225 protein-coding genes and 8 pseudogenes (2 of these 233 cut by a window edge) are annotated in these 230,686 nt (G+C 40.7%); 189 read left to right on the top strand and 44 right to left on the bottom strand.

Annotated elements, in window-relative coordinates; translation table 11 throughout:
- The 4 genes in view from IGJ45_RS15845 to IGJ45_RS15830 are tightly spaced (at most 50 nt apart) and all read left to right on the top strand, a layout consistent with a single transcriptional unit that may run on beyond the window.
- Nucleotides 1-260 carry the 3' end of a DUF6079 family protein gene (locus IGJ45_RS15845; protein WP_347935123.1) on the top strand. The gene continues 3,460 nt to the left of window position 1, outside the view, so 260 of the gene's 3,720 nt are visible here — the last part of the coding sequence; its start codon lies off the left edge, out of view; its stop codon occupies nucleotides 258-260.
- 4 nt (nucleotides 261-264) lie between these two features.
- Nucleotides 265-3,042 (top strand): DNA methyltransferase, encoded by a 2,778-nt coding sequence (locus IGJ45_RS15840; protein WP_409531065.1) that lies wholly within the window; start codon nucleotides 265-267, stop codon nucleotides 3,040-3,042.
- A gap of 50 nt (nucleotides 3,043-3,092) precedes the next feature.
- Nucleotides 3,093-4,625, top strand: a complete 1,533-nt coding sequence (gene pglZ, locus IGJ45_RS15835) for a BREX-3 system phosphatase PglZ (RefSeq protein WP_409531066.1) — start codon at nucleotides 3,093-3,095, stop codon at nucleotides 4,623-4,625.
- Nucleotides 4,626-5,333: a hypothetical protein gene (locus tag IGJ45_RS15830; RefSeq protein WP_347935120.1), complete on the top strand. Its 708-nt coding sequence runs from the start codon at nucleotides 4,626-4,628 to the stop codon at nucleotides 5,331-5,333.
- 473 nt (nucleotides 5,334-5,806) lie between these two features.
- On the opposite strand, the pseudogene IGJ45_RS15825 reads toward IGJ45_RS15830, so the two are convergent.
- A pseudogene (locus IGJ45_RS15825) lies at nucleotides 5,807-6,016 on the bottom strand (tyrosine-type recombinase/integrase); the annotation flags it as partial.
- Between the two features lie 438 nt (nucleotides 6,017-6,454).
- Between IGJ45_RS15825 and IGJ45_RS15820 the strand changes: the two are divergent.
- Both IGJ45_RS15820 and IGJ45_RS15815 read left to right on the top strand, forming a co-directional pair.
- Nucleotides 6,455-8,323, top strand: a complete 1,869-nt coding sequence (locus tag IGJ45_RS15820) for a beta-glucoside-specific PTS transporter subunit IIABC (RefSeq protein ID WP_287041654.1) — start codon at nucleotides 6,455-6,457, stop codon at nucleotides 8,321-8,323.
- 13 nt (nucleotides 8,324-8,336) lie between these two features.
- Complete coding sequence (locus IGJ45_RS15815) at nucleotides 8,337-9,737, top strand: glycoside hydrolase family 1 protein (protein ID WP_287041656.1); 1,401 nt, start codon at nucleotides 8,337-8,339, stop codon at nucleotides 9,735-9,737.
- Between the two features lie 245 nt (nucleotides 9,738-9,982).
- Here the strand turns inward: IGJ45_RS15815 and IGJ45_RS15810 are convergent.
- Nucleotides 9,983-11,184 (bottom strand): annotated as a pseudogene (locus IGJ45_RS15810) (IS110 family transposase).
- Nucleotides 11,185-11,443: 259 nt separating this feature from the next.
- Nucleotides 11,444-12,250, bottom strand: coding sequence for a MurR/RpiR family transcriptional regulator (locus IGJ45_RS15805; RefSeq protein ID WP_287041660.1), 807 nt, complete (start codon nucleotides 12,248-12,250; stop codon nucleotides 11,444-11,446).
- A gap of 225 nt (nucleotides 12,251-12,475) precedes the next feature.
- Here IGJ45_RS15805 and IGJ45_RS15800 point away from each other — a divergent pair, with 225 nt between their 5' ends.
- The 5 genes from IGJ45_RS15800 to IGJ45_RS15780 all read left to right on the top strand — a co-directional run bounded on the left by IGJ45_RS15800 (nucleotide 12,476) and on the right by IGJ45_RS15780 (nucleotide 17,360).
- Complete coding sequence (locus IGJ45_RS15800) at nucleotides 12,476-12,652, top strand: DUF3784 domain-containing protein (protein WP_350330397.1); 177 nt, start codon at nucleotides 12,476-12,478, stop codon at nucleotides 12,650-12,652.
- Nucleotides 12,653-13,235: 583 nt separating this feature from the next.
- Nucleotides 13,236-13,535: a hypothetical protein gene (locus tag IGJ45_RS15795; RefSeq protein WP_275853594.1), complete on the top strand. Its 300-nt coding sequence runs from the start codon at nucleotides 13,236-13,238 to the stop codon at nucleotides 13,533-13,535.
- A 235-nt stretch (nucleotides 13,536-13,770) separates the two neighbouring features.
- Complete coding sequence (locus IGJ45_RS15790) at nucleotides 13,771-14,121, top strand: hypothetical protein (RefSeq protein ID WP_409531067.1); 351 nt, start codon at nucleotides 13,771-13,773, stop codon at nucleotides 14,119-14,121.
- Nucleotides 14,122-14,384: 263 nt separating this feature from the next.
- Complete coding sequence (locus tag IGJ45_RS15785; RefSeq protein WP_287041670.1) at nucleotides 14,385-15,884, top strand: RNA-directed DNA polymerase; 1,500 nt, start codon at nucleotides 14,385-14,387, stop codon at nucleotides 15,882-15,884.
- A gap of 156 nt (nucleotides 15,885-16,040) precedes the next feature.
- Nucleotides 16,041-17,360: an ATP-binding protein gene (locus IGJ45_RS15780; RefSeq protein ID WP_275853599.1), complete on the top strand. Its 1,320-nt coding sequence runs from the start codon at nucleotides 16,041-16,043 to the stop codon at nucleotides 17,358-17,360.
- A 482-nt stretch (nucleotides 17,361-17,842) separates the two neighbouring features.
- Here IGJ45_RS15780 and IGJ45_RS15775 read toward each other — a convergent pair.
- Nucleotides 17,843-18,096 (bottom strand): annotated as a pseudogene (locus tag IGJ45_RS15775) (hypothetical protein); the annotation flags it as partial.
- Nucleotides 18,097-18,980: 884 nt separating this feature from the next.
- Between IGJ45_RS15775 and IGJ45_RS15770 the strand changes: the two are divergent.
- From IGJ45_RS15770 to IGJ45_RS15730, 9 genes and pseudogenes are all read left to right on the top strand, one after another.
- A complete protein-coding gene (locus IGJ45_RS15770) occupies nucleotides 18,981-19,838 on the top strand; it encodes a PRD domain-containing protein (RefSeq protein WP_081131167.1) in 858 nt (285 codons plus the stop codon).
- A complete protein-coding gene (locus IGJ45_RS15765) occupies nucleotides 19,835-20,296 on the top strand; it encodes a PTS sugar transporter subunit IIA (protein ID WP_081131166.1) in 462 nt (153 codons plus the stop codon). The genes IGJ45_RS15770 and IGJ45_RS15765 overlap by 4 nt, the downstream gene beginning before the upstream one ends.
- Nucleotides 20,297-20,318: 22 nt before the next feature.
- Nucleotides 20,319-20,600, top strand: a complete 282-nt coding sequence (locus IGJ45_RS15760; protein ID WP_081131165.1) for a PTS sugar transporter subunit IIB — start codon at nucleotides 20,319-20,321, stop codon at nucleotides 20,598-20,600.
- Between the two features lie 6 nt (nucleotides 20,601-20,606).
- The gene (locus IGJ45_RS15755) at nucleotides 20,607-21,959 is read left to right on the top strand and encodes a PTS galactitol transporter subunit IIC (protein WP_081131164.1); all 1,353 of its coding nucleotides are present in this window, start codon (nucleotides 20,607-20,609) and stop codon (nucleotides 21,957-21,959) included.
- Nucleotides 21,931-22,191, top strand: a complete 261-nt coding sequence (locus IGJ45_RS15750; protein ID WP_081131163.1) for a hypothetical protein — start codon at nucleotides 21,931-21,933, stop codon at nucleotides 22,189-22,191. The genes IGJ45_RS15755 and IGJ45_RS15750 overlap by 29 nt, the downstream gene beginning before the upstream one ends.
- On the top strand, nucleotides 22,184-22,990 hold the full coding sequence (rhaD, locus tag IGJ45_RS15745) for a rhamnulose-1-phosphate aldolase (RefSeq protein WP_103300512.1): 807 nt from the start codon (nucleotides 22,184-22,186) through the stop codon (nucleotides 22,988-22,990). The genes IGJ45_RS15750 and rhaD overlap by 8 nt, the downstream gene beginning before the upstream one ends.
- 96 nt (nucleotides 22,991-23,086) lie before the next feature.
- Entirely contained in the window at nucleotides 23,087-24,238 is a 1,152-nt protein-coding gene (gene fucO, locus IGJ45_RS15740; RefSeq protein ID WP_081131161.1) for a lactaldehyde reductase, read from the top strand.
- A 563-nt stretch (nucleotides 24,239-24,801) separates the two neighbouring features.
- Nucleotides 24,802-24,902, top strand: a pseudogene (locus IGJ45_RS15735) (IS30 family transposase); the annotation flags it as partial.
- A 356-nt stretch (nucleotides 24,903-25,258) separates the two neighbouring features.
- Complete coding sequence (locus IGJ45_RS15730) at nucleotides 25,259-25,579, top strand: ABC transporter permease subunit (RefSeq protein ID WP_409531174.1); 321 nt, start codon at nucleotides 25,259-25,261, stop codon at nucleotides 25,577-25,579.
- Nucleotides 25,580-25,800: 221 nt separating this feature from the next.
- Here the strand turns inward: IGJ45_RS15730 and IGJ45_RS15725 are convergent, their stop codons facing one another.
- A complete protein-coding gene (locus IGJ45_RS15725; RefSeq protein WP_103300511.1) occupies nucleotides 25,801-26,244 on the bottom strand; it encodes a helix-turn-helix domain-containing protein in 444 nt (147 codons plus the stop codon).
- A 546-nt stretch (nucleotides 26,245-26,790) separates the two neighbouring features.
- On the opposite strand from IGJ45_RS15725, the gene IGJ45_RS15720 reads away from it, so the two are divergent.
- The 6 genes from IGJ45_RS15720 to IGJ45_RS15695 all read left to right on the top strand — a co-directional run bounded on the left by IGJ45_RS15720 (nucleotide 26,791) and on the right by IGJ45_RS15695 (nucleotide 32,946).
- Nucleotides 26,791-28,098 carry an ABC transporter substrate-binding protein gene (locus tag IGJ45_RS15720; protein ID WP_409531069.1) on the top strand — a complete coding sequence of 436 codons (1,308 nt, stop codon included), beginning with the start codon at nucleotides 26,791-26,793 and terminating at the stop codon, nucleotides 28,096-28,098.
- 28 nt (nucleotides 28,099-28,126) lie between these two features.
- Entirely contained in the window at nucleotides 28,127-28,996 is an 870-nt protein-coding gene (locus tag IGJ45_RS15715; RefSeq protein WP_081131158.1) for a carbohydrate ABC transporter permease, read from the top strand.
- Nucleotides 28,986-29,819 carry a carbohydrate ABC transporter permease gene (locus tag IGJ45_RS15710; RefSeq protein ID WP_279282041.1) on the top strand — a complete coding sequence of 278 codons (834 nt, stop codon included), beginning with the start codon at nucleotides 28,986-28,988 and terminating at the stop codon, nucleotides 29,817-29,819. The genes IGJ45_RS15715 and IGJ45_RS15710 overlap by 11 nt, the downstream gene beginning before the upstream one ends.
- A gap of 17 nt (nucleotides 29,820-29,836) precedes the next feature.
- Complete coding sequence (locus IGJ45_RS15705) at nucleotides 29,837-30,439, top strand: YesL family protein (protein WP_409531070.1); 603 nt, start codon at nucleotides 29,837-29,839, stop codon at nucleotides 30,437-30,439.
- 81 nt (nucleotides 30,440-30,520) lie between these two features.
- A complete protein-coding gene (locus IGJ45_RS15700; protein WP_409531071.1) occupies nucleotides 30,521-31,831 on the top strand; it encodes an alpha-glucosidase/alpha-galactosidase in 1,311 nt (436 codons plus the stop codon).
- A 248-nt stretch (nucleotides 31,832-32,079) separates the two neighbouring features.
- A complete protein-coding gene (locus tag IGJ45_RS15695; protein WP_409531072.1) occupies nucleotides 32,080-32,946 on the top strand; it encodes a glycosyltransferase family 8 protein in 867 nt (288 codons plus the stop codon).
- A gap of 467 nt (nucleotides 32,947-33,413) precedes the next feature.
- Here the strand turns inward: IGJ45_RS15695 and IGJ45_RS15690 are convergent, their stop codons facing one another.
- Nucleotides 33,414-34,790, bottom strand: a complete 1,377-nt coding sequence (locus IGJ45_RS15690; RefSeq protein ID WP_021150745.1) for an MATE family efflux transporter — start codon at nucleotides 34,788-34,790, stop codon at nucleotides 33,414-33,416.
- Between the two features lie 408 nt (nucleotides 34,791-35,198).
- Here IGJ45_RS15690 and IGJ45_RS15685 point away from each other — a divergent pair, with 408 nt between their 5' ends.
- From IGJ45_RS15685 to IGJ45_RS15625, 13 genes are all read left to right on the top strand, one after another.
- Nucleotides 35,199-35,402 carry a helix-turn-helix transcriptional regulator gene (locus IGJ45_RS15685; protein WP_003128937.1) on the top strand — a complete coding sequence of 68 codons (204 nt, stop codon included), beginning with the start codon at nucleotides 35,199-35,201 and terminating at the stop codon, nucleotides 35,400-35,402.
- Nucleotides 35,392-35,925, top strand: coding sequence for a DUF3278 domain-containing protein (locus tag IGJ45_RS15680; protein WP_409531073.1), 534 nt, complete (start codon nucleotides 35,392-35,394; stop codon nucleotides 35,923-35,925). The genes IGJ45_RS15685 and IGJ45_RS15680 overlap by 11 nt, the downstream gene beginning before the upstream one ends.
- A 140-nt stretch (nucleotides 35,926-36,065) precedes the next feature.
- Nucleotides 36,066-36,443: a hypothetical protein gene (locus IGJ45_RS15675; protein ID WP_156234098.1), complete on the top strand. Its 378-nt coding sequence runs from the start codon at nucleotides 36,066-36,068 to the stop codon at nucleotides 36,441-36,443.
- A 549-nt stretch (nucleotides 36,444-36,992) separates the two neighbouring features.
- Entirely contained in the window at nucleotides 36,993-38,852 is a 1,860-nt protein-coding gene (locus IGJ45_RS15670; RefSeq protein WP_409531074.1) for a BglG family transcription antiterminator, read from the top strand.
- Entirely contained in the window at nucleotides 38,852-39,184 is a 333-nt protein-coding gene (locus IGJ45_RS15665; protein WP_113849028.1) for a PRD domain-containing protein, read from the top strand. Before IGJ45_RS15670 ends, IGJ45_RS15665 begins: the two co-directional genes overlap by 1 nt.
- Nucleotides 39,185-39,203: 19 nt before the next feature.
- Nucleotides 39,204-39,560: a glycine-rich SFCGS family protein gene (locus IGJ45_RS15660; RefSeq protein WP_081131151.1), complete on the top strand. Its 357-nt coding sequence runs from the start codon at nucleotides 39,204-39,206 to the stop codon at nucleotides 39,558-39,560.
- A 16-nt stretch (nucleotides 39,561-39,576) separates the two neighbouring features.
- Complete coding sequence (locus IGJ45_RS15655) at nucleotides 39,577-39,927, top strand: DUF4312 family protein (protein ID WP_003128943.1); 351 nt, start codon at nucleotides 39,577-39,579, stop codon at nucleotides 39,925-39,927.
- 27 nt (nucleotides 39,928-39,954) lie between these two features.
- Nucleotides 39,955-40,734, top strand: coding sequence for a DUF4311 domain-containing protein (locus IGJ45_RS15650; RefSeq protein ID WP_409531075.1), 780 nt, complete (start codon nucleotides 39,955-39,957; stop codon nucleotides 40,732-40,734).
- A gap of 10 nt (nucleotides 40,735-40,744) precedes the next feature.
- Nucleotides 40,745-41,422, top strand: a complete 678-nt coding sequence (locus IGJ45_RS15645; protein ID WP_003128946.1) for a DUF4310 family protein — start codon at nucleotides 40,745-40,747, stop codon at nucleotides 41,420-41,422.
- A gap of 15 nt (nucleotides 41,423-41,437) precedes the next feature.
- Entirely contained in the window at nucleotides 41,438-42,544 is a 1,107-nt protein-coding gene (locus IGJ45_RS15640; protein WP_081131148.1) for an amidohydrolase/deacetylase family metallohydrolase, read from the top strand.
- Nucleotides 42,534-43,625 carry a DgaE family pyridoxal phosphate-dependent ammonia lyase gene (locus tag IGJ45_RS15635; RefSeq protein ID WP_409531076.1) on the top strand — a complete coding sequence of 364 codons (1,092 nt, stop codon included), beginning with the start codon at nucleotides 42,534-42,536 and terminating at the stop codon, nucleotides 43,623-43,625. Before IGJ45_RS15640 ends, IGJ45_RS15635 begins: the two co-directional genes overlap by 11 nt.
- A gap of 12 nt (nucleotides 43,626-43,637) precedes the next feature.
- Nucleotides 43,638-44,378 carry a 2-dehydro-3-deoxy-phosphogluconate aldolase gene (gene dagF / locus IGJ45_RS15630; RefSeq protein WP_003128951.1) on the top strand — a complete coding sequence of 247 codons (741 nt, stop codon included), beginning with the start codon at nucleotides 43,638-43,640 and terminating at the stop codon, nucleotides 44,376-44,378.
- Between the two features lie 252 nt (nucleotides 44,379-44,630).
- Nucleotides 44,631-45,671, top strand: a complete 1,041-nt coding sequence (locus IGJ45_RS15625) for a helix-turn-helix domain-containing protein (RefSeq protein ID WP_409531077.1) — start codon at nucleotides 44,631-44,633, stop codon at nucleotides 45,669-45,671.
- 396 nt (nucleotides 45,672-46,067) lie between these two features.
- Here IGJ45_RS15625 and IGJ45_RS15620 read toward each other — a convergent pair whose 3' ends face one another.
- Entirely contained in the window at nucleotides 46,068-46,907 is an 840-nt protein-coding gene (locus tag IGJ45_RS15620; RefSeq protein WP_021150732.1) for a LysR family transcriptional regulator, read from the bottom strand.
- A gap of 151 nt (nucleotides 46,908-47,058) precedes the next feature.
- Here IGJ45_RS15620 and IGJ45_RS15615 point away from each other — a divergent pair, with 151 nt between their 5' ends.
- Entirely contained in the window at nucleotides 47,059-48,027 is a 969-nt protein-coding gene (locus tag IGJ45_RS15615; protein WP_409531078.1) for a TDT family transporter, read from the top strand.
- Nucleotides 48,028-48,134: 107 nt separating this feature from the next.
- Nucleotides 48,135-49,091: an L-lactate dehydrogenase gene (locus IGJ45_RS15610; RefSeq protein WP_409531079.1), complete on the top strand. Its 957-nt coding sequence runs from the start codon at nucleotides 48,135-48,137 to the stop codon at nucleotides 49,089-49,091.
- Between the two features lie 263 nt (nucleotides 49,092-49,354).
- Here the strand turns inward: IGJ45_RS15610 and IGJ45_RS15605 are convergent, their stop codons facing one another.
- The 5 genes from IGJ45_RS15605 to IGJ45_RS15585 all read right to left on the bottom strand — a co-directional run bounded on the left by IGJ45_RS15605 (nucleotide 49,355) and on the right by IGJ45_RS15585 (nucleotide 53,310).
- Complete coding sequence (locus tag IGJ45_RS15605) at nucleotides 49,355-50,455, bottom strand: iron-containing alcohol dehydrogenase family protein (protein WP_409531080.1); 1,101 nt, start codon at nucleotides 50,453-50,455, stop codon at nucleotides 49,355-49,357.
- Nucleotides 50,391-51,392: a bile acid:sodium symporter family protein gene (locus IGJ45_RS15600; protein WP_081131143.1), complete on the bottom strand. Its 1,002-nt coding sequence runs from the start codon at nucleotides 51,390-51,392 to the stop codon at nucleotides 50,391-50,393. Before IGJ45_RS15600 ends, IGJ45_RS15605 begins: the two co-directional genes overlap by 65 nt.
- Before the next feature lie 446 nt (nucleotides 51,393-51,838).
- Nucleotides 51,839-52,147 carry a MepB family protein gene (locus tag IGJ45_RS15595; protein ID WP_409531081.1) on the bottom strand — a complete coding sequence of 103 codons (309 nt, stop codon included), beginning with the start codon at nucleotides 52,145-52,147 and terminating at the stop codon, nucleotides 51,839-51,841.
- A gap of 183 nt (nucleotides 52,148-52,330) precedes the next feature.
- The gene (locus IGJ45_RS15590) at nucleotides 52,331-52,843 is read right to left on the bottom strand and encodes a ClbS/DfsB family four-helix bundle protein (protein ID WP_096711087.1); all 513 of its coding nucleotides are present in this window, start codon (nucleotides 52,841-52,843) and stop codon (nucleotides 52,331-52,333) included.
- A gap of 11 nt (nucleotides 52,844-52,854) precedes the next feature.
- Entirely contained in the window at nucleotides 52,855-53,310 is a 456-nt protein-coding gene (locus tag IGJ45_RS15585; protein WP_086268930.1) for a VOC family protein, read from the bottom strand.
- Between the two features lie 78 nt (nucleotides 53,311-53,388).
- Here IGJ45_RS15585 and IGJ45_RS15580 point away from each other — a divergent pair, with 78 nt between their 5' ends.
- A complete protein-coding gene (locus IGJ45_RS15580; protein WP_252712148.1) occupies nucleotides 53,389-54,324 on the top strand; it encodes a helix-turn-helix transcriptional regulator in 936 nt (311 codons plus the stop codon).
- A gap of 118 nt (nucleotides 54,325-54,442) precedes the next feature.
- Here the strand turns inward: IGJ45_RS15580 and IGJ45_RS15575 are convergent, their stop codons facing one another.
- Entirely contained in the window at nucleotides 54,443-56,218 is a 1,776-nt protein-coding gene (locus tag IGJ45_RS15575; protein ID WP_409531082.1) for a PrpR N-terminal domain-containing protein, read from the bottom strand.
- A gap of 181 nt (nucleotides 56,219-56,399) precedes the next feature.
- On the opposite strand from IGJ45_RS15575, the gene IGJ45_RS15570 reads away from it, so the two are divergent.
- The 33 genes and pseudogenes from IGJ45_RS15570 (at nucleotide 56,400) to IGJ45_RS15410 (ending at nucleotide 95,724) form a co-directional block, all read left to right on the top strand.
- Nucleotides 56,400-57,623, top strand: coding sequence for a four-carbon acid sugar kinase family protein (locus IGJ45_RS15570; protein WP_096711085.1), 1,224 nt, complete (start codon nucleotides 56,400-56,402; stop codon nucleotides 57,621-57,623).
- Between the two features lie 20 nt (nucleotides 57,624-57,643).
- Nucleotides 57,644-58,800: pseudogene (locus IGJ45_RS15565) on the top strand (iron-containing alcohol dehydrogenase).
- Between the two features lie 28 nt (nucleotides 58,801-58,828).
- Nucleotides 58,829-59,857 (top strand): 4-hydroxythreonine-4-phosphate dehydrogenase PdxA, encoded by a 1,029-nt coding sequence (gene pdxA / locus IGJ45_RS15560; RefSeq protein ID WP_409531084.1) that lies wholly within the window; start codon nucleotides 58,829-58,831, stop codon nucleotides 59,855-59,857.
- A gap of 92 nt (nucleotides 59,858-59,949) precedes the next feature.
- A complete protein-coding gene (locus IGJ45_RS15555; RefSeq protein WP_113850267.1) occupies nucleotides 59,950-61,074 on the top strand; it encodes a sialidase family protein in 1,125 nt (374 codons plus the stop codon).
- Nucleotides 61,075-61,216: 142 nt separating this feature from the next.
- On the top strand, nucleotides 61,217-62,125 hold the full coding sequence (gene dapA / locus IGJ45_RS15550) for a 4-hydroxy-tetrahydrodipicolinate synthase (RefSeq protein ID WP_081131138.1): 909 nt from the start codon (nucleotides 61,217-61,219) through the stop codon (nucleotides 62,123-62,125).
- 250 nt (nucleotides 62,126-62,375) lie between these two features.
- A complete protein-coding gene (locus IGJ45_RS15545) occupies nucleotides 62,376-63,659 on the top strand; it encodes an SLC13 family permease (RefSeq protein ID WP_081131137.1) in 1,284 nt (427 codons plus the stop codon).
- A gap of 46 nt (nucleotides 63,660-63,705) precedes the next feature.
- Complete coding sequence (locus tag IGJ45_RS15540; RefSeq protein ID WP_029486217.1) at nucleotides 63,706-64,053, top strand: 2-dehydro-3-deoxy-phosphogluconate aldolase; 348 nt, start codon at nucleotides 63,706-63,708, stop codon at nucleotides 64,051-64,053.
- Nucleotides 64,054-64,185: 132 nt separating this feature from the next.
- A complete protein-coding gene (locus IGJ45_RS15535; RefSeq protein WP_409531085.1) occupies nucleotides 64,186-66,816 on the top strand; it encodes a calcium-translocating P-type ATPase, PMCA-type in 2,631 nt (876 codons plus the stop codon).
- 318 nt (nucleotides 66,817-67,134) lie between these two features.
- A complete protein-coding gene (locus tag IGJ45_RS15530) occupies nucleotides 67,135-68,970 on the top strand; it encodes a beta-glucoside-specific PTS transporter subunit IIABC (RefSeq protein WP_138371359.1) in 1,836 nt (611 codons plus the stop codon).
- Nucleotides 68,971-69,013: 43 nt separating this feature from the next.
- Nucleotides 69,014-70,480, top strand: coding sequence for a glycoside hydrolase family 1 protein (locus IGJ45_RS15525; RefSeq protein ID WP_005469874.1), 1,467 nt, complete (start codon nucleotides 69,014-69,016; stop codon nucleotides 70,478-70,480).
- Between the two features lie 17 nt (nucleotides 70,481-70,497).
- The gene (locus IGJ45_RS15520; RefSeq protein ID WP_005469876.1) at nucleotides 70,498-71,346 is read left to right on the top strand and encodes a PRD domain-containing protein; all 849 of its coding nucleotides are present in this window, start codon (nucleotides 70,498-70,500) and stop codon (nucleotides 71,344-71,346) included.
- A 147-nt stretch (nucleotides 71,347-71,493) separates the two neighbouring features.
- On the top strand, nucleotides 71,494-71,961 hold the full coding sequence (locus IGJ45_RS15515) for a GNAT family N-acetyltransferase (RefSeq protein ID WP_409531086.1): 468 nt from the start codon (nucleotides 71,494-71,496) through the stop codon (nucleotides 71,959-71,961).
- A gap of 349 nt (nucleotides 71,962-72,310) precedes the next feature.
- Nucleotides 72,311-74,998, top strand: a complete 2,688-nt coding sequence (locus tag IGJ45_RS15510; RefSeq protein WP_409531087.1) for an HAD-IC family P-type ATPase — start codon at nucleotides 72,311-72,313, stop codon at nucleotides 74,996-74,998.
- A gap of 322 nt (nucleotides 74,999-75,320) precedes the next feature.
- Complete coding sequence (locus IGJ45_RS15505; protein WP_409531088.1) at nucleotides 75,321-77,399, top strand: BglG family transcription antiterminator; 2,079 nt, start codon at nucleotides 75,321-75,323, stop codon at nucleotides 77,397-77,399.
- A gap of 28 nt (nucleotides 77,400-77,427) precedes the next feature.
- Nucleotides 77,428-77,730 carry a PTS sugar transporter subunit IIB gene (locus IGJ45_RS15500; RefSeq protein WP_409531089.1) on the top strand — a complete coding sequence of 101 codons (303 nt, stop codon included), beginning with the start codon at nucleotides 77,428-77,430 and terminating at the stop codon, nucleotides 77,728-77,730.
- A 20-nt stretch (nucleotides 77,731-77,750) separates the two neighbouring features.
- A complete protein-coding gene (locus IGJ45_RS15495) occupies nucleotides 77,751-79,040 on the top strand; it encodes a PTS sugar transporter subunit IIC (RefSeq protein WP_103300480.1) in 1,290 nt (429 codons plus the stop codon).
- Between the two features lie 20 nt (nucleotides 79,041-79,060).
- On the top strand, nucleotides 79,061-79,450 hold the full coding sequence (locus IGJ45_RS15490; protein ID WP_081131128.1) for a hypothetical protein: 390 nt from the start codon (nucleotides 79,061-79,063) through the stop codon (nucleotides 79,448-79,450).
- A 21-nt stretch (nucleotides 79,451-79,471) separates the two neighbouring features.
- Nucleotides 79,472-80,344 carry a class II fructose-bisphosphate aldolase gene (locus tag IGJ45_RS15485; protein WP_081131127.1) on the top strand — a complete coding sequence of 291 codons (873 nt, stop codon included), beginning with the start codon at nucleotides 79,472-79,474 and terminating at the stop codon, nucleotides 80,342-80,344.
- A complete protein-coding gene (locus tag IGJ45_RS15480; protein WP_409531090.1) occupies nucleotides 80,341-80,961 on the top strand; it encodes an AAA family ATPase in 621 nt (206 codons plus the stop codon). The genes IGJ45_RS15485 and IGJ45_RS15480 overlap by 4 nt, the downstream gene beginning before the upstream one ends.
- A gap of 336 nt (nucleotides 80,962-81,297) precedes the next feature.
- Complete coding sequence (locus tag IGJ45_RS15475; protein WP_113849046.1) at nucleotides 81,298-82,473, top strand: multidrug effflux MFS transporter; 1,176 nt, start codon at nucleotides 81,298-81,300, stop codon at nucleotides 82,471-82,473.
- Between the two features lie 111 nt (nucleotides 82,474-82,584).
- Nucleotides 82,585-83,598, top strand: a complete 1,014-nt coding sequence (locus IGJ45_RS15470; RefSeq protein ID WP_005469887.1) for a tRNA dihydrouridine synthase — start codon at nucleotides 82,585-82,587, stop codon at nucleotides 83,596-83,598.
- 149 nt (nucleotides 83,599-83,747) lie between these two features.
- The gene (locus IGJ45_RS15465) at nucleotides 83,748-84,203 is read left to right on the top strand and encodes a MarR family winged helix-turn-helix transcriptional regulator (protein ID WP_176333265.1); all 456 of its coding nucleotides are present in this window, start codon (nucleotides 83,748-83,750) and stop codon (nucleotides 84,201-84,203) included.
- Complete coding sequence (locus IGJ45_RS15460; protein ID WP_176333264.1) at nucleotides 84,187-85,608, top strand: MDR family MFS transporter; 1,422 nt, start codon at nucleotides 84,187-84,189, stop codon at nucleotides 85,606-85,608. Before IGJ45_RS15465 ends, IGJ45_RS15460 begins: the two co-directional genes overlap by 17 nt.
- Before the next feature lie 178 nt (nucleotides 85,609-85,786).
- Nucleotides 85,787-87,223, top strand: a complete 1,437-nt coding sequence (locus IGJ45_RS15455) for a glycoside hydrolase family 1 protein (RefSeq protein ID WP_003129286.1) — start codon at nucleotides 85,787-85,789, stop codon at nucleotides 87,221-87,223.
- 5 nt (nucleotides 87,224-87,228) lie between these two features.
- Nucleotides 87,229-87,537: a PTS sugar transporter subunit IIB gene (locus tag IGJ45_RS15450; protein ID WP_003129287.1), complete on the top strand. Its 309-nt coding sequence runs from the start codon at nucleotides 87,229-87,231 to the stop codon at nucleotides 87,535-87,537.
- A 16-nt stretch (nucleotides 87,538-87,553) separates the two neighbouring features.
- The gene (locus IGJ45_RS15445; RefSeq protein ID WP_003129288.1) at nucleotides 87,554-88,816 is read left to right on the top strand and encodes a PTS sugar transporter subunit IIC; all 1,263 of its coding nucleotides are present in this window, start codon (nucleotides 87,554-87,556) and stop codon (nucleotides 88,814-88,816) included.
- Nucleotides 88,813-89,085, top strand: coding sequence for a hypothetical protein (locus IGJ45_RS15440; RefSeq protein ID WP_003129289.1), 273 nt, complete (start codon nucleotides 88,813-88,815; stop codon nucleotides 89,083-89,085). The genes IGJ45_RS15445 and IGJ45_RS15440 overlap by 4 nt, the downstream gene beginning before the upstream one ends.
- Nucleotides 89,086-89,123: 38 nt before the next feature.
- Nucleotides 89,124-89,444, top strand: a complete 321-nt coding sequence (locus tag IGJ45_RS15435; RefSeq protein ID WP_003129290.1) for a PTS lactose/cellobiose transporter subunit IIA — start codon at nucleotides 89,124-89,126, stop codon at nucleotides 89,442-89,444.
- 268 nt (nucleotides 89,445-89,712) lie between these two features.
- Complete coding sequence (locus IGJ45_RS15430; protein WP_176333263.1) at nucleotides 89,713-90,594, top strand: N-acetylglucosamine kinase; 882 nt, start codon at nucleotides 89,713-89,715, stop codon at nucleotides 90,592-90,594.
- Nucleotides 90,595-90,655: 61 nt separating this feature from the next.
- Nucleotides 90,656-91,462 carry a MurR/RpiR family transcriptional regulator gene (locus IGJ45_RS15425; protein ID WP_003129292.1) on the top strand — a complete coding sequence of 269 codons (807 nt, stop codon included), beginning with the start codon at nucleotides 90,656-90,658 and terminating at the stop codon, nucleotides 91,460-91,462.
- Nucleotides 91,463-91,704: 242 nt separating this feature from the next.
- Complete coding sequence (rarD, locus tag IGJ45_RS15420; RefSeq protein ID WP_409531091.1) at nucleotides 91,705-92,601, top strand: EamA family transporter RarD; 897 nt, start codon at nucleotides 91,705-91,707, stop codon at nucleotides 92,599-92,601.
- Between the two features lie 280 nt (nucleotides 92,602-92,881).
- On the top strand, nucleotides 92,882-93,721 hold the full coding sequence (gene licT / locus IGJ45_RS15415) for a BglG family transcription antiterminator LicT (protein ID WP_409531092.1): 840 nt from the start codon (nucleotides 92,882-92,884) through the stop codon (nucleotides 93,719-93,721).
- Between the two features lie 137 nt (nucleotides 93,722-93,858).
- Nucleotides 93,859-95,724, top strand: a complete 1,866-nt coding sequence (locus tag IGJ45_RS15410) for a beta-glucoside-specific PTS transporter subunit IIABC (RefSeq protein ID WP_409531093.1) — start codon at nucleotides 93,859-93,861, stop codon at nucleotides 95,722-95,724.
- Between the two features lie 97 nt (nucleotides 95,725-95,821).
- Here the strand turns inward: IGJ45_RS15410 and IGJ45_RS15405 are convergent, their stop codons facing one another.
- Both IGJ45_RS15405 and IGJ45_RS15400 read right to left on the bottom strand, forming a co-directional pair.
- Nucleotides 95,822-96,529, bottom strand: a complete 708-nt coding sequence (locus IGJ45_RS15405) for an ABC transporter ATP-binding protein (RefSeq protein WP_409531094.1) — start codon at nucleotides 96,527-96,529, stop codon at nucleotides 95,822-95,824.
- Nucleotide 96,530: 1 nt separating this feature from the next.
- Nucleotides 96,531-97,622: an ABC transporter permease gene (locus IGJ45_RS15400; protein ID WP_409531095.1), complete on the bottom strand. Its 1,092-nt coding sequence runs from the start codon at nucleotides 97,620-97,622 to the stop codon at nucleotides 96,531-96,533.
- 115 nt (nucleotides 97,623-97,737) lie between these two features.
- Here IGJ45_RS15400 and IGJ45_RS15395 point away from each other — a divergent pair, with 115 nt between their 5' ends.
- Entirely contained in the window at nucleotides 97,738-98,322 is a 585-nt protein-coding gene (locus tag IGJ45_RS15395) for a TetR/AcrR family transcriptional regulator (protein WP_005469905.1), read from the top strand.
- 203 nt (nucleotides 98,323-98,525) lie between these two features.
- Here the strand turns inward: IGJ45_RS15395 and IGJ45_RS15390 are convergent, their stop codons facing one another.
- Nucleotides 98,526-99,197 carry a cyclic nucleotide-binding domain-containing protein gene (locus IGJ45_RS15390; protein ID WP_003129300.1) on the bottom strand — a complete coding sequence of 224 codons (672 nt, stop codon included), beginning with the start codon at nucleotides 99,195-99,197 and terminating at the stop codon, nucleotides 98,526-98,528.
- 193 nt (nucleotides 99,198-99,390) lie between these two features.
- On the opposite strand from IGJ45_RS15390, the gene IGJ45_RS15385 reads away from it, so the two are divergent.
- The 5 genes from IGJ45_RS15385 (at nucleotide 99,391) to IGJ45_RS15365 (ending at nucleotide 103,619) form a co-directional block, all read left to right on the top strand.
- The gene (locus IGJ45_RS15385) at nucleotides 99,391-100,314 is read left to right on the top strand and encodes a phosphate/phosphite/phosphonate ABC transporter substrate-binding protein (RefSeq protein ID WP_438768708.1); all 924 of its coding nucleotides are present in this window, start codon (nucleotides 99,391-99,393) and stop codon (nucleotides 100,312-100,314) included.
- Nucleotides 100,315-100,487: 173 nt separating this feature from the next.
- Complete coding sequence (gene phnC / locus IGJ45_RS15380; RefSeq protein WP_003129303.1) at nucleotides 100,488-101,279, top strand: phosphonate ABC transporter ATP-binding protein; 792 nt, start codon at nucleotides 100,488-100,490, stop codon at nucleotides 101,277-101,279.
- Nucleotides 101,251-102,030 carry a phosphonate ABC transporter, permease protein PhnE gene (gene phnE, locus IGJ45_RS15375; protein ID WP_005469909.1) on the top strand — a complete coding sequence of 260 codons (780 nt, stop codon included), beginning with the start codon at nucleotides 101,251-101,253 and terminating at the stop codon, nucleotides 102,028-102,030. Before phnC ends, phnE (IGJ45_RS15375) begins: the two co-directional genes overlap by 29 nt.
- Nucleotides 102,027-102,809, top strand: coding sequence for a phosphonate ABC transporter, permease protein PhnE (phnE, locus tag IGJ45_RS15370; RefSeq protein WP_138371346.1), 783 nt, complete (start codon nucleotides 102,027-102,029; stop codon nucleotides 102,807-102,809). Before phnE (IGJ45_RS15375) ends, phnE (IGJ45_RS15370) begins: the two co-directional genes overlap by 4 nt.
- 3 nt (nucleotides 102,810-102,812) lie before the next feature.
- Nucleotides 102,813-103,619 carry a metallophosphoesterase family protein gene (locus IGJ45_RS15365; RefSeq protein ID WP_138371345.1) on the top strand — a complete coding sequence of 269 codons (807 nt, stop codon included), beginning with the start codon at nucleotides 102,813-102,815 and terminating at the stop codon, nucleotides 103,617-103,619.
- 221 nt (nucleotides 103,620-103,840) lie between these two features.
- On the opposite strand, the gene IGJ45_RS15360 is transcribed toward IGJ45_RS15365, so the two are convergent.
- Together IGJ45_RS15360 and IGJ45_RS15355 are read right to left on the bottom strand one after the other, a co-directional pair.
- Nucleotides 103,841-104,305: an ImmA/IrrE family metallo-endopeptidase gene (locus tag IGJ45_RS15360; RefSeq protein WP_003129307.1), complete on the bottom strand. Its 465-nt coding sequence runs from the start codon at nucleotides 104,303-104,305 to the stop codon at nucleotides 103,841-103,843.
- 5 nt (nucleotides 104,306-104,310) lie between these two features.
- Nucleotides 104,311-104,643 (bottom strand): helix-turn-helix domain-containing protein, encoded by a 333-nt coding sequence (locus tag IGJ45_RS15355; RefSeq protein WP_096711076.1) that lies wholly within the window; start codon nucleotides 104,641-104,643, stop codon nucleotides 104,311-104,313.
- A gap of 171 nt (nucleotides 104,644-104,814) precedes the next feature.
- Between IGJ45_RS15355 and IGJ45_RS15350 the strand changes: the two genes are divergently transcribed.
- The 4 genes and pseudogenes from IGJ45_RS15350 to IGJ45_RS15335 all read left to right on the top strand — a co-directional run bounded on the left by IGJ45_RS15350 (nucleotide 104,815) and on the right by IGJ45_RS15335 (nucleotide 108,275).
- Nucleotides 104,815-105,147: a hypothetical protein gene (locus tag IGJ45_RS15350; protein ID WP_005469925.1), complete on the top strand. Its 333-nt coding sequence runs from the start codon at nucleotides 104,815-104,817 to the stop codon at nucleotides 105,145-105,147.
- A 249-nt stretch (nucleotides 105,148-105,396) separates the two neighbouring features.
- Nucleotides 105,397-105,534 carry a hypothetical protein gene (locus tag IGJ45_RS15345; protein ID WP_155804651.1) on the top strand — a complete coding sequence of 46 codons (138 nt, stop codon included), beginning with the start codon at nucleotides 105,397-105,399 and terminating at the stop codon, nucleotides 105,532-105,534.
- 575 nt (nucleotides 105,535-106,109) lie between these two features.
- Entirely contained in the window at nucleotides 106,110-106,676 is a 567-nt protein-coding gene (locus IGJ45_RS15340; protein ID WP_050762678.1) for a hypothetical protein, read from the top strand.
- A gap of 409 nt (nucleotides 106,677-107,085) precedes the next feature.
- Nucleotides 107,086-108,275 (top strand): annotated as a pseudogene (locus IGJ45_RS15335) (IS256-like element ISLgar5 family transposase).
- 272 nt (nucleotides 108,276-108,547) lie between these two features.
- Here the strand turns inward: IGJ45_RS15335 and IGJ45_RS15330 are convergent.
- Nucleotides 108,548-109,228: an IS6-like element IS1216 family transposase gene (locus IGJ45_RS15330; protein WP_410530748.1), complete on the bottom strand. Its 681-nt coding sequence runs from the start codon at nucleotides 109,226-109,228 to the stop codon at nucleotides 108,548-108,550.
- Between the two features lie 131 nt (nucleotides 109,229-109,359).
- On the opposite strand from IGJ45_RS15330, the gene IGJ45_RS15325 reads away from it, so the two are divergent.
- From IGJ45_RS15325 to IGJ45_RS15295, 7 genes are all read left to right on the top strand, one after another.
- Nucleotides 109,360-110,568 carry a D-galactonate dehydratase gene (locus IGJ45_RS15325; RefSeq protein WP_003127878.1) on the top strand — a complete coding sequence of 403 codons (1,209 nt, stop codon included), beginning with the start codon at nucleotides 109,360-109,362 and terminating at the stop codon, nucleotides 110,566-110,568.
- A gap of 14 nt (nucleotides 110,569-110,582) precedes the next feature.
- Nucleotides 110,583-112,445, top strand: a complete 1,863-nt coding sequence (locus IGJ45_RS15320; RefSeq protein WP_003127879.1) for a PTS transporter subunit IIBCA — start codon at nucleotides 110,583-110,585, stop codon at nucleotides 112,443-112,445.
- Between the two features lie 23 nt (nucleotides 112,446-112,468).
- Nucleotides 112,469-113,122 (top strand): bifunctional 4-hydroxy-2-oxoglutarate aldolase/2-dehydro-3-deoxy-phosphogluconate aldolase, encoded by a 654-nt coding sequence (locus tag IGJ45_RS15315; RefSeq protein WP_021150673.1) that lies wholly within the window; start codon nucleotides 112,469-112,471, stop codon nucleotides 113,120-113,122.
- A gap of 144 nt (nucleotides 113,123-113,266) precedes the next feature.
- Complete coding sequence (locus IGJ45_RS15310; protein WP_002331383.1) at nucleotides 113,267-113,947, top strand: IS6-like element IS1216 family transposase; 681 nt, start codon at nucleotides 113,267-113,269, stop codon at nucleotides 113,945-113,947.
- A 70-nt stretch (nucleotides 113,948-114,017) separates the two neighbouring features.
- Nucleotides 114,018-114,197 (top strand): hypothetical protein, encoded by a 180-nt coding sequence (locus IGJ45_RS15305; RefSeq protein ID WP_257007634.1) that lies wholly within the window; start codon nucleotides 114,018-114,020, stop codon nucleotides 114,195-114,197.
- A 6-nt stretch (nucleotides 114,198-114,203) separates the two neighbouring features.
- A complete protein-coding gene (locus tag IGJ45_RS15300) occupies nucleotides 114,204-114,428 on the top strand; it encodes a hypothetical protein (RefSeq protein ID WP_231455762.1) in 225 nt (74 codons plus the stop codon).
- Between the two features lie 62 nt (nucleotides 114,429-114,490).
- A complete protein-coding gene (locus IGJ45_RS15295) occupies nucleotides 114,491-115,267 on the top strand; it encodes a DeoR/GlpR family DNA-binding transcription regulator (protein ID WP_021150671.1) in 777 nt (258 codons plus the stop codon).
- Between the two features lie 170 nt (nucleotides 115,268-115,437).
- Here IGJ45_RS15295 and uvrC read toward each other — a convergent pair whose 3' ends face one another.
- Nucleotides 115,438-117,228 (bottom strand): excinuclease ABC subunit UvrC, encoded by a 1,791-nt coding sequence (gene uvrC, locus IGJ45_RS15290; RefSeq protein ID WP_003127892.1) that lies wholly within the window; start codon nucleotides 117,226-117,228, stop codon nucleotides 115,438-115,440.
- A 178-nt stretch (nucleotides 117,229-117,406) separates the two neighbouring features.
- Nucleotides 117,407-118,234 (bottom strand): LysR family transcriptional regulator, encoded by an 828-nt coding sequence (locus IGJ45_RS15285; protein WP_003127893.1) that lies wholly within the window; start codon nucleotides 118,232-118,234, stop codon nucleotides 117,407-117,409.
- Between the two features lie 91 nt (nucleotides 118,235-118,325).
- Between IGJ45_RS15285 and IGJ45_RS15280 the strand changes: the two genes are divergently transcribed.
- Nucleotides 118,326-119,342: a YeiH family protein gene (locus IGJ45_RS15280; protein WP_005469953.1), complete on the top strand. Its 1,017-nt coding sequence runs from the start codon at nucleotides 118,326-118,328 to the stop codon at nucleotides 119,340-119,342.
- Between the two features lie 201 nt (nucleotides 119,343-119,543).
- Here IGJ45_RS15280 and IGJ45_RS15275 read toward each other — a convergent pair whose 3' ends face one another.
- Nucleotides 119,544-120,167 (bottom strand): helix-turn-helix domain-containing protein, encoded by a 624-nt coding sequence (locus IGJ45_RS15275; protein ID WP_003127896.1) that lies wholly within the window; start codon nucleotides 120,165-120,167, stop codon nucleotides 119,544-119,546.
- A 201-nt stretch (nucleotides 120,168-120,368) separates the two neighbouring features.
- Between IGJ45_RS15275 and IGJ45_RS15270 the strand changes: the two genes are divergently transcribed.
- The gene (locus IGJ45_RS15270; RefSeq protein ID WP_021150666.1) at nucleotides 120,369-120,824 is read left to right on the top strand and encodes a hypothetical protein; all 456 of its coding nucleotides are present in this window, start codon (nucleotides 120,369-120,371) and stop codon (nucleotides 120,822-120,824) included.
- A gap of 81 nt (nucleotides 120,825-120,905) precedes the next feature.
- Here the strand turns inward: IGJ45_RS15270 and IGJ45_RS15265 are convergent, their stop codons facing one another.
- From IGJ45_RS15265 to arr, 5 genes are all read right to left on the bottom strand, one after another.
- Complete coding sequence (locus IGJ45_RS15265) at nucleotides 120,906-122,345, bottom strand: 6-phospho-beta-glucosidase (RefSeq protein ID WP_003127898.1); 1,440 nt, start codon at nucleotides 122,343-122,345, stop codon at nucleotides 120,906-120,908.
- A 21-nt stretch (nucleotides 122,346-122,366) separates the two neighbouring features.
- Nucleotides 122,367-123,677, bottom strand: coding sequence for a PTS sugar transporter subunit IIC (locus tag IGJ45_RS15260; RefSeq protein ID WP_003127899.1), 1,311 nt, complete (start codon nucleotides 123,675-123,677; stop codon nucleotides 122,367-122,369).
- A 251-nt stretch (nucleotides 123,678-123,928) separates the two neighbouring features.
- Complete coding sequence (locus IGJ45_RS15255; RefSeq protein ID WP_003127900.1) at nucleotides 123,929-124,687, bottom strand: MurR/RpiR family transcriptional regulator; 759 nt, start codon at nucleotides 124,685-124,687, stop codon at nucleotides 123,929-123,931.
- 48 nt (nucleotides 124,688-124,735) lie between these two features.
- Nucleotides 124,736-125,662, bottom strand: coding sequence for an ROK family protein (locus IGJ45_RS15250; protein ID WP_003127901.1), 927 nt, complete (start codon nucleotides 125,660-125,662; stop codon nucleotides 124,736-124,738).
- A 121-nt stretch (nucleotides 125,663-125,783) separates the two neighbouring features.
- Complete coding sequence (gene arr, locus IGJ45_RS15245; RefSeq protein ID WP_003127902.1) at nucleotides 125,784-126,203, bottom strand: NAD(+)--rifampin ADP-ribosyltransferase; 420 nt, start codon at nucleotides 126,201-126,203, stop codon at nucleotides 125,784-125,786.
- A 196-nt stretch (nucleotides 126,204-126,399) separates the two neighbouring features.
- Between arr and IGJ45_RS15240 the strand changes: the two genes are divergently transcribed.
- The 8 genes from IGJ45_RS15240 (at nucleotide 126,400) to IGJ45_RS15205 (ending at nucleotide 133,133) form a co-directional block, all read left to right on the top strand.
- Nucleotides 126,400-128,355 (top strand): BglG family transcription antiterminator, encoded by a 1,956-nt coding sequence (locus IGJ45_RS15240; protein WP_096710870.1) that lies wholly within the window; start codon nucleotides 126,400-126,402, stop codon nucleotides 128,353-128,355.
- Nucleotides 128,345-128,800, top strand: coding sequence for a PTS sugar transporter subunit IIA (locus IGJ45_RS15235; protein WP_003127904.1), 456 nt, complete (start codon nucleotides 128,345-128,347; stop codon nucleotides 128,798-128,800). The genes IGJ45_RS15240 and IGJ45_RS15235 overlap by 11 nt, the downstream gene beginning before the upstream one ends.
- Before the next feature lie 12 nt (nucleotides 128,801-128,812).
- On the top strand, nucleotides 128,813-130,150 hold the full coding sequence (locus tag IGJ45_RS15230; protein ID WP_003127905.1) for a PTS galactitol transporter subunit IIC: 1,338 nt from the start codon (nucleotides 128,813-128,815) through the stop codon (nucleotides 130,148-130,150).
- An 11-nt stretch (nucleotides 130,151-130,161) separates the two neighbouring features.
- A complete protein-coding gene (locus IGJ45_RS15225; protein WP_029486244.1) occupies nucleotides 130,162-130,446 on the top strand; it encodes a PTS sugar transporter subunit IIB in 285 nt (94 codons plus the stop codon).
- A 14-nt stretch (nucleotides 130,447-130,460) separates the two neighbouring features.
- Nucleotides 130,461-131,294 (top strand): class II fructose-bisphosphate aldolase, encoded by an 834-nt coding sequence (locus tag IGJ45_RS15220; protein ID WP_003127908.1) that lies wholly within the window; start codon nucleotides 130,461-130,463, stop codon nucleotides 131,292-131,294.
- A 10-nt stretch (nucleotides 131,295-131,304) separates the two neighbouring features.
- Nucleotides 131,305-132,006, top strand: coding sequence for a triose-phosphate isomerase (locus IGJ45_RS15215; protein WP_003127909.1), 702 nt, complete (start codon nucleotides 131,305-131,307; stop codon nucleotides 132,004-132,006).
- Nucleotides 132,003-132,518, top strand: coding sequence for a YjbQ family protein (locus IGJ45_RS15210; RefSeq protein ID WP_005469964.1), 516 nt, complete (start codon nucleotides 132,003-132,005; stop codon nucleotides 132,516-132,518). The genes IGJ45_RS15215 and IGJ45_RS15210 overlap by 4 nt, the downstream gene beginning before the upstream one ends.
- A gap of 156 nt (nucleotides 132,519-132,674) precedes the next feature.
- Nucleotides 132,675-133,133, top strand: a complete 459-nt coding sequence (locus IGJ45_RS15205; protein ID WP_096710871.1) for a GNAT family N-acetyltransferase — start codon at nucleotides 132,675-132,677, stop codon at nucleotides 133,131-133,133.
- 247 nt (nucleotides 133,134-133,380) lie between these two features.
- On the opposite strand, the gene IGJ45_RS15200 is transcribed toward IGJ45_RS15205, so the two are convergent.
- On the bottom strand, nucleotides 133,381-134,526 hold the full coding sequence (locus IGJ45_RS15200) for a hypothetical protein (RefSeq protein ID WP_005469968.1): 1,146 nt from the start codon (nucleotides 134,524-134,526) through the stop codon (nucleotides 133,381-133,383).
- A gap of 276 nt (nucleotides 134,527-134,802) precedes the next feature.
- Between IGJ45_RS15200 and alsS the strand changes: the two genes are divergently transcribed.
- The 10 genes and pseudogenes from alsS (at nucleotide 134,803) to IGJ45_RS15150 (ending at nucleotide 144,099) form a co-directional block, all read left to right on the top strand.
- Complete coding sequence (gene alsS / locus IGJ45_RS15195; protein WP_005469970.1) at nucleotides 134,803-136,455, top strand: acetolactate synthase AlsS; 1,653 nt, start codon at nucleotides 134,803-134,805, stop codon at nucleotides 136,453-136,455.
- A gap of 34 nt (nucleotides 136,456-136,489) precedes the next feature.
- Entirely contained in the window at nucleotides 136,490-137,206 is a 717-nt protein-coding gene (gene budA, locus IGJ45_RS15190; RefSeq protein ID WP_041120038.1) for an acetolactate decarboxylase, read from the top strand.
- Between the two features lie 395 nt (nucleotides 137,207-137,601).
- Complete coding sequence (locus IGJ45_RS15185; protein WP_003127916.1) at nucleotides 137,602-138,327, top strand: glucosamine-6-phosphate deaminase; 726 nt, start codon at nucleotides 137,602-137,604, stop codon at nucleotides 138,325-138,327.
- 255 nt (nucleotides 138,328-138,582) lie between these two features.
- Nucleotides 138,583-139,011, top strand: coding sequence for a MarR family winged helix-turn-helix transcriptional regulator (locus tag IGJ45_RS15180; protein ID WP_005469975.1), 429 nt, complete (start codon nucleotides 138,583-138,585; stop codon nucleotides 139,009-139,011).
- A 10-nt stretch (nucleotides 139,012-139,021) separates the two neighbouring features.
- Nucleotides 139,022-139,990: a ring-cleaving dioxygenase gene (locus IGJ45_RS15175; RefSeq protein WP_096710872.1), complete on the top strand. Its 969-nt coding sequence runs from the start codon at nucleotides 139,022-139,024 to the stop codon at nucleotides 139,988-139,990.
- A gap of 13 nt (nucleotides 139,991-140,003) precedes the next feature.
- Nucleotides 140,004-140,894 carry a ring-cleaving dioxygenase gene (locus IGJ45_RS15170; protein ID WP_021150654.1) on the top strand — a complete coding sequence of 297 codons (891 nt, stop codon included), beginning with the start codon at nucleotides 140,004-140,006 and terminating at the stop codon, nucleotides 140,892-140,894.
- A gap of 52 nt (nucleotides 140,895-140,946) precedes the next feature.
- Nucleotides 140,947-141,591 (top strand): flavin reductase family protein, encoded by a 645-nt coding sequence (locus IGJ45_RS15165; RefSeq protein ID WP_003127920.1) that lies wholly within the window; start codon nucleotides 140,947-140,949, stop codon nucleotides 141,589-141,591.
- Entirely contained in the window at nucleotides 141,588-142,187 is a 600-nt protein-coding gene (locus IGJ45_RS15160; RefSeq protein WP_041120036.1) for an alpha/beta hydrolase, read from the top strand. The genes IGJ45_RS15165 and IGJ45_RS15160 overlap by 4 nt, the downstream gene beginning before the upstream one ends.
- Nucleotides 142,188-142,520: 333 nt before the next feature.
- Nucleotides 142,521-142,826 (top strand): GNAT family N-acetyltransferase, encoded by a 306-nt coding sequence (locus tag IGJ45_RS15155; protein ID WP_231455760.1) that lies wholly within the window; start codon nucleotides 142,521-142,523, stop codon nucleotides 142,824-142,826.
- 434 nt (nucleotides 142,827-143,260) lie between these two features.
- Nucleotides 143,261-144,099, top strand: a pseudogene (locus IGJ45_RS15150) (Cof-type HAD-IIB family hydrolase).
- Between the two features lie 129 nt (nucleotides 144,100-144,228).
- Here IGJ45_RS15150 and IGJ45_RS15145 read toward each other — a convergent pair.
- Entirely contained in the window at nucleotides 144,229-144,879 is a 651-nt protein-coding gene (locus IGJ45_RS15145) for an SDR family oxidoreductase (RefSeq protein WP_003127925.1), read from the bottom strand.
- A 495-nt stretch (nucleotides 144,880-145,374) separates the two neighbouring features.
- Here IGJ45_RS15145 and IGJ45_RS15140 point away from each other — a divergent pair, with 495 nt between their 5' ends.
- The 3 genes and pseudogenes from IGJ45_RS15140 to IGJ45_RS15130 all read left to right on the top strand — a co-directional run.
- A complete protein-coding gene (locus tag IGJ45_RS15140; RefSeq protein WP_003127927.1) occupies nucleotides 145,375-145,857 on the top strand; it encodes a hypothetical protein in 483 nt (160 codons plus the stop codon).
- Between the two features lie 180 nt (nucleotides 145,858-146,037).
- The gene (locus IGJ45_RS15135; RefSeq protein ID WP_021150649.1) at nucleotides 146,038-147,240 is read left to right on the top strand and encodes an acyltransferase family protein; all 1,203 of its coding nucleotides are present in this window, start codon (nucleotides 146,038-146,040) and stop codon (nucleotides 147,238-147,240) included.
- A 448-nt stretch (nucleotides 147,241-147,688) separates the two neighbouring features.
- Nucleotides 147,689-148,480, top strand: a pseudogene (locus tag IGJ45_RS15130) (DUF2264 domain-containing protein); the annotation flags it as partial.
- Nucleotides 148,481-148,827: 347 nt separating this feature from the next.
- Here IGJ45_RS15130 and IGJ45_RS15125 read toward each other — a convergent pair.
- The 4 genes from IGJ45_RS15125 to IGJ45_RS15110 all read right to left on the bottom strand — a co-directional run bounded on the left by IGJ45_RS15125 (nucleotide 148,828) and on the right by IGJ45_RS15110 (nucleotide 151,677).
- Nucleotides 148,828-150,030, bottom strand: coding sequence for a tyrosine-type recombinase/integrase (locus IGJ45_RS15125; RefSeq protein ID WP_010729379.1), 1,203 nt, complete (start codon nucleotides 150,028-150,030; stop codon nucleotides 148,828-148,830).
- Nucleotides 150,031-150,032: 2 nt separating this feature from the next.
- A complete protein-coding gene (locus IGJ45_RS15120; protein ID WP_002351139.1) occupies nucleotides 150,033-150,227 on the bottom strand; it encodes a DUF3173 domain-containing protein in 195 nt (64 codons plus the stop codon).
- Nucleotides 150,228-150,273: 46 nt separating this feature from the next.
- Nucleotides 150,274-151,122, bottom strand: coding sequence for a rolling circle replication-associated protein (locus tag IGJ45_RS15115; protein ID WP_010729378.1), 849 nt, complete (start codon nucleotides 151,120-151,122; stop codon nucleotides 150,274-150,276).
- A gap of 204 nt (nucleotides 151,123-151,326) precedes the next feature.
- Nucleotides 151,327-151,677: a hypothetical protein gene (locus IGJ45_RS15110; RefSeq protein WP_010729377.1), complete on the bottom strand. Its 351-nt coding sequence runs from the start codon at nucleotides 151,675-151,677 to the stop codon at nucleotides 151,327-151,329.
- Between the two features lie 177 nt (nucleotides 151,678-151,854).
- Here IGJ45_RS15110 and IGJ45_RS15105 point away from each other — a divergent pair, with 177 nt between their 5' ends.
- The 7 genes from IGJ45_RS15105 to IGJ45_RS15075 all read left to right on the top strand — a co-directional run bounded on the left by IGJ45_RS15105 (nucleotide 151,855) and on the right by IGJ45_RS15075 (nucleotide 160,465).
- Complete coding sequence (locus IGJ45_RS15105) at nucleotides 151,855-152,718, top strand: helix-turn-helix domain-containing protein (protein ID WP_010729376.1); 864 nt, start codon at nucleotides 151,855-151,857, stop codon at nucleotides 152,716-152,718.
- A 623-nt stretch (nucleotides 152,719-153,341) separates the two neighbouring features.
- Nucleotides 153,342-154,334, top strand: coding sequence for an ABC transporter permease (locus IGJ45_RS15100; RefSeq protein WP_005233042.1), 993 nt, complete (start codon nucleotides 153,342-153,344; stop codon nucleotides 154,332-154,334).
- 15 nt (nucleotides 154,335-154,349) lie between these two features.
- The gene (locus IGJ45_RS15095) at nucleotides 154,350-155,234 is read left to right on the top strand and encodes a carbohydrate ABC transporter permease (protein WP_005230433.1); all 885 of its coding nucleotides are present in this window, start codon (nucleotides 154,350-154,352) and stop codon (nucleotides 155,232-155,234) included.
- 48 nt (nucleotides 155,235-155,282) lie between these two features.
- On the top strand, nucleotides 155,283-156,890 hold the full coding sequence (locus IGJ45_RS15090) for an ABC transporter substrate-binding protein (RefSeq protein WP_010729375.1): 1,608 nt from the start codon (nucleotides 155,283-155,285) through the stop codon (nucleotides 156,888-156,890).
- The gene (locus tag IGJ45_RS15085; protein ID WP_010729374.1) at nucleotides 156,891-158,375 is read left to right on the top strand and encodes a glycoside hydrolase family 32 protein; all 1,485 of its coding nucleotides are present in this window, start codon (nucleotides 156,891-156,893) and stop codon (nucleotides 158,373-158,375) included.
- Between the two features lie 176 nt (nucleotides 158,376-158,551).
- Nucleotides 158,552-159,544 (top strand): LacI family DNA-binding transcriptional regulator, encoded by a 993-nt coding sequence (locus IGJ45_RS15080; protein ID WP_010729373.1) that lies wholly within the window; start codon nucleotides 158,552-158,554, stop codon nucleotides 159,542-159,544.
- A 51-nt stretch (nucleotides 159,545-159,595) separates the two neighbouring features.
- A complete protein-coding gene (locus tag IGJ45_RS15075; RefSeq protein ID WP_010729372.1) occupies nucleotides 159,596-160,465 on the top strand; it encodes an ROK family protein in 870 nt (289 codons plus the stop codon).
- Between the two features lie 419 nt (nucleotides 160,466-160,884).
- Here the strand turns inward: IGJ45_RS15075 and guaA are convergent, their stop codons facing one another.
- Together guaA and coaA are read right to left on the bottom strand one after the other, a co-directional pair.
- Entirely contained in the window at nucleotides 160,885-162,450 is a 1,566-nt protein-coding gene (guaA, locus tag IGJ45_RS15070; RefSeq protein ID WP_096710874.1) for a glutamine-hydrolyzing GMP synthase, read from the bottom strand.
- 81 nt (nucleotides 162,451-162,531) lie between these two features.
- Entirely contained in the window at nucleotides 162,532-163,455 is a 924-nt protein-coding gene (gene coaA / locus IGJ45_RS15065; protein WP_003127932.1) for a type I pantothenate kinase, read from the bottom strand.
- 316 nt (nucleotides 163,456-163,771) lie between these two features.
- On the opposite strand from coaA, the gene IGJ45_RS15060 reads away from it, so the two are divergent.
- The 13 genes from IGJ45_RS15060 (at nucleotide 163,772) to IGJ45_RS15000 (ending at nucleotide 177,557) form a co-directional block, all read left to right on the top strand.
- Nucleotides 163,772-164,374 (top strand): class I SAM-dependent methyltransferase, encoded by a 603-nt coding sequence (locus IGJ45_RS15060; RefSeq protein ID WP_096710875.1) that lies wholly within the window; start codon nucleotides 163,772-163,774, stop codon nucleotides 164,372-164,374.
- Nucleotides 164,375-164,618: 244 nt separating this feature from the next.
- Nucleotides 164,619-165,638 carry a LacI family DNA-binding transcriptional regulator gene (locus IGJ45_RS15055; RefSeq protein ID WP_003127935.1) on the top strand — a complete coding sequence of 340 codons (1,020 nt, stop codon included), beginning with the start codon at nucleotides 164,619-164,621 and terminating at the stop codon, nucleotides 165,636-165,638.
- A gap of 123 nt (nucleotides 165,639-165,761) precedes the next feature.
- Entirely contained in the window at nucleotides 165,762-167,063 is a 1,302-nt protein-coding gene (locus IGJ45_RS15050; RefSeq protein ID WP_096710876.1) for a pyrimidine-nucleoside phosphorylase, read from the top strand.
- Between the two features lie 12 nt (nucleotides 167,064-167,075).
- Nucleotides 167,076-167,738: a deoxyribose-phosphate aldolase gene (gene deoC, locus IGJ45_RS15045; RefSeq protein ID WP_005470021.1), complete on the top strand. Its 663-nt coding sequence runs from the start codon at nucleotides 167,076-167,078 to the stop codon at nucleotides 167,736-167,738.
- 21 nt (nucleotides 167,739-167,759) lie between these two features.
- Entirely contained in the window at nucleotides 167,760-168,158 is a 399-nt protein-coding gene (locus IGJ45_RS15040) for a cytidine deaminase (protein ID WP_003127939.1), read from the top strand.
- A 66-nt stretch (nucleotides 168,159-168,224) separates the two neighbouring features.
- Nucleotides 168,225-169,346, top strand: a complete 1,122-nt coding sequence (locus tag IGJ45_RS15035; RefSeq protein WP_003127940.1) for a BMP family lipoprotein — start codon at nucleotides 168,225-168,227, stop codon at nucleotides 169,344-169,346.
- Between the two features lie 268 nt (nucleotides 169,347-169,614).
- Nucleotides 169,615-171,156 (top strand): ABC transporter ATP-binding protein, encoded by a 1,542-nt coding sequence (locus tag IGJ45_RS15030; protein ID WP_369915288.1) that lies wholly within the window; start codon nucleotides 169,615-169,617, stop codon nucleotides 171,154-171,156.
- Nucleotides 171,149-172,300 carry an ABC transporter permease gene (locus IGJ45_RS15025; protein WP_156247658.1) on the top strand — a complete coding sequence of 384 codons (1,152 nt, stop codon included), beginning with the start codon at nucleotides 171,149-171,151 and terminating at the stop codon, nucleotides 172,298-172,300. The genes IGJ45_RS15030 and IGJ45_RS15025 overlap by 8 nt, the downstream gene beginning before the upstream one ends.
- The gene (locus IGJ45_RS15020) at nucleotides 172,300-173,253 is read left to right on the top strand and encodes an ABC transporter permease (RefSeq protein WP_003127943.1); all 954 of its coding nucleotides are present in this window, start codon (nucleotides 172,300-172,302) and stop codon (nucleotides 173,251-173,253) included. Before IGJ45_RS15025 ends, IGJ45_RS15020 begins: the two co-directional genes overlap by 1 nt.
- A gap of 171 nt (nucleotides 173,254-173,424) precedes the next feature.
- Nucleotides 173,425-174,591, top strand: a complete 1,167-nt coding sequence (deoB, locus tag IGJ45_RS15015) for a phosphopentomutase (RefSeq protein ID WP_005470022.1) — start codon at nucleotides 173,425-173,427, stop codon at nucleotides 174,589-174,591.
- Nucleotides 174,592-174,601: 10 nt separating this feature from the next.
- Entirely contained in the window at nucleotides 174,602-175,420 is an 819-nt protein-coding gene (locus IGJ45_RS15010; RefSeq protein WP_003127945.1) for a purine-nucleoside phosphorylase, read from the top strand.
- A 55-nt stretch (nucleotides 175,421-175,475) separates the two neighbouring features.
- Nucleotides 175,476-176,180: a purine-nucleoside phosphorylase gene (gene deoD / locus IGJ45_RS15005; protein ID WP_003127946.1), complete on the top strand. Its 705-nt coding sequence runs from the start codon at nucleotides 175,476-175,478 to the stop codon at nucleotides 176,178-176,180.
- A gap of 189 nt (nucleotides 176,181-176,369) precedes the next feature.
- The gene (locus IGJ45_RS15000) at nucleotides 176,370-177,557 is read left to right on the top strand and encodes an iron-containing alcohol dehydrogenase (protein WP_003127948.1); all 1,188 of its coding nucleotides are present in this window, start codon (nucleotides 176,370-176,372) and stop codon (nucleotides 177,555-177,557) included.
- A gap of 87 nt (nucleotides 177,558-177,644) precedes the next feature.
- Here the strand turns inward: IGJ45_RS15000 and IGJ45_RS14995 are convergent, their stop codons facing one another.
- From IGJ45_RS14995 to rpiA, 4 genes are all read right to left on the bottom strand, one after another.
- Nucleotides 177,645-178,292, bottom strand: a complete 648-nt coding sequence (locus tag IGJ45_RS14995; RefSeq protein ID WP_021150633.1) for an SGNH/GDSL hydrolase family protein — start codon at nucleotides 178,290-178,292, stop codon at nucleotides 177,645-177,647.
- A 131-nt stretch (nucleotides 178,293-178,423) separates the two neighbouring features.
- Entirely contained in the window at nucleotides 178,424-179,110 is a 687-nt protein-coding gene (gpmA, locus tag IGJ45_RS14990; RefSeq protein WP_003127950.1) for a 2,3-diphosphoglycerate-dependent phosphoglycerate mutase, read from the bottom strand.
- A 232-nt stretch (nucleotides 179,111-179,342) separates the two neighbouring features.
- Entirely contained in the window at nucleotides 179,343-179,927 is a 585-nt protein-coding gene (locus IGJ45_RS14985) for a recombinase family protein (protein WP_003127951.1), read from the bottom strand.
- Between the two features lie 159 nt (nucleotides 179,928-180,086).
- Nucleotides 180,087-180,761, bottom strand: a complete 675-nt coding sequence (gene rpiA, locus IGJ45_RS14980) for a ribose-5-phosphate isomerase RpiA (RefSeq protein ID WP_021150630.1) — start codon at nucleotides 180,759-180,761, stop codon at nucleotides 180,087-180,089.
- Between the two features lie 328 nt (nucleotides 180,762-181,089).
- Here rpiA and rpsL point away from each other — a divergent pair, with 328 nt between their 5' ends.
- The 4 genes from rpsL (at nucleotide 181,090) to tuf (ending at nucleotide 185,542) form a co-directional block, all read left to right on the top strand.
- Entirely contained in the window at nucleotides 181,090-181,503 is a 414-nt protein-coding gene (gene rpsL, locus IGJ45_RS14975) for a 30S ribosomal protein S12 (protein ID WP_003127956.1), read from the top strand.
- A 65-nt stretch (nucleotides 181,504-181,568) separates the two neighbouring features.
- The gene (rpsG, locus tag IGJ45_RS14970; RefSeq protein WP_003127957.1) at nucleotides 181,569-182,039 is read left to right on the top strand and encodes a 30S ribosomal protein S7; all 471 of its coding nucleotides are present in this window, start codon (nucleotides 181,569-181,571) and stop codon (nucleotides 182,037-182,039) included.
- An 81-nt stretch (nucleotides 182,040-182,120) separates the two neighbouring features.
- The gene (gene fusA, locus IGJ45_RS14965; protein WP_003127958.1) at nucleotides 182,121-184,205 is read left to right on the top strand and encodes an elongation factor G; all 2,085 of its coding nucleotides are present in this window, start codon (nucleotides 182,121-182,123) and stop codon (nucleotides 184,203-184,205) included.
- 149 nt (nucleotides 184,206-184,354) lie between these two features.
- Nucleotides 184,355-185,542 carry an elongation factor Tu gene (tuf, locus tag IGJ45_RS14960; RefSeq protein ID WP_003127959.1) on the top strand — a complete coding sequence of 396 codons (1,188 nt, stop codon included), beginning with the start codon at nucleotides 184,355-184,357 and terminating at the stop codon, nucleotides 185,540-185,542.
- A gap of 63 nt (nucleotides 185,543-185,605) precedes the next feature.
- Here the strand turns inward: tuf and IGJ45_RS14955 are convergent, their stop codons facing one another.
- Both IGJ45_RS14955 and IGJ45_RS14950 read right to left on the bottom strand, forming a co-directional pair.
- Nucleotides 185,606-186,331: a nitroreductase family protein gene (locus IGJ45_RS14955; RefSeq protein WP_005470027.1), complete on the bottom strand. Its 726-nt coding sequence runs from the start codon at nucleotides 186,329-186,331 to the stop codon at nucleotides 185,606-185,608.
- Complete coding sequence (locus IGJ45_RS14950; RefSeq protein ID WP_096710879.1) at nucleotides 186,324-187,760, bottom strand: PLP-dependent aminotransferase family protein; 1,437 nt, start codon at nucleotides 187,758-187,760, stop codon at nucleotides 186,324-186,326. Before IGJ45_RS14950 ends, IGJ45_RS14955 begins: the two co-directional genes overlap by 8 nt.
- A 100-nt stretch (nucleotides 187,761-187,860) precedes the next feature.
- On the opposite strand from IGJ45_RS14950, the gene thiD reads away from it, so the two are divergent.
- The 35 genes from thiD to truA all read left to right on the top strand — a co-directional run bounded on the left by thiD (nucleotide 187,861) and on the right by truA (nucleotide 207,200).
- Nucleotides 187,861-188,685, top strand: coding sequence for a bifunctional hydroxymethylpyrimidine kinase/phosphomethylpyrimidine kinase (gene thiD, locus IGJ45_RS14945; RefSeq protein WP_003127963.1), 825 nt, complete (start codon nucleotides 187,861-187,863; stop codon nucleotides 188,683-188,685).
- Nucleotides 188,678-189,223: an ECF transporter S component gene (locus IGJ45_RS14940; RefSeq protein WP_003127965.1), complete on the top strand. Its 546-nt coding sequence runs from the start codon at nucleotides 188,678-188,680 to the stop codon at nucleotides 189,221-189,223. Before thiD ends, IGJ45_RS14940 begins: the two co-directional genes overlap by 8 nt.
- Nucleotides 189,224-189,625: 402 nt before the next feature.
- On the top strand, nucleotides 189,626-189,934 hold the full coding sequence (rpsJ, locus tag IGJ45_RS14935; RefSeq protein ID WP_003127966.1) for a 30S ribosomal protein S10: 309 nt from the start codon (nucleotides 189,626-189,628) through the stop codon (nucleotides 189,932-189,934).
- A 22-nt stretch (nucleotides 189,935-189,956) separates the two neighbouring features.
- Nucleotides 189,957-190,586, top strand: coding sequence for a 50S ribosomal protein L3 (gene rplC / locus IGJ45_RS14930; RefSeq protein ID WP_003127967.1), 630 nt, complete (start codon nucleotides 189,957-189,959; stop codon nucleotides 190,584-190,586).
- Nucleotides 190,587-190,615: 29 nt separating this feature from the next.
- The gene (gene rplD, locus IGJ45_RS14925; RefSeq protein ID WP_003127968.1) at nucleotides 190,616-191,239 is read left to right on the top strand and encodes a 50S ribosomal protein L4; all 624 of its coding nucleotides are present in this window, start codon (nucleotides 190,616-190,618) and stop codon (nucleotides 191,237-191,239) included.
- Entirely contained in the window at nucleotides 191,239-191,532 is a 294-nt protein-coding gene (locus tag IGJ45_RS14920; RefSeq protein ID WP_003127969.1) for a 50S ribosomal protein L23, read from the top strand. Before rplD ends, IGJ45_RS14920 begins: the two co-directional genes overlap by 1 nt.
- A gap of 39 nt (nucleotides 191,533-191,571) precedes the next feature.
- Complete coding sequence (rplB, locus tag IGJ45_RS14915; RefSeq protein ID WP_003127970.1) at nucleotides 191,572-192,405, top strand: 50S ribosomal protein L2; 834 nt, start codon at nucleotides 191,572-191,574, stop codon at nucleotides 192,403-192,405.
- A gap of 42 nt (nucleotides 192,406-192,447) precedes the next feature.
- Nucleotides 192,448-192,726 carry a 30S ribosomal protein S19 gene (rpsS, locus tag IGJ45_RS14910; protein ID WP_003127971.1) on the top strand — a complete coding sequence of 93 codons (279 nt, stop codon included), beginning with the start codon at nucleotides 192,448-192,450 and terminating at the stop codon, nucleotides 192,724-192,726.
- Between the two features lie 23 nt (nucleotides 192,727-192,749).
- Nucleotides 192,750-193,097 carry a 50S ribosomal protein L22 gene (rplV, locus tag IGJ45_RS14905; protein ID WP_003127973.1) on the top strand — a complete coding sequence of 116 codons (348 nt, stop codon included), beginning with the start codon at nucleotides 192,750-192,752 and terminating at the stop codon, nucleotides 193,095-193,097.
- 13 nt (nucleotides 193,098-193,110) lie between these two features.
- Entirely contained in the window at nucleotides 193,111-193,767 is a 657-nt protein-coding gene (rpsC, locus tag IGJ45_RS14900; RefSeq protein WP_003127974.1) for a 30S ribosomal protein S3, read from the top strand.
- Between the two features lie 2 nt (nucleotides 193,768-193,769).
- Nucleotides 193,770-194,204: a 50S ribosomal protein L16 gene (rplP, locus tag IGJ45_RS14895; RefSeq protein ID WP_003127975.1), complete on the top strand. Its 435-nt coding sequence runs from the start codon at nucleotides 193,770-193,772 to the stop codon at nucleotides 194,202-194,204.
- Nucleotides 194,194-194,382 (top strand): 50S ribosomal protein L29, encoded by a 189-nt coding sequence (rpmC, locus tag IGJ45_RS14890; RefSeq protein WP_002288664.1) that lies wholly within the window; start codon nucleotides 194,194-194,196, stop codon nucleotides 194,380-194,382. Before rplP ends, rpmC begins: the two co-directional genes overlap by 11 nt.
- Before the next feature lie 24 nt (nucleotides 194,383-194,406).
- Nucleotides 194,407-194,673: a 30S ribosomal protein S17 gene (gene rpsQ, locus IGJ45_RS14885; protein WP_003128005.1), complete on the top strand. Its 267-nt coding sequence runs from the start codon at nucleotides 194,407-194,409 to the stop codon at nucleotides 194,671-194,673.
- 60 nt (nucleotides 194,674-194,733) lie between these two features.
- Nucleotides 194,734-195,102 carry a 50S ribosomal protein L14 gene (gene rplN, locus IGJ45_RS14880; protein WP_003128006.1) on the top strand — a complete coding sequence of 123 codons (369 nt, stop codon included), beginning with the start codon at nucleotides 194,734-194,736 and terminating at the stop codon, nucleotides 195,100-195,102.
- Between the two features lie 35 nt (nucleotides 195,103-195,137).
- Nucleotides 195,138-195,449, top strand: coding sequence for a 50S ribosomal protein L24 (gene rplX / locus IGJ45_RS14875; protein ID WP_003128007.1), 312 nt, complete (start codon nucleotides 195,138-195,140; stop codon nucleotides 195,447-195,449).
- A gap of 27 nt (nucleotides 195,450-195,476) precedes the next feature.
- A complete protein-coding gene (gene rplE, locus IGJ45_RS14870; protein WP_003128008.1) occupies nucleotides 195,477-196,016 on the top strand; it encodes a 50S ribosomal protein L5 in 540 nt (179 codons plus the stop codon).
- Between the two features lie 18 nt (nucleotides 196,017-196,034).
- On the top strand, nucleotides 196,035-196,220 hold the full coding sequence (locus IGJ45_RS14865) for a type Z 30S ribosomal protein S14 (protein ID WP_003128010.1): 186 nt from the start codon (nucleotides 196,035-196,037) through the stop codon (nucleotides 196,218-196,220).
- Between the two features lie 32 nt (nucleotides 196,221-196,252).
- Nucleotides 196,253-196,651, top strand: a complete 399-nt coding sequence (rpsH, locus tag IGJ45_RS14860; RefSeq protein ID WP_003128011.1) for a 30S ribosomal protein S8 — start codon at nucleotides 196,253-196,255, stop codon at nucleotides 196,649-196,651.
- A 31-nt stretch (nucleotides 196,652-196,682) separates the two neighbouring features.
- Nucleotides 196,683-197,219, top strand: a complete 537-nt coding sequence (gene rplF, locus IGJ45_RS14855; protein ID WP_003128012.1) for a 50S ribosomal protein L6 — start codon at nucleotides 196,683-196,685, stop codon at nucleotides 197,217-197,219.
- A gap of 55 nt (nucleotides 197,220-197,274) precedes the next feature.
- Complete coding sequence (gene rplR, locus IGJ45_RS14850) at nucleotides 197,275-197,631, top strand: 50S ribosomal protein L18 (protein ID WP_003128013.1); 357 nt, start codon at nucleotides 197,275-197,277, stop codon at nucleotides 197,629-197,631.
- A 20-nt stretch (nucleotides 197,632-197,651) separates the two neighbouring features.
- On the top strand, nucleotides 197,652-198,152 hold the full coding sequence (rpsE, locus tag IGJ45_RS14845; protein ID WP_003128014.1) for a 30S ribosomal protein S5: 501 nt from the start codon (nucleotides 197,652-197,654) through the stop codon (nucleotides 198,150-198,152).
- Between the two features lie 13 nt (nucleotides 198,153-198,165).
- A complete protein-coding gene (gene rpmD / locus IGJ45_RS14840) occupies nucleotides 198,166-198,345 on the top strand; it encodes a 50S ribosomal protein L30 (RefSeq protein WP_003128015.1) in 180 nt (59 codons plus the stop codon).
- Nucleotides 198,346-198,385: 40 nt separating this feature from the next.
- Entirely contained in the window at nucleotides 198,386-198,826 is a 441-nt protein-coding gene (gene rplO, locus IGJ45_RS14835; protein WP_003128016.1) for a 50S ribosomal protein L15, read from the top strand.
- The gene (gene secY / locus IGJ45_RS14830) at nucleotides 198,826-200,121 is read left to right on the top strand and encodes a preprotein translocase subunit SecY (protein ID WP_003128017.1); all 1,296 of its coding nucleotides are present in this window, start codon (nucleotides 198,826-198,828) and stop codon (nucleotides 200,119-200,121) included. Before rplO ends, secY begins: the two co-directional genes overlap by 1 nt.
- A gap of 60 nt (nucleotides 200,122-200,181) precedes the next feature.
- Entirely contained in the window at nucleotides 200,182-200,826 is a 645-nt protein-coding gene (locus IGJ45_RS14825) for an adenylate kinase (RefSeq protein ID WP_003128018.1), read from the top strand.
- Between the two features lie 188 nt (nucleotides 200,827-201,014).
- A complete protein-coding gene (gene infA, locus IGJ45_RS14820; RefSeq protein ID WP_002288695.1) occupies nucleotides 201,015-201,233 on the top strand; it encodes a translation initiation factor IF-1 in 219 nt (72 codons plus the stop codon).
- A gap of 32 nt (nucleotides 201,234-201,265) precedes the next feature.
- Nucleotides 201,266-201,382, top strand: a complete 117-nt coding sequence (gene rpmJ, locus IGJ45_RS14815; RefSeq protein ID WP_002288710.1) for a 50S ribosomal protein L36 — start codon at nucleotides 201,266-201,268, stop codon at nucleotides 201,380-201,382.
- A 17-nt stretch (nucleotides 201,383-201,399) separates the two neighbouring features.
- Nucleotides 201,400-201,765, top strand: a complete 366-nt coding sequence (gene rpsM / locus IGJ45_RS14810) for a 30S ribosomal protein S13 (protein ID WP_003128035.1) — start codon at nucleotides 201,400-201,402, stop codon at nucleotides 201,763-201,765.
- Between the two features lie 27 nt (nucleotides 201,766-201,792).
- Nucleotides 201,793-202,182 carry a 30S ribosomal protein S11 gene (gene rpsK / locus IGJ45_RS14805; protein ID WP_003128036.1) on the top strand — a complete coding sequence of 130 codons (390 nt, stop codon included), beginning with the start codon at nucleotides 201,793-201,795 and terminating at the stop codon, nucleotides 202,180-202,182.
- Between the two features lie 79 nt (nucleotides 202,183-202,261).
- The gene (locus IGJ45_RS14800; protein WP_003128037.1) at nucleotides 202,262-203,200 is read left to right on the top strand and encodes a DNA-directed RNA polymerase subunit alpha; all 939 of its coding nucleotides are present in this window, start codon (nucleotides 202,262-202,264) and stop codon (nucleotides 203,198-203,200) included.
- Between the two features lie 71 nt (nucleotides 203,201-203,271).
- The gene (gene rplQ, locus IGJ45_RS14795; protein ID WP_003128038.1) at nucleotides 203,272-203,652 is read left to right on the top strand and encodes a 50S ribosomal protein L17; all 381 of its coding nucleotides are present in this window, start codon (nucleotides 203,272-203,274) and stop codon (nucleotides 203,650-203,652) included.
- Nucleotides 203,653-203,923: 271 nt separating this feature from the next.
- The gene (locus IGJ45_RS14790; RefSeq protein WP_003128039.1) at nucleotides 203,924-204,760 is read left to right on the top strand and encodes an energy-coupling factor ABC transporter ATP-binding protein; all 837 of its coding nucleotides are present in this window, start codon (nucleotides 203,924-203,926) and stop codon (nucleotides 204,758-204,760) included.
- Nucleotides 204,736-205,602, top strand: a complete 867-nt coding sequence (locus IGJ45_RS14785) for an energy-coupling factor ABC transporter ATP-binding protein (protein WP_005470033.1) — start codon at nucleotides 204,736-204,738, stop codon at nucleotides 205,600-205,602. Before IGJ45_RS14790 ends, IGJ45_RS14785 begins: the two co-directional genes overlap by 25 nt.
- Nucleotides 205,592-206,389, top strand: coding sequence for an energy-coupling factor transporter transmembrane component T family protein (locus tag IGJ45_RS14780; protein WP_003128042.1), 798 nt, complete (start codon nucleotides 205,592-205,594; stop codon nucleotides 206,387-206,389). Before IGJ45_RS14785 ends, IGJ45_RS14780 begins: the two co-directional genes overlap by 11 nt.
- Before the next feature lie 67 nt (nucleotides 206,390-206,456).
- A complete protein-coding gene (gene truA, locus IGJ45_RS14775; protein WP_003128043.1) occupies nucleotides 206,457-207,200 on the top strand; it encodes a tRNA pseudouridine(38-40) synthase TruA in 744 nt (247 codons plus the stop codon).
- Between the two features lie 116 nt (nucleotides 207,201-207,316).
- Here truA and IGJ45_RS14770 read toward each other — a convergent pair whose 3' ends face one another.
- On the bottom strand, nucleotides 207,317-209,947 hold the full coding sequence (locus IGJ45_RS14770) for a YfhO family protein (RefSeq protein WP_003128044.1): 2,631 nt from the start codon (nucleotides 209,945-209,947) through the stop codon (nucleotides 207,317-207,319).
- A 179-nt stretch (nucleotides 209,948-210,126) separates the two neighbouring features.
- Entirely contained in the window at nucleotides 210,127-210,315 is a 189-nt protein-coding gene (rpmB, locus tag IGJ45_RS14765) for a 50S ribosomal protein L28 (RefSeq protein WP_003128045.1), read from the bottom strand.
- 266 nt (nucleotides 210,316-210,581) lie between these two features.
- On the opposite strand from rpmB, the gene IGJ45_RS14760 reads away from it, so the two are divergent.
- From IGJ45_RS14760 to ftsY, 14 genes are all read left to right on the top strand, one after another.
- Nucleotides 210,582-210,944, top strand: a complete 363-nt coding sequence (locus tag IGJ45_RS14760; RefSeq protein ID WP_003128046.1) for an Asp23/Gls24 family envelope stress response protein — start codon at nucleotides 210,582-210,584, stop codon at nucleotides 210,942-210,944.
- Between the two features lie 44 nt (nucleotides 210,945-210,988).
- Nucleotides 210,989-212,662, top strand: a complete 1,674-nt coding sequence (locus IGJ45_RS14755; RefSeq protein WP_003128047.1) for a DAK2 domain-containing protein — start codon at nucleotides 210,989-210,991, stop codon at nucleotides 212,660-212,662.
- Nucleotides 212,663-212,809: 147 nt separating this feature from the next.
- Nucleotides 212,810-214,873, top strand: coding sequence for an ATP-dependent DNA helicase RecG (gene recG / locus IGJ45_RS14750; RefSeq protein ID WP_260617732.1), 2,064 nt, complete (start codon nucleotides 212,810-212,812; stop codon nucleotides 214,871-214,873).
- 47 nt (nucleotides 214,874-214,920) lie between these two features.
- Nucleotides 214,921-215,937 (top strand): phosphate acyltransferase PlsX, encoded by a 1,017-nt coding sequence (plsX, locus tag IGJ45_RS14745; RefSeq protein ID WP_003128049.1) that lies wholly within the window; start codon nucleotides 214,921-214,923, stop codon nucleotides 215,935-215,937.
- Between the two features lie 114 nt (nucleotides 215,938-216,051).
- Nucleotides 216,052-216,294 carry an acyl carrier protein gene (gene acpP, locus IGJ45_RS14740; protein ID WP_003128051.1) on the top strand — a complete coding sequence of 81 codons (243 nt, stop codon included), beginning with the start codon at nucleotides 216,052-216,054 and terminating at the stop codon, nucleotides 216,292-216,294.
- 307 nt (nucleotides 216,295-216,601) lie between these two features.
- Nucleotides 216,602-217,609, top strand: coding sequence for an ABC transporter ATP-binding protein (locus IGJ45_RS14735; protein ID WP_003128052.1), 1,008 nt, complete (start codon nucleotides 216,602-216,604; stop codon nucleotides 217,607-217,609).
- Nucleotides 217,610-218,554 carry an ABC transporter ATP-binding protein gene (locus tag IGJ45_RS14730; protein ID WP_021150619.1) on the top strand — a complete coding sequence of 315 codons (945 nt, stop codon included), beginning with the start codon at nucleotides 217,610-217,612 and terminating at the stop codon, nucleotides 218,552-218,554. It begins immediately after the preceding gene.
- Nucleotides 218,554-219,510 (top strand): oligopeptide ABC transporter permease, encoded by a 957-nt coding sequence (gene opp4B / locus IGJ45_RS14725; RefSeq protein ID WP_005470040.1) that lies wholly within the window; start codon nucleotides 218,554-218,556, stop codon nucleotides 219,508-219,510. Before IGJ45_RS14730 ends, opp4B begins: the two co-directional genes overlap by 1 nt.
- 60 nt (nucleotides 219,511-219,570) lie before the next feature.
- Nucleotides 219,571-220,440, top strand: coding sequence for an ABC transporter permease (locus IGJ45_RS14720; protein ID WP_202399184.1), 870 nt, complete (start codon nucleotides 219,571-219,573; stop codon nucleotides 220,438-220,440).
- 17 nt (nucleotides 220,441-220,457) lie between these two features.
- Nucleotides 220,458-222,242: an oligopeptide ABC transporter substrate-binding protein gene (locus IGJ45_RS14715; protein ID WP_096710880.1), complete on the top strand. Its 1,785-nt coding sequence runs from the start codon at nucleotides 220,458-220,460 to the stop codon at nucleotides 222,240-222,242.
- A gap of 216 nt (nucleotides 222,243-222,458) precedes the next feature.
- Complete coding sequence (rnc, locus tag IGJ45_RS14710; protein WP_003128057.1) at nucleotides 222,459-223,151, top strand: ribonuclease III; 693 nt, start codon at nucleotides 222,459-222,461, stop codon at nucleotides 223,149-223,151.
- A 15-nt stretch (nucleotides 223,152-223,166) separates the two neighbouring features.
- Nucleotides 223,167-226,757 (top strand): chromosome segregation protein SMC, encoded by a 3,591-nt coding sequence (smc, locus tag IGJ45_RS14705; RefSeq protein ID WP_060813269.1) that lies wholly within the window; start codon nucleotides 223,167-223,169, stop codon nucleotides 226,755-226,757.
- Complete coding sequence (locus IGJ45_RS14700; protein WP_003128060.1) at nucleotides 226,754-227,572, top strand: Cof-type HAD-IIB family hydrolase; 819 nt, start codon at nucleotides 226,754-226,756, stop codon at nucleotides 227,570-227,572. The genes smc and IGJ45_RS14700 overlap by 4 nt, the downstream gene beginning before the upstream one ends.
- Before the next feature lies 1 nt (nucleotide 227,573).
- Nucleotides 227,574-228,875 (top strand): signal recognition particle-docking protein FtsY, encoded by a 1,302-nt coding sequence (gene ftsY, locus IGJ45_RS14695; protein ID WP_060813268.1) that lies wholly within the window; start codon nucleotides 227,574-227,576, stop codon nucleotides 228,873-228,875.
- Nucleotides 228,876-229,260: 385 nt separating this feature from the next.
- Here the strand turns inward: ftsY and IGJ45_RS14690 are convergent, their stop codons facing one another.
- Nucleotides 229,261-229,629, bottom strand: a complete 369-nt coding sequence (locus IGJ45_RS14690) for a BlaI/MecI/CopY family transcriptional regulator (protein WP_003128064.1) — start codon at nucleotides 229,627-229,629, stop codon at nucleotides 229,261-229,263.
- A gap of 221 nt (nucleotides 229,630-229,850) precedes the next feature.
- On the opposite strand from IGJ45_RS14690, the gene gshAB reads away from it, so the two are divergent.
- Nucleotides 229,851-230,686: the 5' end (the start) of a bifunctional glutamate--cysteine ligase GshA/glutathione synthetase GshB gene (gene gshAB, locus IGJ45_RS14685; protein ID WP_096710881.1), read on the top strand. It continues 1,420 nt past the right edge of the window; the window shows 836 of its 2,256 coding nt (coding positions 1-836); its start codon is at nucleotides 229,851-229,853; its stop codon lies beyond the right edge, outside the window.

Here is a 230,686-nt window from a genome sequence, read left to right as displayed (position 1 = left end):
ATGAAGAAAAAGTAGAAATTAATCAATTCATTGCTACAAAAGAATTAACATTTCCGGTTAGTCCTCAATTCTTGAATACCATAAATAATTTGTTTAAAGGCTTTGAGAAGGTCGAAATAACTGAAGCGGAGCTGGTTAAAGCGATGGGAGATGGTAGTCCAATGTCAGTTAATGAACTAGAAGGACGTATCCGTCAATTGATTGCAGAGCTAACTGAAGGCAAAGAGAAAAATAAAGTTAGAATTATGTTTAAGAGGTGAGTAGATGTCATTAGAAAATGAACAATTGTCTTTTGATTCTGAACAAAAGGAAAATAAAAGAGTGACAGTTCTCGGGATGGAATTTGAAAACGATGATGCTCGTCGAGAGTATTTCCGGGAGGAACTGAGAAAAAAACTTCCTGATTTGAGGGGAATTGAAGGCTTTCCAATAGGAAATGATGAGAATATTATTGAATTATCTAATCCGCCATTCTACACAGCCTGCCCGAATCCCTGGATTTCAGATTTAATTGATGAATGGAGTGCTGATAAGCCCGGCAATGAATATCATCGCGAACCTTTTACATCTGATGTTAGTGAAGGAAAGAGTGACCGTATTTATAATATCCATAGCTACCATACAAAGGTACCCCATAAAGCAGTGATGAGATACATCTTGCATTACACGAATCCAGGTGATATTATTTTAGACGGTTTTTCAGGTACAGGGATGACTGGTGTAGCTACAAAATATACAAATAGTAGAGAAGAAGTAGAAAAATTAGGTTACTATGTAAATGAAAAAAATGAAATTTTCGATGATTCAAATGAAGTTTTTTCTCAATTAGGAGAAAGACACTCCGTTCTGACGGAACTCTCTCCTGCAGCAAGCTTAATCTCAAATAGTTATAATGAGAATATATGCAGTGAAGATTTTAAAAACAAGAGTGAAAGTATTTTAGCTGAACTTAATAAAGAAACATCTTGGCTTTTTATGACCGAGGATAAAGATGGGAATATTGTTCCGATAAATTATTCAGTTTGGAGTGATGTTTTTCTTTGTCCCAACTGTGATAATGAGCTTGTCTTTTGGGATATAGCTGTTGATATGGACAATAAAGAAATGAAAAAAGAAATGTCCTGCCCTTTTTGTAAAGCAATCGTTACAAAAAAAGATATGAAGCAAGTATTTGTATCGAAGTTTGATAATATATTATCCCAAGTGATTAATGTTCCTAAACAAGAGCAAGTTTTAATAAATTATTCAAATGGATCACAAAAGATTAATAAGCGACCAACTCAGTTTGATTTTGAATTACAAAAAAGAATTGAAGATTATGATATTGCTGGGTTTGTACCTATAAATGCGATAATAGCTGGTGACGAGACGGATAGATTAAAAAAATCTGGAATTCGACATGTGTTTCAGCTCTATTCCAAGAGAAACCTTATCGTAATGTCTGTTTTTTATGAAAAAATTAGAGGTACTAAGTATTTTGGTGAGTTCTTGAATATTCTAAGGAGCAGTAATTCATACTCGACTAAAATGGTAAAAGTGAATGTTCCAAGGTTACTTGATAAAGGCGGAGTATTTTCATTTGGGTTTGTTAGCGGCACGTTGTATATTCCTAGTTTAAACGGCGAAAGACCAGTTCTGGATGCAATAAAATCTAAAACGAAGAGTATGATAGCAGTGATTGATGGTATTCAAAACTCATGTGTTGTGTCAAATCAAAGTACAACTGATTTAAGAAATATTCGAAGGAATAGTATTGATTATATATTTGTTGATCCTCCCTTTGGTGCAAATCTGATGTATTCTGAATTGAACTATTCTTCAGAATCATGGATGAACTTATTCACAAATAATTCTCAAGAAGCAATAATGAATAACATGCAGAATAAAGCAATTGGTGATTACAAATATCTGATGAGCAGATGTTTTAGTGAATTGTATAGAGTTTTGAAACCGGGAAGATGGATGACAGTTGAATTTAGTAATTCAAAAGCAAATGTTTGGAACTCAATTCAGGAAGCCATTCAAAATGCAGGCTTTATAGTCGCAAATGTCGCCGCATTGGATAAAAAGCAGGGAAGCTTTAAGGCAGTTACCACGACGACGGCAGTAAAGCAGGACTTAGTAATTTCTGCTTATAAGCCTACTGAAGAGAATATTGAGAAAATGAAGGCACAACGTAATAATGTGGAATCAGCTTGGACGTTTGTTACACAACACTTATCAAACCTTCCAGTATTTATGGGAGACAAAGGTGATGCGGTAATCATATCCGAGCGAACACCACGTATTCTATTTGATAGAATGGTTGCCTATCATGTTCAGCAAGGTCTACCAGTTCCAGTTTCTTCTGCTGACTTTCAATCAGGTATTGCTAGTCGTTATCCGATGCGTGATGGCATGGCTTTTTTAGACTCTCAAGTGGCAGAATATGATAAAAAACGAATTCTTGCAAAAGAGTTTGCTCAATTATCGCTATTTGTATCTGATGAAAATAGTGCTATTGAATGGATTCGTCAACAATTAATGAAAAAGCCACAATCTCGACAAGATATCCATCCGCAATTTATGAAAGAGATTCAGCATATTGCAAAGTATGAAGAATTACCTGAGCTCGATGAGTTGTTAGCACAAAACTTTTTATACTATGATGGAAATGGGGCAGTACCCAATCAAATTAGTACCTATTTGACAAAAAATTATCATGATTTACGTGGCTTAGAAAAAGATGATGCTTTATTAAGAGAAAAAGCAAAAAATCGGTGGTATGTGCCAAATCCTAATCAACAAGCTGATTTGGAAAAACTGCGAGAGAAGAGTTTATTGCGTGAGTTTGGCCATTATCTTGATGAAATCAATAATAGCAAGAAGAAATTAAAAGCATTCCGTACAGAAGCAATCCGTGTTGGTTTTAAGAAGGCGTGGACAGAAAAAGAATATCAAACTATCGTAACAGTGGGTGAGCGTCTACCAGAAAAAGTAATCCAAGAAGACGATAAGCTCTTGATGTACTATGATAATGCTTTAATGCGAACAGAAATGTAGCAAATACTAATGATAAAGAAACTTGATAGATTCTACACATAGAGGAAGTGATGAAAATGAACTGGATAAACGAGATTACAGACAGGTTCCCGCAGAAAAAGATTTATCTTGTAAGAGATGACGATGGATTATTGATGATAGATAATGTTAAGGTCGAATTGTCTGAGTTAGATGTTTCTGTAATAACTTATGGAGATCCAGTTCATTTTCGTTATACATACGAAACTAAATTCGGTAGAAAATTTGATGGAACACTACTTATTCGCTTAGTAGATACTGGTTTTCAAGAGGTTCCTTGGGACGTGTATCAAAAGGCATTTCGGGAATCTATTGGAATTGCTGATATATTTCCCTTCCTGGATAGTAAAGCTGTGAAAGAGCTAGATATTGAAAAATGGGAGCAATTATACAATGCCCAGCAAAGTTTAACAACAAGACAAAATTATGTTTCTTCAATGAAATTTATAGAACGTGTGATTTACCATGAAGCTGAGGTACACATTTCAATGATACTTGATCCTTATGTCGAAGATCTTACGCTATTTAATAAAAAAGCTCCGGTCTTGCGTGAATGGGGCGAGATTGCTAGATTGATTGGTGAACATCGCTTATATCGTAGAATGGATGAGGAGTTTGAATTATTAGTCGATGATGCCAATAAAAAATTTCAAGAGTATTTAAAAAAAGAGTATGATAGAAATCTTTCCCTCCCTCCGGCAAAACAGCCAAATTATGTAAATCAAATTTTGAATTATTTATACAGAATACAAGGTATTTCGGGTAGAAAATTAGCTTTGATTGTTATGGATGGAATGAGCTTTACTCAATGGAGTGTTGTTGAAAAATGGTTAGTTAATAAAAGCTTTGATTTCCGAACCGGGGCAACCATGGCGATGATTCCGACTATTACCTCTGTTTCAAGACAAGCAATTTTTTCTGGAAAAAGACCTAGTGAGTTCCCAGAAACAATTACCAGAACTTCCTCGGAGCCAATTCAATGGCGTAAATTTTGGAAAGAAAAAGGATTCCTCGAAAATTCAATCAAGTATCAGAAGGGTTTAGGGCACACAGACTATCAAGATACCGTTCTTGAGTTTAGATACGCGGGTACAGATATCTATGGGTGTGTCATCGATGTTGTGGATGGATTTATGCATGGTGCCAAGCAAGGTCTGGAGACAGTTCAATCAGAATTACGAATTTGGCTTGAGAAGGGATTCTTAGAATCTATGTTAAGTGACTTGATGAATTTGGATTATGATGTGTATATTACGTCTGACCATGGAAATGTGGAGGCAACTGGGATTGGACGAATTCAAGAAGGTATTCTTGCTACAGGGAAAGGTCAACGTGCTCGGATATATGACTCCGAAGTACTTAGGTCTAATACACATGATTTATACACTGAATCAACCATAGAATGGGAGAGTGTAACGTTACCGAATAAGGGTTATTTTTCGTTAATTGCTAAGGAAAAATTTGCATTTGTACCTGAAGGTGAAATAATTATGACCCATGGTGGAATGCATATGGAAGAAGTAATTGTGCCTTTCGTAAAAGTTTTAAAAAGGGATGGTCGATAGATGAAAAAAATGGTGGGATTATTTCGTGTAATGACATTTGAAGAGTTGGACAAAGCTGCTGAAGTAATGTTGAAATATTCACCTACAGACGCATATCAAATATTAGATGAGACCTTTGCCAAAACAATTAAAGGAGATACGTTCCGCAGAAAAGCTCTAAACAATTTAATGAAAGTATGGGGGAACGGGCAAAGACCACTTTCTGATTTTCAAGAGAAAGTACTAAAACAATATGCTATTTCAAATTACGATGAGAAAAAAACATTGCAAGTTTTGATGCTGCTTTATTCTTTTTCATTTTTTTCAGACACCATAAATATAATTGGAAAGTATCTACGTATGCAGGATACTTTTCAATCAAAAACGATTATGGAAGAAGTTCGTAGCACTTATGGAATGACTGAGACAGTGAATAAAGGTTTATTGACGGTTTTAGGTTCCTTGGTTGATTGGGGATTTCTATTGCGGAGCAAGCCTGGTGTATATGAAATTACCAATCACAAAATTCTGATTACTGACGAGTTTATAAAGAACGTGTTGATACGCTCTATTTTAGCCCATAGAGATGCTGAATACCTTCCACTAGAAATTATAAATAATCAAGCGGGATTATTTATGTTTGATTACCAGGTTAGCAGATTAGAAGTTCGTCTTGATGATTTAAATGTGTTACGAGAAAGAACGGATACTTTCATAGGGTTAAAGTAACGATTATATGAATTGAAAGCAAACAACAATTATGTTGTTTGTTATTTTTTGGATGTTTGAACCTAATCAGAGTATCAAATTTCGTATTCGTATGATGGATTTTTGAGAATGTAGTTTAGAGTGAGTGAATATGATATGTTCTTCGTCGATAATAAGTATACACTAATAAAACATTTCGGCTCGCATGTTTACTTGTTTGAAAAATTGACACCATTGCTTTCAAATAATTTGAAAGTCAATAAAATTTTTATCATTTGAATCTCTAAAAATAGTTGCTATTAAAGCCTTTTATAGCTGATTAAAAAAATAGTTGAGCTAACCAGGTCTTAAAAAAGCCCGTAAAGCTTCACAATTTAGTAAACGTTAATCCTTGTCATACCAAGGGTTTCAAGACACTTTTCATTCATTTGGAGAGTGTTTTTTTTGATTTGGTAACGAGTTTGGTGACGACTTTTTTCGTACCTCGTAACCAGCTATTCATTTTGATTGGCATTCCTGTATTCCTCTAAGAGTTTAAGTGTGTCTATTTTTGTCTGGTCGTTCGTATGTCCGTAAACGTCTCGAATCATGTTTGAGGTTTCTGCATGACCGACAAGAGATTTGATAATTAAACCGTCAATTCCTTGGTTCAGTAAATCTGATACAAAGGTGTGTCTTAACCCATGAGGAATGATATGCGGAAGGCCATATTTTTTCTCTAACTAATTCAATTTGTTGTTTAACCAATCTGTGTGAAGTGGTTGGTTAATATCACCTTTTTGATTTACGTAAGTGAATATTATACCAAGTTCCGTTCTACAGTTTAAGTTCGTCAAAATTGTAGCAAAAGTTGTTGTAATTTATTTTTTCTAAGCTCTTGCTCACGATTGGACTGTTCTAAATTGAAGGTTGTAGTCGTATGCTTTCGGAAGATGGGGTAACAGTTGGAATTTGACATTTTTTTCAAAATTTTGAAACTCATATATTCAAAAACGTGAGTAATCGTATTTGATGCAACAAATTTTCATCAATTTAAGCGCTTTCTAAAATGCTATGAAACTATGTTGCGAAGGACAGAGATCCCCTTCAAATAGCAGTTTTGATTGATATAATTAATTTATAAAAACGAGGAGGTTACGACAGTGGATGCAAAAAAAGTGGGTATGGATATTCTAGGTAAAGTTGGCGGTGAATCAAATGTCAACCATTTGACACATTGTGCAACACGGCTAAGATTCACTCTAAAAGACAAAAGCCTTGTGGATCAAAAGATTTCTGACATGCCGGAGGTTTTAGGAGTCGTTGATAAAGGGCCTCAATTTCAAGTAATCATCGGCAATGAAGTTTCAAAGGTTTATGATGTAATCAATAATGATTTAAATTTGGATTCGAAGGGTTCGGATGTGGGGGAAGATAAATCAAACAAGAAATTATTAGATAGTTTTATTGATGTAGTAACTGGCATCTTCACTCCTATATTACCTGCACTGACGGCAGCCGGGATGTTGAAAGCAGTATTGGGAATTATTGTTGCTTTCAAACTGATCGATAATGAATCACAAACTTTTCAAATCATTAGTTTCATGGCGGATGCGACATTCTTCTTCCTACCAATTCTACTAGCAAGTAGTTCTGCTAAACGTTTTAAAACGAATCAATATCTGGCAATGATGTTAGGTGGGATCTTGGTTCACCCAAATTTTATTACAATGGTCAACACGGCTAAAGAGGCAGGAGAAGGTATCAAATTTTTTGGAATGCCAGTCTATCTGGCAACATATTCTTCAACTGTTATACCAATTATCCTCGGTGTGTTTTTGATGTCGAAAGTTGAACCGCTCGCTGACAAAGTATCTCCAAATGCGGTTAAGTTCTTTACTAAACCTTTGATTACTATCGGAATCACAGGTGCTATGACCATTCTTGTCTTAGGACCAGTAGGTTTTATTTTTAGTAATTTCATTGCTGACAGTATTAACGCTTTAGATAGTGTTGCGGGTTGGATTGTACCAACTGTAATCGGAATTATCACTCCACTGTTGGTAATCGTCGGCGCGCATCATGGCTTACTGCCAATTGGTATCAATAATCGGATGACAATTGGTTACGATACAATTGTTTACCCGGGGCAATTGAGTTCTAATATTGCTCAAGGAGCCGCTGCTCTAGCAACTTCAATTCGAACTAAAGACGCAACTTTAAAACAATTAGCTTCTGCCACCGGTATTACGGCTGTCTGTGGGATTACAGAGCCGGTCCTGTATGGTGTCACAATCAAATATAAAACTAATATGATTGCCACAATGCTTGGCGGTGGTGCAGCAGGTCTGTTTATGGGATTGACCAAAGTTAAAAACTTTTCCGGTGGTGCACCAGGACTTTTGACATTACCTAGTTATATCAGTGTAGAATCTCCAATGTCCAATTTCTATTTTGCAGCGATCGGCTGTGCAATAGCCTTCGTCATTTCTTTTGCAACTTCATTTGTTCTCTTTAAAGACGTAGTGAGCGATGAACTAGAGGTTAACAATGATACTGAGCCATCGACTGTTAAAATTACGAATGCTGAAGTTCTTTCTCCTGCAATTGGAGAATACATTAAGTTGGAAAATGTAAACGACACTACATTCTCTTCCGGTATGTTGGGTAAAGGATTCGGGATTTTACCAAGTGAAAATGAAATCTTTTCTCCAGTTTCTGGGATAATTGAAAGTATTTTCCCAACGAAACATGCGATTACATTATTGAGCGATGAAGGGTTAGAAATTTTGGTTCATATCGGAATCGATTCAGTAAGTCTGGATGGTAAAGGTATCATCTCTCATGTAAAAGAGAAGCAAAGGGTCAAAAAAGGTGATCTAATTGCTGAAATTGATCCAAAAGTATTTGATGAGAATGAAATTGATAAGACCGTAATTACAGTTGTGCTTAACAGTGCGGAACTAAAAAGCGAATTTTGTGATGAAGATTCAAAACTTAACAAAAATGATGTTGTAATGAAATTAGTCTAGGAGGATATAATATATGTTTGAAAAAGGATTTCTTATGGGTGGTGCCATTTCAGCGAATCAGTGTGAAGGTGCATATAACGAAGATGGTAAGGGGATTTCAATTCAAGAAGTACTTCCACATGGTATTGTTGGCGGGTACACTGAAAAACCAACAGAAGATAACCTAAAGCTTGAGGCAATCGATTTTTATCATCGATACAAAGAAGATATCGCACTCTTTGGTGAGATGGGATTCAAAGTACTACGATTTTCAATTGCATGGACACGTTTGTTCCCAACTGGAGAAGAAGCGGAACCAAATAAAGCGGGAATCGAATTTTATCATAATGTGATTGATGAGTGTCTAAAACATGGTATTGAGCCATTAGTTACGATTTCACATTATGAAACACCGCTTCATCTAGCCAAAAAGTATAATGGCTGGACTAGTCGGGAAATGATTGACCTATTTTTGAAATTTGCCAAAACGGTTTATGAAGAATATGGGGAAAAAGTGAAGTATTGGATCACTTTTAATGAGATGAACTCGGTTATTCATGCACCGTTCATGAGTGGTGCAATCATGACAGACAAGAGTGAGTTGGGCAATCAGGAGTTGTATCAAGCGGCCCATTATGAGTTGGTGGCTAGTGCTAAAGCTATTAAACTAGGCCATGAATTGGTACCAGGATCTCAAATTGGTTCAATGATTTTGGCTGTTACGATCTATCCTCTAACTCCTAATCCAGACGATATTATTTTTACAATGGAAAAAGAAAGAGAAACCTACTTATTTTCCGATATCATGATGAAGGGGAAATATCCGAATTACGCAAAATCATTCTTCCAACAAAGAGGTGTAAACTTAGACATTACAGGCGAAGATCGGGAAGCGTTAAAAAATACTGCGGACTATCTTGCAATTAGTTACTATTCAAGTCAATGTGCGTCTAAAGATCCAAATAATGGTGAACCGACGGGAAGTAACATGACTAAGGATTATAAGAAAAACCCTTACTTGAAATCAAGTGAATGGGGGTGGATCATTGATCCTCAAGGCTTAAGATATACTTTGAACAAGCTTTATGATCGATACAATAAACCGATTTTAATTGCCGAGAATGGGTTAGGGGCAAAAGACGAGCTGATTCAAGATGAGACTGGTGAAATGACAGTAATGGATGATTATCGAATCGATTATATCTCTGAGCATTTGAAACAGGTTCAAAAGGCAATTGAAGATGGTGTTGAGGTGATTGGGTATACAATGTGGGGCTGTATTGATTTGATTTCTTGTGCCACCGCGGAAATCGACAAGCGCTATGGTTTTGTTTTCGTTGATAAGTATACGGATGGCACAGGCACTTTGGATCGCTATAAGAAAAAATCCTTTTACTGGTTTAAAGATTTGATTCAAAATGAAATTCAGAAATAGTTTTAAATGGGCTGGGACATAACTCTACGAGTTACACCCCAGTCTCTTTAAAAACGAATAAACGGTGGGAACAGAAGTAAATCCTTCTTATTTCTCGGAGTTGAACACTTCTGTCCCAACCTCCTTCCTACGACTAGTCAAGAGGAAAAGAATAAAAATTAATTATTGAATTCCATATCAAATATCCCTGATACTAGTTTCAAATTTTTCATCAGGGTGCTATACTTTATTTATAAGGCATTGCCTTATTGGTCCTTAGAGATCGTGTACGCATAGTCGTACTTCGTCTTGTTCTCAACCATAGAATAGAGACACTTTAGTAGTTTGTTGATACAGGCTACGGTCGCAACCTTATCCTTCTTGGGTGTAGGTTGCGTTTTTAATTTGTAATAATAATCTACGATATGATTTGAAGCAGCGGCTTGTTGGTGGATCATATTCTTCACAGTAAAATAAAGAATTTTCCTAGCTTTAGGGTTCCCGCGTTTATTGATATGATCTTGGGCAAGATAGTTTCCAGATTGATACCTACGGGTATCAATGCCCACAAAGGCATTAACTTTCTTGTGATTCTTAAATCGTCGGATGTCGCCAAGTTCACCAATAATTAAAGCGGCAGAGACTTCACCAATGCCTGGCACACTTTGATAAAGATCAAATTCAGGGAGTGGTTTTGTTTGTTCAATCAGTTGTTTAGCCAAGCGCTCTTTTATTTGTATAAGCTCTTTTAACTGTTGAGCGTAGTAGCACACTTTCTGTACCTGAATACTTGTTTTTATGGTTGCCGGATAGGAATTAGCAGCTAATGAAAGGAGTAGCTGCGCTTTTTCCTCGGAGAGTCGTTTGTCTGTGTTTTTTTCAAGATATTTTTCACCTGTGTTTGACTCAATCCAGCTAAATAGTCTGGATGAGGGAAGCGCTCCATCAAGTTTAAAGCTAATTTTGATACCCGACTAGAAAAAAGGATTTCCAGTTCTGAAAAACTAAGTTGAAGAGCGGTGTGTAAGTGCATTCTGAGACGCTTGGTTTCGGTTTATATCTCTTGATAAAAGCGAACTAAATCATGAGATTCTTCATAAATAGTTAACTGGTGTCTCTTGATTTTCCGCTCATATTGGTAGTGGATTTGTGCTAATCGATGGGCATCTTGTTTATCTGTTTTAAGCACACGTAATCCATTATCAAGCTGCTTTTTTGCTTCTAAGGGATTCAATAGACAATAGGAAAAGTGATTATTTTGACAAAAGGTTTCAATTACTCTTGAGTAAACGCCTGTTGATTCAAAAACGATACATGGTATTTCTGGTAATTGTTGAATCTCTTGAAGCAACGTGTCAAACCCAGATTTTGTATGAAGAATTTCTCCTTCGGAGAGACAAACCTCCTCCTGATAAAGGACTTTATAGCTTTTCCCCATAGAAACATCTAACGCAAGTACATAAGTCATCTATTCATCTTCTTTCTTTTTTCTGAAAGGTTCTTCACTGCTTCATTTCGTTCCTAATTTCTTTTACACGAACTCGAAGCCCCAACATACTTAAACCAGATTCTAAAATGACAGTGAAGAAGACCGTTTTTTTGTAGGGACTCGAAGTCCATGAGGTCATGGTCGATCTTCCTTTCACACTCTACTATAAACCTAAAAAAGGAAAATAGAGGAGAAACTCATCCGTCGATAAGTTTCTCCTCTAATTTTAGTATGTTTTTTACGTTGAGCCTGTCTTTTTTGAATACAATTGCATAATAAGAATATCAATGACAGTATATAAAGCAATATCGGAACCGAAAGAAGCGACTTTCTTGTATTTGTCTTCGGTTGGTGTGACTTGTAAGCTGCAGAATGATTTTTTCTGTAAGGTACTCTCTTTTGGGCCAGTCAACAGGATGAATTTTATGTTCTTTTCTATAAGGTGATCAGCGATACGATTCAGGGTATTTGATTTTCCGTAATAGGAAACCATTATCACTACAGAACTTTCATCAAGTGTTTTTGCTTTTAGAAATTGATTTCCGGGAATACCATCTAAATTGGCTTTCATTTCCAACCAAACTAGTCGATTATATAAGCTAGTGGCGACAGAGTAAGAGTTGGATTCCGCAAAAATTTCAATTGATTGGGCGGTTATTAGTAGTTGGGCAATTTGTTCAAGCGCATTTAAGTCTAGATTGTTGATTGTGTCGTTAAGGGTCTGAATATGAAGATGGAGAACTTTTGAAATGATATCAAGAATAGCCTTTTCATTTTGGATTGGAAAGTCATATTCGATTCTCTCAGAAAAAGTATTAAAGCTAGAAATTTCACTGTTTAGCGTTAATTGAAAATCCTTAAATGACTTTAGCCCAACTTTTTTACAAAGTCGAGAAACTGTGGACACACTGGTAAATGTAGACTCGGCCAAATCATAAATAGTCATCTTGCTGATTTTTCGGGGATTATCAAGAATATACTGTGCAATGGTCTTTTCACTAGCTGAGAATTTCTCAGTTTGCTTGAGTAAATCAGTAATCAACATAAAGTATTATTCCTCCCTTTTGCAGGTCAATGGTGAGCTAGCCGCAGTATTCTCGTGATTGATAATTACTAACATCGAGCTTTATTATACCATTTTTTATCTCGGCAATGAAGTACCCTTGAAAGAACAAACCCGATCGCCTCAATCATATGCAAGGTGCAGGGTTCCCGTATCAATGGAACAAAACTTTACGGTAGAGGCTAAAACACGAACAATAAAAGAACTATCTATCTTTTTTTAGTTGCTGGATATAATACTATGAATAAAGAAAATAAAGATAAAGTGAATGGAAGATTTGTGGGAAAAGTGATTGGAACAATGTTACTTTTATCTTGTTTAATCATTGGAACGATGTTAATTATCCCGCAGCACAAACAGTTTGTTTTATTCTCCAGATTGTGATTGTTATTATGGGTATAGTATATGTGAATGTAAGTAGCAAAAGGAAAGTAAATTGAAATGTTGTCTTTGTGAAAAAGTATATATCATCAAATTTTAAGTATGACAATTTCAAAGTGCAATATTCTGATGTGCAATTAATTTTGGTTACGAATATTGGTAACGAGTATTTAAAATTCAATAAAATATAGTGAAACTATTCCTCTTGAAAGTTTGCTGTAAATCCCGATAATATAGTGTTTTCCAACTCTATAAAATTCCATAGCAGCCAACCAGGTCTTAAGAAAGCTCGTAAAGCTTCACAGTTTTCAAAACGTTAATCTTTTTATCGAAGATTTCAAAACACTCTCCTTTTGGAGGGTGTTTTTTTGTTCTGGTAATGAGAAAGGTAATAACAATATTATAAACCAGTGTAAGCAATGAATTTTTTTAACGCATTTCGTTGAGCTTTTTCAGTAACATGAGAATAAGTGTTAAGGGCAGTTTCAGCATTTTTATGACCCAATCGATCTTGTGTTTCTTGGATGATATTGATCAAAATTATCGTTTTCTCCAAAAAATAAATACAAAATGGAGGAGGGGAAAGATGTTTAAAGTTTACTTCCCGTTTCAGTGGCTCGTTAAAGGAATTCTTTTAGTGCTACTAGGATTGATTATTTTTGAAAGTTATCTAACAATTAAAGCCAGATATTTTCCAGAAGAAAAGCCAATAAAAATTGTAACAAATGATTTAAAAATAGGTGAAACTTATCAGGCAGATGCGGTTGAACTAACATTTAAAAATATTGAATTGACCGAAAAAAGAAATGAATTTGCACAACATGATCGTGTATTACAAGTGACTTATACATTAAAAAATGATACAGAAAATCCGATACGTCCATAACAATGGTCGATTGAAAATAAGAATGGTGAAGAACTTTAAGAGTATGCTATGATATTGGATAATCCAGAATATATTGAAAGTGACAAAGCAGAAACAATAAATTACTATTATGAATTACCGAATGATACACAGGAATATCAAATCGTAGTACGTAGAGCGAATGGTTATTTTGTTGGATTACCCTTTACTTTGTAAGTCTTATTTTGTTAGTGGCTTTTAAGTTAATATTATTTTTATGATTTTTGAAAATGAAAGTGAGGAAATTGGAGGAATGGCTGAAGAAAATAAAGTTGATCCGCTTGAAACACTAGTGATAAATAAGAAAGAATTTGAGCAACTTTTTCTTGATTTTTTTGTTCAATATGACATGATTTATGATTTTAGTTCGTCACTAGATTTATTTGAATTAGAAGCAGAAATAATAAAAAATAGCCAAGAGGAAGATGGTAACATCATCATTTCAGTAGAAAAGTTCCTTGAATTGTTTTCGGAAATATTTGAAATAGATACAGATTATTATCAACCACAAGAAGTTTTTCGAGAGTTTAGAAATAAGATTATTCGTTCAAGTAATATAGCAAATTGAATCAATAAAAGAAGCGTTGAAGAAAAATTCTTTCTTTTAACGCTTCTTTTTAGAAGATTTTACAGATGTCTCATGGAGATTTGCTTCAATAACTACTTGTAGTCATTTCGTTTAAAATTATTATGTTACACCCTTATGTGTCGCGAAGAAATACTGGTATAATAATGAATGAGATATGTAACGTTAGGGTATACTCTTGTATTACAACTTTATTTATCTAGGAGATTTTGAATTTGAATAGTACTAGAAAAAGCATATTAGAAATGGATAATCAAGAAGCAAAACAATTTTTATTAAAGTCAGCAAGCTTTTTTAAGACGTCTTTGCCTAATTATATCAATTTATCAGTAGTTATAGGAAAAGCGGTGGATTTATTAAAAGACAAGCCATTTTCTGAACTAGTTAAACATAAGAGGTCGCTATCTGAAGCAGTTGACGTTAATCATCGAATATTAGCTAACAAAGATGGAAATTACGCTTGGAGACCTCTTCAAATATTACATCCAATAGTATATGTAGACTTGGTAAACGTCATTACACAGCAAAATAATTGGAGGCACATCAAAAATAAGTTTGAAGAATTCCAAGCTGATAAGCGAATTGAATGTATATCGCTTCCTGTGGAATCGATTTCTTCGAAGAGTGATACTGCGGAAACTATTTTAAATTGGTGGGAAAATCTTGAACAGGCACAAATCGGTTATGCATTGGAATATGAGTACTGTATTCATTCAGATATTACCGATTGCTATAGTTCAATGTACACACATACCATTCCATGGGCGTTACATTCAAAAGAATGGGCTAAAACACATAGAAAAAATTCCCAAGGTATTGGAAATTTAATAGATTCTAAAATACAATATTTGCAAAACGGTCAAACGAATGGTATACCCCAAGGAAATATATTAATGGATTTTATAGCTGAAATAGTACTCGGATATGCTGATAAAATGTTGTTAAACAAGATAGAAGAGGCGGGGATTGAAGAATTTAAAATACTTCGTTACAGAGATGATTACAGAATTTTCTCGGTTCGAAAAGACCAGGCCGAAGTGATTATCAGATTATTATCTGAAGTATTATCGGATTTAAATTTGAAGCTAAATTCAAACAAAACATTTTTATCGGATAATATAATCTTAGATGCAATTAAGTCAGATAAGATTTACTGGGATCTTAAGCATGCAAGTTTTATAGAAAAAAATAATAATAAGTGGAAGTTTAAGCTTAGTCTTCAAAAGCATTTGTTACAAGTAAAGCTTTTAGGAGATAAATATCCAAATTGTGGGAGCTTAAGTAAAGCGCTAAGTGAGGTTTACACACATAGAGTTTCTACTTTAAATAAAAGACCAGATGATATCTACCAATTGATTAGCATTCTTGTTAATATAATGCAAAAGAATCCTAGAACTTTGGAAGCTTGTATTGTGATTTTAGGTAAGCTTTTTGAGTTTATTGCTGTAGAAGAAATCAACTTATACTTGGATAAAATCTTAAGAAAATTCGTTAATACTCCTAATACTGATATAGTTGAAATTTGGTTACAAAGGCTTTCTTTAATTCATTCACGAGAGAAACCTTACAGTGCAAAATTATGTAAGAAAGTTTCTGATCCTAAAGGATTCACATTGTGGAATTCTGATTGGTTGAATGATGGATTTGATGAAAGTGAAATAATCAATGAAGCTTGCATTTCGAATTTAAGCTTGACTACGCCAGCTAAAGAGTTAGAGCTATTTATTTCGCAATATGAAGAATAATATAATATTCACTATGCTAATTTTTTAAAATCGATTAGTTATAGAAGCGTAGTACTTTGTTGAAATGAATTAAAATTTCAGTGATATAAAAAACATTTCGTGATTAATGGGTGACATAAAGCTGAATTATAATTTATAACTATGGGGGGGATACAATTGACTGAACTTAATGAAGGATATAACATAGAATACAAGGAATCAGTTCCCAAGAAGCCTAATCATCTAAAGGCAGAGATCGTATCTTTTTTAAATAGCGATACAGGCGGAACGATTTATTTAGGTGCTAGTGATGATGGAATACCAGTTGAACTTCCTAATAAGAGTAAGCAATATAAAGAATGGGAAGAACTATTAAGTAATTGGGTAGCCAGTGCATTTAGGCCAGAAGTTACGGGTTTAATTCTGGTTGATCCTAATTGTACACCTTTTAAAATTTCTGTAAGTGCGGGCTCCAATAAACCCTATTATTATACTGACGGGGAAGGAATGAACTGGAAAGGCGTATATATACGTAATGGCAGTTCGAAAAGACGTGCTAGTGATTCGGAGATAAGAAGAATGATGAATCGGCATATTGCCAATTCTTTCGATAGCGAAAAAATTGAACGGAATGACTTAACCTTTAATTACGCCGAGCAGGCTTTTACAAAAGAAGGAATAAAATTTGATGTTATTGGGTTGGATTTTAAGAAAAAGGTAGAGGATCAATTCAATAACGCTGCATTAATAGTTAGCGATGAGAATCCATTTATTTCAAAAGTAGCGGTGTATGAAGGACTGGATGTAGTCACTTTTCGAGATAAAAAAATATTTTCAGGCTCTGTGGCAAAACAAATTGATGATGCAATTCAATATATTCATCTAAGTAACAGGGTTCAAATTACTCTAGGACACAATGGTAAGCGAATAGAGAATTATTCTTATCCGATTGATGCAGTCCGTGAAGCAATAATGAATGCCTTCGTTCATCGAGACTATACTATGAGTTCAGATATTAAAATAGAGATTTTTGATGATAGATTAGCGATTTCTTCACCGGGCTCTCTTCCAGATGGATTAACGGTTGAGGACATAAAACAAGGAGCGAATGCTAAACGGAATCCTATTTTGATAAATGCTTTGGATAAAATGAACTATATTGAAAATTACGGTTCTGGAATTCGCCGTATTTATTCTCTGTATAAGGGGTTTATGCGTCAACCAGAATTAATTGCAACACATAATTTATTTACTGTTGTCTTGTATAATATGAATTATAAGCTAAATACTATGGAATTGAATCGTAATATGATTTCGATTGTTCAATATCTTAGTGGTGGGAAACTTGCTAGCCGCCAAGAGATTCAAGATGCACTAGACTTGCAAAAAAGCTACACATCTGAACTATTATCTAGTTTGAAGAAAGCAGGCATAATTGGTTCTGAGGGGCGAGGGCCAGCTACTAGATATTACCTGATAGCCACTGACGCTAGCTAATTTTAATTGATTTTTTTATCTTTACCGGACGATTTACCGGAAGATAGAATATAAATCTTATTATATCAACGTTTTAACCACCGGACGATGTTTCATAAGATTCATAGTTTTAGAACCTTTTACCGGACGATTCACCGGACGCTATGTCTTTAAACCCGGTATATCGCTATTTTGGTCACCGGACGATAGAGGGTTAAGGGTTTAATGAAAAAGTGATTGCTATTCTTCAATCAACCAACTCGCCAAGTTGTGGTAATGATTTGAGGTAATGACAGAATATAATTTTATATAGCTTAGTAAAACTTCATGAATAAGAGAACCTTAATTTTGCGCTGTTTGTAGCAGTGTAAAACATTAAAAAACAAAAATTTGTTTAACCAGGTCTTAAGAAAGCTCGTAAAGCTTCACAGTTCTCAAAACGTTAATTGCTGGAGCCGTTGCGAATTTATTCGCTTACGAATACAGTATGGGACGGAGATTTCTCAGGAAATCGAGTACCATTCATTTAAAACAATCAAGACGTTTCGCAACTTAGTTTGTGAAGCGTCTTTTTTCATTGTTGACACCATTCAAGACAGTATCATTTTGAGCTAATTTGCGATAAGCAATCTCACCAACGGGCATTTTTTATGACGTTTGGTGTGTTTACATAAGTTTTTGTAATTGTGGTATCGCTATGTGTGAGCGCTTCTGAAATCTGCTCGAAAGAAATGCCAGACTGTCTAGCTAAAGTTGGGAAAATATTGATTTGTTGTAGTTTATTAAATTGCACCTTTTTCCATGTTGTCAGTAGATCAATGATGGAATCAACTACTAGAATGGTTCGAAAGCGATAGGAGTTTTTCATTTCTTTTACATACTCGCATTTCTCAGTATCTTTATTTTTTACCAATTTATACATGAGGGAAATCAACTTTTATTGAAATTCACATCTGACCAAACTAGTGGATAGATTTCTCCTTTGGCTGCTCCTAATTGATAAATCAAAAAAACGTGTAGTCTTGCACCCCATTAAACATTGCACCAATTACTATCAGTGATGATGTCTTGATTGCGCCAAATGTCGGCGCTTGGACTACGCCTTAGATACTTATTTGCGGCGTGAGCTAAAAGCTGAACGTGGCACGCCTAGTTATGGGTGATAATTACTGAATTGGGGCTAATAGCTCGATTTACCAAAGGTAACTATTGGCTCTGATGTGGTGATCGGTGCCGGCAGTGTTGTGACTCGCGATAGTCTTGATGGTGTCTTGATTTATGATAATCCTTGTCGGGTGATTCGAAAATTTTATCAGTGGAATCGGGAATACTATTTTAAATACAAGAAATATCCTGTTGAGTATTTAGTGGTAAACCCTTGATAAAACAGTCTTTTTATCAAGATGCTAAAATTATGTAAAAAATAATTTCGCTAAAATGTTGACGTTTTCAAAAAAGATGATATTATAGTTCTTGTAAATGATAACAAACTAAATACTAGATGAGTGTAACTGTTCAATCAGGCATCATCAATAAGGATTTTAGCGTTATATCTAACGCTAGGAGTGTTTATTGATGATGCCTGATTTTTTTTGACGGGAGGTGCGTACAGGAGGTTCATACAGGAGGTGCATAAAGAAAATGAAAGTGCTTCAATCATTGAACCAAAATGCTTTACTGGTTCGCTATGAAGGATCCGAGTGTATCGTCGTCGGAAAAGGAATTGGCTTTGGTAAGAAAAAGGGAGATCCAGTAAATGAAGCTCTAGTAAGCAAAGTTTACCAAATGGCGCCGGAGCGCACTGATCTCTTAAACCTTTTAGGTGATATCGATGAAGAAAGCATCCAAATGGCAGAAGAGGTGACAGAACACGCCCAAATGGAACTGGGAAAAGCGTTTACCGGCAACTTTATCTTGTCATTAGCTAGCCATATCCAGTTTTTAGAGGAAAAGTACGCGGGTCAAATAGAGATTTTCCAACCTTTTCACTATGAGTTGAAGTATCTCTATCCGAAAGAGCATCAGGTAGCTGAGTGGTCGGTGAACTACTTGAATAAATCGTATCAATTGAATTTGCCAGAAGCGGAGGTTTCGTTTTTTACGCTACATTTTGTGAATGCTTTGATTGATCAAGGTGAAATGAGCAATGTAGTTGAGCTGAGTGATATTTTAAATGAAATTGCGGAACTGGTGGAACAAGAACTAGGACATCCTTTGAAGCGAGAATCCATCGACTTTTCTCGTTTCATTATCCACCTACGTTACTTTGTCATTCGTAACTTGAACAGCAGCCAGCGAAAGAATGAAATCAACGACAAAGAATTCCAGCAATTATACACGCTGGCGTTAAGTTTGTATCCTTTTGAAAACCAGATATTATACAAGATTAAAACGATGCTACAAGAAGACCATCAAATGAATTTTGGTAACTCAGAAGATTTTTATCTTTTATTACATTTAGTCAGAATTGTTAGTGAGGAAGGAGGGAAAGAAAAGTGAGTTTTAAAGAACTGTTTAAACCAGAGTTAATGGCCTTGAACATGCAAGCAGCAGACCAAATAGATTTCTTTAGTCAAGTATCAGATCGGTTATTGGAACAGAATGTTGTCAAAGAAACTTTCAAAGCAGCAATTACTGAACGAGAAAATAATTATCCCACAGGATTGCAATTGGAAAATTTCGCCGTAGCCATTCCTCATACTGATGTGGTTCATGTAAAAGAAGCTTTCGTAGCTGTGAACCGCTTAAGTAACCCCATTGATTTTTATCAAATGGGTACAGATGACGTTGTGGTACCTGTCAAAGATATTTTGGTATTAGGGATTAAAGACCCTAAAAAACAAGTGGGTTTGTTAGCTGAATTGATGGGCGCATTTGCTGATCCATCATTCGTAGAGAAATATGAAAAAGCAACAACTATTGAAGAAATTACAGCACTTATTAATCAATATCTATAAAAAAATTGGAGGAAAAATTATCATGAAAAAAATTATCGTAGCGTGTGGTTCAGGTGTCGCAACATCACAAACAGTAGCTTCAAAGATTACTAAATTATTAAAAGAAAGAAAGGTTCCAGCTGAAGTTGAAGCTGTGGATATCAAATCATTGAAACACCATATTAAAGGTGCCGATGCCTATGTATCGATTGTTAAAACTAAAGAAGAATTCGATATTCCAGTCTTTAACGGAATTGCTTTCTTGACAGGTATGGGTCAAGACCAAGAAATCGAAAAAATCATCAAACTTATTCAGGAGGGCTAATCAAACATGGAAACATTACAAACAGTTATTAATTTCATCTTAAATGACCTAGGCGCAGCCGTTTTCGTGCCAGCTTTGATGTTAATCATCGGCTTGTGTATGAAGATGAAGTTCTCTGAAGCCTTTAGTTCTGCCTTGACCTTAGGGATTGCTTTTACTGGGATGTCTATCTTGATTAACTACATGATGACTTCCATGGGGGATGCCGCTCAGAAATTAGCAGAAAATACTGGCATTAGCTTGCCAGCTGTTGATGGTGGTTGGCCAGGGATGGCTTCCATCTCTTGGGCTTGGCCCTATGCCTTCTTGATGTTTCCGTTAACCATTGGGATTAACATCATCTTGCTGGCTTTGAACCAAACAAAAACATTGAACGTTGATATGTGGAATGTTTGGAATAAAATCTTTACAGCAGTAATGGTTTCTTACATTTCCGGTAGCGCAATTTGGGGCTTTGTAGCTGCTTCTATCCAAATCATTCTTGAATTGAAAGCTGGCGATATCTGGGGACCAGAAGTTGAAAAATTGACAGGGATTCCAGGGGTAACTGTTCCTCACTTTGTTACTTTGATTACGACCATTTTGTTCCCAATCGATGAATTATTGAAAAAAATCCCGTTCTTTAACAAACCAATGGATGCTGATTCATTGAAAGAAAAAATTGGGATCTTTGGTGAAAACTCAGTGATGGGTGCCATCATTGGTTTCTTGCTAGGTTTAGCATCAGGATATGGAGTAGCAGGTGCCTTACAACTAGCGGTTCAAGCAGCTACTGCTTTGACCTTGTTCCCAATGGTTTCTAAATTATTCTCACAAGCATTGTCACCAATTTCAGAAGCAATTTCTGATTTCATGAAGAAAAAATTCGAAGGCAAAGAAGTCTTCATCGGTTTAGACTGGCCAATCTTGGCAGGTCGTAATGAATTATGGGTAGCGGTAATAATTACAATCCCAGTGTTGCTAGTAATGGCAATCGTCTTACCAGGTAACCAAGTTTTACCATTTGCCGGTATTATCAATTTATCTTTTGTAATTGGCGCGTTGTTGTTAACTGATGCTAACTTAGGACGGATGATCTTCCACGGTGTCATTTCAGCACCACTATTCTTGTACGGCGCGACTTATTTTGCACCATACATCACTCGTTTAGCTAATGAAACAGGGGCAGCTACTGTTGATAAAGGCAAAATGTTATCATGGAGTACTTTTGAAGGTCCAGACATTCGTTACTTATTCTCAACGGCCTTTTCTGGCAATATCATCAGCATTGTTTTATTAGTAGGTTGGTTAGCATTGTTCTACATCATGTATCAAAATAAGAAAAAATACAATGCAACCATTGGTATGGAAAATGAATAAAACCATTGTCCAACAAAAATTGTTTTGGATCACAGTAATTTTATTCGACATGGGACTATTGATTTATGGATTTTTAGCAAATGACTGGTTTCTAAGTTTATTAGCCTTAGTGCTTGTATTGGTTATCAAGCGATACGGCTATGACCTTTTGTTCAAAAAGTATGATGAAGAATGGGATCAGAAACATCAGGAATATGTAGAAAAAAAGAGGAGATATCAGAAAAATGGCTGACTATAAAGATCACAAAGTAGTGAGAGAACTAGCAGATTTAACTTACACCATGTGGAACATGGGCTGGGATGAAAAAAATGGCGGGAACATCAGCTATATCCTGTTTGACGATGAAGTAAAGGAAATAGATATTGATGAAAACGGACGTTTTTACGAAATGGTCAGTATTCCAGAAAACATGGTGGGCAAGTATATCGTTATCACTGCATCAGGTAGTAACTTCCGTCTAGTTCGTGATGATGTTGAAAGTACAGTCGGTGTCATTCGAGTAGAAGAAAATGGTTACACGATCGTGGCTGGTTTTGCTAATGATAACAAACCAACTAGTGAAATTTACATGCATTTATTGTCACATGGTACACGCTTGAAAGCAGATCCGGAACATCGCGTTATCGTCCATAACCATGCCACTGAAATTTCCGAAATGACCTTCGTTCATGAATTGGACGATACCTCATTTACTCGGACATTGTGGTCGATGATTACTGAATGTATCGTAGTCTTCCCCGATGGCGTTGGCGTTTTACCTTGGATGGTCTGCGGGAATGAAGAAATCGGCTTAGCCACTGCTAAGAAAATGGAAACTTGCCGCATTGTTGTTTGGGCGCACCACGGTATTTTAGCTTCCGGTAGTAGTTTGAACGACGCTTTTGGCTTGATTGAAACAGTCAATAAGGCAGCAAAAATCTACATGGAAACCGTTGACAAACGTATTACCACAGGCATCACTGATGAACAATTGATAGAATTGTGTGCATTCTTTAACATTACACCAAAAGAAGGCATTATTAAAGCATAGCATGATTAAGGTATTGTATAGTAGGAAGTTTTAAGCTTCCTACTATACTACTTTTATTGAACGTATTGTGAGAAATATAACAAGGAGTGTATGAAAATGGCAAACAGAATGATCTTAAACGAAGTATCTTATCATGGTAAAGGAGCCATCGGTGAAGTATCTAATGAATTTAATGCACGTGGTTTCAAGAAAGCTTGCGTCATCACAGACAAAGACTTGATCAAATTTGAAGTAGCGACAAAAGTTATTGAATTATTGGATCAAGCGGGTGTTGATTATGAAGTCTACGATGCCATCGTGCCAAATCCAACTATTCAAAACGTTAAAGACGGCGTGGAATTTGTCAAAAATTCCGGTGCGGACTGCATCATCGCTATTGGTGGCGGTTCACCAATCGATACAGCCAAAGCCATCGGTATCATTGTGACCAACCCAGAATTTACCGATGTACTTAGCCTAGAAGGTGTTGCCGATACGAAAAATCCATGTCTGCCAATTTTGGCGGTACCAACAACTTCCGGAACAGCTGCTGAAGTGACAATTAACTATGTAATTACTGATGAAAATAATCACCGTAAATTTGTCTGTGTTGACCCTCACGATATCCCAATCGTGGCGTTCATTGATAGCGACATGATGATGGGGATGCCTAAAGGACTTTGTGCTGCAACTGGTATGGATGCTATGACCCACGCCATCGAAGGCTACATCACTAAAGGCGCTTGGGAAATGACGGATATGTTGCATATCAAAGCGATTGAAATTGTGGGCCGTTCTTTACGTGATTCTGTCAACGGCGATCAAAAAGGGCGAGAGGATATGGCCTTGGCCCAATATGTGGCTGGTATGGGCTTTTCTAACGTTGGATTAGGTCTAGTTCATGGGATGGCGCATCCGTTGTCTGCTTGGTATAATATTCCTCACGGCGTGGCTTGTGCTTCATTATTGCCAACGATTATGAAATATAACAAAGACTTCACTGGTGAAAAATATCGCGACATTGCCCGCGTTTTAGGTGTTGAGAATGCTGATACTTTGTCAATCGAAGAAGTCCGTGACGCTGCTTGTGCCGCGGTGGATCAATTGAGTAAAGATGTTGGCATTCCGGCAACGATTTCTGAGTTGGGTGTCAAAGCCGAAGATTTAGCGCAAATCGCTGAAGATGCTTTCAAGGATGTTTGTACGCCGGGTAATCCGCGTGATACCAACGTTGATGAGATTGTTGAATTGTATCAGAGTTTGATGTAAGGAAAATAGTATTATAAAACTACAAATCGTCTGTGGATGGTTTGTAGTTTTTTACTTTCATTGAAAAATAAATTAATATGGCGAGTTTTATAATGAACTTAACCAGTTGCTAAAATAAAAAGATGTCATCGCAAAATGTCATGGATTATTGAAATTCTTACATAATCAGTAAGGATGAAATCGCGATGCCGCAAACCGAAAATACCACAGGACCACTCAAAGGAAAACACCTGACTTATAAGGAACTTGTACAATCGAAACACTTCGCTCGTTTGACAAGCCAATGTCTGGGAACAAAATTGCGGATAAACTCGGTTGCGCCGCAAAATAATTTACACAGAAATTAAGGATGGCACCATTCGCCAGATTCGTAAACAAAAGTAAAATGGCAAAGTCTATGAATTTGAATACTACGTCTACTCTGCTGATGCTAGAAAGGCGGCATATGACAAGACTCTATTAAACTCTATTAAGCAACCCAAATGGGTTTATGTCCAAAAATTCATGGCCTATGTAAATCATCAGATGAAACTGGAGAAACAATCACAGATGTAGTATACATTCGGGAAGAGTTTGGTCACTGGGAAATCGACACTGCAGCTGGCTTGAAATCGGATAAGGACCACGATTGACTCTGACTGAATGCAAGACAAGATACGAAGTGGATTATTAAAATTATAGTTACGATTTCATTCGCATCGTATCGAACGATATGTTAACGCTTCAAAAAATCTTTATAATTACTTAGCCAAAAGTTATAAAGGAAAATTTAAAAATGGCGATATGGTTATTACTGAAAAAATCTGGCTGGTAACGAACGAGTTCACTTCTCACCGGTATCGGCGCATTTGACGCCGGATTTAATTAAAGATTTGTATTACCAATAAAATTAAGCCATTCAGGAGGCGGAGGTAGACCTTTACTATTTCTTTCCTTGTTTTAGATTTCCCCTCAATTCGTCCATTTAGTGACGGAAATGGGCGAAAGTCGCGCTTGTTGTTTATGGCAGAATAAAAGTACATACAAGGGGTGCAAATGGATGGCCTGTCGAAACTAGTCTTGTTTTTCCGAATATACATGCCAACTATGAAAACAACTTATGCAGCAGATGCCATCATTACCTTCATCAATAGTTGGAACAGCTACCTGTGGCCGTTGATCACCCTTCAATCACCAGAAAAGCAAACCTTTCCTCTGATGATTTCTGCCATCGGCGCCGCCAATAATCCAGATTACGGCTTAATGATACTGGCAATCGTGATCGCAACTCTGCCAACAATGGGAGTCTTTTTCTCGCTGCAAAAGTATTTTGTGGCTGGGATGTTGGGATCGGTGAAGTAGGTGAATTGATTTTAATGGATGATCATGGTAGAAAGTAAAGTCTAACTTTAATAGGTATAAAAAATATCACGCATCAAAAATATAAAATAAAACGTTTATACAAAACAAGAAGCATTCAAGAAAAAAATTCTTTTCTCGAGTGCTTCTTACTTCTGTATGTAAGGAAAACCTATTTTTGCCGAGCTTTTCCTAAAGGCACAATCTACAGTCAACTGGGTAGTCTATTTTCGTGCAAGGGTTTCGTTTATCAAACGACTCGTCACTTCAAATGCCATAGTGATATTCTTTCGTTCTTCACTAGTAAGCTCTTTTCCTGCGAAGGTCAAGTTAGGTTCTTTTTTCAGATATTCAATAAACTTAGCCGTTTGTTTAGAAATATCTTTTTGACTTTTATTTCGATAGTCTAAGAAATTCTCTTGTACATTGGGTACAATTTCGATTTGATTATCAAGGATTAAATCTGTAGATACATTAAATATTTCTGCTAGTTTTAAAATCTCTGTATCTCTTAAAGGACGTTCACCTCGTTCGATTCTGCCGAGAACATTTTTATTAAGGTTCATTAGCTTTGCTAGATGAGCTTGGGAATAATTCTTGCTTTCTCTCAGATTAATCACATTTTCCCCAATTTTTGAGTAGTCGTATAAGTTCTCTTGTTGAGACATCAGTAATGCACCTCACGTACCTGTTTTATAAAATCGTATCACAGAATACAAAATAGGTATGTTTTGTATATAAAATAGATATATTTATACAAATATCTATTTTGTTGTGATAAGATATTTTGTATACGAAATAGATACGATATGAATGATACTCATTATGGACTAGGTGAAAAGAGAAACTTATACTTCTAGAAACATACTCGGCTCATCTATTTCTATAAAAACTAGTTGTCATCACCTTTTTTTAGGTAAATGTTGTCAAAACACTTCGGTAAAAAGAAGTTAATTGCAGCCGCTAATCTATCAACGAATGATGGCGTTTCATCATTCATAGGAAATGCAACAGAGTATGCTCACATTGAACTGGCTGAAACTTTAACAACACACCTTAGACTTTCCTAAAAGCACCAGTAATAAAACTTCAATCGTAGTAAGCGAAAGGGGAGAGATTAGTCCGCATTTACCACTTTATTTTCGAACTGTGCATGTCGGGAAGTCTTAGGGTTTAGTTTATATTCAACCAAACAATTATAAGGAGGAATTTATGTGAGAAAGAGAATGAGTTTGCTAGGGTTAATCTGTTTTGTCAGTATCTTGTTTTTATCTGCTTGTTCCAATGAACCAAAACAGGGAGAGTCTGGCAATAACGAGGGGAAAGTTTCGTTAACGATGACCGCCTGGGGAAATCCTGCTGAGCAAGAAGTCTATCAACGAGCAATTGATGCGTACATGAAACGAAATGAAAACGTAACCATTAAATTGATTCCTGCACCTAGTGATACGTACTTGCAGCAATTGCTCACGCAATTGCAAGGGAGTCAAGCCCCGGATTTATTTTATGTCGGGGAGGTGCAAATGGCGCAATTGATCGCAACGGGAAGAATTATTGAGTTAACAGACTTCCTGAAATCTGAAGATAGTTATGTCAGTATTGATGATTTTGCTCCAGGGATATGGGGACCTGCTCGAAGAGAGAACCAGATTTATGGTGTCTCTGTCGATTCCAATCCGATGCTGCTTTATTACAACAAAAAAGTCCTAGAAGAAGCTGGGCTTGATCCTAACGAACCGCAAAAATTATATGAATCTGGAAACTGGACGTGGGAAAATTTCCAAAAGATAAATGAGACAGTTACTGCTAGCGGGAAGTATGGTCATGTCTTAGAAAATGGTGCGCATCATTACTTCAGCTGGCTGTGGTCAAATGGTGGAGAAATGTATGGCGAAGATGGTTCATTTGTTTTACCTGAGAACGAACGAGGTATAGAAACTTTTGCGTATTTGACGCAAAACGTAGTTGATGGGAATTTTATCTATGCAGGTGCTTTGCCAGAAGGACAAGGTGGCGATGCCATGTTTATGTCCAATCAAACAGCTTTTGTGTCGGCGGGACGTTGGTTTACGCCAATGTTCAGCGAAAATGATGCGTTGGAATTTGATTATATTCCCTATCCTACCAATACAGGTGAACAAATTGAGCCTAGTTTCATTGCAACCGCGTATTTAGCGGTAGGGGATCATTCCAGTAATAAAGAAGAAGCATTGCGTTTTCTATCTTATTATACTTCGGAGCAAGGGCAACGGGATCGATTGGAAGATGAGGGAAATGCTGTCCCTTCTGTGACGACAGCGGATGACATCATCGAAAGTGCCGCGATACCGGAACATGCTAAGTATTTAATCGATGCCAGAGATATCGGCAAAGTAGAAGATAAGCAAGCATTGGTACCAGGGTTAAGTGATCAATTAGAAAGCATTCTTGATTTGCTCTTCTTAGGGCAGTTGGATCTTGATGAAGCAGTTGATCGCTTGGAAAAAACAGCCAATGAACTGATCGAAGCCAATCAATCGTAAAAATACTTATATATAAGGAGGTGGTCGGATGAACAAACGCACGACAAAATGGGCCTGGTTATTTCTAACGCCACAATTAGTGGGACTGATTATTTTTTCTTTGATTCCAGTAGCGATCGCGATTGGCTTGAGTTTCATGTCATGGGATGGATTTGGTGCTCGGACGTTTGTAGGGATTCAGAATTATATCAATCAATTCGCCAATCCTGATTTTTGGACAGCCACATACAATACGTTGCTCTATACCTTACTCACTGTTCCCATAGGTCTGAGTTTGGCACTGGTGTTAGCAGTAGCTTTGAACAAACGCACGGGAAAAAATGTGTATCGCTTGTTCTTCTTTATGCCGGTTGTGACAAGTTCAGTCTCTGTGTCTGTCATGTGGATGTGGATTTTGAATGGAGATATTGGGATATTGAATCAAGTTTTGGGGATGATCGGTATCCAAGGACCTAATTGGCTAACAGATACGCGGATCGTGATGTTATCGATCGCTGTGTTAAGTATCTGGTGGCAGCTAGGCTACAATATGGTGATTTTTTTAGCTGGCATTCAAAATATCTCCAAGTCGTATTATGAAGCTGCGCAAATGGATGGTGCCAGCAAAGTGCAGCAATTTTTTAAGATCACATTGCCAATGCTTTCTCCAACGACGTTTTTTCTGTCTATTATGGCGATTATCAGTTCCTTCCAAGTGTTTGACCAAGCGTTTGTCCTGACTCGAGGTGGTCCGGGGAAAGCCAGTTATACACTTGTTTATCACATTTATCAGCAGGCCTTTATTGATTTTCGCTTTGGGTCAAGTGCAGCAGGTGCGGTCATCTTGTTTGTCGCGATTTTGCTCCTTACATTGATTCAATTCTATGCGCAAAAAAGGTGGGTTCATTATGAAGAATAAGAAAATTAGCGTAGGCAAATGGTGTCTACACGGATTACTAGCAATCGGTTCTTTTTTGATGGTTTTTCCTTTTTTGTGGACGATCGGCAGTTCCTTAAAAAATATGACACAGATTTTTGCACTGCCGCCTGTCTGGTTCCCGAATCCAATTGTTTGGCAAAATTACCTTGATTCATTGCAGGCGATGCCTTTTGGTCGTGCCTATTGGAATAGCTTCTACATTACGATCATTGTTGTTGTTAGTCAGCTTTTTACGGGTTCGATGGCTGCTTATGCCTTTGCAAAGCTGAGATTCAAAGGCTCCGAGGTACTGTTTCTGCTGTTTTTAGCGACAATGATGATTCCCAAGCAAGTCACTATGATCCCATTGTATTTGATCATGGACAAGTTGGACTGGTTAAATACCCACCTGCCGTTGATCATTCCCGGGGCATTGTTTAATGCCTTTGCGGTTTTCTTATTAAGGCAATTCATTCGAGGAATTCCCAAAGAATTAGAAGAAGCGGCGGTGATGGATGGTGCGAGTATCCCCCGTATTTACTGGAGTGTCATATTGCCATTGATCAAGCCAGCGCTTGCGGCTATGACGATCTTTATTTTTATGGGCACGTACAATAACTTTATGGATGCGCTGATCTATCTTTCGACGCCAGAAAAATTCACGGTTCCTTTATTGCTGAATAACTTTAAAGGGCTCTATGTGACAAATTGGTCCTACATGATGGCAGGAGCCACGATTTCAGTGATTCCGATTATTTTGGTTTACTTGTTCGCCCAACGTTATATTATCGAAGGCATTACACTGACAGGGATCAAGGGATAAAGAAAAAGGATGAGTGAATGAAAATCAATCAACTGGCACAGTATCTAGACTGGATAGCGAAATTTGCGTATCTGAACATTCTCTGGTTAGGGTTTACTCTTTTAGGGATCGGTATCTTCGGCTTTTTTCCAGCAACGATCACGAGTTTTATTATGCTGAAGAAGTTTGTCGTTGAGGGAGAAACTGAATGGACCGTGAAGCAGTTTTTTGTTTGCTTTAAAAAAATGTTTTTTCGCAGCAATAGACTAGGTTTCTTCTGTTGGATGATTCTCGGTAGTTTAGGGTTCAATCTGCAGCTTGTTTTAACATCTGAAGAGCCGCTTTTTATCGGTCTGCGCATCCCCATACTGTTGACGATCATTGGTACGTTATTCATGCTTGTCTATGTGTTTCCTATCAGTGTCTATGGGAAAAGATCGCTGTATCAGACTTTTTTCTCGGCATGCTGCTTTGCGTTGGCATTTCCAGTTCAAACAGCCAAAGTCTTGATTTTCCTTATTCTCATAGCCGGTATAGGGTTTCTCTTTCCGATGTTCCTGCTGTTCTTTTCTGGGAGTGTATCAATGTATCTAGTGCTGAAAAATTATGTCTTGTTACAGGCAAAAATAGAACAACAATAGATGGAGTAAAAGTTATCAATTGGGAAATAGCCGATTTATGTTTTTTGAAAAGATATGAAACAGATTGAGAGGAGCAAAGATATGGTTAAAATAACATTTATTGGTGCAGGAAGCACGATATTTGCTAAAAACGTATTAGGAGATGCGATGCTGACACCAAGTTTATCCCATGCCGATATTGCATTATACGATATCAATCAACAACGACTTAGAGAATCAGAGCTAATGTTGAGAACGATCAATAAAAATGCCAACCATAGTCGGGCAAAAATCCGAACCTATCAGGATCGCAAAGAAGCTTTAACAGGTGCCGATTTTGTCATCAATGCCATCCAAGTAGGGGGGTACCAGCCATCTACACTGATCGATTTTGAGATTCCCAAAAAATACGGGTTGAGGCAAACCATTGGTGACACCATGGGGATCGGTGGGATTTTCCGCACCTTGCGGACCTTGCCAGTGATGCTAGAGTTTGCAAGAGAAATGGAGGAGGTCTGCCCGCAAGCTTGGTTACTAAATTACACCAATCCAATGGCGATGCTGACCATGGGTATCTTGAAAGCAACGAAGATTAAAACTGTTGGACTTTGTCATAGTGTTCAAGTTTGTGTGTCCGATTTGTTTAAACAGCTTGGGATTTCAGAACAATATCAGGCGGAGGAATTTCAGTGGAAGATCGCGGGGATCAACCATATGGCCTTTCTCTTGGAATTAACCAAAGACGGAAAAGATTTTTATCCAAAAATCAGAGAACTAGCAGCAGCAAAACCACATCCTCATCAAGATTCGGTGCGTTTTGAATTGATGAAACGTTTTGGCTACTACATCACAGAATCCAGTGAGCACAATGCAGAGTATCATCCTTACTTTATAAAAAAATTGTACCCAGAATTGATCGATGACTTTGATATTCCACTGGATGAATATTTGCGCCGCTGTGAAAATCAAATAAATGACTGGAATCAGATGCGAGAAAGTATTGTAATGAATGGCGAATTGACCCATACCCGCAGTAATGAATATGCGTCATATATTATGGATTCAATTGTCACTGGTACACGTTCTGTTATCGCAGGGAATGTTTTGAACAAAGGACTTATAACCAATCTTCCCGAAGACTGCTGTGTGGAAGTTCCCTGTCTTGTGGACAAGAATGGCATTCAACCGACATATGTAGGCCGACTGCCTACCCAATTGGCTGCTCTGAATCGGACAAACATCAACGTACAAGAATTAACCGTTGAAGCCGCATTGACATTCGAACGGTCGAAGATCTATCAAGCCGCTTACCTAGACCCACATCTCTCTTCGGAACTCTCTTTAGAAGCAATTACTTGCTTAGTGGATGAATTGATTGAAGCCCATGGGGATTATTTGCCAGAGTACAAATAGAAAGTGCGTCCAAAGTATATTGTCATGTTGCTGGAAGTTGGGATGAGTGAAATCGTCGATAAAAGGCAACAAAATTGTATTAAGAAAGAGGTACTGACGCTTCGCAAATTTGTTTGCGGAGCGTCTTTTTAGTGCGGTTTTACTGAGTATCAGATAAAGTGTCCCATTTACGGGACACTTAGAAATATTTAGAAAAAAGCATGTAACAATGAGTAAATATAGAGTGAGGTTTAATGATGGAGGGACATATGAGTAAACATGCAGTAGTGTATTGTGTGACAGGCAAGCATATTCAACTAACAGCAGTATCAGTGACATCAGTGATCAACAACTATAAAGGAGCACATCTAGATATACTGATTATCGTGCAAGACGTTACGGAAAAAGATATGGTCACAATAAAACAAATTCCTGTTGCTTTACAAAAAGAGAATGTAACTATCTATTTTTGGAATCCCCCTGAAGAAATAAAAGAAATCAAAAACTATCAAAATAGCAGATTTCCAGAAGTGACTCTTTGGCGGCTTTTCGTACCAGCTTATTTTTCTTCATATAAGAAAATTTTGTACTTAGATAACGATACGATTGTTTATGAAGATGTTGAAAAGTTATTTCCCTTAGTTCCACAAGAAAAAGCCATCGCTGCAATTAGAGATTTCTACTTTTCCGCAATTAGCGATGATCAAGATTATGGAAAACAGTTCGGCGTAGCGACAATGAAAAATTACGTTAATTCAGGCGTTATCCTTTTTAATGTCGAAACATATAACAATCTGATCACCACGAATAAAATTTTAGAAATGATCAATGAGAATAAATACCAATATTTGGACCAAACGATTCTAAATATCTTGTGTGAAGAGAGTATGACATTCTTGCCTTACGAATACAATTATCAGAAAGATGATCATTGGTTATTTGACTGGGCCCAGCACAAGAATGAACGGGTCGCGAATCTGATAATAGCGGCTAGAGAAAACGTGAAAATCAGGCATTTTGTTGAATTCGAAAAACATTCAATGCCTTGGGAACATGTAACGGTTCAAGATCAATGGGAAAAAGACTTTTGGAAGTATTTATATGTGATAAAAGAGATAAGTATGATTCTGCAATGAAAATCAGTTGACTAACGATAATCCCCCTTGATCCGCAGTATCCAGAAGATTCCCCTAAACTCGTTTTGAATAGTATGACAAGGTATAAATGGTACTATGCTATAATAATTTTGCTGTCTTCCTTTTTTGGCTGAAAACCTCAGCAAGAAGGGAGGTTATAGCGAATGAATTATCTATTTGACGTCTTACTTGGAGTTATGATTGCTGTGGTTGCCCATCACATCAATAAATGGCTAGATTCCAAGGACAAAAAAGACAGCTAGCCTCACGTTTGTCTAGTCTATAGATGAACGAAAGAAAAGAGCCAATTCGGTTGCCCCCGATTGGCTCTTTTTGGTTATAGCTTTGAACTATCTATTTGTAGTAACAGTATAGCACGGTATACCGTGTTTTTCAAATTGAGGGACCTCTTAGAGCTTGACTAAAGGCATATTGGGTTTTTTCATCCCCTATGTTGAAACTTTTCCTCAATGCACAATATTCTTCACCCAAAGATCGGATCGTATCAAACGATACCCAATCCCACTCTTGATCAGCTCTGCTAGTTGGCAGAACAAGTAGACTAAGACAATCGAAAGACTGGTGTGGGTGCTTAATACAAAGGCTAGAGGCAAGACGATCACCCAGGTAAAGACACTGTCAAATAAGAAGGTAATCAAGGTTTGCCCACCTGAACGTAAAATAAAATAGCTGGCATGATTAAAGGCGTACATAGGCATACACAGTGCGGCGACTTTGATGAATTGACTCGCCAGATGTTTGACTTCGGGTTCGGTTTGATAAATTTCTGGAAAGAATGGTGCGACTAGGATCATCAAAAGACCAAGTACAAGACAACTCATGACGGAAAAGAAAAGCAGCTTCCGGGCGCTGTCTTTGGCTTCTTCAAATTTAGCGGCTCCAAGAAGTTGCCCTACCATGACCGCAACGGCACCGCCGAGTGCCATATAGACAATATTGAACAAATTGGAGACGGTGGATGAGATGTTCAAGGAAGCAATCACTGATAGTCCTCGAACAGAATAAGCTTGAATGATCATTGTCTGCCCGATCGCCCAAAGGATTTCATTTGCCATCAATGGCGATCCTTTACGCAGAATCTGTTTCACCAAATGCAAAGGGACATGGAATTGATGGTAGACCCGAATGGCAAACGGATTCTCTTCCTCATGGCGATGTACCCAATACATCGTGATGGCACATTCGACGATGCGGGCAATCAATGTGGAGATCGCGGCACCTCGCACCCCTAAAGTGGGGAAGAAAAACAAACCAAAAATCAATAAGAAATTCAATGCTGTGTTCGTGACGACAGCGATACTGCTGGCAAACATCGGTACCATGGTTTTGCCCATTTCGCGTAAAGAACTGGCATAAGCTTGAGAAATAGCAAAAAACGGCAGACTAAACAAAAGAATGACTAGAAATTCTTTGGCAGACGTCAAAGCAAGTGTCAGTTCTGCACTGTCACCGGTACCGTGTAAATATAAGCGAATCAAAAAATCTTGGCAAAAGAACAGCAGCCCCATCGCCAACAAACAAATCAAAAGATTGCCCGCTAGCTTGAAACGAAAGGCATCTCGCATCCCTTGATAATCCTTTTTCCCATAAAATTGGGTACCAAAAATACTACCGGCAGAAACAATGCCAAAGATACTTAAGTTAAAAACGAAAATTAGTTGGTTAACGATCGCCACGCCAGACATTTGGGCCGTTCCGATTTGTCCTACCATTAAATTGTCTAATAAACCGACAAAATTAGTGATGGCATTTTGGATCATGATCGGAATGGCGATCGTTAAAACAGTCCTGTAAAAAGCTTTGTTTCCAATAAATTTTTGCATGGTTCCTCCATAAACAATAAAAATTTCGATATGTTCAATTAGTATAGCAAAAAGTGATTCGAGAAAAAAGAAGAGTTCTATGATGAGAGGATTAAGAAAGAAGTTTTTAGCGTATCGTCTCATCAACGAAAGATGCTGGTTACAGAATGTGGAACATGCAAAGCTTATTCCATTCTACTAGAATAGTTATCTTATGTAATGATGGTCTGTTCCATTGGAAGGGTCTTTTTTACGTACTTCTAGCCTAGATTTGCTGATATGGATTATAAATTTTATACTCTCTACAAAGCTTGTGAGATCGATTGCTAGGAGTTTACACTAGCTTGGTAATATGTCATGTATATTTGACAGAAAAAGAGATAAGTAGTACGCTTGTGTCACATATATATGACTAAATAGGAGAAAAGAATGAATAGAGTCCGAGAATTTCGACAGAAGATGAATTTATCTCAGAATGCTTTAGCTAAAGAGATTGGGGTGGCAAGACAAACGATCAATTTGATTGAAAATAATAAGTATAATCCTTCTCTTGATTTATGTATTAAGCTTGCTAAAGTACTGCAAACGGATTTAAATTCTTTGTTTTGGGAGGTTGAAAGTGATGAAGGCTAAAGAAGGATTGGCAGTAAAAATAATCAAGCGGTTTTATGGTATTTCTGGTGTCTTAGATGAATACAAAAAAAGCCAAGTAGAACATATTGGCAATAATGCGTTTATGCTGATGTTTGGGTATACGCTGGTTGCTAATTTACTGGTAACGCTTTTTGCATCTAAGGAACCAGAAATGGCGCTATGGATTTTTATTGGCTGTAATATATTCTTTACAGTCTTTATCGTTTGCGGTTATGTTCTGTTTGCCACGGCACGCTTAAAATTGACAGAAAACGAAGTAGAAGCCAAAGAGATGGCAAAAGAAAAGAAGAAGACGATTCTTAAAGGAATTGGACTGGGTATCTACTTTGCAATTGCGATTCACTTATTGAATGGAGTACTTAGTATGATGTTGGATGAAGAAGATTTCCTTCCGTACATCGTTTCACCAGACAGGATCATTGCTTCCATTCTCGGAGGTTGCTTTTTTGGAGGTATGATGTATCTTGTGTTGCGGTTAAGGTTGAAAAAAATAGAAGAATAGTGAAAAATATTTAACGAACAGTCAATCAGAACCATAGTAAAATATAGCTGGGAGCGGCTGAAATCAAGCGAGTTGCTTTCTGTATTTTTTATTTTTTGTCTTGAAGGGAAGTAGGAAGGAGGCCAATAAAGGTGAAAAAGATGGTAGCTAATGAAAAGATTGATTGGTTGTATTCGATTATTTTCTTCTTGTTAGGCTTGTTTCTGTTATTTGTATGTAATGTATTTGACTTTTATTATGAATGGACCTCTTTTTTAGGGTTTATGGTGGTCATTTCTTCGATAAACGTACCAACGGCTCTCAGAAGAAAAAAACAAATCCAAAAAATCGATGAACTAAGAAAAGAATTGAACTTATCGATTGAAGAAGTAAGAGCGATGGCTGACATTGGAAAGTATGATTTGGTGAATTGGGACTGGAAGAATGCATTTATCTCCCCTAGGAAGTTGTATTTGTTAGAGGACACTTTGGAAAAAATGTATCTAATAAAATTCGGCAAAGAGTTTGAAATGAAGTAGGCGAGTACAAATGGAAGTAGTTTTAATGACAAATGGCATAGCATTAGTGAGTTTTTATTGGTTCTCAAGTGTATTGATCTTGAACTGTTTCTTCTCCTGATTCAATAAATAGCTGTTCAAAGTTAATCAAGATGGATACGTCTAACGGTTTCATTGATGCACAATTACCAGATTAAATAACAATCAATCAAGAAAACGAACACGTTCATATCCTATTTCCTGACACTTTCCAAAAGTTGGAAAGTGTTTTTTGCTGTTTAATGATGTCATGCGGGGAATCGTTTTCTGATACATCGAGGTAAAGGGTATCTGCCAGTTGGATTAATGTCATAAAATAAAAAAAGCAGAAAAATGGCATCGAAATTTTGTAAAGGGTCTACTTAGTGCAATAATTAATGGGTCCAAGTTGCGGTTTTAAGGGGGGATAAGCTTGTGAATAAGTTGATGAGTTGTTAAATTACGATCATTTGCACTAATCTAAGTGCAAACATTTCATATTGTGACTAGTTAAGAAAACGCTTATATTTAGCGGTGTAAGGAGCGAGAACGATGCAGCAGCTTACCAAAAGAGAAAGCCAGCTTTTGATTTACTTGTTAGAGATGACTGAACCAGTAACGATCAAACAGTTAGCTGAAAAAGAAAATGTCAGTGTGCGAACGATCAAATATGATCTGGATGATATCCGTGATTGGCTGATTGAGCGGAATCAAGAACTGTACAGCAAACGGAGTCAGGGAATTTGGCTCAGTGTGAGTGATTCTGATCGAATCAAATTAAAAAGCGAGTTGATGGATGTCAATCGTCTGGAGCTATTTGCAGATCAAAGCTTACGGATCAATCGCCTGTTGATCATGCTTCTTGTTACCAAGGAAGCAATCACGGCGCTAAAGTTAGCCAATGCGCTAGAAGTAAGTAAAGATACGATCATGAATGATTTAGATGAGTTGGAACATCACTTTCTCAAAGAAGGTTTAGTTCTGAATCGCCAGACACGAAAGGGATTTTGGATCACTGGCAATGAACGTTTGGTTCGGTTAACGATCGAGGAGATTCTGCAAAAAGAGTTTACGGACTATGACATCTATAAATTAATGGCGTTGTTGCTAAATGGCAGAGAAACGGAATGTTTCGAAATGTATTCTGCGAAGGAAACGCCGTTGCAGGAGGTCTTTAATCAAGTCATCATTCGGATGCGGCACTTACTGGAATCCGAAAATCTGGAAAAACTAAATTATGCAGAACTACTAAATATTCTGATTCGCGTAACGATCGCCACTGTTCGCTTGCGCAAAGAGGCCACGATTGGACGGTACCAATTGATTCCTGAACACGAAATAGAAAAAAACGATCTTTCGTATCGGGTGATGCAGCAGGTGTTTGATTACTATCAATTGCCATTATTTGAAGATGAATATGACTATATTTATAGTGATACCTTTGATACGATCCATCAGCAAGATGTCATGAAATTGGTAGAGAATATGATTTATAAGGTAAGCAAGAAAATCAATTTTCCGTTTTATCAAGACCCTCAATTATTGACGAATCTCTACGCCCATTTGTCTATGCGTCTCTCAAGAAGGAAAAATTTTGTCAATGAGTACAATCCGTTTAAAGAGGACATCAAACAGAAATATCCTGAATTGTTTGCTGCTATCAATCAAGCAGCCCTCCAAGAAATAAGCGAGAAACTCTTGATCAATGATTCTTTTGTTGCCTACATTGCGTTGCACTTTCTGGTTTCCTACGAAAGAGAAGAAGACTTGCGAAGTGTTCGAGCGGTTTACGTTTGTTCAACGGGGTTAGGTGTGACAAGTTTAATTAAGCAAAAGATCAACGAAGAATTGAACAATATTACTATTGTAGCTTTTGCTTCAGTCTTAAATGCACAAAAGGTGATTGCCGCGAAGGATCCGGATCTGGTCATTAGTATTTTTCCGATCAATGGCATTGATCGGCCTTTCATCAAAGTCCATCCGCTGCCGACTGAGCAGGATCTGCAAAACATCCAGCAAATGATCAAAAAAATCCTCGCTTCAACAAGTCAGGATAGGCGGCACCAATTAGTTCTCAATGAAGCACCTATCAATAAGGAAACTCTGAAAGACTTCAGCAAGGAACTGATTTTAAAGGCATATACGATCTATGAACAGTTACTTGTCACATTAGAGTCTGAATTGACCCAAGAGTACCGAGAAGCCTTTTTGCTCCATGTTTTCTTAATGGTCCATCGCATCACATTTGATCAGCAATATTTAGCAGAAGGCAGCCAAGTCGACCAAATCATTTTGAACCGAGAAGCGTTGGTAGGAGAAATTGAAGCAATTTTTGCTGAAAATAATTTAGGCATCAACAAATCAGAAATCAGCGCATTATTTTCATATATAAAAGAAGGAGCGTCAAGCTAGTGAAACTGTCAGCAGAAGCGATAACTATGATCGAGGAAAGTCAAAACCAGGAAAAATTAAAACAAGTGATTGCTTTGGTCGAAGAGCGACTTGCAGAATATGCCATTGAACCTACTGAACTTCAGTGGACGATTTTGATCAATCACTTGAACGAGATGCTGAAACGCTCTCAAAAAGGAGAAAAGATTCCCGCTGTTGATCGGGAATTGTTCCGAGAAGTATCCAAAGAAGCCATTGCGATTTCCGATGAGGTCGTTCGAACGATTGGTGATTTAGGTGAAGATGAGATGTATGTTTTATCGATTCATTTTGAAACAGCAAAAAATAATTAATATTTAGGAGGAAACAGTCATGATTACAGTAGTTATTGCAGATCGTATGGGAAAAGGACAAAACGTAGCTAAAGGTGTAGAAGCAGCTGGCGGCAAGGCAGTTGTTGTCCCGGGAATGGGCGCAGATATGCGTTTAGGTGATGTCATGCAACAAGAGAATGCCGATATGGGAATTTCTTTTTGCGGGAGCGGTGGGGCTGGAGCCTTAACAGCCGCAAATAAATATGGGTATCCAGAACGTCATGGGATGCGTTCGATTGAAGAAGGAGTCACAGCCATCAAAGATGGTAAAACCGTGCTAGGATTCGGCTTCATGGATCAAGAAGAGCTAGGAAGACGCTTGACGGAAGAATTTATCAAAAAGCACGGAAAATAGAAAGAGGGCACACAAGATGAGCGTTCAAAAGACAACTCAGCAAAAAGTCATCGTCTCCGGTAAAGGAGAAACTAAGCAACATGCCTTTGCATCAGCACTCGCAGAGATCCAAAACAAACTAATGGCATCGGCGAAAGTATTATTGCGCATCGAACCAGTCAATGTGGAGGTGTTGAAGGCGGTCGAAAACAAATACACAGAACGCTTTCTATTCTTCTTTTTTCCCCGGCAACGAGTGAATTATGAAGTCGAACTTTCTGTCACGGTAACTGTGACAGAAATACGTTTGGCAGATGTACCTTTCACTCAACACCTCACAGAAGACCCCAATGGGATTGTTTTACCGTTTGTAACGAAAAAAGTTTGATTTGAATCATAAGGAGGAGGGAATAACGTGGATTTTGTCATTATTTTAACTAAATCGATCATCATCGGGGGCTTACTCGGTTTCTCTGCATCTGTCGGAGCAGCTCGTATGTTTCATGCGCCCAGTACGCAAGGATTAGGAGCTTTTAGAACATTAGGGGAGATGAATGCCTGCATGGGGGATGCTGCCTCCCATTTTTCCTTTGGATTAGGTTTTTTCTTTAATGCTTGGGCTTCTTCAGTTGGCGCTGGAGCTTTCACGCAAGATGTGACCCATCGCATCGTGCCTAACTGGGCAGCTGCGGCTCTTTTAGCCAAAAACAAAGATGTCAGCCAGACAATGCATGATCCGAAAAAAATGGGGATCATTGGAGCTGTTATTGGCGCGTTAGTAGTCGCTTTCTTGAATACGACAGCTGCAGCGATTCCAGAGGCGTTACAAGTAACCGCTGTTTCCGTGTTGGTACCGGCAGCGACGATTCTGATCAATACCGTGATGCCAGTGATCTTCTGGTTGGCGGCTTTAGATGCAGGGAAACGAACAGGTTTCTGGGGGACGCTTTTTGGCGGGATTGCGCAACTGATCATGGGCAATGCGGTTCCTGGCGTTGTTCTAGGAATCTTAATCGGTAAAGGCGTCGATGAGAGTGGTTGGAATCGGGTCACGAAGAGTATGATGATTGCGATTGCTTTACTCTTTGTTTTCAGCGGATTTTTCCGTGGATTTGATATGGAAATGATCAAGAGTTTCCAACTTCAAGTACCTCATTGGCTTGATAACTTGCACAACATCTTTAGTGTGAAATAGGAGGGAAATCATGGAGACAGAAGAACAGGTAAAAGCAGTAGAAGCAAAACGGCAAAAGAGTTTTTGGTTTGCAGACTGGTCTTTCCCATTGATCGTAGGAATCATGTCAGCGGCTGTATTCTCAGGAACCCATATGTATGTCGTGTATGGCGTCGGTGCATTCAATGAAGTTTCGATCGTTGCGATGCTAAAAGCCGGCTTGGATGGCGGTTCCTATGGGGCTGCGGCAGCTTTTGGGGCGAGTTTCTTATTTGCTAGGATTTTGGAAGGCTCTTTGGTAGGGATCTTGGACTTAGGCGGTTCGATTTTAACTGGGATCGGAATTGGCGTTCCAGCCATTCTCTTAAGTATGAAAATAACAGCGCCTATCGATAATTTTGCCCTCTCGTTATTGACCGGATTGGTCTTGGGTCTGATCGTTGGCGGCATTATCGTGTTGATTCGCAAATTCACCATCAATCAGTCAAATTCAACTTTTGGCGCAGATGTTATGATGGGCGCCGGAAATTCCTCCGGCCGGTTTTTAGGCCCATTGATCATTTTAAGTGCTTGTGCAGCCTCTATTCCCATTGGCATTGGGGCGACATTAGGCGCGTTGGCTTTTTATGCTTGGAAAAAACCAATTGCCGGTGGCGCTATTTTAGGCGCAATGATCTTAGGTGCGATCTTCCCAGCGGTAATTCAATAGAAAGAAGGCAATGAAATGTTTGATACTTTAATCAAAAATGGCAAATTAATCGATGGCAGCAAAGTGGAAGTTGCGTTGGAAAAAGGCATAATCAAAGCAGTTGCTTCAGAGATCAATGAGCCGGCACGAGAAGTGATTGATTTATCCGGCAATTCCTATCTCTCTGCCGGTTGGATCGATGACCATGTCCACTGTTATGAAAAGATGAACCTGTATTATGATTATCCCGATCAAATAGGGGTCCAAAAGGGAGTAACAACGGTTATTGATGCAGGGACTACTGGTGCAGAAAATATTCGCGATTTTTATCAACTGACGAAATCAGTCAAAACAAATGTGTATGCGCTAATGAACATCTCTAAATGGGGGATCGTCGAACAAGATGAACTTGCCGATCTAACAAAAATCCAAGAAGATCTAGTCAGATCTGCATTAGCAGAGCTTCCGGAATTTATTGTAGGGATCAAGGCAAGAATGAGCAAAACAGTTGTCGGAGAGAATGGCATCACACCCTTAGAGTTAGCCAAAAAAATCCAATCAGAAAACAATGACTTGCCATTGATGGTTCATATTGGTTCCGCGCCTCCTGAATTAGAAGAAGTATTGACAAGAATGGAAAAAGGCGACGTATTGACCCATTGTTTTAATGGAAAACCGAACGGCATTTTAGACCAAGCCACGGATCAAATCAAGGACTTTGTTTGGGATGCGTATAAAAAAGGCGTTGTCTTTGATATCGGTCATGGAACAGACAGCTTTAATTTCCACGTTGCCGAAACAGCTTTAAAAGCAGGTCTCAAAGCAAACTCGATCAGTACAGATATTTATATCCGCAATCGTACGAATGGGCCAGTCTTTGATCTGGCTACTACGCTGGAAAAATTGAGAGTAGTAGGCTACTCGTGGGAAGAGATCATTGAGAAAGTTACCGCAGTTCCTGCTAAAAATTTCCACTTGGCGAAGAAAGGTCAATTGACTGTTGGTTTTGATGCAGATTTGACGATCTTTGAGATTGTCGAAAATGAAAAAGAACTGAAAGATTCCAATGGGTTTACACGGATAGCGAAAGAACAAATTGTTCCAGTCAAAACAATTATTGGAGGCGTCATTTATGACAATTAGCTATGAAAAGTTTGCTTTAAAGGAAGTCATCAATGCCTCGGGAAAAATGACGATACTCGGTGTCTCGAAAGTATCTGAAAATGTGCTAGCCGCACAACGATTTGGCGGCGAACATTTTTTTGAAATGAGTGATCTGGCTGTGAAAACTGGCGCCTACCTTTCTCAGTTATTGAAGGTGGAAGATGCGCAGATCGTTTCTTCTGCTTCAGCAGGGATTGCCCAATCTGTCGCGGCTTTGATTGGTCAAGGCGACCTGTACCATGTTTATCATCCCTACACGGAAAAAATCACGAGACGGGAGATCGTCGTACCTAAGGGTCACAATGTAGACTACGGCACACCGGTTGAAGTAATGGTTGCTCAAGGGGGTGGACAAGTCGTCGAAGCGGGATATGCAAATATGTGTACACCGGCGCATGTCGCTAGGATGATCACGGAAGAAACAGCCGCACTTCTATATATTAAAAGCCATCATACCGTGCAGAAAAGTATGCTAACGGTGTCGGAGATGGTAGAAGTTGCCAAAGCCCATCACTTGCCATTGATCGTTGACGCAGCCGCGGAAGAAGACTTGTTCAAATACAGCGAAATGGGTGCCGACCTTGTTATCTATTCTGGCGCCAAAGCAATCGAAGGTCCGAGTGCCGGTCTGGTCATAGGGAAAAAGGAATATATTCAATGGATTCGTCTACAGTCTAAAGGGATCGGTCGGGCAATGAAAATCGGCAAAGACAATATTTTAGGCTTTACACAAGCAGTAGAAGATTACCTGCAAAATGGCAGTGAATCCGGTGAGTCCATGAAACAACGATTGGCACCTTTCGTGGCGGCGATCAATCAACTTCCTGATTTATCAGCGAAAATTGTTCAAGATGGCGCCGGGAGAGATATTTATCGCGCAAGTGTCACGGTTGTTGGCAAGAAATCTGCGAAAGAAGTCATTGAAGAACTAAAGGCACAAAACCCAGCAGTCTACACACGTGAATATCAAGCAAATAATGGAATTATTGAGTTTGATATTCGCTCGGTCAACCAAAACGAAATGGAAAAAATCATTAAACGCTTAAAAGAAATCATGTAGGAGGCTTTTAAATTGTCAGTTATTCCAAATTATTATAAAGATCGCGTATGTTTAAATGTATTGGCTCATTCAGTTGAAAATGCGAAGGCTTGTTATGAAGCAGCAGCAGGACATGTCGTACTAGGTGTGTTATCAAAAAACTATACTAGCGATGAAGCAGCGATCGAAGACATGAAAAAATATCAAGCGGCAACGGATAATGCATTGTCCGTTGGGTTGGGCGCCGGAGATCCCAACCAAAGTCAGATGGTTTCCCGTCTATCTGGTACTTTACAACCGCAACATGTCAACCAAGTATTCACTGGTGTAGGAACTTCCCGTGCTTTATTGGGACAAAACGATACAGTCATCAATGGATTGGTTTCACCAACAGGCAAGGTAGGGTACGTCAATATTGCCACTGGACCTTTAAGTTCACAGGCACCGGCGGCAGAGGTTCCCATCGAGACCGCCATTAAAATGCTGCAAGACATGGGTGGAAGTTCCATTAAATACTTCCCAATGAAAGGGTTAGCGCACAAAGAAGAATTCAAAGCAGTTGCGGAAGCTTGCGCCAAATATGATTTTTATTTAGAACCAACCGGAGGAATTGATCTGGAAAACTTCGAAGAAATTCTGCAAATCGCCATTGATGCAGGCGTTAAAAAAGTGATTCCGCATATTTACAGTTCGATTATTGACAAAGAAACTGGCGATACGCGACCAGAAGATGTGAAAACATTATTCGACATGGTCAAGAAAATCGTCAAATAAGTGAAGCATAAAGACTGTTTACTAGATGGGGAATCAGTCATTGGTAAGACACTCAGAGATGGGTGTCTTTTTTGCGTCAAGATTGCTACAAAAACAACTAAGGGACAAGTTTTCTGAGTCCGCTTTAATTGCTCTTATAACCACTGGTTAATTTTTTTTAGAAAATTGAATCATTTAGTCAATTGTTGCGTGTTCGGATTCTTGTTATGATCAAAGTAGTTATCAATATTCACCGAAAAGGAGACCACAGCGATGGAAATGGGGGAAGTGATTCGCCAGTACCGGAAGAAAAAAAGATTAACACAGGAAGAGTTAGCCAAGCGCCTTGGTGTGACAGCGCCAGCAGTAAATAAGTGGGAAAAGGGGCATTCACATCCAGATATCTTGTTGCTAGCGCCAATTGCACGCTTACTAGATATTAGTCTTGATACGTTATTCTCATTTGAAAAAGAACTCACGGTAACCGAAATCAATCAGATCATTCGTGAACTGGATCGTAAGCTTAAAAATCAACCTTTTGAAGATGTATTTCGCTGGGCCAAAGAAATTTTGGATACCTACCCAAATTGTGAACAATTGATTGGCCAAGTAGCACTGCTTTTAGATGTACAGCTATTGGAACAAGCTGTTCCCGCTAAAGAAACATACCAGAAGCACATTCATCGTTGGTACGAACGGGCGTTAGAAAGTCGGGATGAAGATACCAGAAATCGAGCAGCCGATTCTTTGTTTGGATTTTACGTACGAAAAGAAGCGTACGAGAAAGCAGAAAGCTATCTCCATTATTTTTCCAATCAGAACCCAGAGAGAAAAAGCAAACAAGCCTATCTTTACAGTAAGACCGGACGAGTAGCGGAAGCCTATCAAGCTTATGAGGAGCTGCTGTTTTCAAGTTATCAAAGGATGAGTATGGTATTCCAACAATTATATCTTTTGGCTATGAAGGATGAGAATAATGCAAAGGCACATCTGCTAATAAAGAAACAGTCAGAATTAGCAAAATTATTTGAAATGGGGGAATATCACGAGGTATCCAGTGATCTTGACTTAGCCATCGCAGAAAAAGACGCGGAGAGAACGGTTGAAACAATGGAGAAAATCATCGCCAGTGTTGCTAAAATCAATGATTTCACCCACTCAACGTTGTATGAACACATGACATTTAAGGAAATCGACAGCAACTTCGTTAACGAACTTTACGAGAATTTATTCCACATGTTTAGTGATGAAGAAACCTTTTCTTGGTTGAAGACGAGTGAACGATGGCAAGTGTTGGTAGGGGATAGAAGATAGAGGAAGAGTGTTTTTTCCAGTAATAAAAATCCATACAAGAACTGCTCCAATTAGTCATAATAGACATGCAAGTTCTTCCAATAAGTAAAGAAAAAACAAGATAAAATGAGCAAATAAGTGTTAGTTAATTTGTCGGCAATGTAGTTGATTAATCATTCAGGAAATCTTTTTGCTATTTTTGCGGATCATTGAAACGCTTCATTATCTCTTGCTGTTTGGTAGGGTGTACCGGGGATTATCCAATGCTTAAGAGACAAAAAAGCGTTAAGTTTTGTAGCTGAAATCTATAATTGACAACCTTGCTAATCACCCTAATAAAAACATTTTTTCAGATAATTTTGAGATAGGAATAAAAAGCAGCTCATAAGTAGATGAGCTGCTTTTTGTGTTGTTTTCTTATGCATCTGCCTCTTCCGACAGCTGAATCAGTAAGTCTTTGATCACATCATAAACTGCGGCTGTTTCTGGGTAGGGGCTTTGGACGTTCTGGATAATAAACAGGTCTCGGTAACGGTATTCTGGGGCTAGTTCTTGCCAATTCAATGTGTCTGTGAGGGCAAGTTTGGAAATGATCGACTTGCCGATGTTATTCTCCAGTAGTGCTAGAATCATTTCGCTATTGTTGGCTTTAATGATCTGCGGGTTCAAATGATTCGAGTAAAGATACGTTTCATTGATATAGTACATTCCGGAATCATTCTCTCTGAGGATCCAGAAATCGGAATCAATATCTCCTGCTAGAACAAGTTCGTCTTTATAGACGAACTCTTTTTGGATCAAAGGAGAGACGATGGCTTTTTCGATCAGCCCGATATGGGCTTTGTTGGCTTCCACGGCATCAATGACTTCCTGAGAATTCATGATTTTGATTTCGAAAGCAATGAATGGAAAGTGTTCGATCAGCTGGCCCATGATCGTTGGGAGTAGGTGAACACCAGTTGTATTGGAGCAAGCCAATACGCAGTCCGTCTTGAAATTTTTGGCATTTTTAGCTTGTGCAAAGACACTAGCTAACGAATTTAACGAATCTACCACTTTAGGGTACAAGAATTCTGCTTGTTTCGTGGGTAGAATCAATTGTTTTCCTTTGCGTTCAAAGAGTTTGAACCCTAACTCGGTCTCCAATTTTTGAATTTGGACGGAGATGGTTGGCTGGGTCTTAAACATTTGTTTGGCGGCAACACTAAAATTCCTAGTTTCATAAACGACAACGAATGTTTTTAATAGTTCAAACAAAAGAATCCCACCTTTTTCTATTAATATAATTTATAACGGATATATAAAATCGTTATTTTACAAATAGTTAATTCGTGGTTATATTATAGATGACTATAAAAGATAACACAAGTACGATAGAAATTTTTAATCGTTCAGAAAGGATGGATCAATGAATCAAGCACTAAAAAATTTTTTGAATGCAATTCCGATACCTATTTGTGGGTTGATTTTAGGAACGGTTTCGTTAGGAAATTTATTGTTTGCCGAAGGGTTCGAAGCAATCGGCAATATCTTTTGTTTGATTGGTATTTTGATTATGGGATTGTTCCTTCTTAAGCTGTTTTTCACATTTAAAAACACATTAGCGGATTTGAAAAATCCGATCATCGCTTCTGTTGCACCTACTTTTACCATGTCTTTGATGGTGATCTCGGTAGTGTTGGAGCGAGTATTTCCTAATTTACTGATGAATGACTTGCTATGGCTGACATCAATCGGGTTGCATTTGGGTCTCATGACTTATTTTGTTGTCGTTCATATTTTACCTGTCGACATTACGTTGGAATATGTGTATCCAAGCTGGTTTATTACTTTTGTCGGCATTGGAGTGATTCCAAATACATCAGCAGTCTTTATCAAAGAACTTGGGGAAATCGTTGTATGGATTGCACTGGTTCTATATTTTGCTCTACTACCAGTGATTCTAAAACGAATTATGTTCCAAAAGATGACAGAAGCTTCAGCAGTACCTTTGATCACGATTTTGACCGCCCCTGGCTCCCTTTGTTTAGCTGGCTATCTGTCAGTCTTTAAAGAAGGATCGGCTTTATTTGTAGCTTTGATGCTGGTATTGTCCCAAGCAATTTATTTCTGCGTGGTATTTTACATGAAAAAAATGCTGGAAGTTGGCTTTTATCCAAGTTATGCAGCCTTCACATTCCCATTAGTCATTTCAGCAACAGCAATGTTCAAGTCTTCTCAATTCTTTATGGATTGCCCAATTTTATTTGGAGTGACTGAGTTATTGAGTATAGTTGAAACAGTATTAGCTATCGCAATGGTTTGCTATGTATTGCTGAAATACTTCGTTCATTTGTATAGTCAGACAAAGAGTTTGATCGCAGATCATGAATGTTAAGGTATTAATGGACGTGTCTTTGTAAGTTAGAGTAAGAAAATTGTTGTTATTGCGGGATAAATGAAAGTCATATTGTTTCTAAATAATAGAAAAGGATGTGGGTTCATATGAGAAATACAAGTAGAAAAGTAGTTGTCGTTGGAACTGGATTTGTAGGAACAAGTATTGCTTACTCAATGATCAACCAAGGGCTGATCAATGAATTGGTTTTGATCGATGTGGATCGTGAAAAGGCGGAAGGAGAAGCCCTTGATTTATTGGATGGGATGTCATGGGCCCAGGAAAACATCAAAGTTTGGGCTGGCGACTATACTGATTGCCAGGATGCAGATATCGTGGTGATCACGGCAGGTGTCAACCAAAAACCAGGACAAACACGGTTGGAACTAATCGATATCAACGCGGGGATCATGACTAGTGTTGTAAGAGAAGTGATGGGGTCAGGTTTTGATGGGATTTTAGTCATTGCTTCTAACCCTGTGGATGTATTGACACACGTTGCTTGGCAAGCATCGGGTCTGCCAAGCAACCGCGTCGTTGGAACTGGGACAACGCTAGATACCACCAGATTCCGTAAAGAATTGGCGCAAAAATTAGAGATTGACCCAAGAAGTATCCATGGCTACATTATTGGCGAGCATGGGGACTCTGAAGTAGCAGTCTGGTCACATACGACAGTAGGGGGAAAACCGTTGCTAGAGTTTATCGTCAAAAACCATCGATTGACTGTCGAAGATCTGACAACCATTTCTGATCGGGTGAAAAATAGCGCTTATGAGATTATCAATCGTAAAAAAGCCACCTTCTATGGTATCGGTATGAGTGTTGCCAGAATCGTTCGAGCAATCTTGAACAATGAGCAAGCAGTATTGCCCGTCTCTGCCTATCTCGATGGGGAATACGGCGAAAAGGATCTATTTACAGGTGTCCCTTCGGTGGTTGACCAAGGAGGGGTGCGGGAAATCATTGAGCTGAATATCGACCCAGCCGAGAAGCAAAAATTTGCCCAATCCTGCAGCCAACTTAGAGAAGTGATCCAATCACTGGACAAAACGACTCATTGAGAAAGGAGAGATTCTATCACTATCGGCGATCATCCGCCAAAGTAATTGGTCAGTCGTTTCTCTCTCATAACAAATGACTATTTCCAAAAGGTAGTAGAATGGCGCAACGATTGTTCAGCCGATAAGACCACTATTAGTTGAAAATGAATGAATTCCTTAGTTAATTGATAAGCCGTAATAGAAAAAGAGCAGCTCGAGTTAATTCGAGCTGCTCTTTTTTGCTTACTTTGTTGGTAGAAAGATTCTTGGTTTATTCGTGGTATTTATCCAATAGTAGTGTACTGCTGCTTTTCTTGTCTGGCGTGATAGGCTTCTACAGCAAGAATGGCTTGCTGAAACATCTCGCGAGTGATGGGATAAGGTACATGAACAATGTCGTTGGTGGTCATGGCTTTATCTAAGATGGCTTCCAAGTCTGATTGGGCATTGAGGTGCATGTCAGCCAAACAGACGGGCAGCTTGTTTTCTTTCATAAAAGCATAGACTCGTTGAAAGAGTTCGGTTTGCTGATCCATCATCAACAATGCTAGAACGCCGTAGCTGACAGAAGCCCCATGCAGATAATTCTCCATTTTTTCCAGAACAGTCGTACCATAATAGAACGAATGGGCCATGGCAGAATTGTAGTCATTGATGACTAAGACAGATACTAACCCGGTGGTCACGATGATATCTGAGACGACTTGTTGGATGGCATCCGAGGGGCGATTGGCGGCACTGTCTTTCAACGCTTGCGTGCCGTAGGTCAATAAGCGCTCCGTGCACATTTTGCTGATCTGAATGCCTAATGCATCGGTATGATCCAATTGATCCCCTCTAGAAGAAAAAGTGGCTTCGATTTCTTTCGATAAGGCGTCACCGATGCCGGCCCACAGGTAACTATCCGGCGCTGCGGCGATAATAGCTGTATCAATAAAGGCATGGACCGGCGGTTTTGAAGGAAAGAACAAGCCATGCATTTCGCCTGCTTCGGTGTAGATCACGCACACGGCTGTAACGGGAGAACAATTTGAGCCAATCGTCGGAAATGTGAAGACGGGCTTGGCTAATTTCTCACCTACGACTTTGACGGTATCACACACACGGCCGCCTCCAACGGCAAATAGGACCTCTGCTGATTGGACACTTTCTTCCTGCAGTAAGCGTGCTACATTTTCATAGGTAGAATTTCCACCATACCATAGGCTGTCAATGACGAATACGTCTTGTGTCAAGGCAGACTTGATTTTGTGCTCTGCTTTCGCTAGTGCTGTTTTTCCACCAATCAGAACAGCTTTTGTCCCATAACTTTTAACGATATCATTTACTTTTTCGTAAGCGTCTGTTCCGATCGTATAATTTGGCAAAAAGATACTTTGACTCATATTGTTTTCCTTCTTTCTTTGCGACGATATTCGCTAATATTGGTCCTGTGATCTGATGAATGATCATGCCGACAGCAGCTGGAGTAACGGCAGCTGCGATCGTGGCGAAATGAGCATTCGCTAAGGAGATGGCTAATCCGGTATTTTTCATTCCTAATTGAAACATGATCGACTTGGCCTGTTGATCACTGACACCTAGTAGGCGGCTAATCCCGTAGCCTGCACCGTAACCGATAAGATTATGCAGCAAGACAAGGAAGATGACGATTATTCCAGACTGAACGATCACTGCCCCATTTTTCGCCACGGTTCCTGCAACGATCAAAAGGATGCTGACGGAAGAGACTAAGACAAAAGCCTGCATCCACGCATCGATATAGTTGGCAATAAGCTTATGGACGATGATCCCTAAAAGAATCGGCAGTAGTACCATCTGCAAAACCGACAAAAGCATGGCGAAAAATGAGATTTCTGTATACTGTCCAGCTAAAAAATAGACAAGAAAAGGGGTCACCACCGTTGCCATTAGTGTGGAGACAGTGGTCAAAGAGACCGTCAATGCGACATCTCCCTTGCCGATGAAGGTCATCACGTTGCTGGCGGTTCCTCCTGAAACAGAACCCAGCAAGACAAAACCGATGATCAGTCCGGAGGATAATCCGAAAAGCTGTGCCAAGCCATAAGCAACAAGCGGGCTGATGGTAAATTGGATCAATAAACCTAAAATAAAAGCTTTTGGCTGAATCACCACCATTTTAAAAGCAGTGACATTTAACGTCATTCCCATACAAAACATGATGATGCTTAGTAACGTTGTTGTGCGCGTAGGTATCCACAAAAATGGTTGGGGAAACAGGTAGGAGATCAGCATCAAAAGGACCATGAGATAAATCAGGTATTTATTCACAAATTTGGCAATCGAATTTATTGTATTCATTAAGACTTTCCTTCCATCTTGACGTAAAGGGACTAGCAATCCTATCACCGTTTCCAACACCTGAGATGCTGCGGATCAGAGGAATCAATAGAAAACCAGCACAGCTACCAGCAAAAGTTTTCAACAAGCAAAGCTTTAAAAAGGGTATAAAAAAACATTCCACCCAAGAAGATTCTCTGTTCTTCTGGTGCAATGTGAATAGGGACTCTTTGAATAAAATACTCAAACAGTCCCGACTATAATAATAAAATAATTGCCTCTCTTCTACTAACAGTCATCCAATCACTTCCTTTGTCTAAATTTTCAGAATATTTAAATTGTTTTATCTAGTGTACAAAATAGTTTGGAATCTGTCAAAGGAAAAATAAGATTTTTGCTAATAAAGGAAATTAGAGACAGGATGAGAGAAAAAAGCTCAGAAGCGCGGATATCTTCTAAGCCTTTTTTCAGTGAAAGTAAAACTTTTCTAGGGTTTCAGTCTGCTTGAGAGGTTCAGATAAATCGAGGAAATAAGGCGTTTGCCAGTTTTGTGTTCGGGATGCGGTAGGATTTAAGTCCTGCACCCATGGTGGATACACGCGAAAAGCCATTTTCCCTGCGGTTGTTTCTGTTTTGATGATGCCGTTGGCGACAAGAACAGAAGATGGGAAGACAAATTGACCTTTTTGCTTGCCATCAAGGACAGTAATCATTAGTTTGTCTGGATAGCCGCTTAATGAATAAGCTTGATTCTTTTCACGAGGTTGCTCCCACAATGCAGTGAAATAGCCTTTTTCTTTGGTGTTTTCTTCGCCAGACGGCTACGAAAAGTCGTGTTTCCAACAACGAAAGTCATGCCTTCATACACGCTGTTTTGTCTCTCCGTTTGAATCTTAGTGGGGCCAGCTATATGGTGCATCTTCAATAATGCAGTCATCAATTTCTCTGATTGCCGCATTTTAGGCCATCACCAATCGTTTCCATTTTCTGATTTTTGTTCGGAAATTAGTGAATGGCGCCACTGAATTAATGTGGATCCATTTATACAGGGGCCATTGTGCTTTGGTTGTAGCCCACTTTCTCTGTCCGGGCTCAAACAGTTCGGTATCTGATAGTGTGCTGATCCATTGGCATAGTTCCTCCACCAGTTGGGTCAACTGCTGTTGTTGTTCTTTTAGGGAAAGCTGCCCATAGCGCTGATAAAATTGCTCATAAAGTGCACCTAACTGATTCCACTTATAGCCTGCTGCTGGTGTTTGCACAGCAACGCCGTTTTTTTCTTGGGCTTCCCAGTCTAATAGAAGATGGAGCCACCCTAGTTGATAAGACAAATTTTCAGAGGGACTTTTATCTACCTCATCATGGTGCTGGTGTCTCCATTCTTCTGGAATCTCCTCAAATTCGGTAATGTATTTTTGAAACGTGTCTTGAATGGTTTGGATCAATTCTGCTTTTGTTTGATACTGACGCATTGATTTTCCTCCTACTCATCAGAAAGTGTTTTTTCTTTGGTGATTTGAATGACCAGACCAAACGGATCTTGCAAGATGGCATAGAAGTCCGCAAATTCATTTTGAATAGGAGACTGATAGATCTTGCTCAATTGGTGTTGGCTCATTTTCTCGTAAATGGTTTGTGCTTTTTCGATCGTATCCGTAATGACACTCAATGACAAGGTATTTCCTTGCTGGCAAGGAATCCTAGGATCAATGGGTTGATCTGTCAACTGCATTTGCGTCTGGCCTATTTGCAGTACTGCGTGGGAAAGCCAATGCTCGGTGCCAGTTTCAATCACAGTATCGGGAGCCAATTGGGTTTTAAATTCTTGGAACGTCATTTTAAATAATAGTTTTCCATCAAAAATATCCTGATAGAAAGCCAGTGCTTCTGTTCCTTTTCCTTCTAAGGTCAAAAAAAGTGCTACATCGATGGATGCCATAATCAATTCTCCTTTTCTCTATGATAAACTAACTGTAACAGTTAATGGTTTCATTTCATGACACCTTTGGAGGAGAATATGAAAAAAACAGAAAGAATCCAACAAGAAATGTTTTATATCAATGAAAAGAAAGTCTTTCATTTAAAGGAATTGATGGAGACTTTTGCTATTTCAAAGAGCACAGCACTTCGTGATATTCAAGAACTTGAAGCACTAGGGGTGCCACTATATGTCGAGAATGGACGCTATGGTGGTTATCAGGTCTTGCAAAATACGTTGTTGCCGCCCATTTACTTTAGCGAAAAAGAGGTCTTCGCCATTTTTTATTCCTTACAACTATTGAAATTATTGACCGATTCACCATTTGGCGCTACTTATGGCCAGCTACAAGAAAAATTGTTGCATACCTTCCCAAAGGAGAAACAGCAGCAAATCGCGACTATGCTGGATTGTGTGCAGTATGAAGGAATCAGTCAAATCGCCACGACTGAAAATTTGGAACAGTTGTTTGAATGTATTTTGACAAATGCGATCATCACAGTGGAATATACACGCTACGGTTCGCAACAAAAACGGCTGTTGCCGACTCGACTGATTCTAATGGATGGCTACTGGTATTGTACGGCATTCGATTTAACAAAAGAAGCATGGCGGACCTACCGTTGCGATTTTATGGCATCGATCGTGGTGGAAACATCCTATCAAACCTTGTATGCAAAAGAGGAGTTGCTGGATTCGTACCAGAAGCAAATGCAAACCTATCGAAACATTCCCTTCAAGGCTAAGGTCAGTGAAACAGGGAAAGAATATTTTTTGAAGCATCCATTTTCCAATATGTCTCTTTGCCAAAGAGAAACGGGAACGTGGATCGAAGGGAAATTCGATCATACAGAATTGCGGTTTATGACCAATTATTTTCTCGGCTTCGGTGAACACGTAGAAATTATTTCCCCAGAGATATTGCGGAAGGATTATTTAGACTGTATCAAAAAGATCATGGCTAGTTATGAGTGAAAAGCGTTTTTAGAGAATCAGAAGTAATGAACAGGGCAAAATCCCTGCTTACACTTTCGACTATTCTTTCAGAAGTGCTAGCAAGGGATTTTTCGTTTTGGTGGTCACTCACTACAACTTACTGCTCTTCTTTCAGGTAGCGCCAGAGGGTGGTTCTGCTGATTCCTAACTGATTCGCTGTCTTGGTCTGGTTGCCTTCATTTTGTTCTAACACGCTCAAAATGATTTCTTTGGTGTAGTCAAACAACGTGGGGTGATGTAAAGGATTTTTGGCAGTAAAATGATCCTTGAGATGGGTAAAATTTTGAACCAGTCGTTCTTTGTTCAGCAATTCTGTGACTTGGTGTTCGGTAATATAATGGGTGCGGGCATTGACCACCAATTCTTTGATACAGTATTGCAGCTGATCGAAATTGCCAGGCCAGTCAAAAGCTATGAATGATTCGAGGGCTTTCGGCTCGAAGCCCATGATTTCTTTGTTGCAGGCAATGTTCATTTTATTCAAAAGCAATGTCGTGATGATACTTAATTCATTTTTTCGTTCCCGAATCGCTGGTGCATAGATTTTCGCACAGTTTAATTGGCTTGCCAGTCGGTTGAAAGTCGTTTGATCCGCTGCTTTATTGTTGTCATAGGTAAAGATCAGCTGATTATGATTCCGCACATTGGTGGTTTTGATCAATGAGACAATGCGTTCGATTGCTGCTGCGTTCAATTGCTCAACATTCTCAAAGAAAATGGTGTTATGGCTGTCGACAAAGGGACCATTGGTGGCATTGACTAGAAATTTCCAAAGTTTATCTGTGACGAGTTTGCAATTGATCGAGATCAGGTAGTTGGTATTTTTGGTCTGATTTAGATAAATTTGGTAAGCAATATTTTTTTTGGCAGTGCCACTCTCCCCGAAGACAAGATAAGAAGAATAGTAATCTTCGTATTTTTTCACTTCATGCTTGACGCGTTCAGGTATAAATTGCGAAAACAATAACTTTTTTGAAAAACTATCAGCGACTTCTGTTTTTTTCTGATAAGTGATATCTAGTTTGTTGGTTACGGGTGGTGCGCTATTCTCTTGAACAGCGCAGCTGTAGTAATGCTGCTGATCGACAGTATACGGTTTGATTAATAAGGAAACATACTTATTTTGTGTTTGTGAGTAGTGCTGGATTTCTTTCTTTTCTGGTTTGGCCTGAAGAACTTTGAGGATCTCTTCTGCAAAATCTGGTTCTAATGTAGAAAATTCAATGGTATACGTATCATCATAAAGCAGCAAGTCTTGCTGTTGACCCAAGATCCCTTTTTCGAGGATCTCTTTTTTGTGTTTGACTTGTTGGACGTGATCAATGATCGACAAAGCGTCTTCATAAGCACTTTTGATGCTTTCCAATCCTGAAGTGATCAAAATCGTGTTTAGAGATTTCAAAAGAGCGATGCGGTTGGTGATGGCATCACATAAGATCAATTCATAGTTTTTTTCTGTTAATGTATCAAGGATCTCATTGGCATCAATGGTCTCATCGATGGTGTGGATCTCAATTTTGTATCCTAAAAGATCACAGAGCAAATGGGCTTTTTCGGTGATGCTGGGATAGCCGACGATCGCAAAATTTTGAGTATAATTTTCTGCTAGCCGAATCGAACTTAGAACATCATAAATGGATAATGAGACATCAATGACCGGTAAAGATACAACTTTGCGAATCAGTTTAGCGGTTCCTCCCCGAGAAATGATCGCGTCATAGCCATCAGTATACAGTTTAGCAGCAAGATTTTGTCCTTCGACCAGATCAGCGGTGAAGATGGTCGTTTCCACTTCCGGATATTGTTCGCCGATCATATGCATGGAATGATTTAATTCTTCATAAGGTGCAATACCTAAAATCTTTCGTTTCATCCCTTTTCCCTCCATCAATCGATAGTTGTTTCATATATGAACAATAATAGCATGTAAAACGTAAAAAATATCCCTTGTTTAAGAGATTGTTTCTAAATTAAACGATTTTTCGTTTTTTTAGAATGTAAACGCTTGATTTTTGTCCCTATAATCAAATCATGAAGTACGAGGTGGTGAGTAGATGTTAAAGTTGTTAGTTATTGCAGACGACTTTACAGGAGCACTGGATACTGGGGTCCAGTTTTCGAGACAAGGCATTCAAACGTTAGTCTCAACGGAAACAGTCGTCCAATATAACACACTTCCGCAGGAGATCGAAGTGTTGGTTCTCAATACCGAGAGTCGGCACCTAACTTTTGATCAAGCATATGAGAAGACAAAAACGATTTTGGAAGATGCAAAAGTTGCCCAGGTTCCATTTATTTATAAAAAAGTAGATTCAGCATTAAGAGGAAACATCAGCGCGGAGATCAAAGCGATTCTCGATATGAGCGAACAAGCGGCCCTTCCTTTTTTACCCGCATATCCAGAAATGAATCGGGTAGTGATCGATGGTCATTTATATATAGAAGATGTCTTGGTATCAGAAAGTGTTTTTGCAAATGATCCGTATGAACCTGTGACCGAAAGCAATGTGATGCAGCGGCTGCAGTCGGAAGCAGGGATCAAGGCAATGCTAGTCAAAGACCAGTCGTTGCCGGAAACAGGTGTAATGGTTTTTGATGCACAGACAGATGATATGTTACAGGTCCACGCAAAACGCCTAGCAGAGAACGATCTTTTGGGTATGACGGTCGGGTGTGCAGGGTTCGCAAAGGTTCTCGCACAACAGTTGTTCCCCAACGGCAAAGAAGTAGCTTACAAATTACAAAAGCCAGTAGTAGTTGTCTGTGGAAGCGTCAACCCGATCACAAAGAAACAAATTGAGTATGTTGAGCAAGACTATCCGCGGATTTCATTAACAGCGCAACAACTGTTGCATCCTACCTATTGGCAAACAACCGCAGGACAAACAGAGATTGTTAGTTATCTTCAGTTGATGGAAAAACAGCCATTAGTCATTTTTGAAACCTATAGCGAACAAACAACAGCTGAAATTGTGGCTTATAGCGAAGAAATGGGCTTATCTGCTGAAGCTTGTCGGTTTAGAATAGGGGAGGCATTAGGCATGTTGACCAAAGCCCTTTGGTCACAACATCAAGAGAATACCTTTCTCTTTACCGGCGGGGATACCTTGTTCCAATCAATGAAAGTCTTAGGTGTGACCGGAATCAAGCCGTTGACTGAGATCAAACCGGGCGTTGTTTTATCTGCCATCGAATGGAATAACCAAAAGATGCAAGTGCTTACGAAATCAGGTGGTTTTGGGACAGAAGAATTACTTGAAGAAATTAGATGGTATTAAATGATTAAGGAGGATTTATTATGCTAACAGACTACAGTTTAAAAATGCCAAAAAATATTCAGGCAGGCGAACATGCGCTTGAGCAGTTAAAAGAAATCATTAGCAGTGGTGTTCATAAAATCGTTATTTTCACAGATAAGGGACTTCTAGATTTAGGTTTGGTCGATCTGCCTATTCAAATCATTGAAAAAGCAGGAATCGATTACACGGTTCTTGCTGATATTCCAGCGGAACCAAACTATCACGAAGCACAAGCAGTGATCGATGCCTTTAAGAAAGAAGCTGCTGACTTAGTGATTGCCGTCGGTGGTGGATCGGTCATGGACGTGGCGAAATTGGCTTCGATCTTAGCAACGGATGACTACACGGTCAAAGATTTATTAGATAATCCATTATTGGCAAAAAACAAGTACCTAGTTTGATGATTCCTTCCACTGCTGGAACTGGAGCTGAAGCAACTCCTAATGCTATCGTGGGTGTTCCAGAAAGAGACTTGAAGATCGGGATCGTCAATCCTGAAATGATCGCCGACTTCGTTTTATTAGATGGACGGATGATCAAAAACTTGCCAAAACCAATCGCAGCAGCCACAGGTGTAGATGCATTGTGTCATGCGATTGAATGTTTCACATCTGCCAAAGCTAATCCAATCAGTGATACTTTTGCGCTGGAAGCATTGGATTTGATCATGAACAACATTATCGAAGCCTGCACAAATCCAGAAGCATTAACAGCAAAACGGAACATGTTGCTTGGTTCATTTTATGCAGGGGTAGCAATCACAGCATCAGGCACGACAGCCGTTCATGCCCTTTCCTATCCGCTAGGCGGTAAATACCATATTGCTCATGGTGTCTCCAATGCGATTTTGTTGACGCCAGTGATGAAATTTAATGAACCAGCAATCAAAGACTTACTCGCTGTTGCTTATGATCGTGTCAGCAAAGAGGGACATCAAGACTGGTCGGTTGACGAAAAATCAGCGTATATGATCAGCCAGTTAGACGAAATCGTCAAAGTTTTGGAAATTCCAACGAGTTTGAAAACATTCAATGTACCAGAAGAAGACTTGGATGGTTTAGTAGCAGCGGGCATGGAAGTAACACGTCTACTGGTCAACAACAAACGAGAAGTCACACCAGAAGATGCTCGGGCCATCTATCTGCAAATTTTATAATTTGAACTCAGAAAGGATGAAGCGTGTCATGAAAAAAATTGTCGGCATCACAATGGGAGATCCTGCAGGGATCGGACCTGAAATCTCCCTTAAAGCTTTTGCCAAACCGGCACTCTATGACAAGTGCCGCCCATTATTAGTCGGAGACAAAAGTGTTGTTGATTACTATTTAGCAAAACATCCTGAATTAGCTTTGGAAGTGAATGTGATCAGCCAGCCCAAGGATGGGCGTCATGCATTTGGAACGATCGACCTGATCGACTTAAAGATCGTAGACATGGCAACTTTTCACATTGGTGAAGTTTCTCATGTCGGTGGTGACGCAGCGTTTCAATATGTGAAGAAAGTCATCGAGTTAGCTTTAGCCAAAGAGATCGATGCAACGGTAACGAATCCATTGAACAAAGAAGCCATGAATGCTGCCGGTCATCATTATGCGGGACATACAGAAATCTATGCCGACCTAACCGGTACCGATAAATATACCATGATGTTGGCAGATGGCAACTTGCGAGTCGTACATGTCTCGACCCATGTGTCATTACGGGAAGCGTGTGACCGGGCCACGAAAGAACGTGTCCTCGATGTGATTCGTATCGCAGATCAGGCTTGCAAAGATCTAGGGATCGAAAATCCTCGCGTTGCAGTTGCTGGCTTGAATCCACACTGTGGCGAAAATGGATTGTTCGGCCGTGAAGAAATCGATGAAATCAATCCTGCTGTAGAAGCAGCCAAAGCGGAAGGAATCAATGTGTTTGGTTCATTGCCTGCAGATACTCTTTTTTCAAAAGCCAATGGGGGCATGTATGACATCGTCGTCGCCATGTACCACGATCAAGGCCACATTCCTTTGAAACTTTTAGGCTTTGTCTACGATCAAGAAGCACAAAACTGGAAAGCAGTGCAAGGCGTCAACATTACGTTGAACCTTCCGATCATTCGGACTTCTGTCGACCATGGAACGGCCTTTGATCAAGCAGGTAACTGGACGGCTAGTGAAGCCAGTTTAGAAAATGCCATCGATTACGCTATTCGGTTGGCAGAACATTCAAAATAAGCACAAATGCAGCACAACATAAAAATTTGGTTAGGGGGAGAAACACGTTGACTCATTTAGAACAAGTGCGACAATCAGAGCCGAACGGTGTCATGTACCGAGATACATTCTTGAATGTTGATTTTGGTTTGATTCCTACCGGTGGCAACAACACAGCTCACGCACCCGCTTTGATCGAAACAGCAGATGGCGGGATGTTGTGTGGGTGGTTTGCAGGAAGCTTTGAGGGAAGCGGCGACATCTCGATCGTCGTCTCAAAATTAGACCCAGAAACACAGAAGTGGTCGGTTCCCGTTACTGTTTCAGAAGGCATAGACCGTAGTGAACAGAATCCGTCCTTTTTCCGGGCGCCAGATGGCAAGATTTGGCTGATCTACACATCCCAAGTCAGCCGCCAAGAAGGAAAAGACAACATGCAGTTCACTTCAATCATCATGGTTCAAAAATCAGCTGATGAAGGAAAAACATGGGGAAAACCAGAAGTTCTCTTTGATAAAGAAGGCACTTTTGGCCGTCAAGGAATCCAAATCTTAAGTAATGGCCGTTGGCTGTATAGCACGTGGCTGTGTGAAGATTCAGCTGATGGGTTGACGAATGACCCGACAGAGTTCCAAGTATCGGATGATCAAGGACAGACTTGGCGTGCTGTTCGGATGCCAGATAGCAACGGTCGGGTCCATGCCAATGTCGTGGAAGTCGAGCCTGGTCATTTAGTTGCCTTCATGAGAAGCCGCTTCGCAGATTTCGTCTACAGCAGTGAATCCTTTGATTTTGGCGATCGTTGGTCTGTGCCGACAGCAACTGTTTTACCTAATAACAATGCTAGTATCAGTGCGATCAAACTGAACTCCGGTGAAATCGCATTGGCATACAATGTCAATGCCGCACCAAATGCTGCTTTTGGACAAGTCGCTTGGCCGGGATTGCGGAATCCAGTCGCTGTCTCTGTAAGTGAAGATTTTGGCAAGACATGGCCGATCGGACGAATTTTTGAAGCTGCAGAAGGCTATATCGGTGCGGAAAACAAAACCAACAATTCACAACATGAATACCCAACCCTTTACCAGGATAGCCGGGGGAATTTACATCTGGTCTATGCCTACCGCAATCGTCTTTGTGTGAAGTATGTTCGTTTCACCGTTGCTGATCTGTTTGGCGAAAAACGGGAATCCGTAGGTGTGTATAATCCAACCTCCGGTGAAGGTGTCGAGAAATAAACAAACGTCGGTAACATTGACGGAAAGACAGCCCAATATCGCGCTTGGTCCCCTGAAAAAAGCGGCAGCGCGGGCATCCGTCAATTTAATGAAAATGAAACCGTATTCCATACGTGTTCTATAAAAGAGGAGAGACATTACTATGAAACCAATCGAATTAAAAGGCATCATCAGCCCTATTTTGACCCCAATGTATGAAGACGAAAGTATCAACTTTGATGAACTGCGCAACCAAGTAGATCGCATGATCGACAATGGGGTCCACGGGATTTTTCCTTTTGGTACAAATGGGGAAGGCTATATCTTGTCTGCAGAAGAGAAAAAGCTTGTCTTAGAAGTCGTTGTTGATCAAACTGCAGGCCGGGTACCGATCTATGCTGGTTCAGGAGCCATCTCTACAAAAGAAACAATCGCCCAAAGTAAAATGGCACAGGCAGCTGGCGCAGATGTTTTATCGATCATTGCACCGAGTTTTGCAGCAGCGAGCCAAGAAGAAATCTATACGCACTACAAAACGATTGCCGAAGCAGTTGATATGCCGATCGTGCTTTACAATATTCCTGCTCGAACAGGGAATGCTATTGCACCAGCGACTGTCGCTCGTCTGGCACAAATCGAAAATATCATTGGTGCAAAAGATTCTAGCGGCAACTTTGCCAATATTTTAGGCTATATTGAAGCAGGAAAGGCAAAAACGAACGGGAAATTCTACACATTATCAGGCAATGACCAATTGATTATCTGGACGCTATTAGCAGGAGGTACTGGCGGTATTGCGGGTTGTGCCAATGTTTATCCGAAAACAATGGCATCTATCTATGACCTTTTCGTAGAAGGCAAGATCGAAGAAGCGAAGACAGCCAATGAACGGATTCAAAACTTCCGCAACTGTTTCAAATATGGCAATCCCAATACCATTGTTAAAACAGCCGCAGCGTTACTTGGCAACAACGTAGGAAAATGCCGGGCACCATTCAACCAAATTCCAGCTGAAGGAATCGAAGCATTGAAAAAAGTATTAGAGGAAGACAAAGCGAAAGGCATGCGTTAAGAAGTCCACAAGCATTTGTTTTGTGTAGGCAAAAGCAGTCTGAGAGGTGTGGCGTAAGGGAGGAATAGCTCAATTTCGCTAGCGTGTTGGCTTTAAAATAAGTTAGCGAATCAGCTAGATAAAGTGCTCACAGGAAGTGGTCTTGTCCCTCTCCTTGTGACAGCAGCGAAGGAGCGGATCTGCGTTCATTCGCCACCTAATTTACGTCACCTCTCCTGCACATGCGTATGACTAGAAGTAGGAGGACACTATGACTATTCAAATGATGATTGCATTAGCAATTACCGTAGTAATGATTGTTTTAGTAATGATTGAAAAAATTCCCTTTGGAGCGGCGCCATTATTTGCCTGTTTGTTGCTAGTCATTTTTGGTATTACGGATATTAAAGGGGCTTTTGCCGGTTTCTCGAATTCGACCATCGTCATGTTAGCTGAGTTCATGGCCATTATCGCTGCCCTTGAGAAGACAAGTTTTATCGTCGTTTTCAAAAAAGCCATGTTCTCGATGGCAAACAAAGGTGGCTTCAAGTCTTATATTCTGATCATTCTGGTAGTGATGTTAGGATGTAGTTTGTTCGGAACGGGTTCAACTGCGTATTATGTACTGACACTTGGGTTATTATCTACACTGCCTTATTCAAAAAAATTACCCCCATCAAAAGTGATTATGACTGCGGGATTTGCGACCAATCATCCGTTGATTCCTTTCAATACCGCATTGCAGTATGGGATCGTGATCGCTGTTTTGAATTCTGCTGGGATCATGGCAGAGGTTTCTGTTTTTAAATTTGCAATTGTTAACTTATTTTTATCCATTGGCTTTTTAGTCAATTGTATCATTCAATACAAATTTCTTCCGGATCATCCTACTTCTGAAGACTGCAAAGATGTGGATGTCACTAACGGAAATGTTACCGCTTCCCGTCTGCCGAGATGGAAAGAATTGACGACTTATGGTGTATTTATCTTTGCGGTCATCGGTATGTTGCTACAAAGTAAAATCGGCGATGCCGGCTATGCGATGGCTGGTTTATCTGTTGCGGTGATCTTATTGATTGGTGTCTTAGACTTTAAAGAAATCCGTGATGCCATCAGTGCACCGATCATCTTGATGTCAGCCGGGGTCATTGGTGTGGCAGACGCATTAGGAAGTACAGGATTGACCAATTTAGTTGGGACTTCGGTTGCGGGAATGTTGGGAACCAACGTGAATCCTTTTGTGATGATCTTTGCATTCTGTATTTTGACCAGTCTGTTGGCTACATTAACAGGATCGACCATTGGTACAGTCTATGTATTTACGCCACTAGCGATCGCTACTTGCAGAAGTTTAGGCTTAGATCCTACAGCCGCAGCTTGCGCCATCGTGATCTCAGGTTGGTGTGGTCACTTCCTGCCAATTGATGGGATGCCAGCAATGATTTTAGGAACTGGGAAATACACAGCCGCACAATTTTGGAAATTTACGATTCCGCAATACTTTATCCGTCTCGTATTTCTAACCGTGGGATCGATTTTGATGTTCCCGATGTAATAAACTGGAATCAACTGTTCAACAAGTATGAAAGAGGTGTAAGACAATGGAAAATCACTTTGAATTAGAACATATTGGTATCAACATGGAAAATGAAACCGAAGCACAAGAACTTGCCACCCAACTGAGCATGATCTTTAATCTGACGCCACGACATGGACAGAAATCAGAATTTGCCGGTGACTACTTCGAATGTATGAAAGCACCTTTCTTAGGAAAAAATGGACATATCGCTATGCGGACTTCCAACTTGGAAAGTGCAGTAGAGGAGCTAAAAGCCAAAGGACTCTCCTTTAATATGGATACAGCTGCCTATGATGAAGAAAACAAATTGAAAAATATTTATCTTGCCGGCGAGTTTGGCGGATTTGCCATTCATATCTTAAGAAAATAAAAGCATCCTTTGCGATCTGCTCCTTATTGAATATCAGTCATAGTAGAACGGAATTTCTTTCTGCTATGACATTTTTTGATAAAGGAAGCCAGATTGGTAAAACCGAATGAACGATGAAACTAACATTAGGAGATGAACACAGTGGATTTATGGTTTACCAAATCGAAAGAAGAAGTCTTACGCTCGTTGGATACCAATGCAGCTGCAGGGCTATCCAGTCAAGAAGTTGAAAAAAGGCTGCAGTCTTTCGGAAGAAATGAATTAGAAGTGAAAAAGAAAGAAAGTTTATTGAAAAAAGTGATCGGGCAATTAGAAGATCCAATGATTATCGTACTATTGATCGCTGCTTTTCTTTCTTATGTTTCCAGCGGTTTTGAAGACTGGATCGATTCCGTCATTATTTTGTTGATCGTCGTGATCAATGCCATCATTTCGATCTCACAAGAAAACAATGCCAATAAATCCTTGGAAGCATTACAAAAAATGTCAGCCCCGTTGGCTAAAGTGATTCGCAATGGGAAACTGGAACATATTGAAACAGCTACTCTTGTTCCGGGAGATATCATTGAATTAGAAGCTGGCGATTTAGTACCAGCGGATGTGCGGATCTTGTCAGCAGCCAATCTAAAAGCAGATGAATCTGCCATGACAGGTGAATCAGTTCCTGTGAACAAAAAAGCACTAGAAGCATTGCCTGAAGATACTGTTTTAGCTGATCGCAAGAACATGCTGATTTCCTCCACAGTGATCACTAATGGGCGTGCAACTTGTGTCGTTACTAGTACCGGGATGAAAACGGAAGTTGGTCGTATTGCGAACATGTTGATCTCTGAAGATGACAATACGACACCGCTACAACGAAAAATGGCAGAAATCTCAAAATTGTTATCGATTATCTGTTTAGGGATCTGTGTCCTGATGTTTATCGTAGGTCTTTTATACAGTCGGCCAATTCTTGAAATCTTCATGATGGCTGTTTCCCTTGGGGTAGCGGCTATTCCCGAAGGACTGGCGGCCATCGTTACGATTGTTCTGGCATTAGGTGTTCAACGATTGGTGAAACGTCATGCCATCGTGAAGAAGCTACCTGCAGTCGAAACTTTGGGGGCTGCTTCAGTGATCTGCAGTGACAAAACGGGTACATTGACGCAAAACAAAATGACCGTAGTTGAAACCTTCGTTCATGGATCGGCAACCCCGCAGCAACTATTGGCCATCGGAGCATTGTGTAATGATTCTAAGTTAACGGTCAATGGCAGTGAGTTCCAAGTGACCGGCGACCCGACAGAAACCGCATTTGTCAGCAAAGCGTACGAAGAAAAATTAGACAAAAATGAGTTAGAAGCAAACATGCCTCGTGTGGCTGAGATTCCTTTTGATTCGGAACGCAAATTGATGAGCACGATCCATAAAACCGAACAAGGCTATCGCGTCATGGTCAAAGGAGCACCTGATGTTTTGCTGAATCGCTGTAGGATTGATGAAGCAGAAGCTCAAAAAATTGCTGCTAAAAATGCTGATATGGCATCAAATGCCTTGCGCGTTCTAGGTGTTGCATATAAAGACATTACTGAAGTGCCCGAAGAGCTGACTTCAGAAGACATCGAGAACCATTTGACATTTGTCGGGTTAGTCGGAATGATCGATCCTCCCCGTCAAGAAGTCAAAGAAGCGGTGGCTCAATGTTACGAGGCAGGGATTCGCCCCGTCATGATCACTGGTGACCACAAATTGACTGCGGTTGCAATCGCCAAAGAATTGAATATTTTCCGCTCTGGAGATCTAGCCATGACAGGTTCAGAACTGGACATGATGCCGCAAGAGATATTGGAAGAAGAAGTAGAAAAGTATTCTGTCTATGCGCGAGTTTCGCCTGAACATAAAATGCGGATCGTTAAGGCTTGGCAGGCAAAAGGCATGGTCGTTGCCATGACAGGTGATGGTGTCAATGATGCGCCTGCCTTGAAAGTAGCCGATATTGGTTGTGCGATGGGAATCACCGGGACGGATGTGGCTAAAGGGGCAGCGGATATGATCTTGACGGATGATAACTTTGCCACGATCGTCCATGCGGTCGAACAAGGAAGAGGGATCTTCTCCAATATCAAGAAATCGATTCAGTATTTATTGAGTTGTAATATCGGTGAAATCATCACGATTTTCGTTGCAACTGCATTGAATTTCCATCAGATGCCATTAGTTGCGATTCAACTCCTCTGGTTGAACCTAGTCACTGATTCACTACCTGCATTGGCTTTAGGAATGGAACCAGTTGAGCCAGGCGTGATGAAACAAAAACCTCGCGATTCCCGGAAAAGCATTTTTGCTGATGGCTTTGCTGCAAGTATGATCTTTTACGGCATTTTGGTAGGAGCAATCACGTTGGCAGCTTATTGGTTAGGGGAATACGTCTTATCAGATCCAACCGTTGCTGACGGCACAGCAAATACGATGGCATTTGCTACACTCGTCTTTGGGGAATTGACTCGTGCGTTTGCTGTCCGCAGCGAAACACGTTCTATTTTCAGCATTGGTGTCTTCTCCAACAGTGCGATGAATAAAGCCTTTCTAGTCAGCTTAGCTTTGCAGTTGGCGGTCTTGTTCATTCCATTCTTGCAAGAAATTTTCAAAGTTCAAAGTTTGACAGGAATTGAATGGGTGATCGTGATTCTGCTCTCATTAGTCCCACTGATTGTTAGTGAATTGACTAAAGCTTTTCGCAGCAAAGACGCGAAAGTTTTAGAAGGCAAACTTTCAATGTAACAAACGTCACTGATTTATCGGCATTTTCCTTTTGGGAAATGCCTTTTTTGAATGTTAAAAATCTGTACTTACCTGATTCCTAGAGTTTTACATTTGGCTGTGGTGGCAAACTTATGGATCAAAAATAGTGGTTGCGTTTCCAATTTCTTCGTGGTATTATGCAATTAATAAACAGGCATGTGACTGGTTAAGCAGGCAGGACCTATATAAAGCAATGAGTGAATCGTTCTGATTCATTTGGTTGTTTTAATAGGTGTTGTCTGCTTTTTTCTTTGTTTGGCCAACGAAGAGAAAAATAATCTAAAGGAGAAAAAAACAATGAATGTAAAGGAAACGGCAACTGCCATCATCCAATTGATTGGCGGAAAAGAAAACATCTCTCATTTGGAACATTGTTCAACGAGGTTACGGTTTACCCTGAAAGATCATGCTCTAGTTCAAAAAGAAGCACTAGAAAAAGTGGAGGGTGTCATCGGAGTCCGGCAGAATGTCCAGTGTCAAGTTATCATTGGCAATGATGTTGTGGAAGTTTATGACGAAGTGATGTCACTGTTGGGGCATCAGTTAGACAATGCGGACAGCGGAAGTGCAACAAAGCAGTCTTGGGGAGCTGTCCTGTTGGATTTTGTTATTTCCATTTTTCAGCCACTTATACCGGCGGTTGCCGGAGGTGGTGTTTTAAAATCACTACTGTTACTCGCTTCTGTTACAGGAGTGCTTGATAATCAAAGCCAAACGTATCAAATTTTAAATCTTATAGGTGGAGCCCCCCTTTACTTTTTACCGATTTTAGTCGCTATGACCACGGCAAATAAATTAAAAGTAAATCAATTAGTGGCTGTTTCAGCAGTCGGGGCGCTGATTTTGCCTGAAATAACAGCGTTGCTGACAGATGGAGCAACCTTTTTGGGGATCGGATTACAGAATATTGCCTATGCATCACAAGTTTTTCCTGCAATTTTAACGGTTTTGTTTTATTCGCAAGTCGAAAAACTATTTACTCGTTTTTCTCCAAAACCGATTCGCATCTTCTTTGTTCCGATGATGAGTCTAGTAATCACAGTTCCAGTGGCGCTATTGATTTTAGGACCTTTAGGATTTGAGGTAGGTACAGTTTTCTCTGCAGCGATTATTTGGCTTTATACTCATCTAGGCTGGGTTGCAACAGGTATCTTAGCAGCTGTGTTACCATTGATGGTTGTGACCGGTATGCACAAAGCAATGATCCCTTATGCGGTCTCTTCCATGAGCGAGATGGGGGCAGAATTGCTTTATTTACCGGCTTCACTTGCCCATAATATTGCTGAAGCTGGGGCATGTTTTGCTGTCAGTCTGCGGACAAAAGATCAAAAGCTTCGCTCAACAGCTATTTCTGCTGGAATTTCTGCACTGTTTGGCATTACAGAGCCCGCATTGTATGGGGTAACGATTTTAAACAAACGGGTATTATATGGGGTGATGGCTTCTAGTTTGGTTGGTGGAGCAGTTGCTGGCATCTTTACAATCAAAGCGTTTGCATTAGTGGGTCCGGGTCTTGCTAGTATCACCATGTTCGTTGATGAATCAAATAGTATGAATTTAGTTTGGGCATTAGTCACTTTAGCAGTCTCTTTTCTTGCGGCTTTTGTTTTAGTCCTGTTTCTTTTTAAAGATAAAGTCATGGAGGCCGTTGAAGGAAAAGAAGACCCTCAATCAGAAGTTCTCAGTCAGCCTGTTGCGGGACAAGTTGTTACGCTAGCCGAAATAAAAGACGATGTCTTTTCCAGCGGAATGATTGGTGAGGGATTCGGTATTATCCCCACATCTGGCGAACTAACAGCACCAGAGGATGGAGAAGTGACTATGTTGTTTGAAACCAATCATGCGATTGGATTAAAGACCCAGAATGGTGCTGAAATCCTATTCCATATAGGGATCGACACGGTGCAATTAGAAGGAAAATATTTCACACCGCTTGTCAGTGCGGGGGATTATGTCAAAAAAGGACAACCATTGCTTCAATTCGATTTAGAAGCCATCAAACAAGCAGGGTATGACCCGACTGTTATCTGCGTTGTGACTAACAAAGAAAATTTCATTATCAAACCAATTGAACAAACAGAAAATATGTCTAAAAGCGAGGGTGTTTTATCCATCTCTCCATTTGTTTCGTAAAATTCAAGCAGCATAATCAAAAAACGTGAAGGAGAATACAACTATGAGTCAATCAACATTTCCAGAGAATTTTTTATGGGGCGGAGCGATTGCTGCCAATCAAGTGGAAGGTGGGTGGAATTTAGACGGGAAAGGGTTGTCTGTAGCAGATATCGCCACGTATAAACCAGATGTCGACACCAAAAATTTTGCAGCCCATATGCATGTGACGGTAAACGCCGTGAAAGAAGCAATCGCTGATCCAACAGACACGATTTATCCTAAACGTCGGGGAATCGATTTTTATCATCGTTACAAAGAAGATTTGGCGTTATTTGCTGAGATGGGTTTCAAAGTACTACGCTTATCGATTGCATGGACGAGATTATTTCCCACAGGAGAAGAACTGGAGCCAAATGAGTCGGGCATTGCTTTTTATCGAAATGTCTTTCAAGAAATGCAGCGTTTAGGAATCAAACCGATCGTGACACTTTCACATTATGAAATGCCAGTCGCGTTGAGTTTGAAATATAATGGTTGGGTTGAACGCAAAGTTATCGCTGACTTTGTCCGATTTGCCACAGTCTGCTTTGAGGAATTTGGGGAATACGTAGAATACTGGCTGACCTTTAATGAGATCGACAGCATTCATCGTCATCCCTTTACAACAGCTGGAATTATTCCTGAACAATGTACTCCAGGGAAAGAGCATCAAGAAATCTATCAAGCCTTGCATCATCAATTTGTCGCTAGTTCACTAGTTACAAAAGTTGCACACGAAAAAAATCCTCAAAACAAAATAGGCTGTATGATTACAAAATTAATGACTTATCCGTTAACCTGTGATCCACTAGACGTGGAATTGACATTGAAGAAGAACCTAGAGAATAATTTTTATGCAGATGTTCAAGTAAAAGGAGAATACCCTCGCTTAATTTTGCGAGACTTGGAAAAACGTGGCATCAAGATTGAAATGGCACCGGAAGATCCTCAAATACTAAAAGATTATACAGTGGATTTTCTTTCTTTCAGCTATTATATGTCTATGGCGGAATCTGGGGATCCGCAAGCAGAACGAACACCAGGAAATACTGTACTAGGGGTGAAAAATCCTAAATTACCATCCACTGAATGGGGCTGGCAGATTGATCCTAAAGGACTAAAGATTTCGCTGATCGAGTTATATGATCGCTACCAAATTCCATTGATGATCGTCGAAAATGGAATGGGAGCAAAAGATATCCTTGAAGAGGGGAACGTTCATGATCCGTATCGTAGGGACTATTTCGAAGCGCATTTTAAACAAATGAAAGAAGCGATTGATGAGGGCGTAGATCTGATTGGTTATACAAGCTGGGCACCAATCGATTTAGTTAGTGCTGGTACCTCCCAACTGTCAAAACGATATGGCTTTATTTATGTGGATGCAGATGATGAAGGACATGGCACTTATGATCGATCCAAAAAAGACTCTTTTGACTGGTACAAAAAAGTGATTGAGACTAATGGCGCAATCCTAGCAGGAGAATGACGAAGGAGCGATAGTGCATGATTTATATCAAGAAAGTCTTAAATTCAAGTGTTGTACTTGTTGACAATGAAGGCCAAGAAATGATTGCACTTGGAAAAGGCATTGGATTTGGGAAAAAAGCCGGAGAGCAGATAACGGATTCTCAAATTGATCAAGTATTTCTCCCAATTGATGAAACGAGATCTCTGCAGTTTGCTGAATTAATTGATGAGATACCCATTAGGTTTTTTGAGATGACGAAAGAAATCGTTCAATTGGCCCAACAGTTAATGCCCAATCCGCTAAACTCTACGATCTATTTAACGTTGTCGGATCACTTGCATTTTGCTGTTGAACGCCAAGAGAAGGGGTTAAGTATCACCAATCGTTTGTATTGGGAAATCAAAAACTATTATGCAAAAGAATACGCAGTTGCAGAACAAGCGTTGCTTTTGTTACGTGAAAAGTATCAAATCTTTCTTCCAGAAGAAGAAGCATCAAATATTGCTTTTCATTTGATCAATGCCCAATCTGCGTCTGCGGATAATCAGGATGGGTTGAAGAAAGCGAAATTGATTGGGATTATCGTAAACCTTGTCCGCTATTCGATCCAGCAAGATGTGAATACAAATTCGATTCATTATAGCCGCTTTATCACACATGTCCGTTTTTTTGTAGATCGTTTCTTTACAGAAGGATTATTGCAAGAAAAAGACGAAGGACTGTATCGGCAAATGTGGGCCCTTTACCCAAATGCTATGGAGATTGCAACAAAGGTAAAGGCGTATGTAGATAATGAATATCAAACGAAAATCCCTGAAAATGAGATCGTTTTTCTAGGTGTCCATATCAATCGTTTAATGAATCATTCGGCGATTGAACAATAAGAAGCCTGATTTTGGACCTGTCTGTAAGTCATATACCTGTGTAACGATCAGGTATATGACTTTATTCGTAATTTCAAGCAATACTTGATAAAATGACCTACAAATGAATGGGCTATTGTTTTAGACCAGAAGAGGTGTGTATAAAAGATGGAACTAATGAAATATCGAGATGAATACAAAGAAGATGTTGTCAATTATTTTCTGACTGACGAAATGTCCTATTTCACAGGGACGCCACAAGAAAATATTGCAATCTCCCAAAAGAATCGACAGCATCATTCGATCTTGGCTTTTTCCCAACAGAAATTGGTTACTTTTTTTGTTTTGGATGCAGGACCCCAAAAAGCAGACTATACGGATGAAAATGACGCTCTTTTGTTGCGGAGTTTCTCTACTGATGCGAGATTTCTAAGGAGAGGATATGCAAAAGAAGCATTGCGATTATTGCCTAATTTTGTAAAAACTCATTTTCCAGCAACTAAACAAATTGTTCTTGCAGTCAATAAAAAAAATAGTGCAGCAAAAAAACTGTATTATTCAATGGGTTTTGTAGATAGTGGTGAAGAGAAAATGGGACCCAAAGGACCGCAGCATCTTTTGGTTTATCCGCTTTGACTTGTTTCTTACTGAATGGGTAACAAAAGGGCAGGGGCACTCGTCCTTTTCGATTCGAACCATGCAGTTTCACTTATGTGCTCCTCATAGTTGTTCTGCTTTAATTGGCAAACTGAGTTGGAGTTGCAGACTTGACTAAAAAAAATGAATACGCTATTATTGATTCTAATTTAAAGGGGGTGGTAAAGGAATGTCTAGTGACTCGAGTGACGGTGAGCAGAAAATCTATTTTGATTTGCCTTACTTTTTGATTGAATAGGACAAGAAGCAGCGCTTTGTTTAGTGTGTCTCACTGAATGGAGGGCTTATTTGTGTTGGAAAAAATTCAATTAAAAAAGGAAGGCAAAAAATGCAGACAAAGAACTATCAACTTACTATTGAAGAAACAATGGAAAAATATGGACTTAAGGATAGGACAGGATTAACTAAAAAGGAAGCAGCGCAACGTTTGTCAGAAGTTGGTTTGAATCAGCTAGCAACAAAAAAGACCCCTAAATGGAAATTGTTGTTGCGGCAATTCAACAATATGATCATTTACATTTTGATCTTCTCTGCACTATTGACATTACTCATGGGACACCTTTCGGATGCAATCATTATCGGAACGGTTGTCTTGGTCAATGCATTGATTGGCTATTATCAAGAAGCCAATGCCTCGGACGCACTGGAACACATCAAGCAAATGCTGTCTACACAAGCGACGGTCTATCGGGAAGGCACTCGCCAAGATATTGCAGCAGCAGAAGTGGTTCCCGGTGACGTGGTTTTCTTGGAAGCTGGTGACAATGTACCAGCGGATCTACGGATCATTGAAGCAGACAATCTACGAATACAGGAATCTCCGCTGACAGGCGAACCTGATTCGGTTGAGAAAACGAGCATGCCATTGCTAGAAGATGCTATCGCTTTAGCAGAACAAAGCAACATTGCTTTTGCGTCGACATCGGTTACCTCTGGTAGCGGGAAAGGAATCGTTATTGCTACAGGTCAAACAACAGAGATCGGCAAAATCTCTTTTGAAGTGAACCGCACAGAAGAACGCAAGACTCCTTTGATGAAAGAAATAGATGGGTTAGGTAAGGGTATTACCTATGTGATCATGGGGGTCGCGATTGCCCTGTTTGTGGTCAGTCTGTTTTTAGAAACCTATGCTCTTTCTGTACTTTCTTTAGCCGTTGTGACAATGATCGTAGGTTCGATCCCGGAAGGCTTGCCAGCAACGACTTCCGTTGTTTTAGCAATGGGGGTCAGCGAAATGGCCAAAAACAAGCAGACCATCATCAAAACATTGCCGGCTGTTGAAACATTAGGTTCTGTCGATGTGATCGCTACGGATAAGACAGGAACTTTGACCAAAAACGAGATGACCGTTAAGGACATCGTTTTAGCACATCAGCAATACCAGATCACTGGCGACGGCTATCAGCCGAAAGGGGATATTCTCCCGCTTTCTCCTGTTACCGAAGCAGATGAACAGGAGCTAACCTTATTCCTAGAAGCAGGATTTGAAGCGAATGACACTGTGCTAGTGGAAGAAGAGAACCATTGGGGGATCAATGGCGAACCAACCGATGGCTCTTTCTTGACCCTTTATTACAAAAAATTTGCCTATCCCGAAACCCCAGGCTATCAAGAAATCGCTATGCTGCCTTTTGATTCCGACTACCGCTACATGGCAAAGCTGGTACAAAATCAGGCAGGGGAACGCCTATTATTTGTTAAAGGTTCACCAGACAAGCTGTTTGCCATGGCGAAGGTCTACGACCAGAACTTTAATGAAAAAAGTTGGTCTGCTAAGGTCCAAGGGTTGTCTTCAGAAGGAAAACGGGTGGTTGCAGTGGGGTATCGTTCGCTAACAGACCAGCAGACGGTCGATTCACTGGATGAAACGGTCTTTGCTGAAGGTGTGCAGCTTTTGGGCATCGCCGGTATCATCGATCCGCCTCGAGAAGAAGTCATCGCTTCTTTGCAGGAGATGAAGCAAGCTGGGGTCCAAGTCAAAATGATCACCGGGGATCATCCTTTAACAGCAAAAGCAATCGGTGAAAAGTTAGGATTGGCCAAAGAAATCAATGTAGTGACTGGCTCTGAACTGGACCAAATGGCAGAGCGTGACTTTCAAGACGCAGTCATCAGGAATCAAGTGTTTGCTCGAACAACACCTAAAAATAAGCTGGAAATTATCAAAGCCTTGCAAGCCAAAGGGAAAGTGACAGCTATGACCGGGGATGGGGTCAACGATGCACCTGCCTTAAAGCGGGCCGATATTGGGGTAGCAATGGGAATCAGCGGAACAGACGTCGCCAAAGATTCTGCAGATATGATTTTGACCGATGACAACTTTGGCACCATGGCTTCGGCGATCCAAGAGGGACGAAGAATCTATGATAATATCAAAAAGAGCATTTTATTTCTGCTGCCTACCTCATTTGCGGAAGGCTTGATCATTGCTTTTACGATCTTGATGCAAAATGACATGCCTTTGCAAGCCACTCAGCTGTTGTGGATCAATATGGTTTCGGCAATCACGATCCAGTTTGCCTTTATTTTTGAACCGGCAGAAAAAGGAATCATGCAGCGGAAACCTCGAAAAACTGGGAACAGATTATTGAATAATCATGATATTTGGCAAATGGCTTATGTCTCAGTGTTGATGGCAGTCATCAGCATTTTAGCCTATGAATGGTTGTTGACACAAGACGTCGACCAAGCGGTTGCGAGTACCATGATGGTCAACATTGTTGTGTTAAGTAAGATCTTTTACTTGTTCAATATTCGTACGAGCGAGTCTGCTTTCTCGAAGGCGTCCTTTACCAATCCGAAAGCCTTTTTGATCATCGGTGTGATGGTGGCTTTACAAGTTGTCTTGACCTATGTGCCATTTATGCAAAAAGCTTTCCATACGGCGAATCTATCACTGACCGGTTGGGGGATCGCACTGCTTTCCGGGGCCGTTATTTTGCTAGTCACGGAACTGGACAAATGGTTCCGGGATAGGAAAGAATACAATGTAGGCTATAAAGCGATTCGTGAATAACGAGATAACCATTGACTGAATCAGAACAACTCTTTTCTTTAGGAAAGTCAATTTTACAAGAGTAAGTTTTTTGAATAGTGCTATAAAGGGAGGCCTCTCGATGTATGAGAGCCTCCTTTTTTTGTTTTTTTATTCGCTGTTGTTTCTTTTATCAAGCAGACTCTTCACAAAAAGCAGTTGCTGTGGTAGTAACAAGAGAAATGATTTAATCATTCAATCCCACCAGATGAGGTGCAGGTATCTGCCAGTTCAAGTGGAAGGAATGTCTACTTTTTTATTTGTAAGCGGAAACATATACTGAATTCAGAAAGGAATAACCATCATGAAAACTAGAACAGTTGAACTGATCCAAAAATTCATTTCTTCTCACTACCCGCTCAAAGCGGAACAATTGGCTGCAGAATACAATGTGAGTCAACGGACCATCCGTCAAGAAGTCTTGGAGGTCAATACGTGGTTGAGGCAGCAGCAGCTACCTGAGGTTGCAACTATTCGTAATCAAGGCTTCCTCTTAGATCTGACAGTCAGCCAACAACAAAAGGTGAGAACGCAGTTGGACCATTTACAAGCAGACTTGCTGAATCGTCAAGAGCGGACCTTCGATTTAGTCTTATCGATCGCTTATGAGAAAACAGCGGTTTTTCTGAATCGCAAAGAAGCACGTTTTCAAATTTCTAAAAGTACGATGGATGAGGACATGCGTCGCTTAAGAGCAGATTTATTAAGGTATGGGATCGAGATCGTCAGTTATGGCAAACAAGGACTGCTGTATAAAGGACCAGAAAGAGCCATTCGGACAATGATCTATGATTTCGTTAATCAAAATTTGGGTAGAGTCGATTTTTCTGAAAATAGAGAAGAAAAAACTACGCCAGCACGGGCGATCTTCCATCATTATTTCCCCCGAGAAGAAAGTCTGCGACTGGAGAAAATCTATTCAGAAAAAATCGTCAAGCAAGAAGATGATCTCTATAAAAACCAGATTTTGTTGTTTACTTGGATTTGGATTCAGCGAATAAAAAGGCACGAGCTGATTTCGGCAGTAAATTGGAAAACCATCGATTACCAAGAGGACGGTTTTTCCGACTTTGTTAAACAGGTCATCAAAGAATTTCAATTGACAGCAGTCCCTCAAGTAGAGCGCAACTATATTCGTTTCACGATTGAGACTTTCAACGCAAGAGATATATCCAATTCTCTTGAATGGGTGCAAGCACAACTATTGACCATTCAACTGATTCAATTCGTGGAGCAAGAAACGCATATTCCTTTTCATTTAAAAGAAGAAACATTATGTGAAAATCTTTATAAGCACATGGCTGCATTGATCGTAAGGATAAAGAATAAGATCCAAGTCATGAATCCTCTGAAAGAAAATATCCGTTTGAACTATGGACCCATTTATCGAGCAGTCACTTTGTTTATGCCAACGATCGCCGAAGTGATTGGAGCAACAGTCATTGAGGATGAGATCGCTTTTCTGGTGATTCACTTTTCAACGATTGCCAGTGTGATCAAGCGTGATCTAGCGTCGATCTACAAGTCGGTAGTGGTCTGTAATCATGGGATGGCGACCGGAAATCTATTGGCGGAGAACTTGAAAGAAAAGTTTCCCCAGATCGAAGTCGTGGCTGTATTAAGTTCAAAGGAAGTTGCTCTCGTTGACAAATTGGATGTTGATCTGATTTTCAGCACATTTCATTTGCCCTATAGCAATAAACCGCTGCTGGTGGTCGATCCGATCTTAACGGATGCCAATCGGTCAATCGTTTCAGAATTCTTGGATCGGCATCAAACCTATCAGCGGCTAGAACCTAGCGACAATGAACCGACAGTTCTGTTTACCAAGGTTTTGGACCTAGTAGCAGAAAGCGGCGGCCGAGTCGATCGCAGGATCTATTCCAAATTAGAAACATTATTTGAAAACAATCATTTAGAAATCAACAAAAGGGAGATCCAGCCAATGTTAAAAGATATTCTGACAGACAATCACATTCTGATACAGGCCCAGGCCGCGTCTTGGCAAGAAGCCATTGAAGTTGCCGCCAAGCCATTGATCAAAGAGGACATCATTGAGAAACACTATGTTCAGGCAATGATCCATGCAGTAGAAGAATACGGGCCTTATATCGTCATCGGGAAGCACTTGGCTTTGGCCCATGCGCGACCCGAAGATGGTGTCAATACATTAGGTGTTAGTGTAGTGACCATGAATCAGCCGATCCATTTTGGCAATCCGGAAATGGACCCAGTGAAAATAATTTTTTGTTTAGCCGCGGTGGATTCCTATTCACATCTAGCGATCATGAAAGAGCTGATTGAACTGATCAATGATGAAGCAAAACTCAATCAGCTGATTGCATGTACAACCATTGATCAATTTAAACAATTACTTTTTTAAGTGAGGATAAAAAAAGGGGAGAAGACAGATGAACAAACTGAAGATTTTATTTGTATGTGGGGCAGGATTAGGCAGCAGTTTTGCAGCGCAGATGTCAGCAGAAGATGTTTTGACCAAGCTAGGAGTGACAGCCAAACTGGATCATTGTGATATTTCATCCGCGGTTTCCATGAAACCGGATGTTATCATCACGGCAGAAAATTTCCGAACCCAATTCGAGAAATTCTCCATTGATCCACAGACTGCCATGGTGTATTTGAAGAATATTGTTTCTAAAGCAGAGATCGAAGAGAAGCTAACACCGGTGTTACAAGCAAAGGGCGTTATTTAAGAAAGGAAAGAGGGAAAAAGATGGGCGTTATCAATTTTATTATCGAGAATATTTTGACACAAGCCTCAATCACGATTGCATTGATTGCGATGTTAGGGCTGATTCTGCAAAAGAAGTCAACCGGACAAATCATTTCGGGGACATTGAAAACTCTTCTAGGCTTCCAAGTATTAAGTGCGGGTTCCAGCATTATTGTCGGTAGTTTGACTTATTTTGGTCAAATATTTACCGAAGGGTTTCAAATGCAAGGCATTATCCCTTCCATTGAAGCAATCAATGGGCAAGCAATGAATGAACTTGGTCTAGGCAGAGATATTGCATTAACTTTCTTAGCTATTTTTGTCTTTAATATTTTGCTGGCACGATTTACAAAATGGAAATACATTTTCTTGACGGGACAAGCCATTCTGTGGATGGCTACGATGACCACGGTATTTGGCTATTTCGCTGGCTTACGCGGAATTGTCCTGATTTTAGTTGGTGGCTTTGTCGGCGCAGTCTTCGCCGTGGCTATGCCAGCGATCGCACAACCGATCATCCGCAAAGTAACCGGATCTGATGATATCGCATTAGGACACTTCTGCACCATCGGCTATTTATTTGAAGCAGGCGTCGCTAAGCTTTTTGGGGAAAGAGGCGAAAACAAGAAATCGATTGAAGACATCAAACTACCTTCCCATTTTGAATTTCTCCAAGATACGTACTTATCTGTGATGGTCGTAATGGTTCCCCTTTATATTGTGACTGTTTTATTCGCAGGGGAATCCTTTGCTTCTGAACTATCTGGTGGGCAAAACTATATCATGTTTGCTTTCCTTCAAGCGATTCAATTTGTCGTAGGGGTCTATGTATTGTTGGCGGGCGTCCGTTTATTGTTAGGGGAGATTGTTCCGGCATTCCGAGGGATCGCGATGAAGCTGGTTCCTGATGCGATTCCAGCACTGGATTGTCCAGTGTTCTTCCCTTATAGTCCAAATGCTGTCATCTTAGGATTTATCACAACGACTATTGGAACGGTAATTGCGATGTTTACATTGCCAATGTTTGGACTAGCAATGATTTTGCCGGGGATGTTGACAAATTTCTTTGCCGGCGGGACAGCTGGTATTTTTGGAAATGCGGTTGGCGGTAGACGCGGTGCCATCATCGGCGGTATCGCTCACGGATTCTTCATCACCTTATTGCCAGCATTACTCGTAACGATCTTCAATTCAATGGGTTTTGTCAATGCAACTGCGACGGATGTCGACACTGTAGTTGCTGCACTCTTGTATGCCTGGATTTTAAGCCCAATCCTAAAAGCCTTTTAATCGGAAAGTAGGGAAACGTGATGTTTGGTTTTTTTAACAAGAAGAAGGAAGCAAAAGAAATAACTGAATTAGCACCTGAGACAGTGGAGCAGCTTCAAAGAGAGATCGATCAATTGAATCAAGAAATAGCCGTGAGCCAAGACTCACGAAAATTAGCAGCACTTTTAGAACAAGCTGGTCTTAACTATGCAGCTTTGAATGAATGCGATCAAGCGATTCAACTTTTAGAGCAGAGTTTAGCGAATCAAAAAAGTATTGGCGATGGGTATAAGAAATTGATGCATTTGTACAATAAGAAACGAGCCGAAGCAGCCCGAGCCGGTGATGATCAAGGGATCGATTATTATATGGGGAAAATGGATGAGATGCGGCAAATCGCGAAACAAGTCACGATTACCGGTAATAAATAATAAGATAAGGTGGATTTGATTATGTACACAACGTTAAAAGAAGTCACGAAAACAGCGGAAGAATTGAATTTTACGGTGGGGGCTTTTAATACCCACAATTTAGAGATGCTTCCTGCGATGCTGCGCGCGGCCAAAGAAATGGGAGCACCAATCATTATTCAGACGAGTGTCGATACTGCTAAATACATTGGGATGAATGTCTTGGTCCATGTGATGAAAGCTATCGCGGAGGAGGAAATGGTCGATGCGGTCTTGCATTTGGATCATGCACGGGATTTTGATGATATCAAAGAAGCGATCGACAGCGGCTATACCTCTGTGATGTATGACGGTTCTCATTTACCCTTCAAAGAAAACATTTTGAAGACAAAAGCGGTGGTGGAATATGCCCATGCGCATGGCGTCTCGGTAGAAGGCGAGTTGGGAACGATTGGTGGGACAGAAGAAGGGATCCATGTGGCTGAAGATGACAAAGTTTATACAAAACCAGAAGATGCGTTGGTCTTTGTCAAAGAGACCGGAGTGGATGCATTAGCAATTGCTATTGGGACGAACCATGGACAATTCAAATCAAAAACGGAAGTCAATATTCCCTTGCTAAAAGAAATTGATGCACGAGTAGATGTTCCACTAGTGATCCATGGGGGAACCGGAGTCAAAGAAGAAGATTATCCGGCATTGATCAACAATGGCATCCGCAAATTCAATGTTGGGACCGAGCTGTTGGTACAGTGGACGAAAGCTGCTAAAACGACCTTTGGTGAAACAGAAATCAACAAGTCTTTAAGACACAATGTCATTCCGGCAAACGAAGCTATCAAAGAAACAGTGAAACATAAAATCGGCTTGTTCATGAATGTGGAAAGCCCAACGTCATTGAGAAAAGTAAAATGAAAAAGTATCTTATTCTTTTAGCTGGCAGCCCAGGAACTGGCAAGACATATCTCCTGCAGCTACTGAAGCAACGGTTGCCCGACATGTATACGATCACCATTGACGAAATCAAAGAATATTATGCGGATTCTGTGGGATTTGATGATTTATCTCAACGGGCCGAGCAAGAAAGAACGAAAGTCTATCCGTTCTTTTATCGCGCATTAGAGTTATATATGGAAGCGGGGAAAAAAGTCATTGTTTCGGAGTATCCATTTAGCGATAAGCAAAAAGGACGCTTGCGAGACCTTGCTGATACTTATGCTTATGAAGTAATCACGATTCGCTTAACGGCTGATTTCGAAGTGTTGTGGGAACGGCGTTACCAGCGAGATCGGGAGCCGGAACGGCATTTGAGCTATATCATGGATCACTATCATTATGGCGATAGTTTAGAAGACCGTTCATTAGGAACCAATCATATTACAAAGGAAGAATTCCGACGAATCATCAATGAACGAAAGTACGCTGAATTTGCTTTGGGAACGCTCTATGAATTTGATGTGACGGATTATCAGCGAGTAGATTATGGTCCATTGCTCGATCAGTTAGTGTACCAGATTCAACAAGATGAGTAAGTAAAAATGATCGCTGAAATACTGCCACTGGCTTTTCATGGCTCAAATCACTCAATAATTATCTTCATGTGAAACGCTTATTGTTTTCTTACTACTAGTTTTTTGGTAGGGAGAAGGCAATAAGCTTTTTTCGAGATCTGTTAGGAATTGAAGGGTGAAACGCCCTATTGTCTTTAAAGCTTCTTAGAACCAAAAACTAAAAAAAAGCCATATCCAAACGAATTGTTTTAGTTGTTTAAAAATATCTGAAATTAAGAAAAATTCTCATTGAAAATCACCACGGAATCAGCTAGTATTCTAGAGGTAGGTTTTTTAGATAGGAAAGGAGAAGGAAAAATGGAGTTATCAAAAGGTAGGATCATTTGGCTGTCCTTATTGCTTGGCACATTGAGCGCCTATGGCCCTTTACTAATGGATGCTTATTTACCGGCTTTTCCAGTCATTCAAGAAGAATTAGGAATCAGTGCTTCTCTCACACAAATGAGTTTGACCATGTGTCTGATTGGTTTAGCATTAGGTCCATTAGCAATCGGAACACTTAGTGACCGGATTGGGCGCAAGAAACCTCTTGCTATAGGGATAACCGTAGCGATTCTTTGCTGTTTACTTGTTCCCTTCGTGCGAAATATCTGGTTATTCCTAGCTTTGCGTCTCTTGCAAGGAATCGCCAGTTCCGCAGGGATCGTTTTGACCCGTGCGATTGCGAAAGATTTATTTACCGGCGAACGGCTGACGAAGTTTTTTGCGATGCTGATTGCAGTGAACGGTATTTTCCCGATCATTTCCCCACTGCTAGGCAGTGCGATTTTGGCAGTGGCTTCTTGGCAAACGATTTTTCTTTTTTTGGGTGGTTTAGGCATCCTGCTATTGCTTGGTATTCTCTTTGGCTATCAGGAAACATTACAGCCGCAAGAACACATCCATCAGATGGAATCTGGCTGGCGGGCAGTATTGTCTGATCGCATCTTTGTGTTACTGGTGCTTATCCAAGGATTTATTTATGGTGCATTGTTTAGTTATATTTCAGGATCCTCTTTCATGTTCCAAAATGTCTATGGGCTCAGTGATCAAATGTATAGCCTCTTGTACGGTATCAACGGGATCGGTATCATTGTGACTGCGGAGCTTTCGGGGATTTTATCGCGGCGATTGTCCCTAGTCCAGCAATTAGGCAGCGGATTGGTGATCGGTTTTATTGGCAGTGTACTGGTGATGCTGAGTGGCATCAGAAATTCTATTGCATTAGCGATCATTGGGCTATTTCTGGTCGTGGCGACATTAGGGATCGTCAATTCGGTGGTAACTACATTAGCGATGGATCGGCAAGGTGAACACGCTGGGGTCGCTTCCTCGATCTTAGGGATCGGCATGTACAGCATCGGGATCATCTGTACGCCGCTAGTGGGTATCATGGGCAGTCATACCTATCTTCCACTAGCGTTACTGATCTTTTTGTGCGAAATCGGTGCATTAGGCGTCTATCGAGTAATGAAACAAGAAGCGAGGCCATGAGTGCGGATGGTCTCGCTTTTTGCTTCTTTTGCTTATTCCTAGTATAATGACTATGTTTTTGTAAGTTGGATCAAAGAAGTGATCCGGTCACTAAGAAATGGAGCGGAAAGCATGACAACAAATTTTTGGGCGGAGTTACCGAAGCCTTTTTTTATTTTAGCACCAATGGAAGATGTGACAGATGTAGTGTTCCGCCATGTTGTGCAGACAGCAGGGGCGCCAGATGTCTTCTTTACGGAATTTACCAATTCAGATAGTTACTGCCATCCAGATGGGATCGAGAGTGTTCGTGGTCGACTGACATTCACAGAAGACGAGCAACCGATCGTCGCCCATATTTGGGGAGACAAGCCGGAATTTTTCCGGCAAATGAGTATTGGAATGGCGGAAATGGGATTTAAAGGGATCGATATCAATATGGGCTGTCCTGTCCCAAATGTTGCCGGTCGCGGCAAAGGCAGCGGCTTGATCTTGCGTCCCGATGTGGCGGCTGAGTTGATTGAAGCGGCAAAAGCAGGTGGGTTGCCAGTCAGCGTCAAAACACGGATCGGCTACACAGAAATGGCTGAGATGGAAGCTTGGATCACTCACTTGTTGCAGCAAGACATTGCCAATCTTTCTGTTCATTTGCGGACCCGCAAAGAGATGAGTAAAGTCCCTGCCCATTGGGATCTGATCCCAGAAGTTCTAGCGATTCGTGATCGAGTGGCACCTCAAACATTGATCACTATCAATGGCGATATTCCAGATCGTCAAGCAGGACTAGCGTTAGCCCAACAGTATGGCGTAGACGGAATCATGATTGGACGGGGCATTTTCAAAAATCCCTATGCCTTTGAGAAAGAACCAAAAGAACACTCATCGGAGGAATTATTAGGGTTGCTGCAATTGCAGCTAGACCTGCAAGACCATTATGCTACGATGGTTCCCCGATCCATTGCCGGATTGCATCGCTTCTTTAAGATTTATGTCAAAGGATTTCCTGGGGCGAGCGATTTGCGCGCACAATTGATGACGACTAAGTCGACGGATGAAGTTCGCAGACTTCTAGCAGAGTTTCATGCTAATAAAGCTGCGGGAACATTGTCTGAAGAAGTATCTGATGCTGCTGAAGAGCACAAATAACTGAGCATTTCTCTCCAAGGAGAGAAATGCTTTTTTTTGTATGTAGAAGTAACCTTGACAATAGATAGGTACCTATGTAAAATAGAGAGCAGTCTGTTAAGTAGGTACCTATTTAATTGGTTTTAATGAACAAAAAAGGAGCAATACATATGTCTTACTCAGAGCAAAAGATCGTTGAACGGTTTTTTGAAGTGTATAAATTGAATCGTCGTTATTCTGAAAGAAAATATGGTCCCTTCATGCCTGGGCGGGGTCAGTTCAACTGTTTGTTAGTTTTGGACGAGCGCGGCACACTGAATCAGAAAGACTTAGCCGCCTATTTGGCGATCCGCTCGACATCAGCAGGGGAGCTCTTAAAAAAAATGGAGAAAAAAGGCTGGATCAAAAAAGAAACATCTCCGCAAGATAAACGAATCCACTTGATCTCATTAACGAAAGAAGGAAGAGCTGAAGCTGCTGCGATGAAACAAAAACGCAGCAAAGCACACCAAGATATGCTGACCGATCTAACAGAAGAAGAAAAACAAGCCTTTGGTCGCGGGTTAGAAAAAATTGAAGCTTATTACCAACGCATGGAGGCGGAATCTATTGAACCAACCGAGTAATCTGACAAACCGTAAAAGAACATTTATTTTTATTAATCTGATTCTTACTTGTATCGCACTAACGATGTTATCCACCGCATTGACCACCGCATTACCGGCCATCGTGGCCGACTTGCAAATTTCTGTGACCACTGGACAGTGGCTGACCAGCGGCTATTCCCTCGCCATGGCTATCGTCATGCCGTTGACCGCTTTTTTGATGAATCGGGTACCTACCAAAAAATTATATCTTTCCGCATTGGTAATCGCTCTTATTGGGATGGTTCTATGTGCGTTAGCACCGAACTTCCCCATTATGATGATGTCTCGTATCCTCCAAGCCATTGGTAATGGTATTTTGATCTCAATGGCTCAAGTGATTCTATTGACGATCTATCCAATGGATCGAATTGGTGCAATCATGGGTTGGTATGGGTTATCGATCACTGCCGCACCAGTGATCGCCCCTACATTAGCTGGAATGATCGTTGATAAATTGAACTGGCATGCCATTTTTTATATTGTCGCTGCCATTGTTTTTGTTTCGTTGATTTGGGCGTTGAATGTCTTTGAAGATGTCTTGGATGTAACGAAGAAAAAATTTGATCTGCTCTCCTTTTTACTCAGCGCTGTGACTTTTGGCGGCTTCACATTAGGGTTCGGGAATCTAGGAACCTATGGCTTTACCAGTCTCCCTGTATTGGGTGCATTGCTCGTAGGTTTGATTGGCGGCATCTTATTTGCCCGCCGCCAAATGAAAGCGGCAGTGCCCTTCTTGGATCTGCGGGTCCTCAAAACGAAAGAGTATGCGCTAAGTGTGTTTGGGAGTATTTTACTCTATCTTGTTTTAATGGGCTCTTCAATGCTGATGCCCTTGTATGTACAATCCATTCTTGGAAAATCTGCAACAATCTCAGGGTTGGTGGTATTGCCAGGTTCGTTAGTTTCTGCCTTTTTGAGTCCTATCGCTGGCCGTATCTATGACAAAGTCGGTATCCGCATCTTAACGATCATTGGCGGCAGTTCGTTAGTTTTAAGTAATATCGGTATGTTTTTTATTCATATACATACAGGAATTTGGATGGCGGTCTGCCTGAATATTTTACGCTGTGCCGCCACGGGCTGTTTATTGATGCCATTTGTTACCTGGGGCAATAAAAATATCCCGCCAGAATTGACTGCTCATGGTACCGCATTACTGACATCGCTGCGGACGGTCGCCGGCGCCATCGGCACAGCTGTTTTTGTTGGGATCATGAATACGGTCGCCCGCAACAGTCATACATTGACTGGCTCCGCCGCTTTGCTCCACGGCATGAATGTTTCGTTTTTAGTCATGACCGTCGCTTCGGGACTGCTATTGTTCACGGGATTATTTTTGATCAAAGATAGTCGCACAGAAGTTCTGATAGAAGTAGAAAATTAATCAACTAGTCAAATCGCTTCGCTTTTTGCGAAGCGGTTTTTTTTAATTTTGAATGTTTCTTTCATATGAAAAATCTCTTTTTTTGAAAAAAATAATCAAAACATTTAATAAAATATTGAAAAAAATAATCATAAGATCTATAATGAAGCTGTCACAAAGAGAAAGGCAGTGAATACTATTGAGAACGTTTTACTGGGGCGGTGCAACCGCAGCTAGTCAATATGAAGGTGGATATAAGGATGGGAAAGGGATAGATACACAAGATTGCCGTCCCTATCTTCCTCGAAGTAATAATGCAACAATCCAAACGCGATTGTTGACTCAAGAGGTGATCAATGAAGCAAAAGAATCAGAAACTACCCAATTTTATCCGTTTAGAAAAGGGACGAAAGGATACGAAAACTGGGAGGAAGATCTACAGCTGCTAAGCGAGTTAGGGATTGATTTATATCGTTTCTCGATTAGCTGGTCACGATTATTTCCACTGGGGAATGAAGAGCAACCAAATGAACAAGGTGTGGCATATTATGATTCGATTTTTCGGGAATTAAAGAAGAAAGGAATCAAAATTTTTTTGACAATGAATCATTATGCGGTGCCACTTTATTTGGTGGAAAGCATCGGTGGGTGGAAGAATCGTGAAATGATTGACCATTACCTCTCTTTTGCAGAGTTTGTTTTGTCTCGATGGGGAAATCAAGTGGATTTTTGGTTGCCATTTAATGAAATAAATGCCGGCTTTTTTAGTCCCTATAACGGTACAGGATTAATCAAACCAAGCAATGGTGACTATATCTATCAAGATGTATTTCAAGCACTACATTATCAATTTGTTGCAAATGCAAAAACGATTCAGCTGGCACGAAAAATGGATATTCCTGGAATCTTTGGTTCCATGGTGTCGTGTTTCTGCTATTATCCGTTGACACCAAAACCAGAAGATAATTTGAAATTAGTGAAAGAGGAACAGATTAATCAGTGGTTTTGCAGTGATGTGCTTATGCAAGGGGAATACCCCTATTATATGCATTCTTTTTTTGAGAAAAATTCTGTTGATCTAGATATAACCGCAGAAGATCGCCAGATTCTGAAGGAATATACTTGCGACTTTGTTTCTTTTTCTTATTATTCTTCCAGTGTGGTAACAACCGAGGAAGCAGAAAAAACTGCAGGGAATTTAGTAGTTACAACGAAAAATCCTTACTTAAAAGCAAGTGATTGGGGATGGCAAATTGATCCTATCGGTATGCGAACAACATTAAATAAAGTTTATGACCGCTATAGAAAACCAGTTATAATCGCTGAAAATGGCTTCGGTGCGAAAGATCAACTCGAGGCAGATGGCACAATTCATGATTCCTACAGAATTGATTATTTCAAAGAGCACTTTGCTGAAATAGTTAAAGCTAGAGATATCGATCAGGTCAACGTTATTGCGTATATTGCTTGGGGGATCATTGATATTGTATCCGCAGGCAGCTGTGAGATGGATAAACGCTATGGTGTCATTTATGTTGATGCTGATAATGAGGGGAATGGAGATTATCGTAGATACAAGAAAGATAGCTTTTATTGGTATCGTTCTTTTATTGAAAAAAATAAGAAGGGAGAGTAAATCAAATGAAAAAAGTTCTATTTATCTGTTCTGGTGGGATGTCTAGTGCAATTGTAGAAAAAGCGCTAGACAAAGAAGCCGAAAAAAAAGGAATTGCTCTAACAAGTTCTGCAGTAGGAAGTGGTGAGGCGGATTCAGTTATCCAAGAAAAAGATTGGGACATTATTTTTGTAGCCCCACAAGTAAAGCATCGCTTTAGCTTGTTTAAACAGTCCGCAGATGAAGCACATATTCCTATTGAATTGATCAAACCCACAGATTACAGTCCGTTAGGTGGCAAGAATCTCTTGAAAATTATTGAAAGTTTGAGTTGAGAAAAGGAGGATAAAAATGAATCATTTCTTTGAAATGCTAGAGGACAAGGTTGCGTTACCAATGTCGAAGATCTCTGAGCAACGACATCTTCGAGCGCTTCGTGATGGGGTTGTTTCGGCGATTCCGTTTATTATTGTTGGTAGTTTCTTTCTGATCATTGCTTTTCCGCCTGTTCCAGAAAACTGGGCAATTCACCAATGGGCAACAGATCACATTACGGAAATTCTAATTCCCTATCGGATGACATTTTGGATTATGTCTCTGTATATTTGTTTTGGAATCGGATACAATTTAGCGAAAAGTTATCAGTTAGATCCTTTGACCGGAGCACAATTATCGGTGGCAGCTTTTCTATTAAGTATTATGCCGGTACAGTTCGATCAAGGATTGATGTTGCCAATGGAATCACTCGGATCAGTGGGGATTTTCCCGTGTATGGTTTTAGCCATTTTTGCGGTTGAAGTTTTACGATTTTGTAAAACCAAAAAGATTATGTTTAAAATGCCGGAACAAGTTCCTAGCTCTGTCGCACGCTCCTTTGAGGCCGTAATTCCAGCAGCAATTATTATCATAGTGATTGGAACGATTAATGTTGTCTTTAAAGTGAATATTGAACAAGTGATCCAAACTCTTTTTTCACCTTTAGTAAAAGCAGGAGATACTTTCTTAGGGGTCCTAGTTCCAGTTTTCTTGGTTACTTTTTTCTGGCTTTTTGGGATTCATGGTGACTCGATCGTTGGCTCAGTGGCACGTCCGATTTGGCTTCAATTTTTTACTGAGAATGCCGAAAAAGTTGCAAACCATCAAACCCCTACCCATATTGCTCCAGAAACATTCTTTCAATGGTTCATTTGGATTGGAGGATCTGGCGCGACAATTGGCTTGATTATTTGCGCGATTCTTTTTGGAAAAGCCAAGTATACCAAGTCCATTAGTCGAGCTTGTCTGATTCCAAGCATCTTCAATATCAATGAGCCAGTGATTTTTGGATTTCCAATCATGCTAAATCCGATATTCTTTGTTCCTTTTGTGTTAGCACCGATTTTGATGACAACGGTTACTTGGCTGGTATTTAAAGCTGGTTGGGTGCACTTGATGTTTGTGCAGCCACCATGGACTTTACCGGCACCAATCGGCGCGTATTTGGCTACCGGAGGAGATTGGCGAGCTATTCTATTGGTCATTGTTAACATATTGATCGCTACGGTCGTTTATTATCCCTTCTTCAAGATTTATGACAATAAACAATTAATGCAAGAAATGGAAGGCGAAGCATGAGAAAAACAAGAATGCAGTTCAAAGGTGCATTATTTTATTTAGGAACTGTTTTTAGCGTGAACATCTTGTTGATTGCAATCAATTCATACGTTCAGTCTGAGACGTTTTTATTTATAGGGAATTTGGTTTCTATCAGTCTTATCTTTCCAGCGATTGCGTTATATGTTGACCGAAAAGAAAAATTTACCATGAAACGGTATGCTTATTTTTCGATTGTAACCTTTGCAGCAATGTTCCTTATTTGCGAGTTGTTTATTTATCAGTTCTAACCATGAAAAAAATGATTTTAAATGAAGTAGGTGATATCATGGAAAATATCGAAGCAGTGATTTTTGAATTAATCGTTCATAGTGGCAATGCGCGAGGAATGCTTTTTGAAGCGTTGGATGCAGCAGAAGCAGACAATCATGAGCAATCGGTAATGTGTATGCAACAGGCAGAAGCAGAGATGACCATTGCTCATAATTTGCAGACGAAATTGATTCAAGATGATCTAAAAGGTCAAGGGCAGATCAGTCTTTTGTTGATTCATGCGCAAGACCAGTTAATGACAACAATGAGCGAGCAAGCATTGATTGAACGACTGATTAAAATGCAACAGCAATTGAATCAATTCAATCAGAACTAACATCCATTAAGCTGTGATAGAAACGATCCTCGACAAATGATACAGTGACTCGTAAACTGCTGAATAAAGCCGTTCATAAAGCAATGATTTGATAAGGATTTAAACCTATTGGGGAAATCCTCTCTTCTTAGCAAGCAGTACTAAAGGAGATATAATGATCCATTATCTTCGAATACTGTTCGAATGCTGATAGTCGTTTTTTATCACTGATCAGATACTCACTAGATTGTCGGAACGTTTCTATTGCAGTTTTTTAGGAGGAAAAGAAATGAATTATGTACTAGGAATTGATGCTGGGGGGACAAAGACCCAATTTACTACATATGACAAAAAGGGAAGAGCACTCTTTGATTTGCACCTGTCAGCTGGAAATATTGTGGTAGATACAAATCGTACATTAGCAGTTTTGAGACAAGGGATCCAGTCTGTTTTAGAACATCAATCAGGCAATTGCATCGGCGTTTTAGCTGGAATTGCAGGTATAGAGACGAGTGGGTTACATCATCTTGTTCAACATGAGCTGCAGCAGTTTCAAAAAACCAAAGTGATTTCTGATGCTCACTTAGGGTTAATCAATAAACTTGAAGGATCGGATGGCGCTTTGATTATTTCTGGGACCGGATCAGTCGCCTATGGATCTGTTGACAGAAACTTCTATCGAGTAGGGGGCTGGGGACATTTAGTAGGGGATGAAGGAAGTGCCTATGCTCTAGCACTGAAATGCTATCGCCATATTGCACAAGAAATGGACCATGGTTCACCTTTGTCTAGATTCTCCCAAGACTTTCTATCTTTTTTAGATATGAACGATCCAGCTAAAGCAATTAGTGAACTTTATCAGATGAACAAGGCTGAAGTTGCACAAAAATCATTGTTTTTTTCGAAGGCGCATTTAAACGACCCCATCACTCATAAACTTTTACAAGAAACTGCTGACGAACTGATCGAAATGATTCGTTTGTTACTAAACAGAATGAACCAAACCCAAGTGAAGTTAGCTTTAGCAGGTTCAGTGCTAGAAAAAAATCACTTTATTCGAGAATCGGTTGTTGCTCGTCTCCAAGATCAAATTACGGAAGTGGTTTTAAGTGATTCACCAAATACAAAAGGTGCCTTTTATTTTTATCGTAAACTTCTCAGTTCGACATGAATTTAATGTAAAATAGAAGTAACTAATTGCTGAAGCAACTATGCAGTAGAGGGGGACAGAAATGAGTGTAGTAACAACTATTGAAAGTATCAAAAATGAACTTTCGACTACGGATTTGAAGTTAGCAGATTATATTGTCGAGAATCTTGATGAAATACCTACTATGACATCTAATGTGTTAGCCGTTCATTCGAATACAAGTCCAGCAGCGGTCATTCGATTTTCTAAAAAATTGGGATTCAGTAAATTTTCTGACTTTAAGTTAGCCTTAACCAAAGATATTGAAAATCGAATCTATAATGAATATAGCGATATTCAAAATGATGATTCGTTTCAAACGGCTAAAAATAAGATTCTTAGAAACAATAAGATGATTATTGACGCAACGGATCCTATATTAGATGAACAAACCGTGCAACAAGTAGTAGACAAAATGTTTCATGCTAAACGAATCTATGTTTATGGTGTAGGAACTTCCGTTCTAGCAGCAGAGGATATTCGTCAAAAATGGACTCGGATTGGAAAAACAGTGATTTTTGATAAAGATCGGTATCTTCTGACACAACAAATGAAAAATGATGGCGCAGACAGTTTGTTTTGGGGAATCTCCCATTCAGGGAAAAACCGCGATGTTTTATCATTAGTAGAAATAGCGAAAAGCCTTGGTATGCCGACCTTAGGAATGTCTCAATTAGGGCAGAACCAGCTGACTAAAAAAGTAGATACACCTATTCATACAGCACGGACAGAAGATATCAAGAATGGTCATTACGGAAGTGGGGCCACTCATTCGATTATTTTGCAAATTGTTACGATTGATTTGCTTTTCTATTTTTATATGCGCCGCTTATCGGTAAAAGAAAAATAAGGTCGTCTGCTATGAAGTTAGTAACCAATAGAGTATAAGCAACAAATGATTAAACGCTGTTTCTCAAAAATCCCACCGATTTTTCAAATTTTGAAAGCTATCGGTTGGGACTTTTTTTGTTTTTTTCATGAAATACTAGGAAAAAACTTTATTTTCGTTATAATAAGATAACTTATATTTGAGGAGGGAAGTTTTTTTCTTGGACTATTGGTACGTTGACAAGGTAAAAAGCGACTAGGAAAATGAAAAATAAAGGAACCGTGTTGGGAATCACAGCGTATGTGCTGTGGGGGCTGATCACCCTCTATTGGAAACTGATCACTGGTGTCTCGCCATTGGCGATCATGTGCTACCGTATTATTTGGTCATTTGTCTTTATGCTTGGCTTTATCGGACTTAGCGGCAGATGGCAACAGTTTGTCTCTGAATTGAAGCGGATCTGGCAAAATAAAAAGTTTGCAGGAATGATCATTTTGGCGGCGATCTTGATTTCAATCAATTGGTTTACTTTTATATTTACTGTCAGTGCCGGCCATGTTATGGAAGCTAGCTTAGGTTATTACATCAATCCATTGGTCAATGTTTTGTTGGCAACTGTTTTTTTGAAAGAACGGTTGAGTCGGTCGGGGATGATTGCTTGTGGTTTGGCAGCTGTCGGAGTGATCATGCTTTCGGTGCAAACTGGTGCGATCCCTTATGCTTCACTGATCATGGCTTTTTCATTCAGCACGTATGGTCTCATCAAAAAACACATACCAATCAGTTCTGCAACGGGATTAACAGTTGAAACCTTTGTTATTTTGCCAGCGGCATTGATTTATATTTTAGGTTTTTCTTCTGTTGGATTGATGGCTTATCCATTATCTACCAATCTTTTACTTATTGGTGCCGGCGTCGTGACTGCCATCCCATTGCTGCTGTTTGCGGAAGCAACGAAAAGCATTTCTTACATCACATTAGGCTTTATCCAGTATGTAAATCCGACGATCATGCTATTACTAGCTGTTTTCTTGTTTCACGAATCTTATTCTTTGGCGCAGTTCACCGCGTTTGGATTTATTTGGTTAGGTATCGCAGTATTCACGTATGGCACTTTAGGTGCAGTATGGAAACGCCGGCGAGACCTAAGCAACAACTGACAACAACTCCGTTAAGACGATTTTTGGAAATGAATTGTCTTAACGGAGTTGTTGCGAGCGAACAAGATTCTGAAAAATAAAACAACTATCTAGCTTGTCCATTAGAACCGCTAATTTTTTGGAGAAAGAATCTTGCGTGAAAAGGGTTGCAATCTCAAAAAGGATGTGCTATTATTTTTTCAGTTACATCGGATTGTTACTGTTCGGCAGGCAAAACCAGAATTGACCGCAGATTTATGGGGAAATTCTAGGTTTTTTTATTTTGGAATGAGGGAAAACGATGGTTATTGGAAAAATATTGAATAATAATGTCGTGGTCTCCACCAATGATGCCGGCGAAGAAGTCATCTATATGGGACGCGGCATCGCATTTAAGAAAAAAATCGGCGATGTGATCGACGACGCATTTGTGGAGAAAGAATTTGTTTTGAAGGACTCTTTCACCGCAAATCAATTTCAACAATTATTTGCGGATATTCCTACAGAAGAGGTCGAAGCAGTCAAGCAAGTGATCGACGAAGCAGAGCAAGTGTTGGGAGTCGAACTTTCACCGAATATTTACTTAACGCTGACGGATCATATTCACTATGCTTTGATGCGGGCTCGAGAAGGAATTGAAATACCGAATCCACTATTGTTTGAGACTCGAAAATTTTATCCTAAGGAGTACGCTATCGCTGCTAAAGCGGTCGAACGCTTTGAAAAGAACTTTGGTGTTTCGCTTCCCGAAGCGGAGAAAGGATTTATCGCCTTTCACATTGTCAATAGTGAGCAAGCCAATGGAACAATGGAGACGACGATGCAAGCCGTTGAGATCGTTCGTGATGTGTTAGCGATCATCAGTCGTTTCTATGGCAAAGTCTTTAATCCTGATTCCTTGAATTATCAACGGATCACGACTCATCTTCACTATTTCGCTCAACGGTATTTAAGTGATGACCTTTCAGGCGAGAAGGACGAATTCCTGTTTGAACTGATTCAGGCAAAATACCCGAAAGCCTTTCAGACAGTCCAGCGGATCAACGAATATCTGATCAAAACGTATGGCAAGCCAATCGGCGAGTCAGAAATGATCTACTTGACGATCCATATTGAACGCGTTGTCAACGAACCAAATTAACATTCAATCATTAACGGATTGTTACTGTACAGCAGGCAAGACCCAGATTGAAAAGACAGCAGTTAGCAAGTTTGCGCTTGTTAACCGTGTTTTTTCAATCTGGGTTTTTTATTTTATTAAAAAAGGAGTGTTTGGAAATGAGTACAAACAAAGAAATAGCAGTCCGCGTCCTGGATGCGGTCGGCGGCAAAGAAAATGTCAACAGTGTGGTCCATTGTGCGACGCGCTTGCGTTTCAAACTAAAAGACGAAGGGAAAGCGGATACAAATCGGTTGAATCAAGACGATGACGTGATCCAAGTCGTACAAAGTGGCGGACAATATCAAGTCGTCATCGGCAGCCATGTCAGTGATGTCTATCGCGAACTAACAGGGGTCGCCAATTTTGATGGCGAATCAGAAAAATCTGCTGAAAAAGGAAATCCGCTGAATCAATTGATCGATATCATCTCATCGATCTTTACCCCATTTTTAGGCGCAATGGCTGGGGCCGGGGTTCTCAAAGGATTTCTGACATTAGCAGTGACGATGAATTGGCTGGCGGCCGATTCTGGCGTCTACACGGTTTGGTATGCCATTGCTGATGGGCTCTTTACTTACTTACCTGTGATGTTGGCTTTTACAGCAGCGAAAAAATTTAAAACCAATGAATTTCTAGCTGTTTCTTTGGCCATGGCACTTGTTCACCCAAGTATCACAGAATTAGCAGGACAAACATTGAGTTTTGTAGGTATTCCAGTAATCATTGGGGCCAGCGCCTATACCTCCTCGGTCATTCCGATCATTTTGGCCGTCTTTTTACAAAGCTATGTGGAACGTTTCTTTAAAAAGGTGATTCCTAGTTTCCTACAGATCATCTGTGTGCCGTTAGCTGTCTTCTTGATCATGGCACCAGTGACATTTATCGTTGTGGGTCCATTGGGAACGATCGTTGGGAACTTGTTAGGCAGCGGCTATGATGCAATCTATAATCTCAGCCCAATTCTTGCTGGAGCAATCATGGGGGGATTATGGCAAGTATTTGTGATGTTTGGAATGCATTGGGGCTTTGTGCCGATTGCGATGGTGAACTTGACACAATTTGGTTTTGATACAATGGTGCCGATGCTATTGCCAGCTGTATTGGCACAAGGTGGAGCAGCACTAGCCGTCTTCTTTATCACCAAAAACGTCAAGCTGAAAGGATTGGCTCTTTCATCAACGATCACGTCATTGTTTGGTATCACGGAACCAACTGTATATGGAGTAACGTTGCCATTGAAAAAACCGTTTATTGCTGCATGTATTAGTGGTGCGATCGGTGGTGCAATCGTCGGTTTCAGTCAAGTTAAGAACTATACTTTTGGTTTAGTCAGTCTCTTGAGCTTACCATCCTTTATCCCTCAAGACACACAAGATATGAGTGGTTTGATTGCCGCTGCGATTGGAACGGCCGTTGCTTTTGGCGCAGCTTTTGTCTTAACTTTTGTTTTGCGCTTTGAAGATCAACCGAATCCCGCAGATACAGATACAGAAAAATCAAAAGTACCTGCACCATCCACTACCAATGAGCGGGTCGTATTAAGCAGTCCATTGGCTGGTAGAGTTGTTCCACTGAATGAAGTGAAAGACCAAGTCTTTTCATCTGGAGCAATGGGCAAAGGGATTGCCATCGATCCAGCAAACGGTACATTAGTCGCGCCTGCTGGCGGGACGATTACTACGCTATTTCCAACAGGACATGCGATTGGTTTGACAACGACAGATGGGGTAGAGATCTTGATGCATATTGGAATGGATACTGTTGAGCTTGAGGGCAAAGGATTTGAGATTTTTGTCAAACAAGAGGATCAAGTGAAAAAAGGTGATCTATTAGTCAAATTTGATCTTTCCCTAATCAAAGAAGCCGGGTATTCAACCGTTACGCCAATTGTTGTTACGAATACGCCGAACTATTTAGATGTGTTGGATATGAATCAAGAAGACGTCTTGCAAGGGGAAGATTTCTTAGCGATCGTCAAATAAACCTGGTGCGTCTTAATCAGTGAATTGTAAAAGAAATAGCTATCCAACGGAAGGAACATCGCAGTCGCGAGTCCCTATGTTTGGATAGCTTTTTTAGTTATTCTTCTGAAGTTTTTGATGAAGTGTGCGGGGTGATGGAGTCTTCGACTAAAAGTCCATCTTGCATGCGATAGACCCGATCGCTCCATTGGGTCATTCTTGGATCATGGGTTACCATGATGATCGCCTTTTGTTTTTCATGCGCTTCTTTAGCCAATAATTTGACAACATCAAAAGCATGTTCCGAATCTAAGCTGGCCGTCGGTTCGTCTGCCAAAATCAGTGAAGGATCATTGAACAATGCGCGTGCGATTGCTACTCGTTGACGTTCGCCTCCTGAGAGTTCTTTAGGGAATTTATTTCTGAGCTCCCAAATATCGAGGGAACGTAAAAGAGACGCTGCTTCTTTTTGGTTGTCTTTGTTCAGCTTGTTTACAAACTCAAACTGTTCACTGACTTTCAAAAAAGGAACGAGGTTTGAACTTTGCAGAATAAAGCCGATTTCTTTGAAACGGGCAGCAGATCGTTTTTTGTCAGGTAAATCAGTAAAGTCTTGCTGACCAATGATGATTTTACCTTCTGAGGGGCGTTGTAGTCCGCCGGCAATCGTTAAGAACGTACTTTTGCCAGATCCAGAAGGTCCAATGATGCTGACGAATTCACCGGCTGTCACTGAAAAATCGATTCCTTTTAGAGCAGTAACTGCGGTATGGCCAGAACCAAATGTTTTTGTAATGTGTTCCATAGATAAGACTGTTTGTGCCATCTTATTCGCCTCCAATCGCTGTAATCGGGTCGACTTTTGTGACTGTTCGAATGGAGAATAAACCACCGATGATCGAGACAAAAATCAGAACCATGCCATAAAGACACCACTGCAGTAAATTGACTGTAAACGGCATCGCAGCTGGCAATACTAGACTAGTCAAATAGCTGAGAACAAAAGCAATCAAAACGCCAGCAATACTTACGATCAATGACTGTCCCACGATGGAACGAACGAGATAGCTGGTAGAAACTCCCTGTGCTTTCAATACACCAAAGAGGGCTGTTTTTTGCAATGTCATCACATAGAGGAAAATCCCGACAATTGCTGCTACCACTACAAATAGAAAGTAAACCATTGCATTCAACGTCAATTTTTCGGCAGAATAACCAGGCAAGTTCTCAACAAAATCATCAAAAGTCAATGCCGTTAGTTTTGTTTGATCCTTTGATTGGATGAGTTTGACGTCAGATTTCGGCTCTTTAGTAGCGATCAATGAAATAGGGCCGTTGCTTTGATCAAACTCTTGATTACCATATTTAAGCTGAGCATAGGCATCTAGGTTGAGATAAAGCACGGGGACCACGCTGTAAGTCGTTGCTTCCGTGACGCCCACAATCGTAAAGACTTGATCGTCGCCGCCTAATTGAATGTGATCCCCTAAGGCAAACCCCTCTGGCAGAAGGTTTTCTGAAACGATCACTTCATTCGCAGAGCGATAGTTTCGGCCGTCGATCACTTTTGGGACAACGAATTGATCGGCCTCAGCACCAAAGACGGAGATATTGGTCTTTTCGGTTTTTCCTTTATGGGAGATTGCAGAAGAAGCCAGACCAACTGCGGCTTTTTCTTTTGCTTCCACGCGGGATAAATCCCCGCGAGTCAGAATGGAAGCACTAGCGACCTTATTACTATCTTCGGATAGTACGATCGTCTGAGCGCCCCAGTCGGCGACTGCTTTCTTGTGACCATCTGACAGACCATTGGCCAATCCAGAAAGCATAAATACGACATATGCAACTAATACCATGATGCCAATGATCAAGCTATACCGTAATTTGGCATAGCGGATTTCTTTCCAAGCTAAATACATAATGATTTCCCCTTTCGAAATCCATCATACCTTAACGGTGACATTTTGTCACCGAATTAATTTCGGCCATCTATGCTATAATAAAGCAACGAATTCAAAGAAAGGACTGCGGCTTATGCCTAAGGCGACTTTTAATAATCTTCCTCCTGAGAAAAAAATAGTTGTGCGAAACGTTTTGCTGAAGATTTTTTCTGACAAACCGATTAGCCAGGTGAAAGTCAGTGAGATCGTTGAAGCACTGCAGATGTCTCGGGGAATTTTTTATAAGTATTTTGAAGATTTGAATGATGCTTATGATTACTTGATCCATGACTCAGCAAACAAAGTTCATGGCCGTATCCTAAGAAAAATTGGGAAACATCAGCAGGATTTTTTCAAAGGATTGGAGCTTTTTTTAGTTGAAGCGTTAGAATATGGCAAAGATAGTGAGGAATACAAAGAATTGCAGCTATTGATCCAGAATAGTTATTTGTTTTCATATCGCAGTGAGGATCCTCATGGCGCGGCAGCTTGGAAAAAAGTATTAACAGCAAATAAATTTCGGATCGAAAGTCAAAAAGAGGCCGATAGTTTTCTCTATTTCTCGATGAAACTGGTCATTGACAGCTTAACAGATGCTTACGCCAATCAATGGACAAGCAATGAACTGTTGACGGATTTTGCATTTAAAGTCAAATGGTTAAAGCAAGGCATTCAGTAAAACAGCCCTTCAGAATGATGGTTTTCTGAAGGGCTGTTTTATTGAAATGATTAACATGCTATCTGTCAAGGCAACTTTAGAGGAGATAGCTTAGGTCAGTATCTGTAGTTAGAAAGAAGACATTGAATCACAACTTAAAGAAATAGACTTTGGCAATCGCGGTTCCACTCAGAAGGTTCTCCATACGTAGATCCTTAGAATCTTCAGGAATGACTGAGATTTTCAGCAAGAACTTCTAAAGCAGAGCGGTCACGGATCACATACTTGCTTTTTTGCTTTTCTAAAATGCGGTTCTCACGGAAATTTGTGATCGTTCGTAAGAGATGACGATAGCTAACATTCAAGACAGCAGCACAAGTCGTCAACTGATGCGTAAACACCCCTTTTTCTTCATGAAGCAAAATGAATTTTGCTAAACGAGTTTCTACTGGCTCAGTGAGGGAATTGGCTAAGTTGATCCCTGAATTGAGCCGTGAGCTGAGGAGTTGGCAAATGTTCTGCAAAAACCGAACATCCTGTTGTAAAACAGAACGATAGCGATTCAAAGAAATGCACACGCAGATACAAGGCGTCACGGCCTTTACACTGCTTTTTGGCAATAATTCCCATAAAGAGGACGCTTCGCCTAAAAGAGTGGCGGGTTTGGCATAATCGATAAAGATATTTTGGGTATCAGAAGGGTACGAGTAGACCATCACGGTTCCTTCCACAAGGAAGTAGAGATAATCGGATACGGTCCCTGTCTGGATCAAGTGCTCATCTTTGTCGAAAGAGTGTAATACCGCCATGTCAGATAACGCCGCATCTAAATAATTTTGCAAAGAAAAGGTGTCGATATAAGCAGACAACTGTTGCGCATCATGGATCTTTTTCATGGAGAAGGACCACTCCTTGGAGGTTTTTCTTTATTATAGCGTAGAATCAACAACGCCTCAACACGAACGATAATTAATATTATATGTAAAATGTATGTAAAAATAAGGTGAAATAGGACATGTGTCACTTCTTAATCTGAAGTTATTTGGTATGATTTACACGTAGTAGAAAACATTCACAGGAGGAATAAAAATGCGTTTCAAACAGGTTGCTAAAGGGATCATGGGAGTTATGTTGGCTGTTGCTTTAACTGGCTGTGCCAGTGGCAATTCAAAACAAGAGGATGCAGCAAAAGAAAAATTAGTGGTGCAGTTCGTACCGACCAACAACGATGGGACGATGGAAGCAAAAGCAAAACCTTTCGCTGAATATTTATCAAAGAAGCTAGATCGTCAGGTGGATGTGACCTTGGCTACGGATTACTCAACGATCGTTGAAGCAATGGCTTCTGGTCAAGTAGATATCGGGATCATGCCGCCAGTTGCCTATGTCCAAGCAAAAGATATGGACGCTGCTGAAGCCATTTTGACTTCGCAATTAGGGGATTATGATCAAGAAACGGGGTTGCCGTTAGAAGGTCAATTGACAAACACTTTCAAAGGGGAGATCTTAGTTCGTGCAGACAGCAGATTGAATGAATTGACTGATTTGAAAGGCAAGAAGATCGCTACTTTAAGTCCTAACTCAGCTAGTGGGTACATCTATCCAGTTGCTGAAATGAAAGATGCCGGAGTAGATCCTACCACCGAAGCGACTTTGACAACAGTCAATGATATTCCAAGTGAGATCACAGCAGTCTTGAATGGTCAAATGGATGCTGCGTTTGTTTTCGAAGGTGCGCGAAATGTCTTTGCTTCTAGCTTTGCAGACAATGATTTGTTTAAAGATCTCAAAGTACTTTATCTGACCGAAGGGGATATTCCTAACGATGCTATTGCGGTCCAACCAAAAATGGACGATGCCTTGAAAAAAGAAATCAAAGATGTTTTCTTGAACATGAAAGATGACGAAGAAGGCGCAGAAGCGATGTCATTGTGGGGACATCAAGGATATGAAGAAGCAGCTGATTCTGCTTATGATACGATCCGTGAATATACCGAAAAAGCAGCCGAGTAAAACAATGGGCTGCGACAAGGAATAACAGAAAAATGATTGGACGAAGGGTGCAGATCTTTTTGCGAGGGCGGCTGATATAGTGAAAACGAGAGCGATCCCACCAAAGTATCCCTTCGTCTCTCATTCTTTTGGTATGATCCGTGTCACAATGCTTATAAAGATGGGGAAGAAGTATGATAATTTTCGAAAATGTGTCCAAAGTATACCCAAACGGGGTCAAAGGACTACAAAACATTAATTTGACGATCGAAGAGGGAGAATTTGTCTCAATCATCGGTCTGAGTGGGGCAGGGAAAAGCACCTTATTGCGCTCGATCAATCGTTTAGTGCCGATCACTGAAGGGGATATCCGCATTAATGAGACCTCGATCACTAAGGCAAGCAAGAAAGAATTACGATTGATCCGTCGTCAAATCGGATTGATCTCTCAAAGTTTCAATTTAGTCAAACGCAGTACCGTTCAAAAGAACGTCCTATCTGGACGTTTAGGGTATTATTCAACTTGGAAAAGTATTTTAGGATTATTTACAAAAGAAGACTATCAACGAACAAAAGAAGCACTAGCCACGGTTGGTCTGTTGGATAAGCTGCAGACCCGCAGCGATCAGTTGAGTGGCGGTCAGCAGCAAAGGGTCTCAATAGCAAGAGCGCTTGTTCAGCAAGCACCGATTATTCTAGCAGATGAGCCAGTAGCTTCATTAGACCCGATCACGACAGAGAAAGTCATGCAGGACTTGAAAAAAATCAATCAAGAAATGAAAAAAACAGTGATCGTCAACCTCCACTCTGTTCCGCTAGCACGGTCTTACTCCACACGAGTCATTGCTTTGAAAGCGGGAACGGTTGTTTTTGATGGTGTGCCGGAAGCATTGACAGATGAACGGCTGGAACAGATTTATGGCAAGGCGATTTTTGAAGAAAAGGCAGGAGAAACCCATGAAATTGAAAGAGACCGTTCACTTTAAGTGGTACAAGAACCTGCTGATCTTGCTCTTCTTAATTCTTTGCTTTCAAAGCAGTGCATGGATCACAGGGGCTGACTTTGCGCAAGTCTGGTCAAATTCCAACCAAGTAACGGCATTCTTTGCACGTTTCTTGCATCCGGATTTTAGCTATTTACCGAAATTAGTCTCGCCAATGCTTAAAACATTGGAAATGTCTTTAGTTGGAACGGTCATCGGTGTCTGTCTAGCGATCCCGGTCAGTTTCTTGGCTACGACAGTCATTACTGAAAATCGCTGGCTTTCGACGATCTTTCGCTTTTTATTGGGCTTGATTCGGACGATTCCTAACTTATTATTGGCTGCATTGTTTGTTGCTATCTTTGGGATTGGAGAAGCAACAGGGGTCCTGACGATTGCTGTCTTTACATTTGGGATGGTCTCTCAGTTGATGTTCCAAGCAATTGAAACAATCGATTTTGGTCCGATCGAAGCTGCTGCGGCGGTCGGGGCCAGCAAATTGCAGATTGCAGTCTGGTCAGTAGCTCCTCAAGTCATCAGTCAGTTTGCCAGCTATACCTTTTATGCATTTGAGGTCAATGTTCGTGCTTCGACAGTCCTAGGTTATGTAGGGGCTGGGGGGATCGGTGTCATTTTGAATTCGTCTTTGGCATTGCTGAAATATGAACGAGTTTCCATCATTATTTTGACGATTTTAGTCACTGTGGCCATCGTTGACCAATTAAGTGAACGAGTAAGGAGGTCCTTTCTATGATGATTCGCGAGGTGAGTAAAAAAACGTGGCTCCTATGGGGACTATTCGTAGTCCTGTTCCTGTTGTCTGCACTGGACTTAGACTATTCGGGATTAAGCACTTTTTCACTGGCAATGGGCAGAGATGTGTTGAAAGGACTGAGTCAGCCAGACTGGTCATTTTTCTATGACGGCAGCGGGGAAGATTTATTTAGTCTGCTGTTATTAACGATCGGCATCGCTTGCTTGGGAACCATGATCGCCACGGTTTTAGCCATTCCCATCACATTGCTGAGTGCGGCCAATCTCTGGTCAGCAACTCCTTGGGTCGCTAAAATCGGTAAATTTATTTGCAACGTCTTGCGGGCGTTTCCAGAACTGGTCTATGCGATCATTTTTGTTAAAGTCGTTGGTCCAGGACCTTTTGCCGGTGTGATGGCAATCGGTGTCCATCAAATCGGAATGCTAGGCAAGTTGTTTACGGAAGAGATGGAAGCGATGGATGAACGGCTGACCGAAGAGATGCAGGCGGTGGGTGCAAATTTCTGGCAAACAATGTTTTTTGTACGTGTCCCTTATTTGATGCCGATCTATAGTTCCTTTGCGTTGAATCATTTTGAGATCGCTGTGCGTAGTGCGGCAACACTAGGCTTAGTTGGTGCAGGCGGAATCGGTGCACCATTGATTTTTGCGATCCAAACACGTACGTGGAGTAAAGTTAGTATTATTTTGATCGGTGTAGTGATCACCGTCTTTGCTTTAGACCAAATAACAGGAATCATAAGAAAGAAATTGAGATAAAAGATGAATTTATTGCATATATCAGATATACATTTTCGCAGACAATACCCAGACTGCCAAGAGGGCTATCAAGGCATGTTGGCGGCCATGCAGAATCCATTGATTCCATTAACAGAATGTCTTCGCCATGCCCAGCAACGAGCAACGATTGACCTCGTCGTTATCAGTGGGGATTTGACGGAGGATGGAGACGTGGAAGACTATCGTTACTTGAAAGAACAACTGCGTAGGCTGCTAGGCGATGTCGAAATGATCGTTACTTTAGGCAATCATGACATCAAAAGCAATTTTCACATAGGCTGGTGCGGTACAGCGGCCTCCGAGTCGCCATATAATCAAGTAAAATGTTATTCAGATATGGCGATTGTTGCCTTTGATAATTCCCGCTATGGAGCTTCTGATGGCGTTGTCGATGAACAACAATTCCACTGGCTGCAACAGACGTTAGCGGAATTAAAAAATCTGCCGATCGTCTTAGTGACCCATCATCATTTACTGGCACATCAAAGTACGACACCGGTGTGGCCCGGTACGGATCGTTTGTTGGACTTGCTGTCCTCCTATAACATTCGCTGTATCCTCAATGGTCACACGCATCATTCCTTTACCGGTGAGATCCAAGGGATTCCTTACTATACTGTCGCCAGTATGTCTTTTGTGGGAGAAGATGAAGGTCAAGGCATCGTGCGCTTCGAAGAACGATATGGCTATAATTTGTATCGTTTTGAATCCGGTAAATTGATTCATCAAACTTCTGAGAATTATTTGCCAAATCGACTGCTGAAAGTTGTAGATATGACCCAAGAATAGAAAACGGCCTTGTGCATCAATCGAAATAATCAGAAATCAACGGTACATCCGCGCGCCACTGATGAGTAGCGAATGTACCGTAAAGCTTTTAATGAGCGCTCTGTTTATGAACGTGACGGCACAGTGCCGTTTTTTGTTATTTAAGAAATAGTAAAGCTGTAGAATCGTATCAAGAAGTGTCTTCACTGATCCAAATATTGCCCAACGCTCACAGCTAGTAACTAAAAGGTTTTGATCACCTCAATGGTTCCATCTAATTGAAACAGCAACGTATACTGATTGTCTGTCTTGATGCCGTCAAAGCGTCGGGCATAGTAACAGACCGCATCTTTGAGCGTTCGCGTCGTTACCCCTAAAAAAGAGGCGCATTCTAGTAACGTTTTGCAGCCCTCTTCAAAGCAGGCGATGATATCGTAAGGTGTGACAACGATTGCTGCACCAATGTCACGTGCCTTACGTTCCTGTTTACGCTTTTCATTGGTATCTTGTGCAGTGATGTCTCCTGCACTTGTTAAATAGTGTCCGATTTCTTCACCCATGGTCCCTAACAAGTCTGCTTTCGATTGTTTTGGATTCAGATAAATATGATCATCGATATATAAGCCTTGTTGACCTTCTGGCATATTTTTATCAAAAATAAAATGCAGATCTGGGTATGCAGCCATTAGTTCTTCAACTTTATCCATATACATCAATCCTTTTGGGCATGCCGCTGTTTTATAAAGTCGATATAATTCAGAATGTCTTCCATTTGTTCATCGGTTACATTTTCATCAATATGGGCAGCTACTGTTTGCACCCGCTTAGAAGGTTGGGTGAAGTTGTCTATGGCATGTCGTCCTAACAAATAGTCTGTGGAGACATGGAATAATTCAGCTAATTTCACGATCGTTTCACCATCAGGCTCGTTTCGATCGTTTTCAAAATGCGAATAGGCGGCCCGGGTGATTCCTAGATGGTCAGCAATCTGTTGCTGCGTTTGATTCATTCCTAGCCGCAGTGCTTTTAATCGTTCACCAAGCATGGTGATCCCCCCTTTTCGATCAGTATACCACAATTAGATACGAAGTGTATCTAATTTGATTGAATAAAGATATGCAATGTATCTTTTTAGTTGACGATATGAATCGTATCGAATATACTCCAATTAGTTGATACATTTTGTATCAAAAAGAGAATGAGAGAGGGGTTATCTATGGATACAACAGTTGCCGCAGTCGTTTTACCTTCCTTGATTACCGGTGTTCTAACCTACTTTGCTACTCGGGTGTCGAGCAAAGCAAACTTAGAGCAGACCAATATAGAAAATGCCAAGATCTTATATGAAAAGTATGAAAAGCTCAATCTCGAACTAGAAACAAAAGTGGATGAGCTGGAAGCTAGCGTAAGTGCCGCTCGGAGAGCCCACCAAGAAGAGATCATTATCTATCAGGCAGAACTAGCAAAAGCCCGTAGTGAGCAGGAGCGTTTAGCCGCAGAGAACCGCCAACTGAAAGAGACAGCTGTTCAGAATCAGCAAAAGGGATGAATGATATAGATGAGAGAGGCTTGGACTCGTTCCTAGGAAAGACAGGGGATAAAGTGAAGGAGAGGAAAGCATTTTACTAAGAATATGCAGAACTAGCCCACTTCACTAATAAAGAGAAGTAAACTAGTAACTGGTTAAAGATATTCTGAAACAGTAGTAAAGTAAATGATTATGAGGAAAAGCTATCCATAAACGAGGAGCACGTTGCAGTCTTTACTATGGGATGGATGAGTTCAGGGGTGTTTTTTCTTGATTGACCAAATTATTGCATTGATTATGGCGTCAATCTTTATAGGACTGGTACTAGAACTTATTTCTAAGAATCCAATCATCAAAAGTAAGCTGCTTCTAGGACAGTCGCTAGCCGTTGCTTCCAGCACAAAATAAGGGCCGACCTATTCGCAGTAGGTCGGCCCTTTGTGTTGTAACTTGTACCAATTATCGTATTTCGCAAATAAATTATAACGTTAAGGCAATAAAATGAAAGCCACACGCTTTTGAACAGATGTCTTTAGATTTGTAAGATGATTCTAATGAAGGAACTTATAGAGAAAAGAAATACTTTTTTCGATTATTTAAGCTCGATGTAAATACGCTTGTATCCTTTAAAAGAAAGAATAATCGGAATTACAAGATTACAAGGAAGGCTGCTCGAGAGCAACCAGTACGCCAAAAAAGTGGTCTGTTTATGGATAAATTATTTTCGGTAAATCGTATAAAGAAGTTGAAGCAATAATTGGATTCAGTGATAGCACGCTTTCAGAATAAGGAAAAATCGAAAAGGGTAATCTTTCTTCAGTTTTTGATGAATACTAATTATTATTCTCTTACTAACTATTTTCTATTATTGTGTTGGATGAAGTGGACAAACACCGAAAGAACAATTTTATACATTGTTTAGTCGTGTATAATTGTGTGTTGTAATATTGTAAAAGTAATTAATTAAAACGAGGTAGATGAAAATGCTGAATAAGATTAAAGCGATTTGTGTGTGTGCTGCGATAATTTTAGGTGTTGGAACTATTGGGAATACTGTAGCAATTGCATCAGAAGTTAACACCAATACAAATGAAAATGAGTATGTAGATGAAGAAGGAACGTATGGTGTACTACTAGAATATCTTTCAGATGAGGTTATAGCAGAAATCACCAGTATAACTTTCCAAGACCTAATGAATTTAGCAATTGAGAAAGGTTATGATCCAGAAGATATTTGGACCAAGGAAGAAATTGAAATGAATACCAGATCAGTCATGCTACGTAGAGGCGTAAATAAAATGATTGTAATGAGCAATGACTTGAAGTACCTATATTTAGATAGTTCGTATTCAAAAGCAGCGTTAGCTCTAGGAGTTGGGGCTCTATCAAGTTTATTTTCCCCAATTGCAGGTGTTTTCGCATCGACTGCGGCAGCGTTCTTGATAGATAAAGCAGGAAGTGTGGATCTCAACAAAGGAGTAATTATAAGATTTTCGAGGAATAAAGCCCATCTCTTAGTTCCAACTGCTATATGGACACAGGATAGCTAGTAGGATCGAAGGTGAATGAAGTGACGGTAGATAGAAAAAGAAAGATAGCTTATGTAATAACATTCATAGCACTACTATTTTTATTATTAGGATTTAGGTATTTTCCAAATCACGATACGATGATTATTGTTACAGTCCTATTTTTGATAGTACTTAATGATAAAATAGCATCGCTAATATTAAAAATGTGGAAAAAAAATGACAAAAAAATGTAAGACTCTGCTGCAAAATTTCAAAATGAATAATAAGAATATATTGCTTACTATAGATTAAGCTGGAATTCCCAATAATAACTTGATTTCCATGCAGACTGAAGAGAGTGTAAAATATTTTGTGTAAATAGAAAAAAGGAAGTCCCTTCTGTAGAATAGAGCTACCACAACACATTCACAGAAGAGAGGACTTCCCTATGAACGATTTTACTACAGAAATTCTAAAGACTCTAGCGAACAAAGGCGATTTGAATGAATTATTCCGTGTCCATTTGGAGAAAGCAGTCAATACGCTTCTCAAAACGGAGTTAACGGCTTTCCTAGATTACGAAAAGTATGATCGCATTGGTTTTAACACGGGTAATTCTCGTAACGGCTCCTATGACCGTACGGTCAAGACTGAGTATGGGGAACTTTATCTCCAGATTCCGCGCGACCGCAATGGTGAGTTCAAGCAACAGACTGTTCCTGCTTATAGACGGACGAATGACACGTTAGAGGAGACCGTCATTCACCTCTTCCGAAAAGGTATTACCATGTCGGAAATCGCAGACTTGATTGAGAAAATGTATGGGCATTACTACACGCCCCAAACCATGTCCAATATAACAAAATCATTTACAGAAGAGGTAACGGCGTTTAAAGGGCGGGAGCTTCATGACCGTTATGCTGCTATTTATATGGACGCAACGTATATTCCGTTAAAGCGGAAAACCGTCGCCAAGGAAGCTATTCATATCGCAGTTGGCATTCGCCCGGACGGATCAAAGGAAGTATTGAGCTATGCGATTGCACCGACTGAATCCATCACGATTTGGGAGGAAATTTTATTGGACCTTCAAGAGCGCGGTTTGAAAAATGTCCTCCTGTTCATCACGGATGGCTTAAAGGGGATGGTAGGAGCGATTAGTCGGTTCTATCCCAAAGCTCGTTTTCAACATTGTTGTGTACACGTTTCCCGTAATATCAGTCACAAAGTGCGTGTCGATGATCGTAAGGAAGTCTGTGATGATTTTAAAATGGTGTATCAAGCCTCATCTAAAGAGGTGCGTTGGAAGCACGTGGTGCTTTTGCGGAAAAAAGGAAAACCAGCTATCCAAAAGTGGTTGAATCGATTCTTTCGAACGATCACTTGCTCACTTTCTATGATTTCCCCTTGGCCATACGCAAGAGTATTTATTCTACGAACTTGATTGAATCCTTTAATAAGCAAATCAAGAAATACAGCCACCGCAAGGAACAGTTCCAAAACGAAGAGTCGATGGAACGTTTCTTAGTCTCGTCTTTTGATACTTACAACCAAAAATTCCTAGGTCGCAGTCATAAAGGCTTTCAACAGGCCGAAGGCGAACTTGAACAAATGCTAAGCCAACTGATTGAGAATTAGAAACAATCTGCAGTAGGGAAGAATCATTTACACAAAATTATTGACGCTCCCTCTTATAAATTAGACAAGAGAAAATAAATATTCCATATCTACTTTATTGGATCCATAACATGACTAAATTCTGAATACTTTTTAAAGCTTATCATTTGGTAAAACTGAATATAAGTTAATTATATAGACTGAAAATTTAGTCAAGTCCATAAAATTGTGTAAAATACGGTTCTGTTGCAAAGTTTTAAATAAAGAATAAAATCCCTTACGGTATCTATGATTTAAGCTGGGATTCCCAATAATACCTTGATTTCAGTACAGACCGAAAACCCGAAGAGAGTGCCTTTTTTTCGGGTTTTCTTATATAATCCTCGAATGGCTTCCATGCCTTTAATCGTGGTAGAGGCAGTGCGTAAACTTCGATAGAATTTATTGCGTCTCTTTACTGGACGATGGTCTTGTTCAATCAAATTATTCAGGTATTTAATGGTACGATGTTCTGTTCCTTGATAAAAGCCGTATTCTTTTAGTTTCTTAAAGGCACTTGTAATAGAGGGGGCTTTATCTGTGACTACAACCTTCGGTTCATCAAACTGCTTCACTAACCGCTTAAGAAAAGCATAGGCTGCTTGTGTGTCCCGTTTTTTACGTAACCAAATATCCAAGGTTAAACCATCTGCATCGATGGCTCGATACAAATAATGCCATTTTCCTTTAATTTTGATGTACGTTTCATCCATTTTCCATGAATAAAAGGATTTTTTATTTTTCTTTTTCCAAATTTGATAGAGTAGTTTGCCATATTCTTGCACCCAACGATAAATCGTCGTATGAGAAACGTTAATGCCACGATCATATAAGATTTCTTGAACTTCACGATAGCTAAGGTTATAACGAAGATAGTAGCCCACGGCTACAATAATCACATCCTGCTGAAATTGCTTTCCTTTAAAATGATTCATCGTCATTCCTCCTGCTATCTTTTTCTATTATTCTACCTTATTTGATAGTAGATTTAAAACTTTGCAACAGAACCGCAGAAAAAAAGGATTCGCTTATACTTGAGTCAAATTTAAGAAAGAGGTTTTAACAAATGATGAAAGCGCTAGTAATTGAAGATATTAAAGTAATTACCACGGCTCCAGAAGGCATCAACTTAGTAGCAGTTAAAGTGACAACGAATGACCCAAGTATTTATGGAGTGGGTTGTGCAACATTTACACAGAGATATGAAGTAGTTGTAACAGCGATTGATAAATACTTAAAACCATTTTTGATTGGTAAAGATCCGCAACGGATAGAAGATATTTGGCGCACAGCTTCGGTGAGTAGCTATTGGCGAAACGGTCCGGTATTGAACAACGCTTTGTCAGGAATCGACATGGCACTTTGGGATATTAAAGGGAAACTGGCGAATATGCCGCTTTATCAATTGTTTGGTGGAAAGGTTCGTGATGCTGTTCCAGCCTATATTCATGCCGATGCACAAAGTGTCAGTGATGCTGTTGAGTTAGTGCAAACGCGAGTCGATCAAGGCTGGAAACAGATTCGCGTACAGATTGGCGGGTATGGCGGAAATAATCAGGCGATGCATTTACCTAAGGATAATACTCCCGGTGTTTACTACGATCCAGATGTTTATATGAAGACAATGATTGAAGGGTTTGAAAAATTGAGAGAAAAATTTGGAGACTCGATCAAGCTTTGTCATGATGTGCATGAACGCTTATCTCCCAGTGAAGCGGTAAAATTTGCTAATCAGCTGGAGAAATTTGACTTGTTGTTCTTAGAGGATGCATTGCCGCCAGAACAAGTCCAATGGTTTGAGCATTTACGAAGCCATACCAATATTCCGCTAGCAATGGGAGAACTGTTTAATAATCCCCATGAATGGACGGGGCTTATCCAAAACCGGACAATCGACTATTTGCGATTGCATCTGAGTCAGGTGGGCGGAATTACACCAACAAGAAAAATTATTTCCTTGGCAGATGCTTATGGTGTGCGAACTGCGTGGCATGGCCCAGGTGATATGACAGGGATCGGGCATGCGGTGAATACGCATTTAAGTATTACTTCCACGAACTTCGGTATCCAAGAATGGAGTTGCAGCATTAAAGAGAATACGTACAAAGTATTTCCGGGAACACCGGTTGCAAAGGATGGGTACATTTATCTGAATGATCAACCAGGTATTGGTGTCGATATTGATGAGGAAGCTGCGGCGGCTTTTCCAACACATGATCGGATGGCTGACTGGACATTGTGCCGTTTGCCAGATGGATCTGCAGGAAGACCTTAAGGAGGAGTTAAAAAATGAATCAAAATAAAGATGTTATGGTAGCAAATGCAATCATTGAAGCGATTGGTGGAAAAGAAAACATTCGAGCTGTAGGACACTGTTCCTCACGCTTGCGTTTGACCTTGAACGACAAAAAAGTAGTTAACGAAGCTGAGATTGAAAATATTGATGGGGTAAAGGGGCAATTTTTTGCTGGAGAGCAATACCAGATTATTCTTGGAACGGGATTTGTTGATCGTGTGTATGCTATTGTGGTTGGAAATACGAGTACTGAGTTAAATACAGATATTAAAGGCGATCTATATGAGGGGATGTCTTTACCTAAAAAAGTATCGCGAATTTTAGGGGATATTTTCATTCCAGTTATTCCAGTTTTGGTTGCTACCGGATTATTTAGCGGTTTTATCAATTGTATCAACGCTTTTGGTGTAGAAATGAACCCAAATGTTTTGACAATCGCAACTATTTTGATGAAAACAGCTTTCACATTTTTGCCTGTACTGATTGCATGGGCGGGAATGAAGCAATTTGGTGGAAGTCCAGTGTTAGGGATTGTTCTGGGTTTGATGTTGGTCAACCCGTTGTTACCAAATCCTAGCGATGTCGCTAAAGGGGTAGCAGACGCGATTACATTTACGTTTTTCGGATTAGATTTGAATGTTGTAGGTTATCAAGGTTCGGTATTACCGGCCCTAATGGTGGCGATTATAGCCGCAAAAACGGAAAAAGCACTAAAAAAGAAAGTTCCTGATGTCCTTGATTTGATTGTCACACCATTTACAACGATTTTAGTTGCTGGATTATTAGGTTTGATTATCATTGGTCCAATTTGCCAATACATTGAATTGCTTGTTTTGGGCGCTGCAAAAGCAGTAATTGGTTTACCCTTCGGATTAGGCGGTTTGATTATTGGAGGAACGCAACAAGCCATTGTTGTCACTGGAATGCATCATATATTTTTGGCTTTGGAAACAGATTTGTTAGCGAATACGGGATTTAACCCATTTAATGCAATGATTACTGGTGGAATTATTGCACAAGCAACTGCGGCCTTAGTAACTGGATGGAAAGTTCAGGATAAAAAGAAACGTGGCTTTTTGATGTCGGCTTCATTGCCAGCTTTCTTGGGGATCACAGAGCCAGCGATCTTCGGAGTGAATCTAAAATTTGGCAAACCGTTCCTTTTTGCCTTAACAGGTGGGGCAACTGCGGGTTTAGTTGCAGGATTGTTACATGCTAAAAGTACTGGTATGGGTGTGGCAGCTATACCCGGAATTGTTACTTATTTGTATAGCGCAACTGGTATCAAAGATTATTTCATTATTCATTTAACGGGAATGATTGTATCTGGCGGATTGGTCTATTTCTTTTTCGACCCTAATGAAGCAATGGAACAAGAAGAACAGAAGAAAGGGATTGTCAAAGAAGCTGGACATGAAAAGATCTATAACCCAGTTCAAGGATATGTTGTAAAAATCACAGATGTTAATGATCCCGTTTTTTCAAAGAAAATGATGGGTGAAGGATTTGCGATCAAGCCAGAAAATGGACAGGTGTATGCACCGTTTAATGGAACGATTATGTCAATTTTTCCTACAAAACACGCCATAATCATCAAAGGTGAGCATGGAGAAGAAGCATTGATTCATATGGGGATTGATACCGTGGAATTGCAAGGTAATGGCTATAATATTCTAGTAGAAGAAAACGAAAGAGTCACAAAGAATACGTTGTTAGCAGAAATTGATCTATCTCTTTTGAAGGAAAACAATAAGGATACTTCGATTATGGTTGTTTTTCCTGAAATGAAAGATCCTCATTTAACTATTCAGTATGGGATGCAGATGAATGGAAATGAGATAGGAAGTATCGTTTGAAAGACGGAGAAGGGTGCTAAAGAATGAAACGTGTAGAATTATTAACTAAAATTGAAGAATCAGGTGTCATTGCGGTAGTTCGCGGAGCTTCTAAAGAACAAGGAAAACGATCCTGTGAAGCATTGATTCAAGGTGGAATAAAGGGAATCGAAGTTACTTTTACATTGCCTAATGCTGCAGAGGTTATTAGGGAATTAGTTTCGGAGAACTTGGATTCTAGCGTAGTAATTGGTGCGGGAACAGTTTTAGATGTCACTACTGCCCGTTTAGCCATAATGGCAGGAGCTGAATTTATAGTTAGTCCGACCTTCGATCAAGCAACAGCAGAAGTTTGTAACCTGTATCAAATACCTTATTTACCAGGGTGTCTAACCGTAACGGAGATAAAAGAGTCTCTAAAAGCAGGCGTAGATATCGTAAAATTATTTCCCGGATCGGCATATGGCCCAGCAATCATATCTGCCTTCAAAGCCCCCTTGCCACAGATAAATATTATGCCAACCGGAGGGGTGTCGTTGGAAAACATGAAAGACTGGTTCAGGGCAGGTGTGGTAACAGTCGGCGTCGGGGGCAATCTTTTGAAGCCCGCTGAAACTGGAGACTATAAAGGTGTCACGCGTATCGCTAAAGAATACATGACAGAATTTAAAAAGATTAAGGATGATCTTTATGACTAAAATATTGACACTGGGTGAGATCATGCTTCGCCTTTCCACCTGTAACAATGAACGTCTAAGTGACAATAATGGTTCTATTGCAAAGTTTTAAATCTACTATCAGATAAGGTAGAATAATAGAAAAAGATAGCAGGAGGAATGACGATGAGTCATTTTAAAGGAAAGCAATTTCAGCAGGATGTGATTATTGTAGCCGTGGGCTACTATCTTCGTTATAACCTTAGCTATCGTGAAGTTCAAGAAATCTTATATGATCGTGGCATTAACGTTTCTCATACGACGATTTATCGTTGGGTGCAAGAATATGGCAAACTACTCTATCAAATTTGGAAAAAGAAAAATAAAAAATCCTTTTATTCATGGAAAATGGATGAAACGTACATCAAAATTAAAGGAAAATGGCATTATTTGTATCGAGCCATCGATGCAGATGGTTTAACCTTGGATATTTGGTTACGTAAAAAACGGGACACACAAGCAGCCTATGCTTTTCTTAAGCGGTTAGTGAAGCAGTTTGATGAACCGAAGGTTGTAGTCACAGATAAAGCCCCCTCTATTACAAGTGCCTTTAAGAAACTAAAAGAATACGGCTTTTATCAAGGGACAGAACATCGTACCATTAAATACCTGAATAATTTGATCGAACAAGACCATCGTCCAGTAAAGAGACGCAATAAATTCTATCGAAGTTTACGCACTGCCTCTACCACGATTAAAGGCATGGAAGCCATTCGAGGATTATATAAGAAAACCCGAAAAGAAGGCACTCTCTTCGGGTTTTCGGTCTGTACTGAAATCAAGGTATTATTGGGAATCCCAGCTTAAATCATAGATACCGTAAGGGATTTTATTCTTTATTTAAAACTTTGCAACAGAACCGGAAATAATTCCCGACTTGGTTCCATTGACCTCTGATGGATTGCAGGAAAAAGTTTTTGCTGAAACCAATGGTCAAGGGGTAGACCTGTGTATTATTGCCGCGCCGGCACCACAGGCACAAGAAGCAAGTTTCAGTTATATGGCGACAAACGGTCGCTGTCTCTTCTTTGGCGGCTTGCCAAAGGAGAAAGAGTAAGTCAAATTGAACACGAACATTCTTCATTACAAACAATTACGCGTTTTTGGTTGTACTCGTGCCAGCTTGGCAGGCTATCGAACATCCGCACAGCTAGTTGCTAGTGGCAGAATTCCGTTGAAAAAATTGATTACAAAATGTTACACAATCAATGAGTTTCCTCAGGCGCTTGAAAATGCTGTCAATGCAGTAGGTTTGAAAAATGTCATTGTCTTTGACGAATCATTTTAGTTTGATTGCTTCCATTTTCAGTTTCTTTTATAATGAAACAAAACACAAAAAGGTGATAGAAGATGGATGATCAATTGTACGCAGAGGAAAGAAAACAATCAATCGTTAAAATAGTCAATGAGAAAAACCGGATGCAAGTTGCTGAGTTGGCGGAACTTTTCAATGTGACGGGTTCAACGATCCGCAATGATTTACGAGAACTTGAGAATGAGGGGTTAGTCACTCGAACCCACGGTGGCGTGATTAAACGTGAATTTCAACGAAGTGTTGAGACGATCCCCAAAAATCGGGCCTTTACCAATGAAAAATACCGCATCGCTGAACGTGCGGTCCGATTGATCGAAGAAAATGATATTTTGGCGATTGATACAGGAACATCTTGCCGTGCGTTTGCAGAAAAATTGATCAACAGTCCACTGAAGCATTTGACGATTTTGACCTATGATTTGGAGATTGCCTTATTGATAAGTGAGAAAACCAATTATCAAGTGCAAGTCATTGGCGGTACCATTCGAAATGGCTATCCCTATGTTTCAGGCAGTTCTGTGGCATTGGGATTAGCGGGTTTTTCCGTGGATAAAGTGATTCTAGGCACCACTTCTTTTGACAAGAATTATGGGCATTCAACTCCTAATTACGAAACGGCTGAAATGAAGAAAAGCCTGATCAATATTAGTCGGATCAAAATTGTTCTATGTGAATCCAGCAAGATCAATCAGCGGAGTTTCAAGCAATTTGCTGCACCAGATGAATGTGATTATTTGATTACAGATTCTCATATCACACAAGAGCAGAAAGCTGAACTGGATGGCTTGCGTGTCAACTTGTTGATTGCTTAGGAAAACATATCTAGATATCTGGGTAACGAATTTTGTGAAAGAGCCATCTAAGAGACAGGCCTGAAAGGGAACGAAACATTCCGCTATTCCCTTGAGAGCACGTTTATGTCTTAGTGGCCTTTCCAAACAATTCGATGATTCATTCCAGCAAAAACCACGTCCGAGTGTTTCTAGGACGTGGTTTTCTTTTGATCGGATAATTTTTCTAAAATTGTTTCGGCAACGGCTTGCGGAATGCCCGCTTGCTGGATCTCTGCCACGGAAGCTGCTTGAATGTTTTTAAGCGATTTGAAGGTTTTCATCAGCTGTTGCTTACGTTTTGGTCCTAAACCAGGAATTTCATCCAATCTTGAAGAGAAACTGTTCTTGCTGCGCAATTGTCTGTGGAAAGTAATGGCAAACCGATGAACTTCATCTTGGATTCTTTGCAGCAAAAAGAATTCGACTGAATTTCGTTCGAGCTGAATCGGCTGCAGATCATCGCCAAACAGTAACTCGCTGGTTTTATGTTTATTGTTTTTGACAAGACCAGCTACTGGAATATCTAATCCTAACTGGTTATGCAAGACATCTTGTGCGGCGCCTACTTGACCTTTGCCACCATCGATGACGATCAAGTCAGGAAATGGCAATTTCTCTTTCAAAACTCGCGAGTAGCGCCGGTAGATCACTTCCTGCATCGAGCCATAATCATCACCGCCTTGTGCGGTTTTGATTTTGTATTTTCGGTAATCATCTTTTGAAGGCTTGCCGTCCACAAAGACGACCATTGCAGAAACTGGATCGGTTCCCATAATGTGAGAGTTGTCAAACGCCTCGATGCGATAAGGGGCCGAAATGCCCATGGCTTCACCTAATTTTTCCACCGCCCCGATGGTTCGTTCTTCTGTCCGCTCGATGAGAGCAAACTTCTGATCCAATGCGATTTGCGCGTTTTTATTGGCTAAGTCGACCAATTTTTTCTTGTCACCTCGTTGTGGCTGCAAGACTTTCGTTTTTAGCAGCACTTCTAGAGGTTCCCGTTCAATCGTTTGGGGGACAAAAATTTCTTTTGGGATGAAGTGCTCGTTCTTTTGGTAGAATTGACCGATGAATGTCAAAAAGTCTTCTTCCGCTTCGTTGTAAAAAGGAAACAAGGAGACTTCCCGCTCAATCAATTTTCCTTGGCGGATAAAGAACACTTGGACACACATCCAGCCTTTGTCCACACTGTAACCGAAGACGTCGCGATCAAGCAGATCGGTCAAAGTCATCTTTTGACGCGTCATAACGGTATCGATGGCTTGGATTTGATCGCGCAGTTCCGCAGCACGTTCAAATTCAAGGGATTCAATCGCTTCGCCCATTTTTTCCTTTAGTTCTTTTTGGATCTCAACATGGCCACCGTGGAAAAAGTGTTTGACTTGATCAACGATTTTTCGGTATTCCTTGGGATCCATGTGATGAACGTAAGGACAGACGCACTGTCCCAAATGATAGTAGAGACAAGGGCGTTTTTGCGATGCACCACATTTGCGTAATGGAAACAAGCGGTCCAAGATCCGTTTTGTTTCATTCGCTGCTCGGGCATCCGGATAAGGACCGAAGTAAAGCGCACCATCTTTCAACACTTTGCGGGTGATGATCAATTTAGGATAGCGTTCATTCGTAACTTTGATAAATGGATAGGACTTGTCGTCCTTCAACATAATATTGTATTTTGGTTTGTTTTTTTGAATGAGATTGATTTCTAACAAAAGCGCTTCAGTATTGGATTCAGTGACGACATATTCAAAGTCGGCGATCTCCTGAACTAAGCGTTCCGTTTTCGTGTCATGACTTCCTGTAAAATAGGAACGTACACGATTTTTTAAAATCTTCGCCTTACCTACATAGATGATCGTACCATTTTTGTCTTTCATCAAGTAACAACCAGGTTGATCGGGTAAGAGAGCTAATTTGTTTTTGATCTGTTCCTTCATTTCAGGGTCCTTTCTAGGTGGTCGTTCACATCTGTTTTACTTTATAGGGGAACGTCAGAGCCCCTATTATTCTATCACAAAATAATTAAGAAACAATGAATGAGTTTTTTTACCAAAAAAATCAGTTCAATCGTAAGAAAAGATTAAGAAGTTGCCTGATGGCATCAAGAGACACCGATTATTCCTCCTGCCATTGTCGGATAAAAGAAGCACAAGCAGCAAATTCTTTATAGGAATCGCGGGTCCGTTTGACCAAATAAAATTGGCGGCGATAACGCTCGCCTAAATCTTCATGGGGGACATCTCCAGCAGCTCGTGCAGAAATGATTGAACAGCCGAAGCCTTTTTTCAACAATGCAACGATCATCTCATTATTGGCGATTTGTAAAATAGGCGTCTGGATATTTTGCTCTTCTAGATAGCGTTTCATATAATAATAAACCCCAGAACTTTGTTCTCGCACAAGCCACGGTCCGACTGCCGGATCGCCAGCCAATACTAGCTGGTCACTCATCAATGGGTATCGCTCCACGGTAGCAGCGGATAAGGGCTTTTCAATGATCCCTAGGTCAAGCTCGTGTTGCTCTACCGCATGCAGGACAGCGGCAGAGTTCATCATCTCTACTTGAAATTGGATGTGGGGAAAGCGAGTGTATAAGCGCATCAGCAAATCCGGCAGCAAATAGATCGCAAAAGTATGGGAAACACCTATCCGGCATGGAACCAACTGTTGCGTACCTTGTTGGATCTCTTGATAGAGATGCTGCCAATCGTCCAATAAATTCAGCCCTCTTTGATAAAGCAGGTGAGCTTGTGGGGTTGCTGAAATGTTCATGCGGCCATTTCGAATGAAAAGTTGGGTATTCAATTCTTCTTCTAATTGTTTGATATGGGCGGAGACGGTAGGTTGAGACACGAACAGCAACTCAGCGGCTTTCGAGAAATTCTGTGTTTCGTAAACGATTTTGAACGTTTCTAGTTTTTCCAGCAGTGTAATCACTTCCATTATAAAATCCTATTAAAACTATTATATCAATAAATGTTATAGATGAAAAATGCTGTGTATAATATAAGGCAGTATGAAAGGATGGACAAGAATGAATGTTGAAAAAATCAAACCCGTCAATCTGCAGCCATTTTTACCTGGCTTGTTGTTATCATTTATTGTAGCGGCTGTAGCGAAAGTCTTGGCTCTTTGGCTGCCGCAATTAGGAGGAGCGACTTTGGCGATTTTATTAGGGATCGTTCTAGGCAATACGTTCTTCAATCAAAAACAGTATGCGCAAGGAACGAAATTTGCAGAAAGTCGGCTTTTAGAATATTCGGTTGTATTGCTAGGATTTACTGTTACCTTTCAAACGATCAGTGAGATGGGGATTCGTGGTTTTGTTTTCATCGTATTGATGATGACGATCGTTATTACTGCGGCTTACTTGATTGGCAAGAAGTTGGGATTCAATCAAAAAATGAGTTTGATGATGGCAGGAGGCAATGCGGTCTGCGGTTCTTCTGCGATTGGCGCGATTGCACCAGCCATCCAAGCCGATGATGAAGAAAAAGGGCAGATCATCACACTCGTCAATTTGTTAGGAACAGTGATGATGTTGACTTTGCCGTTTCTTGGTCTGGCGTTGTTTGGTTCGGATGTTTTACAAAAAAGCGCACTGTTGGGAGGAACGCTACAATCCGTAGGGCAAGTCGTAGCGGGTGCCAGCTTACTTGATGCAGAGATTGTCAAATATGCCATGCTGTTTAAGATCGCTCGGATCATTTTATTGGTCGTGGTGGTTTTGATTTTCGAACGAATGGTGTCGCAACAAAATCAATCCGCATCCGTCGTAAAACAAAAACGATCGTTGCGTATTCCTTGGTATGTTTTAGGTTTTTTGCTGATTTGTATCTTGAACAGCTTCGTTGCATTGCCAAGTTGGTTGAATGATGCTGCACATTTCATCAGTACCTGGTTTGAGACCATCGCCCTTGCAGCAATCGGCTTGCGCTTAGACTTCCGTAAATTCATGAAAGAAGGACCTAAGTTCCTTTTCTATGGACTTTCAGTCGGTTTGGTTCAAACAATTGCAGCGCTCAGCTTGATCTGGTTGCTGAAAATCTAATACAGGATAAGAAAGAGGCTGGGACAGAAGTATTAAACTCCGAGAAATAAGGAGGAATACACGGAAATTACTTTTCAAATTTGGGGGTATTTCGACTTATTTCCGAAGGAGTTGCTTCGCCTCTCACCGTTTAGACGTGTTTAGAGCGTGGAACAAAAGTGTTTTTTACTTTTGTTCCACGCTCTATTTTTGTTGAACGCTCTAAAGCATGGCTTGCAAACTTTTTTCAGCGATTTGTTCAATCGGTAGTAGACCGTACTCTTGGCTACTAAGCAAAAGAATCGGGGTGTGTGGTACGGCTTCTTGTAGTTCTTTTAATGCAAATTGAGCTTCAGGAGTCAGGAGGATCAAATCAGCAGCTGGCGCTTTTTCTGCGACTTTTGACAAGCTGTACATCTCTACCGCAATCGGCTGCCTTTGAACAGTAAAATATTTCTGTAATTTTAACTGCAGACGTTGTGTTTGCAGTTCTCCCTCGGTTATCCAGCTGCTGACACTAAAAATCATGATCTGTTTCTCAGATGAGGACAGCTTGTCTGTTTGGATAGTGGACGGAGTTGCTGGTACTTTTTCCATCGTTTTCCCTCTTTTCTTTTTTGAGAATAAGGAAGCAAAAAAAGTTGGTTTTGTATTGCCTAAAAGAGCATCGGTTGAAATATGGAACAACTGACTTAGCTTGACTAACATATCCAAATCCGGATAACTGATATTTCGCTCCCATTTAGAAATCGTTTGCGGCGTGACATTCAATTGATTAGCCACCTCTTTTTGGGTCATCCTTTTTGCTTTGCGCAACTTTTTGATATTTTCTCCAATCTCTACCATCAGAGTAGCCTCCTTTGATTGATAGGTGCAAGAAATGAATCGTTGAATCAGGAAATAAAGAACGCAACGATTCGTTGAATTGCTGATATATTCGCATTTTTCGTCATTTGTAAGGGGAACTAGCTGATTAAAATGACATGAAAAATTTGTAGTCTAAACCGCTTTCTTCTGCTATGATAATCGAAAAAAGGAGAAAAGGAAATGGTGAGTTCTTGGGTTGAAGGCAAAGAAGGAGTAGCGGAGCATCTAGTCTATCTAAACAAAGAAGGCAAAGAGCTGCAGAAATTGTTGGCGGGAGAAAAGAACGCCATCATCCGTGGGGCAGCAGGGCGCAAATCTCCGTTAGGTGGACGCGCAAAAGTTGGCGACCGTGTCTACTTCGTGGAAACAGGTGGCGATCTTTTAGTTACTCATCGTGGCATGATTGAGAACGTGATTGAAACGGAGAAAATGACACCTGAAGAATCACAACAATTTGTTGAGCAGCACCAATCAGAATTAAATTTATCCAAAAAACAAATGGAGCGTTGGGCAGGAAAGAAATTTTTGGCCATTTATCGAATTGCTGAACTGGAAGCGATTGAACCTTTTACGTATCAACGAGGGAAGAACATGGATGACTGGGTAATCACTTCTAGTATAGAGGAAATCAAATAAGAAACCTTAATAAAGCGACCACCTGAAAGAACAGTCTTTTAGGTAGTCGCTTTTACTTTTGGGATAGTAGCAAGACTTCTGTTAAAGTTCTTCACCGTTCGTAGCGATGACCCGTTGATACCAAGCAAAGGAATCTTTTTTCAAGCGTTGCAGACTTCCGTTGCCAGCATTGTCTTTATCAACATAGATCATGCCGTAGCGTTTCTCCATTTCTCCGCTGCCGAAACTGACGATATCGATGATTCCCCAAGGAGTATAACCTAAGACGGGTACACCATCTTCTATTACTGCTTTCTCCAGTTGTTCGATGTGCTGACGTAAATAAGAGATACGGTAGGGATCATGGATCGTGTTTTCTTCTGTTAATTGATCATAGGCACCAAAGCCATTCTCTACGATAAAGAGCGGCAAGTCATAACGTTGATAGATCGTGTTTAAAACATAGCGAAGTCCTACGGGATCAATTGGCCATCCCCAATCCGTCGCGGTGATATAGGGATTACGGACGATTTTTGCGTGAGGGATATCGTCGGTCGGTTGGCCTTCGACAGTTTCCAATGTCGTGATCGTTCCTGACATATAATAGCTGAAACCAATATAATCAACAGTCCCTGCCTTTAGTAAAGCCTTCTCTTCCTCACTGATTTGGATTTTGATCCCTTTTTGCTGCCAGTAAGTTTGTGCATAGGTCGGAATCTTTCCTCTGACGTGGATGTCACTATAGAAGTAACGACGTTCATTGGCTTTGACCGAAGCCATCAAATCTTCTGGTGCACAGGAATAAGGATAGATTGGGACATAAGCCATCATACAGCCGATTTGAAAGTCTGGATTGATTTTTTTCCCCTCAATGACTGCCGCCGCACTAGCGATCAGTTCGTTGACACCCGCTTGAAAGACCAGTTCTTCTTTCTTGCTTTCTTCTTCGATGATCATGGCGGAGTTTGTCCAGACATGTAATGGTTCCTGTCCGTCTGCTTGATTATTGATTTCATTGAATGTCATCCAGTAGGTGACTTTATCTTTGTAGCGTTCAAAAACGCAGGTTGCGAATTTAACGAAGAGGGGAATCACGGCTTTATTGACAAAGCCACCGTAGGTTTCATAAATCGCATAAGGCATTTCAAAATGAGACAGTGTAATGATTGGTTCGATCCCATTGTTTAATAGTTCGTCAAAAAGGTCATCATAATATTGCAGGCCTGCTTCATTGGGCTCGTCCTCTTGGCCGGTTGGAAAAATACGGCTCCAGGAGATCGATGTACGCAGACACTTTAAGCCTAACGCTTTGAATAATTGAATATCTTCTTTGTAGCGGTGATAAAAGTCGATCGCTTCGTGATTAGGATAATACACATCTTCTTTGATGCCTCTCGTGATTTCACGAGGAATCCCGTTTCCTCCAGCAGTCATCACATCAGCAATACTCATGCCGCGTCCTGCGACATTCCAAGCCCCTTCTGCTTGATGGGCAGCAATTGCGCCACCCCATAGAAAATCTTTTGGCATTTTGCTGCTCATAATTCTTTCCTCCTAAAAAAGTTACGCTTCGATTTTTTGTGAACGGTTTGAAGCAATCACGAATGGCAAGTAGATCAATACGGAAATCGCCAGACAGACCACACCAACGATTGCAGCTACTGCATTTCCGCCAGTTCCTAGGAATAAGTTGATGATTCCCGGTGTGGTCCAAGGCACACCGATTGCTGGTGTCGGCATGATCGGCCAAATGACTGTTACAAAATAACCAACTAGAATATTGACCATTGGAGTCAATATAAAGGGAATGATCATAATCGGATTCAAGACGATCGGTAACCCGAAGATAATCGGTTCGTTGATCTGAAAGATTCCTGGAACAAGTGACATCTTAGCGATCTCCCGTTGTTCTGGTCGCTTCGAGGCGATGAAAATGGCAATGATCAGCCCTAACGTCATTCCCGTTCCGCCCATATTAGCAAACATGTCGTTCAAAACGCCCCACGTTTCTTTGTAAGGTACATCCCACAAGGAACCGCCTTGATTGATGAAATCCAAGTTGGCTAAATCCTGTTCTGTAAAAATTGCTGAACGAACGGCATTCAATGTATTTGGTCCGTGAATCCCGATGGAGAAGAGCAGTGTTTGTAAGAAAGCTAAAATCAAGACACCAACGACATTTCCTCCTAAATCACGCAACGGACTTTGGATCCCTTTGTAGATCAATTCATTGATGCCCTCTGGCGCAATCATCAGTACTAGGAAATTGATCAATGCGGTAACTGCTACGATGATCACGATAGGAATCATTCCAGAAAACGAACGGGAAACTGCCGGCGGTACCATATCGGGCATTTTGATCTGTAATCGTTTGACTTTGAATAGTTTCGGCAAGAATTCTCCTACCAGACAAGCAACGATCATGGCGACGAATAAGCCTTGTGCGCCTAAATATTGGGTGGAGATGGCATTGACACCGTCAACTGAGAAAGAAGTCGGATATAAAATCATAAACGCAGCTACACTTGTCAAACCAACTAGTGTCGCATCTGCATCAAAGTGTTTTGCTAGCAGTTGGGCAACCAGATAAGCAATGAATACGCTCATGATATTGATGGTTCCGTTAGCAACAGATGCCAGTACTTGCTGGGCACTTTCTAAATTGGGAAAGATTTTTGAGAGTTGAAATAATTGCACGATAAAACTATCGTTGGAAAATAAGATATTGTTGACCAAAATAACTAATGAAGAAGAAATCGTCAACGGGAAAATCAACATAAATGCATCACGAATCGCTGCGACGTGTCGCTGGTTATTCAATCTGGTGGCAATTGGTACCAAGGACCGGTCTAGTAGATCATTAAATTTTTGCATAACAGTAACACCTTTCTCTATTTGATGGACTTATTATAGCGAAAGGTTGCCTGAAAAAGTAAGCGCATTCGTTTTTAGAATCAAATTCTGTGAGGAAGAAATTTATTCCACAGTCGGAACAAGTGGTTACAAAAAACAGAAAGCAGCAAGACAAACGCTTGATTGCAGCCACTAGTCAGAAAACTGCTGCTGTAAAGCGAGTGTTCTGGCTAGGGCGTTCTTCGTTGTCTGGTACTTTCTGTGCTCGTTCATCATTGAGGGGTAGGTTCATCTTGTAAATAACCAATCAGTGTTTCCACGATGGCGATGGCTGGAAGCTGGCTAGTCAGATCGAGGAAGATGTCTTTGCGCTCTTCTTTGACTGCGTATTCGATCGAGTAGTCACATAAATGGGCAAGAGAACTCTCTTTATTTCTCGTAATACAATATTTTTGGGCAATCGCTTTATTAGCTAATCCAGTAATGACTTCGATCAATTCTTTTGTTTCACCAGAAACACTCAAGAAAACCAGAACGTTTTTTTGATCGGCTCGTAAGAAGCTGCGGATCGGGTAAGTCAATTCATCGATGCTGATGCAGAAGTAGCCGATATTTGCGAGCTTGCGGGCGACATACTGTGCAATTGCTCCAGACGCCCCCATCCCCATAAATAAAATACAGTCCGCATCTCGCAGTGTTTGCGCCATCTTCTTGATTTGGTATTCGACATCGGGATGGAAAATCGTCATGTTCAATCCACGGATGCGTTCTTCAAGGGATAACTGTTTTTGATGTTCTTCATAATGGACTTTTTCTAAATGGGTCTTGATATAAAAGCGAAATTCAGGAAAGGAATCGAATCCCACTTTTTGAACAAAACGAAAGACAGAAGTGGAAGAAACATGGGCATCATCTGCAATATCCCGTACTCGCATATAAGGGACTTTTTCTAAATTATTGACAATAAAGCGATAGATCTCTTGTTCGACTGAAGACAATTTGTTTAAGTTCAAATGCTGAAAAACGGCCATAAATGTTCCTCGCTATCCCATAAGAGTATATGACGAGTATACCATGATTTAGCGAGTGAGTTGCTGATGAATCTGATAAACTGCACCAATTAATCCGGCGTCATTTTGCAATTTGGCAGGCAGCACAGGAGCAATCGTTTTTCCCCGCAAATAGTTGATGGCAGCGTGTTGTGTTTCGACAGTTGTTAATGTCTGTTGCAGTCGTTCAAAGAAATATGGGTTGGCACTGATACCACCGCCAATCAAAATGGCTTCTGGATCGAAACAGCTGATCAAATTGATCAACCCGACGGACAAATCTGTCAGGAACTGTTGGGTCACTGTTTCTGCTAATGTTTCTCCCATCTGTGCGCGCTGAAAAATTTCTCGAGCATCTGTCGTCGCTTGAAATCCTGCCAGCTGACCGCCTTTTTGATTGTAGATCCGAACGAGCCCATCAACGACAGCAGCTTTACGATTGATCGAAACTTCCTCACTATTACCTGTAGAAGGCAAGGCGTCGATCACCATCCAGCCAAATTCTCCTGCCATGCCGTGGGCACCGCGATACACTTGATCATTGATTACGATCCCTCCGCCTACACCAGTTCCTAAGACGAGGCAAAGGTAATTGGAGAAGGATTGGGCATTGCCGATCCATTTCTCTGCGATGGCGGCTGCATTGGCATCATTCTCGACAGAAACTGGTAAACCACAGCATTCTTCTAATGTGGTTTTGAAATTCTCGCCGTACAATGGTTTGATGGCGCCAGCTGTCAGCATCAAACCGTCTTTTTGCACGATGCCCGGCGCACTGATCCCAATCCCGGCGATCGGATAGCGACTTTTAGCTTCATTAATAATTGTGATTAAATTTTGATAGAAAGACTGGGGATCGTAGTTTGTCGGAAGCATATTTTTTTCCAGAATTGCTCCTGTTTCATCAAGAACCCCGTATTTGATCGTTGTGCCGCCAATATCAAATCCTACATACATCGTTATTCCTACTTTCTTCTTTTAATCAGTGTCTTTTCTGCATTGTAGCATGGCACTTGTTGGAATATTTTTCTTTTCGACGGCCAGAAACAAGGGTGGCGTTTGCGTGCTAAGAAAACTGTCAATCAATGATTTCGGCTTTTCCATCTTCTGTTAGTTGCTGCAGGTGGGATAACATCTGTTGAATCACTTCTTCCGAATGCCGTTCCCATGCCCCTAATTCTGCGACGACTTTCAGCGGAGAGGCAGAACGGTAGGAACGGGTCGGATTACCAGGGAATCGCTTATCGGTCAAGTTCGGGTCATTTTCAAAAGGCCCAGTCGGTTCAACCAAATAAATTCTTTCTTGCCCAGTTCCTTTGGCTAATTCGGCTCCCCATTTGGCTGCATCCAATGTTGCGGTGAAGTAAATGTAGTTTGAGATCCGACCGGCTTCAAAGTTGGATTCTTTTTTTGGTTCCAGTAATTCGCCTAATTGTAATGATGCTTTTGTTCCGTGGAAAAAAGGTCCTCGGTCTAATGAATCGTTTGTGTGCTCCATTTGGTTCATCCTTTCTATCATTCATTGTTTTACTTAGCATACAAGAATCCCTCCAGATTGAAAAGCTGTTTGTCTAGTGGTGGAATGGTCACTATGTGATACAATTACCAGATTAATGTGGTAATCAGATATTATTTACTATTATGCGCTGATTCCCTAATATATAGTTAAGGAAGCGCTTCCTGGAGGTGGTCAAATGGATTTGAGTAAAAGAGAGAAAGTGTTGTTGCAATTGCTGCTGACACAAAAAGAGTTCAGACCAGCCGCTTTTTTTCAAGAACAGCTCTATGTTTCTTTAAAAACAGTCTATACAGATTTGGCGAGTCTGGAAGAAAAAATCAAGCCTTACGGGTTGACCATTGCTCGTTTGCCTAGAAGAGGGGTCAAGCTTGAAGGGAATCCCACTGCAAGGGAAAAAGGCTACAAACTCATCGTTACTGAAGGTAAAATCGTTGACGAATATTCTCCTGAATATCGTAAATTGTTTATCTTTGCAAATTATTTCTTCTCGAAAAAGCCAATGCATTACCAAGAATTTGCAGAATATTTCTACGTTAGTTATCAGTCGATCAAAAAAGATGTAGATGAATTATTCGCTTTTTGTCAGAAGAAAAAAGTTCGTGCGTCAATGTCTGCAAAAGGGTTGAAGCTAGAGGAGGAAGAATCTGTTCAACAAGCAACTTTCAAATCTTTTCTTGAAAAACATACAGATTCTGCAAGATTGGATCACTCTGCCATTCAGACATTGTTTGATCCGAAGATCGTTACCTTGACTACAGCACTGATTTCAGAAATATCCTTAACACTTGGTCGCCAACTCAATAGTTATTTTGTGGAATCCTTGACGGTATCGTTGGAAATTTTTCTTTCACGGATTTGTCTAGGAAGACATTTGGAACAGCAAGAGAATTTGGGATTTGAGAAATTAAAACAGATGAAACTGTATATGGTTGCTGTTTCCTTTGCAGAACGGATTGAAAGTGAACTAGCTGTTTCCCTAGCAGAGACAGATATCCAATACATTTGTTCATTGCTTTTAGCTCATGGAATTGAGCCGTATATGCAGATTACGGAAAAAAGAGAAGCCAACGTGATCGAAACAACGGAAGAAATGATCGAGAAGATGTCCCGTTTGCTAGATACTGATTTGACACAAGATAACTTATTGTTGCAAGCACTGCTTTCGCATATTGTCCCTATGATCCATCGTCTGAAAAATGGCATGTTAGTCAAAAATCCTTTGTTGCGATTGATCAAGAAGCAATACTCGACCATGTTTACATTAACGAAATATGCGATTGGCGGACTAGAAAAAAACTTTGCACTCTTCTTGACAGAAGATGAAGTGTCATTTCTAACGATTCATTTTCAACTCGCTTTTGAAAAAATCAAAGTCACAAAGCATGTGCTGATCGTTTGCAGCTCTGGATTAGCCACTTCTGAGCTGATCTTTAACCGGATCAAACAAACGATTTCTGCTACGACAGTTTTAGAGATCATCAGTGCAGAGAAATTAGCCAGTACATCACTAGAATTAGTGGATTTGATCATTTCAACTGTTCCGTTGGAGGAAGTGTCACCCCCTGTTCTCTATGTTTCACCATTACCGACAACTGAAGAAATTGCCATGATTTCGGCAAATCTTTCAAACCTGAATGAAAATGAAAAGAAACTGCATTCATCCAAATACCAATCATCAGAGCTATTGCAGAAATATCTAGATCCGGCATTTTTGTACATTAACCAACCGTTTAACACCAAAAAAGACGTCTTAGATTTTCTTGCAGAGAGTTATTTGAGCCATCATTTAGTCACCAACGATTTTAAGCAGTCACTTTATGCACGAGAAGAATTAGGCAGTACCGGATTAAAGACAGGCGTAGCGATTCCGCATGCCGATCCGCAGACTGTCAAAACAACAAAACTAGCATTTGTTACACTACCTAAAGCCATAAAATGGGGAGATACGGAAGTTCAATTAGTCGTTCTCTTGGCAATCGCTGAAAAAAATATGTCAGAAGCAAAAGAATTGATTGCATCTATTTACGATTTATTCAACTCTCCTGAAGAAATACGATGGGTGGTTAGCAGTAAAAATCGAGAAGAACTTTATCGTAAACTTGTAAAAGGAGGGACCCCGAATGTTTTTTGACCAGCAAATTGCTTTATTAAACAAAGAAGTAGAATCTAAAGAAGCAGCATTTCGGCTACTTACAGAGGAATTTTTAAAGAATGAATGTGTGACAGAGGCGTATCTTGACAACGTGATTAAAAGAGAGGCGGTTTTTCCAACCGGTCTGATGATCAATGGGATTGGCGTGGCGATTCCTCATACAGATAGTCAGTATGTCAAGAGATCGCAAGTTGGCTTTCTTTCATTGACAGATCCATTGCCATTCATTGAAATGGGAACAAGGGACAAAGAAATTTCAGTTTCATTAATCTTTATGTTGGCATTAAAGGAGCCGCACGAACAATTACAAATGCTGCAAAACTTGATCGAAATGTTTCAAAAAAATGGTGTGTTGGAAAAGTTAAGAGACATCCATGATGTTGAGGAATATCGGATGATTTTGCAACAGTATGGATTGGAATAAGGAGGGAATATCATGTTAAATGCGTTACAGTGGTTTGTTGATTTAGGGTCAATCGTTGTACTCCCGATTTTGATATTTATTTTTGGTCTTATTCTGGGAACGAAACCAGGCAAGGCTTTCACATCTGCTTTAACAGTTGGTGTCGGTTTTGTGGGCTTGAATCTAGTGATCGACCTGTTAAGCAATAGCTTAGGACCAGCAGCGCAACAGATGGTTGAGCGATTTGGCTTGAATCTGACGACGATTGATGTTGGCTGGCCGGCAGCAGCTGCGATTTCCTATGGGACGATTCTAGGAAGTCTGGCAATTCCGATCGGTGTTGTGTTAAATGTTGTTTTGATTATTTTTGGCCTGACGAAAACATTGAATGTCGATATCTGGAATATTTGGCATGCGGCGTTCATTTCTTCGTTGGTCTATGCTTTGACTGGCAACTTTGCCATGGGGATCGCTGCAACCGTCATCTATCTAATGATGATTCTTTTGATGGGAGATATTTTAGGACCGATCATTAATAAATTCTATGGTTTCCCGAATATCACTTTCCCACACGGGACCGCTGCTCCAGGATTTGTTTTCGCTTTACCGATGAACTGGTTATTCGATCGTATTCCGGGATTGCGAGACTGGAAAGCTGACCCGGAATCGATTCAAAAACGTTTTGGTGTCTTTGGGGACTCGACAGTTATGGGCTTTCTGATTGGTTTGATCATCGGAATTCTCGCTGGCTATGATGTGGCAGGCACTGGCCAATTAGCAGTTAAAACCGGCGCAGTGATGGTCATTATGCCAAAAATGGTTGCTCTATTAATGGAAGGGCTTACACCTATATCTGAGTCTGCCAATGACTTTGTGAAGAAACGTTTCCCTGGAAGAGAGCTTTACATTGGGATGGATGCGGCGCTTTCTGTCGGACATCCAGCAGTATTATCTTCGTCATTATTACTCGTACCAATTACGATACTTTTAGCGGTTGTTTTGCCAGGAAATACGACATTGCCTTTTGGAGATTTAGCAACGATTCCGTTTCTTGTCTGTTTGATGGCAGCAGTATTTGGCGGAAATATTATCCGGACGGTTATCGCAGGGACAATTTATATGACCAGTATTTTGTATATCACTTCTTGGGTCGCACCATTAGTAACAACAGCTGCTAAGTCTGCCAATTTTGACTTACAAGGAAATTCAACGATCACAGCTCTAGCTGAAGGCGGACTATGGACTACCTGGCTTTATGTCGGTTTGACAAAAGTATTGAGCTGGGGCGGATTAGCGATCATCGGTGCGATTGTTGTCATCGGTTTGATCTATGTTAACAAGGTGTTACCTAAAAAACAAAGCGTCATGTAGGAGGAAGAACAATGAAAAAATTATTGATCATGTGTGGAACCGGAGTAGCGACATCAACGATCGTAACCAATAAAGTCAAAGAATGGCTAAAAGAAAAAGAACTGACGAATGAAGTCAAATTGTATCAATCCAAAGTCGCGGATGAAATGAACAAGATCGACGATTACGACATTGTTGTGAGTACCACGGTAGTCCCTGATTCCATCAAAGACAAAGTCATCATGGGATTGCCTTTATTGACAGGGATCGGTATCGAAGAAATGTATGCAGAAATCGAAAAGAAAATCAGAGAATAAAGGAGTCTTGCAAAATGCTTGTTACCACAAAAGAAATGTTTGACCATGCAGAGGAATTCAACTATGCCATTCCCGCAGCCAACTTTTTTGATCTAGACAGTGCCCGCACCTATGTTGAAACGGCTGCTAGGCTAGGGTGTCCATTGATCTTGGCTTTTGCCCAATCACATATGGATATGCTGAGTTTGGAAGAAGCAGCCCTGATTGGGAAGTATTTGGCTGAAAAAAGCGCCTTCCCCGTAGCGTTGCATTTGGATCATGGTCAAGATGAGGAAGTCATCAAGGAAGCGATTCGTTTAGGCTTCACTTCTGTCATGATCGATGCGTCAGAAGACCCGCTTGAAGAAAATATCCGCCGCTCCAAAGCGATCGCCGATTATGCCCATCAATATGGGGTGGTCGTAGAGGCAGAAATTGGGCATGTCGGCTCTGGCGGCAGTTTGGAAGCAACGGGGCTTTCTGATTCGATTTATACCGACTTCCATGAAGCAGTAAGATTTGCTGAACAAACGAATGTTGATTCGTTAGCCGTTTCGATCGGCACAGCCCATGGGCATTACCGAGGAACGCCTAAAATCAACTTTGATGTACTAAGTGAGATCCATCAAGCCATTACTATTCCGTTAGTCTTACATGGCGGTTCTTCTTCTGGTGATGAAAATCTTGAAAAATGTGCACAAGGCGGGATCCGAAAAATCAACATCTTTACAGATTTCGTTACAGCCGCAATGACCAAGATTCAAGAACAGCAGCCTGCTGACTACTTTGAACTAAAGAAAGCAGCGAATCAAGGAATGGCAGATACGCTAGCACATTACTATCACGTTTTTCATACAAAAACTTGTTAGGAGGATAAGCATGAGGAAAAAGCAGTTACGAGCACCCTTTTTTGTAGTCAATCCCAAAGCCTATTTATACGGAAAAGAATCCCTGGCACTGGCAAAAGCCGCCGATCAATTAGCGGAAAAATATGACGTTGATATCTTGTTCACGGTGCAGCACGCAGATGCCGCAACGATCAAACAAGCTACGAATCATTTGTTCATTACGGTTCAACACATCGATGGCATGACTGTTGGACGGGGAATGGGCTACGTCTTACCTGAATCAGTAGCAAATGTCGGCGTAGCAGCGACATTTCTCAATCATGCAGAACACCCAATGACATTAGATGAACTCGCAAAAGCGATTAATCGGGCAGATGAGTTGGGGCTCATCACGATTGCTTGCGCGAATTCACTGCAAGAAGCTAAAGCAGTGGCAGCTCTGCAGCCTGACATTATGGTTTGTGAACCAACTGAATTGATTGGTACCGGTCAAACGAGCGACGTTTCTTATATGGAAGAAACCAATCAAGCCATCCGTGCCATCAACAAAGAAATCAAGATTTTACAAGCGGCTGGTATTTCGACCGCAGACGATGTGGCAAAAGCACTGCAATCAGGAGCCGACGGAACGGGTGGCACCAGTGGTATCGTCTGCGCGCCAGATCCGCAGAACGTTTTGACAGAAATGATCAAAAAAGTTGCTGAGCTAAGAGATGAGGGGATTAAAAGATGAAATTCGCGAAAGAACAGCTAACATTGACATCAAATGGCAATCGGGTATCTTATCATAATATTACGCAAAAAGTGAAGGACTTTGTAGAGAGAAGCCAAATCAAAAACGGCATCTGTTTAGTCCAATCCCCACACACAACTTGTTCCGTCATTTTCGAGGAATTCATGCATGATACGGATTTTAATGGGGATGAATTTTTACAAGTTGATCTGAATCGCATTTTGGATAAACTAGTGCCTAGAGAACTCTCGGAAAATACAAATTATCGTTACCCTGGACCGAAACATTTGGAATTTCTGATGAGCCTAGATGATCCTAACTATCCGACAGATCCAGCAACGATTTTAAATGGCGATGCCCATATCCGTTCTTCGTTTTTCGGGGCGAGTGAAAGTTTTATTTTACATGAAGGAAAGCTTGAAATTGGTTCTGTAGGGTATATTTATTTCGTGGATTTTGACCAAAACCGAGTTAGGAATCGAACCTGCCATCTTATGTTGATGGGTGAATAAAGCAACTGCTAGTGGCAACTGGGGCAGCAGTATTCTGCAAGGACATGGGAAAAGTTGAACGCTTGAGCCGAAATGCGTTATAATCAATGAGACAATGAAATTTATGGAGGGATCAATTTGATTATTCGCCCAATGACAGCTAGTGATTGTTGATCAATTGATCAAGCGTTTCTTGCACAACAATGGCCTAGTCGTCAAGCTACATTAGAGAGATATCTTCAAGAACAGAGCCGCGGACTGCGACAGGTCTTTGTCGCGGAAGACTCGGGACAGATTGCAGGCTATGCGACATTGATTCCCCACGCAAAAGCCGGTCCTTTTAAAAAGAATGGCTATCCGGAGATCACCGATCTAAATGTCTTTCAAAACTTTCAGCGGCAAGGAATCGGCGCTAAGCTGCTCCAAGCTGCAGAAGAACAAGCCAAAACATTTTCGTCTGTGATCACCATTGGTGTGGGGCTTCATTCTGGTTATGGCACTGCACAGCGACTGTATTTAAAAAATGGCTACTTACCTGACGGATCAGGGGTCTGGTTTGAGAATCAAGTCTTGGCAATGGGTGCTGCTTGTTACAATAATGACGATCTTGTGCTTTATCTTTCTAAGTCCTTTTGACAAGCAACCAGCGTGTTATTTCTATCTAACAGGTATAATCTACAGAAAATACGATGAACGTCAATGCTAGGAGCATACTAGCCTTGACGTTTTTTTCTACGACCAAACAAGCTTCGACGTATCTCGGTCCTGCTAGATATTTTAGGAAGAATGGTATGACCCGCATATTTGTTCGCCAAAAACAGCGTTCTTTCCTTTGATTAGAAAGGAAGAACGCTGTCTAGATTCTGTTCCATATTCAAAAAAATCAGTAACACTTCTCGCAGGGGGTCAATCCTTTGCTTAAAGCTTCGGACAACGTAGCTGGGAAATAAGTACCATTGCCGCATTTATGGGTGTGATACTTCTTCCCTGTACGGGTGATCATGACATATTCTTCTGCTTGATTGCTTGTGGTTTGATTTGACTGGCTGGCTTGGTTTGCCTGCTGTTCCGCAGCGGCGGCTGCTTGCCGTTCTTGTTCGGCTTTAGCAAGCTGCCGTTCTTGTTCTTCACGAATCGATTGGCGAACAGCTTCAGCTCGCTGCGTCAATCCATCATCTGCTGAGGGAAGCTTGGCAATCGCAGAAGTTGCACTAGCTAAGTTTGCTTCAGTCGGCTCTGCTTCGGCTTTTTCAACAGCTTTGGTCGCTTGTGCTTGCAATTTCGCTTGTGTTTCTTTCTCTTCAACTTTTGTTTGTAAAGAAGCCAGTCGATCTTCAAATTCAGTTTTCGTCAAACTTGTTGCTGCAACAAGCTTGGCAGCTGCCTCAAGGTCTGTTCTGCTTAGACTTTGTTCCGCTTTTTCTAACGCGCTGGCGATCTGCAGATGATCTTGGAGGACGGCCAAACGTTGATCATAATCGTCATATGTTTTGCTGAGAGAATGAACCAATGTTGCTGCTTCATCATAATTTTTTTGTGTTGGTTTAGATTCTGCCAACGCTAGTGCAGTTTCGACCCGTTTAATCAGTTCTTTCTCCGCTTTTTCTGCTTCTAAATAAGCCACAAATTCTTTGGAAGGTTTGATCAAGACTTCCTGTTCTTTTTTCTGATCATTTAAGGCAGCTTTTACCACAACTTGTTGCTCAGTGGCATCATTCAGGTGAACTGTGTAGCTAAAAGAACCTTTGCTGTTTTTGACCGTTTCTCCATTGATCGTTAGGACAGCATCGGCCGTGGCTTCCCCTTCGATAGTCGCTTTTCCTGTTTCATCCGTTTGTATTTCAGGTGAAATAACAGATAGTGTCAAATTGCTCGGAGATAAAATTGCACCAACAAAAAATAGAATAACGCTTCCGCATAAAATAAATCCCAATCTTTTTTTCGGTCGCTTCTTGATGGCAGCGATAATCAACAAAATACCGCTTACAATTACTGCTAAGAAACTGACCAAACTAATCCACATACCCATAACTTTTCTAGTTCCTTTCACTTTTTGATGTCTTTATTATAACATGATTTATATTAAAAACATGAAAAAAATAAGAAAATAAAACTAGATAATAACAATTTGTTTTTACGAATCGTTCTTATTTATAGAATCCTTTTTAGGGAGCGCTAGAAAACGGTTCCTTTTAATTGCTATTTTTTTAATACAGATTAAAAAAGTGTATTATTCTTGATAAATAAAAGAAAAGTGCTATTATTAGTCGTGAGATTAATACAGATTTTGAAAAGAGGTAGTACAGTGAGTAAAAAAGGTTCAGAAATTATTGTTGAAAGTTTAGAAAATCATCACGTCCCCTATATTTTTGGGATTCCAGGAGCAAAAATCGATGGTGTCTTCGATACATTAGAAGACCATGGACCACAATTGATCTTAGCCCGGCATGAACAGAATGCTGCATTTATGGCACAAGCCATTGGCCGTTTGACTGGAGAGCCAGGAGTAGTCATTGCTACCAGTGGTCCAGGTGCCAGTAATTTAGCAACGGGATTAGTGACAGCGACAGCTGAAGGAGATCCAGTTCTGGCATTGGCTGGGCAAGTGAAACGTTCTGATTTATCGAAACTGACCCATCAAAGTATGAATAACGCTGCTCTCTTTAGTCCAATAACCAAATACAGCACGGAGATCCAAGATCCCGAAACATTATCTGAAAATATCGCAAATGCATTTCGAATCGCTAAAACCGCAAAAAAAGGTGCCAGTTTTCTGTCGATACCACAAGATGTAACGGATGGCCAAGTCGAAGGAAGTGCCATCAAGCCATTATCAGCGCCAAAATTAGGACAAGCGAATCCAGAGGATATCGAGGATCTCGTTGAACGCATCAAGGAAGCAAAACTACCGGTTTTATTACTAGGCATGCGGGCTTCTGCTGAAAGCGAGACGGAAGCCATTCGTCATTTGATAGCGAAAACGGGATTACCAGTCGTGGAAACTTTTCAAGGAGCAGGAATCATTTCTCGTGCTTTGGAAGACCATTTCTTTGGCCGTGTGGGCTTGTTCCGTAATCAGCCAGGAGACATGCTGCTAAAACGAAGTGATTTAGTGATCGCTGTGGGGTATGATCCGATTGAATATGAAGCGCGCAATTGGAATGCAGAGAAAGACGCACGGATTATTGTGATTGATGAAGTACCGATGGAAATCGATCCATACATGCAGCCTGAAGTAGAGCTGTTAGGCAGCATTGCCAAAATCATTGAGCAAGTGACACAAGCCATCGATCAATATACGTTATCAGCAGATGCACAGAACTATTTAGCTACGTTGCAAGAAAAATTAACCGAAAAGCAAATAGAGGCCCGTGGAACAGAACAAACATTGCATCCATTGGAGATCATTGATACATTGCAGCAAAAAGTGACGGATGAGATGACCGTGACTGTTGATGTCGGCAGTCACTACATTTGGATGGCGCGTCATTTCCGCAGTTATGAACCTCGCCATCTATTGTTTAGTAATGGGATGCAGACATTAGGTGTGGCATTGCCATGGGGAATTGCGGCAGCATTAGTGCGGCCGAATACGCAAATTATTTCCGTATCTGGTGATGGTGGTTTCTTATTCTCTTCACAAGAATTAGAAACGGCTGTTCGCTTAAAACAGAACATCATTCATCTTATCTGGAATGATGGCACCTACAATATGGTGAAATTTCAGGAAGAAATGAAATATGATCGTGCTTCAGGTGTTCAATTTGGTCCTGTAGACTTTGTCAAATACGCGGAAGCCTTTGGGGCAAAGGGATTACGTGCCACAACAAAACAAGAATTGACAGCCGCGATCGAAGAAGGGTTTGCAACTGATGGACCAGTCGTCATTGATATCCCGGTCGATTATTCCGATAATGCCGAATTAGGCAAGACGATTTTGCCGGATCAATTTTACTAAGAGTATTTATTTTACTTATAGAAGGAGCTTCATGATGAACGTGAAAAGCAAAAGTTATTTATATCAACACGGAACTTTAGGCGGGTTGATGGAAGATTTGATGGATGGTACCGAACAAATCGGCAAGATGTTAGCCTATGGTGATACAGGAATCGGTACATTAGCTGGTTCAAATGGTGAGATTATTTTCTTGGAGGGTGTGATTTATCATGTTGACGAAACAGGACAGGTGAAGCAGCTGACAGGGACCGAGACGACGCCGTATGCAGCTGTCGTTGATTTTGAAGCCACGGATGAACTTGCTTTTGACACAGAAGCTACAGATGAAGAAGTCAAGGGAAGACTATTAGCGACCATCAGTCCCAATTTGTTTGCGGCCATCAAGCTTCATGGAATGTTTGATACGATGCACGTGCGGGTAGCGCCTAAACAAGAAAAGCCCTATCCAAAATTCGTTGAAATCATTCAAAATCAACCTGAATTTACGGCGACAGAAATAGCAGGAACTATCGTAGGCTTCTTTACCCCGAAACTTTTCCATGGTGCTGCAGCAGCAGGCTTCCATCTGCACTTTATTAGTGACGATCATCAGTTTGCTGGTCATGTACTGGATTTTAGCTTAATCAGTGGTGAAGCAGAAGTAATGGAAGTAGCCGAGTTTCGTCAACATTTTCCCATTGAGAATGCTGAGTTCTTGCAGCGGGAAATCGACGTGGAAAAAATTGCCCGGGATATCGAAGAAGCGGAATGATTTTTTACTATAGTTAGGTAGATTTTGCGTTGCATTTGATTCTTCACTGATGGATTATTTTCTGAAAAAAAGTATCTGAAATACAGATTAGAAGGTTAGGAAGTAAATAGGAGAAAAGTGCAGATTTCATTGCTGATTTCCGACTTCACTCTGTATCAGATGCTTTTTTAGTATTGAATAGATTTCCTGCAGCTGTACATTCGCCCAAGGGGAAGAATTGTAGTTCTCGGATGGATCAAAAAGATGTGCGCCATAGAATGCAAAAATAAATTTCAGATAAGTCGAACAATTTGGCCTGTTTTTCCTATACAATAGAAAGTGAAAGGGCTTTTTTTGAGAAGGTAATTCCATTAAGGGCCGCTGTCCACGAAACGAATGAGAAAGAGGGAAGACACATGAAAGTTATCATCACGGAAGATTATCAAGAGATGAGCCAAGTAGCCGTACAGCACCTTTTAGGCGTAATGCACAGCCAGCATCGAAAGAATATTTCAATCACCGCTGGATCAACACCAAAAGGGGTGTATGAAATGCTGGTACCACTAGTAAAAAATAAAAAATATTTTGAGCACGTTCACTTTTATAACTTTGATGAGATTCCATTCAAAGGGGAAGAAGACCGCTATGGTGTCACGATGACGAACTTGCACAACCTGTTTTTTGGACCAGCGGAAATCGATCGTGAAAGAATCCATGTCTTGGACTGGACGAATTATGAAACACAAGATGAACGAATCAAAGCCGATGGTGGATTGGATATGGTGTTGCTGGGGGTTGGATCAGATGGCCATTTCTGTGGGAATTTACCGAACACGACAAAATTTGGAGATTTAACGAGTCGCGTGAATGCGAATGCGACACCCGAGATGGCTGACGTTTTGTTAAGTGAGGTTGGTGGAGACAAAGAAAAACAACCTGATTTCTATGTAACAATGGGACCAAAAAGCATCATGCAGGTGAAGAAATTGGTAATGATCGCCAATGGCAAGAAAAAAGCAGGCATCGTCAAACAATTAGTAGATGGAACAGTAATGGAGGACGTTCCGGCAACGCTATTGACGACCCATCCAGATATGACATTGATCGTTGATAAAGAGGCTGCCTCGCTGCTTTCATACTAACCAGCGGAATTTGATTTTTCTCTATATCTTAATGAAGTAGTTCCTAGTAGATTGGACAATAAACACCTGCTACAAATAGAAGTCAATCCCCCTCTTACCATTAGATCCTTTTTGCTTAAAAGGATTCTAATGGTAAGGGGGTTTTTGTTGTACGTTGACAAAGCTTGTTTCAGAAGGAAAGCATATTGTTTTACGACTTACAAAAAGTAAGTTATTATTATCTCGAATTCGAAATAAATCGAGCGAGGTGAGGAAATGGATCATCAAGAGGAAGCATTGAAGGTCTATATTGGTTTATTACGCAGCAGCAGTCACTTAGAGCAGGTGGCTAAACAAGATGTCCGCTGTTATGGCTTGAATCTGACAGAGTTTTCCGTTCTGGAACTGCTTTATCATAAAGGTACACACACCACCCAAGCCATCAAAGAAAAAATCTTGATTGCCAGCAGCAGCACGACGTACGTCATCGATCAACTCGTAAAAAAAGGCTGCGTTCGTCGAGAAACAAGTCAAACGGATCAGCGAATCACCTATGTCAGTCTGACAGATAAAGGGGCGGAATTGATGGATCAGATCTTTCCAACTCATGCCACAAAAATTGCGGCAATTTTTGCCTCGCTTAGTATTGACGAGTTGCAAACATTAAAAACATTATTACGAAAAATAACTTATAACGAGAAATGAGGAAGAAAAAATGAGAAAACAAGACCAATTACTAGGGGTACACCATGTAACAGCCATGACCAGTGATGTCGAAAGAAACTATCACTTCTTTACAGAGATTTTGGGGATGCGTTTAGTGAAGAAAACCGTCAATCAAGATGATATTTATACCTACCACACATATTTTGCGGATGATCTAGGTTCCCCAGGAACCACGATGACATTCTTTGATTTTCACAATACCGATCGTGGCAGTAAAGGAACAAATTCAATTACCCGTACAGGCTTTCGCGTACCATCCGATGCTGCATTAGACTATTATAAAAAGCGTTTTGAGACATTTGATGTGAAACATGAAGCGATCACAACAGAATTTGGCAAAAAAGTGTTGCGCTTCTGGGATTTTGATCAGCAATCTTACCAATTGATTTCTGATGAACACAATCAAGGCGTCAAAGCAGGTATTCCATGGAAACAAGGGCCAGTTCCAGAAGAATTCGCTATTTATGGTTTAGGCCCAGTCGAAATCTCCGTTTCTTATTTTGCCGATTTCAAGGGATTACTGGAAAATGTCTTTGGATTCAAAGCCATCGATCAAGAAGGAAATCGCACGCTATTAGAAGTTGGCGAGGGGGGCAATGGGGCAGAAATCGTCTTAGTCGAAGATACCACAAGCCCACAAGCACAACAAGGAGACGGGGAAGTGCATCACGTCGCCTTTCGTTTAGCCGATCGCCAATCTTTAGCCGTATGGCAAGAAGTTTTTGAAAATTTGGGTCTCGCGAATTCCGGCTATGTGGACCGCTACTATTTTGAATCGCTGTATGTACGTGTAGGACATATTCTTTTTGAATTAGCGACAGATGAACCTGGCTTCATGGGTGACGAGCCTTACGAAACATTGGGCGAAAAATTATCACTGGCTCCGTTTTTGGAAGACCAACGTGCAATGATCGAAAAAGCGATCAAGCCGTTTGATACCACTCGCAGCCATAACTAAGGAGGTAAAAATGATGCAACCCATTCAACAAATCCACCATATATCCGCAATCGTCGGTGACCCGCAAGAAAATGTAGACTTCTACCGCGAAGTATTAGGCTTGCGTTTAGTCAAACAAACCGTCAACTTTGATGATCCTTATACGTATCATCTCTACTACAGCAATCTGTCCATTGAAAATGGCACGATCATTACCTTTTTCCCATGGGCCAACGCGCATCCTGGTCGTGTCGGTAGCGGACAGGTGGGCACGATTACCTTTCGCATTCCTAAAGGCAGCAGCGACTATTGGAAACAACAATTGGCCCATCATCAAGTCACTGTTCATGAGAGCCATCTATTTGGGCAACCAACATTGGAACTTCAAGATCCTCATGAACTGTCTTTAGCGCTAGTGGAAGGGGAAGCAGCGGAAACAAACGCGATTCTTGGGTTCCATGGAGCGGTCTTACTTTCCGCTAAGCCAGAGGAAACATTCAAGACGTTGACCCATGATCTAGGGCTGCAAGTTGTAGCGGAGACAGAATCAAACCGACGATTGGTGACTGCCGGACCAGTGAAACACGAGATTCTCCTACCAACAGAGCCACTGAGACCTGGTCGTTGGGGTGTCGGTACCGTCCATCATATTGCCTGGTCGGTACCGAATGAGGAAAGCCAAATCAACTGGCAAGATGACCTTTATACAAAAGGGTATGGTGTTACAGAAATCAAAGATCGTAACTACTTCAAAGCCGTCTATTTTAAAGAGCCTGGTACGATCCTTTTTGAGATTGCAACGGAATCTCCGGGATTTCTCATCGATGAACCATTGGAAACCCTGGGGACAGCACTCAAATTGCCCCCTCACTTTGAAGAGCGCCGCGGAGAAATCACAGCTCATTTACCCAAATTGACTGTTTAATTTACAAGTAGGAAGTCATCAATCATACACAAAAAAGAGAAAGCGGTGTTGCATGATTTATTTGGATCCCCAAAATCTGACGCAAAGAGAAAATTATAAATTATTGATCGGCTCGATCATTCCGCGGCCGGTTGCCATCGTAACGACACGATCGGCAGAAGGGACCGTAAACATTGCCCCCTTCAGTTTCTTTTCGATCGTCAGTTCAGAACCCGCCATCGTTTCGATCGCTGTTCAGCGAAAAAAGGGCACGATGAAAGATACGGCTCGTAACTTACTCACGACCAAGGAAGCAGTGATCCATATCTTGGATCGCAGCAATGTGGAAGCAGCCAATCAGGCAGCGGCACTGTTACCTGCAGAACAAAGTGAATTGACCGTCGCAAATTTTACGCCAGTCCCTTCTCAAACGGTTGGCGTACCCGGATTGCAAGAGGCGAAAATTCGCTTTGAAACCACCCTTTACCAACATGTACCGATTAACGAGGAAGAAACCAAGGAAAAAAACAAAGAAGAGATAAAAGTGGATCTGCTCTTACTTAAAATCACTGGGTATCAAATAAATGAACAGGTCTATGAAGAAGGAAAAATCAATCCCAAAAAATTGGCGGCAGTTAGCCGACTTGCGGGAAATTCGTATGCTGAGATCGGCGAGATCTTCGATTTGGCACGACCAAACGAGAAGGAGGACAAATGAACTTTATCTTTCACCAAGGAAAACCAGCTGCTCCCGTACTTGTCTTGTTACATGGAACCGGCGGCGATGAACGCTCTTTGCTTGATCTAGGTCACGACCTAGATCCCCAAGCATCATTGCTAGGTATTCGAGGCAATGTTTTAGAGAATGGCATGCCCCGCTATTTCAAACGATTAGCAGAAGGCATCTATGATGAAGAAGATTTAATGTTCCGGGGGCAAGAACTGGCAGCATTCATTCAAGAAGTCGCTAAAGAAAAAGGTTTCTCAATCGAACAAGTTGTCTTGGTTGGTTACTCTAATGGAGCCAATATTGCGCTCAATCTATTGCTGGAATTCAGTGCTCTTTTTCAAAAAGCGATTTTGTACCATCCAATGTATCCAGTATCGAAATTACCCAATCACCTACTGGCACAAACAAACGTATTTATGAGTTTTGGTCTGAAGGACCCTATCGTTTCTGTGGAAGACAGCAAGTATGTGCAAGCGATTTTTGAGTCTCGAGGTGCACAAATAGAATATGTTTGGACCCCAAGTCATCAATTGACCTATCAAGAGGTTGAAAAATCACGAAAGTGGTTAGAAAAGGCAGATTAACTGGTTGTGAAACAGGGTTTAACACTATATATACTGTAAAAAAACACAACTGAAGACAACAATTTAAAAAAACAGCAACCAAAGGGGCAGACAAGATCCAGTGGCTGCTGTTTTTTTATAGAAAAAGTTTAGAAATTCAGGTAGCGTTTACTGCTGCTTATTTTTATGCCATACTATTGATTAATAGGCAAACCAATTTATTAAATAGACTTTCTATTGAGGTCATAGAAGAAGTGAGAATGCTCTGCAAAAGTATCTGAAATAATCGAACGAGGTTCTTCTTGGATGTGCCCTCGTGAGAGAGACAACTGATAAAAATAAAGGAGAAAAGAATTGGCAATTTCATTAAGAAAAGCAACAATAGATGATAGCCCACTGATCCAGAAATGGTGGCAAGACGGAAAGGTGATGGCAGCGGTCGGTTTCCCTCAAGGGTTAGCAGTGAGCATTGAGGAAGTACAGCAATCGCTTCATTACTACGAGGAGGTTTCTGGTGAGTTTTTATTGATTATAGACGAAAAAGGCCACCTCATTGGAGAATTTGCCTACAAGCCTATCGAAGCTAAAGGAGCAACGTTTGATATAAAGATTGGTGAACTGTCAAGGCAAAGGCAAGGCTATGGGAAAGCGGTTTTTTGAAAGATCATTGGGTGAATCAAGTCGGTGAGCGTTGTTCGACAGTCGTGATGGTATATGAATTAGCAGATGCTGACAATGGCCTGAATAAAAGTAATTAAGGCACTAAATCATATTGCTTATTAAAGAGGTCTATCTGGATAAAAATCGCAGATAGCGCAAAAATAGATTTCCAGCAGGATACTGATTAAAGTCATCGGTTACAAGAGTCTTTCATAATCAATATCTTGATGATATCCATCGTTTTAGTTCATTCTCCTCTTTTTTTGAACTGGCTAGTTAGAGCAATGCTCTAACTATTAGGACATTTGTTTGAGCGAAGTCAAGGCATATGAATAAATTCGCTGTTGTAGAGATAACAACCTATGTGCGAAAGGTATTGGTCAACTCCTAAGTTAAAACGTATAATAAAGAAAAACAATATAGGAGCGTATATCATGAATTTAATAGGAATTGATTTGGATGGAACACTACTAAACTCGGAGCAAAAGATCAGTCATAAAAATGCCGCTTCTTTAAAGTCGCTTTCCAGTGATTGATTCCCTTTATTTGTTCGGGTCGAGAAGTAGGAGATATTCAGGCGATCCTCAAAGAAGCTGATTTAGCGATCCCGGCGGTCGGATTGAATGGTGCCATTGGGTACGATCAAGACAAGCTGATTTTTGATTTTCCATTTGATCCCCAAGCTGTAAAAGAAGTGAGCCAGATCGTTTCAGCGTTTCCAACAAAAATATATACCAATCAAGGCAGCTATGAATCGCAAAACTATCAAGAAGAGATGAAAAACATTTTCTATGCGATTGGTCAAGAATTTCCTGTAGAAGAACTGAATTATGAACTTGATTATGAAAATACCATTCAGTCGACAGCTTACGATGCGATTGAAGAAATCATCAATCAAAAAAATATTAATGTTTATAAACTGTTTGTTTTCGTCCCTAATCGTGAGATAAAAAAAGAGCTATTTCCGCAGATAGAAAATATACCAAATGTCTCTGTTACTGAATCAGCGGCCGTCAATCTTGAAATCGTTCCTCGCTCCGTATCCAAGGGCTTTGTTTTTGATCATCTTAGCCGCATTTATGAATTAGACCAGCCAACAAAATTCGCTATTGGAGATAGTTTAAATGACTTAGAAATGTTTAAGAACGCGGATATAAGTTTTGCCATGGCAAACGGTCATCCAGCAATCAAAGAATTAGCAGATCATGTGACCGTTTCAAATGACGAAGATGGTGTTTCGCAAGCGTTAGCAATGATTAAAGGTACAAGATAAGCATGCTGTTTGGAGAAGGCACAGCCTGCATTTCGCCCTAAAAGTCCCTGCCACTATGTTGTCGCTTGAGAGACAACATAGTGGCAGGGACTGCTTGTTAACGAAAGGGGACTATTTCATCAGATGGTTTTATAATTCGTGAATGGCCTCAGCAATTGGTGTTTCTCCGCTGATGACTTCAAATTCTTTGCCAATACTGTTTTCATTTTCCAAAACAGCGATCAATGTGGCAGCAACATCTGCCCGCGGAATCGAGCCGAACTCATTGCGTTTGCCTGCTTTGACGTTGCCTGTTCCCGGATCGTCTGTCAAACCGCCGGGATGGACGATGGTCCAGTCCAAGTTGGTGCGGCTTCTCAACCATTCATCCGCATAATATTTGGCGATCGTGTAAGGCTGCAAACTATTTTGTTTCAACAGTTCTTCCCGATCATTTCTGAAAGTGCTGACCATGACGAAACGTTTGACGCCCGCTTTCTTTGCCGCTTCCATGGCTTTGACGGCACCATCTAGATCGACTGCTATCGTTTTTTCTAGTCCTTTGCCGCCGGCACCAGCACTGAAAACAATAGCGTCAACTTCGTTTGCTGCTTCTGCGATCGTTTCAATCGAGCTGGAAGCCAAATCCAGTAGTACCGTCTCGATCCCTTTCTCTTCAAAGAAAGGAACTTGTTCAGGATTTCGGATCAAGGCTTTTTCCTTGATCTGTGGATGATTCTTCAGTTGCTCGGCGAAATGCTGACCGACTTTGCCATATGCACCAATAAATAAGACTTTCATAGAGATTCTCCTTTTCAGAAAAGGGATGACTGTAAGTATTTTAATAAACGGAAGATCTGAATACTAAGAGACAGGCTTCTGTGATCTCATAGATTCTGATCACAGCTTTATGAAAAGTATTCGACCGCTCCTCCAACTCAGATCATTTCGTTGGATGTTTACTTAGGTCATAGCCCTTTGTTATTGGTTTTCTCTTCAGAGATTGAAGGGAATTTTTTTAGCTAAACTTATATCGATAGATGATTGATCAAAAATCTTTCTAGATTAAGCATAGCATCCCTCCTACTATTCGACAAACAATGACAACTAGTTCTTTGTCCTCCAAAACAATAATGACTGACTATCCAGTTGCCTGTACCAACTAGTACTGGCTAAACCATTTCCTTAAGCTAGCTAGTGACCTGTCATTCCTCTTTAGTGTTATAATCAAGCCATCAAATAATCATTATTTAGCTAGTATTGGTGATTGATCAAATAAACGTAAGGAGAAAAGAAATGGCTTACGAAGTGGATTTTAAAAATGTAGTGACGGATGGATTAGAGAGCTCTCCTGTTGCAGAAAAATTAGCCGGTCTGCGGGCAAATGAAGCGCGTTACTTTTGGAACAAATACAAATATGTGTATACCACCTATCCAGCTGCTGAAAAGCCTGATTTGGTGGCACTGATCAAGCAGATCTTAAAAGAAGAACGGGATCTAGTTTTTGAATCACCCATTCTTGAAGTAGCACTTTACGAAGATGACGATCTTTTTTGGCCTGAATTCTATTATGAGAGTGGCATGGTCCTTAATTTACTCTATGAAAAACATGGAACCAGTGAAGGAAAGCCTCCGAAACGTGCAGTTGGTATCAAACTGTCGGAAGGGATGCCGGTTCCTGCTGAGCTAGAAGGGAAATTTAAATTCGCTCGTCAGCGTTCGAAACTTGCTGGCGAGATTCGCGGCTCATTTTTTGTTGTAAAGCAAGAATGGCTGTAAACTGTTGAAAGGCGTTAAAACCTGCTGCATTCTTTTTTTGAAGGATGTAATGTGTTTTAACGTCTTTTCTTTGCTTATCTTCCAGTGTAGAAGTTCAGACTTATGGTGGACAATATTTTTTCTCTGCTGTGATATATTTAGGCTGAAAAAATAAGTGGCTACCAGTTTATGGAGGATAGGATGGGAAAAAGAGTGAGTTATCCAGCATTGGATAGAATGAAATATGCAGGGGCTATCATGGTTATTATGATTCATTGTGATACCCTTATTCCTCAAGCGGAGACCAATTTTTTTATCAAAAATATTATTTGTCGTATTGCGGTGCCTTTCTTTTTTGTTAGCAGTTCATTTTTCATCCGTAAGGGGATGCAGATGAGACCGGAATATTTAAAAGAATATTTCCTGCATTTAATCAACTCTTACGTCGTATGGAGCATTCTTTTCCTTCCGATGGGGCTAGACTGGATTCATCAAAATCAAGAAGTGCCAATAGAACTACTTCCTGCGGCTTTGTTTGTTGGATTTGTCCATATCGGCACCTATTATCATTTATGGTACATCCCTGCATTTATCCTTTCGGTCATTTTTATAGTAAATTTGTTGAAACGTTTTTCGTATCAAAAAGTGTTTGTCATTTCACTAGTTCTTTATTTATTTGGAAGTTTGGAGACCTACTATGGTCTTCTACCATCTGGTTGGTTTAAAGATTTTTTTGATCTGGTTATTAGGCTAACATTTACGACTAGAAATGGTCTGTTCTTTGGCATGATTTTCACGCTTATTGGCTTTTTCATCTATGATCATCAGGAAAAGCTATCCCGAATGGGAAAACATAGTTCTAGTTTTCTTTTGTTATTTGGAAGTTTGTTCGTGTTGGAAGGTCTGTTCCTTTCTCACATTCACAGATTGGACATGAATTTTATCTTGATGCTTGTGCCGTTGAGTTTTTTCTTATTTCTTTGGCTGCTCTCAAAAAATCCAACGCAGAACTCCTGCTTAAAAAAATTACGAGAACTGTCACAATATTATTATTTTATCCATCCTATTTGCATTGTTCTGGTGGAAGAGACTGGTAAAGCATTGAAGCTAAGCATGCTCTCTTCCGGAATATTGAGCTTCCTAACCATTCTATTCCTAACCCATGTATTTGCTAAGGTCATTATCCACATTCGCAGCAAACCGTTAAGACCTGCTTTGTTGTTAAAAACTCTGTTTGCCAGTATCGGACTAACCCTTATTTTAGCTGGATCCTTGTATCAGTTCAAAGTGAGCAGCGCTGTGATTAAGTTTGAATTCGTTCCCTGTATATGGGTCATTTCTAGTTTCTTTTCACTCTTCTTTTTTATGAATTGGCGAATGGTTCTTCCTGCAGTCAAGAACTAAGGGTGTTGTCTTGTCTGCTCCTCGGATCATTCCTTATTGAGAGAAAGAGCCGACAGGAGAAACTTTATGAGCTATTTAGCAGATACAGCTTGATGGGGTATTACTTAGTCTCACGCCCGAGAGTAAGTTGTCTGCAGCTTTTTGAAAGCCAACTTTTTATTCAAGCGCCAAAACATGTGTCGGTCTTTTTTTTAGAAAAAAATTATGAAAAAAAATTCGAGAAATCTGGGAATCTATCATAGACTTTTCATATTTGACAGGTTAACTTTTTCGGACTGCGACTCCTCTTTTGAGATAGAATCACGGGTCATTCTTTTGTTAATAGGTTAAGTGAGAAATACGAGAGAAAAATCTCTCATTTTTATCACTGCTTCATAGAATGAGAACGGTTGAAAAAGCCCGGTTTGCTTGCTATTCTATTTTGTAAATCGATAGAGGAGGGCTGACAATGACGTCGTTACAAGAGAATCCTTTTTTGACTCGTCAGGATTACCAAGCGGCACTTGAACAAATCATGCAACCGTTGCGGGCAGCTATTTTGTCCACTGATCGTCCAGGATTGAATTTAGGTAGCAGCGGTGCTGTATATGATCAGAAGCGTGCAGAGATGGAAGCGCTTGTACGTCCGCTATGGGGGATCGCACCTTATTGGACAGCATGCCAAGATGATCCGTTGCGAGATGCCTATGTTGCTAAATTAATGACAGGAACCGACCCTGGCAGCGAAAATTATTGGGGAGAGATCACGGACTATGACCAATATATTGTTGAAGCAGCGGCATTGGCATTAACACTTTTACTACATAAAGAATATGTTTGGGAGCAATTGCCTGAAAGGAATCAACAAGCACTGAAAAAGTGGTTGTCACACGCATTAACCTGTAAGATTCCCAAAAACAATTGGACATTCTTTAAAGTGTTGATCCGGGTGGCATTGTATCAGTGTGGGGATCCATTGGCAAAAAACGAACTTACACAAGAATTAGCGTTGATCGATTCGATGTATATTGGTGATGGATGGTACGTAGATGGAAAAGTAACGCAACGCGATTATTATGTTGCTTTTGCCTTTCATTATTACGGTTTGATCTATGCTACTTTTATGAAAGAAGAAGATCCAGAATGGTCAGAGCGATTTATTGAGCGGGCTACTTTATTTGCGCAAGATTTTATTTACTACTTTGATGAAGATGGTGAAGCTTTGCCTTATGGGCGGAGTCAGATTTATCGTTTTGCTCAAAAGAACCCTCCTTTCTTCTGAAAATTGCTAAAAAACATATTAGCTCTTTTGATTTTCTTTCATTTTATTAAGAATAGTATACAAAATTAATTTTTATTTAAAAAGCAGAAGTTGAACATGTAAAGTAATACGACTAATCTCAGACGATGATATGATAACTGTTTCTCTATAGTATCTTTTCTTCAGTAAAAGAACTTCAAAAGCAAAAAAGAACCGTGAATCCCTTTAGTATCAAAGGATTCACGGTTTCTTTTATTATTCCCACTCAATATGAGTAGCCTCGTAAAGAAGCTATTATATCAGTGCTTTTTCAGCCTATTCCTCATTTTGGTAGGGAAATGGTAGGGTTAGATTTTTACTGCTTGATTTCCATTAAAGTTTGCAACTTTAGATTTTGTTGCACAGGTAAATTTAATGTTTCCTGTCATTTGTTCTGCAATTCCTTCATCATTACGGCTCCATAGATGAGCGTAGTGCTTTAAAGTGATTTCAGGGCTAGAATGGCCTAACCGTTGCGACACGACCAGAATGTCTGCGTTAAACTCATTGATTAGGTAGCTAACATGAGAATGACGTAATCCTTTTCCTTGTATTAGGGGTACCTTAGCTAGTTTGGCATAACGCTGAATAATTCGTTGAACAGTTGAACGATAGAGTGGGAGGTCAGTGTAGCTAAGAATAAATTGTTCTACACCATGATTTTTTTGAATAACTTTCCACTTTTTTAGCACTTCAATTGTATCATCGTCCAGAGAAATGATCCGCAAGCCGCTTTCAGTTTTTGTGTAAGGTTTCCGAATAAAATCTTTTTGATTTGTCATTTCCAAGGTGTGATGAACCCTCAACTTTTTACGTTTGAAGTCCACGTCATTCCAATTAAGTGCTAATCCTTCGCTTACACGAACACCAGTCATGTAATATAGCCAGATCATTAAAAAACACATATGTTCGTAGAAATCATCTTTATAAATTTTTGCCAAAACTTCTTCAAATTCTTCTTTTGTCCAGTAAGGAACGATTGATTTTCCTTTTGGAATTGCTTTTGTTCTTTTGGAAATATTCTCATTCAGAAATTGCAGGGTGACCGCATAGTCTAATGATTTACGAAACATACCGTACATAAGTGAACTGTATGCTTGTGAGTATCCGCTATCGTTCAATAACCAAATTCGATAATTTTCACAATCTCGCACATTGATTTCACGAAGCTTCTTATCACCGAAAAATTCAGTAATCTGAATCAATCCACACTCACGAGAACTCCAAGTACTTTTTTGTACGCTAGCTTTGTAGTGTGGAACGTAAGACTGCTCCATAAATTCTTTGTAAGTTAAATCATAATTCGCAAATCCATTTACAACCATGTATTCATTTTTTATACGCATGACTTCTTTGTGTGCTTCACGAGCTGATGAGAATCGTTTTCCTAGAGAATCTTTTGTTCCTTTCTTCTGGATCCTCTTTCCAGTCACTTGATCTGTTCCTAACTCAACTAGATAAGAAAAGCGACCATTTTTATCTTGATACACACAAGGGTATTTTGTTTTCATAGTTATTCCTCCTGTGAAAGAGGAACACCTATAATTTCTTCAATTACTTGTCGGGGTACTACCCCAACTCTTTTATTATTATAATATGGATATCCCTGATTTACCATTCTTGTTTTTGCTTGTCGGATTATTGTGGTAGCTTGATGTGTTTTAAATCCTAGAGCCTCTAAATCTTTTCGACAAATTGTATTTTTCATTGTATAAACTCACTTTCAAAGAAAACACTATCATTGGGTAATAGTGTTATTTCTTTATTTTTGTATAATGAACGGTACTTTCTTGAAAATCCATCACTTGTTCAGGACTTCCCAACTCATTTAAAGCTAAAGCATTGTAAAAAAATGGACGTCTAACTATATATTCGCTTGTATATAGTATATCTTGATTCGTGGAATCATAGGGTTTCTTTACCATCTTTTTGGTGACAGTTGGTAGTTTGAGATTCCGGGACTTGAAAAAAGCTTTTTTCTTATGCTCTTTCAATTCCAGCTCTTTATCGAAATATTTGCTGATATAGCGCCCGCGATTTTCGATACTGTCTACATCGATCTTGTTGATCTTAACGAAACCCTGACCCCAAATCGTAGTTAACCGGTTAAATGAGATAAAGGGGAAATCAAACAAGATAATATGGTAGTGGATTGCACCGCGTTGCTGCTTTTCCCACGTGGCGAGATACTTTAAATTTGCTTTTTTAGTTTTATAGAGGTCATAATTCAGTCGTTTGATAAATTTTTTAAATTCATTATTTGCATACTCAATGTCTTGAATGTTTTCTTTGAAAGTGAGAGTTAAAAATTTCGTTTGATTGTCAAAATTCGTGTCTACAAGGCGGGCAATCTCAAATCGCATACTTTGATAATGTTTCTGTTTGCGTTTTAAACTGTCATATTGTCCTTGAGCGGATAATTCATCATAGTTTTTTCTTTTTTCAAGAGTAATATCATTTTCATAAATCCAAGCTAATTTTTGTTTTCGTTCCAGATTTACTTCGTTTTCGATCGTTTTACGTTTGGGAGTAATGATTGCTTCATAATCATAAATTTCAATATACGTGGGAGTTTCAATGATTTTCTGATTATAAGCTTGCAAAAATCATCACTCCTTGTTGCGTATTCGATTGTCAAAGAACCAGTCATTTTCTCCTGATGTTGATCTATAAATCAAGTTAAGGGGGAAGGCCTGCGTAGCAGCCCTTCTAGCCTATGGGGTGTTGGGCGGTCTTAACGGACAGAAACGGCTCTGTGGGCGCTGCCCCGCCGTTTCGTCCTAACCACCCAACACTCCATAGTATAGTTAGTTTTGTGTAGTGGTACCTTGTTTTCTGGGAATCAAAGTTGCCGTATCAGCGGTTGCCGATAACCCATAACTGACAAATTGTCCATTCGAGCGTCCCCAAGGTACAATCACCAAATTGGTAAATGTAATTATGGCTAAACCTTGTTGGGTAAGTTCTTCCGGCGTGATCACAGGATGTTCAGATTTGACTTTGACACTGATTTTTTCGTAGCGAAGTTTTGGTAGGATACATTCGTAGCTCCAACCTAGAATTTCGCCCTCCTTTTGCCAGCGAGTGACATTGACGACTTGGTATTCTTTTTCGAGTGTTTCTTTTGGTAAACTGAGATCGGTAATTTTTATTGGCATCACAATTCTCCTTTTTTATACGAAAGTTTATACGATTTGATTAAAAAATATAGATGGCCATCTACGACTTGTATTATATACGAGAACTTATACGTAGTCAAGAGATTTTCTAAAAAAATATATACGATTTTTTATACGAGTGTTATAATGAAAAAAATGATAAGGAGGAATTTGAATATGTTTGGTTTAGTACAACCTAATAAAGTGAAGGTGGGCCAACGAATCAAAGAAATAAAAGACGGAATGTCTCTCTCTTTTACAGAATTAGGGAATCGATTAGGTTTAAAAAAGCCGACGATCAGTTCCTACGTTCAAGGCTATGCGTTGGCTCCTAAGAGTGTGATCAACCAATTATCTAGTATCAGCGGAAAACCTGTCGGCTGGTTTTATTTTGGGCATGTGGAAGAATATATCCGAGAGTATTTGTTTCTCATTGGTCAGAAAAAAATAGTGGACGATTATCCTGAAATCATTGAGAAAATAAAGCAAGAATTTTATACGGGCGAGTTCAAAAATCCTGCTTGGGAGAATGAGCTAGGCTATCCTTTGGAGGAATTTATCCAAGAATGTTTTGTAGAATATTCGAGTGAAATCATGAAGGACTATGTCGTACAGATTACGAAAGAGGTACTTGAAGAATCCAAAACGCTAAACAAACTATCATCAAAAGCAAAAGAAGAAGCTGTCACGATTCTTTCATCTGGGATCATTGACTATATCGAGATGAGTGGTGAGATCAAGTATGGAGAGAAAGATCGCATTGCGAAAATGGTGAAAGAATCAATAAAAACCTTTGATGTGAAACAAGACCTGACATTTAATGATTCCTATTTGATTGGAAAGTTGATCAATATTCTTGGTACAGATGAAGATACGGAGCTGTTTCTTTCTTCTTTATCAATGATATTTACTGATAAGCATTTTTCCACTCGATTTGGTGGGGAAGAATTAGTCGAAATATTTCAATCGATGCGACCAGCGTTAATCAAACTCTATCGGGAGAAAACACCAGATGAATTTTATGATTGGTTTGAGAAGTAAAATAAGAAAAGTGGCTTAGATTACAAGTTGGTGAAAAAATTTTTTTCAGCATAACATCAGTAATCTATAAAGGGGTTGTTGATTATACTGTAGAAGTTAAGTACTCAAGAGATTTTTTGTACGTAAACAAAGCAAAAAAGGGTGCAGTTTCACTAGAAAATGTACTCTTTTTTGTGATTTTTCTTAGTTATAGAGTTTTTTTGAAACTTTAAAAATGAGAAAACATATTGATTTTAAAGAGTGTAGACATAGCTTCTTTTGCTAAATAGATTAAACTTACTGGTGAGTGGTCTTGAACATACTTTTAAATCACATTTTACTGAGTTTTATTGGATTTTATAATTCATTGGAAACCTCGTACTTAATCTGTTTTTATCTATCGACTAGAATCTGTATATATTCCAGCTATCAATGAGGCCGCAGAAAAGGGTGCTTAAAAATAATCTGTTGTTTAAAATATTATTATCAGAATACTTAGATACAAAATTCTGGCACAAAGTAAAAAAAATATTGACTTAAAAAAATGGATATGGTAATCTATAAACGAAAATAGTGGTAACGTTTCCAAAATGCATCTTCGTTAAATTTTTATTTTTTTAAACGAAAATGGAAACGTTTCTAAAATGTATTGGGAGGAGATTGAATTGGAAAAGACATTGGGACCAGGTGGTGAGATAAGGGCGGTACAACGGGATAAAAAAAATATTTCGAAGTGGGAAAAATTAAAGAAACAGTTGCGGCGTGATAAGTGGATGTACTTGTTGCTCTTACCAGGTATCATCATGACGTTTATCTTTAAGTATGTGCCAATGTACGGTGCTGTGATTGCATTTAAAGACTATAATCCTATGCTAGGAATTTTGGAAAGTCCTTGGGTAGGACTAGATCACTTTAGGGAATTTATCAGTTCACCAAATTTTACGCTTTTGCTGAGCAACACATTAAAAATTAGTATTTATGGTTTATTGTTAGGTTTTTTTCCACCAATTATTTTAGCACTGAGCTTGAATCAAATTATCAATAAAAAAATAAAACAGAAAATCCAGTTGATTCTATATGCGCCGAATTTTATCTCAGTAGTTATTATTGTGGGGATGCTGTTTTTGTTCCTATCCGCAAATGGACCTATTAATGGGTTAGTAGAAAAGGTTACGGGGCAACCAATTATGTTCATGTCTAATCCAGCTTATTTCAGAACGATTTATATTTTATCGGGAATTTGGCAAGGAATCGGCTGGTCATCCATTCTTTACACCGCAACGCTGGCGGGAGTCAGTACCGATTTATATGAGGCAGCAAATATCGATGGGGCAAATATTTTACAAAAGATTTGGCATATCGATTTGCCTGCATTGAGGCCTGTGATGGTGATCAGCTTCATCTTGGCCGCCGGCGGTATTATGAATGTAGGATATGAAAAAGCCTACTTGATGCAAACTTCAATGAACATCCCTGCCTCAGAAATCATTTCCACTTATGTATACAAAGTCGGCTTGCAATCAGGTGATTATGCCTACTCTGCTGCTGTTGGTCTGTTCAATATGATTATTAATGTCGTTTTATTACTGATTGTCAACAATATAACCAAGCGGCTAAACGATGGTCAAGGCTTGTAATGAAAGGAGAAAATTATGAATAGTGCTTTATCAAAAATCGACCGTCAAATCTTATGGTTGAATCGAGTGATTGTAACTTTTTTAGTCGTCATCACCATTGTTCCGCTGATTTATGTACTGGTAGCTTCTTTTATGGACCCAGCTACTTTGATCAATAAAGGTATAAGCTTCAATCCGAAAGATTGGACAATACAGGGATATCAACGGGTATTTGCAGATGATTCCATTTTACGCGGTTTTGTAAATTCGTTGTTTTACTCTTTTAGCTTCAGCTTATTGACTGTATTTATTACGATGATCACTGCGTATCCTTTGTCTCGACCTAACTTGGCGGGGAAAAAGATTATTATGACTTTTTTTGTCATTACAATGTTCGTGGGTGGTGGCTTGATACCTACCTATTTATTGGTAAAGAACTTGGGCATGTTAGATAGTGTATGGGCGATTATCGTACCAGGTGCTATAAATGTGTGGAATATTATCTTAGCCCGTACCTATTTTAGTGCTTTGCCAAAAGAACTTTCTGAAGCTGCTACTATCGATGGCGCCAATGACTTGCAAATACTGTTCAAAGTCATGCTTCCATTAGCGAAACCAATTATGTTCGTATTGTTTTTATATGCCTTTGTTGGGCAATGGAACTCATACTTTGATGCCATGATTTACATCAAAGATCCCGACTTACAGCCGTTGCAACTCGTATTAAGAAATATTTTGATCCAAAACCAACCTTCACAAGACATGGTGGGAGCCAATACTGCCATGGCAGAAATGAAACAAATTGCTGAGTTGATCAAATACGCAACGATCGTCATTTCTAGTCTGCCATTAATCATAATGTATCCTTTCTTCCAAAAATATTTTGATAAAGGTGTTTTAGTTGGTTCTGTTAAAGGGTAAGTATTGTTCACTATTTGTATGAATAAAAATTATAAAGGAGATTTTAAGATGAAAGCAAAATGGATGCTGCCAATCGTTTTTACTTCCGTACTAATTTTGGGGGCTTGTGGAGGCTCAAAAGAAAAGAGTAAATCAAGCCCTGATTATGAACTAGAAAATGTCTCTTTTCCATTGAAAGAAAAAGTATCTTTAAAAATGATGTCTCAAAGTGCCCCTTTGGCTCCCAATGATCCTAATGACAAATTGATTTTCCAACGATTAGAAGAAGAGACCAATCTCCATATTGATTGGACAAACTACAGTAGTGATTTTGCCGAAAAAAGAAATTTGGATATCGCTAGTGGTGATTTACCAGATGCCATCTTCAACGCCGCTGCAGGTGACTATGATTTATTAAACTGGGCGGAAAGTGGCGTTATTGTACCGATTGAAGATTTGATCGAAGATTATATGCCAAATCTGAAGAAAATTTTTGATGAAAACCCCGAATACCGACAAATGTCTACTGCACCTGATGGTCACATTTACTCTATGCCTTGGATTGAAGAATTAGGCGAAGGAAAAGAGTCGATTCATACAGTAAATGGGATGGCTTGGATCAACAAGGAGTGGTTGGATAATTTGGGTCTTGAAATGCCGCAAACCACTGATCAGTTGATGACTGTGTTGGAGGCTTTCAAGACGCAAGATCCAAATGGTAATGGTGAAGCAGATGAAATTCCTTTTAGCTTTATTAACAATGGAGGAAACGAAGACTTAAAATTTTTAATGGGGGCATTCGGTCTAGGTGATAATGATGACCACTTAGTCGTTGATAACGATGGTCAGGTACAATTTACTGCTAACAAAGAAGGGTATAAAGAAGCCATCAAATATTTCAATGAAATGAATAATAAAGGTCTTATTGATAAAGAGGCTTTCGAACAAGATTGGAATACGTATGTTGCCAAAGGGAAAGAACATAAGTATGGCGTGTACTTTACTTGGGATAAAGCAAATATCACGGGTGCAGATGATAGTTATGACGTCTTGCCAGTCTTAGCGGGACCAGATGGAACGAAACATGTTACTCGTACGAATGGCATGGGTTTCTCAAGAGATCGTTTCGTAATTACTAGTGCGAATAAAAACTTGGAACTTACAGCTAGGTGGATAGATAAAATGTATGAACCGTTACAGTCTGTCCAAAATAACTGGGGAACCTACGGTGATGAAGCACAGGCGAATATTTTTGAATTAAAGGATGGTATGTTAAAACATTTGCCTTTAGAGGGGACAGCACCGGGGGAACTAAGACAAAAAACCGAAGCTGGAGGACCATTAGCAGTTCTTGATTCTTATTACGGCACAGTCACTACTATGCCAGATGATGCGAAGTGGCGTTTAGATTTGATGCATGACACGTATTTGCCATATATTACAGAAGACAATATCTATCCACGTGTCTTTTTAGAAAAAGAAGAAACAGATCGATTAGCAAAAATCGAAACGGATATGTGGGATTACATCTATCGCAAAAGAGCAGAGTGGATCACCGGCGGTAAAATCGATGAAGAATGGGAAGAATACCTTGCTGAATTGGAACGTGTAGGTTTGGAAGAATGGATTCAAATAAAACAAACTGGCTATGATAATTTTTTGAAGGGAGCACAATAAGTGTTAGTAGAAGAAACGGCGATTTTGGATAAAGCAAATCGATTTATTGAAATGATGCGAGGAAAAGTTAACCCTCAGTATCGACAAAACTATCATTTTTCCGCACCCATCGGGTGGATAAATGACCCCAATGGGTTTATATATTACAAAGGGCATTACCATCTCTTCTATCAATACTATCCTTACGATAGTCGATGGGGGCCCATGCATTGGGGGCATGCGCGCAGTAGTGATTTGGTCCATTGGGAAGATCTACCAGTAGCGTTAGCCCCAGATCAACCTTATGACAGCGGCGGGTGTTTCTCAGGAAGTGCAATTGAAAGAGACGGAAAACTATATTTATTTTATACAGGCTGTCAAGAAATTGATGGTATTAGCCATCAGCATCAATGTTTGGCGGTCTCTGAAGATGGTATTCATTTTAGCAAATACAGTGGTAATCCTGTGGTAGCAGAAAAACAGCTAGGTGAAAATGGGCTAATACAAGAATTTCGTGATCCTAAAGTAATTGTTCACAACGATGGTTACTATATGGTAGTAGCTACTAAATCTACACAGTCTACTGGTAGAATAGTGATGTTTCAATCGTCAGATTTGTATACTTGGCACTTTTACTCTGTGCTGCTAGAAGGGACTTCAGAGCAAGGAATAATGTGGGAATGTCCTGATTTATTCCATTTAGACGGACGAGATGTCTTAATCATGTCTCCGATACAAATCAAGAAGAACGGACTGGAATATCATAATATCAGTTCTACCATGGCTTGTATTGGTGAGGTAAACTGGGAAACAGGTCAGATGATAGTTGATAATTTCCATGAAATGGATTTTGGAATGGATTTTTATGCACCACAAACAACAAGAGATCCTAATGGTGGACGGGTGATGATTGCTTGGATGCAGATGTGGGATCGTACATTGCCTACACATGAGTTAGGCCATCTTTGGGCAGGCTCTATGAGTTTGCCCCGAGAGTTAAGAGTGAAAAAAAATCGATTGGTACAAAAACCCATCTCAACTGTATATAGTCATTTAGTTTATCAACAAGGCAGTGAAAATATTGCAGTGACTGACACATCAGTCGTATTTCGAAACGCGCTGTCTGATTCTTCATATTTACATCTAGTCGCAGATTTGGAGAAAGCTGAAGTTTTTACAATTGAATTACTGCGGTCTAAGACGGATTGTCTCAAACTAGCCTATGACACTGCTACACAGGTTTTTGAATTGGATCGTCAGAAACTAGGAAGAGAGCTTACAGGGGCGGAAGAAGACCCTCTGAATGTACGAAAAGTTGAAGTACCTTTGATTGATAATCAGCTCGTTCTTGAGATTTTTAGAGATACCTCATCAATTGAAGTCTTTATTAATGGGTTAGAAGTTATGACGGCTACTTTCTATGAGCTGGAAAAAGCTCGAGATATCTTGTTTCATTCGATCGGAGAAAGTCGTATTCAAGCTTTTGAAACAGCGAGTGTGAAATAAATGTTTGATTGCTTAGGCGATGAATCAATTATTTAATAGGTTTTGAAGGATAATGTTTTTAGAAAAGAACAGATAGCTAGATTTCCCATGGATTTGCTATTAGTATTTTGAAAAAATTAGTAATTTATGACAAAATTCATTATACTAAACTTGTGCAGAAATGTGAGGGATCAACTATGAAAGCAACAATGAAAGATGTCGCAAAATTAGCAGGTGTTGGAGTAGGAACTGTTTCCCGGGTATTGAATAACGGTTCTGTTAAAGCTTCTACTAGAGAAAAAGTTGAAGCAGCAATGACAGAGTTAAACTATCAACCAGATTTTTATGCCCGGGGGTTAAAGATGAAGCATACGAACACGGTTGCTTTGATTCTACCCACGGTATGGCATCCATTTTTTGGCGAATTTGCCTACCATGTAGAAACAGCATTAGAAAGACAAAACTACAAGCTTTATTTGTGTAACTCCAGTGGTAATAGTGAAAAAGAACAAGAATATATCCAGATGGTCAGCCAAAATAAAGTAGACGGCATCATTGGAATTACTTATTCAGATATCGATGAATACATTTCGAGTAATCTGCCTTTTGTTAGTATTGACCGTTATTTCACTGAAGAGGTGATTTATGTGACCGCTGACAATGCGGCCGGTGGACGTTTGGCTGCAAATGAACTTTATCGCCGAGGATGTCAGAATGTAGCATATATCGGTGGGTACCAAGAAACACCGAATGAAACGAAGAGTCGTCGAAAATATTTTGAAATCGAGTGCCGTCAACTGGGGATTTCCTATAAAGCGTTAGATATGTTAGAACCTTTAGACCATCTCTCAGAACGTGTAACAAATTTTTTGTTAGAGAATCCCGATATCGATGGGATTTTTACGATCAACGATCCAATGGCATTAGCTGTCATTGATATGCTTGAAAAAATAGGGAAAAACGTACCAGAGGATGTCCAAGTTATCGGATTTGATGGTCAAAAGATGACAGAAGGAGATCCTTATCTAGTCTCAACGATTGCCCAACCTACAAAGCAAATGGCGGAAGTGGCAGTGGCAAAATTAATTGCTGTCATTAATGGAGAGACAGTAGAAAAACGTACCGTATTGCCGATTGAATTTGGCGAAGGTGACACAACGAAACCTTTAGTGAGAAACGATTTTGCTTAGTGCAAATACGTTTCTTTTTTTGAAAATGAGTGAATGAAAGGTGTAGATAAAATGTTATATGGTGGAATAGAAGCCGGTGGAACAAAGTTTGTCTGTGGGATTGGTAATGAACAATTACAAGTGATAGAACGGAAAAGTTTTCCTACCACAACACCAGAAGAAACGATGGAGCAAGTGTTTGATTTCTTTGATAAGTACAAAGGAAATATCGCATCAATTGGTGTAGGAGCATTTGGGCCTATTGATATTCAAATCGAATCAAGAACTTACGGATATATCACCAACACACCGAAGTTAGCTTGGCAAAATTATCATTTTGTAGGAGCTTTGGAAAACGCCTTGTCGGTTCCCATCTATTGGACTACCGATGTAAATGCTGCTTGTTATGGAGAATATATGGCAGGGTATGGAAAAGGTAAAAATAGTGTTCTGTATTACACCGTTGGTACAGGTGTTGGTGGTGGTGCTGTAGTGGATGGGAAAATAGTCGCAGGTTTTAGTCATCCTGAAATGGGACATATGCTCTTACAACGTCATAATGAAGATCAATTTGAAGGAATCTGTCCTTTTCATCATGATTGTTTGGAAGGGTTAGCATCAGGACCTGCGATTGAAAAACGCTTTGGAAGAAAAGCCCAGACTATCTCATTTGATCATCCTTATTGGACGATTGAGGCAGATTATCTTGCTCAGTGTGTGTATAACACAACGTTACTATATGCACCGGAAGTAATAATTTTAGGCGGGGGTGTAATGAAACAGCCGCAACTACTCGAGTTGATTCGCCAATCGTTTAAAGAAAAAATGGGTTCCTACGTGGATACGCCTACTCTCGAAGAATATCTACTAACTCCAAGGCTTGCTGACAATGCGGGCTTGATTGGCTGCCTAGCTTTAGCAATAAAGAAACTCAATCATTAGAATAGTATTTATTAGAACTATTCATAACATACCGGAAGTTTAAAAGGGTATTCTGAAACTTAAATAGTCTCAATTCATTCTTCTTTCTTGAGAATCTGAGTAGAGACTTTTATTCTGTTTCAAATTAATATAATTACGAAATGATATTGAGTACAAGAAAGTTCTTTTTACCAGATCTTTTAAATCGAAAAATCTGATATATATATTTATAGTACTAAAAATCTGATTAGATAAAAAGCTAATTCAATAGGAAAATAAAGGTAGTGAATAAAAGCAAAGCCCTTGTTAGTAGTTAATCTAACAAGGGCTTTGGTAGGGAAAATGGTAGGAAACCATCTTATTTTTTACGAAAATCAGGAACTTTAGTAATTGAATAATGTTGATTTATAGGTATTCCTCATCCATATTATGTTGGCTCTTTATTCCCACTCCACAGTTGCAGGTGGCTTACTCGTAATATCATACACGATTCGATTGACGTGTGCGACTTCGTTCACGATACGGACGCTGATTTTTTGTAAGACTTCCCATGGGATGCGGGCAAAGTCAGCGGTCATGCCATCGATGGAAGTGACTGCACGGATGCCAACAGTGTAATCGTACGTACGGCCATCACCCATTACACCTACAGAGCGGATACCTGGTAGGACAGTGAAGTATTGCCAAATGTCGCGATCCAATCCAGCATTGGCGATTTCTTCTCGCAAGATGGCATCTGAATCACGGACGATCTCTAATTTTTCTTCAGTCAATTCGCCAAGAACACGGATACCTAGACCTGGTCCTGGGAATGGTTGACGCCATACGATGCTGTCGGGCATGCCTAATTGGGTTCCTAATTCACGAACTTCGTCTTTGAACAATGTGTTCAATGGTTCGATCAATTTGAATTGCATATCTTCAGGCAGACCGCCTACGTTGTGGTGAGATTTGATCGTTTGTGCTGTTTCTGTTCCTGATTCGATCACATCGGTATAAAGGGTCCCTTGTGCAAGGAAAGACACGCCTTCTTCACCGGCCAGCTTGGTTGCTTCGTCATCAAAGACATAAACGAATTCATTCCCAATGATCTTGCGTTTTTCTTCTGGATCAGAAACACCAGCCAATTTGGATAGGAAACGCTCTTTGGCATCAACTTTGATAATATTCAAGCCGAATTTTCCGCCAAGACTTTCCATGACTTGTTCGGCTTCTCCTTTACGCAATAGACCATGATCAACAAAGATACACGTTAATTGTTCACCAATCGCTTTTTGTAAGAGAACACCAACGACAGAAGAATCAACACCGCCGGATAGACCTAATAAGACTTTCTTATCACCCACTTGTTCGCGGATCTTAGCGATCTCCATATCAATGAAGTTGTCCATTGTCCAGTCGCCTGTACATTGGCAAACATCGATTGCAAAGTGACGCAACAAATCATTGCCATATTCGGAATGACGGACTTCGGCATGGAATTGGATACCATACATTTTGCGCTCTGCATGTTGGATAGAAGCAATTGGACAGTCTTTGCTGGTGGCAACGACGTCAAAACCTGCTGGCGCTTGGGTAACTAAATCGCCATGACTCATCCAAACTGTTTGTTTCACAGGTGTATTTTGGAAAAGAGCAGCATCGGCAGAAGTGACTTCCAATTCTGCTTTACCGTATTCGCGGTTTTTGGCTGGTTCAACTTTTCCGCCTAATTTATAAGTAATCAACTGCATACCGTAACAGATTCCTAACACGGGGATCCCCAAATCAAAAATCTTTTCATCAATACCAAATGCCTTCTCATCATACACACTGTTTGGACCGCCAGAAAGGATGATCCCTTTAGGATTCATCGCCTTTACTTCTTCAGCAGTAATGCGGTGGCTCAATAACTCTGAGAAAACACCGAACTCACGAATACGTCGGGTGATCAGTTGATTGTACTGACTACCGTAATCGAGTACGATAATTTTTTCAACGTTTGGCATGTTGTCAACGTTTGTCACAATAAATTACCTCTATTCTTTTAGTTTTATTGAAAAAAGGAAGATTCCTTTTCAACAGCATAAGGGTGAATAATGAAGCAGTCAATATTTTCGCAAGAATACTTCATCGATTGAATGGTGCTTTGTTTTATGGAGAATTATATCGGCTCTGCTGCGTGTAGGCAAGATATACTCGTGTAAATTCTTTAAATTCACATTTTTCCATACTTCTTTTGCCATTTTGATTGCTTCACCGCGGTCGCCAATCGCATACTGATAGTAATAATTGTTTGGTTTTTGAAAAGCCGTATCCAAAAGAGATTCAAAACGCTCTAAATACCACTTTTCGATCAGATCGGGCTGCGCATCCACGAAAATCGAAAAGTCGAAGAAATCACTGACATAAATCTGCTGGTTCGCGGGCAGCTGTAATGTATTGATTCCTTCAACGATCAAAATATCTGGCTGATTGATGATTTCAAACGTATCAGGAATAATATTATAAACTTCATGAGAGTAAACGGGGATCTTGATTTCAGATTCTCCAGACTTCACCGCGTTCAAAAAATTGATCAATGCTTCCATGTCATAACTTTCAGGGAATCCTTTTCGATCCAAGATCCCTCGTGCTTCTAGAACCTCGTTTGGGTACAAAAAGCCATCAGTAGTAATCAGTTGCACGGTGCGCCGAGGGAAAAGCCGGCTCAACAGGTTTTGAACCAAACGCGCCGTTGTGCTTTTACCAACAGCGACACTGCCGGCAATGCCAATAATGAATGGCGGCATTTTGACATAACGATGCAAGAAAAGTCCTTTACTTAACGTGAGAGATTCAAATTCTTTCATATAAAGGTGGATCAGATGGCACAGTGGCACGTAAACATCTTCGACATCTTGGACCGAGATGCGGTCATTCAAACTTTTGATATTGTCTAATTCTTCTTGAGTGAAAGGCATCATGCCATTGGTGTAAAAGCCTTGCCATTGCTCCCGAGGAATTTGATAAAAATTCATGGTTTCTTGCATGTTCGACTCCTTCATATAGAACCTGTCTATCTTTGCAGACCGGTACTTGGCCTTCAGAAAAGGCTGATTTTCTGTATCTGGTTGCTGCTCGGAAATATTTTACCATAGAAATGGCAGGAACTTATAAAAAAACCAGGAAAAATCGTTGGCAAAGAAACGAAAATTATCTAAGATTCATTGAGGAAACGATTATCGGGAGTTTACTTCTGCAGGAATTTCGGTATCATGGAAAAGAGTCAGCAAATGAAATGCTTTTGATTGTCAAACAGATAAAGCGAGAACTATCGCTAGTTAAAAGAAAAAAGGGTGAACAAAGATGGGAAATCACTATTATACAGAAAATCCGGATACCGCACATGATTTTGAGCAGTGGTCTTTTGAGTTGAAAGGGAAGAAATTTCAGTTTGTGACAGACAGTGGTGTCTTTTCGCGGGAGACCGTCGATTATGGCTCTCGTGTATTGATTGATGCGTTTGAATGGTCGGATTTGCCGGAAGGTGTGATTTTGGATGTTGGTTGTGGCTATGGACCGATTGGCTTGTCATTGGCTCATGCCTCGGGACGTCAAGTGGAAATGATCGATATCAATCAGCGCGCTGTCGATCTTGCCAAAGGGAATGCGCAACGTAATGGCATCGAAAATGTCGATATTCATGCTTCGAATATCTACGAAACCTTAAACCAATCCACCTATGCAGCAATTCTCAGCAATCCGCCGATCCGAGCGGGCAAAGATGTCGTACATGAAATCTTGACTGGCGCTTTTCCGTTATTGAAGTCTGGTGGCACATTAACGATCGTGATTCAAAAGAAACAAGGTGCCCCCAGTGCCCAAAAGAAAATGCAACAAACCTTTGGTAATGCCGAAATCATCAAAAAAGACAAAGGGTATTATATTATTCAAAGCTACAAAGAATAAGCGCGCAAAGCAGACGTTTTTCACGTTTACAATAGGTTTACCTGTTTTTTAAAGACCACGATCATTTGCTAGGAGCTGCCTAGAATCGCTGGTCTTTTATTTTTTGCTTTCTTTTGTCGATTTTTTTAAGGAATGGAGCTGTTTTTTAACCCTTGTAAAAAGAAAATTTTGGAAGAAAGCAAGGGGTGCTATTTTTTTTAGAAAAAATTTGCTACACTTTAGGCAAGAAAGAGGTGAGAAGTAAATGAAACTGACAATCAAGCAGATTGCTGAAATGGCAGGGGTATCTGTAACTACTGTTTCGCAAATTCTGAACAATAAAGGTAGCCGTTTCAGTGAAGAAACCCGCAAACGGGTACTGGATATCGTTAATAAGCACCATTATAAGCCAGATTTTTTTGCTTCGAATCTAATCAATCGCCACTCAAAAACGATCGGTATGATTGTTCCTGACGTTACGGATTTTTTCTTTTCTAAAATCATTGAAGGAGCAGAAAGCTATTTCAATCCATTGGGGTATATGCTGGTATTGTGTAACTCCCGACATAGCCAAGAAAAAGAAATACAATATTTGAGAGAGCTGTCTCATCGATCAGTGGATGGTATTCTTTTGGCAACACCGCATCAGCTGCCTGACGAGTATTCATTGAAGAGCGGTTTTTTTGATGACCGACCAATTATTCTCGTCGATCGGGGAATCAATCAAAGAGACAATGGCCGTTTGATTGTGAAAGAATACGAAGGCGCTTATCAAGCAGTCAGCTATCTGATCAATAATGGCCATCAAAACATCGGTATGCTAAAAGAAAGTACTGGTTATTATCAATTGGAAGAACGTTTCAATGGTTATCGTCATGCGTTGAAAGATCATCAGATCCCGTTTAAAGGGCGTTACGTGGAGTCGGCTGAGTTAACAGTGACCGGCGGATACGATGCCTGCAAGAAATTATTGAAATACCGCGAGCTTACGGCTATTTTTTGTGGGAATGATGCTATGGCGATCGGCTGTTATCAAGCAATCTATGAAGCAGGGAAAAAAGTGCCCGAGGATATTTCTGTGATTGGTTTTGACGCATTGAAGCTAACGGAATACATCACACCACCATTGACCACGGTGATGCAGCCAACCTTTGAGATTGGCTTTACGGCAGCGAAATTTTTGGTAGACGCCATCGAGTTTCCTTCTCGAAGAATTCCAAATAAGATTTTTGATACAAAATTAATTCTTCGTGAGAGCGTGAAGGCATTGACAATTGCGAAATAGTGCGGTATATTTCCAATTGTAAGTGTTTTCATAGTTTTGTTTTATATAGTAAACCGTTTTACTAAAGTGGTTTACCTACAAGAAAAATATTGTATAATGTCAGAGGAAGCGAGGGTCATTTTGATGCGAATGGTGGATTTAATTGAAAAGAAGCGTGACGGTAAGTCATTGACAAAGGAAGAGATAGACTACATTGTAACTGCGTATACTGAAGGAAGTATTCCAGATTATCAGATGAGTGCTTTGTTGATGGCTATTTTTTATGTGGATATGTCCGATGAAGAAATCACAAACCTAACTTTAGCTATGGCAAATTCTGGTGAAGTCATTGATCTTTCTTCAATCGAAGGCATCAAAGTAGATAAACATTCAACAGGGGGTGTCGGTGATACTACCACGTTGATTCTAGCACCACTAGTAGCAAGTGTTGGTGTGCCAGTTGCCAAGATGTCTGGTCGTGGACTTGGTTACACAGGCGGTACGCTGGATAAATTAGAATCAATTCCCGGGTTTCAGATTGAGATTGCAGAAGAAGAGTTTATTCGCCTCGTAAACGAAAGCAAAGTAGCGGTTATCGGTCAGTCGGGGGATTTGGCCCCTGCAGACAAAAAATTATATGCGTTGCGGGATGTCACAGCAACCGTAAGCTCGATTCCATTGATCGCTAGCTCGATCATGAGTAAGAAAATCGCAGCAGGTGCGGATGCCATCGTGTTAGATGTGACGACTGGTGACGGTGCTTTCATGAAGAAAATTGAGGATGCCAAACGCTTAGCACAAACGATGGTTCGGATTGGCAAATTAGCGAACCGTCAGACAATGGCAGTGATCTCAGATATGTCACAGCCGTTAGGCGAAGCCATTGGAAATAGTTTGGAAGTAGTGGAAGCTATTGAAACATTGCAAGGAAACGGTCCAGCTGATTTAGAAGAAATGTGCTATGCATTAGGCAGCCAAATGGTTGTTTTAGCCCAAAAAGCCGCATCGTTGGAAGAAGCACGCGCATTATTGGAAGAGGCACTGCACTCTGGTAAAGCGTTGGCTAAATTTCGTGAAATGATCCGTAATCAAGGTGGCGATGATTCAGTGATCGATGATCCAAGCCAAATCTTGACTGCCAATTATCAAAGAGCATTACCAGCAAAAACTTCTGGCGTCGTAACTAAGATCGTTGCCAATGAACTAGGCATCGCAGCTATGATGTTAGGTGCCGGCCGCAAAACCAAAGAAGAAGACATCGATCACGCAGTAGGAATCAAACTGCATAAAAAAGTGGGAGAGTCTGTTGAGCAAGGTGAAGCACTGTTAACGATCTACAGCAACACAGAAGCCATCGATGATGTCATCGAATTGATCTATCAAAATATTGAAATCGGAGAAAGCGGCGGTGAGCCACCGTTGATCCATGAAATCATTACAGAATAAGGAGCGAGTGGAATGGAATTAAATCGCATGATCGACCACACTATTTTAAAGGCAGATGCAACAAAAGAAGATGTCTTGCGCATCATTGAAGAGGCAAAAACCTATCACTTTTATTCTGTCTGTATCAATCCTACTTGGGTAGCTTTGGCAGCAGAAGAATTAAAAGGTGAACCGACGGCTGTTTGTACCGTGATCGGCTTTCCTTTAGGTGCCAATACATCAGAAGTCAAAGCTTATGAAACGGCAGATGCCATCAAGAATGGTGCCGATGAAGTGGATATGGTCATTAATATTGGTGCCTTGAAATCAAAACAGTTCAAAAAAGTTCAAGCGGATATCGAAGCGGTTGTTGCAGCAGCTAAAGACAAAGCATTAGTGAAAGTCATTATTGAAACAGCACTTTTAGACAATGAAGAAATCGTAAAGGCCTGTGAATTAGCGAAAGCAGCAGGAGCTGATTTTGTCAAAACATCGACAGGATTCTCTACTGGCGGAGCGGTTGTTGCTGATGTCAAACTGATGCGTGAAACAGTGGGCCCTGAAATGGGTGTGAAAGCATCTGGCGGCATCCATAACGAAGCAGAAGCAGCAGCAATGGTCGAAGCAGGAGCAAATCGTTTAGGAACCAGTGCAAGTGTAGCAATCGTTACAGGGTCAACGGGGGCTGGCTACTAATTCAATAAAGTGAGGTTCATCATGACAAAAGCGAAAAAAGAGTGGATCGAAACGGCAGTTGCCGCATTAGACAAAGCTTACGTTCCTTATTCTAAATTTCCAGTTGGGGCCTGCTTGGTCACCAAAAAAGGAACCATCTATCAAGGCATCAATATCGAAAATGCTTCGTTTGGCTTAACGAATTGCGCGGAACGCACCGCATTTTTCAAAGCAATTTCAGAAGGCGAAAAAGACTTTCAACACTTAGTTGTTGCTGGTCATACGCCAGAGCCTATCTCACCTTGTGGCGCCTGCCGCCAAGTAATGGTTGAGTTCTGTCAGCCGGATATGCCAGTCACTCTTGTGGGAGACGATGGTATAATCAAAGAGACAACTGTCGAAGGGTTGCTGCCATATTATTTTACGAACAAAGATCTATAAACCATGTTCATTCAGTCGAAGCGGCTGTTGAAAAATAAAAACTATTTTATAGGGGGCTTTACAGCAATGAAAAAAGCAAAATTATTTAGTTTAGGAATTGTTGCAGTGGCTGGGTTGACACTACTTGGTGCATGTGGCAATGGAGGAAAGTCAGGTTCGACTGATTCAACAGGCGGCGGTTCTGCAGACGGCAAAACAGATGCAGCACACAGTGTAGCAATCGTTACCGATATCGGTGGTGTAGATGACCGTTCATTCAACCAATCTGCTTGGGAAGGTTTGGAAGCTTGGGGGAAAGAACATAACATCGCTCGCGGTGTTGGTGGATATGACTACGTTCAATCAAATGAAGCTTCAGAATATACAACAAACGTAAATGGTGCTGTCCAAAACGGATTCAAAACGATTTTTGGTGTCGGTTACCTATTGAAAGATTCAATTGAAGCAGCTGCAGCACAAAACCCTGATACTCAATTTGGGATTATCGATGATGTCATCGAAGGCAAAGACAATGTTGTTTCTGCAACCTTCAAAGACAACGAAGCAGCTTACTTAGCTGGTTTTGCAGCAGCTTATACAACAAAAACAAACAAAGTTGGCTTTATCGGCGGTGAAGAAGGTGTCGTAATCGACCGTTTTGAAGCTGGTTTTATCAAAGGTGTCGAAGATGCTTCTAAAGCATTAGGCAAAGAGATTAAAATTGATTCTCAATATGCAGCATCATTTGGTGACCCTGCAAAAGGGAAAGCCCTAGCAGCTTCAATGTACCAAGGCGGCGTTGACGTAATCTTCCATGCTTCAGGTGGTACTGGTGCTGGTGTCTTCCAAGAAGCAAAAGCAATCAATGAACAATTGAACGAAGCTGACCTTGCAGACAAAAAAGTTTGGGTTATCGGTGTAGATAGCGACCAACAAGACGAAGGTGCATACAAAACAAAAGACGGCAAAGAAGACAACTTCACATTGGCTTCAACACTTAAAGGTGTAGGCGCAGCCGTACAAGATATTTCAACACGTGCATTAGAAGATAACTTCCCTGGCGGCGAACACATCGTTTATGGTTTGAAAGACGGCGGTGTAGATATCACTGAAGGTTTCTTATCAGATGATGCAAAAGCAGCGATCGAAACAGCAAAACAAGATGTGATCGATGGCAAAGTTGAAGTGCCAGAAAAACCAGAAAAATAAGCAAGTTTTTTTAAACAATGAAAAAAAAAAGACAAGAAATTCTGAACGATAGTAGAGTTGAGCGATTCGCTATCGTTCAGATGCTCGTCTTGCTAATACATCTTTAGTGGTTAATGTCTTGATGAAAGCTGTTGAGTTTTCATGAGGATAATAACCATCCTAAGCAATAGCATTTATTTGTATTAAAAATTGTTGTGTCACTGAGTGTGAGAGCGAATTAGAAAGTAAGGATGTGAGAAACTTGGCTGAAGAAAAATATGTTGTAGAAATGCGCCATATCACCAAAGAGTTTGGAACCTTCAAAGCCAATGACGATGTCAACTTACAAGTAAGGCCGGGAGAAATCCACGCATTGCTTGGGGAAAACGGAGCTGGCAAGTCGACCTTGATGAATATGCTGTCAGGTTTGTTAGAACCGACATCAGGCGATATCTTGATGAATGGGGAGAAAGTGAATATTACTAGCCCTACAGCAGCTAATAAACTTGGCATTGGTATGGTCCATCAGCATTTTATGCTGGTTGACGCGTTTACTGTCACGGAAAATATCATTTTAGGAAGCGAACCAAATAAATTGGGTGTGTTGGACCGTAAAAAAGCCCGCAAAGAAATCAAACGGGTTTCTGAGCAATATGGCTTATCGGTTGACCCAGATGCTTATGTGCGAGACATCTCAGTCGGGATGGAACAGCGTGTGGAGATTCTAAAAACATTATACCGGGGTGCAGATGTACTGATTTTTGATGAACCAACTGCAGTACTGACACCACAAGAAATCGAAGAATTGATTGTCATTATGAGAGGACTTGTTCGGGAAGGAAAATCCATCATTTTGATTACTCATAAGTTGGATGAAATCAAAGCAGTAGCGGACCGTTGTACAGTGATTCGCCGAGGCAAAGGAATAGGTACAGTCAATGTCAAAGACGTAACGTCACAGCAATTGGCAGATATGATGGTTGGTCGTTCTGTTTCCTTCAAAACACCGAAAAAACCTGCAGAACCAAAAGAAGTCGTCCTGTCTATCGAAAACTTAGTTGTAAAAGAAAATCGCGGCCTAGAGGCTGTTAAAGGCTTAAGTTTGGAAGTGCGGGCTGGGGAAGTTCTGGGGATTGCCGGAATAGATGGCAACGGACAGTCGGAATTGCTACAGGCAATCACAGGATTAAGAAAATCCGAAAGCGGCAAAGTCTTATTGAATGGTGACGACATTACAAATTTCAAGCCTCGTAAAGTAACGGAGGCAGGTGTCGGGCATGTGCCGGAAGACCGTCATAAATATGGATTGGTTCTAGACATGATGCTTTCAGAAAACATTGCTTTACAAACGTATTATCAAAAACCGCTGAGCAATTATGGCGTGCTGGACTACGGGGAAATGAATGAATTTGCCCGTGGATTGATCCAAGAGTTTGATGTCCGTACAGTCAATGAGATTGTTCCTGCTCGTGCCCTCTCTGGCGGGAATCAGCAAAAGGCGATTATTGCACGGGAAATCAGCCGTGATCCGGATCTTTTGATCGTAGCGAACCCAACACGGGGCTTAGACGTAGGCGCAATTGAGTTTATCCATAAACGTTTGATCGAACAGCGGGACAAATTCAAAGCTGTCTTGTTAGTCAGCTTCGAATTAGATGAGATTTTGAACGTATCAGACCGAATCGCCGTTATCCATGCTGGTGAGATTGTTGGCGTCGTTGATCCGAAAGAGACATCAGAAAAAGAACTCGGATTACTAATGGCGGGTTATTCATTAGAAGAAGCCCGACGCGAGCTACAAATGGAGGAAGTAGGTGGTTCTGTTGAATAACCGCAAAGAAAAAATTCGGAACCTGCTTGTGCCGATCATTGCTGTTCTACTTGGTTTTATCCTTGGTGGAATCATCATGGCGGCATTTGGTTACAGCCCAATCGATGGGTATCTTCAAATGTTCCGTACCGTATTTATCAATGGTCAAAGCGGCGGATTGAATGCTAGAAATATTGGTGAGATTTTCGTTACAGCTGGTCCACTGATTTTTACAGCTTTGGGATTCGCAGTAGCGAATTCTGCAGGATTCTTTAATATCGGTCTTTCTGGACAAGCATTAGCAGGATGGGTAGCAAGTATCTGGGTCGCATTGTCTATGCCAGATGCTCCTCGAATCATCGTGTTGCCTACCGCTATTCTTGTAGGGGCAGCCTGTGGTGCAATTGCTGCAGCTATTCCAGGTATCTTACGTGCCTTCTTTGGTACGAGTGAAGTTATCGTAACTATTATGATGAATTATATTTTATTGTATACAGGAAATCATATCGTCAATAACGTCATGAATGAATCCATGATCACAACAAAAGGTGTGACCAAAATGGTAGGCGACAATGCCTCTTTACAAACACCTTTCTTAGCAAATTTGACCAACAATTCCCGGTTAAACATTGGTATTTTCATGGCACTGATCTTCCTCGTGTTGATTTGGTTCATGATGAAGAAAACAACGTTAGGTTATGAGATTCGAGCAGTTGGTTTGAATCCAACCGCATCTGAGTATGCTGGGATGAGCAGCAAACGGACAATCATTATTTCAATGATCATCTCTGGAACATTAGCTGGATTAGGTGGCGTCGTTCAAGGTTTGGGAACTTTTGAAAACTTCTTCGTTCAAGGTTCGTCATTGAGTATTGGTTTTGATGGGATGGCAGTCTCATTATTAGGCAGCGGGTCTTCGATTGGGATTTTACTTTCTGCATTGCTGTTCAGTGTTCTTAAACTGGGCGGACAAGGAATGCAGTTTGCAGGGATTCCTTCAGAACTTGTTGATGTCGACATTGCGATCATCATCTTCTTCGTTGCGATCAGCTACGTGATTCGTTTTGTATTAGCTAAAATCTTTGATGGCAAAAAGGAAGTCGCTGTTGTCCAAGAAATTGAAGCAAAGCCAAATAATCAAGATCAGGAAGGAGGAACCATCTAATGAATATCAGTTTAATTTCTTCGATCGTCACACAAACGTTGATTTATGCTGCACCATTGATCCTGACTGCACTGGGCGGCGTTTTCTCAGAGCGAAGCGGGATCGTTAACGTAGGTCTTGAAGGAATCATGGTGATGGGTGCCTTCAGTTCGATCGTTTTCAATATTGAATTTGCGTCACAATTTGGTGCATGGACACCTTGGTTAGGAATGCTAGTCGGCGGGTTAGTAGGAATGGCCTTCTCACTGCTGCATGCTGTAGCCACCATCAACTTTAGAGCAGATCACATTATCAGTGGTACCGTAATGAATTTGATGGCGCCAGCGCTGGCTGTCTTCTTAGTTAAAGCCATCTACAACAAAGGGCAAACAGACAATATTCAACAAACATTAGGGTATTTCAATTTTCCTGTGTTGCGTGATATTCCTGTGATTGGTCCAGTCTTCTTTAACCAAACGTTTTTACCTGCTTACTTTGCGATCTTGATTTCTGTGATTGCTTGGTTTGTCATCTTTAAAACACGATTTGGCTTACGGCTACGTTCCGTGGGTGAACACCCTCAGGCAGCAGATACCTTAGGAATCAATGTCTATGTGATGCGCTATTCTGGCGTGTTGATCTCCGGTTTCCTAGGCGGAATGGGTGGCGCGTTATTTGCCCAATCAATCGCTGGACGTTTTGCTGTAACAACGATTGCCGGTCAAGGGTTTATCTCAATGGCAGCAATGATCTTTGGTAAATGGAATCCGTTAGGTGCGATGGGCGCTGCAATTTTCTTCGGCTTTGCGCAAAACATCAGTATCGTTGGCGGACAATTGCCAATCATTTCCTCCATTCCAGCGGTTTATCTACAAGCAGCACCATATGCGTTAACAATTATTGTTCTAGTGCTGTTCCTTGGGAAAGCGGCAGGACCTAAAGCTAACGGTAAGAACTACATCAAATCTAAATAATTTTTTCTGTATGAAAGGGTGGGGCTATGGGACATGTTTGTGTTGCTGTGCCCTGCCCTTTTTTTTGTGTAGCAGCAAGAAACCCAATATCTCAAACATCCTTAAAGGCAAATCTTTCTTATTTCTAGTATGATAAGAAAAGAATAACAATAAAAGAAAGTAGGGAAAAGAATGTTTAAACGTGTACATTTGATCGTAATGGATTCTGTAGGTATCGGTGAAGCGCCCGATGCAGAAAAATTTGGTGACGTTGGTTCTGATACATTAGGACATATCGCCAAAGAAGCTGGATTGACGATTCCTCATTTGGAACAGTTAGGTCTTGGTACGATCCGACCGCTGGATGGTGTCAAAAATGTAGCAGACCATGACGGCTATGCAACGAAACTAGAAGAAATCTCTGTCGGAAAAGATACCATGACTGGACACTGGGAAATCATGGGTTTGAATATTCAAAAACCGTTTCGTGTGTTTCCTGACGGATTTCCTCAAGAATTGCTGCAACAAATCGAAGAATTTTCTGGACGTAAAATCGTCTGCAACAAACCTTATTCCGGTACAGCAGTCATTGATGATTACGGTGAACACCAAATGAAAACAGGCGATTTGATCGTTTATACGTCTGCCGATCCAGTCTTGCAAATTGCAGCTCATGAAGAAATCATTCCGTTGGAAGAATTGTACCGCATTTGCCAATATGTGCGTGATATTACCAAAGATGAACCATATATGATCGGCCGCATCATTGCTCGCCCTTATGTTGGTGAACCAGGAAACTTCACCCGGACAAGCAACCGGCATGACTATGCACTGGATCCTTTTGGACACACAGTGTTGGATTCGTTGAAAGATGCTGGCAAAGACGTCATCGCTGTCGGAAAGATCAATGACATCTTCAATGGTCAAGGAATCACTGATTCAGTAAGAACAAAGAGCAATATGGATGGTGTGGATCAGCTATTGAATGTGATGAAGCAAGACTTTACCGGCCTAAGTTTTACTAATTTAGTTGATTTCGATGCGCTTTACGGCCATCGCCGGGATGTTGTCGGTTATGCTCATGCCATTGAAGATTTCGATTTAAGAATCCCAGAGATTCTGGATGCCATGGCTGACGATGATTTATTAATGATCACAGCCGATCACGGAAATGATCCAACCTTTACTGGGACTGATCATACAAGAGAATATGTACCATTATTGGTTTACAGCAAACAATTTAAAGGACAAGGCCAACTACCCCAAGGCCATTATGCCGATATTTCAGCAACAATTGCAGAAAACTTTGCAGTACCGGCAACAGAAAATGGGGAAAGCTTCTTAAATCATTTAAATTAGAGGTGGAGAAATGACAATATTACATGAGAAATTGCAGGAAACAACGACATTCATCAAGGAAAAAGGGGTAGGATCTATTGATTTTGGTTTGATCTTAGGTTCAGGATTAGGTGAATTAGCAGATGAGATTGAAAATCCAATTGTGCTGCCTTATAACGATATCCCTCATTTTCCAGTTTCAACAGTCGTCGGGCATGCCGGACAACTAGTTTATGGTACATTATCTGGAAAAAAAGTATTGGCGATGCAAGGTCGTTTCCATTACTATGAAGGACATTCCATGCAGACAGTTACTTACCCTGTTCGAGTAATGGCGGCCCTTGAAGCACATTCACTTGTTGTGACGAACGCATGCGGCGGAGTGAATGAAAGTTTCCAACCTGGTGATTTGATGTTGATCACGGATCAAATCAATTTCATGGGGGACAATCCATTGATTGGGGCTAACGAAGAAGAAATGGGACCACGATTCCCTGATATGAGCCAGGCTTATCATCCAAGCTACCGGGAAACAGCAAAACAAATTGCAGAAACAAAAGGTCTCCACTTAAAAGAAGGAGTTTACATGGGCTTTTCTGGGCCGACTTATGAAACACCTGCTGAAATTCGATTTGCTCGTACGATCGGTGCAGATGCTGTGGGTATGTCGACGGTTCCTGAGGTAATCGTAGCTGTTCATAGTGGCTTGAAAGTGTTGGGCGTTTCATGTATCACCAATCTAGCTGCTGGTATGCAAGCAAGCCTGAACCATGAAGAAGTCGTAGAGACAACAGAACGGGTCAAAGCCGAATTTAAAGCGCTGATCAAAGAAACTTTAGCGAATCTGTAAAACAAGCAAACCCTAAAAAAAGAGCATAAAAGAGAAGTAGAAAAGGAGCGAAAAGATGAGCGTTCATATTGAAGCAAAAGCTGGCGAGATTGCTGATAAGATTTTATTACCTGGCGATCCTCTACGCGCAAAATACATTGCAGAAACATTTTTAGAAGACCCGATCTGTTATAACAATGTCCGAGGGATGCTCGGTTATACCGGTGTCTACAAAGGTGAGCGAGTATCAGTACAAGGAACTGGTATGGGGATGCCTTCTGCGACCATTTATGCCCATGAATTGATCAATTCTTATGGCGTAAAAAAATTGATTCGTGTCGGCACTTGTGGCGCGATTTCTAAAGATGTTCATGTTCGGGACTTAGTGATCGCCCAAGCTGCAGCGACAAGTTCTTCCATGGTAGCAAAGAATTTTCAAAGTTTTCATTTTCCGCCAATCGCAGATTTCGACTTGTTGCGTAAAGCGTATGATACAGCGATTGCATCCGGCTTTACCACCCACGTTGGGAACATTTTATCGGAAGATACTTTCTATAAAGATGATATGGCAGAAACAGTGGAATTGGCTGATCTTGGTGTATTAGGTGTTGAGATGGAGGCCGCTGCGCTTTACTATTTAGGAGCAAAATTCCACGTACAGACCTTAGCGATCTGCACAGTCAGTGATCATATCATCACTGGAGAAGAAACAACAGCGGAAGAGAGACAAACAACATTCAATGATATGATCAAAGTTGGCTTAGAAACAGCTATCTCCTAATCCTTTTTCTTATCCTACAGCCTACAAAAAATTTTTTATTCCTGTATCGCTTTCTGATTGACTCCTTAGACAATGGGAGCCAGTCAGAAAGTGATTTTTTGTTAAATGATTGATTGAATCTTTCTAGCTAGTTGGAATAGTTGCACTTTTGGACGAAAATGGTTTAATTAAAGAAAAGGAGGTTGGAGCATGAATAATTTTACTTTTCAGGTGACAACGGATATACGTTTTGGGAAAGATCGGTTAAATGAGTTGCCGGAAGTATTGAATACTTTCGGAAAAAATGTCCTATTGGTCTATGGCGGCGGCAGTATCAAAAAAAGCGGACTTTATGATCAAGTCATGGCGCAATTGCAAAACAATGACAATCAAGTAACAGAATTAGCAGGAGTTGAACCAAACCCTCGGATTGAAACAGTAGCAAAAGGGGCAGAACTCTGCCGCACTGAAAAAATTGATGTGATTCTTGCAGTCGGAGGCGGCTCCGTGATTGATTGCAGCAAAGTGATCGCAGGTGCTGCTTGCAGTGAGGAAGATCCTTGGACTTTAGTGACTAAACGCAGCTACCAAGGGCCAGCATTGCCATTAGTTACGGTTTTGACATTAGCTGCAACTGGTAGTGAAATGAATCGGGGAGCAGTTATCACGAACCTTACAGCGAAACAAAAATTAGGGGTCCACGGTCCTAATTTCTTGCCGAAGGTTTCTTTCTTAGATCCCACCTGGACCTTTAGCGTCAATCGCTATCAAACAGCGGCTGGTTCTGCAGATATTATGAGTCATCTGATCGAAAACTACTTTAGTACAACAGAGAATACGGATGTACAAGACGGCATCGCAGAAGGGCTGTTGAAAGCGGTAATCACAAACTTGCCGATTGCTTTGGATACCCCAGATGACTATGATGCTCGGGCAAACTTGATGTGGGCAAGTACATTGGCGTTAAATGGGTTGACAGGTAGTGGGAAAGCCGGTGCGTGGTCGTGCCATCCAATGGAACATGAGTTGAGTGCTTTTTATGATATTACTCATGGGATCGGCTTAGCCATCTTGACGCCCCGCTGGATGCTTCATGTGTTGAATGAGACAACAGCACCTAAGTTGGCTCGCTTTGCCCGTGAAGTATTCCAAGTAGAAGAAGCGGTCCCAGAAATGGCAGCTCGGATGGGGATTCAAAAGTTATACGATTTCTTCCTTGCTTGTGGGATCCCAATGACTTTACCAGAAGTGGGAATCGAAGATGATCGTCATTTTGAAGAAATGGCCAAGCAAGCAGTAGCATTTAGTTCAATTGCGACAAATGCCTACGTACCGTTGACAGAATCTGATGTCATTGCCATTTATCAAGAGGCTTTGACCCCTTCAGAGTATCTCTAAATGAAGAAACCCTGACAGAATAGACAAATAATCGGTAGGGTAATTGGTATCCTACCGATTATTTGTCTGTGTACTTCTATCAAAGAATTATCTTGAATAATGGATACGGCGCAAGATCTCTTGTGCGATCACACCATGTCCGGCGATTGTTGGGTGGACACCATCTTCCCCAGTATAATAAGATGAATGTTTTTTGACAGTACGTTCAGCGAATAAGCCGTCTAAAGGAAGGTAGTCACAACCAAATTCAGCAGCTAGTTCACGAATGGAATGGATCTTGGGATCCAAATCCTTCCGCCATTGTTTGCGATCTGCTGGATAAGGAAGAACAAATGGCTCTAAAAGCAGGATTTTCTTGATCCCACTTTCGGTCACTTGCTGCAAAAATTGCCGATAATCACTAGCAAATGTCGCGGTTGCTTCGGGTGTGCCGAAAGAGGAGGTGCCAATATTGTGCCAGGTATCATTGATACCGATCAAGAAAATCAGGAGATCTGGCTTTAAATCAATGCAGTCTTCCTCGATGCGATTTAAGATATCGCGAATTTTATTCCCACTAATGCCGCGGTTAACAAATGACAAGTTTGCATCTGGGTATTCTGCAGCTAGATGGGCTGCCACAAAGGCGGGAAATCCTTTTCCCAGATCCGTAGCATCGAGTCGATCACGGCCGCAGTCGGTGATGCTATCTCCAAGAAATAGTAGCGTATCATTTTTACAGAGTGTGGTCATCATTCCATGCTCCTTTCGTATGCGGTTTCAATTATAACGAATATTTCTCAGGAAACCAATCAAAAAAAGACTGTGCCGTCAGTCAGGAAGAATACTCTTGCTCTGACTTGCAGCACAGCCTTGGCTGTTAATGATTATAAGTAATATTTTTTCGCAACTGTTAGATCATCGTTCAATTCATAAACAAGTGGTTGACCTGTTGGAATTTCAAGATCCATGATGTCTTCATCAGAGATACCTTCGATGTGTTTTGCTAACGCACGTAGAGAGTTTCCGTGAGCGGCAACTAAAACAGTTTTGTTGTCTTTCAATGCAGGTGCGATTTCATCTTGCCAGAAAGGTAATGCACGTTCTAGCGTTACTTTCAAGTTTTCGCCGCCAGGTACGTCGCGAGGATCAAGCATTGCATAACGACGATCGTTTGCTGCAGAACCTTCATCAGATGCATCCATCAATGGAGGCAATACATCGTAGGAACGACGCCAGATGTGAACTTGTTCGTCTCCGTATTTTTCAGCAGTTTCTTTTTTGTTCAATCCTTGTAGTTTACCGTAGTGACGTTCGTTCAAACGCCAAGATTTGATTGTTGGCACCCATAGTTGATCAGAATATTCTAAAATGTAGTTACAAGTTTTGATGGCACGAGTTAATACAGATGTGTAGGCAACATCGAATTCGATGCCGGCTTCTTTGATTTTACGTCCGCCCTCGATTGCTTCTTCGACACCTTCTGGCGCTAAATCTACATCGGCCCAACCAGTAAATTGGTTCAATTTATTCCATTCGCTTAGTCCGTGACGAGAAAATACTAATTTTGGCATGTAAAACTCTCCTTTTAGATATTAGATATTTTTCTGAAATTTTCAATTCCCTGTTTATTGTACACTTTTTCGCAAAGAATTTCTACGTATTTAGCGTAAAACCTTGTTTCTTAAAAAAAGAAACAGAAAAAAACGTCTTTCTTCAAGACGTTCTTTTTTATTTCTGAATCATTTTGCCTGACAGGATCGGTGCACAGAAAAAAAAGATGAAGCACCGGATTCAGACAAGTGATTAATGACTGTATACTTTATCCAATTCTTCTTCTGAAAGTTTTATGTATTTATAGCAGGTTCCGACAGAAACACCGCATTTTGTGGAGATGAATTGAATCGTCTCTTTTTTATCGTAATAAAGCTGGCGAATTTTTTTGATGGTTTTTGGATCGATTTTTGGACGTCCGCCAATTTTGCCGTTCTTTCGGGCATTGTTCAATCCGACTAATGTCCGTTCTTTGATTAAGGCTTGTTCCATCGCTGCCAAACCTTCCATTAAATTGAAATAAATCGCCCCCATGGGTTCTCTCGTATCGATGTTTTCTGCTAGAGAAACTAGGTGAAGGTTTCTTTTTCTTAGAAGATCTGTCAATTCAGTTAATTGCCGGGTTGTTTTACCTAAACGATGAAGTTCAGAAACAACCAGCGTTTCCCCAGACTGCATACGAGCAATCACAGATTCTAATGAGTGGTTATCACAGTTTTCTTCGTAGGCATAGGTTTCGTGGAACAATTCTGTACAACCAAATTCTTTTAGTTTGTTTAATTGTTCACTTGATTCTTTATCAATAATTGTTGTGCGAGCATAACCGATGACTTTCATAGCCGCTCCTTCCTATTCTTTTTTATTTGAATGTAGCATAAATGAGGCATAAATGATAGAGAAAACTTGCACAAAAATGAATTTAACTCTAGAAAAATGAAGAAAAATACGTAGAACCTCGAACAAAAGGAGCACTTGCTCCTTTTGTTGCTAGAGGCATCAGCGAACGCTGCGGGTCTCAGGTCCATCATCTTGTCCAATGATGATCGTATGGACCATATCCAAGAAGAGCCCGTGCTCTACAACACCGACGGTTTGATCTAGTTCATGAGCCAATGCAACTGGTTCATTGATGGTTTGTAGATGAAGATCAATGATGTAATGACCGCAATCAGTTTTTAGCGGCGTGCCATCTTCGGCTAGGCGAAGGACAGGGTGATAGTTTTTTTCTGTAAACAATCGCATCAATTGCTGACTGCCATAGGGAATCACTTCTACAGGTAATGGGAATGCGCCTAATTTTTCAACGATCTTTGATTTATCAACAATCCAAAGAACTTTTTTAGAGTAGGTTGCGACGATTTTTTCAAAAAGCAGTGCGGCACCGCCACCTTTGATTCCATGATAGTCTCCACTAATCTCATCTGCACCATCGATCGTTAAATCGACACTTGCCACTTCATCGATCGTTTTGACCGGGATCCCTAACGATTCTGCTTGTTTTTTTGATGCCCAGGATGTTGGTACACCAACGATCGACAAGTTTTCTTCTTTCACTCTGCGCCCCAATTCTTCGATCATGTAATACGCAGTTGAACCAGTTCCTAAACCGACGACCATACCGTCAGTGACATAGCTGGCCGCTTCAATACCGACCATCTCTTTTAGATTCATTATTGACCCACCTCTAATAAAATACTATTTTCATCTTTATTATATAGTAAGAAGAAGTAAAAAGGAGGCGCAAGGGAGAGTTTTTTTATAAAATTTTGGCAGTTGCTCCTTTCATAAAAAATCATTGGAGAGATGGTTGACAGAGTCTTTTTATCGTGGTATTCTATCAAAGGTGCTTTATCTACAGGTCTCTCGTTGGAGACGTGCTGACTGTTTATCAAAGCATATTTGATAAGAATGCAGAGAATGCATTATTTTTTATCGCAAAAAAAGAACCACCTGGATGTGTGGAACTATAAAGCGAATCAAGGAAGGAGGAAAACTAGGGATGCCTACAATTAATCAATTAGTACGTAAACCTCGTAAATCCAAGGTTGAAAAATCAAATTCACCAGCATTGAACAAAGGATACAACAGTTTCAAAAAAGCTCAAACGAATGTTAACTCACCTCAAAAGCGTGGGGTAGCTACTCGTGTGGGAACTATGACACCGAAAAAACCGAACTCAGCTTTACGTAAATATGCGCGTGTTCGTTTGTCAAACTTGATTGAAGTGACAGCTTATATTCCAGGTATCGGTCACAACTTGCAAGAACACAGTGTGGTATTGCTACGCGGTGGACGTGTAAAAGACTTACCAGGGGTACGTTACCATATCGTTCGTGGTGCATTGGATACTGCCGGTGTTAACGATCGTAAACAATCTCGTTCTAAATATGGAACAAAACGTCCTAAAGCTTAATTTTGATTCAAACTACAAATGAAACTATTTAATCAGAACTGATATTTCGGAAGGAGGAGTTACGGATGCCTCGTAAAGGTCCTGTTGCAAAACGTGATGTTTTACCAGATCCTATTTATAACTCAAAATTAGTAACTCGTTTGATCAACCGTGTAATGGTTGATGGTAAACGCGGTGTTGCTGCAAATATTATCTACAATGCTTTTGGCATTATCAAAGAATCTACAGGAAATGATCCATTGGAAGTTTTCGAACAAGCAATGAAGAACATTATGCCTGTATTGGAAGTTAAAGCTCGCCGTGTCGGTGGTTCTAACTACCAAGTCCCAGTTGAAGTTCGTCCAGAACGTCGTACAACTCTAGGTCTTCGTTGGGTGGTAAACTACGCTCGTTTGCGTGGCGAACACACAATGGAAGAACGTCTTGCGAAAGAAATCATGGATGCAGCAAACAACACTGGTGCTTCTGTGAAGAAACGCGAAGACACACACAAAATGGCGGAAGCCAACCGCGCATTTGCTCACTATCGTTGGTAAGATCCTCACTGCTTTTTATTGGAAGGTACTGAGACAACCTTAGCTTAGGTTTAAGTAAGAATGAGAGGGGAACAACCTAGAATGGCAAGAGAATTTTCGCTAGAAAAAACTCGTAATATCGGGATCATGGCCCACGTTGACGCTGGTAAAACAACGACAACTGAACGTATCCTTTATTACACAGGTAAAATCCATAAAATTGGGGAAACACATGAAGGTGCTTCTCAAATGGACTGGATGGAACAAGAACAAGAACGTGGGATCACGATCACTTCTGCTGCGACAACTGCGCAATGGAAAGAAAACCGCGTAAATATCATCGACACTCCTGGACACGTGGACTTCACAATTGAAGTACAACGTTCACTACGGGTTCTTGACGGTGCTGTAACAGTATTGGACTCACAATCTGGTGTAGAACCACAAACTGAAACAGTTTGGCGTCAAGCGACAGATTACCGCGTACCACGTATCGTATTCTGTAACAAAATGGATAAAATCGGTGCAGACTTCTTATACTCTGTATCTACTTTACATGATCGCTTGCAAGCAAATGCTCATCCAATCCAATTACCAATTGGTGCGGAAGATGACTTTACTGGTATCATCGATCTAGTAAAAATGAAAGCTGAGATCTATACAAACGATTTAGGAACAGAGATTCAAGAAACTGAAATTCCTGAAGAGTACAAAGAATTAGCTGAAGAATGGCGCGAAAAATTAGTTGAAGCAGTTGCAGATACTGACGAAGAGCTAATGATGAAATTCTTGGAAGGTGAAGAAATCACTGAAGAAGAATTGAAAGCTGGTATCCGTCAAGCGACATTGACTGTTGAATTTTTCCCAGTTCTTTGTGGTTCAGCCTTCAAAAACAAAGGGGTTCAATTGATGTTGGATGCAGTCATCGACTACCTTCCTTCACCACTTGATGTTCCTGCAATCAAAGGGATCAATCCTAAAACTGACGAAGAAACTGATCGTCCTGCTGACGATGAAGCGCCTTTTGCTTCACTAGCATTTAAAGTAATGACTGACCCATTCGTAGGTCGTTTGACATTCTTCCGTGTGTATTCAGGTGTCTTGAACTCTGGATCATATGTCTTGAATGCTTCAAAAGACAAACGCGAACGTATCGGTCGTATCCTGCAAATGCACGCGAACACTCGTGCAGAAATCCAAACAGTTTATTCAGGCGATATCGCTGCAGCTGTTGGTTTGAAAGATACAACAACAGGGGATACATTGTGTGACGAAAAATCACCAGTTATCCTTGAATCAATCGAATTCCCAGAACCAGTTATCGAAGTAGCTGTTGAACCTAAATCAAAAGCTGACCAAGATAAAATGGGTGTGGCTTTACAAAAACTTGCTGAAGAAGATCCTTCATTCCGTGTAGAAACAAACGCTGAAACTGGCGAAACTGTTATCGCAGGGATGGGTGAACTTCACTTGGACGTCCTTGTTGACCGTATGCGTCGCGAATTTAAAGTTGAAGCAAACGTTGGTGCGCCTCAAGTTTCTTACCGCGAAACATTCCGTGCTTCTACGCAAGCCGAAGGTAAATTTGTACGTCAGTCTGGTGGTAAAGGTCAATACGGTCACGTATGGATCGAATTTACACCAAACGAAGAAGGTAAAGGCTTCGAATTCGAAAACGCAATTGTCGGTGGTGTGGTTCCACGTGAATACATCCCAGCAGTTGAAAAAGGACTTGAAGACTCAATGGCTAACGGTGTTCTAGCTGGTTATCCATTGGTTGACATCAAAGCCAAGCTTTACGATGGTTCATACCATGATGTCGATTCAAGTGAAACAGCCTTCCGTGTGGCAGCTTCAATGGCTTTACGTGCTGCAGCGAAGAAAGCTAATCCAGTGATTCTTGAACCAATGATGAAAGTTGTTATCACTGTTCCTGAAGATTACTTAGGTGATGTTATGGGACACGTAACTGCTCGTCGTGGACGTGTTGAAGGTATGGAAGCGCATGGTAACTCACAAATCGTTAACGCGATTGTTCCATTGGCTGAAATGTTCGGATATGCAACAACACTTCGTTCATCTACTCAAGGACGCGGTACTTTCATGATGACATTTGATCACTATGAAGATGTACCTAAGTCTGTTCAAGAAGAAATCATCAAGAAAAACGGCGGCAAAGCTGAATAATTGATGCACAAATGCGAAATTCAGTAAAAAGCTATATTTTTTATGAAGTTTCGTGTACAATATTATCGATGATAAGGGATGGGGGGCTTCGCGCCCTCTACCTATCAAATATAAAAAATAAACTGTATTTTTAGGAGGAACATTTTAAAATGGCAAAAGAAAAATTTGACCGTTCTAAACCCCACGTAAACATTGGTACGATCGGACACGTTGACCATGGTAAAACTACACTTACAGCTGCTATCACAACTGTATTATCTAAAAAAGGTTTGGCACAAGCTTCTGCTTACGACCAAATCGATGGTGCTCCAGAAGAACGCGAACGCGGAATCACTATCTCAACTGCTCACGTTGAGTATGAAACTGAAGCTCGCCACTACGCTCACGTAGACTGCCCAGGACACGCGGACTATGTTAAAAACATGATCACTGGTGCTGCGCAAATGGACGGTGCGATCTTAGTAGTATCTGCTGCTGACGGTCCTATGCCTCAAACTCGTGAACACATCTTGTTATCACGTAACGTTGGCGTACCATACATCGTTGTTTTCTTGAACAAAATGGATATGGTTGATGACGAAGAATTGCTAGAATTAGTTGAAATGGAAGTTCGTGACCTATTGTCTGAATATGACTTCCCAGGCGACGATGTTCCTGTAATCGCCGGTTCTGCTTTGAAAGCTCTTGAAGGAGATCCTTCATACGAAGAAAAAATCATGGAATTGATGGCTGCAGTTGACGAATACGTTCCAACTCCAGAACGTGATACTGACAAACCATTCATGATGCCAGTCGAAGACGTATTCTCAATCACTGGACGTGGTACTGTTGCTACAGGCCGTGTTGAACGTGGACAAGTTCGCGTTGGTGATGAAGTAGAAATCGTTGGTATTGCTGACGAAACTGCTAAAACAACTGTAACAGGTGTTGAAATGTTCCGTAAATTGTTAGACTATGCTGAAGCAGGGGATAACATTGGTGCATTGCTACGTGGGGTTGCTCGTGAAGACATCCAACGTGGACAAGTATTGGCTAAAGCTGGTACAATCACACCTCATACAAAATTCAAAGCTGAAGTTTATGTTTTGACAAAAGAAGAAGGTGGACGTCACACTCCATTCTTCACTAACTACCGTCCTCAGTTCTACTTCCGTACAACTGACGTAACTGGTGTTGTTGAATTACCAGAAGGAACTGAAATGGTTATGCCTGGCGATAACGTAACAATCGACGTTGAATTGATCCACCCAATCGCTATCGAAGACGGAACTCGTTTCTCAATTCGTGAAGGCGGACGTACTGTTGGTTCAGGCGTTGTAACTGAAATCAAAGCTTAATTGACTTGATAAATGCAAAAAGCAGAAGCGCTAGCGCTTCTGCTTTTTTTTGCTTGAAAATTTTTATTTGATCAATTTTTGATCTTTTAGAAACTGATCAAAGCCTTGGTCAGGGACACGGCCGTAGAAATTGGCGAATTTTTCGGACCAAGGCATTGTTTCTCTCGCTTCACCGAAGGCGGTCATGATTTGGTCATAGTCTTCGATCGCTTGATAGGAATAATCCTGGTATTTGTTGTAATGGATTACCGCCTCTTGAGGCAAGCGAGGCTTGAGAGCCATATCTACAATTGGTTTGCCAATACTTAATCCAGCCACAGGGTAAACGTATTCTGGCAGTTCGAGCAATTCGGCGATCGCTTTGCTGTCTTTGCGGACACTGCCGGAAATAACTGTTCCTAGACCAAGAGATTCCGCAGCAATGGCAGCTGACTGTAAAGCGATACTAGCATCGGTTGTTGCGATCAACAATGGTTGTAGACCTTCATCAACCAGATAAGGTGTTTGTTTTTTCTCAGCAACTTTCTTGGTGCGGTTTAAATCAGCCAAGAAAAGTAAAAAGATAGAACTTTCAGCGATATGAGGATTACCTGGATTCCAAGTAACCAGCTGTTGTCGAAGTGAACGATCATCGATCACGAGAATGGAATAAGCTTGCCCGTTCATCCAGCTAGGTGCTTGTCGTGCAGCAGATAAAATTGCTTCTAACTGCTCCTTTGATAATTGATAGTTGCTATCGAATTGGCGATAAGTGCGGTGGTTGGTTAATAGATCAATTGTCTCATTCATACAGATGCTCCTTTAATTGTGTTGTGATTTTTCTGAATTGCTGACAAAACAAGTCTAGTTGATTTTCCGAAAGTCGTGTATAGTTCAGACGAAATCCGTTTGTATCATTGCTGAAGAGAAAGGCTGGGGCAACTAGACAATCATTTTTTAAGAAAAGTGTCCAGTCTCTCCGTTTCAGTGGGGCGTGTTGCCATTGCAGCCAGAGGTATAGTCCCCCAGTGGTCTGTTGGAATGCCCAATCCTCAGAAAAAGCGTCCAGTCGCTGAATCAAGGCATGTTGCTTTTGAGCCATCTTTTTTAGCAAGTCCTGTTGTTGTTGAGGGTACTCCATGGAACGGAGAGCAAGATTAGCTAACAGTTGAGGAAAAATCGTTGTCTCGATAGACATCCTTTTTTTAGCTTGAGCAAATTGATCCGCCAATGCTTCAGGAGCTAATAACCAGCCGATTTTGATAGAAGACCCAAAGAGTTTTGATAAAGATCCGAGATAAATGACCGAATCTGGTGCTAGTGCCTTAAATTTTTCGGGTTGCGGCGTAAAGGCTAACTCACTAAAGATATCATCTTCTATGATCGGTACTTGATACCTCTGGCAAATAGCGATAATTTCTTTGCGGCGGCCAAGGCTCATGGTACGACCGGTGGGATTTTGGAATGTCGGATTTAAATAAACAAATTTGATTTTCTGCTCTTTCAATGCTTGTTCTAAGTCTTTCGGTCGCATCCCTTCTTCGTCCTGTTTGATTCCGAGAACGCGGACATTCATTGTTGTAAATAAGGGCAATGAAAACAAAAAGGAAGGATCTTCCGTAAGAATACTATCACCTGAAGTCAACAAAACTTGCATAAGCAGTGTGATACCTTGCGTGGAGCCAGAAGTGATCACGAGTTTTTGTCCAGATAAGGGGATTCCGAAATCTTCCGTCAAGTGCCGCATCAAGACTTCTTGCAATGGTGGATAGCCGGCTGGGGTGCTTTGCAGGCTTTCGTTGCGGATCATCTCCCAAGTAAAGGCAGGAAATTGGAAATCAGGAAGCAGTTCTTGTGGCAGATCACCTGTATAAAGGTCGAGAATTTGGTCTTTTGTGCGCAATCGCTGAATCTCTTCAACAAAGGGGTCTTGCTGTAAGTAGGGACTAGATAGAGACGAGCGGAGATAAGACAGAGGGGTCTGACGGTTGCCCCATCGACCTTCAGAGACTTGTGTGCCGCTGCCTCGTTTGCGCGTGATCCATCCTAAACTCCGAAGCTCATCCAGTGCCTTGACGATCGTTGAACGGTTGACCCCGAATTGAGTGGCTAGTTTTCGTTCGGCGGGCAACTGTTCACCAGGTGTGTAATCGCCATTTTGGATGGCCTCGATAAAGTAAGTGACGATTTGCTGATAGAGTGGTTGCTTCTTCTGTTTATCGATTTGCCTATCGGTCATTAGAGCCCTCCTTTTTTTATTGGATGGTATAAAAATAAGCCAATTGGCTGTTTTCGTCAAGGGGACCATTGGTTATACTGAATAAAAGGAGTCGATAATAATGAAGAAAGTATTAACGATCGCCGGGTCCGATTCAACAGGCGGCGCAGGAATTGAAGCTGATTTAAAGACCTTTCAAGAGTATGGTGTTTTTGGTTTTGCTTCGATTGCCTCGATCGTCACCATGGATCCGTCAATGGGATGGACCCACGAAGTGACAGCTATGGACACTTCTTTGGTCGAAAAACAATTGATTTCGGCTTTCACGGGGGAACCAATGGATGCCGTTAAGACAGGGATGTTGGGGAATGAAGCCAATATTGCGCAGGCTGCCAAGATGATCCAGCAACAACAAGTGAAACAGGTGGTGATCGATCCTGTTATTGCTTGTAAAGGGACCGCACATATTTTGCAGCCAAAGAGTGTGGATGCATTGATCGAATACTTGCTGCCTTTGGCGGATGTGGTGACACCTAACTTGATTGAAGCTGGAATTTTATCGGGGATGGGGGACTTAAAAGACCTTGTTGCTATGAAAGAAGCTGCGAAAAGGATTTATCATTTAGGCGCGAAGTGTGTCGTCGTCAAAGGAGGTCATCGGTTGCCAGGAGCGCAGGCAATTGACTTAGTTTATGATGGACACTCTTTTACTACTCTAGAAAGCCGGAGGATCGATACTGATTTCAACCATGGTGCAGGCTGTACGTTTTCTGCAGCCATTACTGCTGGATTAGCAAAAGGGCTGCCGTTACTAGAAAGCATTCGCTTGGCCAAAGACTTCGTCGTTGCGGCGATTCGACAAGGGGTTCTGATCAATCCTTATGTCGGTCACGTCTGGCACGGTGCTTATAATCATGCGGAAGAAAGGATGATACCACATGAATGATCACAGAATTCGAAGTATTGTCTTTGTGGCATTGTTTACAGCGTTGACAGTCATTGGTACGATGATCAAGATCCCATTGCCCACCGGCGCCTTTGTGCACTTGGGGAATGCCGTTCTTTTATTAGCAGTTTTATTATTAGGTTATGTGAAAGGCTCCCTTGCTGGGGGACTGGGCTTTGCGATTTTTGATTTGCTGAATGGGTATGCGACAGAGGCCCCTTATTTTATTTTGGAAAGTTTTATTGTGGGGGCTTTTGCATATGGTGCGTTTCTCTTATTTAAAAAACGTCCGCAAGCAATATGGCAGTTAGTGGTTATTGGGTCTGTTACTGGCTTGGCGAAACTTGCTATGACGCAAATCAAAAATACTGTTATGCTTTGGTATCTTGGCAGCAGCTGGTCAGGAGCTTGGTCGGCAGCGGTCATCAAATTGCCGGCAACAGTCATCAATGTAGTGGTCACGATTTTGATTGTCGCTATTGCTTATTTTCCGTTAAGAGCAGCAATCCAACGTGTGACTAAAGGATTAATCAACTAGTAGTAAATCGAGATGATTAGTGGTTTGAAGCGCTTTTTCTGGAGAAATATTCCGGAAGGAGCGCTTTTGCGTTAGTAGCTATGGTTGTTGGAAAAGCTTTTGCTTAGAGCAAGTCATTAGGCAAGGTTTTTGTTGTTTTCAAGAGAAAAGAAAGTTTTCTGAAAAAAACGCAAAAGAATCGTTTCTTTTCATTAAAAAAAGCTTGCAATCAGCGTTTATCCATAATATAATCATAAAGGTGCTGTTTACGTATATGCGTAAGTCACACTGGCAGCAAAGAAAAAACTGCCGGCTACGAAACGAGAGGTTGCGACACGCCCGGACGCTTTGCCATGGACGAGCGTGACGGAAATTTTCGTGGAGCTATGTCTACTTTTCAAAATAGGCGAAGGAGGGAAAACAATGGCAAAACAAAAAATTCGTATCCGTTTAAAAGCGTATGAACATCGTATTTTAGATCAATCAGCGGATAAAATCGTAGAAACTGCAAAAAGAACTGGAGCTGGCGTATCTGGTCCAATTCCATTGCCAACTGAACGCAGCTTGTACACGATCATCCGTGCGACACACAAATACAAAGATTCACGCGAACAATTCGAAATGCGTACACACAAACGTCTAATCGACATTGTGAATCCAACACCAAAAACAGTTGATGCTTTAATGAAGCTAGACTTGCCAAGCGGTGTAAATATTGAAATCAAACTATAATAATTAAGATGGAGGTGTAATCATGACCAAAGGAATCTTAGGGAAAAAAGTGGGAATGACTCAAATCTTCACTGAATCTGGCGAATTGATTCCAGTAACTGTAGTAGAAGCTACTCCAAACGTAGTGCTACAAGTGAAAACAATCGAAAATGACGGCTACGAAGCAATTCAAGTCGGCTACCAAGATATGCGTGAAGTTTTGTCTAACAAACCTGCGAAAGGTCATGTTGCAAAAGCAAACACGGCTCCTAAGCGCTTCATTCGCGAATTCAAGAATGTAGAGCTAGAGGGCTTAGAAGTAGGTTCAGAAATTAAAGTTGATATTTTTGAAGCAGGAGACATCATTGATGTAACCGGCACTTCGAAAGGTAAAGGATTCCAAGGCGTTATCAAACGTCACGGACAAAGCCGCGGACCAATGGCTCACGGTTCTCGTTATCACCGTCGTCCTGGATCAATGGGTCCAGTTGCACCTAACCGTGTATTCAAAAACAAACGTCTTGCTGGACGTATGGGCGGTAACCGCATCACGATCCAAAACTTGGAAATCGTGCGTGTAGACGCAGAACGTAACGTTATCTTGATTAAAGGTAATGTACCTGGCGCGAAAAAATCATTGATTACAATCAAATCAGCTGTGAAAGCTAAATAAGTAGATAGGAAGAAAGGAGGAACTAAGGAATGCCGAATGTAGCATTATTCAAACAAGATGGAAGCCAAAATGGCGAAATTACATTGAACGAAGAAATCTTCGGAATTGAACCAAATGAAACAGTTGTCTACGATGCAATCATCATGCAACGTGCTTCATTAAGACAAGGAACACACGCTGTAAAAAATCGCAGTGCCGTTCGTGGCGGTGGCCGTAAACCATGGCGCCAAAAAGGAACTGGTCGTGCTCGTCAAGGTTCAATCCGTTCACCACAATGGCGTGGAGGTGGCGTAGTCTTCGGACCAACACCACGTTCATACAGCTACAAACTTCCTAAAAAAGTTCGTCGCTTAGCAATGAAATCTGTATTGTCAGAAAAAGTTGCTTCAAATAACTTGGTAGCAGTAGAAGGGTTAAGCTTTGATGCACCAAAAACAAAAGAATTCAAACAAGTTTTAGCTAACTTGACTATTGACTCAAAAGTATTGGTAGTTTTAGAAACAGAAAACGACTTTGCTGCATTATCTGCACGCAACTTGCCATCTGTTTCAGTAGTAACTGCTGATAACGTGAGCGTATTGGATGTTGTTTCAGCAGATAAAATGTTGGTAACACAAACTGCTCTTACTCAGATCGAGGAGGTGCTTGCATAATGAACTTACTAGACGTCATCAAACGCCCAGTGATCACTGAGAAATCTATGCTTGCCATGGATGACAAGAAATATACTTTCGAAGTAGACACAAAAGCGAACAAAACTTTAGTAAAACAAGCTGTAGAAGCTGCCTTTGACGGAGTGAAAGTGGCTAACGTGAATATCATCAACGTACGCCCTAAATTCAAACGCATGGGTAAATATGCAGGATACACAAAAAAACGTCGCAAAGCTGTTGTGACTTTAACTGAAGATTCAAAAGAAATCCAAATTTTTGACGCTGCTGAATAAGCAGACCATATTTAAATACTAAATGGGAGGGAAAAAGACGTGGCGATTAAAAAGTACAAACCTACCACAAACGGCCGTCGTAATATGACAAGTTCTGATTTCGCTGAAATCACAACTTCAACACCAGAAAAAACATTGTTAGCGCCATTGAAAAACAATGCTGGTCGTAACAACAACGGACGTATCACGGTTCGTCATCAAGGTGGCGGTCACAAACGTCAATACCGTTTGATCGATTTCAAACGTAACAAAGACAATGTCGTTGCTACTGTTAAAACGATTGAATATGATCCAAACCGTTCTGCTAACATTGCGTTAGTACATTACGAGGATGGAGTAAAAGCATATATCTTAGCACCTAAAGGATTAGAAGTTGGCATGACTGTCGTTTCTGGACCAGATGCAGATATTAAAGTAGGGAACGCATTACCACTAGAAAATATTCCAGTTGGTACTGTTATCCACAACATCGAAATGAAACCAGGAAAAGGCGGACAATTGATCCGTTCAGCTGGTACAAGTGCACAAGTACTTGGTAAAGAAGGAAAATATGTATTGATCCGCTTGAACTCAGGCGAAGTACGTATGATCTTGGCAACATGCCGTGCAACAATTGGCTCTGTTGGTAACGAACAACATGAATTGATCAACATCGGTAAAGCCGGACGTTCTCGTTGGATGCGCAAACGCCCAACTGTACGTGGTAGCGTAATGAACCCTAATGATCACCCACACGGTGGTGGTGAAGGTAAAGCTCCAATCGGACGTAAAGCTCCAGTTTCACCTTGGGGACAACCAGCACTTGGTTACAAAACACGTAACAAGAAAGCTAAATCAGACAAACTTATCGTTCGTCGTCGCAAGACTAAATAATTTACTTGACCATGTGTCGCACATTTTGAGAGGAGGTACACCATGGGTCGTAGTTTGAAAAAAGGACCTTTTGTCGATGACCATTTGATGAAGAAGGTCGAAGCACAACAAGGCGCTGAAAAGAAAAAAGTGATCAAAACTTGGTCACGTCGTTCCACAATCTTCCCAAGTTTTATCGGATTTACAATTGCTGTGTATGATGGACGGAAACATGTACCAGTTTACATCCAAGAAGACATGGTAGGACACAAACTAGGTGAATTTGCACCAACAAGAACTTATCGCGGACACGCTGCCGACGATAAGAAAACAAGACGCTAATTTTGAGGGGAGGATATCCAAAAATGGCAGAACAAATCACATCAGCGAAAGCAACTGCTAAAACAGTCCGCGTTTCTCCTCGTAAATCACGTCTAGTTATTGATTTGATCAGAGGGAAAAGCGTTGCTGAAGCAATCGCGATCTTGAAGTTCACACCAAACAAAGCGGCTGGAATCATCGAGAAAGTCTTGATGTCAGCTATCGCTAATGCAGAAAACAATTTTGACTTAGATGTTGAAAACTTGATTGTTTCTGAAGCATTCGTCAACGAAGGACCAACAATGAAACGTTTCCGTCCACGTGCGAAAGGTTCAGCTTCTCCAATCAACAAACGTACAAGTCATATTACTGTAGTCGTATCAGAAAAATAAGGAGGGACAATCAGTGGGTCAAAAAGTACATCCAATTGGAATGCGTGTAGGCATCATCCGTGACTGGGATGCAAAATGGTATGCTGAAAAAGAGTATGCTGAATTTCTACATGAAGATTTGAAAATCCGTAAATTTATCGCATCTAAACTTGCTGATGCCGCTGTGTCAACAATTGAAATCGAGCGCGCAGCAAACCGCGTAAATATTTCAATCCACACAGCTAAACCAGGTATGGTTATCGGTAAAGGCGGATCTGAAGTCGAAAACCTAAGAAAAGAATTAAACAAATTAACTGGCAAACGAGTTCACATCAACATCGTTGAAATCAAAAAACCAGATTTAGATGCTAAATTAGTAGGCGAAGGAATCGCACGTCAATTAGAAAACCGTGTTGCTTTCCGTCGTGCGCAAAAACAAGCGATCCAACGCACAATGCGTTCTGGCGCTAAAGGAATCAAAACACAAGTATCTGGTCGTCTAAACGGAGCAGATATCGCTCGTTCAGAAGGCTATTCAGAAGGAACAGTTCCACTTCATACATTACGTGCGGATATTGATTACGCATGGGAAGAAGCAGATACAACATACGGAAAACTAGGAGTTAAAGTGTGGATTTATCGTGGAGAAATTCTTCCAACTAAAAAGAACACTGAGAAAGGAGGGAAATAAACATGTTAGTACCTAAACGTGTAAAACACCGTCGTGAATTCCGCGGGAAAATGCGCGGTGAAGCGAAAGGCGGAAAAGAAGTAGTTTTCGGTGAATACGGCTTGCAAGCTGTTGAATCACACTGGATCACAAACCGCCAAATCGAAGCTGCCCGTATTGCAATGACTCGTTATATGAAACGTGGCGGGAAAGTATGGATCAAAATTTTCCCTCACAAATCTTATACGGCCAAAGCAATTGGGGTACGTATGGGTTCTGGTAAAGGGGCTCCTGAAGGATGGGTATCACCAGTAAAACGTGGTAAAATCATGTTTGAAATTGCCGGCGTTCCCGAAGAAGTTGCGCGTGAAGCGTTACGTCTTGCTTCTCACAAATTGCCAGTGAAAACAAAGATCGTAAAACGTGAGGAAATGGGTGGTGAATCGAATGAAGGTTAAAGAAATCAGAGAATTAACCACTGCCGAAATGCTAGATCAAGAAAAACAATTGAAAGAAGAATTGTTTAATCTTAGATTCCAATTAGCTACAGGACAATTAGAAAACACTGCACGTATCAAAGAAGTACGTAAATCGATTGCACGCATCAAAACAGTATTGCGTGAACAAGCAAAGTAATAGTGGAAGGAGGCCATTTAGCGTATGACTGAAGAAAGAAATCAACGCAAAGTTTACCAAGGTCGCGTGGTATCCGACAAGATGGATAAAACAATCACTGTTGTCGTTGAAACTAAGAAAAACCACCCTATCTACGGCAAACGTCTGAACTATTCTAAGAAATACAAAGCACACGATGAAAACAACGAAGCAAAAGTTGGCGATATCGTGAAAATTATGGAAACTCGTCCATTATCAGCTACGAAACGTTTCCGTCTAGTAGAGATTGTTGAAAAGGCAGTGATTATCTAATCACACGAGATTTTCCTATATAGATTGTGAATTGCAAAATCTGAAAGGAGGATACACATCGTGATCCAAGCAGAAAGCCGATTAAGAGTGGCGGACAACTCAGGTGCCCGTGAAATTCTAACGATCAAAGTCCTTGGCGGATCTGGTCGTAAAACTGCGAATATTGGTGACGTGATCGTTGCTACGGTCAAACAAGCAACGCCAGGTGGGGTTGTCAAAAAAGGTGACGTCGTTAAAGCCGTTATCGTTCGTACAAAATCAGGAGCACGTCGTACAGACGGTTCTTACATTAAATTTGATGAAAATGCTGCGGTTATTATCCGTGACGATAAGAGCCCACGTGGAACTCGTATCTTTGGACCAGTTGCTCGCGAATTGCGTGAAGGCAACTTTATGAAGATCGTTTCCCTAGCACCAGAAGTATTGTAATAGTGATTCTTATCTAAAGGAGGTGCGAAACAAACATGTTTGTTAAAAAAGGCGATAAAGTTAAAGTTATCACTGGTAAAGACAAAAACAAAGAAGGCGTTGTACTTGCAGCGTTTCCTAAGAAAGACAAAGTCGTTGTTGAAGGTGTGAACGTCGTTAAAAAACACCAAAAACCTTCTCAAACAGCTCCTCAAGGCGGAATCGTCGAGATGGAAGCACCAATTCATGTTTCTAATGTGATGGTGGTTGATCCTTCGAACGGTGAAGCAACACGTGTAGGCTATAAAGAAGTTGACGGCAAAAAAGTCCGCGTTTCTAAAAAAACCGGAGAAGTTCTTGATAAATAATCAAATAAAGGAAGGAGGGGCTAACAGATGAACCGCCTTAAAGAAAAATATTCAAAAGAAGTTGTCCCATCATTAATGGACAAATTTAACTACAGCTCAGTTATGCAAGCACCAAAAGTTGATAAAATCGTTATCAACATGGGTGTTGGTGATGCTGTATCGAATGCAAAAAACTTAGATAAAGCTGTTGAAGAATTACAATTGATCTCAGGTCAAAAACCATTGATCACAAAAGCGAAAAAATCTATTGCTGGATTCCGTTTACGTGAAGGAATGCCAATCGGTGCGAAAGTTACTCTACGCGGCGAAAGAATGTATGAATTCTTAGACAAGTTAGTAACAGTTTCATTGCCACGTGTCCGTGACTTCCACGGTGTCAGCAAAAAAGCGTTCGACGGACGCGGAAACTACACATTAGGAATCAAAGAACAATTGATCTTCCCTGAAGTAGATTATGATTTGATCGATAAAGTACGTGGTATGGATATCGTTATTGTAACAACAGCCAACACAGATGAAGAATCTCGTGAATTGTTGTCACAATTAGGCATGCCATTCCAAAAATAAAAAAAGGAGGCGAACTACGTGGCTAAAAAATCAATGATTGCTAAAAACAAACGCCCTGCTAAATTCTCAACACAAGAGTATACTCGTTGCGAACGTTGCGGACGTCCACATTCAGTTTATCGTAAATTTCATCTTTGCCGTATTTGCTTCCGCGAACTTGCCTATAAAGGACAAATTCCCGGCGTGAAGAAAGCTAGCTGGTAAACTATACTCGCATAAAGGAGGTAAATTATCCCATGGTCATGACAGATCCAATCGCAGATTTTCTAACGCGTGTACGTAATGCCAATATGGTAAAACACGAAAGCTTAGAAGTACCTGCTTCAAAAATCAAACGTGATATCGCTGAAATCTTGAAACGTGAAGGTTTCGTTCGCGATGTTGAATATATCGAAGATGACAAACAAGGCGTGATCCGCGTATTCTTGAAATACGGCAAAAACGGTGAACGTGTTATCACAAACTTGAAACGTATCTCTAAACCAGGTTTGCGTGCTTATGTCAAAGCTGACGAAGTGCCAAAAGTATTGAACGGTTTAGGAATCGCGATCATCTCAACTTCTGAAGGTGTTATCACTGACAAAGAAGCAAGAGCAAAAAATGTTGGCGGCGAAGTAGTCGCTTATGTATGGTAATTTAAAATAATCCACAAGGAGGTGCCTCTAAGTGAGTCGTATCGGTAATAAGATCGTCGTTCTTCCTGCAGGTGTTGAAATCAAACAAGATGGAAACGACATTACAGTTAAAGGACCTAAAGGTGAATTGAAACGTACTTTTTCTTCTGATATCAAAATGAATATCGAAGGAAACGAAGTAACATTCACTCGTCCAAACGATAGTAAAGAAATGAAAACTATCCACGGAACTACCCGTGCAAACTTCAACAACATGGTTGTTGGTGTTTCTGAAGGTTTCCAAAAAGCGTTAGAATTGATCGGGGTTGGGTACCGTGCTCAATTGCAAGGTAAAAAACTTGTATTGAACGTTGGTTACTCTCATCCGGTTGAAATCGAAGCGCCAGCTGGAATCGAAATTGAAGTTCCTTCAAACACTTCTGTGATCATCAAAGGATCAGATAAAGAAGTTGTTGGCGAATTAGCTGCCAATATTCGTGGCGTTCGTCCTCCAGAACCTTATAAAGGCAAAGGAATTCGTTATGTTGGCGAATTTGTGCGTCGTAAAGAAGGTAAAACTGGTAAATAGTCGTAAGCATTTACGAATAGCGGCTTAGGCTAGCAAATAAAAAGAGGTGACAATTGTGATTACAAAACCAGATAAAAATAAAACACGTCAGAAAAGACATCGTCGTGTACGTAACAAAATCTCTGGTACTGCTGAGTGCCCACGCTTAAACGTGTTCCGTTCGAACAAAAACATCTACGCTCAAATCATTGATGACGTAGCGGGTGTGACGCTAGCAAGTGCCTCTGCCTTAGATAAAGAAATTTCAGGTGGAAACAAAACTGAACAAGCACAAGCTGTCGGCAAATTAGTTGCAGAACGTGCAGCAGCAAAAGGTATTAAAGTAGTAGTCTTTGACCGTGGTGGATACCTTTACCATGGCCGTGTAGCAGCTTTAGCTGAAGCAGCTCGCGAAAATGGACTGGAATTTTAAGAGAAGGAGGAACACCATTCATGGTTTATATTGATCCAAAACATTTGGAATTAGAAGACCGCGTTGTTGCGATTAACCGTGTAACTAAAGTTGTTAAAGGTGGACGTCGTCTACGTTTTGCTGCATTAGTTGTTGTCGGTGATAAAAACGGACACGTAGGTTTCGGTACTGGTAAAGCACAAGAAGTACCAGAAGCAATCCGTAAAGCAATCGAAGACGCGAAGAAAAACTTGGTAGAAGTACCAATGGTTGGTTCTACAATCCCTCACGAAGTTATCGGTGTATTCGGCGGCGGACGCATCCTTATGAAACCTGCTGTAGAAGGTTCTGGGGTAGCTGCTGGTGGACCCGTTCGTGCCGTATTGGAATTAGCTGGGGTAGCGGATATCACATCTAAATCTTTAGGTTCTAACACACCAATCAACGTTGTTCGCGCAACAGTTGAAGGGTTGAAACAATTGAAACGCGCTGAAGAAGTGGCAGCACTTCGCGGCAAATCAGTAGAAGAATTAATCGGTTAAGGAGGACACTATAATGGCTGAATTGAAAATCACTTTAAAACGCAGTATTATTGGACGTCCCCAAAACCAACGCGATACTGTAAAAGCGTTAGGTCTTACAAAGTTGAATTCAACAGTAGTAAAACCTGCTAATGATGCAATCAAAGGCATGGTCAACACTGTTTCTCACTTAGTGGACGTTGAAGAAGTCTAAGGATCAGCAGATCTAGTTTGATTAAGGAGGTGCCAAACCTATGAAACTTCATGAATTAAAACCATCAGAAGGATCACGCCAAGTACGTAACCGTGTTGGTCGCGGAACTTCATCTGGTAACGGTAAAACAGCTGGACGCGGACAAAAAGGTCAAAAAGCTCGTTCAGGTGGCGGAGTACGTTTAGGCTTTGAAGGGGGACAAACACCATTGTTCCGTCGTTTGCCAAAACGCGGATTTACAAATGTCAACCGCAAAGAATATGCAGTTATCAATCTTGATGTATTAAACCGCTTTGAAGACGGTGCAGAAGTAACACCTGTTGCTTTGCATGAAGCTGGAATCGTCAAAGATGAAAAAGCTGGAATCAAAGTATTAGCAAATGGAGAACTAACGAAGAAATTGACTGTGAAAGCAGCAAAATTCTCAAAAGCAGCTGAAGAAGCAATCGTTGCTGCTGGTGGATCAATCGAGGTGATCTAATGTTCAAACTACTAAAGGACGCCTTTAAAGTAAAAGATATTAGATCGAGAATTTTCTTCACCGTACTTATCTTGTTTGTCTTTCGTCTGGGTACACATATTACTGTGCCAGGCGTAGACGCAAGCCGTTTGCGGGAAATTGCTGATCTACCGTTTCTGAACATGTTGAACTTGGTCAGCGGTGGCGCGATGCAGCAATTCTCGATTTTCTCAATGGGTGTGTCACCATATATTACTGCGTCAATCGTTATTCAGTTGTTGCAGATGGATATTGTGCCAAGATTTGTTGAGTGGTCGAAGCAAGGGGAAGTTGGTCGTAAGAAATTGAATCAAGCAACTCGTTACCTAACATTGGTTTTGGCCTTTGTTCAGTCGATGACGTTAACTGCAGGGTTCAACTATTATACACAACTTGGCTTTGTCAACAATCCAAATATCTCGACGTTTGTGGTGATTGGTTTGATCTTAACAGCAGGTACGATGCTCGTTACTTGGTTAGGAGAACAAATCACAGAACGCGGAATTGGAAATGGTGTGTCAATGATTATCTTTGCAGGGATCATTTCACGCTTACCCGCTAGTATCAAGGAATTGGTAGAAGATTATTTCATCAACGTGGATCCATCAGATATTTGGATGAATGCATTGTTTATGGTCTTGCTTGTCGTTGCTGTTTTGGTCATCATCACATTTGTGACGTATGTACAACAAGCAGAACGAAAGATTCCAATCCAATATACGAAGCGAGTAGCTGGTGCGCCAACAAGTAGTTATCTTCCATTGAAGGTCAACGCTGCCGGTGTAATCCCAGTTATCTTTGCTAGTTCGTTTATTACAACACCAAATGCGATCATTCAAGCATTAGGTAGTTCGTACAAAGGCGAAACTTGGTATGAAGTAGTACAAACGATTTTTAGTTATAACACCGTACCTGGTGCGATCATCTATACTGTTTTGATCGTGGCGTTTACGTTCTTCTATGCATTTGTACAAGTTAACCCTGAGAAATTAGCGGAAAACCTACAAAAACAAGGAAGCTACATTCCAAGTGTGCGCCCTGGTAAAGGAACAGAAGAATACGTCTCACGTCTGCTTATGCGATTAAGTACAGTAGGATCGGTCTTCTTAGGACTAGTTGCGCTGTTGCCGATCATCGCTCAGATGGTTTGGAACTTGCCGCAATCAATCGGTTTAGGTGGAACAAGTTTATTGATCGTTATCGGGGTAGCTCTGGATACTGCGAAGCAGCTAGAAGGACTTATGCTGAAACGGAAATATACTGGTTTTATCAATTAAAGTTATTGAAGTGTTGAGGTCTTCCTCAACACTATTCAAAAACTTACAGGAGGAATTAGAATGAACCTCATTTTAATGGGACTACCTGGTGCCGGTAAAGGTACTCAGGCAGAACGTATCGTTGCTGAATACGGTCTTCCTCATATTTCAACAGGCGATATGTTTCGGGCTGCAATGGCGAACGAAACAGAATTAGGCCTGAAAGCAAAATCTTACATGGATCAAGGCGCTTTGGTTCCAGATGAGGTCACCAACGGTATCGTCAAAGAGCGTTTAGCTGAACCAGACACAGAGAAAGGCTTCTTATTGGATGGCTTTCCGCGGACTTTGGAACAAGCTGAAGCATTGGACGAAATGTTGAAAGACCTAAACAAAAAACTAGATGCTGTCATTGATATTCATGTTCCTGAAGAAGTTCTCGTAGAACGTTTAGCCGGCCGCTTCATGTGCCGCAATTGTGGGGCAACTTATCATAAATTGTTCAATCCGCCAAAAGTGGAAGGAACATGTGATCGTTGTGGAAGTCATGACTTCTACCAACGTGAAGATGATAAGCCTGAGACGGTCAAAAATCGTCTAGCTGTCAATATCAAAAGCAGTGAACCAATCTTAGCTTATTACAAAGAAAAAGGTTTATTGCAGTCGATTGATGGTGATCGCGACATCGATGCTGTATTTAAAGATGTTAAAAACATCATTGACTAATCATAGATTGCCCGTCACCGACTTGCAGCTACAAAACTTTCTCTTGAAACCTTTGACAGAGTATGATAAAATATGTCAGTCCGACTTCTACTGTTATTAAGTAGAAGCATAGTTTGAGAATATCAGGTGGGAACCCCGTTTCCGCCATTTTATCGTGTGAAAATCACAAGTACAAGGAGGTACTGTGCGTGGCAAAAGAAGATATGATTGAAGTCGAAGGTACAGTCGTCGAAACTTTGCCGAATGCAATGTTTAAAGTCGAATTGGAAAACGGACACCAAGTTCTAGCGACCGTTTCTGGTAAGATCCGGATGCACTACATTCGTATATTACCTGGAGACAAAGTGACGGTTGAATTATCACCGTATGACCTGAACCGTGGCCGCATTACTTATCGCTTTAAATAATTGTACTCCGTAAAACCACAGGAGGTATTATCATGAAAGTAAGACCATCAGTAAAACCAATGTGCGAACATTGTAAAGTAATTCGTCGTAAAGGACGCGTTATGGTGATTTGCCCAGCAAATCCAAAACATAAACAACGTCAAGGATAATCGGAGGTGTAACAAATATGGCTCGTATTGCAGGAGTAGATATTCCTCGTGATAAACGTGTGGTCGTTTCACTTACTTATATCTATGGTATTGGTAACACGACTGCAAAACAAATTTTAGCAAACGCTGGCGTTTCTGAAGAAGTTCGTGTTCGTGATCTAACGAATGAACAAACAGATGCTATCCGTGCTGAAGTTGATAAATTAAAAGTTGAAGGTGACCTTCGTCGTGAAGTGAACTTGAACATCAAACGTTTGATGGAAATCGGTTCATACCGTGGTATCCGTCATCGCCGTGGATTGCCAGTTCGTGGACAAAACACGAAAAACAATGCACGTACTCGTAAAGGCCCGTCTAAAACAGTCGCAGGCAAGAAAAAATAATTCCTAAGTGAAGGAGGTTAAAACTTCATGGCAGCAAAAAAAGTGAGTCGTAAACGCCGTGTGAAAAAGAATATTGAAGCGGGTATTGCACATATTCACTCAACATTCAATAATACAATCATTATGATCACTGATACTCATGGGAATGCATTAGCATGGTCATCAGCTGGTTCATTAGGTTTCAAAGGAAGCAAAAAATCTACTCCTTTTGCCGCTCAAATGGCAGCAGAAACAGCTACCAAAGCAGCAATGGAACACGGATTAAGAACTGTAGAAGTAACAGTTAAAGGACCTGGTTCTGGACGTGAAGCAGCAATTCGTTCATTACAAGCAGCAGGTTTGGAAGTGACTGCAATCCGTGACGTGACTCCAGTCCCTCATAATGGATGCCGCCCTCCAAAACGCCGTCGTGTTTAATGAGTGCTGCTCATTTTGAGTGTAACAATTACGTCATTGAACAAGACACTTTTCGTTTTGAAAGGGGTAAAAGATAAGAATGATTGAATTCGAAAAACCAAGAATCGCAAAGATTGATGAAGAAAAAGATTATGGCAAGTTCATCGTTGAGCCTCTTGAAAGAGGATACGGAACTACTTTAGGAAATTCCTTACGTCGTATTTTATTATCTTCTTTACCTGGTGCAGCAATCACCAATATTCAAATCGATGGAGTTTTACACGAATTCTCAACTGTTAAGGGCGTTCGGGAAGACGTTGCTCAAATCATCTTGAATATCAAAGGTCTTGCATTAAAAATGTACGGGGATGAAGAAAAAACCCTGGAAATCGATATTACAGGACCTGCTACAGTAACTGCTGGCGATATCATCGTAGACAGTGATGTAGAAATCCTTAACAAAGATATGTATATCTGCAACGTTTCTGAAGGAGCTTCATTCCATGCTCGCTTAACTGTGAAACCTGGACGCGGCTACGTTCAAGCAGATGAAAATAAAAAAGAAGACATGCCAATCGGTGTTCTTCCAGTCGATTCAATCTATACACCAGTACGTCGTGTGAACTACCAAGTAGAAAATACTCGTGTTGGTCGTCGTGATGATTTTGACAAATTAACGATGGAAATATGGACTGATGGCTCAATTGAACCATTGGAAGCAATGAGTTTAGCTGCAAAAATCATGACCGAACATTTAGACATCTTTGTAAACCTAACGGACGAAGCGAAAAACGCTGAGATCATGGTGGAAAAAGAAGAAACACAAAAAGAAAAAATGTTGGAAATGACGATTGAAGAATTAGACTTGTCTGTTCGTTCATACAACTGTCTAAAACGTGCAGGAATCAATACTGTACAAGAATTGACTAATAAATCTGAACCAGAAATGATTAAAGTACGGAACTTAGGCCGTAAATCTCTTGAAGAGGTCAAAGTGAAATTACACGATCTTGGTTTAGGACTACGTAAAGACGATTAATACGTCTTCGATTACGTTAGTTTCGGCTCGTCTGATCGAGACGACATACGAAAGTGAAGGAGGGAAACCACGTGAGTTATCGTAAACTAGGACGCACATCTAGCCAACGTAAAGCGATGTTGCGTGATTTAACAACTGATTTATTCATTAACGAACGCATCGTTACGACTGAAGCTCGTGCGAAAGAAGTTCGTTCAACTGCAGAAAAAATGATCACTTTAGGTAAACGTGGTGATTTGCATGCACGTCGCCAAGCTGCCGCATTTGTTCGTAATGAAGTTGCTAGCGTTCGTGAAGAAAACGAAGAAGTAGTTATTGAATCAGCTTTGCAAAAATTATTCAATGACATCGCTCCTCGTTACACAGATCGCCAAGGTGGCTACACTCGCATCTTGAAAACAGAACCAAGACGCGGAGATGCTGCACCAATGGTTATCCTAGAACTTGTTTAAAATCACACTTATCATCACTTTATAGATGTTTATTAAGAGTGTTATGATGTTGGAAGAAACTTTCCGAGTCTAGCTCAGCGCCTACACCTCGATGTATTTCGAGGTGTACGCACTCATCATAAAGTGCTTTTTTTTTACTTTCGATGATCTGTCTTGACAGGTCATGGCAAGTGAAAACAAAGTTCTGTTTGGAAATCTCATCGGAATGATTGAAAATAACTTACTTTTTTGGTAGTGTAAGTAAGAATTAACTGGAATGAAGGAGTATATCATGAAGCCGATCATTGAATTGAATGCTATCACCGTTCGTTATACCGAAGAAGATCGTCCGGCGTTGAAGAATGTCTCTTTGTCCATTGAGCAAGGAGAATGGGTTGCGCTTATCGGTCATAACGGTTCAGGAAAATCGACCTTGGCCAAAACGATCAACGGTTTGATTTTACCGCAAGAAGGAAGCGTTGCAGTGGGAGACATGCTGCTTAATGAAGAAAATATTTGGAATATCCGTAAAATGGTCGGAATGGTTTTTCAAAATCCCGACAATCAATTTGTCGGTTCAACTGTAGAAGATGATGTGGCATTTGGTCTAGAGAACCAAGGGATTCCTCGTGACGAAATGGTGATCAGAGTCAAAAATGCTCTAGAACAAGTCCGGATGGAAGAATTTGCAACACGAGAACCAGCCAGACTTTCTGGGGGACAAAAACAGCGAGTAGCCATCGCTGGTGTTGTGGCATTACGTCCCGATATCATCATTTTAGATGAGGCAACTAGTATGCTTGATCCTGAAGGAAGAGAAGAAGTTATTTCAACGATCAAGAAAATCAAGGAAGAAAATAATTTAACTGTTCTGTCAATCACCCATGATATTGATGAGGCAGCCAATGCCAATCGGGTCATGGTCATGCGCCAAGGAGAACTGGTTCGTGAAGGGACGCCGGCAGAAATCTTTTCGGCTGGCCCAGAATTGATCGAATTGGGTCTAGATTTGCCTTTTCCAGAAAAATTGAAGGCAGCTTTGAAGCAGCGCGGCATCTCTGTGCCTGCAGCGTACTTGACAGAGGAAGGAATGGTGGATTGGCTATGGACATCCGTTTTGAAAAAGTAGCATTTACTTATCAACCGCATTCCCCATTTGAGCAACGCGTGTTATTCGATATTGATCTCGAAATCAAAGAAGGCTCGTATACAGCATTGGTGGGTCACACTGGTAGTGGCAAATCAACATTACTACAACACTTGAATGCATTATTAAAGCCAACAGCGGGCAAAGTGACGATTGGTGATCGCGTGATCACTCCTGAAACTGATAATAAGAATTTAAAACCATTGCGTAAAAAAGTAGGAATCGTCTTTCAATTTCCTGAATCGCAATTGTTTGAAGAAACTGTGGCTCGAGATATCGCTTTTGGTCCCCAAAATTTTGGTGTGAGTGAAGAAGCGGCAGCTGAATTAGCGAAAGAGTACATTAAACTCGTTGGTTTAGATGAAAGCTTTCTTGAACGTTCCCCATTTGATCTCTCAGGAGGACAGATGCGCCGAGTAGCCATTGCCGGGGTCTTAGCAATGGAACCGGAAGTATTGGTATTAGATGAGCCGACAGCGGGTTTAGATCCACAAGGACGCAAAGAAATGATGGAGATGTTCCAGCGACTCCATCAAGAGAAAAATATGACCATCATCTTAGTGACCCATTTGATGGATGATGTGGCTAATTTTGCAGATTATGTCTATGTATTAGAAAAAGGAAGAATCGTTAAAGAGGGTGCACCGAAGAATGTTTTTCAAGATATCGAATGGCTACAAGAAAAACAATTAGGCGTACCAACAGCAACTGCTTTTGCAGCGTTGTTGCAAGCGAAAGGGTTGCATTTCGAACACTTGCCATTGACAGCAGAAGAACTTGCGGATCAACTGGTAGCAAAGGAGGCGACCGCAAATGATGAATAAACTAATCTTTGGCCGCTTTATTCCAGGAGATTCCTTTATCCATAAACTCGATCCACGGGTGAAATTACTTGCCAGTTTTTATTTTATTGGAATCATTTTTTTGGCAAACAATTGGCAGAGCTATCTTTTGGCAGCTGTTTTTACGCTATTTAGCATTTTTCTTTCCAAAATTGATTTGGGTTTTTTCGTTCGTGGTGTTCGCCCGTTGATCTGGCTGATTTTATTCACTGTAGCATTGCAGATTCTCTTTACGACGGGTGGAGAAGTCTATTGGTCCTGGTGGATCTTCAATATTACCGAATTTGGTTTGCAGAATGGTGCGTTCATTTTTTGCCGTTTTGTTTTGATTATTTTTATGTCGACATTGCTGACGTTGACGACACCACCTTTGGAGTTGTCAGATGCAATCGAATATATATTACGCCCATTAAAAGCCATCCGATTTCCCGTGCATGAAATTTCTTTGATGCTGTCGATCGCACTTCGCTTTGTGCCGACATTAATGGATGAGACTGAGAAAATTATGAATGCCCAGCGTGCCCGCGGAGTCGATTTCGGAGAAGGCGGGTTGTTGCAAAAGATGAAAGCTATCGTCCCATTGCTGATCCCTTTGTTTGTCAGCAGTTTTAACCGGGCAGAGGACCTAGCTACAGCCATGGAGGCTAGAGGCTATCAAGGCGGTGAAGGGCGGACCAAGTATCGGATTCTTCACTGGCACAACCGCGACACACTCGTAGTGTTGGTCTTTGTGCTCTTTACAGTAGGTTTAGTATTATTAAGAGGATAAAAGTAAATGTCTGGGGAGTGCAATCGGCTCCTCAGATTTTTTTGAGAAAATGAAAGCAGGTGAGAAGATGGTACGTTATAAAGCAACGATTGCTTACGATGGCACCAATTTCCAAGGATTTCAGCGCCAACCCAATGGACGCACAGTACAAGAAGAAATCGAAAAAACATTGACTCGCATGAACAATGGACAAGCAGTCCAAATCCACGGTTCAGGACGGACCGATGCGGGTGTCCATGCTTTAGGTCAAGTGATTCATTTTGACTTTGACGAACGTCCATTAGAAAAAATGCGCTTTGGACTTGATACACAAACACCGGAAGATATTGCTGTGAAACAGGTGGAAATCGTCGATGAACACTTTCACGCCCGCTATCTTGTGCGGGAGAAGACCTATCAATTTCGCGTAGATATCGGCAAACCACGAAGCCCTTTTCGTAGATATTACGCAAGCTATTACCCGTATCCGTTGGACCTAATGAAAATCCAGCAAGCTTTACCCGATTTATTAGGTACGCATGATTTTACCAGTTTTTGTGCCACTGGCAGCTCCGTAGAAGATAAAGTCCGGACGATTCACCAAGCTAGTATGGAAGTGAATGAGGCCGGAGACGAACTACTCTTTACCTTTCGAGGCGATGGCTTCTTATATAAAATGATCCGCATCATGGTCGGAACCCTGTTGAAGATCGGTAATGGACGCTTACCAGCAGATAGCATTCCCGCCATTATTGCCCAAAAAGACCGCAATGCCGCTGGACCTACTGCTCATCCGGAAGGGTTGTATTTGGTTCGCGTAGCCTATGAATAAAAGAGAACTAAAAGAAAGAAGCGCCTCCTAAGGTTCGATTCGTATCGATCCGTTGGGGGGCGCTTCTTTTCGCAGCTGACTGCTATTGTGGCAGATAAAGAAGGTATCGATTGCTCTCATCTGCCTGGCTTGTCTGTGGGTGTGTGTTCTATCTCAGCTGCTACTTTTCTTTGATAGAAATAGCGGAACAAAATAAAGAGCAGTAGGCAGCTAAAGAATAAAATGACTCCGATCACAAAACCTTGCGGTAAATAAGTCAGTTCAAGATGGTGGGTACCGCTTGGGATCTTCACACTGATAAACGCATCTTGGAAAGCGTCAATAGCGATAGGTTTGCCATCCAGTTTGGCAGACCAGCCCTTGTCATAAGGAATCGTAGTGATAAGCTGCTGTTCTTTCTCAGTAGTGATATCGGCTTCGGCATTTTGTTTGCCGACAGTCATCGCAACACCTCTCTCTTGAATGGCATCGATTGCCCGTTGAAAGGCGGTAGTGTCTAATGTCACCACCTGTGGGTTTTGGAAAGAAATTGACTGAGTGCCATAGAAACTTGCCGTAAACTGCACGGTCGTTGCCGTATCATAGTAGCCTAGATCATAATATTGACCATTGATTCCAATTTGACTTTCCCGCTGTTCCCCGTTCACAGTGATCGTAGCTGTAGAACTCTCTAATTCACCGAAGTTTGCCGGATACAGACTAAGATAGGCTTGGGAATGAGCAGGTACTTCTACTTGCCAAGTAATCTCTTTCGCCACATTGCTTTCTTGCTCTTGGAATGTCGTGTACATGCCATTTTCAGTGATATCGGTGTTTTTGCTGTGAATGACAGTGATCGGTTGAAAATCAAAATAGTTTTGTTCAATGTTTGCCAAACCGTTGATCAAATTCTTCTGGCTGGTTAGATTGTCGTTGGCAGGCTGTTGGATCTTATTGATCGAAGGCTCTGCTAACATGGCAAGGGGAAGAGCGTTGCTATTTTGATAAAGCTTGTAGTCTCCAGCTTCTCCTACGCGTTCAAAACCGTATTTTGTTAAGTTTTGTTTGCTAATATTGTATTTGATGCCGGTGAAAGCATCCATTAGCAATGTATTATTCGGATAACGGATATTAAGATTCGTTCCTCTTGAACGAAAACCTAATTTATCTAAGTAACTAGAGGAGTTGCGGTTGCGGATTGAAGAAAACATGCTGACACCGCTGTAACCATAGTTGATACTGTCATTGGAAGAAACGGGATCCAGATTTTCCAAACGGAAAAAGGTCTCATTGTCTTTATCGGCTTGATCCACCAATTGCTTGATTGAAGGATAAGGATCAGTGAACAGACTTCGAGAGGCGTAATTCCAATCATTTAAGATTCCGCGAACCATCCCACTCGTGTTGATCGCCATTTCACCGCAAACGAAAACCAACAAGAGAAGTGCCACTTTCTTTTTAGTTAGCATACCAAGTTGACCGAAACCGATACACAGCAAGTAAAGGGCAAAGAAAACAATCGTTAACGCAAAAGAGGCTGTGGTGACGAATTCATACGAGTTTCCTCCCAGTCCATAAGAAAGTGCAAAGAGAGCAATCGTAGATAGTCCGACAATCACAAACAGACCTCGGTCTTTTTGCTGCAGCTGTTCCCAACCATAACCAGCCAAAAGAATCACTAGAAAGGAGAACAAATAGGCATAGCGGAACAAGAACATGTTTGGGGCATGCATCCCATGCCAGAAGAGATTCAAGGGAACGATATAGAAACTGGCGATCAAAATGCTAAACAATCCAGCATATAGCAGTTTATCTTTTAAAGGAATTCTCTTAGAAACAAAGTATAAAATACAAAGTAGTAATGGCAGTAGGCCAATATAAATAAACGGGATCGAACCGTATTTAGTTGTATCATATACGCCAATCATATTTTTCATTACAAGATCGAAAACACCAGTAGCTTCTGTCTTGAACTTCGTGATAGTGGACAATTCTTCCCCATTTGAACGTAAATCAAGTACAGCAGGCAAAATGATGATCATGGAAGCCCCACCGGCTAATAAAGAAGTGATGCCGTAAGGGATGATTGCTTTCTTGTTTTGCTTCCAATCGCGACCTAATTGCACGAATAGATACAAGACGGAGAACACTCCGATCATGAATCCCATATAAAAACTTGAGATAAATAACAGTAGGTAACTGACAAACAGAAGAGTCGGTTTTTTTTGTTGCAAGAGCCGATCAATCCCTAGAATCACTAATGGCAGGTAAATAAGTGCATCTAGCCACATGATCAATTCGGAGTGAGCAGTGATAAAGGACATCAACGCATAGCAGACAGCAAGCGTAACATGATGCCACCGTTGGATTTTAAATGTTTGACTCGCGTAAAACCAAAATGCGAGTCCGGCGCTGCCGATTTTCAAAAGTGTCAGCACATAGAGCGTATCTGGCATCAATTGATTGGGAAACAATAAAACCAGCGGCGTAAAAAGACCACCTAAATAGTAAGAGATCAGTGCAAGATAGTTCAACCCTAAAGAGGCATTCCAAGTATAGAAGATACTCTGCTTGCCTAATAAGACATTACGAAAACTGGCATGGAAATTCGAAAATTGCGAAAAGGCATCGCTCGCTAAGACACTGCGGCTGCTGCCGGGATAGATTCCGATCGTTAAATAAATGACTGCCATAATCAGTAACGGCAGCAGAAAACTGGCGGTCATATAAGGCCAATGTTGTTTGATGAATGATTTGATAGTAGCCAAGAATAGTCACCTAATCCTTATGAATTTTTTATTAGTGTACCATAATTCAAAGGATTAAAAAAACAATGTCATTAGCTGTTTAAAGAAAAAACAAAGGACATAAGAAAGGAAAGGAGGAATGAAACGGAAGACAACAAAAAAGACCGCTCGCAAGAACGGCCGAAAATGTGTGGTTAAGATTATACGCGCTCAACTTTTCCAGATTTCAAAGCACGAGTTGACACCCAAACTTTTTTAGGTTTTCCGTCAATCATAACGCGAACTTTTTGCAAGTTAGGTTTCACAGTACGTTTTGTCGCATTCATTGCGTGTGAACGGTTGTTTCCACTTGTAGTTTTACGTCCAGTAAAGTAACAAACTTTAGCCATGTGGTTATTTCCTCCTTTGCCTTGATGTTGGAGCGCTATTTCAGCTCATACCATCTGAATTTATCATAGAAAGTTAGAAAATGCAAGGGTAATTTTCAAGAAAGATTGACTTTTAGCAGTAAACATTGTAAATTAAACAAGGTCAGAATACAAGAATATCTGATGCCAAGCCCCTTTTCATAAGTCACATCCTTTTATTTGACTAGCAGCTATGATAAAATGTGAGAGAAGAAAGATGGGAATATCCCGCTTAAGGAGGCTATATTATGGCTGTAAAAATCAAAACCTCATCAGGTATTATTGAAATCAGCAACGAGGTCATCGCCACAGTTGTCGGTGGCGCAGCAACAGATGTGTTTGGTATTGTGGGCATGGCCAGCAAGAAACAGATCAAGGACAACATCAATGAAATTTTACGCAAAGAAAACTATTCTCGCGGTGTCGTTGTTCGTCAAGAAGAAAACGGTATTGCAGTGGATGTCTACACGATCGTTAGCTATGGTACAAAAATTTCTGAAGTTTCCCGCAATGTGCAAGAAAAAGTGAAATATAATCTTGAAACAATGCTAGGCGTTTCAGCAAATTCAGTGAATGTTTTTGTCCAAGGTGTACGTGTACTGCCAGATTAGGCAAGTGATCCGCTTGCGGCGGATGATTTTAAGGAGGATTATCAGTGAAGGTAACGAATATCAGCGCAGGTCAGTTTCAAGAGATGGTGCAGGCAGGCGCGGCTCGTCTACAAGTAAATGCAGAGTTTGTCAATTCATTGAATGTATTTCCAGTACCTGATGGAGATACAGGAACGAATATGAATTTATCAATGACAAGCGGTGCTAAAGCAGTAGCAGATGCCACTTCAGAAAAAGTGGGCGATCTTGCCACAACTCTTTCAAAAGGACTACTAATGGGCGCACGAGGAAACTCAGGCGTCATTTTGTCTCAATTGTTCCGTGGATTTGCTAAAGCGATCCCCACGGTCGAAACATTAACTGCGCCAGAATTGGCACAAGCCTTTACACATGGGGTCGAAACCGCCTATAAAGCAGTCATGAAACCCGTAGAAGGAACGATTCTGACAGTAGCACGTATCGCTGCAGAATACGGTGAGAAAAAAGCACAAACTAGTGATGACTGTGTAGAAGTCATGAAAGCAGTCGTTCACGGAGCAAAACGTGCGCTAGCCAAAACACCAGATCTATTGCCAGTCTTGAAAGAAGTTGGTGTAGTCGATAGTGGTGGCCAAGGATTATTGTTCATTTATGAAGGGTTCTTAAATGCACTGACTGGAGAATATCAAGCCAATGAGGTCTATGAACCAACACCAGCAGCAATGGATGAAATGGTCAATGCCGAACATCATCGCAGCGTTCAAGGACAAATGGCTACAGAAGACATCAAATTCGGTTATTGTACAGAGATCATGGTCAAAATTGGTGAAGGACCAACAGTGGACAGTACGTTTGATTATGAAACATTCCGAAATTATCTAAACGAACTTGGAGATTCTCTTTTAGTCGTCAATGACGATGAGATTATCAAAGTCCATGTACACACAGAACATCCAGGTGAAGTCATGAACTATGGCCAAAAATTTGGTTCTTTGATCAAGATCAAGGTGGATAATATGCGTGTACAGCATGAAACAATTCTGGAGCACGATCAACCCTCTGCTGCAGTGAAACGTCCGCGTACACCTTATGCAATCATTGCTATCGCAGCCGGTGATGGATTAAATAAACTATTTACCAGCTTAGGTGCAAGCTATGTGATCAGCGGTGGTCAAACGATGAATCCAAGCACGGAAGACATCGTGACTGCTATCAATGAAGTGAACGCAGATCAGGTTATCGTCTTACCAAACAATAAGAATATCTTTATGGCTGCACAACAAGCAGCAGAAGTATCGGACATCCCAGTCGCTGTTGTTGAGACCCGTACGATTTCACAAGGGATGACAGCAATGTTGGCCTTCAATGAACAAGCAACGTTAGCGGAAAATCAACAAGCGATGACTGAAATCTTGTCAAGTGTTGTCAGTGGTTCGGTGACACACGCGATTCGTAATACAGCGATCGATGGAATTGAAATCACAGAAGGTGATTTCTTGGGAATGGTTGATGGGAAAATCGTGGTTTCTGTACCCGATTGTTTCTCTGCTTCCATGGATACATTGCAGAAGATGATTTCAGATGAAACAGAAATCGTTACGATTATTATCGGCGAAGAAGGAAAAGCAAAAGAAGCAGCAAAAATCGAAGCAGCATTGACAGAAATCTATCCGGAGATCGAAGTGGAGATCCATCAAGGAGATCAACCTGTTTATCCGTATCTTTTCTCGGCTGAATAAAACTTGAAAGCAGACGGGGCAAAAGTCGCAGGGCGATTTTTGTTTCCGTCTCTTTTTTGATTGATAGAGAAACAGCCTGTTTTTGCTCATCTTTTTTCATTCAAATTCTTCGTAATTTAAACAGAGAAGAGTAAAATAAAGAAAGCAATCTGCAAACAACTAGTTTTGAGGAGGGAAGAAATGCTTGATCAGCCAATCACTGTTTTGTCTGGTGTCGGAGAAAAGCGAGCAAAAGATCTCGCAGCGCTTGGAATCCAGACAATCGAAGATTTATTGCGATATTACCCCTTTCGCTACGAAGATATTCAAGAGCGTCAATTGAACGAGATACAAGATCAAGAAAAAGTCACGATCAAAGGAATCGTTGTTTCCCCGGCTGTTGTAAATCGTTTTGGTTACAAAAAGAGTCGGCTGCAGTTTCGAATGATGCAAGATCATGATGTATTCAATGTTTCCTTTTTTAATCAGCCCTATTTAAAAGATAAAGTTGTTTTGTCTGAAGAAATCGCGGTTTACGGGAAATGGGATGCGAAACGGAAATCACTAGCTGGGATGAAGATTCTTGGCAGCAAGAAGCCAGGTGATTTCGCTCCTATCTATCATGTAAACAAATCGGTACGGCAAAGCGTGCTGGTTGACTTGATCAGGCAGGCATTTGAATCATACGGAGACCAGATCGAGGAAATCTTACCTCTAACTTTAACGGAGAAATATCGGTTATTGGATCGCCAGACTGCTATGCGAGCTATGCACTTTCCAAAAGATCCGCAAGAAAGTCATCAAGCAAAGCGGCGAATCATCTTTGAAGAGTTCTTCCTATTTCAAATGCAGATCCAAGGATTGAAAATTTCCGAAAAGGCTGAAAAGAACGGCTTAGCCATTGACTATGATGTTCAGCGGTTAAAAGCTTTCACCCAGACACTGCCTTTCGAATTGACTGCTGCTCAAAAGCGAGTCACCAACGAGATCTGTCATGACCTCAAAAGTCCGCAACATATGCAGCGACTGCTGCAAGGAGATGTCGGTAGCGGCAAAACAGTTGTGGCTGCTATCGCACTGTACGCCACTATGACAGCTGGCTTTCAAGGGGCGTTAATGGTACCAACTGAGATTCTGGCACAACAACATTTGGAAAGCCTTAACCAGTTATTTGATCCGCTAGAAGTGACAACGGCACTGCTGACAGGGTCCACCAAGACAAAGGAACGGCGAGTGATCTTGGAGCAATTGGCTGCAGGTGAGATCGATATTGTCGTAGGGACGCATGCGTTGATCCAAGAAGGGGTCAATTTTGCCCGTCTAGGTTTAGTCATCACAGATGAGCAGCATCGCTTTGGTGTCAATCAGCGAAAAATATTGCGAGAAAAAGGATATTTGCCGGATGTTTTGTTCATGACGGCGACGCCGATACCACGAACCTTGGCCATCACGGCCTATGGTGAGATGGATGTTTCCATCATCGATGAGATGCCAGCTGGCCGGATTCCGGTCGAAACGCGTTGGGTACGACCACCTCAATTGGAATCTGTGCTGGACTGGGCTCGTCAGGAATTAGCGAAAGGACATCAAATGTATGTGATCTGTCCGCTGATTGAAGAATCAGAAATGTTAGATGTCAAGAATGCTACGGAGATTTACGAGCAGCTGCAGGCTTATTTTGCCCCTAACTACCAAGTGGGCATTCTCCACGGCAAAATGAAAAATATAGAAAAAGACGCGATCATGGAAGAGTTCAAGGACAACCAGTTACAGATCTTGGTATCAACGACAGTTATTGAAGTAGGGGTAAATGTACCCAATGCGACAGTCATGTTGATTATTGATGCAGATCGTTTTGGGTTAGCTCAGTTGCACCAGTTGCGGGGGCGTGTCGGCCGTGGTGCAGATGCTTCTTACTGTATTTTGGTGGCAAATCCCAAAAATGAAACCGGAATAGAGCGGATGAAAATCATGACTGAAACCACCAATGGCTTTGTCGTCAGTGAAAAAGATCTGCAATTGCGAGGTCCCGGGGAAGTCTTTGGTAATCGTCAATCAGGTTTACCTGAATTCGCCGCAGCCGATTTAGTAGCCGATGCCCATATTCTTGAAGTTGCACAAGTAGAAGCAACTCAAATCTGGCAGAAGCACCAATGGCAGATTTTACCGGAGTATCAAGCGCTAGCCGATTATTTAGCAGCAGAAAAACGAGACAATCAATTTTTTGATTAAAGAATATGGTATACTAACTTGGAAAAATGAAGGGAGTGGCGTATGTCATGAAAATTGCCGTAGATGCCATGGGTGGCGATAACGCACCAAAAGCGATCGTTGAAGGCGTCATGTTAGCAAAAAAAGAATATCCAGAAATCGAATTTCTATTATACGGAAAAGAAGATGAAATCAGAAAATATGTGACAGACGAAAGTCAGCTTACAATCATTCATACCGATGAAAAAATCAACAGTGATGATGAACCTGTTAAAGCGATCCGCCGCAAAAAGAACGCATCGATGGTCTTAGCAGCCCAAGCGGTCAAAGAAGGTCAAGCGGATGCCATTTTCTCTGCTGGAAATACCGGTGCTTTGTTAGCTGCAGGTTTGTTTATCGTAGGTCGTATCAAAGGAATCGAACGTCCTGGCTTAATGTCGACGATGCCTGTACTTGGGAAAGAAACTGGCTTTGATATGCTGGATCTAGGAGCGAATGCTGACAATAAAGCAGAACATCTCGTTCAATATGCTGTGTTAGGTTCTTTTTACGCTCAAAAAGTCCGAGGCATTCAACAACCGCGAGTAGGGTTGCTAAACAATGGGACGGAAGAGACCAAAGGCAGCGAGTTAACCAAAAAAGCGTTTGAATTGTTGACCAAAGAATCATCGATTCACTTTATCGGAAATGTTGAAGCTAGGGAACTTTTGAACGGTGCAGCGGATGTTGTGGTCACAGATGGATTCACTGGGAACGCCGTCTTGAAATCCATTGAAGGAACCGCATTGAATATGATGTCGTTATTGAAACAATCCATCATGAATTCCGGAACCAAAGGGAAATTAGGGGCTTTATTATTGAAAGATGCCTTGCGCAATTTAAAAAATGAGATGGATTATGCCAAACACGGAGGGGCTGTCTTGTTTGGTCTGAAAGCACCAGTGATCAAAACACATGGAGCGACTGGACCAGATGCCGTGGCAGCAACCATCAAACAAATCTATACCATGTTGCAGGCAGATGTGGTTCCTCAATTGGTGGCTCATTTTGAAGAAACACCTAAGCATGAAGAGCCAACGCAATGAGACTGCAATCATTGTAATGAAAATGCAAAAAAGGACTAGACAAATTTGCATGTAAGCAGTACAATGTTTGTTAGCCATTCTATGTTTTGTGCGAACGCGTGGAGGTGAAGGCAATTGACGCGAGAAGAAGTATTCAAGAAAGTTGCAGTAGTGATCGCAAACCATTTTGAGATCGATGCAGATAAAGTAACGGATACAATGAGTATTAAAGACGACTTAAATGCTGATTCAATCAGTGTGATGGAATTCGTCTTAGAATTAGAAGATGAATTTGGTACGGAGATTTCTGATGAAGATGCCGAACAGATTGAAACAGTCGGCGGAGCAGTTGATTATATTTCAAGCCATCTTGCTTAAGACAGATACAGGAGCTGAGTCATAGATGACCCAGCTCTTTCTTTATCAGAATTTGTTTAATAACCATTCGTTTCTCGAAAAAAAGTGCCTTTTCTTTGCACCATCCTGAAAAAATGTAAATGGAATGTAAGTATTCTGAAAATTCAGTATCTTAAAAATTTATAGACTTGCAATCTAGTGAGTGATTCTATATAATTATTAAGAAAATATTACACGATGTTAAGAAAGCATTTGGAATTTGACTTATAATTCCTACTTTTTTACATTAGAGGGCACTTCATCTTATAAAAAAGAGAGGGGTATTCGATTGTCAACTGATAATCAATTACTAGATGTTCAAAACCTACATACAGGTTTTCGTATTAAAGATGATTACTATGACGCTGTAGACGGTGTTTCTTTTACGTTGGAACGCAATGAGATTTTAGCGATCGTAGGCGAATCCGGATGTGGAAAAAGTACCTTAGCTACAACGATTATGGGATTGCATGATCCAAACAATACCAAAATCACCGGTGAAATCTTATACAAAGACTTGAATTTGTCAAACTTAAATGAAACACTTTACAACAAAATTCGCGGGAACGACATTGGGATGATTTTCCAAGATCCATTGTCCGCTTTGAACCCACTCATGCGTATTGAAGACCAAATCAAAGAAGGTTTATCTTATCATACAAATATGAATGCGGAACAGAGACAAGCCCGGGCCCTTGAATTACTAGATCAAGTAGGAATTCCAAATCCAGCACGGGTGGGTCGCCAGTATCCCCACGAATTATCCGGTGGGATGCGGCAACGGGTGATCATTGCCATTGCCATCGCATGCAAACCGCCAATTGTTATTGCTGATGAGCCAACCACTGCATTGGATGTAACCATCCAAGCACAGATCCTAGATTTGTTGAAAGATTTGCAGGCTGAAACACAAACGGGAATCATTTTGATCACCCATGACTTAGGTGTAGTGGCAGAAATGGCTGATCGTGTAGCCGTTATGTATGGCGGTCAGTTTGTTGAAGTTGCCACAGCGGAAGAGTTGTTTGCAAATCCAAAACACCCTTATACACGCTCTTTGCTGAACTCAATTCCACAAGAAGATTCTCAAGACAGTGAACTGCACGTGATTGAAGGCGTCGTTCCTTCATTGAAAAACATGCCAAGAACTGGTTGCCGTTTTGCTGCTCGTATCCCTTGGATCCCAGCTAGTGACCACGAAGAAAATCCTGTCCTGCATGAAGTTGCACCAGATCATTTAGTTCGCTGTACTTGCTATAAGCATTTTCATTTTAGAGACGAAGAAGGAGAAGTGTAGATGTCAGAATTAATCACAATCAAAGATCTGAAAGTCCACTATCCGATTCGCAGCGGTTTTTTCAACCGCGTAACGGACTATGTCTATGCTGTTGACGGTGTGGATTTCATCATCGAAAAGGGAAAAACTTACGGTCTGGTAGGAGAATCAGGCTCTGGAAAATCAACAACAGGGAAAGCAATCGTTGGCTTGGAAAAGATTACCAGCGGTGAAGTCATTTACGAAGGACAAGATGTCACAAAGCGCTCTGTCCGCAAAAAAATGAATTACAACAAGGATGTTCAAATGATTTTTCAAGATTCTATGTCAAGTCTGAATCCTAAAAAGCGGGTAGTGGATATTATTGCTGAACCGCTACGGAATTTTGAACGTTTGAGTGACCAAGAAGAAAAACAACGGGTGAAACGGCTTTTGGATATCGTTGGGATGCCAGAAGATGCTTTATACAAATACCCACATGAATTCTCTGGTGGACAGAGACAACGTTTGGGGGTTGCCCGCGCAGTGGCATCGAACCCTAAATTGATCGTTGCTGATGAACCTGTTTCTGCATTGGACCTGTCTGTACAGGCACAGGTGCTCAACTTTATGAAACGAATCCAACAAGAGTTTGGCTTAAGTTTCTTATTCATCTCTCATGACTTGGGTGTTGTGAAACACATGTGCGACAATATCGCCATCATGTATAAAGGTCGTTTTGTTGAAATCGGTACACGCCAAGATATTTATCAAGATCCGCGTCATATTTATACGAAGCGGTTATTGTCAGCTATTCCTCAAATTGATGTGAAAAATCGTGAGGCGCATAAAGAAAACCGCCGTCGGGTAGAGTTGGAATATGTCACTCACCAAAAAGATTACTATGATGAAACAGGTCGTGTTTATGACCTTAGAACCATCACAGGAACACATCAAGTCGCTTTGAAAAATGGGGGTGCTGAATAATGTGGAAAACAATTCTACGTCGTTTGATATTAATGATCCCGCAAGTCATTATTTTGAGTGTCTTAATTTTCTTGATTGCACAAGCAATGCCCGGGGATCCATTTACAGGATTGATTAATCCGAACCAAGATCCAGCAGTTATTGAACGGATGCGGGAAGCAGCCGGATTGAATGATCCTTGGTATACACAATATTTCCGTTGGATCGGAAATGCACTTAAAGGAGATTTTGGTCAAAGTTTTATCTATAAACTACCAGTAGCAACATTACTTTCAGGACGGATCAGCAACACATTGTGGCTATCTTTGTTAACAGTTATCTTAACGTATGTGATCGCGATTCCTTTAGGAATGTTGGCTGGACGTTACCAAAATTCGATTTTAGATAAAGTCGTTGTCGTGTATAACTTCTTTAGTTTTGCGGTACCATTGTTTATCTTTGCATTGATTGCACTGTTTATCTTTGGTTATCGTTTAGGTTGGTTCCCAACTGGGGGGTCTGTAGCACCAGGCGTAACGGGAATGGCTGAGTTTTGGAGCCGTCTGTATCATCTGATCTTACCGGCTATCACTTCTGCGCTATTAGGTACCGCTGTGACGATCCAGTATCTGCGGAGTGAAGTGATTGATTCCAAATCATTGGATTTCGTGCGAACTGCTCGTTCGAAAGGGGTGCCAACTAGTAAAGTCTTCTCACGTCACGTGTTCCGAAATGCATCCTTGCCGATCGCATCTCAAATGGGGTATGAGATCACTTCATTGATCGCTGGTTCAGTGGTCATTGAAAAAATCTTTGCTTACCCAGGTGTCGGAAAATTATTTATCGATAGTATTGTACAGCGGGATTATGCCGTGATCACTTCGTTGACTTTGATATTAGGTCTGGCGACATTGATCGGTACATTGCTATCAGACATCATTATGAGTATTGTTGATCCAAGAATCAGAATCCAGTAGGAGGGGATAAACGTGTCTGAAAAGAAAGAAAAAGTGTTAAAACAAGAAAGTATCCCACCTATGGGATTACAAATGATTTTTCGTGAATTTTTAAAAGACAAGATCGCTATTTTTTCGTTGGTCTTGTTGGTAGCAGTACTGCTTTTCGTATTCATCGGCTCGGCAGTCATTGATCAAAGCCAAGTCATGCATGTAAGTATTCTAGATAAATATGCTGCACCAGGAGCAGTCTCACCAAATGGCGGCACCTACCTATTAGGGGCGGATGAAGGTGGCCGTGATGTTTGGGGACAATTGATCATTGGAGCGCGTAATTCGATTTTGATTGGGTTTTCCATCACGATCATTACATCGATCGTCGGAGTTGGCTTGGGGATCATTTCAGGTTACTATGGCGGGTTGATTGATAATATCTTGATGCGTATCGTCGATTTTGTCATGATCTTACCGATCATGTTGATCATTATCGTTATTGTTTCGATCATACCTCGCTACAATGTTTGGACGTTTATCTGGGTCATGAGTGCCTTTTATTGGGTCGGAAAAGCGAGACTCTTCCGCAGTAAGACCCTTTCTGAAGGGCGCCGAGATTATGTGAGTGCGTCAAAAACATTAGGGACCAATGATTTTGTGATCATGTTTCGCGAAATCATGCCGAACTTAAGCTCATTGATCATCACCAACTTGACGATGAACTTTGCAGCAAATATCGGTATCGAAACAACTCTAACGTTCTTGGGCTTTGGTCTGCCAACGAATGTTCCAAGTTTGGGAACATTGATTGGGTACGCCAGCAGCGGTGATGTGCTGGTCAACAGACAATGGATATGGTTACCCGCGTCAATATTGATTTTAGTATTGATGTTGAGTATAAACTACGTTGGTCAGGCATTTAAGCGTTCAGCCGATGCACGTCAACGACTAGGTTAAAACAAGGAGGATACAGGATGAAGAAAAATATTTTTGGTATGGTCACACTTTTGTCAGTCTTAGCATTGGCAGCTTGTGGCGGCAATAGTGGCGGAACAGATTCATCAGGCGGCAGCAACTCAGCAACTGAAACAGAAGATATTAGCTCTATGCCGGTTGAAGTCAAAAATGACGCAGAAGCAATCAAAGGCGGTACATTGGACGTCGCAGTAGTTATGGATACACAATTCCAAGGTTTGTTCCAAACTGAATTTTATCAAGACAATTATGATTCTCAGTTCATGCAACCAAGTAATGAAAGTTTATTCTTAACAGATGCTGATTTTCGAATTGTTGATGGTGGGGCTGCAAATCTTAAATTAGATGAAGATAATAACACAGCAACGATTACATTACGCGACAATTTGAAATGGTCAGACGGCGAAGATGTAACAGCAGATGACGTGATTTTCTCCTATGAAGTGATCGGTAACAAAGATTACACAGGAATCCGTTATGACAACAACTTTACAAATATTGTTGGGATGGAAGATTACCACGATGGCAAATCTGACACAATCTCAGGAATCACAAAAGAAAGCGACAAAGTCGTTAAAATTCAATACAAAGAAGTTCACCCTGGTATGATGCAAGCAGGCGGCGGTATCTGGTCTTCTGCTTTACCAAAACATGCGTTTGAAGGTATTGCAGTCAAAGATATGGAATCAAGTGATCCTGTTCGTAAAACACCAATCGTTTTCGGACCTTACGTAATGTCAAACATCGTAGCCGGTGAATCTGTAGAATACGTACCAAATGAGTATTACTACGGTGGCAAACCTAAAATGGATAAATTGTCATTTAAAGCAGTTCCAACAGCTTCAATCGTAGAAGGTTTAAAAGCGAAGCAATATGATTTAGCATTGTCAATGCCAACAGATACTTACCCAACTTACAAAGATGCAGATGGCTACCAAATCTTGGGCCGTCCTGAGCAAGCTTATACGTATATTGGATTTAAGTTAGGTACTTGGGATGATAAAGAAGGAAAAGTTAACTACAATCCTGAATCAAAAATGGCGGACAAATCATTGCGTCAAGCAATGGGTTACGCACTAGATAATGATGCTGTCGGTAGCCGTTTCTATAATGGCCTACGTTCAAATGCGACAACATTGATCCCACCGGTATTTGGAACATTGCACGATACAGAAGTTAAAGGTTACACACAAGATATCGACAAAGCAAACAAATTGTTAGACGATGCTGGTTACAAAGATGTTGACGGCGACGGCATGCGTGAAGACAAAAACGGTGAAAAATTAACCATCAATTTTGCTTCAATGTCAGGTGGCGAAACAGCTCAACCATTGGCTGATTACTACATCCAACAATGGAATGAAATCGGCTTAGATGTGAAATACACAACTGGTCGTTTGATTGATTTCCAAGCATTCTATGATAAATTGAAAAATGATGATCCTGAAATCGATGTGTATCAAGGTGCATGGGGAACAGGTTCAGATCCTTCACCAACCGGACTTTATGGACCAAACTCAGCATTTAACTACACTCGTTTTGAATCTGATGAAAATACGAAGCTATTAGAAGCAATCGACTCTAAAGATTCATTTGATGAAGCAAAACGTAAAGAAGCATTTGATGCATGGCAAGAATACGCTGCGGATGAAGCATTTGTTATTCCTTCGCTTTACCGTAACGAAGTATTACCAGTATCTAATCGCGTCAAAGATTTCACATGGGCATATGATGCAGATCACAATCCATGGGCAACAGTTTCTGTAACAGCAGAATCTCGCTAATTTAGGAAAAGACGTTCTTTCGGGAACGTCTTTTTTTATTTTGTTCGCGGCAAAATCAATAAAAAACAATGAATCAGTCATGGAAACAAAGAGCAGGAGAATAAACAGTTAAAATTTTTTTATGGAGGCTTCAAGTTTTTGGACGAAACATTTCATAATTAGCCAAAAACCAGTATAATAGGGAAGTGTCGATAAACTAATGAAGGAATGTGGCAAATGAATACACAGCTAATGAACGAATTAAAAGAGGATTACGGCATTGTCTTCCATGATGTAGATTTACTCGAACAAGCGTTTACGCATTCATCTTATGTGAATGAGCATCGCAATTTGCACCTATCCGATAATGAGCGCCTAGAATTTCTAGGAGATGCTGTTTTAGAATTGATCGTCTCACGGTATTTGTACCGTGAACTGCCGGACCTTCCTGAAGGGAAGTTGACAAAGCTGCGGGCAGCAATCGTTCGCGAAGATAGCTTATCAATGTTTGCCAAAGATTGCCGTTTTGATCAATATATTCGGTTAGGCAAAGGAGAGGAAAACTCTGGCGGACGTAAGCGTCCCTCATTGTTATGCGATCTTTTTGAAGCTTTTTTAGGTGCGTTGTACTTGGATCAAGGTTTGGAGAGCGTCGACGGTTTCTTGACGGCTGTTGTTTTTCCAAAAGTAAAAGCAGGTGCTTTTTCCCATGAGATGGATCACAAGACCCGATTGCAGGAAGTCTTGCAGCGATCTGGCGATGTGTCCATCAACTATCGTTTAACGAAAGAAGAAGGTCCTGCCCACGAACGAATCTTTTGGACAGAAGTCTATTGTGACGATGTGCTGATTGGCGAGGGGCAAGGAAAATCAAAGAAATTATCAGAGCAAGCAGCGGCAGAAAATGCCTTAGCAAGTCTTGATCAATAAGAAAGGAATGGCGGAGTGTATTTAAAACGAATAGAGATTGCCGGTTTCAAATCCTTTGCAGACCGCACGATCATTGATTTTGAAAATAGTGTGACTGCGGTCGTAGGACCAAATGGCAGCGGCAAGAGCAATATTACTGAAGCGATTCGTTGGGTTTTAGGAGAACAGTCTGCCAAAAGCCTGCGTGGTGGCAAGATGCCTGATATCATTTTTGCAGGATCTGACACTCGCAAGCCATTAAATGTAGCGGAAGTAACGATTATTTTAGATAATACCGATCACTATTTACCAATGGATTACAGTGAGATCAGTGTGACTCGCCGGTTAAGGAGAACCGGTGAAAGCGACTTTTATTTGAACAAACAAAGTTGCCGCCTGCGAGATGTCCAGGAACTCTTTATGGATTCCGGGCTAGGAAAAGAATCATTTTCGATTATTTCTCAAGGGAAAGTCGAAGCGATTTTCAGCAGCAAACCAGAAGATCGTCGCGGTATTTTTGAAGAAGCTGCCGGTGTTTTGAAATACAAACAGCGTAAGAAAAAAGCAGAACAGAAATTGTTTGAAACAGAAGACAACCTTAACCGTCTACAAGATATTATTTATGAGTTAGAGGATCAATTGATTCCGTTAGCTGCTCAAAGTGAAGCGGCCAAACAATTTTTGTCATTGAAGGAAAAATTAACGGAAGTAGACGTGGCTTTTTCTGTCATGGAGATCCAGACAGCCAAACGGGCGTGGGAAACAGCTACAGAACAGCTGGAACTATTAAATCATCAGTTGGCTGAAATCACGCAGCAAATCAATACCGATGAACGCAGTGTGCAGCAATTGCGGCAGCGTCGAGCAGCCTTCGATGAATCATTGGAGCAGCTCAATCAGCAGCTGTTGCAAGTAACGGAAGGGCTGAAGCAAGCCGAAGGCCAAAAAGAAGTACTGTTGGAGCGCTCCAAGCATACGCAAAAAAGCACAGCAGAATATCAAGAGACCTTGGATGCCGTCAGTGAACGCCTCCAACAGTTGAATGACGAAAAAGCTGAATTGATTCATGAACTGTCGCAAAAGAATCGCAGTGTCCAAGAGGCAGAAGTAGCGATTGCTGATTGTCGAGCGGAACAAGAAAAGTATCAGAAATCGGCCAAAGAGATCATCGAAGAACTACGCAGTCAATATGTTGAAGCAATGCAGGAGCAAGCAACGGTCGGCAATGAGCTCAAATATCTTGAGCGCCAATACCAGCAAGAATCGGCAAAAAATCAGACAGCCGTTACGAAGCAGACAGAACTGTCGACAGCGATCAAAGAAAAAGCGACAGCCGCAGAAATCGTTAATGAACGCTTGCAAGCCGTGCAGCAACAGTTGGACGAACAGCGGAAGCAATATATCCATTTACAAGAGAAAGCCAAAGATAACAAAGAAAAATTTGATGATGCACAGAAAAAAATGTATCAGTTAATGAACCAAGTCCAACAAGTGCGGGCAAAACAACGGAGTTTACAGGATATCCAAGAAAACTATGCTGGCTTTTATCAAGGCGTCAGACTAGTTCTAAAAAATAAGCAGCAGCTAACCGGTGTCGTGGGTGCTGTTGCAGAATTGATCGAAGTACCAGAAGAATATACAGTTGCTATCGAAACAGCACTGGGCGCTTCTGCCCAGCACGTAGTAGTAGAAACCGAACGTGATGCCAGAGCAGCGATTACCTATTTGAAACAAAATCGTGGTGGTCGGGCCACATTCTTTCCGTTGACGACAATCAAGTCTCGCCAATTACCTAGTTATGCTGTTTCTCAAGCACAACAAGTACCAGGATTTATCGGCGTTGCTAGTGAGCTGGTGCGTTTCAATGAAAATGTAAAAAACATTGCCGAAAATCTATTGGGAAGTATCGTCATCGCAGAAGATCTGACAAGTGCTAATGCATTAGCTAAAGCGCTGAACTATAGCTATCGTGTCGTTTCACTGGAAGGCGACGTGATGAATGCCGGGGGTTCGATGACCGGTGGAGCGACGAAGAAAAATGCCGGCAGCCTATTTAGTCAAAGCAATGAGTTGCAGCAATTAACGGCTCAAGCCGCTCAATTGGATGAACGCCTGCAAAAAACAGAGAAACAAGTGCAGCACTTCGAAACGGTGACAAAAGATGCTCAAGCAGCCTTGGAAGAGCTGCGAACCACCGGTGAAACGGCTCGAATGACGGAACACGAACTAAAAAATCAACTGCAAAACCTCACCAACGAGTTGGAACGGTTGAGAAAAGAGCAGCAAGTCTTTGACTTTGAAAATCGCGAGATTCAGGCCTTTTTTGAAGAGTATAACGAGAAGAAGACTCGGTTGGAATCGGAACAGCAAACCATTGCGCAGCAGCTGAAAAAAATCGATCACGACATTCAAAGCATGAATGCAGAAGAAGATTTAATCGAAGCAAAAAGAAGCCAGTTAGCAGCGACAGCCGCCCAATTACAAGCTGATTTTGCTGTTCAAAAAGAACAAGTGGAACATTTAAGACAAAAAATTGCTGCGAATGCGGAAGCGTTAGCGGAGAATGAAGCACGCCAACAGTCGCTAGAACGGCAGTTAGCAGCAATCAATTCGAATGTGAGTGACCATGAAATTTCGGAAGAAAGCCTGGATCAGCAAATCAGTGATTTTACTCAACGAAAAATAACACTGACACAAGAATTGGCGGACATTCGGCAACAAAGACAAATCGTCCAACAGGAAATTGGACAGTTGGATGAAGCTCTCAGTTTGGCAAACTTGCAACAAAAAGAAAAACTATCCGAAAAGACCAATGTAGAAATTGAGAAAAACCGCGCGGATTTGGTGATGGATAATCGGTTGGCTTACTTGCAGGAAGAATATGCATTGAGCTTTGAAAAAGCGGCCAATGACTATCCAGCAATCGATGACCCGGAAGCTGCAAAACGAGAAATCCAAGATCTAAAAGGAAAAATCGATGCGATTGGACCAGTCAATTTGAATGCTATCGAGCAATATGATCAAGTGGAACAGCGTCACAGCTTCTTGACCAGTCAAAGAGATGATCTGCTTTCTGCAAAAGCACAATTATTCGATACAATGTCCGAGATGGATGAAGAAGTCAAAACACGTTTCGGTGAGATTTTTGATGCGATTCGTCTGCAGTTCAAGCAAGTTTTCCCCAATATGTTCGGCGGGGGACATGCGGAATTGATTTTGACAGATCCAAAGGACTTACTAAATACTGGTATTGAGATCGAAGCCCAACCACCAGGTAAAAAGCTGCAAAACTTGAGTCTACTTTCTGGAGGCGAACGAGCGCTGACAGCCATCGCACTGCTGTTTTCGATCATTCAAGTCCGTCCCGTCCCGTTTTGTGTGCTGGATGAAGTTGAAGCTGCTTTAGACGAAGCCAATGTATCACGCTTTGGCCATTATTTAAGCGACTTCCAAAATGATACACAGTTCATCGTTGTCACACATCGCAAAGGGACCATGGAAGCGGCAGATGTGTTGTATGGCGTGACGATGCAGGAATCCGGTGTATCTAAGACCGTTTCTGTGCGTTTGGAAGATGTCAAAGAAGGCGGAAATTTTGTCGCAGATCAAGAAGGAGTAGCAAAATGATCAAATTAGTCGCAATTGATTTAGACGGTACCTTGCTGGATGGAAAGAAACAAGTATCGCAAAAAAATAAAGAAGTTCTTGCCCAAGCAAAAGCACAAGGAGTAAAAATCGTCCTTTGCACAGGTCGTCCTTTACGGGCAATTCGTCCTTATTTAGAAGAGTTGTCATTGAATGAATCAGGGGACTATAGCATTACTTTTAATGGTGGTCTGGTGCAAAAAAACGATACGGGAGAAATCATGGAAAAAGCCGCTTTGCAATTGGCTGATATTCATGAATTGGTTGCTGTCGCAGCAGAACTGGATTTGCCGCTGGATGTCGTATCCGAAGAAATCGTTTTGTGCTTGCCGACTTCAGCAACGAATCAGTCGATCTATGGTTCGCTGAATCCATTGCTGGATTGCCGCCCGTATGCGATAGAAGCTCTGGATGAGTCGAAACTCTATAATAAAGCTGTGATTGCTTATCATCAAGAAGTACTGGATCCGAAGATTTTGGCAATTCCTTCAGCAATCAGAGAGAAATATGAAGTAATCAAAACTCGGAATAATTTGCTGGAATTTATGCCTAAAGGAATTACGAAAGCCTATGGGATTGAATTGCTGGCTCGGGATTTAGGTATCACTATCGATGAAGTCATGGCGATCGGAGATGAAGAAAATGATCTGCCGATGATTCGCTATGCAGGACTCGGTGTAGCGATGGCTAATGCCGTGCCTTTAATCAAGGAAGCCGCAGATGTGGTAACAGATTCGAATGAAGCAGACGGTGTAGCAACTGTCATCGAAAAATATGTTTTGAAAGGAGGCGTTTGAAATGGGATTTTTTGACAAAATTAAAAAAGCTTTGATTGGTGAATCAAAAGAGCAAGACAAAGTGCAAGGCGAAGTAGAGGAACCAGTTGAATCTCCAGAGTCATCTGTCGATGAGTCATCCGTCGCAGATGACCATTCCGCACAAGAACAAACAGTAGAATCGACGGAACCAACACTGGATTCTCGTCCAGAAACTACTACCGATTCCGCGTTGCAGCCAACAGAAACAGAGGAGTCCGCGGCTGATACTTCATCATCAGAAGGAGCACAAGATCTGAAATCAGCTGAACCATTCGACGTCGTGACACCTAGTGAAACGGTAAAAAAACCTGAAGTACAACCTCAGCCAACAGCGGTTCACAAAGAGGATGTACAAGATAAGTACACGAAGGGACTATCGAAATCTCGCAAAACTTTCGGGCAACGACTCAATGAGCTGTTCGCGAATTTTCGCTCTGTAGACGAAGATTTTTTTGAAGAAGTCGAAGAGACATTGATTGGAGCCGATGTAGGCTTTGATGCAGCGATCAAGATCACGGATGCACTGCGTCAAGAGGTCAAGTTGCGAAATGTCAAGAAGCCGGCAGAGGTTCAAAATGTTATTATTGAAAAACTAGTCGATCTTTACGGTGAAGCGGGTGTCGACGAAGTCAACGAACTAAATATGCAACCTGGATTGACCGTCATTTTATTTGTCGGTGTGAATGGCGTCGGTAAAACCACCAGCATTGGAAAACTGGCGCATCAATTCAAATCAGAAGGCAAGAAAGTGTTGTTGGCAGCTGCGGATACCTTTCGAGCTGGAGCAATCGATCAGCTCGTCGTTTGGGGGGATCGAGCAGGTGTGGAAGTCGTTCGAGGGAAAGCTGGTGGTGATCCGGCAGCCGTCGTATTTGATGCGATGGAACGAGCGAAAGCAGAGCAAGCAGATGTTCTATTAGTTGATACCGCTGGTCGTTTGCAAAATAAAGTCAATTTGATGAATGAGTTAGAGAAAATCAAACGGATCATTCAACGAGTAGAGCCGAATGCGCCTCATGAAGTGTTGCTCGTGTTAGATGCGACGACTGGTCAGAATGCGATGAACCAAGCCAAACAATTCAAAGAAACCACGGATGTTACAGGATTGGTCTTGACGAAATTAGATGGAACTGCCAAAGGTGGGATCGTTTTAGCGATTCGCAATGAATTGCGTTTACCGGTTAAATTGGTCGGATTAGGGGAAGGAATCAACGACCTTGAGCCGTTTGATCCAAATGAGTTTGTTGTTGGGCTATTTAAAGGTCTCATCAACGAAGGTTGATGCTGTTCATCGCTTGAAATAAGACAAAAATATCCGAACTATGTTTGATTATTCCTCTTCATCATCTCGCGATGGCGTTAACGGTAGGAGTAATCAGTAGTAGTTCGGATATTTTTTGTTAAGGAACTTGCATAAAGCTCCTCGGTTATGGAAATAAACTTTATAGGCATACGTTTGTTTGACAGCTGCGATGTACATGAAGTACCACAGCAGAATACGTAACAGATGACGTGTGACTTCTGGTTCACAAAACCTCCCCATCAGCAGCTAAAAGGATGTAGCTGCTGTTCCTGAAATTGAAATCATTCCAAGAAAGATTCCTTGTCTTGTCAGAAATGTTCAGCGTGGACATTTCTCTGTGAACAAGAACAACTTGTTTCAGAAATCAGTTTTTTAGCTGTGCTTGCCGCTCTTTGATGATTTTTTCCAAATCATTCAATGTCTCGGCATCCTCACTGTTTTCAATGAAATTCGAGACTAGATTCAGCAACGATTGTTCAGAGAGTTCGGCAGCTAGAAAATCTTCTTGAGAAACATTTGGAGAATACAAGCGGGTCAAGACAGTACCGCTGTAGCCGATGTCAGCTACTTTCAATAAATCATGGTTCTTTAATTTTCGGACAACGGCTTGGATCGTGTTTTTACTTAAGTCCTGTTGTTGAACCGCAATGTCATTTGCAGACAAAGGTTTTTCAGCATTCCAGAAGATATTCATGATCTGACGTTCGCGTTTGGTAAGATTGAGTGGTTTCATTCACTATTCTTCCTTTCAAAAAAGTTGTAATATTGACATAATAATTTACTATTATATAGTAAGTATACTTTATTTAGAGGTCAAATATCAAATTTATTCAAGTAATTTGTAAAAACTTGGTAATTTTTAAAAAACTAGCAAAGAGAATCGCACAATTTCATTTTTTTCTGCTGGATTATTGACTATAATAAGGAAGAATCTAAGACAAAGAGGGCAATGATATGACACTAAAATCACTTTTTATACAAGAAGAACTGCGTCCCTACTTATTTGATGGGCGTTATGGGATCGAACGTGAGGCGCAGCGTGCACGTTTAGACGGAAGTTTTGCTGGGACAGATCATCCTGAAGCATTAGGCAATCGTAGTTTTCATCCGTACATACAAACCGATTTTGCTGAAAATCAGTTGGAATTGATCACGCCAGTCGCGGAAAGCTCAGAGGAACTATTTCGTTATCTGGCTGCGATCCATGATGTTGCTTATCGTTCGATGGCACCTGAGGAGATGCTTTGGCCATTAAGTATGCCGCCTGCGTTGCCGGAAAAAGAAGAGGATATCGTGATCGCAAAGCTGGATCGTTTTGAAGATGTTCTTTATCGTCGGTTTTTGGCAAGGACGTATGGGCGTCGTAAGCAAATGGTCAGCGGCATCCACTTCAATTTTGAATTTGGGGATGATTTTTTAAGAAAGTTATTTACCAAGTCGTCAGAAACAGATTATCGTAGGTTTAAAACAGAACTTTACTTGAAAGTTACCCGAAATTACTTGCATTACCGCTGGTTTTTGACTTATTTCTTTGGAGCAACGCCGCAAACGGAAGCCAATTATTTTATGGCGGGTTCTGGACCGCAAGAACCTGTCCGCAGCATTCGTAACAGCCGCTATGGCTACACGAATCATACCGATGTCAACGTGTCTTATGCCTCTCTTGAGACCTATCTGGCGGATATCGCTGAGCTGGTAGAAACTGGCAAACTATCTGAGGAAAAAGAGTTTTATGCACCAGTTCGCCTGCGAGGGGGGCAAAAGGTTGCCGACTTAGCAACAGCGGGAAT

The sequence above is a fragment of the Enterococcus sp. DIV0574 genome, from assembly GCF_051711125.1.
In the GTDB taxonomy this organism is placed as follows: Bacteria; Bacillota; Bacilli; order Lactobacillales; family Enterococcaceae; genus Enterococcus_D; species Enterococcus_D gallinarum.
The sequence above is the reverse complement of the archived record's forward strand: the minus strand, read 5'-3'. Positions and strand labels throughout refer to the sequence as shown.

What these genes read in the sequence shown, in the direction of transcription:
- IGJ45_RS15080 (WP_010729373.1), top strand. Translation starts at nt 158,552, where the DNA reads ATGAAAGCAACAATGAAAGATGTCGCAAAATTAGCAGGTGTTGGAGTA.
- phnE (WP_138371346.1), top strand. Translation starts at nt 102,027, where the DNA reads ATGATGATTCGCGAGGTGAGTAAAAAAACGTGGCTCCTATGGGGACTA.
- IGJ45_RS14720 (WP_202399184.1), top strand. Translation starts at nt 219,571, where the DNA reads ATGGGATTACAAATGATTTTTCGTGAATTTTTAAAAGACAAGATCGCT.
- IGJ45_RS14730 (WP_021150619.1), top strand. Translation starts at nt 217,610, where the DNA reads ATGTCAGAATTAATCACAATCAAAGATCTGAAAGTCCACTATCCGATT.
- IGJ45_RS15160 (WP_041120036.1), top strand. Translation starts at nt 141,588, where the DNA reads ATGAACTTTATCTTTCACCAAGGAAAACCAGCTGCTCCCGTACTTGTC.
- IGJ45_RS15105 (WP_010729376.1), top strand. Translation starts at nt 151,855, where the DNA reads ATGTTTGGTTTAGTACAACCTAATAAAGTGAAGGTGGGCCAACGAATC.
- IGJ45_RS15325 (WP_003127878.1), top strand. Translation starts at nt 109,360, where the DNA reads ATGATGAAAGCGCTAGTAATTGAAGATATTAAAGTAATTACCACGGCT.
- IGJ45_RS15435 (WP_003129290.1), top strand. Translation starts at nt 89,124, where the DNA reads ATGGAAAATATCGAAGCAGTGATTTTTGAATTAATCGTTCATAGTGGC.
- tuf (WP_003127959.1), top strand. Translation starts at nt 184,355, where the DNA reads ATGGCAAAAGAAAAATTTGACCGTTCTAAACCCCACGTAAACATTGGT.
- IGJ45_RS15705 (WP_409531070.1), top strand. Translation starts at nt 29,837, where the DNA reads ATGAAAATCAATCAACTGGCACAGTATCTAGACTGGATAGCGAAATTT.
- rpsG (WP_003127957.1), top strand. Translation starts at nt 181,569, where the DNA reads ATGCCTCGTAAAGGTCCTGTTGCAAAACGTGATGTTTTACCAGATCCT.
- IGJ45_RS15670 (WP_409531074.1), top strand. Translation starts at nt 36,993, where the DNA reads ATGCAGCAGCTTACCAAAAGAGAAAGCCAGCTTTTGATTTACTTGTTA.
- phnC (WP_003129303.1), top strand. Translation starts at nt 100,488, where the DNA reads ATGATAATTTTCGAAAATGTGTCCAAAGTATACCCAAACGGGGTCAAA.
- IGJ45_RS15725 (WP_103300511.1), bottom strand. Translation starts at nt 26,244, where the DNA reads ATGTCTCAACAAGAGAACTTATACGACTACTCAAAAATTGGGGAAAAT.
- IGJ45_RS14760 (WP_003128046.1), top strand. Translation starts at nt 210,582, where the DNA reads ATGGCTGTAAAAATCAAAACCTCATCAGGTATTATTGAAATCAGCAAC.
- IGJ45_RS14800 (WP_003128037.1), top strand. Translation starts at nt 202,262, where the DNA reads ATGATTGAATTCGAAAAACCAAGAATCGCAAAGATTGATGAAGAAAAA.
- IGJ45_RS14985 (WP_003127951.1), bottom strand. Translation starts at nt 179,927, where the DNA reads ATGAAAGTCATCGGTTATGCTCGCACAACAATTATTGATAAAGAATCA.
- IGJ45_RS15285 (WP_003127893.1), bottom strand. Translation starts at nt 118,234, where the DNA reads ATGGAAGTGATTACACTGCTGGAAAAACTAGAAACGTTCAAAATCGTT.
- IGJ45_RS15215 (WP_003127909.1), top strand. Translation starts at nt 131,305, where the DNA reads ATGAGGAAAAAGCAGTTACGAGCACCCTTTTTTGTAGTCAATCCCAAA.
- uvrC (WP_003127892.1), bottom strand. Translation starts at nt 117,228, where the DNA reads ATGAAGGAACAGATCAAAAACAAATTAGCTCTCTTACCCGATCAACCT.
- IGJ45_RS15440 (WP_003129289.1), top strand. Translation starts at nt 88,813, where the DNA reads ATGAGAAAAACAAGAATGCAGTTCAAAGGTGCATTATTTTATTTAGGA.
- IGJ45_RS15450 (WP_003129287.1), top strand. Translation starts at nt 87,229, where the DNA reads ATGAAAAAAGTTCTATTTATCTGTTCTGGTGGGATGTCTAGTGCAATT.
- rplD (WP_003127968.1), top strand. Translation starts at nt 190,616, where the DNA reads ATGCCGAATGTAGCATTATTCAAACAAGATGGAAGCCAAAATGGCGAA.
- rplC (WP_003127967.1), top strand. Translation starts at nt 189,957, where the DNA reads ATGACCAAAGGAATCTTAGGGAAAAAAGTGGGAATGACTCAAATCTTC.
- rpsE (WP_003128014.1), top strand. Translation starts at nt 197,652, where the DNA reads ATGGTTTATATTGATCCAAAACATTTGGAATTAGAAGACCGCGTTGTT.
- IGJ45_RS14690 (WP_003128064.1), bottom strand. Translation starts at nt 229,629, where the DNA reads ATGAAACCACTCAATCTTACCAAACGCGAACGTCAGATCATGAATATC.
- IGJ45_RS15785 (WP_287041670.1), top strand. Translation starts at nt 14,385, where the DNA reads ATGGATAATCAAGAAGCAAAACAATTTTTATTAAAGTCAGCAAGCTTT.
- IGJ45_RS15605 (WP_409531080.1), bottom strand. Translation starts at nt 50,455, where the DNA reads ATGAGTCAAAGTATCTTTTTGCCAAATTATACGATCGGAACAGACGCT.
- IGJ45_RS15575 (WP_409531082.1), bottom strand. Translation starts at nt 56,218, where the DNA reads ATGAAACGAAAGATTTTAGGTATTGCACCTTATGAAGAATTAAATCAT.
- IGJ45_RS14785 (WP_005470033.1), top strand. Translation starts at nt 204,736, where the DNA reads ATGGACATCCGTTTTGAAAAAGTAGCATTTACTTATCAACCGCATTCC.
- IGJ45_RS14920 (WP_003127969.1), top strand. Translation starts at nt 191,239, where the DNA reads ATGAACTTACTAGACGTCATCAAACGCCCAGTGATCACTGAGAAATCT.
- rpsS (WP_003127971.1), top strand. Translation starts at nt 192,448, where the DNA reads ATGGGTCGTAGTTTGAAAAAAGGACCTTTTGTCGATGACCATTTGATG.
- IGJ45_RS15405 (WP_409531094.1), bottom strand. Translation starts at nt 96,529, where the DNA reads ATGGCACAAACAGTCTTATCTATGGAACACATTACAAAAACATTTGGT.
- IGJ45_RS15055 (WP_003127935.1), top strand. Translation starts at nt 164,619, where the DNA reads ATGAAACTGACAATCAAGCAGATTGCTGAAATGGCAGGGGTATCTGTA.
- IGJ45_RS15050 (WP_096710876.1), top strand. Translation starts at nt 165,762, where the DNA reads ATGCGAATGGTGGATTTAATTGAAAAGAAGCGTGACGGTAAGTCATTG.
- rpmD (WP_003128015.1), top strand. Translation starts at nt 198,166, where the DNA reads ATGGCTGAATTGAAAATCACTTTAAAACGCAGTATTATTGGACGTCCC.
- plsX (WP_003128049.1), top strand. Translation starts at nt 214,921, where the DNA reads ATGAAAATTGCCGTAGATGCCATGGGTGGCGATAACGCACCAAAAGCG.
- IGJ45_RS15260 (WP_003127899.1), bottom strand. Translation starts at nt 123,677, where the DNA reads ATGCAAAAATTTAATGATCTACTAGACCGGTCCTTGGTACCAATTGCC.
- IGJ45_RS15430 (WP_176333263.1), top strand. Translation starts at nt 89,713, where the DNA reads ATGAATTATGTACTAGGAATTGATGCTGGGGGGACAAAGACCCAATTT.
- IGJ45_RS15145 (WP_003127925.1), bottom strand. Translation starts at nt 144,879, where the DNA reads ATGAAAGTCTTATTTATTGGTGCATATGGCAAAGTCGGTCAGCATTTC.
- IGJ45_RS15265 (WP_003127898.1), bottom strand. Translation starts at nt 122,345, where the DNA reads ATGAGCAGCAAAATGCCAAAAGATTTTCTATGGGGTGGCGCAATTGCT.
- IGJ45_RS15235 (WP_003127904.1), top strand. Translation starts at nt 128,345, where the DNA reads ATGTTTTTTGACCAGCAAATTGCTTTATTAAACAAAGAAGTAGAATCT.
- rpmJ (WP_002288710.1), top strand. Translation starts at nt 201,266, where the DNA reads ATGAAAGTAAGACCATCAGTAAAACCAATGTGCGAACATTGTAAAGTA.
- IGJ45_RS15425 (WP_003129292.1), top strand. Translation starts at nt 90,656, where the DNA reads ATGAGTGTAGTAACAACTATTGAAAGTATCAAAAATGAACTTTCGACT.
- rpsQ (WP_003128005.1), top strand. Translation starts at nt 194,407, where the DNA reads ATGACTGAAGAAAGAAATCAACGCAAAGTTTACCAAGGTCGCGTGGTA.
- IGJ45_RS15395 (WP_005469905.1), top strand. Translation starts at nt 97,738, where the DNA reads ATGCCTAAGGCGACTTTTAATAATCTTCCTCCTGAGAAAAAAATAGTT.
- IGJ45_RS15360 (WP_003129307.1), bottom strand. Translation starts at nt 104,305, where the DNA reads ATGGATAAAGTTGAAGAACTAATGGCTGCATACCCAGATCTGCATTTT.
- IGJ45_RS15710 (WP_279282041.1), top strand. Translation starts at nt 28,986, where the DNA reads ATGAAGAATAAGAAAATTAGCGTAGGCAAATGGTGTCTACACGGATTA.
- IGJ45_RS15410 (WP_409531093.1), top strand. Translation starts at nt 93,859, where the DNA reads ATGAGTACAAACAAAGAAATAGCAGTCCGCGTCCTGGATGCGGTCGGC.
- IGJ45_RS14955 (WP_005470027.1), bottom strand. Translation starts at nt 186,331, where the DNA reads ATGAATGAGACAATTGATCTATTAACCAACCACCGCACTTATCGCCAA.
- IGJ45_RS15175 (WP_096710872.1), top strand. Translation starts at nt 139,022, where the DNA reads ATGAGAAAACAAGACCAATTACTAGGGGTACACCATGTAACAGCCATG.
- IGJ45_RS15590 (WP_096711087.1), bottom strand. Translation starts at nt 52,843, where the DNA reads ATGCGTCAGTATCAAACAAAAGCAGAATTGATCCAAACCATTCAAGAC.
- deoC (WP_005470021.1), top strand. Translation starts at nt 167,076, where the DNA reads ATGGAATTAAATCGCATGATCGACCACACTATTTTAAAGGCAGATGCA.
- IGJ45_RS15225 (WP_029486244.1), top strand. Translation starts at nt 130,162, where the DNA reads ATGAAAAAATTATTGATCATGTGTGGAACCGGAGTAGCGACATCAACG.
- IGJ45_RS15485 (WP_081131127.1), top strand. Translation starts at nt 79,472, where the DNA reads ATGTACACAACGTTAAAAGAAGTCACGAAAACAGCGGAAGAATTGAAT.
- IGJ45_RS15540 (WP_029486217.1), top strand. Translation starts at nt 63,706, where the DNA reads ATGGAAAATCACTTTGAATTAGAACATATTGGTATCAACATGGAAAAT.
- budA (WP_041120038.1), top strand. Translation starts at nt 136,490, where the DNA reads ATGAACGTGAAAAGCAAAAGTTATTTATATCAACACGGAACTTTAGGC.
- IGJ45_RS15445 (WP_003129288.1), top strand. Translation starts at nt 87,554, where the DNA reads ATGAATCATTTCTTTGAAATGCTAGAGGACAAGGTTGCGTTACCAATG.
- IGJ45_RS15350 (WP_005469925.1), top strand. Translation starts at nt 104,815, where the DNA reads ATGGATACAACAGTTGCCGCAGTCGTTTTACCTTCCTTGATTACCGGT.
- IGJ45_RS15100 (WP_005233042.1), top strand. Translation starts at nt 153,342, where the DNA reads ATGTATTGGGAGGAGATTGAATTGGAAAAGACATTGGGACCAGGTGGT.
- rhaD (WP_103300512.1), top strand. Translation starts at nt 22,184, where the DNA reads ATGGCTGACTATAAAGATCACAAAGTAGTGAGAGAACTAGCAGATTTA.
- IGJ45_RS15640 (WP_081131148.1), top strand. Translation starts at nt 41,438, where the DNA reads ATGTTTGATACTTTAATCAAAAATGGCAAATTAATCGATGGCAGCAAA.
- IGJ45_RS15040 (WP_003127939.1), top strand. Translation starts at nt 167,760, where the DNA reads ATGACAAAAGCGAAAAAAGAGTGGATCGAAACGGCAGTTGCCGCATTA.
- secY (WP_003128017.1), top strand. Translation starts at nt 198,826, where the DNA reads ATGTTCAAACTACTAAAGGACGCCTTTAAAGTAAAAGATATTAGATCG.
- pdxA (WP_409531084.1), top strand. Translation starts at nt 58,829, where the DNA reads ATGAAAAAAATTGTCGGCATCACAATGGGAGATCCTGCAGGGATCGGA.
- IGJ45_RS15170 (WP_021150654.1), top strand. Translation starts at nt 140,004, where the DNA reads ATGCAACCCATTCAACAAATCCACCATATATCCGCAATCGTCGGTGAC.
- IGJ45_RS15555 (WP_113850267.1), top strand. Translation starts at nt 59,950, where the DNA reads ATGTACCGAGATACATTCTTGAATGTTGATTTTGGTTTGATTCCTACC.
- IGJ45_RS15690 (WP_021150745.1), bottom strand. Translation starts at nt 34,790, where the DNA reads ATGCAAAAATTTATTGGAAACAAAGCTTTTTACAGGACTGTTTTAACG.
- rnc (WP_003128057.1), top strand. Translation starts at nt 222,459, where the DNA reads ATGAATACACAGCTAATGAACGAATTAAAAGAGGATTACGGCATTGTC.
- IGJ45_RS15465 (WP_176333265.1), top strand. Translation starts at nt 83,748, where the DNA reads ATGTCTTACTCAGAGCAAAAGATCGTTGAACGGTTTTTTGAAGTGTAT.
- IGJ45_RS15750 (WP_081131163.1), top strand. Translation starts at nt 21,931, where the DNA reads ATGCAACCATTGGTATGGAAAATGAATAAAACCATTGTCCAACAAAAA.
- IGJ45_RS15110 (WP_010729377.1), bottom strand. Translation starts at nt 151,677, where the DNA reads ATGCCAATAAAAATTACCGATCTCAGTTTACCAAAAGAAACACTCGAA.
- IGJ45_RS15510 (WP_409531087.1), top strand. Translation starts at nt 72,311, where the DNA reads ATGCAGACAAAGAACTATCAACTTACTATTGAAGAAACAATGGAAAAA.
- IGJ45_RS15545 (WP_081131137.1), top strand. Translation starts at nt 62,376, where the DNA reads ATGACTATTCAAATGATGATTGCATTAGCAATTACCGTAGTAATGATT.
- rpmC (WP_002288664.1), top strand. Translation starts at nt 194,194, where the DNA reads ATGAAGGTTAAAGAAATCAGAGAATTAACCACTGCCGAAATGCTAGAT.
- IGJ45_RS15220 (WP_003127908.1), top strand. Translation starts at nt 130,461, where the DNA reads ATGCTTGTTACCACAAAAGAAATGTTTGACCATGCAGAGGAATTCAAC.
- IGJ45_RS15520 (WP_005469876.1), top strand. Translation starts at nt 70,498, where the DNA reads ATGATTTATATCAAGAAAGTCTTAAATTCAAGTGTTGTACTTGTTGAC.
- IGJ45_RS15060 (WP_096710875.1), top strand. Translation starts at nt 163,772, where the DNA reads ATGGGAAATCACTATTATACAGAAAATCCGGATACCGCACATGATTTT.
- IGJ45_RS15400 (WP_409531095.1), bottom strand. Translation starts at nt 97,622, where the DNA reads ATGTATTTAGCTTGGAAAGAAATCCGCTATGCCAAATTACGGTATAGC.
- IGJ45_RS15500 (WP_409531089.1), top strand. Translation starts at nt 77,428, where the DNA reads ATGAACAAACTGAAGATTTTATTTGTATGTGGGGCAGGATTAGGCAGC.
- IGJ45_RS15585 (WP_086268930.1), bottom strand. Translation starts at nt 53,310, where the DNA reads ATGGCATCCATCGATGTAGCACTTTTTTTGACCTTAGAAGGAAAAGGA.
- IGJ45_RS15535 (WP_409531085.1), top strand. Translation starts at nt 64,186, where the DNA reads ATGAACACAGTGGATTTATGGTTTACCAAATCGAAAGAAGAAGTCTTA.
- IGJ45_RS15200 (WP_005469968.1), bottom strand. Translation starts at nt 134,526, where the DNA reads ATGGGTATGTGGATTAGTTTGGTCAGTTTCTTAGCAGTAATTGTAAGC.
- IGJ45_RS15755 (WP_081131164.1), top strand. Translation starts at nt 20,607, where the DNA reads ATGGAAACATTACAAACAGTTATTAATTTCATCTTAAATGACCTAGGC.
- IGJ45_RS15270 (WP_021150666.1), top strand. Translation starts at nt 120,369, where the DNA reads ATGGTGAGTTCTTGGGTTGAAGGCAAAGAAGGAGTAGCGGAGCATCTA.
- dapA (WP_081131138.1), top strand. Translation starts at nt 61,217, where the DNA reads ATGAAACCAATCGAATTAAAAGGCATCATCAGCCCTATTTTGACCCCA.
- IGJ45_RS15525 (WP_005469874.1), top strand. Translation starts at nt 69,014, where the DNA reads ATGAGTCAATCAACATTTCCAGAGAATTTTTTATGGGGCGGAGCGATT.
- phnE (WP_005469909.1), top strand. Translation starts at nt 101,251, where the DNA reads ATGAAATTGAAAGAGACCGTTCACTTTAAGTGGTACAAGAACCTGCTG.
- truA (WP_003128043.1), top strand. Translation starts at nt 206,457, where the DNA reads ATGGTACGTTATAAAGCAACGATTGCTTACGATGGCACCAATTTCCAA.
- IGJ45_RS15310 (WP_002331383.1), top strand. Translation starts at nt 113,267, where the DNA reads ATGAGTCATTTTAAAGGAAAGCAATTTCAGCAGGATGTGATTATTGTA.
- gpmA (WP_003127950.1), bottom strand. Translation starts at nt 179,110, where the DNA reads ATGCCAAAATTAGTATTTTCTCGTCACGGACTAAGCGAATGGAATAAA.
- IGJ45_RS15615 (WP_409531078.1), top strand. Translation starts at nt 47,059, where the DNA reads ATGAATCAAGCACTAAAAAATTTTTTGAATGCAATTCCGATACCTATT.
- rpsJ (WP_003127966.1), top strand. Translation starts at nt 189,626, where the DNA reads ATGGCAAAACAAAAAATTCGTATCCGTTTAAAAGCGTATGAACATCGT.
- IGJ45_RS15805 (WP_287041660.1), bottom strand. Translation starts at nt 12,250, where the DNA reads ATGTTGATTACTGATTTACTCAAGCAAACTGAGAAATTCTCAGCTAGT.
- thiD (WP_003127963.1), top strand. Translation starts at nt 187,861, where the DNA reads ATGAAGAAAGTATTAACGATCGCCGGGTCCGATTCAACAGGCGGCGCA.
- IGJ45_RS15795 (WP_275853594.1), top strand. Translation starts at nt 13,236, where the DNA reads ATGTTTAAAGTTTACTTCCCGTTTCAGTGGCTCGTTAAAGGAATTCTT.
- rpsH (WP_003128011.1), top strand. Translation starts at nt 196,253, where the DNA reads ATGGTCATGACAGATCCAATCGCAGATTTTCTAACGCGTGTACGTAAT.
- IGJ45_RS15635 (WP_409531076.1), top strand. Translation starts at nt 42,534, where the DNA reads ATGACAATTAGCTATGAAAAGTTTGCTTTAAAGGAAGTCATCAATGCC.
- IGJ45_RS15315 (WP_021150673.1), top strand. Translation starts at nt 112,469, where the DNA reads ATGAAACGTGTAGAATTATTAACTAAAATTGAAGAATCAGGTGTCATT.
- IGJ45_RS15815 (WP_287041656.1), top strand. Translation starts at nt 8,337, where the DNA reads ATGTTTGAAAAAGGATTTCTTATGGGTGGTGCCATTTCAGCGAATCAG.
- IGJ45_RS15295 (WP_021150671.1), top strand. Translation starts at nt 114,491, where the DNA reads ATGGATGATCAATTGTACGCAGAGGAAAGAAAACAATCAATCGTTAAA.
- IGJ45_RS15275 (WP_003127896.1), bottom strand. Translation starts at nt 120,167, where the DNA reads ATGGTAGAGATTGGAGAAAATATCAAAAAGTTGCGCAAAGCAAAAAGG.
- IGJ45_RS15830 (WP_347935120.1), top strand. Translation starts at nt 4,626, where the DNA reads ATGAAAAAAATGGTGGGATTATTTCGTGTAATGACATTTGAAGAGTTG.
- IGJ45_RS14950 (WP_096710879.1), bottom strand. Translation starts at nt 187,760, where the DNA reads ATGACCGATAGGCAAATCGATAAACAGAAGAAGCAACCACTCTATCAG.
- IGJ45_RS15095 (WP_005230433.1), top strand. Translation starts at nt 154,350, where the DNA reads ATGAATAGTGCTTTATCAAAAATCGACCGTCAAATCTTATGGTTGAAT.
- IGJ45_RS15770 (WP_081131167.1), top strand. Translation starts at nt 18,981, where the DNA reads ATGAAAGTGCTTCAATCATTGAACCAAAATGCTTTACTGGTTCGCTAT.
- rpiA (WP_021150630.1), bottom strand. Translation starts at nt 180,761, where the DNA reads ATGAATCTAAAAGAGATGGTCGGTATTGAAGCGGCCAGCTATGTCACT.
- IGJ45_RS15695 (WP_409531072.1), top strand. Translation starts at nt 32,080, where the DNA reads ATGAGTAAACATGCAGTAGTGTATTGTGTGACAGGCAAGCATATTCAA.
- IGJ45_RS15475 (WP_113849046.1), top strand. Translation starts at nt 81,298, where the DNA reads ATGGAGTTATCAAAAGGTAGGATCATTTGGCTGTCCTTATTGCTTGGC.
- IGJ45_RS15280 (WP_005469953.1), top strand. Translation starts at nt 118,326, where the DNA reads ATGAATGTTGAAAAAATCAAACCCGTCAATCTGCAGCCATTTTTACCT.
- IGJ45_RS15120 (WP_002351139.1), bottom strand. Translation starts at nt 150,227, where the DNA reads ATGAAAAATACAATTTGTCGAAAAGATTTAGAGGCTCTAGGATTTAAA.
- IGJ45_RS14995 (WP_021150633.1), bottom strand. Translation starts at nt 178,292, where the DNA reads ATGATGACCACACTCTGTAAAAATGATACGCTACTATTTCTTGGAGAT.
- IGJ45_RS15790 (WP_409531067.1), top strand. Translation starts at nt 13,771, where the DNA reads ATGATTTTTGAAAATGAAAGTGAGGAAATTGGAGGAATGGCTGAAGAA.
- IGJ45_RS15480 (WP_409531090.1), top strand. Translation starts at nt 80,341, where the DNA reads ATGAAAAAGTATCTTATTCTTTTAGCTGGCAGCCCAGGAACTGGCAAG.
- IGJ45_RS15320 (WP_003127879.1), top strand. Translation starts at nt 110,583, where the DNA reads ATGAATCAAAATAAAGATGTTATGGTAGCAAATGCAATCATTGAAGCG.
- IGJ45_RS15010 (WP_003127945.1), top strand. Translation starts at nt 174,602, where the DNA reads ATGACAATATTACATGAGAAATTGCAGGAAACAACGACATTCATCAAG.
- rarD (WP_409531091.1), top strand. Translation starts at nt 91,705, where the DNA reads ATGAAAAATAAAGGAACCGTGTTGGGAATCACAGCGTATGTGCTGTGG.
- IGJ45_RS15625 (WP_409531077.1), top strand. Translation starts at nt 44,631, where the DNA reads ATGGAAATGGGGGAAGTGATTCGCCAGTACCGGAAGAAAAAAAGATTA.
- IGJ45_RS15030 (WP_369915288.1), top strand. Translation starts at nt 169,615, where the DNA reads ATGCGCCATATCACCAAAGAGTTTGGAACCTTCAAAGCCAATGACGAT.
- IGJ45_RS15655 (WP_003128943.1), top strand. Translation starts at nt 39,577, where the DNA reads ATGAGCGTTCAAAAGACAACTCAGCAAAAAGTCATCGTCTCCGGTAAA.
- IGJ45_RS15230 (WP_003127905.1), top strand. Translation starts at nt 128,813, where the DNA reads ATGTTAAATGCGTTACAGTGGTTTGTTGATTTAGGGTCAATCGTTGTA.
- IGJ45_RS14825 (WP_003128018.1), top strand. Translation starts at nt 200,182, where the DNA reads ATGAACCTCATTTTAATGGGACTACCTGGTGCCGGTAAAGGTACTCAG.
- IGJ45_RS15020 (WP_003127943.1), top strand. Translation starts at nt 172,300, where the DNA reads ATGAATATCAGTTTAATTTCTTCGATCGTCACACAAACGTTGATTTAT.
- IGJ45_RS15135 (WP_021150649.1), top strand. Translation starts at nt 146,038, where the DNA reads ATGGGAAAAAGAGTGAGTTATCCAGCATTGGATAGAATGAAATATGCA.
- ftsY (WP_060813268.1), top strand. Translation starts at nt 227,574, where the DNA reads ATGGGATTTTTTGACAAAATTAAAAAAGCTTTGATTGGTGAATCAAAA.
- IGJ45_RS15600 (WP_081131143.1), bottom strand. Translation starts at nt 51,392, where the DNA reads ATGAATACAATAAATTCGATTGCCAAATTTGTGAATAAATACCTGATT.
- IGJ45_RS15715 (WP_081131158.1), top strand. Translation starts at nt 28,127, where the DNA reads ATGAACAAACGCACGACAAAATGGGCCTGGTTATTTCTAACGCCACAA.
- pglZ (WP_409531066.1), top strand. Translation starts at nt 3,093, where the DNA reads ATGAAAATGAACTGGATAAACGAGATTACAGACAGGTTCCCGCAGAAA.
- IGJ45_RS15000 (WP_003127948.1), top strand. Translation starts at nt 176,370, where the DNA reads ATGAATAATTTTACTTTTCAGGTGACAACGGATATACGTTTTGGGAAA.
- IGJ45_RS15185 (WP_003127916.1), top strand. Translation starts at nt 137,602, where the DNA reads ATGAAAGTTATCATCACGGAAGATTATCAAGAGATGAGCCAAGTAGCC.
- IGJ45_RS14715 (WP_096710880.1), top strand. Translation starts at nt 220,458, where the DNA reads ATGAAGAAAAATATTTTTGGTATGGTCACACTTTTGTCAGTCTTAGCA.
- rpsL (WP_003127956.1), top strand. Translation starts at nt 181,090, where the DNA reads ATGCCTACAATTAATCAATTAGTACGTAAACCTCGTAAATCCAAGGTT.
- rpsM (WP_003128035.1), top strand. Translation starts at nt 201,400, where the DNA reads ATGGCTCGTATTGCAGGAGTAGATATTCCTCGTGATAAACGTGTGGTC.
- IGJ45_RS14700 (WP_003128060.1), top strand. Translation starts at nt 226,754, where the DNA reads ATGATCAAATTAGTCGCAATTGATTTAGACGGTACCTTGCTGGATGGA.
- IGJ45_RS15645 (WP_003128946.1), top strand. Translation starts at nt 40,745, where the DNA reads ATGGAGACAGAAGAACAGGTAAAAGCAGTAGAAGCAAAACGGCAAAAG.
- IGJ45_RS15140 (WP_003127927.1), top strand. Translation starts at nt 145,375, where the DNA reads ATGGCTTACGAAGTGGATTTTAAAAATGTAGTGACGGATGGATTAGAG.
- IGJ45_RS15680 (WP_409531073.1), top strand. Translation starts at nt 35,392, where the DNA reads ATGAAGGCTAAAGAAGGATTGGCAGTAAAAATAATCAAGCGGTTTTAT.
- IGJ45_RS15390 (WP_003129300.1), bottom strand. Translation starts at nt 99,197, where the DNA reads ATGAAAAAGATCCATGATGCGCAACAGTTGTCTGCTTATATCGACACC.
- IGJ45_RS15365 (WP_138371345.1), top strand. Translation starts at nt 102,813, where the DNA reads ATGAATTTATTGCATATATCAGATATACATTTTCGCAGACAATACCCA.
- opp4B (WP_005470040.1), top strand. Translation starts at nt 218,554, where the DNA reads ATGTGGAAAACAATTCTACGTCGTTTGATATTAATGATCCCGCAAGTC.
- fucO (WP_081131161.1), top strand. Translation starts at nt 23,087, where the DNA reads ATGGCAAACAGAATGATCTTAAACGAAGTATCTTATCATGGTAAAGGA.
- rplO (WP_003128016.1), top strand. Translation starts at nt 198,386, where the DNA reads ATGAAACTTCATGAATTAAAACCATCAGAAGGATCACGCCAAGTACGT.
- arr (WP_003127902.1), bottom strand. Translation starts at nt 126,203, where the DNA reads ATGGAGCACACAAACGATTCATTAGACCGAGGACCTTTTTTCCACGGA.
- IGJ45_RS14940 (WP_003127965.1), top strand. Translation starts at nt 188,678, where the DNA reads ATGAATGATCACAGAATTCGAAGTATTGTCTTTGTGGCATTGTTTACA.
- rpmB (WP_003128045.1), bottom strand. Translation starts at nt 210,315, where the DNA reads ATGGCTAAAGTTTGTTACTTTACTGGACGTAAAACTACAAGTGGAAAC.
- IGJ45_RS15660 (WP_081131151.1), top strand. Translation starts at nt 39,204, where the DNA reads ATGATTACAGTAGTTATTGCAGATCGTATGGGAAAAGGACAAAACGTA.
- IGJ45_RS15385 (WP_438768708.1), top strand. Translation starts at nt 99,391, where the DNA reads ATGCGTTTCAAACAGGTTGCTAAAGGGATCATGGGAGTTATGTTGGCT.
- deoB (WP_005470022.1), top strand. Translation starts at nt 173,425, where the DNA reads ATGTTTAAACGTGTACATTTGATCGTAATGGATTCTGTAGGTATCGGT.
- IGJ45_RS15505 (WP_409531088.1), top strand. Translation starts at nt 75,321, where the DNA reads ATGAAAACTAGAACAGTTGAACTGATCCAAAAATTCATTTCTTCTCAC.
- IGJ45_RS15675 (WP_156234098.1), top strand. Translation starts at nt 36,066, where the DNA reads ATGGTAGCTAATGAAAAGATTGATTGGTTGTATTCGATTATTTTCTTC.
- IGJ45_RS15180 (WP_005469975.1), top strand. Translation starts at nt 138,583, where the DNA reads ATGGATCATCAAGAGGAAGCATTGAAGGTCTATATTGGTTTATTACGC.
- IGJ45_RS15515 (WP_409531086.1), top strand. Translation starts at nt 71,494, where the DNA reads ATGGAACTAATGAAATATCGAGATGAATACAAAGAAGATGTTGTCAAT.
- IGJ45_RS15490 (WP_081131128.1), top strand. Translation starts at nt 79,061, where the DNA reads ATGTTTGGTTTTTTTAACAAGAAGAAGGAAGCAAAAGAAATAACTGAA.
- deoD (WP_003127946.1), top strand. Translation starts at nt 175,476, where the DNA reads ATGAGCGTTCATATTGAAGCAAAAGCTGGCGAGATTGCTGATAAGATT.
- IGJ45_RS15250 (WP_003127901.1), bottom strand. Translation starts at nt 125,662, where the DNA reads ATGTATGTAGGATTTGATATTGGCGGCACAACGATCAAATACGGGGTT.
- rplP (WP_003127975.1), top strand. Translation starts at nt 193,770, where the DNA reads ATGTTAGTACCTAAACGTGTAAAACACCGTCGTGAATTCCGCGGGAAA.
- IGJ45_RS15125 (WP_010729379.1), bottom strand. Translation starts at nt 150,030, where the DNA reads ATGAAAACAAAATACCCTTGTGTGTATCAAGATAAAAATGGTCGCTTT.
- rpsK (WP_003128036.1), top strand. Translation starts at nt 201,793, where the DNA reads ATGGCAGCAAAAAAAGTGAGTCGTAAACGCCGTGTGAAAAAGAATATT.
- IGJ45_RS14780 (WP_003128042.1), top strand. Translation starts at nt 205,592, where the DNA reads ATGATGAATAAACTAATCTTTGGCCGCTTTATTCCAGGAGATTCCTTT.
- IGJ45_RS15570 (WP_096711085.1), top strand. Translation starts at nt 56,400, where the DNA reads ATGTTAAAGTTGTTAGTTATTGCAGACGACTTTACAGGAGCACTGGAT.
- IGJ45_RS15610 (WP_409531079.1), top strand. Translation starts at nt 48,135, where the DNA reads ATGAGAAATACAAGTAGAAAAGTAGTTGTCGTTGGAACTGGATTTGTA.
- IGJ45_RS15240 (WP_096710870.1), top strand. Translation starts at nt 126,400, where the DNA reads ATGGATTTGAGTAAAAGAGAGAAAGTGTTGTTGCAATTGCTGCTGACA.
- IGJ45_RS15090 (WP_010729375.1), top strand. Translation starts at nt 155,283, where the DNA reads ATGAAAGCAAAATGGATGCTGCCAATCGTTTTTACTTCCGTACTAATT.
- IGJ45_RS15165 (WP_003127920.1), top strand. Translation starts at nt 140,947, where the DNA reads ATGATTTATTTGGATCCCCAAAATCTGACGCAAAGAGAAAATTATAAA.
- coaA (WP_003127932.1), bottom strand. Translation starts at nt 163,455, where the DNA reads ATGCAAGAAACCATGAATTTTTATCAAATTCCTCGGGAGCAATGGCAA.
- IGJ45_RS15580 (WP_252712148.1), top strand. Translation starts at nt 53,389, where the DNA reads ATGAAAAAAACAGAAAGAATCCAACAAGAAATGTTTTATATCAATGAA.
- IGJ45_RS15760 (WP_081131165.1), top strand. Translation starts at nt 20,319, where the DNA reads ATGAAAAAAATTATCGTAGCGTGTGGTTCAGGTGTCGCAACATCACAA.
- IGJ45_RS15495 (WP_103300480.1), top strand. Translation starts at nt 77,751, where the DNA reads ATGGGCGTTATCAATTTTATTATCGAGAATATTTTGACACAAGCCTCA.
- IGJ45_RS15340 (WP_050762678.1), top strand. Translation starts at nt 106,110, where the DNA reads ATGCTGAATAAGATTAAAGCGATTTGTGTGTGTGCTGCGATAATTTTA.
- IGJ45_RS15470 (WP_005469887.1), top strand. Translation starts at nt 82,585, where the DNA reads ATGACAACAAATTTTTGGGCGGAGTTACCGAAGCCTTTTTTTATTTTA.
- IGJ45_RS15530 (WP_138371359.1), top strand. Translation starts at nt 67,135, where the DNA reads ATGAATGTAAAGGAAACGGCAACTGCCATCATCCAATTGATTGGCGGA.
- fusA (WP_003127958.1), top strand. Translation starts at nt 182,121, where the DNA reads ATGGCAAGAGAATTTTCGCTAGAAAAAACTCGTAATATCGGGATCATG.
- IGJ45_RS15035 (WP_003127940.1), top strand. Translation starts at nt 168,225, where the DNA reads ATGAAAAAAGCAAAATTATTTAGTTTAGGAATTGTTGCAGTGGCTGGG.
- IGJ45_RS15700 (WP_409531071.1), top strand. Translation starts at nt 30,521, where the DNA reads ATGGTTAAAATAACATTTATTGGTGCAGGAAGCACGATATTTGCTAAA.
- rplV (WP_003127973.1), top strand. Translation starts at nt 192,750, where the DNA reads ATGGCAGAACAAATCACATCAGCGAAAGCAACTGCTAAAACAGTCCGC.
- IGJ45_RS15075 (WP_010729372.1), top strand. Translation starts at nt 159,596, where the DNA reads ATGTTATATGGTGGAATAGAAGCCGGTGGAACAAAGTTTGTCTGTGGG.
- IGJ45_RS15355 (WP_096711076.1), bottom strand. Translation starts at nt 104,643, where the DNA reads ATGCTTGGTGAACGATTAAAAGCACTGCGGCTAGGAATGAATCAAACG.
- IGJ45_RS15210 (WP_005469964.1), top strand. Translation starts at nt 132,003, where the DNA reads ATGAAATTCGCGAAAGAACAGCTAACATTGACATCAAATGGCAATCGG.
- IGJ45_RS15840 (WP_409531065.1), top strand. Translation starts at nt 265, where the DNA reads ATGTCATTAGAAAATGAACAATTGTCTTTTGATTCTGAACAAAAGGAA.
- rplE (WP_003128008.1), top strand. Translation starts at nt 195,477, where the DNA reads ATGAACCGCCTTAAAGAAAAATATTCAAAAGAAGTTGTCCCATCATTA.
- licT (WP_409531092.1), top strand. Translation starts at nt 92,882, where the DNA reads ATGGTTATTGGAAAAATATTGAATAATAATGTCGTGGTCTCCACCAAT.
- IGJ45_RS15685 (WP_003128937.1), top strand. Translation starts at nt 35,199, where the DNA reads ATGAATAGAGTCCGAGAATTTCGACAGAAGATGAATTTATCTCAGAAT.
- IGJ45_RS15330 (WP_410530748.1), bottom strand. Translation starts at nt 109,228, where the DNA reads ATGAATCATTTTAAAGGAAAGCAATTTCAGCAGGATGTGATTATTGTA.
- IGJ45_RS14790 (WP_003128039.1), top strand. Translation starts at nt 203,924, where the DNA reads ATGAAGCCGATCATTGAATTGAATGCTATCACCGTTCGTTATACCGAA.
- rplX (WP_003128007.1), top strand. Translation starts at nt 195,138, where the DNA reads ATGTTTGTTAAAAAAGGCGATAAAGTTAAAGTTATCACTGGTAAAGAC.
- IGJ45_RS15255 (WP_003127900.1), bottom strand. Translation starts at nt 124,687, where the DNA reads ATGGCCGTTTTTCAGCATTTGAACTTAAACAAATTGTCTTCAGTCGAA.